This is a genomic window from Marinomonas piezotolerans, assembly GCF_003362755.1.
Lineage (GTDB): Bacteria > Pseudomonadota > Gammaproteobacteria > Pseudomonadales > Marinomonadaceae > Marinomonas > Marinomonas piezotolerans.
In genome coordinates this window covers 57,672-288,357 of record NZ_QKRA01000001.1, presented here as the reverse complement: position 1 = coordinate 288,357, position 230,686 = coordinate 57,672, and the positions used below count along the sequence as shown (strand labels likewise).

At 46.0% G+C, this 230,686-nt stretch carries 203 protein-coding genes, 3 tRNA genes and 1 pseudogene (1 of these 207 running past the window's edge); 90 read left to right on the top strand and 117 right to left on the bottom strand.

Annotated elements, in window-relative coordinates:
- Nucleotides 1-117: 117 nt before the first annotated feature.
- Nucleotides 118-1,110: an oxygen-dependent tRNA uridine(34) hydroxylase TrhO gene (gene trhO, locus DN730_RS01270; RefSeq protein WP_115466298.1), complete on the bottom strand. Its 993-nt coding sequence runs from the start codon at nucleotides 1,108-1,110 to the stop codon at nucleotides 118-120.
- A gap of 91 nt (nucleotides 1,111-1,201) precedes the next feature.
- Nucleotides 1,202-1,855, bottom strand: coding sequence for a 2OG-Fe(II) oxygenase (locus DN730_RS01265; protein WP_115466297.1), 654 nt, complete (start codon nucleotides 1,853-1,855; stop codon nucleotides 1,202-1,204).
- Between the two features lie 92 nt (nucleotides 1,856-1,947).
- Here DN730_RS01265 and radD point away from each other — a divergent pair, with 92 nt between their 5' ends.
- Nucleotides 1,948-3,696 (top strand): DNA repair helicase RadD, encoded by a 1,749-nt coding sequence (radD, locus tag DN730_RS01260; protein WP_115466296.1) that lies wholly within the window; start codon nucleotides 1,948-1,950, stop codon nucleotides 3,694-3,696.
- Nucleotides 3,697-3,700: 4 nt separating this feature from the next.
- Here the strand turns inward: radD and DN730_RS01255 are convergent, their stop codons facing one another.
- Together DN730_RS01255 and DN730_RS01250 are read right to left on the bottom strand one after the other, a co-directional pair.
- A complete protein-coding gene (locus tag DN730_RS01255; RefSeq protein ID WP_115466295.1) occupies nucleotides 3,701-4,285 on the bottom strand; it encodes a TetR/AcrR family transcriptional regulator in 585 nt (194 codons plus the stop codon).
- Between the two features lie 78 nt (nucleotides 4,286-4,363).
- Complete coding sequence (locus tag DN730_RS01250) at nucleotides 4,364-5,122, bottom strand: DUF1499 domain-containing protein (protein ID WP_115466294.1); 759 nt, start codon at nucleotides 5,120-5,122, stop codon at nucleotides 4,364-4,366.
- A gap of 192 nt (nucleotides 5,123-5,314) precedes the next feature.
- Between DN730_RS01250 and DN730_RS01245 the strand changes: the two genes are divergently transcribed.
- Nucleotides 5,315-6,055, top strand: coding sequence for a tRNA-uridine aminocarboxypropyltransferase (locus DN730_RS01245; protein WP_115466293.1), 741 nt, complete (start codon nucleotides 5,315-5,317; stop codon nucleotides 6,053-6,055).
- 3 nt (nucleotides 6,056-6,058) lie between these two features.
- Entirely contained in the window at nucleotides 6,059-6,415 is a 357-nt protein-coding gene (locus DN730_RS01240; protein WP_115466292.1) for a hypothetical protein, read from the top strand.
- A gap of 12 nt (nucleotides 6,416-6,427) precedes the next feature.
- Here DN730_RS01240 and DN730_RS01235 read toward each other — a convergent pair whose 3' ends face one another.
- Nucleotides 6,428-6,898, bottom strand: coding sequence for a DUF2947 family protein (locus DN730_RS01235; protein ID WP_115466291.1), 471 nt, complete (start codon nucleotides 6,896-6,898; stop codon nucleotides 6,428-6,430).
- Nucleotides 6,899-7,027: 129 nt separating this feature from the next.
- On the opposite strand from DN730_RS01235, the gene DN730_RS01230 reads away from it, so the two are divergent.
- Both DN730_RS01230 and DN730_RS01225 read left to right on the top strand, forming a co-directional pair.
- Nucleotides 7,028-7,288, top strand: coding sequence for a hypothetical protein (locus tag DN730_RS01230; protein WP_115466290.1), 261 nt, complete (start codon nucleotides 7,028-7,030; stop codon nucleotides 7,286-7,288).
- A 132-nt stretch (nucleotides 7,289-7,420) separates the two neighbouring features.
- A complete protein-coding gene (locus DN730_RS01225) occupies nucleotides 7,421-8,068 on the top strand; it encodes an HAD family hydrolase (protein WP_115466289.1) in 648 nt (215 codons plus the stop codon).
- On the opposite strand, the gene DN730_RS01220 is transcribed toward DN730_RS01225, so the two are convergent.
- Nucleotides 8,051-9,082, bottom strand: a complete 1,032-nt coding sequence (locus DN730_RS01220) for a nucleoid-associated protein (RefSeq protein WP_115466288.1) — start codon at nucleotides 9,080-9,082, stop codon at nucleotides 8,051-8,053. The two genes, DN730_RS01225 and DN730_RS01220, sit on opposite strands and share 18 nt — an antisense overlap.
- Nucleotides 9,083-9,159: 77 nt before the next feature.
- Here DN730_RS01220 and DN730_RS01215 point away from each other — a divergent pair, with 77 nt between their 5' ends.
- The 3 genes from DN730_RS01215 to DN730_RS01205 all read left to right on the top strand — a co-directional run bounded on the left by DN730_RS01215 (nucleotide 9,160) and on the right by DN730_RS01205 (nucleotide 10,739).
- Entirely contained in the window at nucleotides 9,160-9,483 is a 324-nt protein-coding gene (locus tag DN730_RS01215) for a hypothetical protein (protein WP_115466287.1), read from the top strand.
- Between the two features lie 87 nt (nucleotides 9,484-9,570).
- A complete protein-coding gene (locus DN730_RS01210) occupies nucleotides 9,571-9,993 on the top strand; it encodes a VOC family protein (RefSeq protein ID WP_115466286.1) in 423 nt (140 codons plus the stop codon).
- A gap of 212 nt (nucleotides 9,994-10,205) precedes the next feature.
- Nucleotides 10,206-10,739: an OmpA family protein gene (locus tag DN730_RS01205; RefSeq protein WP_245957863.1), complete on the top strand. Its 534-nt coding sequence runs from the start codon at nucleotides 10,206-10,208 to the stop codon at nucleotides 10,737-10,739.
- Nucleotides 10,740-10,906: 167 nt separating this feature from the next.
- On the opposite strand, the gene DN730_RS01200 is transcribed toward DN730_RS01205, so the two are convergent.
- From DN730_RS01200 to csiR, 3 genes are all read right to left on the bottom strand, one after another.
- A complete protein-coding gene (locus DN730_RS01200; protein ID WP_115466284.1) occupies nucleotides 10,907-12,214 on the bottom strand; it encodes a uracil-xanthine permease family protein in 1,308 nt (435 codons plus the stop codon).
- Between the two features lie 18 nt (nucleotides 12,215-12,232).
- The gene (gene upp, locus DN730_RS01195) at nucleotides 12,233-12,859 is read right to left on the bottom strand and encodes a uracil phosphoribosyltransferase (RefSeq protein WP_115466283.1); all 627 of its coding nucleotides are present in this window, start codon (nucleotides 12,857-12,859) and stop codon (nucleotides 12,233-12,235) included.
- Between the two features lie 196 nt (nucleotides 12,860-13,055).
- Nucleotides 13,056-13,754 carry a DNA-binding transcriptional regulator CsiR gene (gene csiR, locus DN730_RS01190; protein WP_115466282.1) on the bottom strand — a complete coding sequence of 233 codons (699 nt, stop codon included), beginning with the start codon at nucleotides 13,752-13,754 and terminating at the stop codon, nucleotides 13,056-13,058.
- A gap of 219 nt (nucleotides 13,755-13,973) precedes the next feature.
- On the opposite strand from csiR, the gene glaH reads away from it, so the two are divergent.
- The 3 genes from glaH (at nucleotide 13,974) to DN730_RS01175 (ending at nucleotide 17,897) form a co-directional block, all read left to right on the top strand.
- Complete coding sequence (gene glaH / locus DN730_RS01185; RefSeq protein WP_115466281.1) at nucleotides 13,974-14,936, top strand: glutarate dioxygenase GlaH; 963 nt, start codon at nucleotides 13,974-13,976, stop codon at nucleotides 14,934-14,936.
- A 92-nt stretch (nucleotides 14,937-15,028) separates the two neighbouring features.
- Nucleotides 15,029-16,228 (top strand): L-2-hydroxyglutarate oxidase, encoded by a 1,200-nt coding sequence (gene lhgO, locus DN730_RS01180; protein ID WP_115466280.1) that lies wholly within the window; start codon nucleotides 15,029-15,031, stop codon nucleotides 16,226-16,228.
- A 256-nt stretch (nucleotides 16,229-16,484) separates the two neighbouring features.
- A complete protein-coding gene (locus DN730_RS01175; RefSeq protein ID WP_115466279.1) occupies nucleotides 16,485-17,897 on the top strand; it encodes an aminotransferase-like domain-containing protein in 1,413 nt (470 codons plus the stop codon).
- Between the two features lie 41 nt (nucleotides 17,898-17,938).
- Here the strand turns inward: DN730_RS01175 and DN730_RS01170 are convergent, their stop codons facing one another.
- The 16 genes and pseudogenes from DN730_RS01170 to DN730_RS01085 all read right to left on the bottom strand — a co-directional run bounded on the left by DN730_RS01170 (nucleotide 17,939) and on the right by DN730_RS01085 (nucleotide 39,420).
- Nucleotides 17,939-18,922 carry a cytochrome d ubiquinol oxidase subunit II gene (locus tag DN730_RS01170; RefSeq protein ID WP_115466278.1) on the bottom strand — a complete coding sequence of 328 codons (984 nt, stop codon included), beginning with the start codon at nucleotides 18,920-18,922 and terminating at the stop codon, nucleotides 17,939-17,941.
- A 229-nt stretch (nucleotides 18,923-19,151) separates the two neighbouring features.
- Entirely contained in the window at nucleotides 19,152-19,346 is a 195-nt protein-coding gene (locus DN730_RS01165) for a DUF4177 domain-containing protein (protein WP_115466277.1), read from the bottom strand.
- A 17-nt stretch (nucleotides 19,347-19,363) separates the two neighbouring features.
- Complete coding sequence (locus DN730_RS01160; RefSeq protein WP_115466276.1) at nucleotides 19,364-21,940, bottom strand: bifunctional diguanylate cyclase/phosphodiesterase; 2,577 nt, start codon at nucleotides 21,938-21,940, stop codon at nucleotides 19,364-19,366.
- A 201-nt stretch (nucleotides 21,941-22,141) separates the two neighbouring features.
- Entirely contained in the window at nucleotides 22,142-22,651 is a 510-nt protein-coding gene (locus DN730_RS01155) for a ferritin-like domain-containing protein (RefSeq protein WP_115466275.1), read from the bottom strand.
- Nucleotides 22,652-22,837: 186 nt separating this feature from the next.
- The gene (locus tag DN730_RS01150; protein ID WP_158541159.1) at nucleotides 22,838-24,922 is read right to left on the bottom strand and encodes a bifunctional diguanylate cyclase/phosphodiesterase; all 2,085 of its coding nucleotides are present in this window, start codon (nucleotides 24,920-24,922) and stop codon (nucleotides 22,838-22,840) included.
- Between the two features lie 10 nt (nucleotides 24,923-24,932).
- Entirely contained in the window at nucleotides 24,933-25,457 is a 525-nt protein-coding gene (locus tag DN730_RS01145) for a YfiR family protein (RefSeq protein ID WP_158541158.1), read from the bottom strand.
- The gene (locus DN730_RS01140; protein ID WP_115466272.1) at nucleotides 25,454-27,439 is read right to left on the bottom strand and encodes a TonB-dependent receptor plug domain-containing protein; all 1,986 of its coding nucleotides are present in this window, start codon (nucleotides 27,437-27,439) and stop codon (nucleotides 25,454-25,456) included. Before DN730_RS01140 ends, DN730_RS01145 begins: the two co-directional genes overlap by 4 nt.
- Before the next feature lie 546 nt (nucleotides 27,440-27,985).
- Nucleotides 27,986-28,435 carry a pyridoxamine 5'-phosphate oxidase family protein gene (locus DN730_RS01135; protein ID WP_115466271.1) on the bottom strand — a complete coding sequence of 150 codons (450 nt, stop codon included), beginning with the start codon at nucleotides 28,433-28,435 and terminating at the stop codon, nucleotides 27,986-27,988.
- A 54-nt stretch (nucleotides 28,436-28,489) separates the two neighbouring features.
- Nucleotides 28,490-28,883 (bottom strand): annotated as a pseudogene (locus DN730_RS01130) (GNAT family N-acetyltransferase).
- Nucleotides 28,884-29,290: 407 nt separating this feature from the next.
- Nucleotides 29,291-30,562 (bottom strand): translesion error-prone DNA polymerase V subunit UmuC, encoded by a 1,272-nt coding sequence (gene umuC, locus DN730_RS01120; RefSeq protein WP_115466270.1) that lies wholly within the window; start codon nucleotides 30,560-30,562, stop codon nucleotides 29,291-29,293.
- Nucleotides 30,562-31,008 (bottom strand): translesion error-prone DNA polymerase V autoproteolytic subunit, encoded by a 447-nt coding sequence (gene umuD, locus DN730_RS01115; RefSeq protein WP_115466269.1) that lies wholly within the window; start codon nucleotides 31,006-31,008, stop codon nucleotides 30,562-30,564. The genes umuC and umuD overlap by 1 nt, the downstream gene beginning before the upstream one ends.
- A gap of 268 nt (nucleotides 31,009-31,276) precedes the next feature.
- On the bottom strand, nucleotides 31,277-32,743 hold the full coding sequence (gene zapE / locus DN730_RS01110; RefSeq protein WP_211313805.1) for a cell division protein ZapE: 1,467 nt from the start codon (nucleotides 32,741-32,743) through the stop codon (nucleotides 31,277-31,279).
- Between the two features lie 510 nt (nucleotides 32,744-33,253).
- A complete protein-coding gene (locus DN730_RS01105; RefSeq protein WP_245957862.1) occupies nucleotides 33,254-33,868 on the bottom strand; it encodes a rhomboid family intramembrane serine protease in 615 nt (204 codons plus the stop codon).
- Nucleotides 33,869-33,950: 82 nt separating this feature from the next.
- Entirely contained in the window at nucleotides 33,951-34,298 is a 348-nt protein-coding gene (locus DN730_RS01100; RefSeq protein WP_115466267.1) for a hypothetical protein, read from the bottom strand.
- Nucleotides 34,299-35,157: 859 nt separating this feature from the next.
- The gene (locus DN730_RS01090; protein WP_115466266.1) at nucleotides 35,158-37,800 is read right to left on the bottom strand and encodes an N-6 DNA methylase; all 2,643 of its coding nucleotides are present in this window, start codon (nucleotides 37,798-37,800) and stop codon (nucleotides 35,158-35,160) included.
- A 438-nt stretch (nucleotides 37,801-38,238) separates the two neighbouring features.
- Entirely contained in the window at nucleotides 38,239-39,420 is a 1,182-nt protein-coding gene (locus tag DN730_RS01085; RefSeq protein WP_115466794.1) for a BaiN/RdsA family NAD(P)/FAD-dependent oxidoreductase, read from the bottom strand.
- Between the two features lie 307 nt (nucleotides 39,421-39,727).
- Here DN730_RS01085 and DN730_RS01080 point away from each other — a divergent pair, with 307 nt between their 5' ends.
- The 6 genes from DN730_RS01080 to DN730_RS01055 all read left to right on the top strand — a co-directional run bounded on the left by DN730_RS01080 (nucleotide 39,728) and on the right by DN730_RS01055 (nucleotide 47,731).
- Nucleotides 39,728-40,303, top strand: a complete 576-nt coding sequence (locus DN730_RS01080) for a hypothetical protein (RefSeq protein ID WP_115466265.1) — start codon at nucleotides 39,728-39,730, stop codon at nucleotides 40,301-40,303.
- 141 nt (nucleotides 40,304-40,444) lie between these two features.
- The gene (locus DN730_RS01075; protein ID WP_115466264.1) at nucleotides 40,445-41,740 is read left to right on the top strand and encodes an imelysin family protein; all 1,296 of its coding nucleotides are present in this window, start codon (nucleotides 40,445-40,447) and stop codon (nucleotides 41,738-41,740) included.
- A 72-nt stretch (nucleotides 41,741-41,812) separates the two neighbouring features.
- Nucleotides 41,813-43,159: a di-heme oxidoreductase family protein gene (locus tag DN730_RS01070; RefSeq protein ID WP_115466263.1), complete on the top strand. Its 1,347-nt coding sequence runs from the start codon at nucleotides 41,813-41,815 to the stop codon at nucleotides 43,157-43,159.
- Complete coding sequence (locus tag DN730_RS01065; RefSeq protein ID WP_115466262.1) at nucleotides 43,159-44,214, top strand: imelysin family protein; 1,056 nt, start codon at nucleotides 43,159-43,161, stop codon at nucleotides 44,212-44,214. The genes DN730_RS01070 and DN730_RS01065 overlap by 1 nt, the downstream gene beginning before the upstream one ends.
- A 2-nt stretch (nucleotides 44,215-44,216) precedes the next feature.
- Nucleotides 44,217-45,329 carry a DUF1513 domain-containing protein gene (locus DN730_RS01060; protein ID WP_115466261.1) on the top strand — a complete coding sequence of 371 codons (1,113 nt, stop codon included), beginning with the start codon at nucleotides 44,217-44,219 and terminating at the stop codon, nucleotides 45,327-45,329.
- Between the two features lie 116 nt (nucleotides 45,330-45,445).
- Nucleotides 45,446-47,731: a GGDEF domain-containing phosphodiesterase gene (locus DN730_RS01055; RefSeq protein WP_115466260.1), complete on the top strand. Its 2,286-nt coding sequence runs from the start codon at nucleotides 45,446-45,448 to the stop codon at nucleotides 47,729-47,731.
- Nucleotides 47,732-47,818: 87 nt separating this feature from the next.
- Here the strand turns inward: DN730_RS01055 and DN730_RS01050 are convergent, their stop codons facing one another.
- Complete coding sequence (locus DN730_RS01050) at nucleotides 47,819-48,091, bottom strand: hypothetical protein (protein WP_115466259.1); 273 nt, start codon at nucleotides 48,089-48,091, stop codon at nucleotides 47,819-47,821.
- A 188-nt stretch (nucleotides 48,092-48,279) separates the two neighbouring features.
- On the opposite strand from DN730_RS01050, the gene DN730_RS01045 reads away from it, so the two are divergent.
- The 6 genes from DN730_RS01045 to hpaR all read left to right on the top strand — a co-directional run bounded on the left by DN730_RS01045 (nucleotide 48,280) and on the right by hpaR (nucleotide 55,163).
- On the top strand, nucleotides 48,280-49,230 hold the full coding sequence (locus DN730_RS01045; RefSeq protein WP_115466258.1) for a helix-turn-helix domain-containing protein: 951 nt from the start codon (nucleotides 48,280-48,282) through the stop codon (nucleotides 49,228-49,230).
- A 366-nt stretch (nucleotides 49,231-49,596) separates the two neighbouring features.
- On the top strand, nucleotides 49,597-50,829 hold the full coding sequence (locus tag DN730_RS01040) for an MFS transporter (protein ID WP_115466257.1): 1,233 nt from the start codon (nucleotides 49,597-49,599) through the stop codon (nucleotides 50,827-50,829).
- 20 nt (nucleotides 50,830-50,849) lie between these two features.
- The gene (locus tag DN730_RS01035) at nucleotides 50,850-52,289 is read left to right on the top strand and encodes an amidase (protein WP_115466256.1); all 1,440 of its coding nucleotides are present in this window, start codon (nucleotides 50,850-50,852) and stop codon (nucleotides 52,287-52,289) included.
- 160 nt (nucleotides 52,290-52,449) lie between these two features.
- The gene (locus tag DN730_RS01030) at nucleotides 52,450-53,619 is read left to right on the top strand and encodes a p-hydroxyphenylacetate 3-hydroxylase oxygenase component (RefSeq protein WP_115466255.1); all 1,170 of its coding nucleotides are present in this window, start codon (nucleotides 52,450-52,452) and stop codon (nucleotides 53,617-53,619) included.
- 61 nt (nucleotides 53,620-53,680) lie between these two features.
- Complete coding sequence (locus DN730_RS01025; protein WP_245957861.1) at nucleotides 53,681-54,601, top strand: p-hydroxyphenylacetate 3-hydroxylase reductase component; 921 nt, start codon at nucleotides 53,681-53,683, stop codon at nucleotides 54,599-54,601.
- 130 nt (nucleotides 54,602-54,731) lie between these two features.
- Nucleotides 54,732-55,163, top strand: a complete 432-nt coding sequence (hpaR, locus tag DN730_RS01020) for a homoprotocatechuate degradation operon regulator HpaR (RefSeq protein WP_115466792.1) — start codon at nucleotides 54,732-54,734, stop codon at nucleotides 55,161-55,163.
- A 214-nt stretch (nucleotides 55,164-55,377) separates the two neighbouring features.
- On the opposite strand, the gene DN730_RS01015 is transcribed toward hpaR, so the two are convergent.
- The 3 genes from DN730_RS01015 to DN730_RS01005 form a co-directional block, all read right to left on the bottom strand.
- Nucleotides 55,378-56,484 carry a class II histone deacetylase gene (locus DN730_RS01015; protein WP_115466254.1) on the bottom strand — a complete coding sequence of 369 codons (1,107 nt, stop codon included), beginning with the start codon at nucleotides 56,482-56,484 and terminating at the stop codon, nucleotides 55,378-55,380.
- Nucleotides 56,485-56,488: 4 nt separating this feature from the next.
- A complete protein-coding gene (locus DN730_RS01010) occupies nucleotides 56,489-57,658 on the bottom strand; it encodes an MFS transporter (protein ID WP_115466253.1) in 1,170 nt (389 codons plus the stop codon).
- 147 nt (nucleotides 57,659-57,805) lie between these two features.
- Complete coding sequence (locus tag DN730_RS01005; protein WP_115466252.1) at nucleotides 57,806-58,804, bottom strand: helix-turn-helix transcriptional regulator; 999 nt, start codon at nucleotides 58,802-58,804, stop codon at nucleotides 57,806-57,808.
- A gap of 297 nt (nucleotides 58,805-59,101) precedes the next feature.
- Between DN730_RS01005 and DN730_RS01000 the strand changes: the two genes are divergently transcribed.
- Nucleotides 59,102-59,989 (top strand): helix-turn-helix domain-containing protein, encoded by an 888-nt coding sequence (locus tag DN730_RS01000; protein WP_158541157.1) that lies wholly within the window; start codon nucleotides 59,102-59,104, stop codon nucleotides 59,987-59,989.
- Between the two features lie 115 nt (nucleotides 59,990-60,104).
- Here the strand turns inward: DN730_RS01000 and DN730_RS00995 are convergent, their stop codons facing one another.
- From DN730_RS00995 to DN730_RS00985, 3 genes are read right to left on the bottom strand one after another with little or no spacing between them, the layout of a single operon-like run.
- The gene (locus DN730_RS00995) at nucleotides 60,105-61,595 is read right to left on the bottom strand and encodes a tripartite tricarboxylate transporter permease (RefSeq protein WP_115466250.1); all 1,491 of its coding nucleotides are present in this window, start codon (nucleotides 61,593-61,595) and stop codon (nucleotides 60,105-60,107) included.
- A 1-nt stretch (nucleotide 61,596) separates the two neighbouring features.
- Nucleotides 61,597-62,031 (bottom strand): tripartite tricarboxylate transporter TctB family protein, encoded by a 435-nt coding sequence (locus DN730_RS00990; protein WP_115466249.1) that lies wholly within the window; start codon nucleotides 62,029-62,031, stop codon nucleotides 61,597-61,599.
- A gap of 15 nt (nucleotides 62,032-62,046) precedes the next feature.
- Nucleotides 62,047-63,024 carry a Bug family tripartite tricarboxylate transporter substrate binding protein gene (locus DN730_RS00985; RefSeq protein WP_115466248.1) on the bottom strand — a complete coding sequence of 326 codons (978 nt, stop codon included), beginning with the start codon at nucleotides 63,022-63,024 and terminating at the stop codon, nucleotides 62,047-62,049.
- 118 nt (nucleotides 63,025-63,142) lie between these two features.
- On the opposite strand from DN730_RS00985, the gene DN730_RS00980 reads away from it, so the two are divergent.
- Genes DN730_RS00980 through DN730_RS00970 form a run of 3 tightly spaced genes read left to right on the top strand, consistent with a single transcriptional unit; the run spans nucleotide 63,143 to nucleotide 66,255 of the window.
- The gene (locus DN730_RS00980; RefSeq protein WP_115466247.1) at nucleotides 63,143-63,811 is read left to right on the top strand and encodes a response regulator transcription factor; all 669 of its coding nucleotides are present in this window, start codon (nucleotides 63,143-63,145) and stop codon (nucleotides 63,809-63,811) included.
- A complete protein-coding gene (locus DN730_RS00975; RefSeq protein ID WP_115466246.1) occupies nucleotides 63,798-65,255 on the top strand; it encodes a sensor histidine kinase in 1,458 nt (485 codons plus the stop codon). The genes DN730_RS00980 and DN730_RS00975 overlap by 14 nt, the downstream gene beginning before the upstream one ends.
- A complete protein-coding gene (locus tag DN730_RS00970; RefSeq protein ID WP_115466245.1) occupies nucleotides 65,236-66,255 on the top strand; it encodes an ABC transporter substrate-binding protein in 1,020 nt (339 codons plus the stop codon). The genes DN730_RS00975 and DN730_RS00970 overlap by 20 nt, the downstream gene beginning before the upstream one ends.
- A 190-nt stretch (nucleotides 66,256-66,445) precedes the next feature.
- On the opposite strand, the gene DN730_RS00965 is transcribed toward DN730_RS00970, so the two are convergent.
- Both DN730_RS00965 and DN730_RS00960 read right to left on the bottom strand, forming a co-directional pair.
- Entirely contained in the window at nucleotides 66,446-67,453 is a 1,008-nt protein-coding gene (locus DN730_RS00965) for a TAXI family TRAP transporter solute-binding subunit (RefSeq protein ID WP_115466244.1), read from the bottom strand.
- 129 nt (nucleotides 67,454-67,582) lie between these two features.
- The gene (locus DN730_RS00960; protein ID WP_115466243.1) at nucleotides 67,583-68,548 is read right to left on the bottom strand and encodes a LysR family transcriptional regulator; all 966 of its coding nucleotides are present in this window, start codon (nucleotides 68,546-68,548) and stop codon (nucleotides 67,583-67,585) included.
- A 146-nt stretch (nucleotides 68,549-68,694) separates the two neighbouring features.
- Here DN730_RS00960 and DN730_RS00955 point away from each other — a divergent pair, with 146 nt between their 5' ends.
- The 3 genes from DN730_RS00955 to DN730_RS00945 all read left to right on the top strand — a co-directional run bounded on the left by DN730_RS00955 (nucleotide 68,695) and on the right by DN730_RS00945 (nucleotide 73,446).
- Nucleotides 68,695-69,465, top strand: coding sequence for a class II aldolase/adducin family protein (locus DN730_RS00955; RefSeq protein WP_115466242.1), 771 nt, complete (start codon nucleotides 68,695-68,697; stop codon nucleotides 69,463-69,465).
- A 177-nt stretch (nucleotides 69,466-69,642) separates the two neighbouring features.
- Nucleotides 69,643-71,919, top strand: a complete 2,277-nt coding sequence (locus tag DN730_RS00950) for a copper amine oxidase (protein ID WP_115466241.1) — start codon at nucleotides 69,643-69,645, stop codon at nucleotides 71,917-71,919.
- Between the two features lie 117 nt (nucleotides 71,920-72,036).
- Nucleotides 72,037-73,446: an aldehyde dehydrogenase family protein gene (locus DN730_RS00945; RefSeq protein ID WP_115466240.1), complete on the top strand. Its 1,410-nt coding sequence runs from the start codon at nucleotides 72,037-72,039 to the stop codon at nucleotides 73,444-73,446.
- A 37-nt stretch (nucleotides 73,447-73,483) separates the two neighbouring features.
- On the opposite strand, the gene DN730_RS00940 is transcribed toward DN730_RS00945, so the two are convergent.
- The 16 genes from DN730_RS00940 to paaF all read right to left on the bottom strand — a co-directional run bounded on the left by DN730_RS00940 (nucleotide 73,484) and on the right by paaF (nucleotide 89,755).
- Complete coding sequence (locus DN730_RS00940; RefSeq protein WP_115466239.1) at nucleotides 73,484-74,314, bottom strand: helix-turn-helix domain-containing protein; 831 nt, start codon at nucleotides 74,312-74,314, stop codon at nucleotides 73,484-73,486.
- Between the two features lie 102 nt (nucleotides 74,315-74,416).
- On the bottom strand, nucleotides 74,417-75,445 hold the full coding sequence (locus DN730_RS00935) for a TRAP transporter substrate-binding protein (protein WP_115466238.1): 1,029 nt from the start codon (nucleotides 75,443-75,445) through the stop codon (nucleotides 74,417-74,419).
- A gap of 140 nt (nucleotides 75,446-75,585) precedes the next feature.
- Nucleotides 75,586-76,914 (bottom strand): TRAP transporter large permease, encoded by a 1,329-nt coding sequence (locus tag DN730_RS00930; RefSeq protein WP_115466237.1) that lies wholly within the window; start codon nucleotides 76,912-76,914, stop codon nucleotides 75,586-75,588.
- 1 nt (nucleotide 76,915) lies between these two features.
- Entirely contained in the window at nucleotides 76,916-77,449 is a 534-nt protein-coding gene (locus DN730_RS00925) for a TRAP transporter small permease (RefSeq protein ID WP_115466236.1), read from the bottom strand.
- 82 nt (nucleotides 77,450-77,531) lie between these two features.
- A complete protein-coding gene (paaZ, locus tag DN730_RS00920; protein WP_115466235.1) occupies nucleotides 77,532-79,586 on the bottom strand; it encodes a phenylacetic acid degradation bifunctional protein PaaZ in 2,055 nt (684 codons plus the stop codon).
- A gap of 73 nt (nucleotides 79,587-79,659) precedes the next feature.
- Entirely contained in the window at nucleotides 79,660-80,733 is a 1,074-nt protein-coding gene (gene paaE, locus DN730_RS00915) for a 1,2-phenylacetyl-CoA epoxidase subunit PaaE (RefSeq protein ID WP_115466234.1), read from the bottom strand.
- 36 nt (nucleotides 80,734-80,769) lie between these two features.
- Complete coding sequence (gene paaD / locus DN730_RS00910; protein WP_115466233.1) at nucleotides 80,770-81,303, bottom strand: 1,2-phenylacetyl-CoA epoxidase subunit PaaD; 534 nt, start codon at nucleotides 81,301-81,303, stop codon at nucleotides 80,770-80,772.
- Nucleotides 81,290-82,051, bottom strand: a complete 762-nt coding sequence (gene paaC, locus DN730_RS00905; protein ID WP_115466791.1) for a 1,2-phenylacetyl-CoA epoxidase subunit PaaC — start codon at nucleotides 82,049-82,051, stop codon at nucleotides 81,290-81,292. The genes paaD and paaC overlap by 14 nt, the downstream gene beginning before the upstream one ends.
- Nucleotides 82,052-82,058: 7 nt before the next feature.
- On the bottom strand, nucleotides 82,059-82,340 hold the full coding sequence (gene paaB / locus DN730_RS00900; RefSeq protein WP_115466232.1) for a 1,2-phenylacetyl-CoA epoxidase subunit PaaB: 282 nt from the start codon (nucleotides 82,338-82,340) through the stop codon (nucleotides 82,059-82,061).
- A gap of 18 nt (nucleotides 82,341-82,358) precedes the next feature.
- The gene (gene paaA / locus DN730_RS00895; protein ID WP_115466231.1) at nucleotides 82,359-83,351 is read right to left on the bottom strand and encodes a 1,2-phenylacetyl-CoA epoxidase subunit PaaA; all 993 of its coding nucleotides are present in this window, start codon (nucleotides 83,349-83,351) and stop codon (nucleotides 82,359-82,361) included.
- A gap of 177 nt (nucleotides 83,352-83,528) precedes the next feature.
- On the bottom strand, nucleotides 83,529-84,848 hold the full coding sequence (gene paaK / locus DN730_RS00890; RefSeq protein WP_115466230.1) for a phenylacetate--CoA ligase PaaK: 1,320 nt from the start codon (nucleotides 84,846-84,848) through the stop codon (nucleotides 83,529-83,531).
- Between the two features lie 91 nt (nucleotides 84,849-84,939).
- Nucleotides 84,940-86,154 carry a 3-oxoadipyl-CoA thiolase gene (gene pcaF, locus DN730_RS00885; RefSeq protein ID WP_115466229.1) on the bottom strand — a complete coding sequence of 405 codons (1,215 nt, stop codon included), beginning with the start codon at nucleotides 86,152-86,154 and terminating at the stop codon, nucleotides 84,940-84,942.
- Complete coding sequence (paaI, locus tag DN730_RS00880) at nucleotides 86,147-86,611, bottom strand: hydroxyphenylacetyl-CoA thioesterase PaaI (RefSeq protein WP_115466228.1); 465 nt, start codon at nucleotides 86,609-86,611, stop codon at nucleotides 86,147-86,149. The genes pcaF (DN730_RS00885) and paaI overlap by 8 nt, the downstream gene beginning before the upstream one ends.
- Nucleotides 86,601-88,133 carry a 3-hydroxyacyl-CoA dehydrogenase PaaH gene (gene paaH / locus DN730_RS00875; protein ID WP_115466227.1) on the bottom strand — a complete coding sequence of 511 codons (1,533 nt, stop codon included), beginning with the start codon at nucleotides 88,131-88,133 and terminating at the stop codon, nucleotides 86,601-86,603. The genes paaI and paaH overlap by 11 nt, the downstream gene beginning before the upstream one ends.
- A 2-nt stretch (nucleotides 88,134-88,135) precedes the next feature.
- The gene (gene paaG / locus DN730_RS00870) at nucleotides 88,136-88,927 is read right to left on the bottom strand and encodes a 2-(1,2-epoxy-1,2-dihydrophenyl)acetyl-CoA isomerase PaaG (protein WP_115466226.1); all 792 of its coding nucleotides are present in this window, start codon (nucleotides 88,925-88,927) and stop codon (nucleotides 88,136-88,138) included.
- Nucleotides 88,928-88,969: 42 nt separating this feature from the next.
- Nucleotides 88,970-89,755: a 2,3-dehydroadipyl-CoA hydratase PaaF gene (paaF, locus tag DN730_RS00865; protein ID WP_115466225.1), complete on the bottom strand. Its 786-nt coding sequence runs from the start codon at nucleotides 89,753-89,755 to the stop codon at nucleotides 88,970-88,972.
- A gap of 357 nt (nucleotides 89,756-90,112) precedes the next feature.
- Between paaF and DN730_RS00860 the strand changes: the two genes are divergently transcribed.
- The 9 genes from DN730_RS00860 (at nucleotide 90,113) to DN730_RS00820 (ending at nucleotide 97,859) form a co-directional block, all read left to right on the top strand.
- A complete protein-coding gene (locus tag DN730_RS00860) occupies nucleotides 90,113-90,700 on the top strand; it encodes a phenylacetic acid degradation protein PaaY (RefSeq protein ID WP_115466224.1) in 588 nt (195 codons plus the stop codon).
- 118 nt (nucleotides 90,701-90,818) lie between these two features.
- Nucleotides 90,819-91,742, top strand: a complete 924-nt coding sequence (gene paaX, locus DN730_RS00855) for a phenylacetic acid degradation operon negative regulatory protein PaaX (RefSeq protein WP_115466223.1) — start codon at nucleotides 90,819-90,821, stop codon at nucleotides 91,740-91,742.
- Between the two features lie 393 nt (nucleotides 91,743-92,135).
- Entirely contained in the window at nucleotides 92,136-92,717 is a 582-nt protein-coding gene (locus DN730_RS00850) for a DedA family protein (protein ID WP_115466222.1), read from the top strand.
- Nucleotides 92,714-93,847 carry an ATP-grasp domain-containing protein gene (locus tag DN730_RS00845; RefSeq protein ID WP_115466221.1) on the top strand — a complete coding sequence of 378 codons (1,134 nt, stop codon included), beginning with the start codon at nucleotides 92,714-92,716 and terminating at the stop codon, nucleotides 93,845-93,847. The genes DN730_RS00850 and DN730_RS00845 overlap by 4 nt, the downstream gene beginning before the upstream one ends.
- Before the next feature lie 28 nt (nucleotides 93,848-93,875).
- Complete coding sequence (locus DN730_RS00840) at nucleotides 93,876-94,424, top strand: hypothetical protein (protein WP_115466220.1); 549 nt, start codon at nucleotides 93,876-93,878, stop codon at nucleotides 94,422-94,424.
- Nucleotides 94,425-94,427: 3 nt separating this feature from the next.
- Nucleotides 94,428-95,171, top strand: a complete 744-nt coding sequence (locus DN730_RS00835) for an NRDE family protein (RefSeq protein WP_115466219.1) — start codon at nucleotides 94,428-94,430, stop codon at nucleotides 95,169-95,171.
- Nucleotides 95,172-95,196: 25 nt separating this feature from the next.
- Nucleotides 95,197-95,637 (top strand): YHS domain-containing (seleno)protein, encoded by a 441-nt coding sequence (locus tag DN730_RS00830; protein WP_115466218.1) that lies wholly within the window; start codon nucleotides 95,197-95,199, stop codon nucleotides 95,635-95,637.
- Between the two features lie 15 nt (nucleotides 95,638-95,652).
- Entirely contained in the window at nucleotides 95,653-96,114 is a 462-nt protein-coding gene (locus DN730_RS00825; RefSeq protein WP_115466217.1) for a hypothetical protein, read from the top strand.
- The gene (locus DN730_RS00820) at nucleotides 96,111-97,859 is read left to right on the top strand and encodes a bifunctional lysophospholipid acyltransferase family protein/GNAT family N-acetyltransferase (RefSeq protein WP_115466216.1); all 1,749 of its coding nucleotides are present in this window, start codon (nucleotides 96,111-96,113) and stop codon (nucleotides 97,857-97,859) included. Before DN730_RS00825 ends, DN730_RS00820 begins: the two co-directional genes overlap by 4 nt.
- 127 nt (nucleotides 97,860-97,986) lie before the next feature.
- On the opposite strand, the gene catA is transcribed toward DN730_RS00820, so the two are convergent.
- The 5 genes from catA to DN730_RS00795 all read right to left on the bottom strand — a co-directional run bounded on the left by catA (nucleotide 97,987) and on the right by DN730_RS00795 (nucleotide 102,745).
- Nucleotides 97,987-98,904, bottom strand: coding sequence for a catechol 1,2-dioxygenase (gene catA / locus DN730_RS00815; protein ID WP_115466790.1), 918 nt, complete (start codon nucleotides 98,902-98,904; stop codon nucleotides 97,987-97,989).
- A gap of 72 nt (nucleotides 98,905-98,976) precedes the next feature.
- Nucleotides 98,977-99,255: a muconolactone Delta-isomerase gene (gene catC / locus DN730_RS00810; protein WP_115466215.1), complete on the bottom strand. Its 279-nt coding sequence runs from the start codon at nucleotides 99,253-99,255 to the stop codon at nucleotides 98,977-98,979.
- Between the two features lie 36 nt (nucleotides 99,256-99,291).
- On the bottom strand, nucleotides 99,292-100,410 hold the full coding sequence (locus DN730_RS00805; protein WP_115466214.1) for a muconate/chloromuconate family cycloisomerase: 1,119 nt from the start codon (nucleotides 100,408-100,410) through the stop codon (nucleotides 99,292-99,294).
- A 177-nt stretch (nucleotides 100,411-100,587) separates the two neighbouring features.
- Nucleotides 100,588-101,643 (bottom strand): aromatic ring-hydroxylating oxygenase subunit alpha, encoded by a 1,056-nt coding sequence (locus DN730_RS00800; RefSeq protein WP_115466213.1) that lies wholly within the window; start codon nucleotides 101,641-101,643, stop codon nucleotides 100,588-100,590.
- Nucleotides 101,644-101,785: 142 nt separating this feature from the next.
- The gene (locus DN730_RS00795) at nucleotides 101,786-102,745 is read right to left on the bottom strand and encodes a PDR/VanB family oxidoreductase (protein ID WP_115466212.1); all 960 of its coding nucleotides are present in this window, start codon (nucleotides 102,743-102,745) and stop codon (nucleotides 101,786-101,788) included.
- Between the two features lie 266 nt (nucleotides 102,746-103,011).
- On the opposite strand from DN730_RS00795, the gene DN730_RS19300 reads away from it, so the two are divergent.
- Together DN730_RS19300 and DN730_RS00785 are read left to right on the top strand one after the other, a co-directional pair.
- Nucleotides 103,012-104,772, top strand: coding sequence for a sigma-54-dependent Fis family transcriptional regulator (locus DN730_RS19300; RefSeq protein WP_115466211.1), 1,761 nt, complete (start codon nucleotides 103,012-103,014; stop codon nucleotides 104,770-104,772).
- A gap of 18 nt (nucleotides 104,773-104,790) precedes the next feature.
- On the top strand, nucleotides 104,791-105,693 hold the full coding sequence (locus DN730_RS00785; RefSeq protein ID WP_115466210.1) for a LysR family transcriptional regulator: 903 nt from the start codon (nucleotides 104,791-104,793) through the stop codon (nucleotides 105,691-105,693).
- 20 nt (nucleotides 105,694-105,713) lie between these two features.
- On the opposite strand, the gene DN730_RS00780 is transcribed toward DN730_RS00785, so the two are convergent.
- On the bottom strand, nucleotides 105,714-106,514 hold the full coding sequence (locus DN730_RS00780; protein ID WP_115466789.1) for an IclR family transcriptional regulator domain-containing protein: 801 nt from the start codon (nucleotides 106,512-106,514) through the stop codon (nucleotides 105,714-105,716).
- Between the two features lie 186 nt (nucleotides 106,515-106,700).
- Here DN730_RS00780 and DN730_RS00775 point away from each other — a divergent pair, with 186 nt between their 5' ends.
- The 13 genes from DN730_RS00775 to DN730_RS00710 all read left to right on the top strand — a co-directional run bounded on the left by DN730_RS00775 (nucleotide 106,701) and on the right by DN730_RS00710 (nucleotide 122,249).
- Nucleotides 106,701-107,516 (top strand): CoA transferase subunit A, encoded by an 816-nt coding sequence (locus DN730_RS00775; RefSeq protein WP_115466209.1) that lies wholly within the window; start codon nucleotides 106,701-106,703, stop codon nucleotides 107,514-107,516.
- A 1-nt stretch (nucleotide 107,517) separates the two neighbouring features.
- Nucleotides 107,518-108,351, top strand: coding sequence for a CoA-transferase subunit beta (locus DN730_RS00770; protein ID WP_115466208.1), 834 nt, complete (start codon nucleotides 107,518-107,520; stop codon nucleotides 108,349-108,351).
- On the top strand, nucleotides 108,348-109,559 hold the full coding sequence (gene pcaF / locus DN730_RS00765; RefSeq protein WP_115466207.1) for a 3-oxoadipyl-CoA thiolase: 1,212 nt from the start codon (nucleotides 108,348-108,350) through the stop codon (nucleotides 109,557-109,559). The genes DN730_RS00770 and pcaF (DN730_RS00765) overlap by 4 nt, the downstream gene beginning before the upstream one ends.
- Nucleotides 109,559-110,329: an alpha/beta fold hydrolase gene (locus DN730_RS00760; RefSeq protein ID WP_115466206.1), complete on the top strand. Its 771-nt coding sequence runs from the start codon at nucleotides 109,559-109,561 to the stop codon at nucleotides 110,327-110,329. The genes pcaF (DN730_RS00765) and DN730_RS00760 overlap by 1 nt, the downstream gene beginning before the upstream one ends.
- Nucleotides 110,330-110,621: 292 nt before the next feature.
- The gene (locus DN730_RS00755; RefSeq protein WP_115466205.1) at nucleotides 110,622-112,226 is read left to right on the top strand and encodes a GMC family oxidoreductase; all 1,605 of its coding nucleotides are present in this window, start codon (nucleotides 110,622-110,624) and stop codon (nucleotides 112,224-112,226) included.
- A gap of 14 nt (nucleotides 112,227-112,240) precedes the next feature.
- A complete protein-coding gene (locus tag DN730_RS00750) occupies nucleotides 112,241-113,722 on the top strand; it encodes an NAD-dependent phenylacetaldehyde dehydrogenase (protein WP_115466204.1) in 1,482 nt (493 codons plus the stop codon).
- A 165-nt stretch (nucleotides 113,723-113,887) separates the two neighbouring features.
- Nucleotides 113,888-114,787 carry a transcriptional regulator FeaR gene (gene feaR / locus DN730_RS00745; protein ID WP_115466203.1) on the top strand — a complete coding sequence of 300 codons (900 nt, stop codon included), beginning with the start codon at nucleotides 113,888-113,890 and terminating at the stop codon, nucleotides 114,785-114,787.
- A 322-nt stretch (nucleotides 114,788-115,109) separates the two neighbouring features.
- Nucleotides 115,110-116,249 (top strand): ornithine cyclodeaminase family protein, encoded by a 1,140-nt coding sequence (locus DN730_RS00740; protein WP_115466202.1) that lies wholly within the window; start codon nucleotides 115,110-115,112, stop codon nucleotides 116,247-116,249.
- Nucleotides 116,250-116,309: 60 nt separating this feature from the next.
- Nucleotides 116,310-116,732, top strand: coding sequence for a RidA family protein (locus DN730_RS00735; protein ID WP_115466201.1), 423 nt, complete (start codon nucleotides 116,310-116,312; stop codon nucleotides 116,730-116,732).
- A gap of 21 nt (nucleotides 116,733-116,753) precedes the next feature.
- Complete coding sequence (locus DN730_RS00730) at nucleotides 116,754-118,049, top strand: NAD(P)/FAD-dependent oxidoreductase (RefSeq protein ID WP_115466200.1); 1,296 nt, start codon at nucleotides 116,754-116,756, stop codon at nucleotides 118,047-118,049.
- Between the two features lie 24 nt (nucleotides 118,050-118,073).
- Nucleotides 118,074-119,453: an APC family permease gene (locus tag DN730_RS00725; RefSeq protein ID WP_115466199.1), complete on the top strand. Its 1,380-nt coding sequence runs from the start codon at nucleotides 118,074-118,076 to the stop codon at nucleotides 119,451-119,453.
- Nucleotides 119,454-119,867: 414 nt separating this feature from the next.
- Nucleotides 119,868-120,701 (top strand): helix-turn-helix domain-containing protein, encoded by an 834-nt coding sequence (locus DN730_RS00715; RefSeq protein ID WP_115466197.1) that lies wholly within the window; start codon nucleotides 119,868-119,870, stop codon nucleotides 120,699-120,701.
- A 138-nt stretch (nucleotides 120,702-120,839) separates the two neighbouring features.
- On the top strand, nucleotides 120,840-122,249 hold the full coding sequence (locus tag DN730_RS00710; protein WP_115466196.1) for an aldehyde dehydrogenase family protein: 1,410 nt from the start codon (nucleotides 120,840-120,842) through the stop codon (nucleotides 122,247-122,249).
- A 56-nt stretch (nucleotides 122,250-122,305) separates the two neighbouring features.
- Here DN730_RS00710 and DN730_RS00705 read toward each other — a convergent pair whose 3' ends face one another.
- The 10 genes from DN730_RS00705 to DN730_RS00660 form a co-directional block, all read right to left on the bottom strand.
- A complete protein-coding gene (locus DN730_RS00705; RefSeq protein WP_115466195.1) occupies nucleotides 122,306-123,130 on the bottom strand; it encodes a helix-turn-helix domain-containing protein in 825 nt (274 codons plus the stop codon).
- A 246-nt stretch (nucleotides 123,131-123,376) separates the two neighbouring features.
- Nucleotides 123,377-124,666 (bottom strand): amidase, encoded by a 1,290-nt coding sequence (locus DN730_RS00700; protein ID WP_115466194.1) that lies wholly within the window; start codon nucleotides 124,664-124,666, stop codon nucleotides 123,377-123,379.
- A gap of 296 nt (nucleotides 124,667-124,962) precedes the next feature.
- Nucleotides 124,963-125,466, bottom strand: a complete 504-nt coding sequence (locus tag DN730_RS00695; RefSeq protein WP_115466193.1) for a flavin reductase — start codon at nucleotides 125,464-125,466, stop codon at nucleotides 124,963-124,965.
- Nucleotides 125,467-125,494: 28 nt separating this feature from the next.
- Entirely contained in the window at nucleotides 125,495-126,448 is a 954-nt protein-coding gene (locus tag DN730_RS00690; RefSeq protein ID WP_115466192.1) for a PDR/VanB family oxidoreductase, read from the bottom strand.
- An 86-nt stretch (nucleotides 126,449-126,534) separates the two neighbouring features.
- On the bottom strand, nucleotides 126,535-127,290 hold the full coding sequence (locus DN730_RS00685) for an SDR family NAD(P)-dependent oxidoreductase (protein ID WP_115466191.1): 756 nt from the start codon (nucleotides 127,288-127,290) through the stop codon (nucleotides 126,535-126,537).
- 33 nt (nucleotides 127,291-127,323) lie between these two features.
- A complete protein-coding gene (locus DN730_RS00680) occupies nucleotides 127,324-127,806 on the bottom strand; it encodes an aromatic-ring-hydroxylating dioxygenase subunit beta (RefSeq protein ID WP_115466190.1) in 483 nt (160 codons plus the stop codon).
- Between the two features lies 1 nt (nucleotide 127,807).
- Nucleotides 127,808-129,097, bottom strand: coding sequence for an aromatic ring-hydroxylating oxygenase subunit alpha (locus DN730_RS00675; protein WP_115466189.1), 1,290 nt, complete (start codon nucleotides 129,095-129,097; stop codon nucleotides 127,808-127,810).
- Between the two features lie 53 nt (nucleotides 129,098-129,150).
- The gene (locus DN730_RS00670) at nucleotides 129,151-129,669 is read right to left on the bottom strand and encodes a nuclear transport factor 2 family protein (RefSeq protein ID WP_115466188.1); all 519 of its coding nucleotides are present in this window, start codon (nucleotides 129,667-129,669) and stop codon (nucleotides 129,151-129,153) included.
- 27 nt (nucleotides 129,670-129,696) lie between these two features.
- Nucleotides 129,697-130,059, bottom strand: a complete 363-nt coding sequence (locus tag DN730_RS00665; RefSeq protein WP_115466187.1) for an IacB protein — start codon at nucleotides 130,057-130,059, stop codon at nucleotides 129,697-129,699.
- Between the two features lie 57 nt (nucleotides 130,060-130,116).
- A complete protein-coding gene (locus DN730_RS00660; RefSeq protein WP_115466186.1) occupies nucleotides 130,117-131,313 on the bottom strand; it encodes an acyl-CoA dehydrogenase family protein in 1,197 nt (398 codons plus the stop codon).
- Nucleotides 131,314-131,934: 621 nt separating this feature from the next.
- Between DN730_RS00660 and DN730_RS00655 the strand changes: the two genes are divergently transcribed.
- The 10 genes from DN730_RS00655 to DN730_RS00610 all read left to right on the top strand — a co-directional run bounded on the left by DN730_RS00655 (nucleotide 131,935) and on the right by DN730_RS00610 (nucleotide 142,868).
- The gene (locus tag DN730_RS00655; RefSeq protein ID WP_115466185.1) at nucleotides 131,935-133,080 is read left to right on the top strand and encodes an ABC transporter substrate-binding protein; all 1,146 of its coding nucleotides are present in this window, start codon (nucleotides 131,935-131,937) and stop codon (nucleotides 133,078-133,080) included.
- A 117-nt stretch (nucleotides 133,081-133,197) separates the two neighbouring features.
- Complete coding sequence (locus DN730_RS00650; protein ID WP_115466184.1) at nucleotides 133,198-134,235, top strand: branched-chain amino acid ABC transporter permease; 1,038 nt, start codon at nucleotides 133,198-133,200, stop codon at nucleotides 134,233-134,235.
- Nucleotides 134,236-136,035 (top strand): branched-chain amino acid ABC transporter ATP-binding protein/permease, encoded by a 1,800-nt coding sequence (locus DN730_RS00645; RefSeq protein ID WP_115466183.1) that lies wholly within the window; start codon nucleotides 134,236-134,238, stop codon nucleotides 136,033-136,035.
- On the top strand, nucleotides 136,035-136,796 hold the full coding sequence (locus DN730_RS00640; RefSeq protein ID WP_115466182.1) for an ABC transporter ATP-binding protein: 762 nt from the start codon (nucleotides 136,035-136,037) through the stop codon (nucleotides 136,794-136,796). Before DN730_RS00645 ends, DN730_RS00640 begins: the two co-directional genes overlap by 1 nt.
- A gap of 90 nt (nucleotides 136,797-136,886) precedes the next feature.
- Nucleotides 136,887-137,870, top strand: coding sequence for a ketopantoate reductase family protein (locus DN730_RS00635; protein ID WP_115466181.1), 984 nt, complete (start codon nucleotides 136,887-136,889; stop codon nucleotides 137,868-137,870).
- A gap of 37 nt (nucleotides 137,871-137,907) precedes the next feature.
- Complete coding sequence (locus DN730_RS00630; protein ID WP_115466180.1) at nucleotides 137,908-138,669, top strand: class II aldolase/adducin family protein; 762 nt, start codon at nucleotides 137,908-137,910, stop codon at nucleotides 138,667-138,669.
- Between the two features lie 165 nt (nucleotides 138,670-138,834).
- Nucleotides 138,835-139,317: a MarR family winged helix-turn-helix transcriptional regulator gene (locus tag DN730_RS00625; RefSeq protein WP_115466179.1), complete on the top strand. Its 483-nt coding sequence runs from the start codon at nucleotides 138,835-138,837 to the stop codon at nucleotides 139,315-139,317.
- Nucleotides 139,318-139,848: 531 nt separating this feature from the next.
- Complete coding sequence (locus tag DN730_RS00620; protein ID WP_115466178.1) at nucleotides 139,849-140,883, top strand: TRAP transporter substrate-binding protein; 1,035 nt, start codon at nucleotides 139,849-139,851, stop codon at nucleotides 140,881-140,883.
- A 97-nt stretch (nucleotides 140,884-140,980) separates the two neighbouring features.
- A complete protein-coding gene (locus DN730_RS00615) occupies nucleotides 140,981-141,538 on the top strand; it encodes a TRAP transporter small permease subunit (protein WP_115466177.1) in 558 nt (185 codons plus the stop codon).
- A complete protein-coding gene (locus tag DN730_RS00610) occupies nucleotides 141,531-142,868 on the top strand; it encodes a TRAP transporter large permease (protein ID WP_115466176.1) in 1,338 nt (445 codons plus the stop codon). The genes DN730_RS00615 and DN730_RS00610 overlap by 8 nt, the downstream gene beginning before the upstream one ends.
- 45 nt (nucleotides 142,869-142,913) lie before the next feature.
- Here DN730_RS00610 and DN730_RS00605 read toward each other — a convergent pair whose 3' ends face one another.
- Together DN730_RS00605 and DN730_RS00600 are read right to left on the bottom strand one after the other, a co-directional pair.
- Nucleotides 142,914-144,146 carry a dihydrolipoamide acetyltransferase family protein gene (locus tag DN730_RS00605; protein WP_115466175.1) on the bottom strand — a complete coding sequence of 411 codons (1,233 nt, stop codon included), beginning with the start codon at nucleotides 144,144-144,146 and terminating at the stop codon, nucleotides 142,914-142,916.
- A 10-nt stretch (nucleotides 144,147-144,156) separates the two neighbouring features.
- Nucleotides 144,157-146,262 carry an alpha-ketoacid dehydrogenase subunit alpha/beta gene (locus DN730_RS00600; protein ID WP_115466174.1) on the bottom strand — a complete coding sequence of 702 codons (2,106 nt, stop codon included), beginning with the start codon at nucleotides 146,260-146,262 and terminating at the stop codon, nucleotides 144,157-144,159.
- Between the two features lie 158 nt (nucleotides 146,263-146,420).
- Here DN730_RS00600 and DN730_RS00595 point away from each other — a divergent pair, with 158 nt between their 5' ends.
- Entirely contained in the window at nucleotides 146,421-146,903 is a 483-nt protein-coding gene (locus DN730_RS00595; RefSeq protein ID WP_115466173.1) for an Lrp/AsnC family transcriptional regulator, read from the top strand.
- A gap of 124 nt (nucleotides 146,904-147,027) precedes the next feature.
- Here the strand turns inward: DN730_RS00595 and DN730_RS00590 are convergent, their stop codons facing one another.
- The 7 genes from DN730_RS00590 to DN730_RS00560 form a co-directional block, all read right to left on the bottom strand.
- A complete protein-coding gene (locus tag DN730_RS00590) occupies nucleotides 147,028-148,491 on the bottom strand; it encodes an NAD-dependent succinate-semialdehyde dehydrogenase (protein ID WP_115466172.1) in 1,464 nt (487 codons plus the stop codon).
- A 45-nt stretch (nucleotides 148,492-148,536) separates the two neighbouring features.
- Nucleotides 148,537-150,114 (bottom strand): BCCT family transporter, encoded by a 1,578-nt coding sequence (locus tag DN730_RS00585; RefSeq protein ID WP_115466171.1) that lies wholly within the window; start codon nucleotides 150,112-150,114, stop codon nucleotides 148,537-148,539.
- A 160-nt stretch (nucleotides 150,115-150,274) separates the two neighbouring features.
- Complete coding sequence (locus DN730_RS00580) at nucleotides 150,275-151,765, bottom strand: aldehyde dehydrogenase (protein ID WP_115466170.1); 1,491 nt, start codon at nucleotides 151,763-151,765, stop codon at nucleotides 150,275-150,277.
- A gap of 17 nt (nucleotides 151,766-151,782) precedes the next feature.
- Nucleotides 151,783-152,817 carry an LLM class flavin-dependent oxidoreductase gene (locus DN730_RS00575; RefSeq protein WP_115466169.1) on the bottom strand — a complete coding sequence of 345 codons (1,035 nt, stop codon included), beginning with the start codon at nucleotides 152,815-152,817 and terminating at the stop codon, nucleotides 151,783-151,785.
- Nucleotides 152,814-153,722 carry a flavin reductase family protein gene (locus DN730_RS00570; protein ID WP_115466168.1) on the bottom strand — a complete coding sequence of 303 codons (909 nt, stop codon included), beginning with the start codon at nucleotides 153,720-153,722 and terminating at the stop codon, nucleotides 152,814-152,816. The genes DN730_RS00575 and DN730_RS00570 overlap by 4 nt, the downstream gene beginning before the upstream one ends.
- Before the next feature lie 5 nt (nucleotides 153,723-153,727).
- On the bottom strand, nucleotides 153,728-154,549 hold the full coding sequence (locus tag DN730_RS00565) for an alpha/beta fold hydrolase (protein ID WP_115466167.1): 822 nt from the start codon (nucleotides 154,547-154,549) through the stop codon (nucleotides 153,728-153,730).
- Nucleotides 154,521-155,120, bottom strand: a complete 600-nt coding sequence (locus DN730_RS00560; protein ID WP_115466166.1) for an amino acid synthesis family protein — start codon at nucleotides 155,118-155,120, stop codon at nucleotides 154,521-154,523. Before DN730_RS00560 ends, DN730_RS00565 begins: the two co-directional genes overlap by 29 nt.
- A gap of 149 nt (nucleotides 155,121-155,269) precedes the next feature.
- On the opposite strand from DN730_RS00560, the gene DN730_RS00555 reads away from it, so the two are divergent.
- The 7 genes from DN730_RS00555 (at nucleotide 155,270) to DN730_RS00525 (ending at nucleotide 160,794) form a co-directional block, all read left to right on the top strand.
- A complete protein-coding gene (locus tag DN730_RS00555; RefSeq protein WP_115466165.1) occupies nucleotides 155,270-155,932 on the top strand; it encodes a GntR family transcriptional regulator in 663 nt (220 codons plus the stop codon).
- A complete protein-coding gene (locus DN730_RS00550; RefSeq protein WP_115466164.1) occupies nucleotides 155,929-156,321 on the top strand; it encodes a carboxymuconolactone decarboxylase family protein in 393 nt (130 codons plus the stop codon). The genes DN730_RS00555 and DN730_RS00550 overlap by 4 nt, the downstream gene beginning before the upstream one ends.
- A gap of 17 nt (nucleotides 156,322-156,338) precedes the next feature.
- Complete coding sequence (locus tag DN730_RS00545; RefSeq protein ID WP_115466163.1) at nucleotides 156,339-156,638, top strand: DUF1330 domain-containing protein; 300 nt, start codon at nucleotides 156,339-156,341, stop codon at nucleotides 156,636-156,638.
- A gap of 274 nt (nucleotides 156,639-156,912) precedes the next feature.
- Entirely contained in the window at nucleotides 156,913-157,917 is a 1,005-nt protein-coding gene (locus DN730_RS00540) for an ABC transporter substrate-binding protein (RefSeq protein ID WP_245957860.1), read from the top strand.
- A 73-nt stretch (nucleotides 157,918-157,990) separates the two neighbouring features.
- On the top strand, nucleotides 157,991-158,842 hold the full coding sequence (locus tag DN730_RS00535; RefSeq protein ID WP_245957859.1) for an ABC transporter permease: 852 nt from the start codon (nucleotides 157,991-157,993) through the stop codon (nucleotides 158,840-158,842).
- A 1-nt stretch (nucleotide 158,843) separates the two neighbouring features.
- Nucleotides 158,844-159,644, top strand: coding sequence for an ABC transporter permease (locus DN730_RS00530; protein ID WP_115466160.1), 801 nt, complete (start codon nucleotides 158,844-158,846; stop codon nucleotides 159,642-159,644).
- 22 nt (nucleotides 159,645-159,666) lie between these two features.
- Entirely contained in the window at nucleotides 159,667-160,794 is a 1,128-nt protein-coding gene (locus DN730_RS00525; protein ID WP_115466159.1) for an ABC transporter ATP-binding protein, read from the top strand.
- Nucleotides 160,795-161,047: 253 nt separating this feature from the next.
- Here the strand turns inward: DN730_RS00525 and DN730_RS00520 are convergent.
- The 5 genes from DN730_RS00520 to DN730_RS00500 all read right to left on the bottom strand — a co-directional run bounded on the left by DN730_RS00520 (nucleotide 161,048) and on the right by DN730_RS00500 (nucleotide 163,735).
- A tRNA-Asp gene (locus DN730_RS00520) sits at nucleotides 161,048-161,124 on the bottom strand.
- A 33-nt stretch (nucleotides 161,125-161,157) separates the two neighbouring features.
- Nucleotides 161,158-161,233 (bottom strand) — tRNA-Val (locus DN730_RS00515).
- A gap of 47 nt (nucleotides 161,234-161,280) precedes the next feature.
- Nucleotides 161,281-161,357 (bottom strand) — tRNA-Asp (locus tag DN730_RS00510).
- A gap of 345 nt (nucleotides 161,358-161,702) precedes the next feature.
- Nucleotides 161,703-162,731: a methionine synthase gene (locus DN730_RS00505; protein WP_115466158.1), complete on the bottom strand. Its 1,029-nt coding sequence runs from the start codon at nucleotides 162,729-162,731 to the stop codon at nucleotides 161,703-161,705.
- Nucleotides 162,732-162,760: 29 nt separating this feature from the next.
- A complete protein-coding gene (locus tag DN730_RS00500) occupies nucleotides 162,761-163,735 on the bottom strand; it encodes a DUF1852 domain-containing protein (protein ID WP_115466157.1) in 975 nt (324 codons plus the stop codon).
- Between the two features lie 409 nt (nucleotides 163,736-164,144).
- On the opposite strand from DN730_RS00500, the gene DN730_RS00495 reads away from it, so the two are divergent.
- Nucleotides 164,145-165,455 carry an alginate export family protein gene (locus DN730_RS00495; RefSeq protein WP_115466156.1) on the top strand — a complete coding sequence of 437 codons (1,311 nt, stop codon included), beginning with the start codon at nucleotides 164,145-164,147 and terminating at the stop codon, nucleotides 165,453-165,455.
- A gap of 372 nt (nucleotides 165,456-165,827) precedes the next feature.
- Here the strand turns inward: DN730_RS00495 and DN730_RS00490 are convergent, their stop codons facing one another.
- The 13 genes from DN730_RS00490 to DN730_RS00435 form a co-directional block, all read right to left on the bottom strand.
- Complete coding sequence (locus DN730_RS00490) at nucleotides 165,828-167,933, bottom strand: methyl-accepting chemotaxis protein (RefSeq protein ID WP_115466155.1); 2,106 nt, start codon at nucleotides 167,931-167,933, stop codon at nucleotides 165,828-165,830.
- A 173-nt stretch (nucleotides 167,934-168,106) separates the two neighbouring features.
- A complete protein-coding gene (locus DN730_RS19380; protein WP_342768163.1) occupies nucleotides 168,107-168,214 on the bottom strand; it encodes an aldehyde dehydrogenase family protein in 108 nt (35 codons plus the stop codon).
- The gene (locus DN730_RS00485; protein WP_342768162.1) at nucleotides 168,181-169,536 is read right to left on the bottom strand and encodes an aldehyde dehydrogenase family protein; all 1,356 of its coding nucleotides are present in this window, start codon (nucleotides 169,534-169,536) and stop codon (nucleotides 168,181-168,183) included. Before DN730_RS00485 ends, DN730_RS19380 begins: the two co-directional genes overlap by 34 nt.
- A gap of 165 nt (nucleotides 169,537-169,701) precedes the next feature.
- Nucleotides 169,702-170,466: a 2-keto-4-pentenoate hydratase gene (locus DN730_RS00480; protein WP_115466154.1), complete on the bottom strand. Its 765-nt coding sequence runs from the start codon at nucleotides 170,464-170,466 to the stop codon at nucleotides 169,702-169,704.
- 27 nt (nucleotides 170,467-170,493) lie between these two features.
- On the bottom strand, nucleotides 170,494-172,107 hold the full coding sequence (locus tag DN730_RS00475) for a bifunctional 3-(3-hydroxy-phenyl)propionate/3-hydroxycinnamic acid hydroxylase (protein WP_115466153.1): 1,614 nt from the start codon (nucleotides 172,105-172,107) through the stop codon (nucleotides 170,494-170,496).
- Nucleotides 172,104-172,961, bottom strand: a complete 858-nt coding sequence (locus DN730_RS00470) for an alpha/beta fold hydrolase (protein WP_211313804.1) — start codon at nucleotides 172,959-172,961, stop codon at nucleotides 172,104-172,106. The genes DN730_RS00475 and DN730_RS00470 overlap by 4 nt, the downstream gene beginning before the upstream one ends.
- Before the next feature lie 26 nt (nucleotides 172,962-172,987).
- Complete coding sequence (locus DN730_RS00465; protein WP_115466152.1) at nucleotides 172,988-173,590, bottom strand: amino acid synthesis family protein; 603 nt, start codon at nucleotides 173,588-173,590, stop codon at nucleotides 172,988-172,990.
- A gap of 17 nt (nucleotides 173,591-173,607) precedes the next feature.
- On the bottom strand, nucleotides 173,608-174,066 hold the full coding sequence (locus DN730_RS00460) for a VOC family protein (RefSeq protein WP_115466151.1): 459 nt from the start codon (nucleotides 174,064-174,066) through the stop codon (nucleotides 173,608-173,610).
- 29 nt (nucleotides 174,067-174,095) lie between these two features.
- Nucleotides 174,096-175,130 carry a WD40/YVTN/BNR-like repeat-containing protein gene (locus DN730_RS00455; protein ID WP_115466150.1) on the bottom strand — a complete coding sequence of 345 codons (1,035 nt, stop codon included), beginning with the start codon at nucleotides 175,128-175,130 and terminating at the stop codon, nucleotides 174,096-174,098.
- 11 nt (nucleotides 175,131-175,141) lie between these two features.
- Nucleotides 175,142-175,936, bottom strand: a complete 795-nt coding sequence (locus DN730_RS00450; RefSeq protein WP_115466149.1) for an SDR family NAD(P)-dependent oxidoreductase — start codon at nucleotides 175,934-175,936, stop codon at nucleotides 175,142-175,144.
- A gap of 18 nt (nucleotides 175,937-175,954) precedes the next feature.
- The gene (locus tag DN730_RS00445; RefSeq protein ID WP_115466148.1) at nucleotides 175,955-177,451 is read right to left on the bottom strand and encodes an aldehyde dehydrogenase family protein; all 1,497 of its coding nucleotides are present in this window, start codon (nucleotides 177,449-177,451) and stop codon (nucleotides 175,955-175,957) included.
- Between the two features lie 8 nt (nucleotides 177,452-177,459).
- Nucleotides 177,460-179,001, bottom strand: a complete 1,542-nt coding sequence (locus tag DN730_RS00440; RefSeq protein WP_115466147.1) for an acetolactate synthase large subunit — start codon at nucleotides 178,999-179,001, stop codon at nucleotides 177,460-177,462.
- Between the two features lie 252 nt (nucleotides 179,002-179,253).
- The gene (locus tag DN730_RS00435) at nucleotides 179,254-180,666 is read right to left on the bottom strand and encodes an aldehyde dehydrogenase family protein (protein WP_115466146.1); all 1,413 of its coding nucleotides are present in this window, start codon (nucleotides 180,664-180,666) and stop codon (nucleotides 179,254-179,256) included.
- A 484-nt stretch (nucleotides 180,667-181,150) separates the two neighbouring features.
- Here DN730_RS00435 and DN730_RS00430 point away from each other — a divergent pair, with 484 nt between their 5' ends.
- On the top strand, nucleotides 181,151-181,891 hold the full coding sequence (locus tag DN730_RS00430; RefSeq protein WP_115466145.1) for an IclR family transcriptional regulator: 741 nt from the start codon (nucleotides 181,151-181,153) through the stop codon (nucleotides 181,889-181,891).
- A gap of 80 nt (nucleotides 181,892-181,971) precedes the next feature.
- Here DN730_RS00430 and DN730_RS00425 read toward each other — a convergent pair whose 3' ends face one another.
- The 3 genes from DN730_RS00425 to DN730_RS00415 all read right to left on the bottom strand — a co-directional run bounded on the left by DN730_RS00425 (nucleotide 181,972) and on the right by DN730_RS00415 (nucleotide 185,065).
- A complete protein-coding gene (locus tag DN730_RS00425) occupies nucleotides 181,972-183,453 on the bottom strand; it encodes a tripartite tricarboxylate transporter permease (protein ID WP_115466144.1) in 1,482 nt (493 codons plus the stop codon).
- 9 nt (nucleotides 183,454-183,462) lie between these two features.
- On the bottom strand, nucleotides 183,463-184,056 hold the full coding sequence (locus tag DN730_RS00420; protein ID WP_115466143.1) for a hypothetical protein: 594 nt from the start codon (nucleotides 184,054-184,056) through the stop codon (nucleotides 183,463-183,465).
- Between the two features lie 64 nt (nucleotides 184,057-184,120).
- Entirely contained in the window at nucleotides 184,121-185,065 is a 945-nt protein-coding gene (locus DN730_RS00415) for a tripartite tricarboxylate transporter substrate binding protein (protein ID WP_115466142.1), read from the bottom strand.
- 495 nt (nucleotides 185,066-185,560) lie between these two features.
- Here DN730_RS00415 and DN730_RS00410 point away from each other — a divergent pair, with 495 nt between their 5' ends.
- A complete protein-coding gene (locus DN730_RS00410; protein WP_115466141.1) occupies nucleotides 185,561-186,700 on the top strand; it encodes an ornithine cyclodeaminase family protein in 1,140 nt (379 codons plus the stop codon).
- A gap of 207 nt (nucleotides 186,701-186,907) precedes the next feature.
- Here DN730_RS00410 and dinB read toward each other — a convergent pair whose 3' ends face one another.
- From dinB to hpaE, 4 genes are all read right to left on the bottom strand, one after another.
- Nucleotides 186,908-187,990: a DNA polymerase IV gene (gene dinB / locus DN730_RS00405; protein WP_115466140.1), complete on the bottom strand. Its 1,083-nt coding sequence runs from the start codon at nucleotides 187,988-187,990 to the stop codon at nucleotides 186,908-186,910.
- Nucleotides 187,991-188,151: 161 nt separating this feature from the next.
- Nucleotides 188,152-189,081 carry a 3,4-dihydroxyphenylacetate 2,3-dioxygenase gene (hpaD, locus tag DN730_RS00400; RefSeq protein WP_115466139.1) on the bottom strand — a complete coding sequence of 310 codons (930 nt, stop codon included), beginning with the start codon at nucleotides 189,079-189,081 and terminating at the stop codon, nucleotides 188,152-188,154.
- Nucleotides 189,082-189,102: 21 nt separating this feature from the next.
- The gene (locus DN730_RS00395) at nucleotides 189,103-189,492 is read right to left on the bottom strand and encodes a 5-carboxymethyl-2-hydroxymuconate Delta-isomerase (RefSeq protein WP_115466138.1); all 390 of its coding nucleotides are present in this window, start codon (nucleotides 189,490-189,492) and stop codon (nucleotides 189,103-189,105) included.
- A gap of 60 nt (nucleotides 189,493-189,552) precedes the next feature.
- Nucleotides 189,553-191,016: a 5-carboxymethyl-2-hydroxymuconate semialdehyde dehydrogenase gene (gene hpaE, locus DN730_RS00390; protein WP_147290550.1), complete on the bottom strand. Its 1,464-nt coding sequence runs from the start codon at nucleotides 191,014-191,016 to the stop codon at nucleotides 189,553-189,555.
- Between the two features lie 232 nt (nucleotides 191,017-191,248).
- On the opposite strand from hpaE, the gene DN730_RS00385 reads away from it, so the two are divergent.
- From DN730_RS00385 to DN730_RS00345, 8 genes are all read left to right on the top strand, one after another.
- Complete coding sequence (locus DN730_RS00385) at nucleotides 191,249-192,019, top strand: helix-turn-helix transcriptional regulator (protein WP_115466136.1); 771 nt, start codon at nucleotides 191,249-191,251, stop codon at nucleotides 192,017-192,019.
- 78 nt (nucleotides 192,020-192,097) lie between these two features.
- Nucleotides 192,098-192,835, top strand: a complete 738-nt coding sequence (locus DN730_RS00380) for a fumarylacetoacetate hydrolase family protein (RefSeq protein WP_115466135.1) — start codon at nucleotides 192,098-192,100, stop codon at nucleotides 192,833-192,835.
- 8 nt (nucleotides 192,836-192,843) lie between these two features.
- Nucleotides 192,844-193,608, top strand: coding sequence for a fumarylacetoacetate hydrolase family protein (locus DN730_RS00375; RefSeq protein WP_115466134.1), 765 nt, complete (start codon nucleotides 192,844-192,846; stop codon nucleotides 193,606-193,608).
- A gap of 9 nt (nucleotides 193,609-193,617) precedes the next feature.
- Nucleotides 193,618-194,421 carry a 2-oxo-hept-4-ene-1,7-dioate hydratase gene (gene hpaH, locus DN730_RS00370; RefSeq protein ID WP_115466133.1) on the top strand — a complete coding sequence of 268 codons (804 nt, stop codon included), beginning with the start codon at nucleotides 193,618-193,620 and terminating at the stop codon, nucleotides 194,419-194,421.
- 12 nt (nucleotides 194,422-194,433) lie between these two features.
- Entirely contained in the window at nucleotides 194,434-195,240 is an 807-nt protein-coding gene (gene hpaI / locus DN730_RS00365) for a 4-hydroxy-2-oxoheptanedioate aldolase (protein ID WP_115466132.1), read from the top strand.
- Nucleotides 195,241-195,445: 205 nt separating this feature from the next.
- Nucleotides 195,446-195,868, top strand: coding sequence for a GlcG/HbpS family heme-binding protein (locus DN730_RS00355; protein WP_115466131.1), 423 nt, complete (start codon nucleotides 195,446-195,448; stop codon nucleotides 195,866-195,868).
- A gap of 24 nt (nucleotides 195,869-195,892) precedes the next feature.
- Nucleotides 195,893-197,323 carry an aldehyde dehydrogenase family protein gene (locus DN730_RS00350; protein ID WP_115466130.1) on the top strand — a complete coding sequence of 477 codons (1,431 nt, stop codon included), beginning with the start codon at nucleotides 195,893-195,895 and terminating at the stop codon, nucleotides 197,321-197,323.
- 60 nt (nucleotides 197,324-197,383) lie between these two features.
- Nucleotides 197,384-198,565 (top strand): multidrug effflux MFS transporter, encoded by a 1,182-nt coding sequence (locus tag DN730_RS00345; protein WP_115466129.1) that lies wholly within the window; start codon nucleotides 197,384-197,386, stop codon nucleotides 198,563-198,565.
- An 84-nt stretch (nucleotides 198,566-198,649) separates the two neighbouring features.
- Here DN730_RS00345 and DN730_RS00340 read toward each other — a convergent pair whose 3' ends face one another.
- From DN730_RS00340 to DN730_RS00305, 8 genes are all read right to left on the bottom strand, one after another.
- The gene (locus DN730_RS00340; protein ID WP_115466128.1) at nucleotides 198,650-200,134 is read right to left on the bottom strand and encodes a tripartite tricarboxylate transporter permease; all 1,485 of its coding nucleotides are present in this window, start codon (nucleotides 200,132-200,134) and stop codon (nucleotides 198,650-198,652) included.
- Nucleotides 200,135-200,144: 10 nt separating this feature from the next.
- Nucleotides 200,145-200,675: a hypothetical protein gene (locus tag DN730_RS00335; RefSeq protein ID WP_115466127.1), complete on the bottom strand. Its 531-nt coding sequence runs from the start codon at nucleotides 200,673-200,675 to the stop codon at nucleotides 200,145-200,147.
- Between the two features lies 1 nt (nucleotide 200,676).
- Nucleotides 200,677-201,177 (bottom strand): universal stress protein, encoded by a 501-nt coding sequence (locus DN730_RS00330; RefSeq protein WP_115466126.1) that lies wholly within the window; start codon nucleotides 201,175-201,177, stop codon nucleotides 200,677-200,679.
- Nucleotides 201,178-201,235: 58 nt separating this feature from the next.
- Entirely contained in the window at nucleotides 201,236-202,597 is a 1,362-nt protein-coding gene (locus DN730_RS00325) for an aldehyde dehydrogenase family protein (RefSeq protein ID WP_115466125.1), read from the bottom strand.
- Nucleotides 202,598-202,651: 54 nt separating this feature from the next.
- Complete coding sequence (locus tag DN730_RS00320; protein WP_115466124.1) at nucleotides 202,652-203,602, bottom strand: tripartite tricarboxylate transporter substrate binding protein; 951 nt, start codon at nucleotides 203,600-203,602, stop codon at nucleotides 202,652-202,654.
- A gap of 88 nt (nucleotides 203,603-203,690) precedes the next feature.
- The gene (locus DN730_RS00315) at nucleotides 203,691-204,983 is read right to left on the bottom strand and encodes an NAD(P)/FAD-dependent oxidoreductase (protein ID WP_115466123.1); all 1,293 of its coding nucleotides are present in this window, start codon (nucleotides 204,981-204,983) and stop codon (nucleotides 203,691-203,693) included.
- A 55-nt stretch (nucleotides 204,984-205,038) separates the two neighbouring features.
- Entirely contained in the window at nucleotides 205,039-205,461 is a 423-nt protein-coding gene (locus DN730_RS00310; RefSeq protein WP_115466122.1) for a RidA family protein, read from the bottom strand.
- Nucleotides 205,462-205,506: 45 nt separating this feature from the next.
- A complete protein-coding gene (locus tag DN730_RS00305) occupies nucleotides 205,507-206,646 on the bottom strand; it encodes an ornithine cyclodeaminase family protein (RefSeq protein ID WP_115466121.1) in 1,140 nt (379 codons plus the stop codon).
- 182 nt (nucleotides 206,647-206,828) lie between these two features.
- On the opposite strand from DN730_RS00305, the gene DN730_RS00300 reads away from it, so the two are divergent.
- Nucleotides 206,829-207,656 (top strand): helix-turn-helix domain-containing protein, encoded by an 828-nt coding sequence (locus DN730_RS00300; protein ID WP_115466120.1) that lies wholly within the window; start codon nucleotides 206,829-206,831, stop codon nucleotides 207,654-207,656.
- Between the two features lie 525 nt (nucleotides 207,657-208,181).
- Here DN730_RS00300 and DN730_RS00295 read toward each other — a convergent pair.
- The 9 genes from DN730_RS00295 to DN730_RS00255 form a co-directional block, all read right to left on the bottom strand.
- Nucleotides 208,182-210,023, bottom strand: coding sequence for a hypothetical protein (locus DN730_RS00295; protein WP_115466119.1), 1,842 nt, complete (start codon nucleotides 210,021-210,023; stop codon nucleotides 208,182-208,184).
- Nucleotides 210,023-212,614 carry an AAA family ATPase gene (locus tag DN730_RS00290; RefSeq protein ID WP_211313803.1) on the bottom strand — a complete coding sequence of 864 codons (2,592 nt, stop codon included), beginning with the start codon at nucleotides 212,612-212,614 and terminating at the stop codon, nucleotides 210,023-210,025. The genes DN730_RS00295 and DN730_RS00290 overlap by 1 nt, the downstream gene beginning before the upstream one ends.
- Complete coding sequence (locus DN730_RS00285) at nucleotides 212,607-214,109, bottom strand: hypothetical protein (protein ID WP_115466118.1); 1,503 nt, start codon at nucleotides 214,107-214,109, stop codon at nucleotides 212,607-212,609. The genes DN730_RS00290 and DN730_RS00285 overlap by 8 nt, the downstream gene beginning before the upstream one ends.
- The gene (locus DN730_RS00280; RefSeq protein ID WP_115466117.1) at nucleotides 214,093-217,575 is read right to left on the bottom strand and encodes a DEAD/DEAH box helicase; all 3,483 of its coding nucleotides are present in this window, start codon (nucleotides 217,573-217,575) and stop codon (nucleotides 214,093-214,095) included. Before DN730_RS00280 ends, DN730_RS00285 begins: the two co-directional genes overlap by 17 nt.
- 3 nt (nucleotides 217,576-217,578) lie before the next feature.
- Nucleotides 217,579-219,012, bottom strand: a complete 1,434-nt coding sequence (locus DN730_RS00275; protein WP_115466116.1) for a protein kinase domain-containing protein — start codon at nucleotides 219,010-219,012, stop codon at nucleotides 217,579-217,581.
- Between the two features lie 3 nt (nucleotides 219,013-219,015).
- Entirely contained in the window at nucleotides 219,016-219,714 is a 699-nt protein-coding gene (locus DN730_RS00270) for a PP2C family serine/threonine-protein phosphatase (protein ID WP_115466115.1), read from the bottom strand.
- Nucleotides 219,714-220,412 (bottom strand): vWA domain-containing protein, encoded by a 699-nt coding sequence (locus DN730_RS00265; protein WP_115466114.1) that lies wholly within the window; start codon nucleotides 220,410-220,412, stop codon nucleotides 219,714-219,716. Before DN730_RS00265 ends, DN730_RS00270 begins: the two co-directional genes overlap by 1 nt.
- A gap of 117 nt (nucleotides 220,413-220,529) precedes the next feature.
- Nucleotides 220,530-222,020, bottom strand: coding sequence for a sigma 54-interacting transcriptional regulator (locus tag DN730_RS00260; protein WP_211313802.1), 1,491 nt, complete (start codon nucleotides 222,018-222,020; stop codon nucleotides 220,530-220,532).
- A gap of 235 nt (nucleotides 222,021-222,255) precedes the next feature.
- Entirely contained in the window at nucleotides 222,256-223,179 is a 924-nt protein-coding gene (locus DN730_RS00255; RefSeq protein WP_115466112.1) for a LysR family transcriptional regulator, read from the bottom strand.
- A 124-nt stretch (nucleotides 223,180-223,303) separates the two neighbouring features.
- Here DN730_RS00255 and DN730_RS00250 point away from each other — a divergent pair, with 124 nt between their 5' ends.
- The 6 genes from DN730_RS00250 to DN730_RS00225 form a co-directional block, all read left to right on the top strand.
- A complete protein-coding gene (locus DN730_RS00250) occupies nucleotides 223,304-225,184 on the top strand; it encodes an ABC transporter ATP-binding protein (protein WP_245957858.1) in 1,881 nt (626 codons plus the stop codon).
- A gap of 38 nt (nucleotides 225,185-225,222) precedes the next feature.
- Entirely contained in the window at nucleotides 225,223-226,737 is a 1,515-nt protein-coding gene (locus DN730_RS00245; RefSeq protein WP_115466110.1) for an ABC transporter substrate-binding protein, read from the top strand.
- Between the two features lie 109 nt (nucleotides 226,738-226,846).
- Nucleotides 226,847-227,773, top strand: a complete 927-nt coding sequence (locus tag DN730_RS00240) for an ABC transporter permease (protein WP_115466109.1) — start codon at nucleotides 226,847-226,849, stop codon at nucleotides 227,771-227,773.
- Between the two features lies 1 nt (nucleotide 227,774).
- Nucleotides 227,775-228,626: an ABC transporter permease gene (locus DN730_RS00235; RefSeq protein ID WP_115466108.1), complete on the top strand. Its 852-nt coding sequence runs from the start codon at nucleotides 227,775-227,777 to the stop codon at nucleotides 228,624-228,626.
- Nucleotides 228,623-230,389 carry a M14 family metallopeptidase gene (locus DN730_RS00230; protein ID WP_115466107.1) on the top strand — a complete coding sequence of 589 codons (1,767 nt, stop codon included), beginning with the start codon at nucleotides 228,623-228,625 and terminating at the stop codon, nucleotides 230,387-230,389. The genes DN730_RS00235 and DN730_RS00230 overlap by 4 nt, the downstream gene beginning before the upstream one ends.
- A gap of 247 nt (nucleotides 230,390-230,636) precedes the next feature.
- A protein-coding gene (locus DN730_RS00225) for a hypothetical protein (protein WP_115466106.1) crosses the window boundary here: on the top strand, nucleotides 230,637-230,686 show its 5' portion. It continues 496 nt past the right edge of the window; the window shows 50 of its 546 coding nt (coding positions 1-50); its start codon is at nucleotides 230,637-230,639; the stop codon falls past the right edge of the window.

Below are 230,686 nucleotides of genomic sequence, written 5' to 3'. Positions count from 1 at the left end.
TCAGAAAAGAAACGAAGCATTTGCAATAGACTGATCACATCCTTTATCAAGGAGTGTGCGTTTTTCATAAACAAAAAAGGCCAGCGCTGGCTGACCTTTAATTTTCGAATCAATCGATTAATTTGCTTGATTCGCAACGTTTCGTTGACGCTCGCGCTCCAATTCTTTCTCGCGTCGATGTTTTTCTACCGCATCGGTAACGTCTGCGCCGATGTGCGCCTCACCACGTTGGCGAGCCAGCTGAACTTGGCGTTCACGCTCAATAAATCGCTGACGCTGTTCATCGGTGTACTTATCAAAACAATGTGAGCAACTTACGCCTTGCTCAAAGCGCTCATCTTGCTTTTCTTCTTCAGTAATCGGCATACGACAAGCGTGACATTGATCGTATTCGCCTTTTTCAAGCTTATGATTAACCGACACACGGTTATCAAAAACAAAACACTCGCCCCGCCACATGGTTTCTTCTTCAGGTACTTCTTCTAAGTACTTAAGGATACCACCTTCTAGGTGATAAACCTCCTCAAACCCCTGCTCTTTCAAATAAGCTGTTGATTTCTCGCAACGGATGCCCCCCGTACAAAACATCGCAACTTTCTTGTTTTTCTTGGGATCTAAATTTTCTTCTACGTATTGCGGGAATTCTCGAAACGTATCTGTTTTTGGGTTGATCGCATTATCAAACGTACCAATCTGATACTCATAGTCGTTACGGGTATCAATTAGAACAACGTCCGGATCAGAAATTAGAGCATTCCAATCTTTCGGCTTGACGTAGGTACCGACGACTTTGCGAGGATCGATACCTTCAACACCCATGGTAACAATTTCTTTCTTTAGTTTTACTTTCGTGCGGTAGAATGGCATTTCTTCATCGTAAGACTCTTTATACCCGATATTGTCCAACCCTGGTTGCTGAGCCAACCAAGCCAACATCGCATCAATGCCCTCACGACTCCCTGCTACGGTACCGTTAATACCTTCTTTCGCTAACAACAAAGTTCCACGAACTTCGTTCGTTTCGAGCAACTCACGAAGCGGTTCACGCAACGCTTCATAGTTATCTAATTGAACAAACTTATACAGCGCACATACTACAACTTTTGACACGTCTTTCTCTCCTAACGCGATCTGGAACGTAAAACCAGAGCCTTTGAATTAAGGCGCGAATTATAGTGAAATGACGCTTAAATTGCGAACATTATTGATCTGGATCAACCTGATTCTGAATGCTGTTATTCACTCGGAACCAGCCAGCAATGCTGTGTCGTGTACGCTGAGAGGCCAGCACCTCGTGAGGAAACTCTTCGCTAAGAAAAATAGCCAATCGCCCCTTAATCGGCGCAAACTGACCAATCTTTTTTGACTCGTCATGCTCATCAAACAACACAAGCTGCCCGCCGTCAGCATCGGACCAATCTTCGTTAAGATAGAGCACTGTCGATAGAACTCGGTTACTTTTTCCTTTAAACGCGTCGACATGCTTTTCATAAAAGGCGCCGTGTTCGTAGCGAGAAAAGTGTGCTTCATAATCCCACAACCCCATAAAAAGACGTCGATTGAACTCTAGGCGAAGCTCTAACATTGCGTCTAAAAATGATTTACGCGCAGGCGTAACTGGATCGATCCAACGGATATAATCGCTTCGGCGATTCAGCACAACTTGGTGATCACTAGAGCGCCCTACCCCAGCTTGCTTCATGTAAGCGTTATCTATCTCAGATATATCCAATAAGAGCGCATCAATTAGCTCATCAGAGAAAAATCCATCCGTGACACTCCATCCTTTTTCACGAATATCCGCCATCACTTTATCGAAGGGCGATGCTGACGTAAATGGGACGATAGCAGTCATAGAGAGAACCTATATATGAAGATTGTAAAGCGTGGAATGATACTGTAGCGTGCCCATCGATAACACAGATTATTGAGATGACTTAAACAGAAATGTATCAATTACGTGACTACCAGCAAGAAGCTGTCGACGCGACACTAAAGCACTTTCGCCAATCCAATGATTCGGCCGTCATTGTGCTCCCGACAGGCGCTGGCAAAAGCCTCGTCATAGCGGAATTATGCCGCCTGGCAAAACATAAAGTCATCTGCTTGGCTCACGTAAAAGAATTGGTAGAACAAAACCATCAAAAACTATCCGCTCTTGGAGTGGACGGCGGCATATACGCAGCTGGCCTAAAGAAAAAACAACTCCAGCACGACGTTACCTTTGCTAGCATTCAAAGTCTCGCTAGAGCCCTCGATCGTATATCTGACCCATTATCACTGCTTATTATCGATGAATGCCATCGAATCCCCAAAACTGAGCAAGGCCAATACCACACAGTCATTAAGCATTTTCTCGAAATGAACCCCAACTTAAAAATCCTAGGATTAACAGCAACGCCTTATCGGCTCGATAGTGGCTGGATATACCATCAACACTACTGGGGCTTTTTTCGAGACGTTGAATCGCCATTCTTCAAAAAATGCATTTACGAGCTACCTCTCAGAAGGTTGGTAAAATCTGGGTACTTAACTGAGCCTAACGTTTTTAACGCCGCGGTTGCCCATTATAACTTCGATAAAGTTCTACAACCCCCCACAGAAAACGATAACAGAGACGTCGAGCAACAGCTAAACGAGCTCGTAAAGCTGCACCCTCGAGTCACAAAAGCCATTTGCGAACAAATAATCGAGCTTTCACAAGACCGCCAAGGCGTCATGATTTTTGCCAGTACAGTAGAACACGCTATGGAGATAATCAGCTATCTACCAAAAGCCAACTCACAGATCGTCACTGGTGAAACGGGAGGAGCGGAAAGGGATCAGATCATTAAGGGGTTTAAGGCTAGGCAGCTAAAGTACCTTGTGAACGTCTCTGTTTTGACGACTGGGTTCGATGCACCACATGTTGACGTGATCGCCCTGCTTCGACCAACTGAGTCCGTTAGCCTTTTTCAGCAGATGGTCGGCCGAGGCTTACGCCAATCACCCAATAAACAAGACTGCTTGATCCTAGACTACACTAATTCTGGTTATGACATTTTTCAGCCTGAAATTGGTAGCAAGAAACCTAGTAGTAAGAGCCAGCTTGTGCAAGTCGAATGCCCCCAATGTGAGCACCAAAACATATTCTGGGGTGTTAAAGCCGCGGACGGAACTCTTTTAGAACACTATGGCAGGCGCTGCCAAGGACTAGTGGAAACCTTAGATGGGGAGTATCAATGTGACTACCGCTTTGTTTTTAAGCGCTGTCCGTACTGCGATGAAGAAAATGACATAGCAGCAAGACACTGCCAACATTGCCATAAGCGATTGATCGACCCAGATGAGATACTTAAAAAAGCGCTTAACTTGACTGGCTGCAAGGTTTTACGCTGCCAAGCAGTAAGTGGGAGAATCGAATCGAATAGCATAATTATCACCTATCACGATGAAGATGGTGACGAAGTCAAACAACGCTTCAATCTCAGCTACCCAAAACAAAGAGCACAGTTCAACAAAGAATTCGCTCGGCGAATTGCTCAAGGCACACAGAAATTAACATTTTCCTCAGCACAGGAAATAAGGCCCTTTATTCCTTACCTTGTCGCGCCTGATTTTGTGATTGCAGAACAAGATAAACAATCACACTGGAAAGTAACGCAGCTGATATTTGATTATCAAGGCCCATATAGAAAGGCAAACCAACTTAACTAAAGCATCATTTTCTGGCCGCGTTATCATAGGAAATTTTAAAGGGTAAATTCAAATTATTAAGGCGCTGCATGGTAGCGGGCGCATCAAATTTACCACTAGGCAAACACTCCATGAACACCAGCCAATAGTTTGCAATCACATTCTCAGCAAAAATCGATGCCGTATTAGCATCGATATTCACCGCTTCAAATCGACTTGCTAACCCATCGCGAACGGATGACATCTGCTGGGCGTGAAACCCGCCACTGGACACACTGTCCAGCATAATCATGCGAGTAAATTCACTGTACTTTGAGTAGAAGGTAAACAACACCTGCGCAATTTGCACCATGTATTCGGTGGGAGATGATGTTGGAGATTGCTGGCCGACACCAGCACTTAATGCAGAGTCCATTTCGTCGAAAAAGATCTCTTTCACAAGATCCAATTTATCAGGAAAGTGAACAAAAAAAGTACCTACAGCGACTCCCGCCAAGCGACTAATTTCGCGAGTCGTCGTTGCCTCCACGCCGCGCTCTAAAAACGCTGCACGGGCTGTACGTTTTATGTTTGCTCGGGTACTGAGTTTCTGCTGAGATCGACGATTCACACGATTAACTCCAAAAAAAGATATTTAGAGTCTAGCGAAAACAGCCTTTAGATTGAATAGAAAAAATAACGTCGAAACTCAGTTTCGATAGCTAACACCCATTGGGGCTGGATTTAAACGAGCATTAAGATCGCTTAAAAAGTGCTTAATCCGTTCTGCGTTTTCACCGTGATCAGATTTCCCCGTGCGCGAACAAGATCGCATATCGACCCGAACCATCCCCTCCCGACGCACTAAACGCAGGACAACATCATTTCTAAGACCAAATAGAGGGGTTCGAGCAGTCGCTTCAATCACACCAGCGCTAGGGTATTGAGACACGATATCCCAGCCACTATCTCTAGCTAACGTTAGCGTCTCTATATACACCTGTTTAAAGTCAGCATCCACGACCAGAGGCTTAACGTTTGGATAGTACTTTTGTTGGACCTCTGCCCACTCTGGGTTGTAACTCAGACTATGCTCAGAGGCCTTACGAACGTAATTAATATTGATAAAAGAGGGGGGCGTGGTGAAGTCCGTCGTAATGTCGTACAAATCTGGCAATTTCGATTTTTGCATATACACCGCTACCCACATCATGCTGTAGATAAACGAGATAATACCAACCAAAATAAAGAAACGTCGACCAGAAGGGTTGCACTCCTTCCGACATACAGCCAGAGAAGCAATCGTCAGCACGGTCAATACTAACGCGGCGTAAACGGTTTTACGCAACATCGAGAACGCAGTACTCGGCTCAATAAAACCGACTCGCACCCCCGCTATCGCAACAAACGCCACACAGCCGACCAACATCAGCAATATATACAGTACAGGCGAAATGTAACGACTCATAATTTACTCATAACTAACTTCATATTGCTCAACCTTAGCGCGCCGACGCAAAGCTAGATAGAGCCTGTTTAAACGTTCTGCTTTGATTTCACCTAATTTGCATAATTAGTCTAAAGATAACAATCAAACGTTAGTAACCAGCAGATAATACGTGCAAAATGAACGCTTTTCTGACGACCAACCGCCAACAACATGACAAACGACGACAACACATCAAGAACTTTCGCTCCCCATCGGGTCGACATACTGCGCAACACAGCGAAACAAAATAGCCAAAGAGACTTTGTTGCCAGAGGGTCGAACGCAGAACGCTGCCCTACTTGTTTAATGGCCTCATTTGCTTGCTTCTGTCATAAACGACACCCATCTAGCACTTCAATCCAGTTCACCCTACTGTATCATTACACCGAGATTCACAAGCCAACCAACAGCGGTCGCCTTATAGCCGATCTTTTTCCAAATCAGGTCGATGCATATATCTGGTCACGAACCGAGCCAGACAAACATCTAATAGAGCGCTTAGAAAAACATCATGGCCACTCGATAATCTTGTATCCTTGTACTGATCACCGTGAGAAAAATAAAGCGCATATTGCTCAGCTCCCTACGTTTAATAACGCACCTCTTCACGTTATCGTCCTCGACGCCACATGGCGCTTAGCTAGTAAAATGCTCCACCAAAGTCGCTGGTTAGACTCGATTCCCACGTTTGGTATTAGCGAAAACGTCCAAAAAACATTTATGGTTAGACAAGCTAAACACGATCATCAATTCGCCACCGCGGAAGTTGTTTCTATGCTGTTAGCACAGCATGGCGAAACATTACAAAGCGAACTGTTAGCCGACTACTACGATACCTTTAATCAGCACAGCGTCTTAAGTCGGCGCCGAAACCAACTTCCTCCCAAAGACATACCAACATCGAAAAACTAAAATTTGAGCAAGCAAAATATCAACGCTGTTCTAGACTTTGACTATCACCACCATGTCAAACGTATGGCATTTCGAGGTAAACACATGTTGCTTATTTATTTAGTCTTTTATTCCCAAATAGCGCTTAGCCGCTTCATGCCTAGTTGGTATTCCAAGGACTTAATCAATATTAACCAACCGTTTCAGCACCCTCATTATCGCCGTTTAACCAAGCGCTACAAACGCAGATTGAGCACCGTCAAAACCCTCTGGACAGCGACTGGGCTCTTCGCCTTGCTCTTTCCCGCACCACCCGCCATTGTTGGCGCAACACTATTTAGCACCTGCTTATCTTTCGCTATTTTAGATGAAAGTGAGTAGCGCCCATTCAATTTAGCGAGTTAACAAGGACACGAAGCCAGTCTCTTTGAATTGGAGTGCTTGCTTTTTTTTGCGCCCCACTAAAATTAGATCGGCTCCTAAAAAAAGAAAAGCCTTCCACGTTCGCTCAAACACCCCCCAAGTGGTTTCAAACACCAAATCTGAATGGCAACAGAAGTAAATGCGAGTGTCTTGCCCCCACTGCGAACAGTACTCTAAGACCTCCTCGGGCAATGACTCATTGTCAGACTCCCAACGTGCCTCCCATGGCACCTCTGTTTGAACTTGAGTGTTCACCCACATGTCAGAAGCAAACAATTCAGGATACAAATGTTCGCCCGATATGTAATCACGCCAAATGTTAGCGCCCGCTTGCTCACTCATTAACTGTATAGCGGCGCGGTCACTCTCAGAGACAAAAGGCTCTTCTCGTAAAAACACCCACTCTTTACCGCAAGCAGATAACGCTCGATATTGGGACATACTTCTCCTAATAGATGAAAAAAAATAACCTTAACAGTGAAAAAGCATCGTTTGTCGCTTATCACCAAAACTACTACTCTATAAATGTTGTTATAAAACAACATTTCTTAAACTCACAAGGAGCTTACTATGAACTCTCCAGAACAATTTTCAGCATTTTCAAGCAACCTTTACGACAATCGTTACAGTGGTACAAGTAATCGAAAAATGGATTCTCAAGAACAATATGAAGCACTACTTACCAGCTGGGGTTTTAATGCAGAAGCAAAGCAAAAACCAAGCGCTGTATTCGCCTTGTTCTCAAGCGCATTCAAATCATTGAAAAACGCGACTAAAGCATGCTTAGACTCTTTTACGAGCACCGCGCCAGCAACCAAATCACAGGCCTAACCGTCACGGTATTTGGCTAACATTTTACGCTTCAATAAAGACTGGGGAGAAAAACAATAACACCCCCTCCCTTTACGTTTCCATCATCGATATACTGTAATTTAATTACAAACTAATCTCGATGGAGATAATATGCCCTACCAGTATGACGCGATTCTATTCGATTGTGACGGCGTTATTGTCGATACAGAAACGATCGCTACATCAATCTTACAGCGAAATCTAAAACACATTGGTTTAGATTTAGATGACCACACCATGCACACACAGTTTGCAGGTTTTACCAATAAAGATAATCTTGCCTTAGCAGAGCAACTACTTGGCCACCCTTTACCCAGCGATTTTGCAGAGAATTACCGCCAAGAGTTTAATGAAACAATACAAACATCTCTCACCCCGATTGAGGGAGTTCCAGAACTACTCAGCAAAATCCAATGCCCAATAGCAATGGCAACGAATGCTCAAACCACCGAGATGGAGCTTAAGCTTGGGATCATAGGATTAAGCGAGCGCTTTCATACTCGTTTTAGCGTCGATGACGTTGCTCATGGCAAACCAGCGCCAGACCTTTACCTTGCTGCCGCCAACGCATTAAACATCGCGCCACAACATTGCATTGTTATAGAAGACTCTCTTGCAGGTATCCAAGCAGGCAAAGCCGCAGGCGCAACAGTATTGGCGTTCAGTAGCACATTAAGCCGTAGCGCCCAACTCGAAGCAGGCGCCACAGACACATTTAACTCTATGCAAGAATTAATGGCGCTACTTGGACTCCATTGACATTAGCTGTTTAAGTAAGCTTCGAGGCAGCTCTTTCAACGTAAGTTCACCCGTGTCTGGATCAAACACAATCGACTCCCCTAACAACTCAGTGTCGAAACTCAACGTTAATGCTCGGTTTGATCCGGAGGCGCGTGTCAGTTTTTTTAAAGCCGCTTTTTCAACGAATATTTCTTTTTCTATTTGAAAGGCATCAGACTCGGCAATTTCCAAAAATTTAGACGCTTGTTCGGGCGAAAATCGAGACTCAATTTGGCGCGCAATATCGCCGAGCTCCAGCGGCTCACGTTCGTCGGCTTTCTCCATACACTGTTCAGCTACTGCTTTTTTAAATTCATTAGCGGCTTTTGAAGGCATTGACTGAGACTGACAAAATGCTGAGGCTGCTTCCACCAACTTACGCGTTTCTTTTGCCGCGACCTTAGGTTCATCACAACCAATAAATTGAGTAAAGTACTCACTTTCAGGTTTTGGAGCTTTACCAAACCTAAAAGCAATATAGCGAGTGTCATCCCTGTCATGGTAAGCGGAAAGGTTCACACGCATCGCCATATGCAACTTATCAGTCTCAAGTTGATTGACTTGGGTGAAACTTAAATCTTCCCCAAGGGTGATCCCTGCCTTCCGTTTTAACAAAACGATGAATAAAAAGTGCGTGCCCCCCTGCTCATAATGATTGAACCAGAGTAACCCGCCTTCTGCCTCACTAACAGGATCTAAGAATCGAACATATTCCGCGGCACACGCTTTAGAAAATGCAGCAAAGTCGTCAAATGCGTCACCAGAAAAATGCTTATACAATAATGCTGGCAGCTTACTTCCCTCATCGCTTCCTTCTGGGTTACTAAATTGTCCCGTATTCATACCAGAGCGATTAAATAAATGTGTCACTTTTGCGGCCAATTGCTCTGCTTCATCATCTATTGGGTTCTCTTCTGGGCGAGCAATCAGTAACGCTTTCGACTCACCTTCTTTTTTTTGAACTTCATGAACAATTAAATTGACAATAGACACTAACGACCTCTTACGATTAATATGATGGGTTTGTGGCATTCAAATAACAGTCACGAGCGAGACTTCTGCGTAACGTTATGACTAAACCAACAAAATCCAAGAAACAAACCCGTCAGGAAATAGAATCCCAAATAGAGAGTTTTATCCGTGAACAAGGCGAAATAAAGCACGTCAAAATGGGAGAATCTGGTTTGCAAGATGGCAAGTATAACACGAGCCATATGGGGTTTATCGAGCCCAAAAAAGACAGAACTCCGCTAAATCATGTCGTTGCGGCCATCCAACAGCGTAAATCAGCCAAAACCACTACACCTCCAACTTCAGCTAAGCGCAGTAAACCTAAGAAAAAAGCCATTTATGACGACTTTGGCGAACCAATTAGGTACGTTTGGGAAGATTAAGGAAACTCATTGCAACTCGATAAAACTCTTTTGCGACCGAACGTTGGTTTCTCTAATATTGTTTGACGTTTAAGTAAGGAGAAAGCAATGAGCATTCGTTATCTACACGCAATGATCCGAACATCCGATCCTGATGCAAGCCATGAATTTTATACAAAAGGCTTAAATTTAATTCAAACTCGTCGTATGGATAGTGAGAAGGGGCAATTCTCATTGATCTATTACGCGACGGAGCAAGGCGCACCTGAGGTAGAGTTGACTCACAACTGGGACGATCGAACATACAACGGCGGTGATCAGTTTGGTCATTTAGCGTTTGAAGTAGAAAACATCTACGACGTCTGTGAAAACTTGCAATCTATGGGGGTGACCATACTTCGACCACCACGCGATGGTCATATGGCGTTTGTCAAAGATCCTAATGGGATTTCTATCGAGCTTCTACAAAAAGGCGAATCGCTTTCTTCTAAGGAGCCTTGGGCCTCGATGGAAAACACAGGAAGCTGGTAATTACATTCTGTTACAAAAAGTTGCTGATATAACGTGGTGTGTACAAAACCATACTGGTCTAACTAGTACAATAAGCCGTATATTAGTAAGCAAGATTAATACAATTGGTTAAAACAATGATTTTGAAGCTCGCCAAACAAGGAATTATTATATGCTCAGCGCTAGTGGCTATGTCCACGTATGCGTCAGGCAGCTCCTTGTATGGCGTAGACATGTCTCAAAAGCTAGCCGATGCAGACAAAGATGGGGTCATTAATGTTCGGGACATGTGCCCAAACACACCTATGGGCGCTAAAGTAGACAACAATGGTTGCTCTGAAAAAAGCTCCAAACTACTTTCTCTCGACCTCAAAATACTATTCAGTTCTGGTAAGTACGACGTTAAACCACAGTATTATGGCGAGATCAAAAAACTAGCAGACTTTTTAAAAGCGAATCCGACATCGTCAGTTGTCATTGAAGGACACACCGATGACGTTGGTAACGCAAATTACAACTTAGCTTTATCTCAAAATAGAGCAGACGCGATTGCAAACGTTCTGGTTGAACGGTTTGGCATCCCACGAAGCCGTGTCGAAGGTATTGGCTATGGTGAAGAGAAGCCGATTGCCACCAACGATACAGCGTCAGGTCGGGAACTTAATCGCCGAGTTGTTGGAGAAGTGTTTGCCCGCAAAACTGCAGATATAGAGCGTTGGAATATTTATAGTGTCGACACTAATCGAAGCCTGTTTTCTGGCAGGTAACAAGTATTCCCCTCCCTCGATATATTGCTATCGAAAGCTGTTCTAAAGCCCCAAGCAAACAGAGTCCCCTCCCCTGCCACTCAAAAGCTGTCATCACTTTGTATACTCAATAAAAACGCCAGACCTAGCAGCCTGGCGTTTTAATGTTTTTGAAGAATAAGTATAAATTAGTGCCCGCGCTGCGTTACATCATCAACCAAACCTTGTTCCTTACGACGATCTTCAACCACCTTAGGTTGCGGTAAAATAAGATTCAAAGCAATTGCTACAATACCGCATAAACTAACGCCTTGTAACTGGAAGTCGTTAACCCCAATAATCATTCCGCCAACACCAAATACCAAGGTCACAGCCACAATAACAAGATTACGCTGCGCACTTAAGTCGATCCGAGCCTTTATCAGGATGTTCATACCGACGCCTGCAATCGAACCAAATAACAGAATCATGATTCCCCCCATCACTGGTGCAGGGATAGTCTGTAAAGACGCGCCAAATTTAGCAATAAAAGCCAAGCAAATTGCAAAGATTGCAGCCCAAGTCATCACTACGGGGTTGAATGCTCGCGTCAACATGACCGCACCAGTCACCTCGGAATACGTCGTGTTTGGTGGACCACCGAATAAGGAAGCGGCGGATGTTGCCAAACCATCGCCTAAAAGCGTTCGGTGAAGACCAGGCTTTTGAACATAATCCTTACCCGTCACACTGCCAATAGCCAATACATCACCGACATGCTCGATCGCGGGTGCAATCGCCACAGGCAACATAAATAATATCGCTGCGATTTGAAACTCCGGCATAACAAAACCAGGAACCGATACCCAGTCGCTGTTCACAACGGCACTGCGATCAACAAGCCCCATAAATTCGGCAACGATATACCCGACTGCCACACCAGATATAATCGGTACGAGTCGAAAAACACCTTTCGCAAACGTTGCGACAAGTAATGTTGTTAGCAAGGCTGGCATTGATAGCATCAAGGCTTCCGCTTGCGTAAACAGCACTGCTGAACCATCTCCCGTCTTGCCAATCGCCATATTGACCGCAACAGGTGCAAGCCCCAATCCAATAACCATAATAATAGGTCCGGTCACGACAGGAGGTAGCAGTCTATGCAAAAAATCAGGTCCCCGCATAGCCACCAAAACCGAGAGCAGCACATACACAAGACCAGCACAAAATAACGCGCCCATCGTTGCAGCTTGTCCCCAAGTTTCAACAGCAAAGATTATGGGCGCTATAAACGCAAAAGAAGACCCTAAGAACACTGGAATGGATCGTTTAGTTGTGAGTTGGAAAATCAATGTACCCAAACCTGCGGTAAATAATGCAACGCTTGGATCCAAGCCTGTGATCAAAGGCACCAATACGAGTGACCCAAATGCAACAAACAGCATTTGAGCGCCAGCGAGCAGCATACGCCACCCAGTCAAAACAGTGTCATAAGATGAGTTCTGTAGATTTGTCATAAAGATCCGTACTTCGAGTTACTTCGTTCCAAAGATTTTGTCGCCTGCATCACCGAGGCCCGGCACAATATAGCCGTCTTCGTTCAAATGACTATCAATGGACGCCGTATAGATATCCACGTCAGGGTGCGCTTCTTGAACCTTTTTAATTCCCTCCGGTGCCGCAACGAGAATTAGCGCTCTGATCGTTGTACAGCCATGTTTTTTCAGGAGATCGATCGTTGCGATCAATGATCCACCCGTTGCTAACATGGGATCCACCACAAGAGACATTCTCTGATCGATATCACTTGCCAACTTGTCAAAGTAGCTTACTGGCTCAAGTGTTTCTTCATCACGATACAGCCCCACAACACTGATTTTGGCACTGGGTACGAGCTCCAGCACCCCGTCTAGCATCCCGAGTCCGGCTCGCAAAATAGGCACTACTGTAATCTTCTTACCTCGAATACGCTCACATGTTACTGAACCACACCAGCCCTTCTGCTCATACTCTTCGAGTTCGAGATCTTTTGTTGCTTCATACGTCAGTAGATTGCCAACTTCTGAAGCAAGCAAGCGAAAGCCACGAGTGCTCATAGCTTGATTGCGCATCAAACCAATTTTATGGCGAACTAACGGGTGACGAATTTCATAAACACTCATGGAAACCTCTCGGGGGCTATTCTTGACTAAATGGTTATTTTCGCACATTACCCAGTGAGAGGCGACAAAAGCTGGCCCATTTTTTGCGTCCGCAACAGGACCTTTCAAAAGGCGTACTGACACTTCGTCTTTCAAGATGAATAGTTAACGGTTTGAGACCGTTCAATTTACGGTAAGCTAAAACAAGACATTCATATTACTCATCGCCGGCAAGGTCTCGCGCTGCGATGACCTCTGAAATGATCGTAACGGGTCCTGTCATATGCTGGAACATCAGATCACGCGCCTTAGCGTGATCACGGGATAGCAAAACCTCTATCAGATGGCGGTGCTCCTCCCGCTTAGCCTCTAAAGCATCGGCGGAGAAAACCGTATGGCGCAACCAAAGCTGTCGGTACCGTTCAGCTTGATCAAGCATTGTCAAACGCAGTTCTAACAACTTAGGAGAGCCACACCCTTGGGCGATGGCCAAGTGGAAAGCTTTATGACGAGCATCCCAAAGCCCTAACATGTCCTCTGCACTATGCACTTGCGTCACTCTCGACAGTGTATGGGCGCTAGCAATAACGCTTGCTTCCCAACTCTCATCACCTAACTTCACGGCGAGCTCGGTAATCATGGCCTCTAAGTGAGCACGAGCAAAGTAGATATCAGTCAGCTCATCAATCGACATCGATGCGACACGAAAGCCACGCTGACTGATGGCGGTCACTAAACGTTCAGAAACGAGTCGTGAAAGAGCTTCTCGCATTGGGCCAGAGCCAATCTCATAACGCTCCTTCAAGCTACGCATCAATAACTTGTCCCCTGGCCTATACACTCCTTCAGTGATATCTCGCTTCAGCGCGACATAAGCTAGGTTCACTAAGTTGTTTTTGTCTTCATTGGTAACCATGGACTGTCCGTATCAGATGAATAGAAACTGTCGAATTATAGTCATTCTAGCAATGTCTCAGCAAAATATATTTTTATCGACAAAATATGAAAATGTAGATATTTTGATTGACGGTACCTAAAAATGTAGATATTTTTGAAAAATATTAACAAAAGTAATCCTGTGCTTTACTACGACGAAAGCCACACCTGACAATAAAAACGATTAACGAGGTCACTCATGTCCCTAGCTGCCACATCAAATTCATCTCAGAATACCGCTGGTTTTTCACTGAAACCTTCTGCACAGAACCCTCGCCTGTTAGAGCTATGGTTCGAGCAATCATTGGTTGATGCCTTTCTAAAAGAAGTAGAGAAATTTCCAATGCAAGCGTTGGAATACAAATCAATGTTGAGATTTCGTATCGCTAAAGTTCTGAATGATTTATGTGACAACCGACTCCAGAAGCTTTTAGTGAATACGCTTGCGGACCGTCGTACTGGCGCTTTGTTAATCACTCCTGAGGGCTTAAACGAAGTGACGCAAGCTGAAGAGATGGTTAAATTCTCCACCGCTGTCGCACATCTTTTAGGGCGCTCTAATTTTGATGCCATGAGCGGACAGTATTACGCACGCTTCGTAGTAAAAAACGAGGACAACTCTGACAGCTACCTACGTCAGGCACATCGTGTCATGGAGCTACATAACGATGGGACATTCGTGGAGCAAGACACAGATTATGTGCTAATGATGAAACTCGATGAGCAAAATATGGAAGGTGGAAATTCGCTACTTCTACATCTAGATGATTGGGAAGACTTAGAGCGATTTAGTGCAGACCCAATGGCTCATCGACAAATGCGTTGGAGTGCTCCACCAAGCAAAAAAACCAGTAAAGACGTCTTTCACCCTGTGTTTGATATCGACCGAAGTGGCCAACCAATCATGTCTTACATTGATCAGTTCGTGCAGCCAAAAGATGATATCGAGGGAAACTGGCTCACAGATCTATCCGAGTCGCTTGAAGGCAGCAACGCGATTGTCTCTGTGCCAGTCCCCACTGGCTCATTCTTACTGATCAATAACCACTTCTGGCTACATGGGCGCGATAAATTTACGGCTCACCAAGGCTTACGCCGCGAGCTAATGCGCCAACGCGGTTATTTTACTCACGCAAAAACTCTGCGTAATCCCACCCAATAACCTTCTAAAGTAAACTAGAATAGTCTTTTACCGAAAATCACCGGAATCATTACCGGTGATTTTATATGAGCTCTCTTCGAAAGAGGATAACGATGTACGATTTCATGATTATTGGCGGCGGCATTATTGGGATGTCTACGGCAATGCAATTACTTGAAAGCTACCCAGATAAAAAAGTATTGGTGCTGGAGAAAGAATCGGGCCCAGCAGAACATCAAACTGGACACAACTCAGGTGTCATCCATGCAGGCGTTTACTACACCCCTGGCAGCTTAAAGGCGAAATTTTGCCTAGAAGGTAACCGTAGAACGAAAGAGTTCTGCCAAGAGAATGGCATACCCTACGATGAGTGCGGCAAATTGTTAGTCGCAACTAACGCTCTAGAAATGGAGCGAATGAAAGCACTGTGGGAACGTACTGAAGCAAATGGACTGGAGCGATACTGGCTAAATGCCGACGAATTGCGTGAACGCGAACCAAACATCATTGGTATGGGAGCGATTTTTGTCCCATCCAGTGGCATCGTAAACTACAAACGAGTCACACAAGAAATGGCTCGCAAAGTCATGGAGCGCGGCGGTGAAGTTCGCTATCAAACAGAAGTGTTCGGATTAAAAGAAACGCCACAAGAAGTCATTGCAAACACCAGCACTGGCGATTTCAGCGCCCAGTATCTGATATCTTGCTCCGGTTTAATGGCTGATCGAATCGTAAAAATGTTAGGTGTAGAACCAGAGTTTCGTATTTGCCCTTTCCGCGGTGAATACTATTTACTACCCGAAAAACACAACCAGATCGTCAATCATTTAATTTATCCTATTCCGAACCCCGCCATGCCATTTCTTGGTGTACATTTAACACGCATGATTGATGGCACAGTCACGGTAGGACCTAATGCTGTTCTAGCCTGGAAACGCGAAGGTTACCGTAAAACTGACATTTCCTTATCGGACAGTCTAGAAAGCCTTCGATATCCTGGCATCCGCAAGGTACTAAAAGACAATTTCATACCGGGGCTTGTGGAGATGAAGAACTCTCTATTTAAAGGCGGCTATCTAAAGGAAGTACAGAAATACTGCCCTTCCGTTATGAAATCAGATCTTACTCCTTATCCAGCAGGCGTGAGAGCACAAGCGGTCTCAAAAGAAGGCAAATTGGTAGATGATTTCCTATTCGTTCGCACCAAACGAACCATCAATGTTTGTAATGCCCCTTCCCCCGCTGCCACATCGGCCTTACCGATAGGCAGGCACATCATTCAAGAGGCACAGACCCAATTTGGTCTGAATTAATTTACATTGTCACCCACACACGTTAACGGTTGCCAAGGATGGTCACGTTTAAAGTGTAGTGAAACCTAACAAAGCCACTTACGAACGGTCTATTTTTACTCGAACATTGAAGTAATGCCCAAATAACGCTTTGACGCTTCTTCAATAAATGCTTTTCTGTCCTTTTGCAGACACATCCAGTTAAAATCAGTACAGTTACTAATAACTTTAAATAATACACCTAAACTAAGACCAGCTCGCAAGGCAGACTCTATCCATGGCAGGTTTCCGATATGAAGCGCTCGAAGCACACCTAAGACAAAAAATTCAGACGGGGCGCTTCAAAGCAGGTGAAAAGCTGCCATCAGTGCGGACGCTGTGCCAACAACATACGCTTTCCAAAGCAACGGTTATTCACGCTTTACAGCGGTTAGAAACCGAACAGCTCGTGTATGCCATTCCAAAATCAGGCTATTTTGTTACGCAGCCCTCTGTTCACCGCCATCGCCCCGAAAAAGTTTCAACACCAAGCTTACCTACCCAAGTTAACGTACCCGAGCTATTTCGAGACATTATGTCTCGCAGCGCGGCGTTTGACATATTGCCAACCGAAGGAGGTGCTCCAGCATCCAAACATCTGCAAACACTCAACAGAATGATCAGTCGGGCAGCGCGATCACAGCCAGAACAAAAAGCCAACTATTACGATGAGCCGAGTGGACAACAAGGCTTACGGCAAGCCATTGTTGAGCTTTATCGCCAGCGAGACACCGCTTTGGATGCAGACAACCTGTGCATTACCGCTGGCTGCCAACACGCCCTATTCTTAGCACTCATGGCGACTTGCCAAATGGGAGATACCGTAGCAGTGGAGTCGCCCGCATTTTATGGAGTGCTACAGCAGATTGAGCAAATGGGGCTAGACGTCATAGAAATATCATCTGACCCTACCACAGGCATCGACCTTAATGAGCTAGAAGAAAAAACAAAACGCTACCCGATAAAAGCTTGTGTTGTAACGCCAAATTTCAACACGCCCACTGGCTCAAAAATGTCGACAAATGATATGAAACAGCTGGTATCCATAGCCAAAACTAACAGTTTTTACATCATAGAAGACGACATCTATGGCGAACTTAGATTTCGTAATGAGCTTTGTGCGCCACTAAAAGCGTTCGATCATGACCAGCGTGTGATTCTGTGTGGCTCGTTCTCCAAATGTCTATCCCGAGAACTACGAATAGGCTGGATCAGTGGTGGGCACTTACAACAAAAAATCATACAACTAAAGCTGATTACACAGCTAGCTAGCCCACGCGCAACCCAACAAGGGCTAACAGAGTTCATTACGACAGGACATTTCAAACGCTACATCAGTCAACAACGCCAGTTGCTTAAAAACCAACGAGATGAATGGTTAAACGAAATCTCTGCAAACTGGGGAGATCTGGTACGATTCAGTCGTCCGAATGGGGGATTAAGCTGTTGGGTAGAGCTTCCTAGCCACATTGACACACAACAAAGCTATAAAGCCCTCATACAGGAAGGGATAGTCCTAACCCCCGGTGCTCTCTTCTCAGCCCAGAGCCTTTACAAAAATCATATGCGCCTTAGCTTCTCACAACCGCTAACAGAGCACCGACGAACAGCGCTCCATTTACTGTTTAATACCTTACTCAGCGCAAGCTAAGCGCTAACAGCGCATACAACGATCAAGCAATAAATCAATCATCAAACAAGTTGAGGGTTATCAAATGATGATTTAAACGCCCTAAAACTGTAGGCTAGAATAGCCAATACAAACAGCAGTATGCCCCACAATGGTTGACCTAAGTTCGCCTGCCCTGCCATCTCGTAGATACTCATATTAGGTATGATAATGTTTGGCCAAAGACTCGTGATATAAGTGAAAAACGCCGTCCACAACATAATCAAAGTGATGGCAAATGGCCACCGTCGCCACTCTGAAAAACGGATAACATAATAGACCCACACAAACGCCATCACGCCTAACATAGGCACAAAACCCATATGGAATAGATTTGGCAAACCCAACCATCGCTCTCTTTGCGCCTCGTTTAGAAAAGGCGTAACCAACATTACAATGGTCATCGCGTAACCGAACCAGACTAACAAATGATGAGAATGACGGCGCATCTTTTTGTACAAAGCACCTTCGGTCGTAACCAATAACCAAGTCGCACCAAGCAAGGCATAAGTGAGCAATAATGTCAGCCCCGTCAAAGCGCTGAACCATGTCAGCCAGTCCCATTGGTTACCCACAAACCGCTGTCCTTCGACTGCGGTACCCTGAATCAAAGCCCCTAATATCGTGCCTTGCAAAAAGGTCACCAACATTGAGCCGAAGCAGAATAGCGCGTCCCAACGCCCACGATTATCAGCACGTTTTTTGAACGCGAGTCCGCGAATCATTAGACCGAACAACATCCCCAACAAAGGAATGGAAAATGCAGCCCACATTACCGAAAGCGTCGGCGGAAAAGCTATGGCAAAACACACTGCCACTAATGCCAACCAAGCTTCGCTGCCATCCCAGCGTTTCGTAACGGAGCGTAACATGGCGTCTCGATCTCTTGAGTTCGGTGCCGCTAGAAAAAGCACCCCAACCCCCAAATCAAAACCATCGGACAAAACATACATTGTCAGTCCGAAGATGATAATAAGCGCCCAAACGACGACTAGGTTGATCTCCATTAATTTCTCCTCGCTTAACACAGAAACCGCGTTGACTAAATTTAAGCTCGGATATTATGGGAAATGAGATATGGCACACAGGCACAAAATTAAGAAGAATGAATAGGTACAGATGACCAACGAGTACCTAGTGGTCGAATAGTCGCAAGATAATGACCCAGCTACGTCATCGCGACTTAAACAAGAGAACCGATTTAGTATCGCACCAGAACAACGTCTAATTCACGCCTTATCGTTGCTTTTTCATAACACCGGCAAACTCCAGCCTCCCTTCCAGTTCACGAAAATCAACATTAACTAGCTCCCAGCCTTCCGCACCAAGCGAATTTAGATGAGCCTCAACATCTTCGCGCTTTCGGCCTTTGAACAGCCCTGCCGACTCCACATCCCGTGTATCTACAATCTTATATTCGAATTTTTTCATTAATGCTCCTACTCGTTTTACTTTAACAGCTCTTCAAATGGCTTAGCGGGCATTGGGCGGTTAAGATAGTATCCCTGATAATAATCAGACGCATGATCTGCCAGAAACTTCAGTTGGTCTGCCGTTTCAACGCCTTCCGCCACGACTTTCATATTCAGACCGTGCGCCATCAAAATACATGCTTTCACTAATTGGTTGTGGCTTTTATCTATATCTAAATCGGCTACAAATGCCCGGTCAATTTTTAGCAGGTCAAAAGGGTAATTTTTCAAATAAGAAAGCGACGAGTAACCAGTACCGAAATCATCAATTGCCAGTAGAATGCCTAATTCCTTAATTTGGTTGAGAATGAACCGAGCATACTGATCGTCTTCAATGAGAATGCCTTCCGTAATCTCCAAGCATAATTGCTCTGCGGGATAACCCGTGTCACTCAGAATACCCTGCAGTACATTAATAAAATCATACTGCCGTAATTGCCTCGGAGAAATATTAATGGCGAGCCTAAATGGTCGATAACCCCGCGCCATCCAATCCGCCCCTTGCTGACAAGCAGTCTGAATAATCCAATTACCAATCTCCACGATCAGTCCTGTGTTTTCGGCGATCGGAATAAACTTCTCGGGCCCGACCATACCCAGCTCTTTAGAATTCCAACGAACCAGCACTTCAGTCGATACCAAACTGATTTCACCATCCAGATAGGCATACACGGGTTGATAATTGAGCAGTAATTCCTCATTTTCTAGCGCTCTCCTGAGCTGCTGCTCCATTTCCAATTTATGTCCCGCTTTACGTCCCATATCTTCCGAATAGAACTCAAAGTCCCCCTGGTTACCGATCTCTCGGCACCAGTACATCGCCAATTCCGCATTTTGCAACAAGCTTACAGCGCTTTCGCCGTGGCGAGGGTAAATGGATACCCCAAAAGTGGCCGACAGTGAAACACCATATTGATCAATAACAAACTCATCATTAAAGACAGCATGTAAGCGCTCCACGGCTTTTAACAGTTCACTAGAGTCTCCAAAGTTTTGCAGCAGTATAATGAACTCATCTCCTCCGTGGCGTAGAAGACTGTCATGATCTTCTAATCCGCTGCGCAAACGCCTGGCCGCGGCCGTTAATAATTTGTCACCGAATTCATGACCTAGGCTGTCGTTAAAGCGCTTAAAGTTGTCCAGATCGATATAAACAACAGCAAAAAGACATCCGCTTCTTTCAGCGTCTTCGATGAAAAAGTTCAACCTATCAATCACTAATGAGTTACTTTGCGAAAGATCTCGAATACAACAAACCCGAACCTTTTCGCGTTTTATAGTGCTATCCCGAGCACTCACCTCCATTGGAAAAATCTCGCCACTCCTCCTTTTTCCCTCAAGATCATAGGGTCGTTCGTAGCCGATAGACATATTGTGGTGGGCCATAGGAACACATTCTGCAGCCATCAAACTCCAGATGTCTTTTCCGATCAGATCATCTTCTGGGTAATCAAATATCTCCGCTGACGCTTTATTTGTATCTATAATCACGCCGTCTTTATGGATCAAAACACCCTCATTCGTGAGTTCAGCAAGCTGTCTAAGTCGCTCTTCGCTGCTCATTAATTCGTGCTCGGCCTCCTTAAGGAATTTTAGATCTCTAGTTCCGACTTTATACAGCATCAATGAGGCGATAGACGCCAAAAGAAACATTAAAGAAACAAGTGGTACAACGGTATCATCCAGCCAATAGAACTCAGGGGCCTCATTAAGGTAAAGAAGTTGCCATCCTGGCATGGTTTTCAGCTCAGACTGACCAACGATAAAAGCGTCATTATGCTGTTTACTGTAGAGGCGCTGATCTTTGATTTCTTGATCAAACCCCAGCGATAAGATCGGATCCATTCCGAACTGTTTTGACGCTATAATTTCGCGCATACGCGCTTCGGGAATGGGCCAAAGTGAACTCATTTCCCAGCTCTTGTCGCTGCTTGAAAGAACAACGCCATCAGGGCTAATTAAAACCGCCGTGCCTTCAAGATTATTAATCTCTGACTCAAGATTTTCCATCGGGACTTTCATCACAGCCACACCTAATACAGACGAATCCGCATCTTCAATACGCGTACTGAAATACAACCCTCTCTTTTTAGTCACGGTTCCTAACGCGGCATACACGTATCCTCCTTGCTTCAACGCCTCAGAGAAGTAGGGTCGAAAAGAGTAATTATTTCCTTCAAGGGAGTTCTCATCATTCGGTCCAACGTTGTCCGCCACCGTCAGACCATCTGGTTTGAGTAAGTAACAAAGGCTTGCGTGTCCCTTGTCACAAAACAAATACAACAAGTACTTACTTATTGAATAACTCTGCTCGTGGGGCTCAGACATCTCATCCAAGATGTCCGGTAAGGATGCGAGCGTTCGGCTGGCCTTAATATATTTTTCTATGGCCGTATCAAGCTTCACCGCAATAAGGCTTGCAGTCGTATCAGCAGATTGCTCCTCTTTCTCTACATTGGAATTGACCGATTGCTGATAGAAGAGATATTCACCTACCACAGCAGTGAGGCAGCTAAACAACGTTAGAAAAAGTAAAATGCTACGTAGATTCATATTATTTTCTCTTGAGCATTAAACTGAATATAGCTCACAAATCGCACATATGAGCATCACGCTGCATCGATAATTACGAAAAGATACGAAATGACTTTTCATAGATCGGTTCGACCTGTTCACGCCTTTGATCCACCTTGCATAAGCGAAAAAAGCCAGCGAAAAAAGCCAGCGACACACGCCAGCTTAATCGCATACCTCTTACTTCATACGCTTTTGAAACGCCGCTAAATGGTTTTCGGAAGCGTTTCGTAACCGCTCAAAAACATCTCGAACATCACTCGGTAGGTCTTGCGCTAAAAAGCGCGTGTACATATCAATGTTTGCAATTTCAGCATCAACCCCAATTGCAAATGTCGCATCAAAGTCATCCGGTATCACCGCCTCCTCCATACCTCGATCTTCCGGTATGTTTATGTTGTATTTAATAAACAATGGCTCGAGCCATGTTATGTGTTTCTCTTCAGCTTTCAGAATATTTGTAAACGGTCGCTCAGAGCCAAAAGTAGCAATAATTTTTTGGTACTCGCCACGCGCGAGATATTCATCTTCGATAGCGTAATTCAACATAGATTCTAGTGTTAGCTCAGCATCGATGGTGTTTTCAGCGCCATGAGCGCCATAGCCCACCTCATCTGCATAGAGTGGCGAATAACTTATCGCGCCACCCAAAATAAGCACGCCTAACAATACTTTTTTCTTAATAGTCATTTTTAAATCCCTGCACCATTTATATTAGATAATACTAATTTAGACTATATAAATATAAATTGACAGTAAGCTTTTGGTAAAATCTATGACGTCTTTGCGCCAAATAACGCATGACGTAGCAACACATCGGATTCATGGCATTGAAATGTGATTGTTGGGCACTCTATGCCGCACAATCTGGCGAAACTAACCGTTTCGAGAAGGATATTCCCCAGCTGCCTGCTCAAGAAGCGCCTGAGCAGCATTCGCGGAGACTGGTTCGCATAGATACGGACCTTGAAGACGGGCATAGCCTAGGCAAGCGAGTATCTTCGCTTGCTCCTCGTTGAGTATGCCTTGCGCTATCATTGTGACTTTAAGTGCACTGCCAAAACCGACCATAGCCTGCAATAACGCATGGCTACACTGGGCTTGATCTAAATGCGCCACTAGCGCGCTATCAACCTTGAGATGCTCAAACGAGACGTGTTGAAGACAGGGAAGTGACGATGGTCCTGCTCCGAACTCGTCAAGAGTCATTAGGAAACCCGTCTCACGTAAACGCTTTATACTGGCATGAAGCATGCTGCTAGATTCCGCCAGAGCTTCATGTTCACTCATTACCAATTCGACGTCATCAGGCCCCAAAGAAGCATTGTCCCGCGCTGCGATTAGGCGTTCTACTGACGAGGCTTGATGCAGCATTTGAGCGTAGAATGGGAGGCTGATCTTGAGTTCAGGGTCTAATTGCTTCCATTTTGCCAATTGTTGCATCGCCTGTTCCACCACCCACTCTCCGATTGGCACAATCAGACCCGTCAGGTTTGCAATGGGAATAAATTGCGTCGGATGAATCACGCCCAATTGGGGATGCTCCCAATAAAGCTGTGCTTCGAAACCAGCGAGTGCTCGTTCGCTGGCCGTGAACCAAGGCTCATAGTTCAGACGTAGCTGATTCGATGCAAGAGCGTCGTGAATGTCGTGTTCAATTCGAACAAGATCGTCTAGGTGGACCTCCGAGCCTGGAGCATAAACGCAATAGCCGTTCTTACCCTGCTCTTTAGCCTGATACATCGCGACGTCAGCGTATTTTACTAACAGCTCTTTGTCTTTGGCGTGTTCGGGGCACAAACAGATGCCAATACTCCCCGTAATAAATGCCCAACGATCACCTAATGAATAGGCAGAAGCCAGCGTATCGACTAGCTTTTGCGCTAGCTGCTGTGCTTCATCAGGACCGATATTGCACCCCGTAATGATCGCGAATTCGTCGCCTCCCAAGCGGCATACCTTATCGCTAGCACGCATGCTATTTTTAAGTCTAGACGCGACTTGGCAGAGCAACTGATCTCCCATGTCATGCCCAAGAGTGTCGTTGATCTTCTTGAATCCATCTAAGTCGATTAGCAGTAACGCAAAGCCATGGTCATTGCGGCATGATTGAGCGATCACATCGTCCAAGCACTCATTGAAATAGTGACGATTATACAGCCCAGTGACATTGTCATGATAAGCCAATTGGTTAAGCCGCTCCTCAGCAATGCGGCGCTGTTGCAACTCTTGCTTTAATTGAACGTCGTATTGCTGCAACTTTTCCATCATACCGTTGAAATCGCTGGTTAATCGCCCGACCTCATCGCGCGAAGTGACCACAGCACGTACCCCTAAATCCTGCTTAGAGCTAACTTGCTGTGTGATGTTGGAGAGGTGGCGAAGTGGTCGTGTAATACGAATCGCCAAGCGCCGCCAGAGCAGTAGCGATAGCCCAAGAGTGGCTACGATAGAAAGAATGCCAAAAAGTAAATCAAACAGGATGCTGGAGCGTAGCGTTTTAAGGCTGTACTCAAGAACAATGGTGCCGATGCGCTCACCGTGCAGATTAATCGGCTGCTGAAGCCCTACGCTGCACCAGCTGAATTGTAAGCCGCTTGAGGTCTCTAGCAGATTTTCCTTAGCGGTATTCGTTGGGGGGCAATCAAGGTGATCAACAGCGTGGTATTCAGCCAACTGGCTACCGCTAGGAAGTGTAATGGAGGCACGAAGCATATCAGGTGAAGCTGATAGTGAATGCAACACTTCTGTGGCGGTGATTTCGTCCTGAAACAGGATGGCAGCAGTGCTGTTGCTACCGATCACATCCGCCGCAACATGCATGGCGCTGCTCAGCGCACGATACTTGTTGAAGGCATTGTAGGCTTGGGTCCCCATCATCAGCAGAAAAAGCGCTAGCGCGGTAATCAAGATACCGTATGTGACGAGCTGATGAAGGATGGAACGTTGGAATCTTTGCATAGTGTTCGCCTTATCGAGTGGCGACATGACGAGCTAACTTAAGTAGCCGTGCGCTGATGTGTATCTCAGCTTGCTGAGCTGCTCTTAGATTGATCTCAAAAACTACACGGTTGTCCTGTGTACTCATCTCAATCATGGTGCCACGATCGGCTAGCCCTTGGACGTCGGTAATCGTCAAAATAGGCGCCGACATCAATCTTCTCATTAGTACATCGATTTGTCGATATTGACTCTGGTCGAAGTAAAGAGCGTTACATACCGCCAGTTCATCACCGATCGTCACATTAATGACACGAATATTTGTGTGCGAACGCACGGGCTGTCCCGTCAACTTGTTTAACGCGCCATCAAGCGGGGTACGGCCTAAAATACATAAATAGAAAGGCTGCTCCAGCGGAATGGGCCACTCAGTGAGACGAAGAAAATTGTAGATATAGGCCGCTTTGACGGAGCGCTCGTCCACAGGTTGTGCTTGAACGGTTACGCACAGTAGTAAGGCAAAAAACGGTGTAAGCAGTATACGTGAGAGTTTCATTGGAAACGGTACCCCACGCGTAGCCATATAGAGCGTCCATCCTGCGCCAAAAGTCCGTCTTGATTGCCATCATACGAGACATGATCGTATTGTTCGTCAAAGAGGTTCCTGATACCTACGCTGACATCCATGCCAGATAGCGGCTCAGAGGTCAGTGTCACATCTGCGACGGTATAACTGTCTACCGAACCATTGGTTAAATTTTTGCGTTCGCCGACATAGCGTAACGCCAAACTCGCGTGGGTTCGCTCGTTTAAAATCGGTGTCGAAAAATGCAGCTTGCCGATGTGGTTAGGGACGTTAGTCAGGTCCGCCCCTTTGTTATTTTCGGCATGCTGCCACGCGTAGCTAAGCCGCAGTGTTTTAGCGCCCTGCCATTGCCACTCCGATTCCAGCTCAGCACCACGTATCGTGTTCGACTCTTCGCGAGTGTAGGTGGGCAATTGATCCACGTGATAGCGATATAACGAAGCGAGCAGACGACGTTGATAGGTCTTATGCTCGGCGACGAATTCGGTTGTACGCACTCTTGAAGGCTGCTCAATCTCTTCAGAGCCGAGATACTCTTCAGGCGTTATAAAACGGCTTGCCTGCCCATAAGAAAGCTTGAGCGACAACTGTTCTGTCGGGCGGTGAATGACGGCGAAACGTGGGTTGAAAACATCCTGAGTGGTATCGTATTTATCAAAGTGGCGACGGTCGTAACGCCCACCTAAACTGGCGCTTAGCGTTGGGGTGAGCGTGATTCTGTCTTCCCCATAAAGACTGAAGGTATTGCCATTATCGGCAAACTTATACGTATCCAACACTTCGTCCTCAGGAATAGTTCGATACTGCCCCTGAGTTTCTTGTTCCTGATCAATCCGATACTCGCTGCCCAACAGGATCTGGTGCCCAGCTAATCCAAGATAAATCAATTTGCTATCGATGCCATACCAACTGCCATTGGTTTCGATGTCCTGCCTTACATCGAAGCGCTGATCATCGACCAAACCTTCGAATTGAAAATCGCCGTAATATAACCGCGTTACCGTACGCCAATCTCGGCCTAGGTATGCATCATGCTCTAAATGAATGAATCGGTTGCGATCACTTGATTGACGGGCAAAGTCTGTAATCGTGTTCAGATTGTCTTGGTACAGGATGGAAGAAGCCGCTTCCAGTGACCAATTACGGTAGCCTCCCTTAAGAAAAAAGCGCTCGCTTTGGCGGTCTGAGCTAGAGATGACATCACCGCCATCGTATTCATGACTCCTACCGTCACTCGTGAAGACTGACGCAGAAAACAGTAGCTCCAAGCCGTTATCAAATCTATTTCCCCCTGTGATCCTAGCTTCCTGATCCTGATTAGAGGTCGTCAAGACTTCCGCTTCGACTCCGTCAAAATTCCGCCCTTTGCGTGTGACGATGTTAACAACACCAAGAAATGCGCTGTTGCCGTAAATGGCCGAACCCGGACCAGGAGCGTATTCGACCCGCTCGATGAGCGCAGTATCGAGATAGCCATCATCTGCAATATAAATTTGACTGAAAAAATTATCTGCCGCGGGGTATCCATCAATCAATACCAAAATACGGCCCGCGTAATCGCCCGGCGCACCGTAACCGCGCCCGCCGAGATAGCTGTAATCAAGCCCCCGCATGACATGAAGACCACGCATGTTATCGAGTATTTCGGCAATGGTACGATAACCAAAACGATGAATCTCATCAGCCGTGATAATCGACACTGCGGAAGGAGCATCAACTATTTGTTGAGCAAAATGGGTAGCACTGATGACCTCGGTTTCCAACAACTCTTCAAGTGGTAAGGTTGTCAGATCAGGCGATTCGGCAAATGTTTTAGGAGAGGTCCAAGGAAGCGTGCACAAAAGCAACACAGTACAAAGAAAAGACACTGAAATGCGAAAACATTTAAACGCCTGCGTTCGTATTCGCTGCGCCGATAATAAAGCTCGAAAGTACTGAATCAAGTACACCATGAGTCTTGGACTGTTCCTCAACACGTTCTTGGAGAAGAGGCAGTGGCGCTCAAATTGAGAACCATACCGAAAAGCAGCTTTCCTTGAATAAACCTATCCTCAAACAAAGCTTAGCTTAACATCCCAAAAAGAGTCAGCTTTTGTCCTTCAAGCTTCTTACTTTTATGACGCTAATTCATACAAATAAAATAGTAATATTACCCATAGCGAGCCACCTCCTTGTCCGCGCATAACACCCCCTCAAATACCGCAATACAGCACTTTGAGAGGTGTTCAAAACATTCTAGAATTCAAGTGCTCGGTAGTACTCTTCGTCAACAAGACCATTGGTATGAGCACGCGTGTTACTGAAATTTACTGGAAGCGAATCGACGCACCATTTTACATTCCTGCTTAAACATTGTTTTTTTAGTGTAACACCGTAAAAGCCTAGCCCACACGATTGGGCCGTGACCAATCCTTCATCATGCGCAACATCCAAATACTGTATAGTTTTGGTGATGAATTGTGAAAACAGATTTTGGCGTTTAAGAATGAGGCACCTTGCTATACACCATAGTTTTTTTTGGCCTGACTGACTTGGCTCTCTACTGTTGTGCCTGGAACCAAATAATAACTTGGAGCAATGATAGGTTCGGTTTTATTTACGACCACGACTATGACTCCCTTAATTGGGAATGCGTCGCCAATAATTGGGGTCAATATTTCCGCATACTTTTTATAACCAATGTCGTTCGAAGAAAGATAAGATGCGGTGCCCTTTAATTTAAACCCTTTTTGTTTAAAGATGTTAATAAAGCTTACGCAAACATTGGGATTGGATTCTATATTTTTGACGCTACCTGGGGATGCAATATTGGCAATGACAATTTCATTTTCACCACAGATGGTAAAGGCTTCTTTTGGAGAGCACGTTGGATAACCCTCCATATCTGAAGTAGCTAACCAACAAAGAACACTTTCTTTAACCGATTGTTTTATTTCTTCTGTAATCATTTCATGTACCTTTACAGCGCATGGTGCTTCAATCAGCAACGCGATAGCGGTCGCCTAGATTGACTTGTTAAGTTCGATTTCCATGGGTTGGTAAACCAAACCTGCTGATTCGGCTATATTGCCCTTAAGCTCAAAGCCATACTTCTTATACGCAGGAACTGATGATAAAGAGGCACTTACGGTTACAGTGTCAAACTTCGCACAAGTTAAAGCCGATGAAAGCAACTTCCTGCCAATACCTTTCATCTGTTTTTCAGGTTTAACAAAAAACATGGCAACCTTCCTTTAGTTCAATAACCCCCTCAATCTCCCCGTTGCATTCTGCAACAAGTATCAAATTATCTTCTTTCATTCTCTTGAGGAAGGCATCACTTGCCGCAATTTTAGCAAAGGTTGAGATTCCTTCCTCCGACAACGTGTCTGCTACTGATTTTGAAAAAGAAGCCATGCAAACTGCACTAACAGCTTCAGTATCCCTTTCTACAATCGCTCTGATTTTCACCGATACTCCAAAGAACTTAACGCCTCAATAACCGGCGCAGCTTTGCTGCGTCCGACGCCTGAAAGGCGCGTAGTTAATTAACTTTTTATGTGTTGATTTCATACTCATTTACATCAAAAGATTCTACTAACGAAAACGAATCATTATCTGGGCCTGAATTTCTGAAATTATCTAATGGTTCACGCGCAATCCATTTCTCAAAAATATTTACTCTGTTCTCGTCAATAGGATCTGGTAGGTACAAACCCAAAATTAACACTTTAATTCCGACGATCCACTCATGGGTCGTTGGAATTGTACGGTTAACTTTCCAAATATCGCAAAGTAGATATAGAGTTAACAAAGATGGATATTTAGTAAACAATCGGTAGATCACTCCACCGAGTGGTGTACGCAGGGGACAGATGCTCACGCTTCATCAACCATTGAGGCGTAATGCCCTGAGAGGCAAAGAACACCGTGCCCCTTCCGCTGTGATTGATGCGATCCAATACCTCCATAAGAGCTTTGGAATGCGACCGTTCAGGCGAATTCTTAAAGAAGTCATGCTGATAAGCCCCCTGCTCAAAGAAGTCCGTTAACATTACGCCTGCTTTAGCGTAGCGATAGCCTGCGCGATAAATACGTGAAAACAGTACGTCAGCGGCTTCTAACAAATCTCGAGTGTCATCCGTCGGATAAGGCAACTCAACAGACAATGCATTGGAATACTGGGGATCATTAGGATTAAACACGCCTGTGCGGATAAAGACCTGTATTACGCGAGCCAGACGCTTCTCTCCCCTGAGTTTCTCTCCCGCTCGGGCCACATACTTCGCGACGGCTTGCCGTAGTTCGAACTTATCGGTGATCCGCTGACCAAAGGACCGGCTGCATAGGATCTGCTTTTTTGTTGGTGCCAGTGCCTCAAGCTCCATACAAGAGACACCATTTAACTCTCGTACCGTACGCTCAAGCACCACAGAGAACTCACGACGAATGCACTTTGGGTCGGCATCTGCAAGATTCAACGCCGTCTTAATACCTCGAGCTTTGAGTTTGTCAGTTAACCGACGCCCAACCCCCCAAACATCTCCCACATCCACCAAGGCCATTAAACGCCTTTGTCGGGCTCTATCCATTAGATCCACCACAGAGCCAGTAGCGGGATATTTCTTGGCCGCATGATTGGCGAGCTTGGCGAGGGTTTTAGTAGGCGCAATGCCAATGCCGACAGTAATGCCCGTGTGTTTATCCACCCGCGCTTTCACTTGACGGCCAAAATCCAATACGTCTAACGCATGATCTACACCCGTTAGATCCAAAAACGCTTCATCGATGGAATACACCTCAACCCTTGGCGCTTCTTCCTCTAGGATGGTCATTACCCGATTAGACATGTCTGCGTACAAGGCATAATTAGACGAGAAACACATCACATTGTGCTTGATAATGTCGTCGCGTACCTGAAAGATCGGCACCCCCATTTTGATGCCTAGTATCTTGGCTTCCTTGGAACGAGCAATCACGCAGCCATCGTTATTAGACAACACCACAACCGGCTTCTGCTTCAGATCCGGTCGAAACAGCTTTTCACAACTGGCGTAAAAGTTATTGCAATCTACTAAAGCAAAGATGCTATTCATTAGCCACGCTCAAACTTACGAACAACACCAGTCACCACTCCGAAGATCTCCAACTGGGATTCTTCTGTGATTTCAATGGGACGATAGGCTTTGTTTTTCGGACGGAGTAAGACACGAGGTTTCAATTCAAGGGTTTTAACCGTCATTTCACCATGGAGACACGCAATCACAATATCACCATGGCGAGCCGTTAATGATCGATCCACCACTAAAATGTCCCCTGAGTGAATCCCAGCTTCCACCATAGAATCCCCCTGAGCTCGGACAAAAAAGGTCGCGCTCGGGCGCTGAATACACAGCTCATTCAAATCTAACGTGCGCTCCACAAAGTCCTGAGCTGGAGACGGAAACCCAGCCGACACTGACTCAACATAGAGTGGAATGTTTAACTTATTGATCGAAAGAAAAGCGGCCGATTCAGCAGAGCCAAGATAAGTGACCTTCATAATGCGCAAAACCCATATACTGTATATTTATACAGTATAGTTTTGACAAGGGATTGTGACAACAGGTTTTGGGGGCTGTAGGCTCGGCACACAAGCCTGCCGACTCGATAGGTCAAGCTGGATCGAGGGTTGAAGGAAGTACGGATGGGTTTAGGCCGAAAAATTTAAAAATAGCGTAATATGTGTCTGGGGAATACGTATGGAGTCAGTGCTCTATTTGAGCTCTATTTTCATCTGACCCCAATTGTTTCAAGGTAAAGACCTTTCGTCATTGCCGTCCCCATTCCTTTCCCCCCATTTCTACCAACCGAGACGCGGCTCGTCGAAAGGAAAAGGCAAGATCATTGGTGGCCGATAATTGTGCAAGTGACACGCCACTTCGCCCCGTCGCCGACCACTCAAATTCTTCACCCTCTTTGGTGCGAATCATGGTCGTCGCAAAGGAACTCGAGTTCCCCCCCTTCTCACTGACAAACAGTTCTTCATTTCCATCACTGCATTCGATCTGCGCTTCAAAAGCAACAAATAGTTCATCGAGCGGGACTTTTGCCGCTAGCACCAAGCGTGTGCGAGATTCATAACACACGTCAATTAGGTTCACGAATCGCCGCGCTTCGTCGAGGTGATTGGCGCCTAATTGCGGCACGCGGTCTATGATGAGGACCGGAAATCGGTTGCATAGGGAAATATAATCGGCCGCGCCGAGCGGTTGGTAGCATAACTCGGAAAAGTTAAACCAGGCGCACCGGTCATTGAATCGGGCGACCTGGACGGTGCGACCGAAGAGTACGTCAATGACCTCGGCCTCAGTTCCAGATGCAGTGCCACCAAATATTTCTTTCAACTTCGCCTGCATGTTGTTGCCACTATTTTTATCACCATGATCATCCTTGTTTGACCAAAAATAGGATTGGCCGTCCGCTCGGGTTTCGAGTCGATAATCCTTGGCGGAATCCTCCATGGAGATAATGTCGAACCTGTGTTCTACCATGTCTATGAATGGCAAAAAGAGGGATCGGTTAATGCCGCCCTCATACAAGGTATCGGGGGAGCGATTCGAAGTAGCCACCACCACGACATTCCGATCCAATAATGATAGGAAAAGTCGTTTCAAAATCATGGCATCGGCAACGTCTGTTACTTGAAATTCATCGAAACAGAGGAGTTGGGCTTCCTGTGCCAATTGCTGCGCAATGATGGGGATCGCATCATCTCGAGGGTGCTGCTGTTTATAGACAAAGATTCGATGATGGACGTCTATCATGAATTCATGAAAGTGGACGCGGCGTTTGGCAATTTTTGCATGTTTGAGGCTGTGGCTGTCACTGTTACAGCAAGAATCATTATCAGGGACATTAACAGACGCGTAAAAGAGATCCATTAGAAAGCTTTTGCCGACCCCGACCGGTCCATGAATGTACATGCCTCGCGGTGCTGGACCAAAAGACCACAAATGGAACTTCTTTCGAAGAAAGGACTGAGAGGCTGCGATCGATCGCGCCGGTAACCGTAGCAGCGGACGGCTGCTTGTAGAGCTTCTCTCTGTCGGTTTGTCGGTGCACACGGGTACTGGTGGGAGCGAGGTAAGAGACTCGAGCAGGACATCGAGTTTTGCCGCGAGAGCGAGTTGCGCATCATCTTGTCTAACCTCCCCCGCATCCACTTTGCGTTCATACGCAGCTGTCACGTGGCCTGTCGGGAAGGACCGTCGAGCGACGCGTTGTTGTGCTGCCATTTTCTTCATCATGGGGCTGATAAGTTTATCAACATGGTAGGGATAGTATAATCAAGTACGCTTCTTCTCGCTTTTTGGATTGCCTCAGGTCTAGAGATTTATGTTCCATAGATAAAGCAGCCTAGTCTTATCTGAATATTTTCGACCTATAGGTTAGCGATCAAATTCATCAGGAAAGGTATGCCGTGGGTCGAGACCTAGGGTTTAAAGCAGCTTCGAGTGAAAGAGAATTGCGTCTGCTTTACCAGTTTGTTTAAAAACTCTCACGGTTCGGAGTGGGCCAGCGCTTATCGAGGCCACCGAAGTCGTTGCGTCTCGCCTGAGCCGGACAAGGTCGCTTATATCATTTAGTTAACTAATCTAACTCAACTTTGCTCGCAGCTATTGGGTCAGATGAAGAATTTTATTTTCATCTGACCCCAATTGTTGATTTCTATTAGCTTAAGATGATCTGCTGTTTCTACAATCTCAATGTTCATTACTTAACTCAATTAAAAATTTAACGCCAAGCTAAGCGGCGCCACTTGCGGCGTCCTTATTTGAGCTTTTTGTTAGCTTATTTACGTAAAAAACGCCTAGCACCATCCCGACAGCCAAGCTTAAAACATGGCCAGGCTTCGGATAATTAGCAAAAATAAGATCGAGCGAAAAAGCCGGGATTAATGCAAACAATAACGCATAAATTATATTGCGTTTGTCATGCATAATCGTTGTTAGAATAATTCCAAAGCCGGCAATACCCAATACAGCTTGAGAACCACCTGTTCCAGTATTCCATGGTGCTTGTACAAATAGAGTGCTATACAACGTTCCTGAAGCGCCCGATAAAAACCAAACTAAGAGAAACATAGACCAGCCAATACGTTTCTCTATGGCATACCCTAATACAACAAGAGATAAGACGTTGTAAAACATATGGTATTGTTTGGCATGCACCAACTGGGATGTAAATAACGTCCAAACCTCCCAATTCACCAAGTTAGATACATTAATACCTCCGTATGATTTAAGCTCAATCATCGTTACTTTACCAAGAAAAGATCCGGTGACGATATAAGCGACAATCATTGAGAAAAATATAGTTGTTAAACCTAGTCCAAATGATGCAATTGGTAATTTCTTCACTCTATCTCCTTAAGAGTTCACGCCCGGCTCAGCAAGCATGTGAGCTGGAGCTGTTTGTTATGGCCGCTGCACAACTACACGACTAAGAAATATGATTCTCATTAACGTACCAGACACCGGAGTTTTGGTGTATACCCAAGACGATAAGAGCCTCATGCTTTTCATAAATTCCACGCCACACAAACCTTAAAGATCTCTGTGAGCTACCTTTACCCGAGCAATTTAACGAGCCAAGATATACCCTTTCTTTGTAGGTCCCTAACTCATCTTTCATCGCCTCTACGTCTTTGATAAAAACATCTTCGCTAAAACCTGAATCAACAGTTTCATAACGTTTTATGAAAGAAGCATAATCTCCGTTTTGATCTGCGTTTAGCAATTCAGTGAGATACTTTTCCGCAATTTTTAACTCTTCTTGATTATCTGCCATATCGACTGTTCCTTAATCACTTGAGCTGAATTTGAGTTCTATTGCCATAACGCCCGGCTCACCGAGCAAATTTTTGATGGCGGATTTTGTGCGTATTTTGCACAAAAGGTGACAGCAGAAATTTATCCGGTACAGCCGTTTGTTATATTTTTAATCAGGAGGAAGTTGTTTAAATGCACCTTGCATTGCTTCGCTTACGATTTTTGTGAGTAAGTCCTTAGATTTTTCTTGCATTATTACACCTATTTTACTACGAAGCTTTACCAGCTTTTCAAAATAAGGCGAATTCTTACCGTTGTAATAGAGGGAATTAATTTCTTAATCACTTAAGCAGCTATTGGGGTCAGATGAAAAATTTTATTTTCATCTGACCCCAATTGTTGACAAAGAAGGTAGCGCTCGAGTGCTGAATACACAGCTCATTCAAATCTAACGTGCGCTCCACAAAGTCCTGAGCTGGAGACGGAAACCCAGCCGACACTGACTCAACATAGAGTGGGAGGTTTAACTTATTAGCTGAAAGAAAAGCGGCCGATTCAGCAGAGCCAAGATAAGTGACCTTCATAATGCACAAAACCTGAATACTGTGTATTTATACAGTATAGTTTTGGCGGCGGATTGTGACAACAGGTTTTGGGGATTGTGGGCTCAACACACAACCCTGCCGACTCGATAGGTCAAGCTGGATCGAGGATTGAAGGAAGTACGGATGACATTAGGATAAGAAATTTAAAAATAGCGTAATGCGTGTCTGGGGAATACGGATGGGGTCAGTGCTCTATTTTCATCTGACCCCAATTGTTTCTTCAAACACTGGCGCAGATTTGCTCCGTCGGCATGCTTTGACTTGTTATACGATTTAATGCTTTATAGTTTCCATTTCTAGAATATTTATATGATTAGCCGACTCAAATATTTGAGATTTAACGTCTTCAAACTCTGTATAGTAATCAACGATTTTTTGTTGCAATTCCGTATCAAATACATAAAGATCTGGTATCTCGCCGTTCTTTTTCACATTACCTTTAATTACTTTTGGTGCACCAGACTTATCCTTGATAACAGGGATCCTAATAAGAAACTTACTTATATTTTTAAGGTTTGCTCTTAGCTCTCTATCCAGCCTATTTTCTTCCCTGATAGCATGCAGTGCATAATATATAAATAATGGGTTTATATCCTCTCGCTCAATTCTAATAGTTCCGCAATGATCAGTACTTCGAAATTTATCACCCACCAACTTCACAGAAAATTCAAAATTCCCATCAATTCCCCATAATACGTACGGCTTACTAAAATTACTTATATTAGTAGAGGACATAAACCCAAAGGGTTCCTTCACATTTGCACTATATACTGGAATGTCCCCATCTGAGTTATATACTTCCTGTTTTAAAACTCTCTTCCCAATAGCTAAATGGAAGTAATCATCATTAGACAACTCAATTTCGACGTAATTTTCAATTTTAGGTATTTTTTTCTGGGCATTCTTAAGTCTGCCTGAAAGGTTTTCTATTAGCTGCTGGTGTTTAATCAATATTTTCGAAAAATCTGTAGGATCAGTAATTGTTTTTTCATCATCAATGCCCAGCTCTATTCTTTCTTTTGCAGACCACCACCGGTCCACGCTCCAGTGATCTTCTGGTGCGAACTTTGATATAGGCCAAGTTTTACATTGCAAATTATTACTTTCAAAGCCGTCTGGATCTGCGCAAAATACCTTAAAATTCCTTACCATATCAGGAAAATCATTTTCACATTCAAATCTTTGTGCGTCTAATGTCTCTCCGGTGTTGCTTATAACATATGTAAAGACACGTTCATTTTGCAGGTCATCTAAGTTGATTTTCTTTTGCAGGCAAAGAATATAAGTTTTTTTAGGCGTCGTATAAAAAGTGTTTTTTGGCAATGAAATCAGACCCAATAGAATGCATTTATCTAGTATGAACTTGCGCAATTTTTCATCCGACAACCTGTTTAAAAGCCCATCTGGAACAACTACAAAGGTTTTTCCACCTGGCTTTAATGAATTAATAATCTTTTCAATAAACAAGCCTTCTATACCTGCACCATTAACTCTATAGTATTGTCTAAGATTTGAGTCTTCGGATATATATTTTTTAATAGTACTTGTACCAGTTACGACATACGGCGGATTTGTGAGCACTAGGTCATAACAGTCTCTATCGAGCACAGACAGTGAGCCCAAAATGGAGCTATGGCATGAAGTAAATGTTTTATTGAAAATTTTTGAAAATTCTTTAGGAAACTTTGAGAAATTACTAACAAGTTCGTTCATATGAATAAGCATATTAGCTTTTGCGAGTATTATGGTTTTCTTGTCTCTATCGGTACCGAAATACTCAATCTTTCTTTCTATTTTATTATTATAGAAGGTATAGTCTTTTGGGCGAACAGTATTTATAGACTCTAGCAGGAATCCTCCCACGCCGCTAGCTGGATCACAAACTCGACTTCCAGAAGGAAGAGTCTTTAAGCCACTCATCTCTATGATAGCTTTAACCACATTTCTAGGTGTAAAAAACTGTCCCCAATTTTTTTGACTCATGCTTTTTTTTAGGAAGTTTTCATATAATCTAGATTTAAATTCCGGATCAATATTCTTTAGCTCCCCAAAATTCGAAAAGCCGTCCAAGATTTCTTTAAAAATAAAATTGTGCTCCCCAATATCTGGATCTAACACAATCCCGTTTATGACTGACGTGCCATCAACTAGATCTGCAGGAAATATTTCTTTGATGTAAGGTCGCACATTTTTAAAGTAAAAGTTAAAAACCCTATCTTCAGGTATTTTTATAGTATTCTCGAACGATATATCAATACCATCATTATTATAAGTTAACACCCCTAAATCACTAAGGTATTTGAAGAGAAATATCTCTACAAATGTTGCCAAGCAAATATCTGGATTTTCACCACTTGCCAGCCATATTGTCTGCCATACTTTGTCAGCAAGATCTGAGGGATCTCTTAATTCGGCTTTTGTTATTTGGGAGTTTTTCGATGAAAATGAAGAAAGGCATTTAGATATAATTAATTCTGAACGACTCTTATCTTTTTTAGGATCAAACAACTCTTCAAGCTGATAACCATCTTCTCGTTTAGCAATTTCATACCCACTTTCATGTAAAGGGTTTATCCAAATGTACTCTGTTCTATCTGTTACAATGCCAATCTTTGCATCTAGTGGCTTGCAATAGTTGTTTACACATTGCTCTACAGCTGCAAGTTTTTTCTTTTCAGAGTCAAATTCTTGTGGTGATTTAAACTCAACAACAGCAATAACTTCTGGAACCCCATTCCTTCGATCAATTACAATTTCATCGGGCTGTCGTCTGCCATCACTTCCATAAGTTTTTTTAGGTACAATATTAAACTTTTTAAGTTGATTGATGGTTGTTTCACCAATAGTGAACAATTCCCACTCACCAAGTCGATCTCCACTTTTATCGTATCCACGTTTTAAAATCTCTTCACTCATGACTATGACCCAGGTAATTATGGTTGCACCATAACCCTACCAGAGAACTCTGGTTAATCAAGAGAAAGTTGAGATTTATGGCGTCGTATAACATTTAAGGACACCCCTCTTTTTTTACAAGCAAAATCGACCGATAACAAACGTGGCTTTGCTGCCATATATTAGGATTCCATGTAAGAGACTTGCTCTTGATCCCCGATGAACTTCGCTGACTTGGCTCTAATCATTTTGTCGTTTTCTAGAAACGATGTTAGGCACAAAATCTCCTAGTCACGGTCTAACCTATTTTGTCATCACTTGCTTTTACCGAGCAAAACCAGATGTGAATCGACCAGTCTTAGCTAGACGCTTATTTAACTAATAGTCAACCTCTTCTTAACCCGTATTGCACCACATCAGTGCAAAACAAAAAGTTAACACTTTAATTCCAACGATCCATCACACATACTGCCCGGCGGCAAAGCCGCTAGACCATGCAAACTGGAAGTTGTAGCCTCCTAGCCAGCCGGTGACGTCTAATACTTCGCCAATAAAGTAGAGCCCTTTGGCTTTGTTTGATTCAAAGGTTTTTGAGCTGACTTCGTCGGTGTCGATGCCGCCAAGGGTGACTTCGGCGGTGCGGTAGCCTTCGGTGCCGTTGGGCTGTACATCGAAGTCGGTTAAGCGTTGTACTAAGGTTTTGATTTGTTCGTTAGACAGCTCGGCCATGGGCTTGTCTAGGAATGCGATGTCTTGTTTGAGCACTTCGACTAAACGCTTCGGCAACAGCGTGTTTAGCTCTGTTTCAAGAGCGCGCTTGGGTTTGTCAGTACGTAGCGCTTTAAAATGCTCTATTGGATTCATATCAGACAATAGATTGAGCTGAAGCGCTTCGCCTGGTTGCCAGAAATTACTGATCTGCAGTATCGATGGACCGCTGATCCCCCGATGGGTGAATAACATCGGCTCTTTGAAGCTCATTCCATTCGCGCTGGCTTCTATGTCCAGACTAACGCCTGAAAGTGTGGACAACGTCTCTTTCATGCTGGGTTGAATGGTGATGGGTACGAGGCTAGCGCGGCGCGACAAGACACGTAAACCGAATTGTTCTGCTATTTGGTAACCAAACCCGCTCGCTCCCATGGTCGGGATCGACAAGCCACCTGTAGCAATGACCAGAGATTCGCACTCAATCAATCCATTGGAAGTTGTAAGCTGGTAGCCAGTGCCGTGAGAGACCACGCTATCGACGGAGGTATTTAAACGAATGTCGGCCCCCGCCCACTCACACTCGGTTAGCAATATTTCTAACAGGTCTTTGGCAGAGTGCTGACAAAAGAGTTGCCCCGGCGCTTTTTCTACGTACTCCAAGCCATGTCTATCGACGAGATCAACAAAGTCTTGGGGTGTGTAGCGTCGCAAGGCTGAGATACAAAAATGTGGGTTCTGAGAGAGAAAATGCTTGGGCGCAGCATCCATGTTGGTAAAGTTGCATCGACCTCCCCCTGACATCAATATTTTCTTGCCTGCTTTGTTCGCGTGATCTAAAACCAACACGTTTCGTCCGCGATAACCCGCTTGCGCGGCACAAAACAAACCCGATGCACCAGCACCTATAATTACGACGTCGTAGCTCTGCATACCTACCCCTTTTAAGATGGCTGGCATTATACCTAACCCAATAAAAAGAGAAATAAATCGCCAAACCTAGACGATGAGCGGCCCCGCCGTTTATGTCCACAAATTCCGTGAAAAACACTGTGGGAATTTCAAATTTATCCTTAAAAATCAATTCTCTAAATTAAATCAAGAGAATTTTTATAATTTTTAATGACTCTGTCACATACGTCAAAAAACTCAATATTTAAAGAATTTGTCAAGAAAAGTATGTACAAATTAACTGTTGTTATATACAGTACTGTATAAACAAACAGTATAGGTGATTTGGATGAACGCTTTAATCAATTACTTACGCAAACACTCTATCCCTTTATTCCTAGGGGTATTCGCTATGGCGCTGTACGCCCCCGCGAAAGATCTACTGTCTTACACAAATAAATCATTTGCCGCCGCAAACATTGAATTAGCGAGCATTTCATTTGGTGCCCACTCCCCCTGGGCTGCTACCGCAAACCAATCTGGTTTTGTAAAAGCAAGCCAAAGCTTGAATACGCCTCAGCAAATTTTTACTAAGATCACGCTTAAGAACCCCAGTAACGAATCCGTTTTGTATCGCAAACTGTGGTTATACTTCGAACATGATGATGGCAAGCGAGAATACACGACCGATTACACTCTCTATGATCCTGAAACACGCCAGCGCCTTATCGGTCATTCTATTGAGCTTGGCCCAAACAGTGAGATCTCCGTACTGGCTTCCTATCGTTTCATTCCAAGCTATCAACAAAGTGAGCCCGAAACCGTCTCTATTTCTTGGGAAGACAACAAACGTCTTCGCTCTAATAGTTGCGAGTATGAGTTATCCACAGGATCACTCAGTCAGTTTGGTGCCACCTGTCGCTAATCCATAAAGCGAATTTGCCTAAATGAATATGTGACAATAATCAGATATCAGCGATATGCTGATATCTATACAATAAGACAGTTGATAATCATTTTCATTTTCACTAAAATGCGCAGACAAATTGCATAGGGAGCAGTGAAAATGAATAAAATGTTGACACCAATTGCCGCACTTGTGGCCGCCAGTCTATTAACTGCATGCGGTTCCCAAGCGGTTAAACAAAATGACACAAGTAACGTGACGGCGAGCACGGTAGTTAATCAGTATGCGGACATTGCCGAAGCAACATATGGTGACTCGTACCTAACTGCGGTTGCACTTCAAGACACCATTGATGCCTTTTTGAACGCGCCAACCGAGGCCAATCTACAGTTAGCCAAAGATGCTTGGATTGCCGCTCGCGTACCTTACCAGCAGACAGAAGTTTACCGTTTTGGTAACGCCATCGTAGATGAATGGGAAGGCAACGTTAATGCGTGGCCCTTAGATGAAGGGCTTATCGATTATGTGTCTGCCGACCATTATGGATCTGAATCTGATCTCAACCCTCTTTACACCGCTAATGTCATTGCCAACGAATCTTTGATGATTGGCGGCCAAACGATAGACGCTTCAACGATCACACCTGAGCTTATCTCCGAGCATTTACAAGAGGCAGATGGCGTCGAAGCCAATGTGGCAAGTGGTTACCATGCCATTGAGTTTCTACTATGGGGGCAGGATCTAAACGGAACAAACCCTGGAGCCGGTAATCGCCCAGCCACGGATTTTGATCTCGATAATTGTACGCATGGCCACTGTGATCGCCGACGGGAATATTTAGCCGCTGTCACAGCTTTGCTCGTAGACGATTTGAAATACATGGCGGATGCGTGGAAAACCAACGGCGATGCTCGCATCGCGTTGCTTGAACAATCACCAGAGCAAGGTTTAAGCACTATCTTAACGGGCATGGGAAGCTTGGCTTATGGTGAGCTTGGTGGTGAACGGACCAAACTTGGGTTGATGCTTCATGATCCAGAAGAGGAGCATGATTGTTTCTCTGACAATACGCACTGGTCACACTATTACGATGCCAAAGGTATTAAGAATGTTTACTTAGGCGAATACCAACGCGTCGATGGTAGCTGGGTCAAAGGCCCGTCTTTGTCTGCCTTGGTTGCTGAGCAAAACAGTGCCTTAGACAAAGAAATGAAGTCTGACTTGATTATGACCGAAGCGGCAGGTCAAGCGATGGTTGATGCCGCAGCGCAAGGTCAAACATTTGATGTACTGATTGCGATGAACAACACAGAAGGTAATGCGCTTGTGCAAGATTTTGTCGATTCACTTGTGGATCAGACACGCACCACAGAAGATATTATCCGCTTGCTTGATCTCCAAGATATCGCCTTAGAAGGATCAGATAGCTTGGATAACCCAAGTTCAGTATTCTAATAGCGCTTTCTTTTGCAGGTTTTAAGGGGTGACATCCGTCGCCCCTTTTTCCGTTTGACTCAATAAGTTGCCATGATTAAAACTTTCTACCACTTTGTGCTCGCTTATAGCTTGGTGATCAGCGCTCAAGCGTATGGCGCGAGTGATGCGTATAGCCAGCCGTTTGCGGGTCTCACTGTCGAGGAAAAGCAGTCTTTTTATTTAGGTCAGAGCTTATTTGAACGATTTTGGGTGCCTTCCCCTTCCTCTACGACTGCAAGTGACGGCTTGGGCCCTCTATTTAATGCTCGATCTTGTCATAGCTGCCATATCAGAAATGGTCGTGGACACGCCCCCACGGCTAACCAGTTAGGTAGCGAAGTCCCCTCTTTTTTCATTCGTCTCGGAGATAGGGCAGCCTCGAATTCGTCTACCATCATTGGCGATCTCGTCTATGGGCGTCAATTTCAACCGCTCAGCAGTACCAATGTCGCTCCGGAGGGAGATTATAAAATCATTTGGCGCTCGTCTATCGTCATACTAAACGATGGTACAGAGGTGTCATTACGCCGCCCTGATATTTCATGGCAATCCTTGCGGTATGGCGATTTCAATCACAATACAGGCTTCTCGCCAAGAGTCTCTCCTCCCCTTGTAGGTATGGGGCTATTGGATGCGGTGCCTGATTCTGTGATCTTGTCGTATGCTGACCCCGATGACATCGATCAAGACGGCATCAGTGGTAAACCTAATTGGCTGGAGCGGCATGGCGAGAAACACCTTGGCCGATTTGGTCATAAAGCGCATGTTCCCAATTTGAATGAGCAAAATCAGTCAGCTTTTAATGGTGACTTAGGTTTATCAACACCGCTCTTCCCTAATCCAAGCGGTGATTGTAGCGCTATGCAAAGCAAATGCAGGATGGCACCCGACGGTAATAGCCCTCATTTAGACAATTTAGAAGTGGGTCATAAGCAAATGCAGCTGTTGAATAGCTATGTAGCACTGAGTCGTCCGCCTGCGATGAGACATCTCAATGAAAGCTGGTTCTTAGACGGGAAAAAAATCTTCGATTCACTACGCTGCGCGAGCTGCCATCGTCCAAAGCTAACCACAGGTCGATCAAGTTTTTCAGCTTTAAATCATCGGGATTTCTATCCATTTACCGATATGTTATTGCATGATATGGGGCCGGCACTGCAAAGCGGATTCCCAGTTCTGAATGCGTCACCACAAGAGTGGCGCACGGCACCGCTATGGGGAATCGGTTTATCAGACGCCGTGTCGGGTCGTAATGGTTTTCTGCACGATGGCCGAGCTCGAACTATTGAAGAGGCGATCTTGTGGCATGGCGGTGAAGCACAAGCTAGCCAACAAGCCTATCGAACATTGAATGCACAGCAACGCGCTGTCTTTATTAGATTTTTGGAGTCACTTTAATGTCTACCCTTAACAAAGCACTCATTACTTCCATCGCGTTTCTGACGGCAGCATCCGCTAATGCAGGCACTTGGGATCACACATTAGAGCAGATTCAACATCAATACATTGTTCCCAAATACCGTGCCTTCACCGACAGTTCAAAGCAGCTGAATGACGCCGCACAAGCATTATGCGCGATGCCCTCACAGCAAACACTCGCCACTGTCCAATCGGCTTTTAAGCATAATGTCACGGATTGGCAGTCGCTGCAGTGGCTGAATTTCGGCCCTGTGACCTATTTTATGCGTTATTACGCGTATGAATATTGGCCTGATAAAAAAGGCGTCACGCAACGCCAACTCCGCGCCTTATCCGCTGCGCCGGATACGATGGAAGCGCCTAAATTTTGGACATCTGCTAGCATCGCTGTACGCGGCATGACGGCCATTGAGTCATTGCTCTATCATGGAGATTTTGATGTGGTGCACAAAGCCAGTGATTGCGAAGTGCTTGAAGCAGTCAGCCGCCACCACGCTCAGACCAGTGAAGACATTCTCAACCAATGGACATCCAGTGAGGCGACCGATTGGGTGTTTGCAGAAGATGATGATTTTGTCGATCTCAAGCACATCGCACTTGAGCAATTTGTCCAACAATGGCTTGAACATATGTCCGTGGTTAAGGACGCAAAGCTAGAAACACCGATTGGTTATAAAGGCAGAGCAAACCTGAAGCTTGCAGAATTCTACCGCAGCGAACAATCATTGCCTTCCATTGAGACAAACTTAAAATCTTACCGCATTCTCTACCATATCGGCTCACCATCCTTGTACGATACCGCCATCGCGGAGCAGCCTGAGCTTGCCGCAAACTTGGAATCGGCGCTAGCAGAAAATGTTAAGCTTGCTCTGACTCTCCCAAACGATTATTTCACGGGAGATTACACCCAAGATCAGCGTATCTCGATGGCGACGCCATTGATCAAGTCCATCTCTAACAGCCAAACTCAGCTGACCAACTTGGTCACATCATTAGGGTTTCAAATTGGCTTCAATAGCCGAGATGGAGACTAGCAATGCTGAGTCGCCGATCTTTTCTCACATCATCTTTAGCGGTCTTAGCCTTGCCAACGTGGGCTTCGCTCATACCTAGCGGCGGTGAAAATGTGTTGTATTTTTCAGCGTTTACCAAAGGGCACAACGAGCACTTTTTTGGAGCGTTTGCTAAAGATGGACATATTGTCTGGTCGATGCCGTTACCAGAACGAGCTCATGCCCCCGTCATTCACCCGAGTCATCGAGCGGTTGGCATTGTCGCCCGTCGCCCTGGCTACTACATGAATTTTTTCGACCCTATTTCAGGGCAACAACTTTTGCGTATTTCCCCCCTGGCAGAACATCACTTTTACGGTCATGCCGTATTCTCCCATGATGGCAAACGCCTCATCACCCAAGAAAACCACTACCCATCGGGTGCAGGTAAAATCACTATTAGAGACTGGCCTAGCGGTAAGGTAGTGAATGAGTTCGATAGTGGTGGCATTGGTCCACATGAGTCGGTTGTTGATTCTCAAGGAACGCTAATCGTTGCAAATGGCGGGCTAAGAACGCACCCTGATAATGATCGAGAAATTCTCAATCTGACAAGCATGACCCCGAATGTGACCTATCTGTCACTGAGTGATGGCGCGATACGTAATCGCATCTACCATGAGCCAGATTTGCACCAGCTCAGCGTTAGACACCTTGATGTTAATGCACAAGGGATCACGGCGTTAGGGTTTCAGCATCAGGGCAATATGTGGGACAACGTCCCTTTGGTTGCTCTGACAACCCAAGACTCAACCGCTTTCGAATATTTAACGATGCCAGAGCAAGTGCGCATGCGCTTCAAACAATATTGCGGCAGTGTTTGCTTTGATGCATCAGGGAATACGCTCGCCGTTAGCACGCCACGAGGCGGGATGGTCGCATACTGGGATGTGCCCAGTCGCGAGTTTCTGGGCGTCAATCATTGTCGAGACGTATGTGGCCTCGCAGCGACAGGCACTCCAAATGAATTTATCTTGACCAGTGGGACAGGAAAACAGTTGGTATCATCAACGCAAAACCATATAATGGCCACCGTCAATCAAGTTCCGGCAATAAAATGGGATAACCATCTGAGACGTATGGAATTTATTGTGTAAATTTTTTCATTTGCTTCAAACTCAGGATGGTCAGAAGCTTCTTTTTTAGGTAATGTGGTACGGTTGCCTTGCACATTTTGTGCAAACACTGCCTTAATTCTGATTGTAGTAGTTTGATGTTATTAAACTTTTTTAGACAGTATTTCTTGGTCAGTAGCACGTCGAGCCAGCGAAGCGATTCAGATCGCTTTCGAATCAGCGCGTTACGAATACTATTAACCTCATGCCTATTGGTATTCGGTTCTTTTACGCTTCATAGCCTCGTCTTCAATCTCAACAATGCCGACGACTATTTAATTCCGCTTATCAGCGCAGCGTACATCTGCGTGTTATCCCTGCTGCTCTACCTGTCTTCGCTCCATATCAAATTAACGGCTTCGATATTCATCGGCTTGCTGGCACTTACCGGATGGTCCTTGGCGTTATTTTCCGAAGAAAGTAACGCTGTGAAGTTTGGTTTGACCACGCTCTATTCATTGCCTTTGATGGTTCGGCTATTTTTTAGTTTTAAAGCGTCTTTGATATGCAGTTTAGCCAACTGTGCGACCTTTGTACTGGAATTATCGGAATCGCATTACTTTTCGAATTTAGATGCCTTTATGTCGCCAACGTTCAGTGCATTCTATTTTCAACTCCTGATTTTTGTATTACTGAATTTTGGACTCCCCTTAGCGGTGTCCCGGATTTTACACACCTTACAAATGTCGTTAAGACGTTTCAGGGATCTAACGGCTCGACTTAATCACCACACCGAACTGTATGAAGAGATTTTTGAACATACAGGAACACCAACAATACTGTGTGATAAGAAAGGCAAAGTCCTCAAACTGAACGAAAAAGCCGAAGCCCTACTGACCAAAGGCCAACACCGAACGATCGAGGGCACTCGAATAAACGATTGGCTAAGCTCGACATCCGACTCAAGCAATCGGTATTTCTGGCAAAAAGACGCGGCGAAATGTGCCTTGAGAACAGATGCCAAGAGTTTTCTAGAAGTTCATCGCTCTGCCCTAACGACTCACGGGCACTATGTTTTACACTTGCAAGATGTGACGCATTTGCGTGCTCTAACTCAAGAACTCGAGAGCACACAACAAACCAATTCGCGTTTGACTCACTTCGACTCCCTGACACGCCTACCTAACCACACTAACTTTTGCATGCAGGTAAACCATCGAATCAGTCATGCTCAGGACTACTACACGGGTGCAATGTTCATCATTCGCATCAGTCAATTCAAGTTGCTCAACAAGCAATACGGCAGGGAACAAGCAAACCGAGTCATTCTTCATTTTTCTAAGTCACTGCAAGAGCGCTTATCAGATACCACCATTACGGGCCGCTTACGTGGTGTCAAATTTGCCTGTTTTATGCCTGTCGGCCAGACTTATTTAATTCAACGCAACTTACGCGCGCTCATTAAATCCATCCTTCCCGAACAAATTAAAATCGGCACAGATTTACTCAATATCGATTACCAAATAGGGGTTTCGTACTATACGAACGAAGGCGAAAAAGCAGAAGAGCTTTTAGAGCGTTGTGAGATGGCTTTGGAATACTCAACGTCCGCTGAGCGCATCTCATTTTTTGATCAGCAACTCGAAGCGAAGCTAGTTCAGGAGCACAAACTAGGCTTAGCCTTGGCTCAGGCCGTCAAAGACAAAAGCATTGATATATGGCTGCAACCTCAGGTAACGGGCTCTGGTGAAATACGCTCATTCGAAGCACTTGCTCGCTGGAAGCGCGAAGATGGCTCCTACATTTCTCCGATCACGTTCATTAAATTAGCCGAAGAACTCGGGTTATTACCGAAGCTGGCCGAGAGTCTTTTGAAAAAGTTAGTGGCCGTTTTAGAGGCATGGCACGAAGAGCACATTAAAACACCGATCGCCTTCAACCTTGCTGGTCAGGAATTGATGAATGATGGCTTTTTTGCCCTGCTGATGTCTCTTACTTCTGACAGACCGTGGCTAAGCGACATGCTGGAGCTGGAAATCACGGAAACAAGCCCAGTGATGACCCACTCCCTAATCCATAAGCGACTGCGTACCCTATCGCAATATGGTTTTTCTATCGCTATTGATGACTTCGGTACCGGTCAGGCGTCGCTGGGTCAGCTTATCGATATTCCGGCCAATATTTTAAAGATAGATCGCCGCTTTGTTTCGCCACTTCCGGATGACAGGCGTCACTACGATATTGTGAAATCAACCATTCAATTAGCGAAATCGTTGAATATGAGTGTTATCGCTGAGGGAATTGAAACACGAGAGCAGGCAAACCTTTTGGTCGGTTTAGGGTGCGATACATTACAGGGCTATTATTATGGCAAGCCTTGTCCGATCACAGAATGGACCGATAACAACAACGAAAAAGCAAAAGAATTGCGCATGGTATATTAAGGCGCTGTGCCATCACGTGTTCCACAAAAAAGCTGGCTTAAGGCCAGCTTTTTCGTTTAATACCAGTACATTAATCATAACGCTGTACTAAAAAAGCAACTTATCAAACACAGCACAATCGGTGTAAACAAACTCTTCATCTGCCCTCAAGCGCTTTGCTTTATCAATTAACTTTTGTGACGCTTCTTTTTGCCTTGGAGAGATGTATTCAGACGCTACGTTCTTTTCAAGTGTCGCCAGATACCGCTCTAGTTTGTCTGTACAAGCGTCTGGTGTCTGAGCCATGGCCCCCGCCCCAAACATCGCCACAGCGATGGCAACGATAGACTTCGTTATTTTTTGGATAGCACACTTTGTCATAACACCCTCACGCCGATTTCTTTGGCGTCTATTTAACCATAATGCGTCAATTGGGAGAATCTCACTCCAAGAAAGTTTTGTGCATGTAGAGATGGTCTCCAGTATAAAAATCAAACATCTTCTTTACTTTTACTAAACTTTATCTGATCTTAATAACGTAATTGAGTTTTTCATAAGAGGTGAGCTTCATGAATCATGAGCAAACAGACCTCGAATATCGTCGTATTGTCACCCATAACACGGAAGAACATGCAGCTGCTTGGCGAGGCTGGCACATTATGTGCGATCAAGTTTCAGACGGCCGATTTCAAGGTATGATTACTGACATACGTCTTCCAGGCATGCAACTAGTACGCGATAGATCCAATCAGGCTTTGGTGAAACGCGGAAGAGGCACGGATGGCACGATCTCATTCAGCATGCCTGCTACAATCGATACCAATAATTTCTACTGTAACGGACATATTTCTGAGTCTGGCCGTATGCTGATCGTACCCTCCGCGGGGTTACCGGAGCTGCAGACTCCTAGCAATCTGGATCTTCTGTGTTTCAGCGTTGAAAAATCTCTGTTCCAAAAAACAATCGACAAACAACTTATACCATTTGACGTAGACGCTCGTCTGGAATTACCTATGTTGGCAGAGTTGCCACATGATTCAGACTTATCCGCTTGCTTAATGGCCGTTCTTTCTTCAGATGTTGCTGTTCCTCTGCTGCAACACTCTCGTGTTCAAGATGGCATAAAAGACACTCTGCTACAGCACGTAGTGGATGTGATTGATACGGATGATAACTATCTCATAACGCCGTTAGCGAAGAAGCGAATGGTCGATCGAGCTCGTGAATACGTCATGGCAAACCTCGACACGCCACCCACCATATTAGAGCTATGTAACGTGGTCGGCGCCAGTCGACGCAAGTTGCAATATTGCTTTCAAGAAACGTTTGGCATGAGCCCAGTAACGTATCTTCGTATCATGCGCCTCAATGCAGCACATCGGGATCTGTTGAATGGCCACCCACTCACGAGCATCCAAGAAACCGCAGCGAAATGGGGATTCCTCCATTTTGGTCGGTTTTCTTCAGAGTACCGAGCGCTGTTTGGCGAGCTGCCCTCTGACACCCTAAAACACGCCTAGCTGAAACTTTGCTGATATTGGATAACCGCTTTCCAGAAATAGTTGTAAGGTTTAATTGTTCATCAGAAATACAATTAAACAAAGGAACAACACGATGGGAACACTCTATTATAAGGCCGTAATCGGCCATTCATCGGCAACATCAATTACCTTTTTAAGCCGCACAAACCTCCATGTACATCGAAGCCTTTTCGCGCCAATGAACTTAACCAGTCTTGGTAACGGGCTTCTATTTTCTAAGATGGTTGTGAAGACACTGTTTTCACGTCTGCTTTTAAGATGCTCCTAAAAAGCTGAAGCCATTACCCTCGCCTAGAAAACAAACATTACGGTTCGTGTCACACAGACTTTTTAAGGAGTATTGAAATGACGACCAATCACACACAAAAAAAAGCGACCGCTGGTCGCGAAGGCATCCTGATTGCCCTCGGTAGCAGCTTAACCATCGTTGGTTCTGTTATGGTTGCACCAATGATTCCGAAAATGGCGCAAGAGTTTGGTCCAACGACGCCAGATATCGCGACATTATTACCCTTAACAATTACTGGGCCAGCCCTAGCCATTGCACTTTTTGCTCCCCTCGCCGGATGGATTTCCGATCGTATCGGTCGCAAAAAGATGTTGATCATCGCCACACTGCTCTACGCTATTCTAGGTATGTTACCCGCGCTACTGAATGACCTCGGCGACATCATGATCTCACGCTTGCTATTTGGCTGTGCCGAGGCCGTCATTATGACATGTTGTACCGCGCTCATTGCCGACTATTGGCACGGTGATGAACGGCTCAAGTTTGTGAACTTTCAAGTCATCGCTATTGGTTTAATCGGCTCCATTTTCTATGTAATCGGGGGCGTGTTAGGTGAGCAATCCTGGCGCTCAGCGTTCTATTTGTATTTGATACCACTTCTTTTAATCCCATTTATGGCACGCATTCTTTGGGAACCCGTTAAAAACAGCAACGCTGAAGCGATGGAGCCTGCATCCAGTGATGATCCAACAAAGGTTGCAAAACTCACGTTGATCGTCAGTTTCCTAATGATCTTCGGCGGGATGGCTCTTAACTTTGTAGTGCCAGTTCAAATGCCAAGTTTATTAGTCGCCATTGGGGTGACATCAACCACACAGATCGGGTTGGCTTCCGGTATCAGCTTACTATCAACACTGGGTGGCTCTCTAACATGGGCGTTGTGGCGTCGTCTGTTTAACATCGGCGGTTGCAACGCTTTGTTAATGGCTTTGGTGGGGGTCGGATTATGGCTACTGGCGACGGCGACCACTTACGAGCAAGTTCTTTTTGCCGTCATTATCCAAGGTCTTGGTGCAGGTCTCATGGTGCCCAATGTAATCGCATCAGCCATGCAAGCACTGCCTAGCAAAGTTCGCGGTAGAGGGATTGGCGGCTTTACATCTTGTCTTTACCTCGGTCAGTTCATGAGTCCAATCATTGTTGGCATGCTGATGCCGTTCACCAAAGGTTCACTGACAGAAGCCATTACTTTATTAGCGGTGATCAGTTTAGTCGTCGCGGCATTGTGGTTACTGGCTCAGTTGTTTGGCGCTAAAGCTCCACGCCAAACTGAAGTACAGCCTAATTAACGTCCCTAAGGTATATTACTATGTCAAAATCCATTCATTCACTTATGAATCAATGTGACGCCATAGACTTGGCCAATCACATCAAACAAGGTGACATCAGCGCCGCCGAAGTGCTTAAAGCAAGCATTGAGCGACTGGAAGCCGTTAACCCAGAATTAAATGCCGTCGCCGAGCGTCTGTATGATACGGCCGCACAAGCGCCAACCACCGATGGCCCTTTTGAAGGGGTTCCAACTTTAATCAAAGACATGTTCTCGCCTGTCAAAGAGGCTCGCACTACCAACGGGTCGCATGCGCTAGGTGAAGCACGTCCAGGGTTAGACGATGCAGTGGTATCAAGATTAAGAGCATCTGGTTGTCGCTTCATTGGGACGACGACCGCACCAGAGTTTGGAATATCCTACACCACCGAATCAGCTCGATTCGGTGCAACGCGCAACCCTTGGAACACAGACCACAGTGCCGGCGGTTCAAGTGGTGGCGCGGCCGCTTTAGTTGCAGCACGGGTCCTCCCCTTTGCCCATGGAAATGACGGCGGCGGGTCCATTCGAGTGCCTTCTTCATGCTGTGGGGTATTTGGCTTGAAGCCCTCCCGCGGCCTTGTCCCGTCTGGCCCACTGGTCGGCGAAGGCTGGGGAGGCATGACAACCACTCATGCCATCACTCTTTCGGTTCGAGACAGTGCAGCATTACTCGATGTCGTCGCTGGCTCTGACCTCGGGGCACCATACGCTGCTCCGATTGCAATGCAAGGATATCAATCGTCTCTCGCTACGCCTGTGAGAAAGCTGCGCATTGCAGTGGTAGAAGACGCAGGTCCATTTGCTCTTTCTAACGATGCCAAGGCTAACGTTCTTCATACCGCAAAGCTTTGTGAATCACTCGGACACGATATTGAGATGGTTAAATTCCCTATCGTTTTGATGCCTTTTTTCGACGCTGTCTACAATATCATTGCGCCAAACACCAAGAGTTACTTGTCCATGCTAGGTGACATGCGTGGTGCGCCAGTGAACGATGAGGAGTTGGAAGCGACTGTCCGTATTCTCTTACGAGAAAAAGGCGACATCAGTGCCGTACAATACACCCAAGCGATCGAGCATATTCATCGAATGGGGCGTGAGATGGCGCAATTTTTGACTGAATACGATGTCTTATTGACATCGACACTTGCTCACCAGCCTCCTCAAATCGGAGATATTCACGTCACAGACGACAGTCTTTCATTGGATGATTTTACTCAATTGTCCCACGGCTACAGCCCTTATACGGCGGTCTTCAATGCGACGGGGCAGCCAGCGATGTCAGTTCCACTTTACTGGACAGCTAAGGGCTTACCGATGGGAGCGCACTTTGTCGGACGATTTGGTGACGAAGTCACCCTGTTGCAGCTGGCAGCGCAGCTCGAAGCGGCGCATCCTTGGAAATCTCGCATCCCATCTGTTAATGCTTGTCTGTAATAAACCATAAGATCACCTCCCTATTCAGCAGTGTTTGTCTCCCAAGCGCTGCTTCTTTTTTCTAGAAATGTCCTATAGTTCCCTACAAAATGTCCATTCCAAGCACCCCTCATTAGGCCAATAATGAACGAAATGCTTAATAACAATAAGAGAGCGCCTTATGAAACGTCACAATCCATTATTAGAGGATCTAAAATCGGTCCTACCTGAAATCGCAGCCAATGCAGAGCATGCCGAAACACTTCGACAAGTTCCGAAAGAAAACATAGAGCTTCTTAAAAAAGTTGGCCTTCACAAAGCTTTTCTACCTAAGGCCTATGGCGGCTTTGAAATTTCATTACCTGAGTTCTGCGACTGCATTGCCGCATTAGCGGGTGCTTGCTGCAGCACTGCGTGGGCCTTTAGCTTACTGTGCACCCACAACCATCAAATGGCCTTATTCTCTAAACAGCTTCAAGATGACGTCTGGAAAGAAAACCCAGATGCCATGGCAAGCAGCAGCATCGCGCCATTTGGCCGCTATGAAGAGGCAGACGGTGGTATTGTCTTCAATGGAGATATGAAGTGGAGCAGTGGTTGCGACCATGCAGATTGGGCGATTGTAGGGTTCCTACGAAATAACGCAGAAGGCGCTAAAGATTACTGTTTTGCCGTGATTCCCAAATCAGATTACACCATTGATGATGATTGGCATTCGATGGCGATGAAAGGCTCTGGAACAAAAACACTCGTTATTAAAGATGCTTTTGTACCAGAACATCGCATCCAAAAAGCGAAAGATATGATGGAAGGGAAATCCGCCGGATACGGCCTCTACCCTGACAGCAAGATTTTTTACGCGCCGTACCGCCCTTACTTCGCTTCGGGGTTCGCTGCGATGGCGCTTGGCGTTGCTGAACGCATGGTGGAAGTATTTAAAGAGGTCACCTCTAATCGCGTACGTGCTTACACTGGTGCCAAAGTCAACGCTGCTACACCTGCCTTGATGCGCCTAGCTGAATCTAAGCACCAAATATCTGCGGCTCGCGCCTTTATGGAAAAAACGTGGGACGAACACAGAGAGTTCGCCGAAGCTCACCGCTACCCAACTCGTGAAGAGTTAGCTTATTGGCGTACTAACCAAGCCTACGCCGTCAAAATGAGCATCGAAGTCGTAGACCGCTTATTCAATGCAATCGGTGCAACACAATGGATGCTCGATAAAGAAGCCCAACGACTGTTCCGTGATTGTCACATGTGCGGGGCCCACGCCTACACAGATTACGATGTCTGCGCACAGATTCTTGGCCGCGAGCTAATGGGCCTTGATCCAGATCCAACACTACTATAATGATAATTCCGTACTAGGCTGTCACGTCGCCTAGTACGTACTTCTATCACGAGGACACTAAATGATGAGCTTCGATCCGAAAGAATTCCGCCGTTGCCTCGGCAACTTTGCTACCGGTGTGACCGTTATAACAGCCCAAGCTGAAGATGGTACAAAAGTCGGTGTGACCGCCAACAGTTTCAACTCAGTATCACTTGATCCCCCACTGGTACTCTGGAGCATTATTAAAGAGTCAAGCAGCTATTCGATATTTGAAAAAGCGTCGCACTTCGCAGTCAATATCTTAGCCGCTGATCAAATAAACCTTTCCAACAATTTTGCTCGCCCCAGTGAGGATAAATTCTCCAATGTGGACATTAAGCTAGGCATGGGCAATGCGCCAATACTACAAAACACCGCAGCGAATTTGCAGTGCGAGAACTACCAAATTGTAGACGGCGGCGACCATTGGATCATGATCGGCAAAGTTGTAGCATTTGAAAATCTAGGTCGTAGTCCCCTTCTGTATGTTCAAGGAAGCTACGCTGGAGCCATTCCATTTACCGTCACACGTCCGTCCGATAGCCCCGCTGTATCGGAACAGACATTCAAACGGCTGCACAACAGTGCCATCTATCTGATGACTCAGGTGCAACAAAAAATACTAGAGAGCTATTTACCTAAGCAATCGTCTACTGGGTTAAGCACGAGTGAAGCACGACTGTTGCTGATACTGAGCGACGGGCACAATGTGTCTTACGAGGATCTTCTTAAACTAAGCTCTATCCCTGAAACTGATGTTCAAGCAGGGCTTGAACGGCTAGAAAGCTTACAGCTTGTTGAATCCAATCTGTTACTGACTGAACTGGGTCATGAGATGGCAGAGCGCCTATGGAATATTGCCCAACAGCAAACAAATGAAGTCTTTGAAGCCTTCTCAGACGAAGAATATGATTCGTTTAAGCATCAATTACAGACTCTGCTAAAACAGTTGAGCAAATAATCTATTTCCACTTTACCCATCAAATAAAATCTTTTGCTATTAGCAGCCTTCTCGCTGCTGTTAATAGCGGAAGTATCCTTATAAAATGGCAGGCCCATATTCGAATTTGATCAGGGCCTACCATATTTCTATGAAAAAACTTGAAGACTCCCTCACCCTTCAACTCCTACGAGCACGCGAGTCGGCCATGACATTCTTTAGGCCCGTATTACAGCAAGCTGAATTTACCGAACAGCAATGGAGGGTATTGCGTGTTTTAAATGATCACGAAGAATTGGAAGCAAAACAACTCGCAGATTTATGCTGCATCCTAAGCCCCAGCCTTACCCGCATTATTAACCGATTCGTAGAAGAAGGTATGGTAATCCGCAAACGATCTAGTGAAGATCAGCGTATCACACTCCTATCTCTGACTGACGAAGCCAAACTACTGGTAAAAGACTTTCGTCCAAATGTCGATGCAGCCTACAAGCAACTGATTGACAAATTAGGTGAGAAAAAGCTTAAAGAGTTGAGTCACTTACTCAAAGATGTGATTGAGCTTTCACCCGACTCGAAATAAAAAAAAAGCGCAATGTGAATTGCGCTATCAAAAGGGTTTCAACCCATGACTATTTCAGTGATGTGGTGGCTGGGAACCACCACGCCATCATTGTATTCCGACACCGATACGATAAGCATACCCCTCATGGGATATACGCAGTGATAAAGCAAACCATGCTTACTTCACTGATCAGTAATTTCCTACCGATATGGCCGTTTCAATAAATACCCAATTACAGAACGAGCTGCCGCACTGCATCAAGGTGCTGTTTGTGGAACAATTCCGCGTCACTATTGGGCTGCTGAAGCTTGATAAAATCTAGCAGCGGGTCTTGAACCTCTGTTTTGATGCCCGATAAAGCTTCCATTGTCGCTAAACCACAAAACGGTACATAGGCTTCTGAGTATCCGCCTTCGTGGGCCAAAACTAGACGCCCATTACATAAACGTTCTGCCGCAGACTTAATGCACTCGGTCATTGCACGGAAGCTATCACTGTGCAGTAACATTCGAGCCAATGGATCTACTGCGTTGGCATCATAACCGCAGGCGACCATGATTAGCTCAGGCTGATAACGTTCCAATGCCGGAACGACAATGGATTCCATAGCGTGCATATACGCATCATGACCGCTCCCAGCGACAAACGGTATATTGATGTTATAACCCTTGCCTTCTCCAACCCCCGTATCTTCTGCGCCACTGTATCCTGGTGGAAAGCAGTTTTCTTGATGAAGTGAAATCCCCAGCACCTCACTGCTGTCGCCATAAATCGCTTGAACGCCATTTCCATGGTGCACATCCCAATCCACGACCGCCACGCGCTTTACGCCAAACTTTTGCTTAGCGTGCTCAATCGCAATGGGGATGTTTGCCAAGAAACAAAAACCCATCGCTTCGTCAGGTAAACAGTGGTGACCTGGTGGGCGGCTTAGCGCGTAAGCATTGCGAACTTTGCCCTCCATAACATCGGAAACTGCCTGCATCACTAAGCCAGCCGATTTAGCTGCGATTTCAAAACTACCAGGGCCGATGATGGCCGCCTCACCGAGCACGCCTCCGCCTTGCTCACTGGTTAACTGAAACTTGTCGATATATTGCTCAGTATGAATGCGCAACATATCTTCTCGAGTCGCAGATGGCGCACTTTGACAATGGAGCTGATCTCCTAAGCCTGATGCATCAATCAGATTTTTAAGACGACGCTTAGTTTCAGGACTCTCTGTATTACCACTTCCAGCAGGAGGCTGAACCCATCCACCGACTGGAATCATATCTGCATACTGTCCTGAGATGTGCCAGAAGCAACGTTCGTCGAAGTAGAATGCGGTATCTTTCATAAGGTTATCCTTCTTGTTTTGTTTTCTGTAGGGAGAGCATTAATAGAAGTGAGGTGATCGTCAGAGCAGCGGCGACATAGAGAAAGGTTTCGACACCCGATAGTGTTTCGATTATTTGGCCCGCTAACATAGGACCTATCGCTAATCCCCCGCCAATTACCAAATTAGACAGGTTCATGATCTGCCCATTGCTGTCTAGCCTTGCTAAACTCGCCAAGATGAAAGGCAGGACAAATGTCCACGTAAATTTAAATGCAAACGCGGCTAACGAATAACGTAGGACGTCCGGCTCCGCTAATAATGCTAAAACACTGAAAACCATGACTAGGTAACCAATAATCAACGGTATTTTGTACGAGCGACGACCTCCCATAAACGCTGCAATGAGCGCTCCACCAATGCCAAACAGTGTCGCAATCGCTAAAATGTCACCGCTGACTTGAGGGTTAATACCTACCTCTCCCGCCAAGGTTCCCATGAATGTCCAAGTTCCATTTAGGCTGATGTAGAAAAACAAAACCGCCGCTAACCCACAAATAGGTTTTAACGACCAAAGCGACGCCTTCGAAGCAGACTTCGACGCCTTGCCTTGAATACGCTCTGGTAAAAAACGCATAAGCGGAAGACATAGAGCCATCAAAATAGAAAGCGTCATGAAGAATGCGCCTAACCCGTACACTTCAAATAGACGAGGTAAAAGAGTCAAACCAATAGCGCCAAGCGAAAGCTGCCCCAACACCCAAAATCCATACGCGCGATCAGGCTTTGCAAAGGTGCCAGCGGTGGCAATACAGATGACCGTCAAGGAACCACCTGCTACGCCACTCAGAATCCGCAACCCAATCAGGACATCGCTGGTCGCTGCCCAAATAGAAAGAAGGTTTGCAGCGATAAAGACCGTGCCGAACGCCAAAGAAGCCTGTTTGAGATTGATTCGACTGAGCCAATATAACGCAGGCAAGGTGGCCAAACTCATTGCACCATTCTCAGACATGAATAGCAGGCCAATTTGACTCGCATTCATACCCATTTGTGTAGCCAACTGGCCTGCTACGACAGGTCCCATCATTAATAATGCGGGAACCACTGCGGCAATGGCGACAACCGCCCAAAGGCGCATATGGCTTTCGTTCCGTTGAACTCCTATTGGTTCAGCAATGCTTGATGTTGTCATTTATGACCTCCCGCTTTGTGAGCAAGAGCGCAAAAAAAGTAGATTTGATTCATTTTTAGGTTCCTTTTGGTTTTTTTAAGATCAACGATGCCGTAGGGCACTAAATAAGTGTCCTAGCCATCTTTTTTATTATTTTGAGTTAAATCGTCAGTCGCTTAACATTGACGGTATATCCGCCAATAAGCGGATAAGATCAGCTTTGTTGCTGGTCCCGAGCTTTAGGTAGATAGAGCGTAAGTGATAACGAATGGTATTAGGTGATACGCCGAGTTCACGAGCGATTTCTTTGTAGGTTGACCCGCGGCCAAATAATAATGCGACCTCTTGCTCACGTGATGATAATTGCTCAATCGCACATACAGGCCGAAGAGCCAAAAGAAACTGGTCTCCTCTAGGGTACACCTCGACAACGAGATGTTTACCATGAATGCCTTCTGGGGTGGGTTTAAACGGTAAGCGCGGGCCATACCAATCGGGGAATTCAAGCTGCAATAACTCAGCTAATGCTGGCTCGGCACTCAATAAAAGCCCATTGCTATTGCACGTGGCGAGTATCACTTGGGATTCGGAACGATAGTAGAATAACTGAGAATGACTACGGATTTGATTAATGGACGATGCAGATAATAGGTGTGGCATCAATGCTTGAAAAAACTGCCTTTCGCTTTCTGTAAAATTTGCGTCCGATTGCCTCCGATATAAGCTAAGATGATTTCCCAAACAGGTCACCTGATCTTCGCAATGCACACACATCAGCTTAGTGTATTGGTACGCCTCCCCCAGCGCGCGTAATTCGTTCGATACATCATCTTTTTCAAGATCCAATTTAATTGCCTGACCAATGTAACGGTGCGTCACTTCAAAAACGGTGTCTTGGTCTCTTATTTTCGTCCAAGCATCAAAGTAGTGTTCAGGTAAATTGTAAAGGTAGCTGCTGTTCAAGTGGACAATCGCCGAATCAGCTTCAGAGCCTCTTCCCCACCATGCGGACTGAAAAGGTATTAGCGCTCGCACGCACTCAAGCATCGTATCCAGAAACCGCTCGATAGGCTCTTCTCGCGCCAAGCGATAAATTTCAAATAAGGTCTGGCTGAACATGGTCAGCCTTTCATCCTCTTGTGCAAAAGAAATATCGTGCGATTTCATGGCGCGTTCCCGTTTTTTTGATTATTAAATGATCATAAGCTATTCGAGAGTAAAAAATACTATCCAAATGTACGGTATTCGTTTTGCTCTTTGTTTGCCTTTGATACTCGCTGACATAAATGTGTCAGCATCTAATCAACATATCTAGACCCCTTCAATAACAGGTAATCGCAATGGTTGACACATGATTAGCGGATACGCCAGTATAGTTAACATGTTAAATAAATTGATAGTCAATCTAATGGGGGTGCATTACGCTATACTCTCAAACTAGCCATAACAATGATGGGTCGACCAATGACGAAAGAGTGGATACCAAACATTAATCTAGGCCAAGATTATGACGAAGCCTACAAAGATGCGACCATTCATTTTGATAAACTCGGGAAGCTAGCGGACTTCTTTGGGCGCGATATGCCAATGCACCTGCATGCAGAATATTGCCAGATTCATTTGGTTCTTAATGGTAAGACGTTTTTCAATATTGACCAAAATAACTATCAAACTGAAGGCAGCGCCCTTTTCTTCACGCCTGCTGCCACGCCGCATGCGTTTTGGACAGAGCCCGATGCACCTGGATTCGTGATCACCTTCCATACGTCACTGTTAGAAGGGATTCTTGATCGATTAGACGCTTTTAATCACCCATTTTACCTGCCAATGGTGCTCGAGCGCCGCAAACTCCCCGACGATGAATGGCACTCGATTGAGCAACTATTTTCTATGCTAAAACATGAATGGAAACAACATGCAGCATGGCAAAGCGCAGCCATTGAGACCCTACTACAGCTACTCGTCATTCACTTGGTACGCGTGTCTGGACCGCCACAAGCACGCCACCAACACCATCAAGCGGATATTATAAGTTTTCGAAAGTTTAGCCGGCTCGTGGAAGCCCATTTTGTTGAGGAGCGTCGAATCTCATTTTACTGTGACAAACTGACCATAAATGAAAGTCGACTCAATTACATTTGTAAAAAGGTTGCGGATACCAGCCCAAAGAAGATCCTTAATGGGCGTATTATATTGGAAGCAAAGCGATTGTTATCTCATACCAGCATGAACCTTACCGAAATCTCGTACACCCTTGGTTTCATTGACCCCTCTTATTTTTCACGTTTTTTCTATAAGAATACCGAATGCACACCCACAGACTTTAGAAAACAACATCGTGACATGCCTTAGTTCAAGCGCATACCAAACAATCAGAAGACTTAGCATCATTTTGATCAACTCTTATACATTAGACACTTAAAAGCCACCCAAAGGTGGCTTTTAAGTACGTTTCGAATGTACTACCTTAGCGCTTTTTTAAAGCTTTCATTATAACTGGGCCGACCATCGCTAGCAGCGTCGCTATCGCTAATGTAATAGTTATTGGTCCATTAAATAAAATCCCCCAATCTCCGCCACTGATTGACAAAGCACGACGTAGATTCTGCTCAAGAACAGCGCCTAATACCAACCCTAGAATAACGGGAGCCAAAGAGAACCCTAACTTACGCAGAATAAACGCAAACACACCGAGCACAACCATGAAGTATAAATCAAAGCTGTCGCCGTGAATGGAGTAGATCCCTATAAAGGTCAACATAACAATAACGGGGACTAGATAAGATTGCTTTATCGACAGCAATCGCACAAACATCCCAATCAACGGTAAGTTCATTACCAACAAAGCAATGTTACCGACAAACATGGATGCAATGAGCCCCCATGCAATTTCCGGTTGCTGTTCAAACAGTAATGGCCCTGGCGTGATGTTAAACATCAGCAGCGCTCCCAAGAGAATCGCAGTCGTGCCACTGCCTGGGATGCCAAGTGTTAGCATAGGCAACATTGATCCCGCAGCGGAAGCATTGTTAGCCGCTTCTGGCGCCGCCAATCCACGGATATCACCTTTGCCAAATTGGTCGTCATTACCTTCTGCAAAACGCTTTTCCGTGCCATAGGCAACTGCACTCCCGATAGATGCTCCTGTTCCTGGTAATACACCAATCACAAAACCTACCAGAGTAGAACGTAGCACCACCCATTTTACCGCCAGCAGATCGCTCATCGATACAAAGCTCCTACCCACTGGCGTGAGTTTCATATCATTTCTTAGCCAATTTTCTAGCAACACTAACACTTCACTGATCGCAAACATGCCAATGACTACAACCAAGAAGTCCACTCCGTCGAAGAAGTTAGGAATATCCATTGTGTAACGAAGAATGCCCGTACCGGAGTCCACTCCGACCGTCGCCAATAGCAACCCTATGACCACACCAATCGTCGTTTTCAGCGGGCGACTGCCCACCATGGTTGCAAGACAAGTGAAGGCAAACGTCATGAGCCAAACAAACTCGCTAGGGCCAAACTTGAGAGCAAGATCACTTAATAAAGGCGCGAACAGCACGATTAAGGTTAGCGCCCCCATACTGCCTGCGAACGAAGCAACAGCCGACAGAGCTAATGCCCTCCCACCTTCACCTTTTTGAGCAAGCGGGTAGCCGTCTAATGTGGTCATAATCGCCCCTGCATCGCCGGGGACATTTAGCAAAATACTAGAAATACGACCACCGTATTCGGCACCGTAATACACACCAGCCAACAGAATCAATGCTGACTCTGGCGGAAAGCCCATCGCATAAGCCAAAGGTAACAAAATAGCGACGCCGTTTATTGGACCGATGCCAGGTAAAGAGCCAATCAGCGTTCCAACAAAACAACCAATTAACACAAGAGCTAAGTTCATTGGGGCGAGGGCAACCGAAAAGCCCGTCGCCAAAAATCCGAGCGTTTCCATATTACCCTCCGAATAACATACCGGTCGGTACGTTCAATTGCAGTAGATGTTTCATCAAAAAGTAACTAACAAGACTTAAGACGACGGAATAAATGATCGCTCGCGTTGGTTTTTCTCCAAACAGGATGCAAAAAACTGCCCCTACAATCGCCGTCGACACAATGAATCCTGCTTTTTCGAATAGAAAGGCATACCCTGTCATCAATGCGACGCCGCTTAAAAGCTTTAACAGGACTGCTCCCGTTGGCGCCCATTTATTTGGGCTCGGTTTTAGGAGCAACCAGATGGAGCAGACAGCTAAAACAGTCGATAAGATTAACGGAAAGGCCTTTGGCCCAAGTGGTTCATACTGAAAAGGCACGTCGAAATGATACGCTGTCCAGGCAATAAGCCCGGACAGACATAACAGAGCGCCAGCAAAAAGGCGGTCAAACATACATAGTCCCATTAATTATTTAATCAAACCGGCTGCTTTGGCTAATTCGCGCATATCTTGAACACGCTCTTTTACGTACTCATCTAGCACTTCGCCGTGCATGTAGAATGGCATCAAGCCTTTTTCTGCAACCGTTTGTTTGAAGCCGTCTGTTTTATAAGCTTCAGCAAATTTATTTGACCAGTACTCGTACGCATCATCGGATACTTTGGGACCTAAATAGTATCCACGCATAATCGTCCACTCGGCGTTAAAGCCTTGCTCATGAGCGGTAGGGATGGATGCGAACTCCCCTTCTAAACGCTCCGGTGACATAACCGCTAATACGCGAACTTTGCCTGCGTCTAGTTGCCCTTTCATCTCACCAATATCACCAGGGTATACTTTGATATGTCCGCCCATCAGTGCAGCAATGGCTTCACCACCACCTTCGTAAGCTACGTAGCGCATTTTCTTCGGATCGATACCTGATGCTTTCATAAGAATCGCAGCTTTCATCCAATCTTGGCTGCCAACACCACCCCCTGCACCCAAAACAAATGCAGTAGGGTCTTTGCGCATGTCTTTAACTAAATCTTCAAGGGTTTGCCACGGCGCATCTGAGGACACAATGATCGCTCCGTAGTCTACCCCCGCAGTGCCCACCCAACGAGCATCGTTCTCGTCTAGGCCTTTACCAAACTTACCCTGCGCTAGGTTAAGCAACGAACCAGAACTAAATGCGACTAATGAGTCACCGTCGTCCGGGTTCACTTTATTGATGTGGTTGTATGCCACCGCACCAACGCCACCTGGCATAAACTTGACAGCCATTGGTTTATCAAGCAGTTGAGCTCGCTCAAAACCCGTTGAAACAACGCGACAAGTCAGGTCGAAACCACCACCTGGTTTGGCAGGGGCAATACACGTCGGTTTAGAGGTTTCGTAAGCAAATGCTGTAGAGGTTAGGCCAATGACAGAAATGGCAAGTAAGGATTTTTTGATGGTATTCATTAACAAAGCTCCAATCTTGTTGTTATTGTGCTGCACTTAAAAACGCAGTAGCGTAAAAGTAAGCACTGAAACTGACATCAAGCTGACACCAATAAAAAAATTAGAGAAATTTTAGAAAATGCGCGTATTACTCACTGAAGATAACGAGGGGCTAGCCCTCTCAATCGTGAAATACTTTACGGAAATGGGTCATGCGATTGATTGGGTAGACAGCGCCGAAAAGGCCGAATCTATCCTTTCTCATGATGCAGTCGAGGTGTTGATACTTGATGTGAATTTGCCAGGAAAAAGCGGGTTTGAGCTGCTAACTTCGCTTAGATTAAAGAAATCTTTTCTCCCTGTTTTAATCCTGACTGCGCGTGCAGACATTGATGATCGTGTCAGCGCGCTGGACTTAGGCGCGGATGATTACTTAATAAAACCGTTTGACTTAAGAGAGCTTTCCGCACGATGCCGAGCGTTGGTTAGACGAGAGCGAGGAAAGTCTGACAACGAGATCCAATGCGGCAATTTGAGCTTCAATAGCGCGACAAAATCCGTAAAAATTAATCAGAAAGACATTGAACTAAGGCCACGCGAAGTGCAAATGTTAGAGCTCTTTCTCACACACCTTGATCGAATGTTAACGAAAGATGACATCGCAAACAGGCTTTATAACTTCGGTGAAGCCTACACGCCCAACGCCGTTGAGCAAATTCTAACTAGGCTACGAAAACAGATTCAAGGCTCTTCGTTAATTATTAAGACCGTGCGAGGGATGGGATATTTAGCACATGTCGATGATTAAAGCGTATCTTAGGCAGCTAAGGCCAACCCAATCGTATTCGCTCAGACAGAGGATGCTGACCCGTACCGCATTATTTATGTGTGCAGTGTTAGCCACCCTGAGTGTAGGCGTGTGGCATTATGCCAATACCAGTGCAGATTATTCGTATGATCGATTACTTTCCAGCGCGAGTGTTACCATGCTCGACGGAATCAATGTTGCGCAAGATCAGGTATATATCGACCTTCCTTATTCCGCTTTTGAAATATTACAGCTAGCACCAGAAGACAAAATCTATTACGCCATTTACGGGCCAAACGGAGACTTTTTAAGCGGTTACTCTGACCTCCCCATTGCACCAACTGCAACGCAGCAAGAATTCGAGCAGCCACGCTATGAATTGCATACTTATAAAGATCAAAAAGTACGCTTTATTGCACGCCATAAGCGTCTCAGTGAACGCTCGGTTGCAGGAAATGTTACGATCTTGTTGGGACAAACGACGAAAGCACGTGACGAACAAATGCGTGACACTCTCTATGCTGCCTTAACAACTCTTATGGTGGTAATGGCCCTCGCTTTACTGGTTATGTGGATTGCAATCAATCGTGCATTATCACCATTAAACTGGATCTCCTCCCAGCTTGTTTCGCGGTCACCTATGGAAGAAGAACAATTACCAGCAACGAGAATCTTGGAAGTCGCTCCGCTCACCCACGCTATCAATAACTATCGCCAGCAATGGTTGGGAGCTTTAGCTGCAATGCGTGACTTCATCGCAGACGCTTCCCATCAAATTCGTACTGCCCAAGCGACGACTAAAGCTCAATTAGAGATCGCGCTCTCCTCCAAAGATGACGTCATTGATAAGCAGATAGTCTCCGATATTTACCAAGATCATTCAAAACTGACCCGTTTAACAAACCAATTGTTAGTGCATGCCACCATTATTCATCGGGGCGACCGACAAGAATTTTCACGTTTGAACGTCCACACGATGCTGCAAGAAGTCATCACCCATGCTGTTCGAGATTATGCACATACAGACATCGAGTTTGAGTACATCCCTTCATCTGACAACATCATCATTCTTGGGGATGACATTGTACTAAAAGAAGCATTACGAAATGTCATAGACAATGCCGTCGTTCACGGTGCGACAAGTCACTCAGAGAGACATGGTGTCATACGTATCAGCCTCGAACGATCGGAGAGCATTGGCTACTTACAGATCGAAGACAATGGTCCCGGTATCCCCAAGGAGCAACGATCACGCGCACTGGAGCGGTTTGCTAAGGTCGGAGGAAATGCTCATGGATCGGGGCTTGGCCTTGCCATTGCACAAAGTGCGGCGTTAGCTCACCACGGACAACTGACGTTATCCGACGGCGAACTCGGTGGACTTGCTGTCTGCTTTTCTTTACCACTTTCCCAGGAGCCGTCGCATGCATCGTTTAACCGTTAGCTTGCTCAGCTTATTTTTTATGACCAACCTTTTTGCTGATGACACCACCCTTCGCATATACAGCGCAACAGACATCAGTGCGATACGTCCAGCCTTGCAGGAGTTTGAGTCTTTTTACCCCAACATTACGATCTCTTATCAAGAGTTTAATACCAAGGAATTATTTGATGAGTTACTAACCCCCAGTTTACCCAGTCCAGACGTTGTCATCAGCTCGGCATCGGACTTACAAGTAAAGCTGGTTAATGACGGCCTCGCCCAACCCATTTATGATGTGCCGAGCGCCGATTCTCACCAACCGTGGGCACAATGGACCAACGAGCTCTTTGGTTTTACTTACGAACCAATCGTATTTGTTTACAACAAAGAGGCATTTAAAGACAAACCTATCCCTCACACACACGAAGCCTTAGCCGAGCAACTAAGAGAGCAGGCAGAGTTTTACCAAAATAGAATAGGTACGTACGATGCGGGAAGTTCCGGCCTAGGGTATCTGGTCGCATCACAGGACGAAGTGACGTTTAGTTTGACTGGACGCCTACAAGAAAGCTTAGGGCGTGCAAAAGCCGATATTCACTGTTGCTCTTCTATACTTTTAAACAGACTGACTTCAGGGGAACTGGTATTTGGCTATAATCTTCTAGGGTCTTATGCCATGGCAAAAGCAGCACTAAACGGGCGTATTGGCGTCATCATTCCCGAAGATTACGCGCTAGTGGTCGTTCGCTCAGCCTTTGTTCACAAAAACGCGGCACAACCTTCCATTGCGGCGGCATTTATCAAATATTTAAGGTCTCCTGCAGGGCAAAATACCATCGCAACAAAAACAGCACTGATGCCTCTTGATCGTCAGCTTGGTTCACACAATGATTCAGATAACCAGCTCCAAAAATCCACCAATTTCCACCCTATTCGTTTAGGTCCCGAATTACTACTTTATCTCGACCAACATAAGCAAATGCAGTTTCTAAATGGTTGGTCACAGGCGGTTAGCCATTAGCGGATAACGAATAGATTGGTAAGAATCGTAAAGGCTCCTAGGTTAAATAACCTAGGAGCCTTTACGTGGTAGCTTTTACTTGAGTAAAAGAGGCGTTGTTTCGTAAAACAATAACAGCAAAGTCCTGATATCTGCTCTAAAAGACGCGGCTCTTTCGCTAAAGCGTCTTGCAAATACTATGTGTACTTCACTAAGACTGAGGTGGCAATAACTCTTCTGGAATATCAATGCCTGCTTCGCGATAGTAACGCACCGCACCAGGGTGAAGAGGCGCATTAACGCCTACAAAATAGTCCGTGGTTAGCAGGTCATTGAACAGTGCATTAGATTGCGCTAACTCCCAACGCTTCTCAATAAACAGCTTTGTGAGGGTATAAGCTGTATCATCAGATACGTCCTTATTAACAGCCATCATCATGATTGTCTGCCAAGTAAGTACGGGCTTAGTATTGACCTGCCCAGGGTAGGTATTCACTGGAATTTCTGCTGCCTGCATACCAAGCCCTTTAGGTGGCAACATTTTCTCGCCAGGCAATCCGAGCAGACGAATATCATTCGCTAAGCTCAGCTCCGCTAGTGACTGAGAGCCTAGACTAAAGGTTCCCACATAGACGTCAAATTGGCCATCTTGATAGCTTTGGGTCGCTGCACCCCAAGGTGCTTTTATCCCATCGTACTCGCCCTTAGGAAGACCACCGGCCTCTGCTAAACTCATAATTTGAGAGTTCGCTGCGCCGGCTGGCGGGCCAATGTAAACTCGTTTGCCTCGCGCGTCGGCCCAAGTTTGAATCCCCGAATCCGCTCGGGTAATGGCGTGATAATAACTTCCCGGAAGCGTAAACAGACCGCGAACATTCTTAGACAAAGACTTAGCTTTATCTGAAATCCTTGCGTACGGGCCAACTCCTTTTTTCATGGCGTTATAAGCCAAAGGTGGGATAACCGCAGAGTCCAAGCTGCCTTGCCCCAATTTCAAAAGAGACTTTGTGAGCGTTTGGTTTAGGGACAATTGAATATCCACACCTTCTTTAGACCAGTGAGGCGCCATAGCCTGAGGAAGCATACCAAGAATGCTGTTTGGCGTTGCCGACTCCATGCCGATTCGCTCTGCATGGCTTACCGAAGCCATAAAGGAGGTAGCAAATACAACGCCGACAGCACACAATCCATTCTTCAGAAGCTTTCTGGGATGATACATACGGTTCTCCAATCTGTTTTTTTATTTTGGTTATTGATTCGACTATACAACCAATCTATCTGTTAATTTCATATCCGTAAAATTAAATTTTGGCACTCCAATCATCAATAAATGAATACTAAAAACGACCTATTGATCATTAATTGAAAACTCAAACAATTCTCCTTGCCAATGCCCAGACGTCCACTCAGTCTTTGTGACTTCTTGGATAAGAGGTATCACCGCTTTGAGTAACGCTGTTTGAGGGCGATCTGTAGACGTCGAAAAACAGACGTCTCGCCATAATGTTGGCTCAATAATTTCAACCGCCTGTATCTGGTTAATTTGTTGTAAATGATAAAAAGCAGACGTCGGTGCTAACAATACGCCATGACCATCCACCACATAACGCAATGTTGTCATTAGCTGACCAAAAGCCGGTTTATGGGTTAGCTGTATGCCCGTTATCTGTTCATACTGACCCAATACAAAACCTAGCGAATCTCTAGCCCCCGTCACAATCACATCATGCTTGGCTAATTCTGAAAACGTAATGGTCTTGGCGCCATTGAGTTCTTTTTGCGATGGCGTTTTAGGATCCGAACCCACTGCCAAAAACAGCTTTTCTCGGAACAGTTTAGTTTGGCGTATCTTCTGCGTATCCGACCCATCAGGAGATGAGATGGCGATATCAATTTCTCCAGACTGTAATTGATTCGTTAAGTTGTACGACAAACCGACATGCAGATCCAGACTGATATTTGGATAACGCTGCTCCACTAATGCCAATAATGGCACAGAAAGAATGTTACCTATTGGTTGAGTCATACCAATGGATAAAACCCCTGACGGTTGGTGCTCAAACTGATGAACATCGCTCTTAGCCTGCGTCATCTGTCGCAAAATGGACTCTGCGTGAGCCCGAAAAATCTGGCCAGTTTGAGTCAACACAACGCCGCGAAAACTGCGATCAAATAAATGAGTCCCAAGTTCGTGTTCTAGATTCTCAATCTGCAAACTGATACTTGGCTGTGCGACGTTCAAGGCACGCGCCGCCCCTGCAATGCTGCTTAGTTCAGCGGTCTTCAAGAAAAACGTAAGTTGTTTGCTGTTCATTGGACAACCTCTAAAAAGCGGTGGTGAGCGTAATGGACACCTTAGGGTACATAAAAATTATTGAGCTACACCATATTTATTTTGGTTTTTTATAGCCCTGTTTTTATTTAGCCTAATAACAAAACAACAATACAAAGAGAGAAATCATGACATCTACTAAGCGATACTTTGAGCAACCTAGCCGATTCAGTGAGGCGGAGTGGCAAGCAAGATTAGACCTAGCAGCGATGTACCGAATCTTTGCCTATCTAAAATGGGACGAAGCTATTTATAACCATATTTCCCTTCGAGTCCCCGGTGAAGAAGATCATTTCCTCATCAACCCTTTCGGATTGCACTACAGTGAAGTCACAGCCTCCAATCTGGTAAAGGTGGACATCAAAGGCAATATCATTGGCCACTCGGATTGGCCTATCAACCCAGCAGGCTTTACATTCCACAGTGCCATTCATGACAAAGTGGAAGGCGCACATTGCATTATGCATGTTCATACCACACCTACTTTAGCGGTATGCTGCTTGGAAGAAGGCATCTCTTACAGCAACTTCTATTCAGCGCAAATCTATGATCACGTTGCCTATCATGAGTTTGAGGGCATTACGCTTGATATGGATGAGGGGCAACGCATCATTGACAGTGCCGGGGGTAAACCTATTTTAATGCTTCGAAACCATGGTCCAGTTGTGATGGGGAGCACCTTGGCCCAAGCGTTTTCATTACTGTGGCTCGTTACTCGTGCCTGTGAAGTACAGATGGCGTCTATGTCTATGGGAAAAGTGCGCGAAATACCTGAAGAGATCTGTAAAAAATGCGCTGCGGACTCCTTGCCCCTAGACCCGAAATACGGTGCGGGCGAAGATGTATTTGCCGCATTGAAACGACTGATAGAAAAGCAAGATCCGTCCTATAAGCAATAATGCCGACATCAGCATACAGGTCTCATAGAAAAATAAGACCTGTTATGCTCCGATCCGCCCCTACTCTCTAGGTAAATAATAGTGGCTTCTGCGCAGAATTTGGAGCGGCCGTTTTTTACAATACTCATATTATTTAATTTTGTTGAATGAGGATGTAACCACACACTGGAGCATCCGATGATTAATAATAAAAAAACGATCGTTGCCGCTGCCATAGCGGCTCTATCACTTGCCACAACGAATACTGCAATCGCCCACGGTGGATCCGCCGACTATATTCCTCTTGAGGATTCTCTCACCAGTTCTGGTGCAGCCTATTACTACGATAAATCAGCCAAAGAAGTCCATATAACACTCGATAAAGCGCATGCTTGTGTGAAAGTGGGTGCGTTAGAAGCTGAGGTAAACGGTCAAATGATTCGCCTCGATGCACCGATCAAAGTCGAGCATGGGCACGTTTTAGTTGAGCGTCACTTTGCTAATGATTTGTTCGAAGAATATGTGCCTCAGACCATATCGGTAAGCGACGCAAAACACCCATTAGACCCGTTGTCTGAAGCGGAAATCACTCTCACTCAACAAACCGTTCAATCTTCTAAATACTTCCGTAACAATTTGCGTTTCACTGAAATTAAGTTGGCGGAGCCAGAAAAAAGCAAAGTCTGGGCTTGGTCATTCGGACAACATGAACACTTTCAGCGTCTGGCTAACTTCACCATCTTGGATGGCAAGCAGGTCATTGAAGGGACCGTCAATCTAGAAACTAAAGCTGTTACTCGTTGGCAGCCCATCAAAGATGTTCACGGTATGGTGATCTGGGATGACTTCGTCGCCGCCCAAGAAATTATCGAAGGCAGCAAAGAGTATGCAGACGCCCTTAAAAAAAGAGGCATAGACAATGTTAAGGAAGTGGTGGCAACACCATTAACAGTCGGTTTCTTCAACGGCGAAGACGGTCTTAAAGAAGATGATCGCCTACTCAAAATTGTATCTTACCTTGATATTGGTGACGGCAATTTCTGGGCACACCCAATCGAAGGACTAGTGGCAGTCGTTAACCTAGAAACCAAATCCATTGAAAAAATAGAAGACAGTGGCGTCATTCCTGTCCCAATGAAACCTAACCCTTATGATGGGCGCGACTTCCCTAACAAAGCCACTGTGAAACCGCTTGTCACGACTGAGCCTAAAGGTACGAATTACAAACTATCAGGCAATATTGTTCATTGGCAAAACTGGGACTTCCACCTAAAGCTTGATCCTCGTGTCGGCCCTGTTTTATCAACAATGACGTATAACGACCAAGGTACCAAACGCAAAATCATGTATGAAGGTTCCTTGGGTGGCATGATTGTTCCTTACGGTGATCCAGACATTGGTTGGTACTTTAAAGCTTACTTAGATTCTGGTGATTACGGCATGGGCGGTCTGACGTCTCCTCTTGAGCTGGGATCTGACGTACCAACCAATGCCAAGTTATTACCTGCCACCCTAGCGGATAACAGCGGGTCGCCGTATACCATCCCTAATGCCATTGCGATATTTGAACGCTATGCGGGACCTGAATACAAACACAACGAAATGCTCGGAAGCGGCGCTGGCAATCAAAGCAGAGCTCGCAGAGAGCTAGTCATTCGCTGGGTCAGCACCATAGGTAACTACGACTACATGTTCGATTGGGTGCTGCTAGCAAACGGTACGATTAAATTGGATGTGGGTGCATCGGGTATTGAAGCAGTCAAAGGTGTCAAAACTCGGACAATGCATGATGCAACGGCCGAGCAAGATACTCGCTACGGCACGCTGATCGACCATAACATTGTGGGAACGACTCACCAGCACATCTACAACTTCCGTTTAGACCTAGACGTTGATGGTGAGAAAAACTCTCTCGTGGAGCTTAACCCTACGGTTGAAAAGAACACCGCTGGCGGCCCTCGTAAGAGCGTTATGGTCGTGAACCAACATACCGTAAAAGACGAGCAAGAAGCGTCGCAGAAATTCGACCCTTCTACGATTCGCTTGATGAGCAACCCAAACAAAGAAAATCGTATGGGTAACCCTGTTTCGTACCAAATTATTCCTTTTGCCGGGGGGACTCACCCTATAGCGAAAGGCGCGCTGTTCAGTGAAGACGAATGGCTCTACAAACGCGTGAACTTTATGGACAAGCAAATTTGGGTCACCAATTACAAGCCAGAAGAGCGCTTCCCAGAAGGCACTTACCCGAACCGAGCTAAAACCGATACCGGTCTAAAAGTATACGTTGAGGATAATGAATCCATCGAAAACAAAGACAACGTTCTATGGATCACTACTGGCGCGACTCACGTTGCTCGTGCAGAAGAATGGCCAATGATGCCGACTGAGTACGTGCACGCGATGCTTAAGCCTTGGAACTTCTTCGATCAAACCCCGACGCTGAATCTTCCAACAGAAACAGCGGATAAGTAAAAGCGAGTAGAGGGGAATAAGCGCCGTCTCACGACTTACTCCCCTCTTCCTTCTTCGTGTAGCCGTATTTTAAAACCGCTACGCTAACCGACAATGAGAATAATAGAAGGGTATATTATGACAACCTATTCATTAATGAGCGGTAGTAAAAAATTCAACACAACCGAAACATTCTCGGTTATCAATCCATCCACGCTGGCGCCTGTTGGAGAATGCCCAAAGGCCACCGTGGACGATCTGCATACCATGATCGCTGAATCCAGAAAGGCCTTTGAGTCTTGGTCGGCCATCCCGTACGCCGAACGTCAGGCTTATATCAACCAAATCGCCGATGCGTTAGAAAAGCACTCTGAAGAATTGGCCAGCATCATCACTCAAGAACAAGGTAAACCAATCGGGGCTTCACTTGGATCCATGTTTGAAATGGGGGGTGCCGTCGCTTGGACACGTTATACAGCCAGTTTAGAGCTACCAGTCAAAGTTCTACAAGACGATGAAAATGGTCACATCGAGCTACATCGTCGCCCTATCGGTGTTGTCGCTTCAATCACTCCTTGGAATTGGCCTGTGATGATTGCAATTTGGCACATCATCCCAGCTATTTTGGCGGGCAACACCGTGATCTGTAAGCCCTCGCCTTACACTCCGCTGTCTACGCTACGCATGATTGAAATAATGAATGGTATTCTGCCACAGGGCGTCGTCAGCAGCATTTCTGGCGGTGATGAGCTGGGCGCGGCCATCTCTGACCACCCAGGTATCGATAAAATCGTCTTCACTGGCTCCACTGAGACTGGCAAGAAAGTTATGTCTTCTTCCGCTAAGAGCCTTAAAAATCTAACACTCGAATTGGGCGGTAACGATGCCGGTATTGTGTTGGGTGACTGCAACCCAGATGAGATTGCGCCTGGTTTATTTTGGGGAGCCTTCATTAATAACGGCCAAACCTGTGCTGCGATGAAGCGCCTATACGTCCATCGGTCGATCTACAAAGAAGTATGTGATTCCTTAACCGCGTTCTCAAAAAGTGTAAAAATGGGTGATGGATTCGCCGACGGAGCAGAGTTAGGTCCAATTCAGAACAAGATGCAATTTAATATCGTTAATCAATTGGTCAAATCATCCATTGAGCAAGGCGGAAACGTGCTGCTAGGAGGGCCACTTGATTCAGAAGACACCCTATTCTTCCCAATCACTCTTGTGGCAGTTGAAAATAATGATAACGCTCTGGTTCAGAATGAGCAGTTTGGACCCGCATTACCAATCATTCCATTTGATACAGTTGAAGAAGCCATCAAGCTTGCAAACGATAGCTCAGCCGGATTAGGCGGATCAGTTTGGTCTAACGACAAAGAAGCCGCGGCTAAGATCGCTGAACAAATGGAGTGTGGTACCGTTTGGCTCAATAAACATGGAGCGATCCAGCCTAATGCACCCTTTGGAGGTGTGAAGTCATCTGGACTGGGGGTTGAGTTCGGTGAAGAGGGCTTGCTGGCAAATACGACTATTCAATGTATTTTCTCCTAACAGGCTGAAGGTTAAAGGTGTTAGCTCAGCTAACACCTTAATTGCCCGATGTAGAAGACGCGTATCTTGTCATGTTGACATCTAGCATTTTTTTAACAAACCAACTGGGGGTCATTTGAGTGAAATACTTAAAGTCTTTGATCAAATGGGAATCGTCGTAGTAGGAGAAATCCATGAAATCTTCCAAATGATTTTTTTGAAATTCGCCGCGGTATAAAACGTCACTAATAATATCTTGGAATCGAACGATACGGCTGTACTGCTTTGGAGACATACCGATACTTTGATTAAATTTCTTTCTCAACAGTCGTTCACTGATGCCTATTTCACCAGCCATATCAGCGATTCTCATTGTTCCATGGCTGTTTATTATGGTGTCGATACAATGATCAATCATGTCCGTTTTGGCATCATTTAACGCCCCTGATTTGATCAACCAGTTTTCCAATATCTTAATTCGGGCTAGGAAATCATCCGCCTCACATAGACCGTCTAACATGAATGGATCGAATTTAAACACATCACTAAACGGGATGCCTTTATCGATGACTTCAGCATAAGCTAAACACGCGATCCGACGGCTAATAGACGTGGACACCCTAATACCACAGTAGGTTTTATTTGATTCGTAACTGATGTTGGTTGGGGTAACGACCGAGCCCCACAGAATGGCAGACTGCTGCTTGCTGTCACAACAAAACTGAAAGTCAGCGCAGCCGTCAGCAATCACTATCGTCTTGTCTAACGTCGACGTGGTAAATTGATAATATAGAACGGACATATTTGCATAATGGACGATTTGTTCACTATAGTTTTTAAAGTCCAATGCGAAGCAATATTGGGTGGGGATTGTGTGATGGGCGTTCATATAGACCTCTCTATATTCGAGGACTCCATTCCAAATTAGGTCGCAAAAGCCATCATTTCAACAAACAATGGCTTTTGCTATGTGGTTAAATATAGCCTCGTCTTACTGGCTTAACTCGTTCACATTTTTTCGGAAATACGCTAACGCCGCTTTTGCGTCGGCCTTACGATCAGAAACAGAGTCAATCCACGCTTGATCTATTCCTTCCTCAAGTTTATTCATCTCTTTTACGATTGCATCATCAGGTCCAAGAAATACAACGTTCACACCTGCTTCCTTGGCGGCCAAGATGCCATCCTGATCGGCTTTACCCCACGCGGCACCCGCAAGTCTTGATAGCTTCTCACCGGATACACTTAAAATCGCATCACGATCTTGTTGGCTTAGGCTATCAAGTGTGTCTGGATTCATAATGATGCTGAAAGCGGTTGTATAAAGACCTTTCGGGAACAACGTAAGATTGGTTGTTACTTCACTCAATCGAAGTGTACTTTGCTGCTCAGCAGGCAGGAATGTCCCATCTACAACACCTTGCTGAAGCAGTTCGTAAGACTTAGGTGCAGGTGCCGAGATAGGTGTTACTTCCAAGCGCTCCGCAAGCGTATTAACAAGTCCACCGCCAATACGCATTTTTTTCCCTTTCATATCTTCTAATGAGTTTACAGGGAAATTAGTTTGCAATTGACCTGGTCCATGAACAAACAAAGCAAGCAACTCTAAGCCCGCGAATTCTTGATCGGGTTTAAAGAACTTTTCATAGGTATTCCATAATGCCACGGAGCCCACTTCTGCATCGGTGATCTCGCCAGGAATTTCCGCCACACTGGTTAATTTAAAACGTCCAGGTAAATACGCGTTCACTGCAAAAGTAACGTCGTAAACGCCGTCTTCTACCGTGTCAAACAGTGCTTTAGGGTCGCCCGTGTAGTTCTCAATCACAACTTCTACGCGGCCGTCAGTCGCTTTTTCAACCCACTTTTTCCAAGTCGGCCAAACAATAGAGTTTTGCGAACTTGTTGGCGGTAACCATGTTGCCACGTGTAGAGTGGTGTCCGCCGCGGAGACCATGCTGGATGCTAGGATAGACGTACCACATAGTGCCCAAAGTAGATTTTTCTTCAACTTAATCATATTTATTATTCCTATAGTTTATGATTTACATTATTACTATTTGCTCTCTCTAAATAATGACCTTCGCTCACGCAGACATCGCCATACGTTTAAAAAGCCACTCCCCAACTATTTAAAAAACGCGTGTGAACTCCTCTCCTCTAGCCGTATAAAAATTTTGGTAGAAACATTGAAACCGGTACGATGAAAATAATGATGAAAAGTCGGATAATATCGGCGCACCAAAACGGAGTAACACCTCTAAAAATTGTTCCGGCTTTGACGTTTTTCAGCACCGCACTCAACACAAACACATTCATACCGACAGGCGGTGTGATCAAACTGATCTCTGTGACCACCACAACCACGATGCCAAACCAAACAAGATCAAACCCCAGACTCGACACAAGAGGAAAAAAGACTGGGACAGTCAGCAGCAACATCGACAAACTTTCGAAGATCATTCCAAGCAGAATGTAAATTGCGAGAATCACCATGATCACCAGCATAGGGCTCAGCTCTAATGCTGTAACAAAGTTTAAAAGTGCATCAGGTAACCCTGCTCGGGTAATAAAGTCGGAAAAGATAAAGGCACCGATTACCACACAGAACAACATTGCAGTGGTTCGTGTCGTATCCAGCAGCGTTTCTGCGATACCGCCAATACTTAAACTGCGACGACTCAAGCCAATGATCAACGCGCCACCGGCGCCAATCCCCGCTGCTTCGGTAGGAGTAAAAACCCCAAGGTAGATCCCACCCATCACGATAATGAAGAGAGACAGCACACCCCAGATACTTTTCAGGGCCAGCATTCGTTCTTTAAAGCCCATTCGTTCCCCAGCAGGCCCTGCTGACGGATTTCGCCAAACGACGAAACGCACGGCGCACATGTACAAGAAGATGCCTAATAGACCTGGGATAAACCCCGCTGCAAACAGCTCTCGTATACTGGTTTGCGTCAGTAGACCGTAGATCACCAAAATGACACTTGGCGGAATCAAGATCCCCAATGTACCGCCTGCCGCGATTGAAGCCGTTGCTAAGCTATCTGAATAGCCAAATTTGCGCATTGGCGGCATAGCTACTTTGGCCATCGTTGCAGAGGTTGCCAAACTCGAACCACAGATTGCAGAAAATCCGCCGCACGCCAAGACCGTTGACATCGCTAAACCGCCTTTTCGATGACCTAAAAAAGCATAAGAAGCGTTGTACAGTTCTTGCGATAGACCAGATCGAGTAACAAGATTCCCCATTAGAATGAACAATGGAATGACAGACAGATTGTAATCTTGCACGGTTCCAATCACTCGATTGGAAGCCAATGTTAGAGAGGCAGTCCAACGGAAAGAAAACACATTGTCGAAGCTTAAGCCTTGCAAAATGGCAAAACCGAAGAAGCCCACCACCCCCATTGCAAAGGCAATAGGCATACGAATAACTAAGATCAAAAACAACAGTACGGCAAAACCGATTAATACAACTGACATGCTACTCTCCAAACTGTGTCGTTTCTTTGCCGCCTTTGAGCACGCGGTACGCGCCGTAGGTCAACATACAAGCCGCAGTGATCCAGCTCATAATGGCAATGTATTCTGTTAAGTATCCGGTCGGGATTTGTAGATACTCGCTGACTTCACCACGACGCAGAGATCGTGCAGCCAGCTCATAAATACGAACAGCGAGAAAATAGAACGCAGACGAGACAACGAATACTGAAAAGATGCCTAGTACTTTGACAATGCGATTGCCCAGCACCTCATCCAGTAGATCCACAACGACATGACTGCCGCGCCAAGTGATCAATGGCATTTGCGCAAATACCATGACGGCCAAACCAATTTGGGTCAGTTCAAAGGCACCGTTAACAGAGTTGTTAAAAAGGTAGCGCCCGGCGACATCGACACAGGTTAATGCCATCAGGAAGAGCAACACAGTGGCAGAAATTGCTTCGAGCACCAAACCCACCCAGCGATATAGGTTTGGCTCTGGGTAATGCTTCTCAATCCAGCTTTTTAGAGACATGATAGCTCCTGAATTTTTATTATTGTGGTGTAAGAATCCTTTCAAATGACCCTAAGGGCGGGATCATCCGCCCTATTAAGTCTTAGCTTTCTAGTTTCTTAACCAAGGTTAAAATGTCGTAGCTTGCGACCAATTCATCATGCTGATTAGTCACCTGAACATCCCAAACCACGACGCCTTGAGGCTCACCTTTAGGGCTCAGCTTTCCTTGATCGATTTTGCGTTTACAGGTGAGTCGTGCACGAATGGTGTCGCCCATCGGCACTGGCGTGATAAAGCGGAGCGTATCCAAACCATAATTAGCCAAGACAGGACCTTCGCCTGGCGATACGAACAAACCCGCCGCAGCGGACAGCACAAAATAACCATGTGCAATACGCTGCTCAAACTGAGAGTCGCGCGCGGCAATATCATCAAAATGCATGTAGAAATGATCACCAGACAAACAGCCGAAGTTCACGATGTCGGTTTCTGTCACAGTGCGTCGATGAGTGAGTAGAGATTCGCCAATACGAAGGTCTTCAAAATAACGACGGAAAGGATGCACATCGGTTTCATAGGTATCAGCGCCACGCACATACTCTTCAGTAACCGCAGACAACATCGTAGGGGAGCCTTGAATCGCTGCGCGTTGCATATAGTGCTTCACACCACGTAGACCGCCCAACTCTTCGCCGCCACCCGCTCTACCCGGGCCACCATGTTTCAGCACAGGTAATGGCGAGCCATGCCCTGTCGATTCTTTTGAGCTGGCCTCATTCAAAATATGAACACGGCCATGCCAAGCAGCCAACGCTGGCACGACTTTTCGAGCGACTTTTGGATCTTGAGTCACAAGCGTTGTCACCAACGAGCCCTTACCTCTTGCCGCTAGCGCAATCGCGTGGTCAATATCTTTATAAGGCATTAACGTGCTGATCGGACCAAACGCTTCAATGTCATGTGCGCCGCCTTCAGCGTCAGGATCATTGCTTAGCAGCAATGTCGGTTGCACGAACGCTCCGTGTTTAGAGCCTTCTCCTTGAACCTCAAAACCTTCCTCATGGCCATACACCACTTGGCTACTTTTTAGTAATTGCCCAAGTTGCGCTAAAACATCTTCTTTCTGATCAAAAGATGCCAGCGCCCCCATACGCACTGAGTCTAAATGAGGATCGCCAATAGAGACCTTGGCAAGTCGCGCTGAAAGGCGCTCTGACACAGCTTGAACTTGATTTTCTGGGATCAAAACACGGCGAATGGCAGTACACTTTTGCCCTGCTTTTACGGTCATCTCACGTGCGACTTCTTTAATGAACAAATCAAATTCTGGACTATCGACGTCCACATCGGGCGCCAAAATAGCACAGTTCAAAGAGTCTGCTTCGGCATTAAATGGGATAGAGTTATTGATGATATTCGGAGTGACCCGAAGCTTCGCTGCGGTGCTTGCTGACCCGGTAAAAGTCACCATATCTTGACCGTCCAAACGATCTAATAAGTCACCTGTTCGACCAATCACAAGCTGCAGACTTCCCTCTGGCAATAACCCAGATGTTTGCATCAAACGCACACACGCTTCAGTCAAATACGACGTAGACGTAGCAGGCTTTACAATGCACGGCATCCCAGCAAGAAAGTTCGCGGCAAATTTTTCCAACATACCCCAAATTGGGAAGTTGAACGCGTTAATATGGACCGCAACACCTTGGCGGGGGACCAAGATGTGCGACCCGAAAAACTGGCCTTCACGGCCCAAAGGAAAGGCATCGTCTTCGTGAATCAAGTTACCCGATGGCAACTCACGTCGTCCGACACTCGCGTAAGCAAACAAAGTGCCTGCACCGCCTTCAATGTCGACCCAGCTATCATTACGCGTCGCACCGGTTAGCAGTGACACTTGGTACAGTGACTCTTTGTGCTCTAGAAGGTATTTGCCCAAATCACGCAGGCGTGACGCGCGGCTTTGGAAATCCATTGCCATCAGCGAAGCGCGACCTTGTTGGCGAGCAAAGGCTAATGATTGGGAAAAATCGATGGTTTCGGCGTGAGTGTGATAGATTGTTTCACCGTTTACTGGGCTCACAAGCGCTTGACCAGCTTCGTGACCTATCCACTCTCCAGCAATAAAACTCTGTAATACAGGGCTTTGGCTCATAATGTTCTCCAACGGTGGCTTTGCGCCACCTTCATTCTTGTTTTTTATAATTGTCTAAGCGTGAAAAGCAGCGTTAAATTTCGTCGAAGTCGAGAACCACTTTCTTAGAGACAGGATAAGACTGACAAGACAGTACATAACCCGCTTCTACTTCGTAGTCCTCTAGACCAATGCTGATGTCCATGTCGACCTCACCCTCAATGACCTTGCATTTACAGGTCGAGCAGACACCTGCTTGGCATGAGAATGGCAGTTCAGCGCCATGCTCATTGCCCGCATTCAATAGGTTTTCGGTATTCTGCTTGAGATCAAAGGTCATCGCGTGACCATCACGAATGACAGTAATTTCAGAGATGTCCGCATGAGCCGCCGCTTGCGCGCGTTGCTCACGCTTACGTTCATTACCTGCGGCAGCGAACAATTCAAAATGGATATTTTCTTCGGGGGTTCCAGACTCTTTTAACAAGTCTTTGACCATTTCCGTCATGGATTGAGGGCCACAAATAAAAGCGCCCGTTAAATTTTTGACATCTACCCAGCGATCAAATAAGGCTCGACATTTGTCAGCATCAATATGGCCGTTGTATAAGTCGATATCCTGTTGCTCGCGGCTCAAAACAAAGATCAGGTTTAAACGGTCCATGTAGGTATTTTTTAAGTCCGCTAACTGATCGCGAAACATGGTCGACGACGTTGAGCGGTTGCCATAAACCAAGGTGACCTTACTATGTGGCTCTGTCGCAAGTGTGGTTTTGGCAATGGATAAAATAGGTGTAATGCCGCTACCCGCGGCAACCAATAGATAGTCACCATGTCTTGCTGGGTCTAACTCTGAGTAAAAATGTCCTAGCGGTGGCATCACATCAAGCACATCACCTACCTTGATCGCTTCATTGGCAAAGGTAGAAAACAGCCCATCTGGAACGCGTTTAATCGCCACTCGCATTTCGTTATCGTGTACACCGCTGCAAATCGAGTAAGAGCGACGTACTTCCTCTCCATCGATATGGGTACGCAATGTCAAAAATTGACCTTGCTTGAACTGGTAGCTCTGAGTGAGCTCTTCAGGAATATCAAAAGCGAGTGATACAGAATCACGTGTTTCACGACGTAAATCCGAAACGGTAAGAGAATGAAATTGATTCATCTGTGTCTCCACGGCCACGTTATTGTTATTTATGGCTCAAATACATTTAAAATAATCGAACGGCTCTAAACAGGACTTACATCGATATAAGGCTTTACAGGCTGTCGAACCGAATTCACTTAATTGCTCCGTTTCGTCACCACCACAATGAGGACAGGTGACTTGTGCGACGCCCGACACTAACGAACGCTTATCGGAACTCCCAACGGGTGGCGCAATGCCGTACGCTTTGAGTCGCTCGCGACCTTGACCAGTGATCCAGTCCGTCGTCCATGCTGGATCTAAGCGCTGGGATACCTTTGGAAAAGCAAACCCTGCGCCTTGCAATGCCTCGCGTATCGCTGTTTCGATGTATTCGGTCGCGGGACAACCTGAATACGTCGGCGTCACCACCACATGTAAATGGCCATCCGCCCAATCCACATCGCGCACGATTCCTAGATCCATGACACTTACCACAGGGACTTCAGGGTCCATCACCTCTTCCAACACGCTGTAAGCACGCTGGATATCGGTCTCGTCCCCCGAACGACCTTGCAGGTCAGTGGTAATTAACTCACCAGCTCGCATCGGGATAGGCTCGTTGTAAGAATTGCATTTCGGCCAACAAAATCCCTAAGTGCTCCGTATGCATGCCTGTTCGGGCACTGAGGTAAAAAGTACTTGGGGCATCTGGCACGGTTAGGGTCGCGTTGCGGAAAACATCGTTAACGGTTGCAAGCCACTGCTCGGGTAGATCAGCTAAAGAAGGAATGACACCTGATGATGCTAGAGCGGATTCACTGTCGTTCGCTTCTACCATCTCAAAGGTGAATCGCCAAACGGTATCAATGGCTTTTTCCATACGCTGGTGACTTTCGTCAGTACCATCGCCCAAGCGCTCGATCCATTGACTGGAGCGACGCAGGTGGTAGGTCACCTCTTTTAAGGATTTCGTAGCGATGGCTGCGATACGCTCATCGCCGGAATGCTGAAGCGCCGTGAGTAAGTGGTACTGCCATGCATCATAGAAAAACTGCTTGGTCATGGTCACAGCAAAATCACCATTTGGCTGTTCAACCAATAACAGGTTACGAAATGCTCGCTCGTCCCGTCGAAACGCTAACGTGTCAGCGTCGGTACCATCGCCGATTCGCTCTGCAGCGTATTCATACCAATTGCGGGCCTGCCCAACTAAATCAAGACCGACATTCATCATGCCCATCTCTTCTTCCAAAGCTGGTGCTCGGCCGGTCCACTCGCATAACCGTTGAGCATGAACCAAGGCACTGTCACCAAGACGCAATAGAAACTCTGTTAAGTCATCGTATTTAGTCATAGCCACCTCACATATGCCCTACTTCATCAGGCAACTCATAAAAGCTTGCATGACGGTAAACTTTGTCTTCAGATGGATCGAACAGTGGCTCTTTTTCATCACTTGCTGTGGCGGTGATCGCAGCAGAGGGTGCTACCCAAATGCTCACACCTTCGTTTCGGCGCGTGTAAAGGTCCCGCGCGTTTTCTATTGCCATTTCAGCGTCGACAGCATGTACACTGCCAACATGCTTATGATTAAGACCGTGTTTACTTCGAATAAAGACTTCGTATAGTGTCCACTCAGACATAGGAAATACCTCAGATTCTTAGGCAGCAGCCTGTTGTTTTTGTTTTTTGTTCGCATGCGCAACCGCTGCTTCGCGGACCCAAGCGCCGTCTTGAGTAGCATTACGGCGGGTTTCTAATCGCTCACGGTTGCAAGGGCCATTACCTTTAAGCACTTCGTAAAACTCATCCCATTGAATCTCACCAAAATCGTAGTGACCGCGCTCTTCATTCCACTTCAAATCTGGATCTGGAACCGTGCAGCCTAATAGCTCTAATTGGGGAATCGTTTGATCGATGAAGCGCTGACGCAATTCATCATTCGTATGACGTTTGATCTTCCAAGCCAAGGACTGAGCTGAGTTAGGAGACTCCGCATCGCTTGGGCCGAACATCATCAATGACGGCCACCACAAACGATTGATGGCATCTTGCACCATATCTTTTTGCACTTGTGTACCGTGACGCATCATGTGCAAAAGAATTTCGTAACCTTGGCGTTGATGGAAGCTTTCTTCCTTACAAATACGAATCATGGCGCGGGAATACGGCCCGTATGAGGTGCGCTGAAGAGGAACCTGATTAACAATCGCTGCGCCATCAACCAACCATCCCACTGCCCCCATATCAGCCCAGTTCAATGTTGGGTAGTTGAATATGCTGGAATACTTAGCTCGGCCTGAATGCAGTTTTTCAATCTCTTCATCACGGTCTGCGCCAAGTGTTTCCATCGCACTGTATAGATATAAGCCATGCCCCGCTTCATCTTGAATCTTGGCCATTAGCTGTAATTTGCGCTTTAAAGTCGGTGCGCGAGTTACCCAATTTCCTTCTGGCAGCATACCCACGATCTCAGAGTGAGCATGCTGCGAGATTTGGCGAATCAAGGTTTTACGATAGTTATCAGGCATCCAATTCTTCGCTTCGATTTTAATCTCTGCGTCTATTTTTTCCTGAAACGCGCGCTCCTCAGGCCCCATTTCGGCGAGAGATTTAACGGCTTTCGTCCCTGTTTCTACTTGCTGTGCGTACATGAGAATTCTCCAATATCGTAGATATAAGTCATTTCATTAATATCCAGAATAGACTAATGATACAAAAACTCAAGAATTATTTTAATTTTATGTATCATGTTAAATTACATTTTCAGGACACAAAAATCCCTAGCCTCTTAAAATAAGAGGCTATATCTAATCGGATAGTAAAATAAGTTAGGCGGGGGTTCGCTCGTCGTAAACGTGCTTCGCTTTACCCTCAGAACGCGCCATAGAGCCTATATCTCTTAGGGTTACATTAATGCTAATGCCCACTGAGGACTTCACATGGTGGCGTAGTTCATTGATGGCACCATTGATTTGTTGCTCATCAAAGTTAGCACACTCAGGACGCAGCTCAACATGAACGTCCATGCCGTCCATATTACCTTTACGATACAAATGAATTTCATAATTTTCAGAAAAGTGATTAACTTTTATCACTTCTTCTTCAATTTGAGTTGGGAAGACGTTAACACCACGGATAATCATCATGTCATCACTGCGGCCCGTGATCTTATCAATGCGACGCATTCGTCGCGCTGTTCCCGGCAGAAGCCGAGTTAGGTCACGTGTACGGTAGCGAATCATCGGCAATGCTTCTTTGCTCAAACTGGTAAACACCAATTCTCCCATTTCACCGTCAGGTAACACTTCACCTGTATTCGGATCAATGATCTCAGGGTAGAAGTGATCTTCCCAAACCGTCGGCCCGTCTTGGCTTTCTGCACACTCCATTGCAACACCAGGCCCCATAATCTCGGACAAACCATAGATATCCATAGCGCGAATACCAGCACGCTCTTCAACAGAGCGACGTAATTCATGGGTCCATGGCTCAGCACCAAAAATCCCCAAGCGCAATTTCAAGCCCAGCGGATCAATCCCCTGACGCTCCATCTCATCTAACAAATTCAGCATATAAGACGGTGTCACCATGATAATGTCCGGCTGAAAGTCTTGAATGAGGCGCACTTGTTTTTCAGTTTGCCCACCTGACATAGGGATCACCGTACAACCGAGTCGCTCAGCGCCATAATGGGCACCTAGACCACCCGTGAACAGGCCATAACCGTAGGCGTTATGCAATACATCGCCTTTGCGCCCACCCGCTGCTCGAATGGATCGCGCAACAATATTGGCCCAAGTATCGATATCGTTTTGGGTATAACCGACAACCGTTGGCTTACCGGTCGTACCACTTGAAGCATGGAGACGAACAACTTGATTCAACGGCGTCGCAAACATGCCGTATGGGTAGTTGTCGCGTAGGTCCAACTTAGTTGTGAAGGGAAATTTCGCGAGATCATCTAACGATTTAATATCATCTGGGTGTACACCCAATTGATCAAAACGCTCTTTGTACATCGGTACGTTGTTGTAGGCATGCCGAACTGTCCACTTCAAACGCTCTAATTGGTGCGCTCGTAACGCGTCAATGCTGGCGGTTTCCATTGGATCAAGTTGATCTGGAATAAACTGGCTACGAATATCCATGATAATGCTCTCTCTTTTATTATTTTTAGAGTTTATGCTTTATTGCTGCGTTGTCACTGTGCAGCGCAACCTAATTGTTTTGATGGCAACGTTAGCTGAGTCGCTCAATGACCATCGCAATACCCTGCCCGACGCCAATACACATGGTGCACAAGGCGTATCGTTTATTTTTCTCTTCGAGTTCATTCAATGCCGTGGTGACCAAGCGTGCCCCACTCATACCCAGCGGGTGCCCCAATGCAATAGCGCCACCGTTCGGATTAACACGCGCATCATCATCCGCTAATCCAAGCTCTCGCAATACGGCCAGACCTTGAGAAGCAAACGCCTCGTTCAACTCAATCACATCCATATCATCTATGGATAACCCTACTTGCTCGAGAACCTTTTTAGACGCAGGCGCTGGTCCAATCCCCATGATACGAGGCTCAACGCCAGCCGCTGCCATACCGAGTACTCGGCCTCGCGCTTTTAAGCCATATGTCTTAGCCGCTTCTTCACTCGCTAGCAGCAAGGCACACGCACCATCATTAACGCCGGATGCATTACCTGCTGTCACAGACCCTTTACCATCGCGACGGAAAGGCGTAGATAATTTCGCCAACACCTCTAAGGTCGTGTCCGCACGAGGATGCTCATCTTGACTGACGGTAACGGGATCACCTTTTCTCTGAGGGATCACAACCGGAACAATCTCTTTCGCCAAACGTCCATTCTCTTGAGCAATCGCCGTTTTCTGTTGGCTACGCACTGCGAATAGATCCTGATCTTCACGGGAGATGTTAAAATCCTCCGCGACATTTTCTGCGGTTTCAGGCATAGAATGGACACCAAACTGATCCGCCATCAGCTTATTCACAAAGCGCCAACCAATAGTGGTGTCATACATCTCTGCTTGACGGGAAAACGCTTGCTCCGCCTTACCTATGACAAAAGGTGCGCGCGACATTGACTCTACCCCGCCCGCGATCATCAACCCAGCCTCTCCAGCACGAATACTACGTGCCGCTAGGCCGACTGCATCCATCCCCGAACCACAAAGCCGATTAATCGTCGAACCGGGCACGCTATGCGGCAGACCAGCCAACAACGCAGACATTCGTGCCACATTACGATTATCTTCCCCAGCTTGGTTAGCACAGCCGTACAACACATCACTGACTTTCGACCAATCAACCGTAGGGTTTCTTTCCATAAGAGATTTAATGGGAATTGCCCCCAAATCGTCTGCCCTGACTTTCGATAGCGCACCACCATATCGCCCTATTGGCGTTCGGATAGCATCAATAATTAGCGCATCAGTCATTTACATTCTCCTGTGAAAGTATTTCGCCTTGGACGCGGTAGGACTTACCGTGAAAGAGGGCGATCAATTGATCTTTTTGATTGTGGATCTCTACATCGTAGTTACCGGTACGGCCACCACGACTTTTCTCATTACAGGTTGCAGTTAACACATCACCCTCAAACGCTGGAGCGACATAGTCAATTGAACATCCCAGTGCAAACGTGGGTTGATTGTAGGTATTGCACGCAAAGGCAAAGGCAGAATCGGCTAACGTAAACAGATAACCACCGTGACACGTTTTCAGCCCTTGCAGCATAAAATCCTGTACCGTCATACGCACCTTTGACTGGCCTGGCGCGGAAGATAGTAACGCCATGCCTAAATGCTGAGTGGCAACATCGCGATCATACAATGTCTGGGCGCAGCGCTGAGCAAGCTCCGAGCTGACCTGCTTATCATGAGTGTTATTCGCCATGAAAACGCCCTCCTACTAAAGCGATGCGACGCATTAACAAAGAAGGTCGATATCTGTCCTCGCCATAAGACAACTGAAGATGGCGAAGCACATTGTCTACTTGGGTGACACCAATCGCATCTGCCCAAGCCAATGGGCCTTTAGGGTAATTCACACCAAAACACATGGCGGTATCGACACCATCGGCGGTCGCAACACCTTGCAACACCGCATCAGAAGCCTCGTTTGCGAGCATCGCCACCGTCCGCATCACAACGAGCGCTGGCGAATCTTCGACTTCACTTACCGTAATACCTGCTAAGGCAAAGCATTTGACAACGCTATAGAACGCTGCATCCGATGTAGAAGCAGAGCGGCTTAACGCAATGTGCTCAACACCTTGGTAATCCAGCGCCAAGTCCACTAGCACTAACTCGCCGAATTGCTCATCATTGGCTCGTTCACACGCCATTCGGCCATCCGTCAGTGCCATCGTTACGCCATCTACTTTTAGATAGCCACTTGGCATATCGGGCACCACCGTCACCTGAGCACCGGCTTGTGCAAAACGTTCAACCAACTTAGACAGCAGCCCTAGCTCTTGTGAAACCTCACAGCTAACGGGACCAGCCGAAGACGGAACAGACACATGTTGTGGTTGTGGCTTATCTGCATCATCGTGATAGGAGTAGAACCCCTGACCTGTTTTACGCCCTAAAAACCCGGCATCCACTAAATCTTTCTGGATCAACGACGGTTGAAAACGAAAATCTCCATAATAGGCATCAAACACCGAACACGTGACCGCATAATTGACATCGTGACCGATCATATCGGTTAACTCGAACGCGCCCATTCGGAAACCACCCGCCCCCTTAATCAGGGCATCCAGCGTCGCGCAATCGGCCACCTGCTCCTGACGCAAACGGAAACTTTCCGCATAAAAAGGTCGAGCAACACGATTAACAATAAATCCTGGCGTGGACGCGGCGTGAACGGGCTTTTTACCCCATTGCAGCGCTGTCTCATAAATGCAGTCAGCCACCTTAGAATCCGTCGCTAACCCTGACACCACTTCCACTAGCTTCATGATCGGCGCAGGATTGAAGAAGTGCATCCCTACCAGACGCTCAGGATGCTTCATGCCCGCCGCAAGACGGGTAATGGATATCGAAGAGGTATTACTGGCGAGAATACAGTCCTTGCTGCACAGGGATTCCAACGTATCAAATATGCCTTTTTTGACGTCGATGTTTTCGACAATGGCTTCAACGACTAGCCCAGCACCGGACAACTCTTCCAGTGATTGAGCCACTTCCAGGCGCGCCAGAATTTGCTGAACTTGCTCGGCAGTGAATTTTTGACGCTCAACCAATTTCGCCAATTGCGTCGCCATGGAATCAATCGCAGCGCTGGCAGCGCCATCACGGTTGTCATATAACTTCACTTGGTGCCCGGCTTGAGCCGCTACCTGAGCAATGCCCGCACCCATGGCACCCGCACCAATCACACCGACAACAATGTCTTTTTGTAATGCTGACATAATCACTCCCCCTTAAATTCTGGGGTGCGTTTTTCCATAAAGGCTTTTACGCCTTCGCGATAATCTTGCGTTTGACCCGCTAAGCGCTGTAAATCACGTTCGACATCCAGCTGTGTGTGGCAGTCATGATCAAAGCTTTGATTCAGTGCACGTTTGATGTAGGAAAGCCCTTTCGTAGGCTGAGTCGCCAATTGTCGCGCTAAAGACATCGCTTCATCGCGAAGCGCTTCATCTTCCACGACCTTGTAAATCATGCCCCACTCCAATGCCTTCTCTGCCATGAGCGGCTCACCCAGCAGGGTTAATTGCTTGGCTCTGGCCATACCAATCAGGCGCGGTAAAAACCAGGTTCCGCCGGAATCAGGCACCAAGCCTATTTTGCAAAATGCTTGAATAAATTTGGCAGAGCGCGCCGCAATAACTAGATCACACGCAAGTGGAATGTTCGCGCCAGCACCTGCTGCAACGCCGTTCACGGCACAGATCACGGGCATGGGGAAAGACTGCAACTGTTTGATAAGTGGGTTGTAAAAACGCTCAATGGAAAAAACCAAATCAGGCGCCTCAGCGTTGGGGTCAACATTGCGATCAGATAAGTCTTGCCCTGCACAGAAACCTCGCCCTTCTGCGGTTAATACCAGCGCTCTAACGTGCTTATCTTTTAGTGCAGACTTGAGAGCTTGTTGTACTTCTAAGTGCATCGCCTCGTTAAAGCTATTAAGCGCTTTGGGACGATTTAAGCTGAGTAACGCCACACCCGAATCGACTGAGTATAAAATGTGTTCGAAGCTCATTTAGGGTTGCCTCTGTATGAATTGAAGAATAACGCTTTATCTCTAACGTCCAGAAAATTTGGGCTGGCGCTTCTCTTTGAACGCCTGAATCCCTTCATTTCGATCGTTCGTCCCAGCCAATACAGTGAAAGCATGACGCTCGAACCGTAGGCCAGTCGCCAAATCGGTATCCATTCCTTTAACAATGGATTCTTTTGCTAGACGCACGGCGAGGGCTCCCTTACTTGCGATGACTTTCGCCAATGCCAGTGCCCTTGTAACGGTGAGTTCGGGTTGGGTTATTTCACTGATGAGACCAGCCTCTTTTGCCTGCTGGGCATTGATGGGTTGACCGGTGAGCACCATTTGCATGGTGAGAGATTTACCTACGGCACGCAGCAGACGTTGAGTGCCGCCGGCACCTGGCATGATACCTAGGTTGATTTCGGGTTGACCAAACTGTGCATCGCGCCCTGCAATCAGAATATCTGCATGCATCGCCAACTCACAGCCACCGCCTAAACAATAACCATTAATGGCCGCTACAACAGGCTTTGAGAAACGCGTGATACGTTGCCAGTATTGCTGCCGCGGATCGTTCAACATACCAACAAGATCGCGCTCAGCCATCTCGTTAATATCTGCACCCGCAGCAAAGGCCTTCAAACTTCCCGTTAGGACCAACGCTCGAATATCGTTCGAGGCTTCAGCCGCGTCCATGACGTCAGATAGTTCGGCCAACAACCCTGTGGTGAGGGCATTCAGCGCTTCGGGACGGTTCAACTGAACCAACTGAACCCCATCCTCAACTTGATGTACGACCAATGATTGGTATTTGTTACTTGTCATTTGATTCAAACACTCGATCTTATTGTTATTTATTTGCCTATCTGAACACTGCCCAGAAGGCTCAGCGACGTTTCAATAAATATTAAGATGAACCATAATTTGATACAAAACAAGTTAGATTTTAAATTTTTTTGTATCCTTTCCTGTTTTACTTAAAAACATCAAGACCGAATGATATTAAAAGTCTATAAAAATCAAATATATACACTATTGTTAAATTTTTAAGACAAATTTTTATTTGCAATCATCACCTAAAAGCTTCGATTTTTTCATCAAAAAGAGATAAATTTATTGTGATATGACACACAAAAACAAAAATCCATATCAAATATGGAACCAAATAAAAGGATTCACACTATGCCTTACTACAAAATTGACGGTGTCACACCTGTCGTTGATCCGAGTGCTTATGTCCATCCAACGGCCGTTTTGATCGGTGACGTCATTATTGGTAAAGGCTGTTACGTGGGCCCTGGGGCTTGTTTAAGAGGAGACTTTGGTCGTATTACGATGGAAGAAGAGTCCAACATTCAAGACAATTGCGTTGTGCACGGTTTTGCGGAAACCCACACCGTTATTCGTAAACATGGCCACGTTGGTCATGGAGCCGTTTTACACGGATGCGTTGTTGGGGAAGATGCGCTAATCGGTATGAATGCCGTCGTTATGGACTATGCAAATATCGGCCAAGGGTCGATCATCGCTGCGGCGTCTTTTATAAAAAATCGCTTCACCTGCCCACCTAGATCTATGGTGATGGGCACACCCGGGAAAATTGTTCGCTCTGTGACGGACGACGAATTAAGCTGGAAACAAACAGGGACACGCGAATACATCGACCTGACCAAACGCTGCTTAACATCAATGGTTGAATGTGCTCCTCTCACTTCCCTTGAATCCGAAAGACCCGCTTTACAAACGGGTACCCATCAACCCAAAAGCTGATGTGAATGGCTATTAAGATCAATTAGATTAAGGTGGCTTAAGGCTATTTAACTTTACTAAGTCGAGCAGGTTTTAGAAAATAGCGGTTCGACTTTTCTCACTGGACCACCAGTTACTAATGAATAAAATAAACACTTTAGACACGCTCATCACTCGGTTTCAGAAGCAAAAGCCCATACGCGCATCGTCACTTGTGATCACATTATACGGCGATGCAATCGAGCCTCACGGAGGGACCGTTTGGCTGGGTAGCTTAATCAAACTGCTCGAACCAATGGGCATTAATGAAAGGCTAATGCGAACCACCATCTTTCGATTGACTCAAGACGGTTGGTTAACCAGTGACAAAGTGGGACGAAAAAGCTATTACAGCTTAACAGGGTCCGGCCGACGTAAGTTTGAACAAGCATTCCGACGTGTCTACAGCACCAATCAAACGGTTTGGGATGGCTCTTGGAGCTTGATCATGACACAGCAGCTCACCGCAGAAGAGAGAAAGCAACTTCTAGATGATCTTAGTTGGCAAGGCTTTGTTGTGCTAACTGGTCAGCTATTGGGCAGCCCGAACACCAACTTAAGCGATATCAACACGACGCTCATCTCGTCTGGGCTGCAAGATAAAGTCATCGTCTTTAGAACACATGAACAGGAAGAGCTAGCAGGAAAACAAATTCGAATGCTTGTAAGAGAATGCTGGGAGCTTGATAAACTGGGCGCTCACTACCAAGAATTCATCACTCTGTTTAGGCCAGTTTGGCAAGAGCTGGATGAAAAGGAAAACCTTGATCCTGAATCCTGCTTCCTGACACGTACCTTATTGATTCATGAGTACAGGAAACTGTTACTACGTGATCCACTTCTTCCTGAAGAGCTGCTCCCTGGAGATTGGGAAGGTCGCGCAGCAAGACAACTCTGTCGTAACATCTATCGTAAAATCACCCCTGCCGCCGAAAAGTGGCTGGGGAACAATCTAGAATCCGCAGACGGTCCGCTACCAGAAGCGTCACAAGCGTTTTATCAACGATTTGGCGGGCTTAATTAGGCCTCTGTCAAAACGCTGACCTACTTAAAATGGCCAACACCCTACATTGTTGGCCATTTTTCAATCCCTTCTTCAATCGATTTAGCCCGAGCTAAACCTCTAAGCTCCCCATCAAAAAACATGTTACTGCGATGCACCAAGAGCCGCATTATCTTATCACTAAGATGAGCGATGCCCCGTTCATCGAAATCAAACTAATCTTCAAGCCCCTGTTTTTTATAGACTATTTAACCAGCGAACATTGCTTTTATATCTCGATTAAAAATATTTAAAAAATAATGCCCTTTAACTGCAATAAATCCCGCCTACGTTACGACTAACAGAAACAAGATTTAAAAAACACCAAATTGATAAGAAATAAAAGGTGCCAAGCGCTCAGGGTTCGAGGTTTATTTGATAGATCATTTTTTACAAGAGTTAAGCTCCGGTCACCATACGATTTGGTTTTTTATAGTAGGCATCATCTTGTTGTCTTATCTATTAGAAGACCTTGCCATCGTGACCGCAGCATCTTTAGCGGCGCAGGATAAGCTGCCTATTTCATTGGCGATGATAGCCATCGCCTTTGGCATTATTACGGGTGATGCTGGTTTGTACTATTTGGGGTTGATCGCTCGAAAAGTACGTTACTTACGTTATAAGGCGCTTAAGAATCCGTACTTTAAATGGCTACGAAACAGACTTAACAACAATGCTTTTCTCAATATATTTGTCATTCGTTTTATTCCTGGCTTGCGGACAGTTGGATTCACGATGAGCGGTTTCTTTCTTATTCCGCTGCCAGTTTTTTTAAGTGCTGTTATCTTTGCCACGACTCTATGGACGGGGGTTGTATTTAGTGTTGTGTACTATTTCGGGACGCGAGCTTGGGTACAAACTGCTCAATATCAATGGTTATTAATACCGATTGCGGCTGGGGTTTTATTAATTATGAATCGTATTGTACGTCGTTCTATTTCCAGAGAGTTGTTATGAATTCGACCATGAATATTCAATCTATCCAAGAGAACAAGATTAATGGCGGCATGCCGAGCTTAGAGATCGACAGTCATCATGCCGTATCACCTTTTGAATTCTTTCCAACTTGGTTTTTTTATACGCCCGTTGTAATGCAGAGCTTAATGCTAGGTCTACGTTACGGGGATTTACGTCTACCTTTGATCGCGAACCCTAGTATTAAACTGAGTGGTATGGTCGGAGAATCCAAACATGATATTCTGCAACTGGCTGGCTCCGTTGCTAAGCCTTGGATCTCGCCTTACATCACTCTAACCAGAACAGACGAACCCACTGATAAGCAAGTACAGCAAGCACTTCAAGGTCTCGCCAACGAAAACCTAACCTTCCCACTGGTCGCAAAACCCGATATGGGGTGTCGAGGTGTCGGCGTTAAGCTAGTCAATAATACTCAGCAGCTTGCTGAATACATCGACTCTTTCCCAAAAAATGTCACCTTCTTGTTACAGCAGAAAGCACCTTATCACGCGGAAGCTGGCGTGTTCTATATCCGCTACCCCGGTGAACAGAAAGGCAAAATCATCTCTATGACGTTGAAGTACAACCCTAGTGTTGTCGGCAATGGCATTCATACCCTAAGAGAACTCATTGAACGCTGCCCACGGGCTGGGCAATTAACCCATCTGTATCTACCTCGCCATCAAGAAAAGTTAGATTGGGTTTTGCCAGACGGCGAAGAGTATCAATTGGCATTTGCGGGAAGCCATAGTCGAGGCTCTATTTTTAGAAATGGCAATTCGTTTATTACCGATGCGTTAACTGAAAAATTAGATGAAATATTGGCAGACGTAGATGAGTACTACTACGGCCGCTTGGATATCAAATTTCAAAACATAAACCAATTTATGCAAGGTAAGAACTTTACCATTTTGGAAATCAATGGCGCGAGTAGCGAGGCTACGCATATTTGGGACAGAAATACGCCGTTGAAAGAGATTTTCTCCACACTTCTATACCAATATCGAATTTTGTTTGAAATTGGAGCAAAGCAAAAAGCTAGAGGATTTCGTCCTGATTCTATTCGGTCATTGCTGAAAGCATGGAAACAAGAGCGTGATTTAACCAAACATTATCCGACGACGGACTAATTTCACGCTGAATGAGGACTTTATATTCATGAGCTTAACCACGCTGTCTCCTATACATAATAGAACCCGTTCTTCCATTATCAGCGGCTGTATTGAAACGCTACGTCAAGGAGAACAATTTCTATCATCGATCAGTAATAAAGAGTATCAACTGGCCGCTCCTCCTTATGTTAACAGTTCGATTGGCAAACATTTTCGCCACTTACTGGACTTGTTCTATGCGATTTATATCCAGCAAGACACGATTGATTACAATATGCGCCGTCGTGACAGCGTATTAGAGACTTCCCGAATCATTGCTCTTGAAAACATCACGTCATTAATCTCTTGGTTAGAAACCCTAGATGAGCATCAGTTAAGAGATGAGGTGTTGGTATCAACTGAGGTTTGCATGAGTAGTACGCAAGTTGCAATCGTGTCCTCGACACTAGAGCGCGAATTGAGCTTTGTAGCCCTGCATGCAACCCATCACTATGCGATGGCCAACGTCATTGTCAGTGCATTGAAGATCAATACAGTAGAAAACGATGAATTTGGCTACGCTCCGGCAACGGTCTCGTATTTGAGAGGGCAATAAACGATGTGCTCAGTAACGTGGCAACTAGACGATGAAGGCTATCAGGTCTTTTTTAATCGAGACGAACAAAAGAGCCGAGCATTAGGCCTACCTCCCCAACAATTACAACTGAATGACATCAGAGTCCTCATGCCAATTGACCCAGTGGGTCAAGGTAGCTGGATCAGTGTCAATGAGCTTGGCCTAACCTTATGTTTGCTCAATAACTATCAAGGATGGTGTCCCAAAGGCACGCTCATTAGCCGTGGGCAGTTACTTAAAGGGTTCTCCTCAAAAGCGAACACAACCGAGATCGAAGAGGCCTTTTATGCCCTAGATTTAATGCAGTATGCGCCGTTTGTGTTGGTCGCGTTTGATCCTTCACTAACCAAAACCCATGGCGATGTTTTGGTGTTCGAATGGAATGGACGAACGACACAGATCTACACTCGCTCAACCCCACTTTTTTCTTCAGGGGTGGATTTAGATCGAGTCGTCGCCAAGCGTCAGGCAACTTACGAACGCTTTATTGAAACAGGACGACGTGACTATATCCATTTGCACGCAAGTCATCACGATGAACAGTTACACACGTCATTCTGTATGCATCGAGCGGATGCACACACCGTGAGTTTTACACACGTCGCCGTCACTCCAAACACTCAGAAAATGAGCTATGTACCTGGCGCTCCCTGCACACAATTAGATGAGGTGAGTCTCGCGAAACATAGTATTTATCTGCCATCAAACGATGCGATGGCGTCCTGATAATTAAACAACGAAGGGGTTCAACATGAAAAGGTATCTATTGGTTTTAATGATGTTACTTAGTGGCGTTGTGTACGCTCAAGATCTGATTTATACCGGATTTTTCAGCAATAAGGCGCTAAATGGTTACGACACGGTCGCCTACTTTACAGACAACAAACCGATCAAAGGTGATGAGAAATACGTTACCGAATATAAAGGGGCAAATTGGTATTTTTCGTCCGCTGAGCATTTATCAATGTTTAAAGAGAATCCTGAAAAGTACGCCCCACAATATGGCGGTTACTGCGCTTGGGCCGTTGCTGCGAAAAGCGACTTCGCTTCCGGTGACCCTAACCAGTGGAGTCTTATCGATGGCAAGCTGTATTTGAACTATAACGCTGATGTAAAAGCCGATTGGGATAAAGACCCACAAGGGTTTATCAAAAAAGGCGACCAAAACTGGCCCAAGCTGATCAACAAATAACACGAAGTGACTAAAATGAAAGCAACATTCATAAAATACATCCCCTCTTTATTCATTGCATTTATTTTCGTGCAATCGCTATTTTTTAAATTTTCGGGTTCGTACGAAACCCAATATATTTTTTCAACTCTGGGCACGTGGTCAGGCTTAGCTTGGTTTGGCCAATACGGTGCTTACTTGATCGGGACATTTGAGTTAATCGCCAGCATCCTTCTCTTTACTCGGTTGCACGGCTTAGCCGCTTTGTTGAGCATGGGTATTATGACGGGCGCGATTTTCTTCCATCTATTTACGCCATTGGGCGTTCCCATGCCAGTGTTTGATTCAGCGGGACAAGTGATTGGTGATGATGGCGGACAGCTCTTTATTCTTGCCTGTGTTGTCTGGCTTTCTAGCGGTTTTCTAGTCATTCGTGATACACGCTCAACAGACGGTATTCTAAACAAGATTCTACCAATAAATAGGGTTGCGCTATGACCTCCAGTCCGTTTCGTTTACCTCATGTCACGCCGTTTGGTTTTGGTGAGTCCGTTGTTGAATGGGCCACAGGGCTGGCTAAGCTTGATCGGCTGTATCAAAAGCGCCCCAAAGCGTTATCCAGCATAGAGTTTATGCGCTACACCTTAAGGTCCCTCGATATCGAGTACGACATTTCGTTGGGCAGCGTTGATACGATCCCAAAAGAAGGGCCTTTAGTGATTGTCGCTAACCACCCTCTTGGCGCCATTGAAGGCGTGATATTGGCAGAATTAGTTGGTTCTGTGCGCCCAGATGTCAAAGTATTAGCCAACGAAATGCTTAAGCGTTTGCCTGAAATCCGTGAGCTGTTTATTGGTGTAAATGTCTTTGGCGGCCAACAGGCCAAACTCACTAACAGCATGGCCATTCGTGAAGCACATAATCATTTGTCAAACGATGGCGTCTTGATTATTTTCCCTGCAGGTGAAGTGTCAACTTATGCCAAAGGCACTAAGCAACTCGTGGACATCGAATGGCGTAATTCAGTCGCCAAATTCGTTAAACAAAGCGGCGCGACGACCCTGCCGATATTTATTAACGGTAAAAACAGCCCCCTCTTTTATGGCGCAGGACGAGTCCATCCATTGCTCAGGACGGCGCTATTAGGGCGTGAATTGCTCAATAAAAAGTCGAAGCGTATTTCCATTTCCATCGGCCAGCCCATCCCTTTTTCGGAAGTCAGCGGTTTTGCTAATGACAAAGATATGGTGAGCTATTTTCGGCTGAATACCTACTTGATGAGCCCACAACAACAAACTGCGATGGAGCGGGGTGTCATGCCTCCAGATCAACCGATCATAGAAGCCATTGCACCGACGATTCTTGCGGAAGAAATTGCGTCCTTGCCTGAATCAGATTTTCTCTTGGAACAAGGAGACTATCAGGTATTCTGCTCGCCCACCGTTTCCATTCCAAACCTTATGCAGGAGATCGGCCGCATCCGTGAAGAAAGTTTCCGAGCAGTCGGCGAAGGAAGCGGCTTAGCCTGTGATATCGATGATTATGACGCCTTCTATCATCAGTTATTTGTCTGGCATAAGACTGACCAACAGATTGTCGGCGCTTACCGTTTGGGTATGGTTGATAAGCTGATAGAGGCTCATGGGCTGGAAGGTTTGTATTCAAGAAGCCTCTTTCACTACGATCAGGCGTTTATTGATACGCTAGACCACAGCATTGAAGTAGGCCGCTCGGTCGTTGCCGCTCCCTATCAAAAGAGTCTTAATTCTTTGTTGATGCTGTGGAAAGGCATTGCCACGTTTGTCTACCACAACCCTAAATATACTCATTTATTTGGCCCAGTGAGTATCAGCAATGACTACAGCTTGATTTCGAGACAATTGATTGCGGAAACCTTGTCGATTCACTACTACGATCAAGAGAAGGCAAGCCTGGTATCCCCTTCTTCTGCACTACGAAAAAGCGGAAACACGTTTTGGCAGCCAAACTTGTTGTCATCGCTCGCCAGTGTGACCTTATTATCAAAAGTGTTATCGCGATTAGATAAAGGGAAAGGCGTGCCTGTTTTGTTACGTCAATATCTAAAGATGAATGGCAAGTTGGTTTGTTTTAACGTCGACCCTGCGTTTCATAACTGCTTGGACGGGCTCATCGTAGTCAATCTTAAAAACGTGCCCCTCAGCACACTATCTAAATACATGGGTAAAGACGAAGCGCAAACGTATTTATCGGACTGTTTATAAGTTTTCGCGTGTACTTGGTAACAATACCATCAGTAATAGTACCTCCAGTATTTCAAAGATAAAAAAATCCCCTGTTGAGACTGATCTCAACAGGGGATTTTTGCTAACAGGCGAAAAGCGCAATTTATTAATTGATTGAAGCGCGTGCGCGAGAGTGTTTGTCTTCTAATTCTGGGTTATCAGTTTTCAGAATTTCAACGTTGAACTCAACATCTAGGTATTCGCTGTCAAAGCCATGAGCGTTATCATTCTTTGGCGTTGCGTCAACCACCAATTCATCACGAGTCGCAAAAGCGAAGTCATCGTAAGTGTATGCATCGCCCGCCAAGTTAATCTGAGTGGTAAGATGCTTGTAACCTGGTTTAGATACAAAGTAGTGAATGTGAGCTGGACGGTTACCGTGACGACCAAGGCTCTGAAGTACTTTGATTGTGTTACCTTCTGGTGGAACACCGTAGCCGTTTGGCACGATACTACGAGCACGGTAGCAGCCGTCTGCATCCGTAATCACTCGACGACGTAGGTTGAATTCACTTTGTGTTGGATCAAAGTAAGAGTAACCACCTTTAGAGTCAGCGTGCCATAGGTCAACCACCGCACCCGCTACAGGGTTGCCATCTTCATCCAATACTTTACCGTGAAGCCACATGCCTTGACCTGGAGATTGGCCATCGTCCATACGTGTTTCACCCTCAGAAATTGGCGCATTCTCTACATAGAGAGGGCCTTCGATAGTACGTGGCGTACCACCTGCTAGGCCTGCAGCTTCATCTTTAGCGTCTTCACGAATATCTAGGAAATGATCGAAACCTAAGCCTGGAGCAAGCAACACGGCTTCTTTGGTTGTGCCAAGGTCGTTTAGATAATGTACACCTTCCCAAAACTCATCAGGCGTAATATCTAGATCTTCGATCATTTTGTATAGATCGGAAACTAGACGATAAACGATTTCTTTCATACGTGGATTGCCTTGGTCTTTATCCAAGCCAGCCACTTTTTTCAATAACATTTGTACTGCTTCTGTTTGAATTGTTTTAACAGTCATTTCAATCTCTCCGCTTCTATGTGCCATCACAGCACTTTTATTAAATGTTGTTTTTGTTCTAAATAGTTAGCGCTATTTTATGGAAGAAGGATGTTGACATAAGGCTGTCACTTCCATCGTCATAAAAGGGTACAAAGGCAAGCCAGTGAGGACTTCATGCAAATGAGCGTTGTCTCTTACATCAAATATACTCACATTTGAGTACTGTCCAACGACACGCCATAAATGGACCCAAATCCCAGCTTTTTGCAATTCTTGCGAATAATTCTTTTCCTTCAACTTGATAGCGTCCGCTTCTGCAGCAGGCAGGTCTTTAGGAATATTCACCGTCATTTCAACTTTAAAAAGCATGTTCATTTCCTCATAATTGTTTGCGTTGGTGCTGTGTTATTTGCGTCGATAAAGCGCAAGCTTCTCTTCGTCAATTTCAATCCCTAAACCGGGTAAATCAGGAACATCTACACCATTGTTGTGGTAGCGAAGCGGTTGTTTGATTATGTCATCTTGTAAAAGAAGAGGACCAAACATCTCACTACCCCAATGCAATTTCGGTAACGTAGACCAAGCGTGAATCGAGACCGCTGTGCCAATAGAGCCTTCTAATAGAGTGCCGCCGTATAGTTCCAGCCCCGAAGCGGATGAAACCGTTGCGGCATAGAGAGCCTCAATAGGGCCGCCTGATTTCGCAATTTTTAGAGCGATCGAACCGTTAAAGCCTCGATGAGCTAATTGATACACATCTGACGCGTCGGCTACCCCTTCATCGGCCAAAATTGGGATGTTAAATTTTTGCGACAATCGCGCTAACGCATCCCAATCTTTCGCAGGAGTGGGCTGCTCAACTAAATCCACGCCCGCCTCTTGAAGTGCAGCCATACCTTTAGTGGCAGTGGATTCATCCCATGCTTGATTCACGTCGACTCGAACACTTGCGCTATTGCCTAACGCCGCTTTGATAGCTGCCACATGAGCCACATCATCGTTGACATGTCGAGAACCGATTTTAAGTTTGAAATCACAGTGGCGACCGCTTGCGATCAGCGCTTTGGCTTCTGCAATGTCTTTGTCTGTGTCACCTGAAGCCAACACCCATAAACAAGGAATATGCTGGTGAATAGCGCCGCCTAATAACGTAGAAACTGGGACGTTTAAATGTTTACCCTGTAAATCCAACAGTGCGGTTTGTAGTGCGGATTTGGCAATCATATTGCCACGTACGGACATATTTATACGCTGGATAAGCGATTTAATACTGTGTAGAGGCTGACCAATCAGCAAAGGAGCGAGATACGTATCGATGTTCGTTTTGATACTTTCTGGGCTTTCTGGACCATACGCCAAACCGCCAATTGTGGTCCCCTCACCTAAGCCTTCTCGGCCTTGATCATCCTTAATACGGACAATCACCATGGTTTGAACAGCCATAGACGTCATGGATAGTTTATGAGGTCGGATGGTAGGAATATCCACAAGCATTGTTTCAATGTGGGCAATTTTAGATGTCATGCTAAGTGCGTCCGTTTATTGTTTTTACTTACGATAGACCCCGGTAAAATCCTTCACAAATATCAATTTGGTTGCACGTAATACCTTTAAAGTATGGGAACCGTGAAGCGTCCGAATAGACGCCCATCGCTCCTCGACGTCACCTTTTATCGAAGAGCGATAGGTAGTCATTTAGCTCTAAAGGTTCTCTTGTTCAGCCTTTACCATCTCTTTTAACAATCGCCGCACCTTAACGGGCGCTGCGTCGCTGGTAAGGAGCACTGGGTTCAGGCTGAATAGATCTGATGTCCCCATCTCTTTGTGAACTGCATCTAACACTGGACCATCTTCTGCGACAAATGCTTCATGCATCGCTTTGATCTTCATTTCGTTGTATTCAGCGTCGTCCTCAATATGATTACGACGTGTGGCAAAGAAGTAATGGGTATAGTTCTGAGAGCCAGGGGTACTGGTATGAAGATCATACTGACCAACAGTATGATCTAGATCTAAAGCGCCTTTATCTTGATTTGCACCAACAGACAATTGGATATTGGCCGGTGGTGTCCATGTGATATCAAAGAAATGATCAGCTTCATCATCGGGCTTAGATAGATACTGATTAAAAATCAGCATAGCGGGCTTCTGCACCCACTCCCATCGCGCTGAAAGACTCCGCTCACCTTCTCTAATCTGAGGCACTTTGGGCGACAACTGCCCTCGGGTGGTAATAATATCGCCGTGCAAATGATCAATGTGACTCAAATCCATAACGTTATCAGTAATCAATTCGTAATGGCATTCACGAGGCATATAGGTGTAGCCTACGGAATTAGGATGTCCTTCCACTAACGGACTAAAATCAGGTAATAGAGAAGGATCAGCCGTTTTTTCACCCATCCAAATCCAGATAAAGCCGTACTTTTCAATGATCGGATAAGAGCGCACTTGTGCTGCTGCTGGTATGCGATTATTTCCATGGGGGTTGTGGTTACATTTGCCCTCACAGTTGAATTTCAACCCATGGTAAGCACAAACTATGTTGTCCCCCTCTCTTCGTCCCATGCTAAGCGGTACAAAACGATGCGGACAACGATCTTGCATCGCAACCGCTGTACCATCTTCGGTACGGTAAATCAGCACTGAAGTATCTAATAATGTACGACTAAATAACTCTTCCGTACCCACTTCAGTAGACAAGGCTGCAACGTACCACACATTTGTTAGGTAAGGACTTTTATTCATTGAAGTCATAAGTTCTCTCTCTTTTATTGTTGTTTTACAGAAGTATTTCATTTCAAGAATGGCTGACTGGCGAGCCAGCGTAGGCGGCTAAGATACGTTAGCCATTGGACAATTAGGTCCAAATTCTGATTATCCTAATGGTTGGCTTTTACTAAATATCCAACACTAAGGTTTGACTGTGTGAGCGCGAGCAACAGGGTGTAAACTGATTATTCTGTTTCTTCTCTGCCTCAGATTGAAACATGTCTCGGTGATCGGGAATCCCTTCCAAAACTGGAATCATGCAAGATCCGCAAATACCTTGTTCACACGACAGGGCAATATCAATTCCGTGGTCAAGTAATGTTTGTGCAACAGTTTGATCAGCTCCAACCTCAATTACTTTGTCACTTCTTTGAAGGCGAATTTCAAATATGCTTTCTTGACCAATCGTCTCACTTTTCTTCATATTGAAGCGTTCGAAATGAATACGATCAGCAGACCAACGCTGCTTAACTGCAATATCATTGATCCAGTTAATAAAACCCGATGGGCCACAGCAATATAGATGCGTGGTCAACTCAGCATCAAAGATAAGCGCTTCTGCATCGATTTTCTGATTTGCGTCATTAAAATAGAAACTTACTCGGTCCGCCCAAGGCTTATCCAAAAGAGTGTTTAAAAATGCTGCTTTCGATTCTGAGCGGCAGGCGTAGTGAAGCTCAAAACTCTTACCAGACTGATAAAGAGATTCGGCCATCGCAAAGATAGGTGTGATGCCAATTCCTCCAGCAAAAAGTAGGGCGTGTTCAGAGTCAACCAAAGGAAAATAGTTGCAAGGCACTGAAATTAACAACTCATCACCTTGTCTTAGTTCCCAATGGATATAGGCGGAGCCGCCACGACTATTGGGATCCAATAAAATGCCCAATTTATATACCCCTACTTCGTCTGGGGCATTGGTCAAAGAGTATTTTCTAGTGATGCCATTAGGAAGTTTGACGTCAATGTGGGCCCCAGCTTCGACTGGGGGCAGTATCTCACCCTGAATCGCTTTCAGTTCAAGACCCAAAATATCTTCTGCTAAAAGATATTTTTTATGTACAGCAACTTGTAACCAAGAGTTAGCCATACGAGTACTCCTTTATATTTTTATTTTTATCGTTTTGGGTGCCATACGATGCGTTTGAGACTGGCACTCATATAAAAAGATTAGAGCGAAAGATGTGCCAGTTTTACAAAATCATGAATAACTATCTGTTTTATATAGGGTTTATGAATATTTACTGTAACTGTAGAAGTGTGACAGGGAGTATTTTGTTACTCAAATGGAGAAAATTTTATCTATCTATAACGTGTTTTTTCTGCTATTGCTGAAAATTAACTGTGGAGATAACAATGAATAAAAATAATAAAACCTTGCATAACATAAATGAGACGATCGACGACGATGTACTGGCACAGTACTTAAGATTCACACCGGACAGCGGGCATATCCATCTATTCGATCAACGGATGCTACTCATGCACTGTTTTTCGATGACGTCATTAAGACAAGAGTTAATTGAGCGCTTGGGTCTCGACAAAACTCGTGAGATATTCACTCGAATCGGTTACCAGCAAGGTGTTGAAGATGGTCGTTGCTTGCGACAATATGAAGGAGGAAACTTAAAACACACCATGGCATTAGGGCCAAGGTTGCGTGAAATAGAAGGCTTCATACACAACCAAGCAGTTAACCGAATGGCATTTAATACAGATACAGGGGAATTTTATGGGGATTATTATTGGCAATCTTCATGGGAAGGTGAAGCTCACCACAAACACTTCGGTATAGGGGGTAAGCCAGCGTGTTGGATGATGACTGGGTATGCAAATGGTTTTACGACGACTATGATGGGACGCCCAATTATCTGGCGTGAAGTTGAATGTGTTGCAATGGGACATTCTCGTTGTCGCGTAATCGGTCAGCCTCTAGAAGAGTTCGAAGATACCGAGCACGATCTTTCCTTTATGAAGCTCGAAAGTTTCGTATCAGCGCCAGGCAAAACTATTCCCTCTAGCGATACACTCTGTATAGATCAGCCTGAGACAACGGAGCCCTTGCCGGAGCTAGTAGGTGTTTCAGCGCCATTTAATGCCGCAATTCATTTACTTAAACGGGTTGGCTCAACCGATGCGACTGTATTACTAAACGGCGAGAGTGGCGTTGGTAAAGAACGCTTTGCCAAGACCTTACATGCTATTGGTAAACGCGCTGACGCCCCCTTTATATCTATTAACTGTGCTGCAATCCCTCACGACCTAGTTGAAGCGGAACTATTTGGTGTAGAAAAAGGTGCATACACTGGCGCTACTGTTTCTAGACATGGTCGCTTTGAAAGGGCTAATGGCGGGACTTTGTTCTTAGATGAAATTGCCAGCCTGCCTCTGTCTGCTCAAGGGAAGCTGTTACGGGTGTTACAAGAAGGAGAAGTTGAGCGTTTAGGCGGTAGCGAGATCATCAAAATTGATGTTCGTATCGTCGCTGCGGCTAACCGGAACCTCCGCGAGGAAGTGCGCGAAGGAAGATTTCGTGAAGATTTATTCTTTCGCCTCAACGTCTTTCCAATTGATATTCCTGCTTTACGCGAGCGACGTGAAGATATTCCTTTATTGATGAATGTATTCGTGAAGCGTTATTCCGCTCGGTTCAACAAGAAAATAAATGGCATCACTCAAGCTGCTCATGCTGCACTTTGGGCCTACGGATGGCCTGGCAATGTTCGAGAGCTGGAAAACATCGTCGAACGCGGTGTAATCATGGCCGACAACGGCGATAATTTAGACGTTTATCACTTATTTTCTGGCGGCGAGCAAATTGATGATGTTCTTTTTAGGCTTGGTCAAGATGGTCTTCTACATAAGACCCTTCCTACTAAAGACTTTGACGATAGAACTACAGAACAAATGATTGAAAACCTAATTGAATCAAAAGGTTCACTTGAAGCCGTAGAAAATATGGTATTAACATATGCCTTAGAACGCAGCAAAGGAAATATTTCGGCAGCAGCACGTTTGCTAAAAATGCGACGAGGACAGTTCGAATACCGCCTAAAAAACATGCAGAAATTGCAACACCAACTACCGAAAAATTCATCTGGCTCAAAAAAACACTAATTAAAAGAAGACCATAAAATGGAGTTTCGACATTTACGCTATTTCTGTGCGGTGGCAGAAGAGAAAAACCTGACTCGCGCTGCTGAAAAACTGTTTATTGCTCAGCCCCCTCTAACGCGTCAAATTAAGCAGTTAGAAGAGGATGTGGGTGCGCAATTGTTCCATCGTCATTCACGAGGACTAACACTGACGCCGGCGGGAGAATACTTCTGGCAACAAGCTAAGCAAATGTTGGCGAAGGCAGACATGGTCGTTGAAAATACTTGCCGCATCGCAGAAGAACAAAAGGCCGTATTCAGTATAGGCTTTGTGCCGTCTGTCTTTTATGGCCAGTTACCGTCTCTGGTTAGGGATTTGCGCCAACAGACTAACGCGAATATTTTGCTGCACGATTTAAAAACAGGCGAACAAATAGAAGCGTTAAAAACGGGAAAGATCGACATCGGTTTCGGTCGTTTGATGATTCCAGATGAACAAGTAGAACAAGCCATTTTGTTTCAGGAACCCTTGTTGGTCGCCTTGCATGTTGGTCACCCGCTCCTAGAGCAAGGCGAACCAACACTAGAGGATTTAGCGAAGATACCGATGATTCTATATCCCGCCAGCAAGGCAGCAACCCCAACCTTTGCCGATATCTGTACCTCTTTATTTACTAGTCGAGGGCTCACGACTAAAGTGACGCAACAAGTGAATGATCTACAAACGGCATTGGGGTTGGTAGCGTCCGAAATGGGGTTTACGCTAGTGTCCGAACAGGTTCGCCACTTCGGACGCGATGATGTGGTGTTCATGCCTTTACAAGACAAGTCTATTACGTGTCCGGTTATATTCAGTCGGCGCAAAGAGCCCATGGATACCATCACTACGCTGGCCGTTAAAATTCTTAAGAATTTAGTCAAGCAGCGCCAAGGCGGAATCTAGCTTTTACAACACACCATCGATTATTTCGTATGCAGTCGAATCTGTTCCGCGGCGTCTTGCAGTACTGGCAAACACTCTTCTATCAAAGTTTGATGGCTGACACGCGATGCATTGGTACTCAGGTTGATTGCACCAAGCAAGGTTCCATCAAACGTAAAAGCAGGCACGGCTAATGATCGCAAACCAAGATCTAACTCCTGATCGACCACACAATAGTTTTGTTCATTCACACGACTAAGTTCATGCTCCAAAACCAACTTATCGGTAATGCTGTGCTGCGTATAGGCATTCAGAGAGATATTGTTTAGCCACTCGTTTTGTTCGTCTGTTGGCAACTTAGCTACCAACATACGCCCCATCGACGTATACGCGGCTGGCAACCGAGTGCCAGCACTTAGCGTGATAGACATCAAACGATGGGCGGCAGGCGAGCGGACGACATACATGATGTCCTGATTATCCAACACGGCAAGCGACGAAGACTCGCCTAATCGCGCGGTTATATCATGTAAATAGTGCTCTACTACTTTGAGATGATCATTACTAACATTGTAAGCATAACTTAGAGAAAGCACTTTAGGCGTTAGCATAAACTTGCGCCCTTCTCGTTTAATATATCCCAACGCATGTAGAGTGAGTAGGAAACGTCGGGCTTTGGCCCTATCCATGCCAGTTTGCTCAGCCACCTCGGACAGTGTCATCTCTTTGTGCTGTGGGTCGAATGACATAATTACATCCAACCCTGAAGCCAATGCACCCACATAATCACGATGATCCGGTGACAGCTTTTCCTCACTCATACCCAGTTTTCTCATTACCATTAATAACCCCGCCATTATTTCTGATTCGTTACACGCCTACCAGAGGCGATGCGCCTTTTCATTCCATTTTTTGTCCAAGTCAAGATAAAAAAGACAAATTATCAATTTTGACTTGACCGAGAAACTTGGATTGTTTTATCTTGTTCGCATTACAAACTTATATTCGTATAACGAACAGGATACATTATGACTAAGTTTATGACACTAAAAGACGCTGTCGCGACCTATATCAAAGATGGTGACACCATTGCTCTTGAAGGTTTCACCCACCTAATTCCTTTCGCTGCTGGGCATGAAATCATCCGTCAGAAAAAGCGTGACCTGTCTCTCATTCGCATGACGCCAGATCTGATTTATGACCAATTAGTCGGTGCTGGTTGTGTACGCAAACTGACGTTCTCTTGGGGCGGAAACCCAGGTGTTGGCTCTCTTCACCGCGTTCGTGATGCCATTGAGCATGATTACCCTTGTAAATTGGAAACGGTTGAACACAGTCATGCCGCGATGGCCAATGCTTATGAAGCCGGTGCCGCTGGCCTACCGCTTGCCGTTTTTCGCGGCTACGTGGGCAGTGAGTTACCAGACGTCAATAAAGAAATTGCCACCATTACCTGCCCTTTCACAGGCGAGCAGCTGGCTGCCATCCCAGCCATCAAGCCTGATGTGGGCGTTATTCATGCTCAAAAAGCAGACCGAGCAGGCAATGTGTTGATCGAAGGAATTATTGGCGTTCAGAAAGAAGTGGTTCTGTCAGCTAAAAACAGCATCGTTACCGTTGAAGAGATTGTCGATGATTTGAATGTCACACCAAACGCTTGCGTTTTGCCAGCTTGGACAGTCGATGCGATTGCAGTCGTGCCAGAAGGCGCGAAACCTTCTTATACGCTTGGTTACTACGATAGAGACAACAATTACTACAAACAATGGGACAACATCAGTCGTGATAGAGACACGTTCAACCAATGGTTGGAATCCCATGTGTTTGGTGAAGGAGAGGCTTAATATGACTACACATAACGATTCAGTCGAATACACTTCCGCTGAGATGATGACCATTACCGCAGCGCGCGCTTTACGCAATGACATGACTTGTTTTGTCGGGATTGGGCTGCCAAGTGAAGCGGCCAACGTAGCACGCTTGACGCACGCGCCAGACGTGACCTTGATCTACGAATCAGGCACGTTACAAACCAAGCCCGATGTGTTGCCATTATCGATTGGTGATGGTGAACTGTGCGAGTCGGCACTGGCGACCGTTTCTGTTCCAGAAATGTTCCGTTATTGGCTACAAGGCGGACACATCGATGTCGGCTTTTTGGGTACCGCACAGATTGACCGTTTCGCGAACTTAAATACGACCGTCATCGCAGCCAATCATCCTGACAGCGGTAAAAGTGGCGCACACAGTTATGCCAACCCTAAAGTCCGCTTACCTGGTGGCGGTGGAGCCCCTGAAATCTCTACCAATGCGAAAGAAGTCTTTATTACCGTTAAACATTCAAAACGCACGTTTGTAAAAGACGTAGATTTCATTACTACCGTAGGTTTTGGCCGCGATGGTAAAGGTCGCGATAATCGCCCGACCATTGGTCGAGGACCAAGCGTAGTAATTACTGATCTTTGTATTTTGAGACCTGATCCTGAGACCAAAGAACTGATTGTAACGAGCCTACACCCTGGCACTACAAAAGAAGATGTTATTGAAGCGACGGGTTGGGAAATCAAATTTGCCGACACGCTTGAAGACACACCTGCGCCAAGCGAAAAAGAGCTGACGATATTACGTGAGCTGAAAGCGCGAACAGCAAAAGCACACAGTGCGCAGGGGGCAAAATGACTTCTGTTTACATTTGTCATCCTAAACGTTCGGCCGTTGGCCGTTATGCAGGGTCACTAGCTGCTGTCCGTCCAGACGATATGCTGGCTCAAGTCATTCAAGCTGTCCTCAAAGACGCGCCAGATCTTGACCCTGCTGCCATTGATGACGCTATTTTTGGCTGTGCCAACCAATCTGGTGAAGACAATCGGAACGTGGCGCGCATGGCCACTCTTCTATCCGGAATGCCCTATAGCGTATCCGCGACAACAATAAACCGCTTATGTGGATCCGGAATGGACGCGGTAGGCGCTGCGTTTCGTGCCATTCAAGCGGGCGAAGCTGACTTGATGCTCGCTGGTGGTGTTGAGTCCATGTCGCGTGCGCCATTCGTGATGGGAAAACCAAACGCGGCGTTCGACAGACAACAAACACTCGAAGACACCACCATGGGTTGGCGCTTTATTAACCCTGTTTTGAAAGGGTTGTATGGCACTGAAACCATGCCAGAAACGGCAGAAAACCTTGCAGAGCGCTACAACATAACACGCGAGCAGCAAGACCAATTCGCATTGCGCTCTCAGCAAAAAGCCAAAGCGGCGCAGGAAGAAGGTCGTTTTGCAGAAGAAATCACGCCCATCACGATCCAACCTAAGCGCGGCGATCTGATTGTGGTGGATCAAGACGAGCACATACGCCCGAATACCACCTTGGAAGACTTAGCCAAACTGAAAGCTCCGTTTCGTAAGAATGGTTCAGTAACAGCGGGCAATGCTTCTGGCATCAACGATGGTGCTGCCGCAATGTTAATTGCTAATGAAGAAGCGGTTAAAAACCACAAGTTAGAACCGTTAGCAAAAATCATCGGCATGGCGACCGCTGGTGTTGAGCCAACCGTAATGGGAATCGGTCCTGTACCTGCGGTTAAGAAATTATTGAAGCGCACTGGCCTTTCTCTTGCCGATATGGATGTCATCGAATTAAATGAAGCCTTCGCGGTACAAGGGTTAGCCTGCATGCAAGAGTTGGGACTAGCCGCTGATGACGAACGCATTAATCCTAATGGTGGCGCAATCGCTCTTGGACATCCATTAGGTATGTCAGGTGCTCGCCTATTACAATCCGCCGCGATGCAATTAAAACGCACGGGCGGACGCTATGCCCTGTGCACCATGTGTATTGGCGTTGGTCAAGGTATAGCCATGCTGATCGAACGGAGCGACATGTAATGAAGAAGTTATTTTTTACCTTTGAAGGCGATAGTCATAAACCGGTAATAGTTCTTGGCCATCCTTTGGGTATGAACAGCCGAGTTTGGGATGGGCTCATGCCCGAACTATTGAAGCAATATCGAGTGATTCGCTGGGATCTGCCAGGGCATGGACTAAGTGACTCTCTTGAACCAAGTGCTTCTCCGTTAGCAGCCAATGCATTGGTCAGTCCGTTGATTGAAAAATGCGATGAACTGGGTATCGAGAAATTCCACTATGTTGGAACGTCCATTGGCGGCATGATTGGCCAGCAACTAGTGACTCAATACCCAGAGCGTTTGTTAAGCGCCACGTTAACCAATACTGGAGCCAAAATTGGCAGCAAAGAGGCGTGGCTCACACGCCAAAAAGATGTCATGGACCAAGGGTTGGAGAAGATGGCCGCGACCTTGGTAGTACGCTGGTTTAGTGAGCACAGCATTCAAACCAACCCATCCTTGGCAGGCTTTTGGCAGAAGCAATTAGCTCAAGTAGATGATTACAGCTATGGTGCACTCTGTGAATGGCTCGGCAATATGGATCTTACCGAAGATCTAGGGCCTTGTTCGTTGCCCGTTACATTAATTTGTGGTGAAAAGGATGTCGCAACCACACCCGAATTAATGCAAACACTTGCTTCGTTAATGCACGTTAAAACGCTAGAAATCATCAATAACGTTGGCCATGTGCCATCGGTTGAATCGCCTAATGAGCTGATAGCTCTGCTTAACAGTTCATTAGCGAATTAGTGTTTAGTTGGCCTGGGGGGGACTGCCCTCCCCCTTGGGCCTTCTTCCTTCAAAAGAGCCAACCGGCTCAAAACAGTTACAAAAAAACCGCTTACATACGCCACCAACAAGTTGTTTTTGATGCGCTGAAACGCCTCGTAATCCACCCTCTCATACCGCTTCCTACTACTTAAAACCTAACCGCTAAAAATGGCAAAGAGTGACATTCTTTTGGCACCGATTGCCAAGCCTCTCTTACCTCTGCGGTGTTTAATGAAAAGTCATAATAAAAGCATAAGGAGAGGAACATCTAATGAAAGAGTTTGATTACATTATCGCTGGCGCAGGGTCCGCGGGTTGTGTCGTCGCAGCACGTCTAATCGAAGCCAACGCAGGATCCGTCCTGTTACTAGAAGCCGGTGAAAAAGACAGCAGTTTATTTCATAAAATCCCCGCTACGGTTGTGAAAGTTTTCCAACAAAAATCTTGGCCTTACATGACACTCCCGCAAACGGAGTGTGGTAACCGTGAAATGCTCATCGCACAAGGTAAAGTCTTGGGTGGAGGTAGTTCAGTAAACGGCATGATCTATATTCGTGGGCAAAAAGAAGACTACGATGATTGGAAAAGCGTCTGGGGATGCGAAGGTTGGGGCTATGAGGATGTGTTACCGTTTTTCAAACGAGCCGAAGCTAATGAAAGCCTTGGTGACACCTATCATGGCGAGAACGGTGCCGTTCCCGTCAGTGAAAACCGATATCGTCATCCATTAACACAAACGTGTATTCGCGCATGTCAGCAAATGGGCCTGCCTTACACCAATGACTTTAATGGCGCATCACAAGAAGGCACAGGTTTTTATCAAACCACCACAAAAAATGGCGAACGTGCGAGCACCGCGCAAACTTACCTTAAATCCGTAATCAATAATCCGAACCTAACGGTTTTGACCGATGCCCTCGTTCACAAGGTAGATATCGATGGCGATGTTGCCAAAGGGGTTGTTTATTCAATCAAAGACGGAGAAGCGATTACGGCCAAAGCGCGCAAAGAAGTGATCATTAGTTCTGGTGCGTTTGGCAGCCCGAAAATTCTTATGCTGTCTGGCATTGGCCCAGCGGAACACCTAAAAGCGATGGGCATTGAACCGAAGATAGATCTTCCTGTAGGTAAGAACTTCCACGATCACCAGCACATGTCGATCAATGCGACCACGAAAGAAGACATCAGTATTTTCAATGAAGATAAAGGCTTATCGGCCATGAAACATATGATGCAGTGGATGACAACTCGCTCTGGCCTACTCACCAGTAACATTCTAGAAGGCGGTGCCTTTATTGATAGTGAAAATGTGGGCCGCCCTGACATTCAATTCCACTTCCTTCCGTTGCTCGATAATTTTGACAACACCCCTGGCGAAAAGCCCGAAGCAGAAGGTCATGGTGTTTCGATCAAAGTAGGTCATTTACGCTCTAAATCCCGTGGAGAAGTTCGTCTAAAGTCGAATAATCCAAAAGACTTGGTCGAGATTGACGCTCAAATTTTGTCTCACCCTGATGATGTGAAAAACCAAATTCGCGCGGTTCAAATGGGTCTAAAAGCCATGGATCAGCCCGCGCTAAAAAGCATTATCAAAAAAGTGGTGGAGCCAAACAATATTGCCATCGATGACACAGATGCATTGGAAACCTTTGTACGCCAAAACATCAAAACCGTCTACCACCCAGGTGGAACCTGCAAGCTAGGCTCGTCTAATAGTGACTCCGTCATTGACTTAGAGCTGAAAGTTCACGGCACTAAAAACCTTCGCGTCGTAGATCTCTCTATTTGTCCGCAAGTGCCAAGTGGTAACACCAACGCCGTCGCCATGATGATTGGCGAACGTGGTGCGCACTTCACACTAAATTCTTCCAATTAAGGAGCGATAACACTATGTCAGACATTCCATTATTAGATGCTACCCAAGCTTTTTTGAAACAAGACCAAGGCCAATTCATTAATGGTCAAACAAAAGCCTCTAGCGATAACACCTTCGATGTTATTAACCCTTCTACGGAAGCCGTTATTGCGAAAATCCACAGTGCAACCACTGAAGAAGTCGAGGCAGCTATTGAGTCCTCTTATCAAGCTTTTAAAGGCACTTGGGGGAAAACGGCGCCTTATGCGCGCGGTGTTGTCCTCAATAAATTGGCCGATTTGATTGAGCAAAACGGTGAAGAAATTGCACAACTAGAAACCTTGTGCAGCGGCAAATCCATCCACCTTTCGCGCATGTTTGAAGTGCAACAGAGTGCTATGTTTTTACGCTACTTCGCTGGCTGGAGCACCAAAATAAATGGTGAAACCATGACGCCGTCGTTCCCTTCTATGCAAGGTGAAGAATACAGTGCCTTCACTCGCAGAGAAGCCATTGGCGTGGTTGCTGGTATTTTACCTTGGAACTTTTCAGTGATGATTGCCTGTTGGAAAATCGGTGCAGCACTTTGTACTGGTTGTACCATTGTCCTCAAACCAAGCGAGTTCACACCGCTGACTATTCTGCGCATTGCTGAATTAGCCAAAGAAGCGGGCGTACCAGATGGCGTTCTGAACATAGTCAATGGTAAAGGCGATGTGGGTAGCCAGCTTATTCAGCACGCTAAAGTTCGTAAAGTCTCTTTTACTGGCTCTGTCGAGACAGGCAAAAAAATTAGCGCAACTGCCTCTGCTGATCTGACTCGCTGCACGTTAGAGCTGGGCGGCAAAAACACCGCTGCGATTTTAAAAGATGCGGATATTGATCGTGTTGTCGGCGGGCTTTTCCAGTTAGGGTACATCCATCAAGGCCAAGTCTGTGCCGCACCAGAGCGTGTTTATGTGCACTCATCTCGTATTGAGGAATTAACCACTAAACTCGCCCAAACGTTAAGCGAAGCCAAAATTGGCTCTCCACTAGATGAAAGCGTTTATTTCGGTCCGCTCTCTAACGAACCGCAATTCAAAAAAGTATGCGAATACTTAGACGTAGCGCACAAAGAAAGTCGCGTGTTACACGGCGGTAAAGCCATTGCGGGTAAGGGTTTCTTTGTTGAACCTACGATAGTGCAAGCGTCCAGTGTCGATGAAACGCTCATGCAAGAAGAGACATTTGGCCCAATTATCAGCTTTATGCCCTATGAAGACGAAGATGAGCTTATTGATTTAATCAATAACACGCCTTTTGGTTTAAGTAGCAGTATTTGGACGAATAACTTATCCCAAGCAATGCGTATGATCCCCAAAATCGAATCTGGTACAGTTTGGGTCAACATGCATTCTATTCTTGACCCTTCCGTACCATTTGGGGGCACAAAACAATCTGGTGTCGGCCGAGAGTTTGGTCGTGAGTTCATTAATGACTACACCGAAGTCAAATCCGTCATCATGTGCTACTAAAACTAGGGAGTTTCCTGTAAAAGACTAGTACTTGACATCATGTGAATTTAGTTGGAACAATACTTGCTAAAAAAGTTTACATTTCAACTAAATTCGCATGACTCTTTAGGCTCTTATCATCAATAAGTCGAGAACCCAAAGAGCCTTGCATAAAGGGAGAAAGAAATGCTCGACTTAGACCTCTGGGAACATTCGGTTCATTCTATTTGTGGCAATTTCGACACTCAGCCACATCGTAATCTCCCCTTTATCGGCAATATGAGACTCGACAATCATAACGGTTTAGAGATTGCTCATATCGCGACGAATGCAGAAAAGATCATCCGTTCTAAGTCTACCTGCCAAGACGACAAACACTATTTTGTCATCCTACAAAAGAAAGGTTCTATGGGCTTCTCTTGGTCAAACGATAACGATCTATTGCTACCGGGCGAAATCGCCCTGATTGATTCGTCGCTGCCTTACGACATGCACCCTCAAGGTCTCATTGAACAAATGTCAGTGCATTTACCCAAAGCACATGTCGACACGCTATTTTCTAAACACGCCCAACATCGTATTACCAAAATTCGTCAAAATCGTTCCAGTAGTCAAATATTAGCGACGATGCTGCGTCAATTGGCGAATACAGACACGAATCATTGTTCGCTTCAAGAGGATGGGCAAGCGCTACAAGAGGCAATCAGTGCGTTAATCAAACCTTCTCTTGAGCCACTGATGAGCGATTCCGCCTCGTCGATTAGAGAGCAAGCTAAACAGCATATTTTGCGGCTTTTATCCGATGAAAACCTCAGCCCAGATTACATTGCGAAAAAGATGAATATCTCCAAACGGTCCCTTTATCGACTCTTTTCAGAAGAAGACCTGACTGTCGCCCAGTTTATTTTGCAAATGCGTATTGAGAAATGCTGTGAAGACTTAAACGCCGCCGACGCGATGGAATATCCGTTATCCATAACCGAAGTGGCCTATCGCTGGGGCTTTTCTGACGCATCACAATTGTCTCGCGCCTTTAAACGGGTGAAAGGTGTATCACCAAGCCAGTGGCGACAAAACCAGTCATAACGTGCGACGAGCACAATGCCCAGCTCTGTACCGTAAACACAGTGTTTGAGACGATCATACATGTACATTCGTCAATGCATTGCGCTCGTTCTGTCCCCCCTCAATCGTTTTCATTTCCAATCCCCACCAATTATTGAACACTTGTTCTGCAAGAACTTGCGTTCGATGTCGCGAAAGTCCAATACGCATTAAAACTAGAGGACTAGCATGAATACCATGATCAATCCTGATGAAGATTTTTTTTACTGAGTACCCCCCTCATTAATAAAAACAGACATCAGGAGGAGGCAAAAAATAACAATTAACTATCTTGGAGTATTCTATGACTGACTCTACAAAAATCGATTTTATCTACCTTTCTGAACCAGACATGATTAAAGCGGGTGTCACAGATATGGCAGGCTGTGTAGACACCATGGAAGAGATGTTTCAACTTCTCTACAAAGGTGATTATCGTATGGCAGGGCCAAACAGCGACTCTCATGGCGCAATGATCACCTTCCCTGAAGAGCCTGAATTCGAAACCATGCCAAAGCACTCCCCTGATCGCCGTTTAATGGCGATGCCAGCATACTTGGGCGGCAACTTTCAAACATGTGGTGTGAAATGGTATGGCTCTAACATTGCCAACCGCGAAAAAGGCTTACCTCGTTCGATCCTAATGTTTACTTTGAACGATGCTGATACAGGTGCTCCGTTGGCACATATGTCAGCAAACTTACTGTCAGCCTACCGTACTGGCGCTGTACCAGGCGTTGGTGCTCGTCACTTGGCTCGTAAAGATTCCAAAGTCATTGGTCTACTTGGACCTGGCGTTATGGGTAAAACCTCTGTCGCTGCTTTTATGGCGGTATGCCCAGAGCTGGATACGATTAAAATCAAAGGTCGTAGTCAGAAAAGCCTTGATAACTTCATTGCATGGCTAAAAGACACCTACCCTCAAATTTCTAACATCCAAATCGTTGACACTCTAGAAGATGTCGTTCGCGATGCAGACATCGTGACTTACTGTAACTCTGGTGAGACAGGTGACGTGTCTGCTTACCCAGAAGTTAAACGTGAGTGGGTAAAACCCGGCGCGTACCTTTCAATGCCCGCTTACTGTCGCCTAGACGAAGCCATGGAACAAGACGACGTTAGAAAAGTGGTGGATAACCCTGGCCTATACGAAGCATGGTATGAAGAAGTCCCTAAACCAGCGCATAAATACATTCCAGTTATCGGTGTGCGTTTTATGGACATGATTGCCGCAGGCGAAATGACAGAAGATCAGCTTGAAGACCTAGGCAAAATCACCGCAGGTGACGCGCCTGGCCGTCAAAACGACGAAGAAATCATCATCCTATCCGTAGGCGGTCTACCCGTTGAGGATGTTGCTTGGGGCACACAAATTTACCGCAATGCCCTCAAGAACAACATCGGCGTGAAGTTGAATCTCTGGGAAACCCCTGAATTATTCTAAATTCTAGAGTGCCACTTCACTGCAGGTGGCACTCAATTCGAACAAAATTGAGAGGCAAAAATGACCACCATAAAAAAAGTAAAAACAGGCTCTAAATTCGAAGAAATTGGTAGCTACTCCCGCCTTGTTGCTGTGGACAATTGGATCTACGTTTCAAACACCGCTGGACGCAACCCAGAGACAAAAGAAATCCCTGAAGACATTATCGAGCAAACAGAGCAAGTGTTTAAAAACATCGAAGCGGCCTTGGCTTCTGTCGATTCCTCTTTGGGTGATGTAGTGATGTCTCGTGTATTCATTCAAAACCCAGAAGACACGCACGCAGTAATGACCTTCATTGGCTCCAAATTTAAAGGCATTGACCCTGCTACAACCGTTACTTGCCCTCCGTTGGGTTCGACTGTTTATAAAGTAGAAATCGAAGTAACGGCTTATCGCAATGCATCAAACATCGATGTTGAGCAGATAACAATTTCTCAATAGTTTGATAACCGGAATTGCGATATGACTATCACTCTCGAAAAATTCGATACGCCAAACGATCTTCCGGCCTCAACGGCCGTTGTTATTATCGGTGGCGGTATTGTTGGCGTCACCGCAGCATTGACTTTAGCTGAACGAAACATCCCAGTCGTTCTAATTGAGAAAGGACATATTGCAGGCGAGCAGTCTTCAAGAAACTTGGGCTGGATACGCAAAACCAGCCGCCATTTTGAAGATGTCCCGATGGCAATGGCAGCCGATCAATTATGGAAAGAGATGCCCAATCGTGTTGGGCATGATTTAGGCTATAAGCAAGATGGCATACTTTTTCTAGCGAGCTCAGATGAACAAATGAGCATGCATGAGAATTGGCTAAAATCCGTGGAATCGCTAAATCTAGATTCTAGAATGCTAAGTCCTAAAGAAATTGACGATAAAGTGCCTGGCGGAAAAGGTAATTGGAAAGGCGGTATCTACACTCCTTCTGATGGTCGTGCAGAACCTTCCATTGCAGCGCCAACGATTGCCAAAGCAGCCATAGCCAAAGGCGCTATCATTGTTCAGGATTGTGCTGTTCGCATGCTCTCCACATCAGGAGGAAAAGTCAGCGGTGTGATCACTGAAAAAGGTGAGATCCGTTGTGAACAAGTACTGCTTGCGAGTGGCGCTTGGTCAAGACGCTTTTTAGGCAACCACGGTATTTCTCTTCCGACATTACCGTTGATTTGTTCTGTGATGCGTACCAAAGCGATGGAAGGCCCTACCGACATTGCCGTGGGCGGCCCAGACTTTTCATTCAGAAAACATAAAGATGGCGGCTTCATTGTGACCCAGCGCGGTGCCTTGGATGCCCCGATCACGCTTGATCACCTTACCATTGGTTGGCGGTACTTAACGCAATTACGCGCACAGCGTAGTTTCTTACGTATTTCCTTCGGAAGCCATTTCTTTAAAGATCTGGCCATGAAACGAAAATGGGGTGGCGAAAGTAAAACGCCTTTCGAAGATATCAGAACATTAAACCCTAAACATAACCCGAGTTTAAACAATGAGGCGATGACCAATCTACGGAATGCATGGCCAGTATTCAATCAAGCAGAACAAGAAGAAGCATGGGCGGGTGTCATCGATATTACGCCTGATTCGAACCCTGTGATTGATCGTGTGGCCGACCTTCCTGGACTGACTATAGCGACGGGCTTTTCCGGCCACGGCTTTGGTACAGGCCCAGCAGCAGGACAGTTAGCCGCTGACATTGTGTTGAACTCAAATCCCCTTATCGATCCCCGACCATATCGGTTCGATCGTCTTAAATAAAAAAAATAATCGAGGAACATTAAAATGAGCAATCTTAGTGAGCCAAATGCATCGCATTTAACCAATAGCAAGAAGCTTGGTTTCATAAGCATGATGGGCATCTGTATTGGGCTAGTAATCGCGCAAGGCGGGATGATCTCAGGTCTACAAGGTATTGGCATCGGCGGTACCACCTTTGTTGCAGCGTTACTGGCTGCATTTCTTATTGCGCAGTTTAATGCAATGAGTTTTGCAGAGTTGTCTTTGATGTTCCCTCAAGAGGGGACGTTGGCAACCTACACGCAAAAGGCTATCGGCCATTTCCCTGCAATCGTCGCGGTATTTTCTGGCTATGTCATTGTGGCAACGCTGGCTGTGCCGGTTGAGTTATTCCTAGTAGACGCCATGCTAGGGCAATTATTCCCAGGTGGATACATAGAGAAATCAGCCCCTCTACTTATCTTAGTAATACTGACCATCACCAACTTGGTGGGTGCAGACGTGTTTTCCAAAGTACAAAACCTTTTGGCATTTGCGTTGATCAGTGCGCTTGTCATTCTGGGTCTTGCTGCCGTGACCGGTGCGAGTGAGCCTCACCCGGCTCTGACGGGCGCTACGGTTGATTGGGGAATGGGTGGCGTCATGGACGGTAGCTTTATTGGTCTCATTGCACTGGCTATGTGGCTAATGGTAGGCGTTGAGTTCATTTGCCCAATGGTCAATGAAGTGAAAAACCCTGAAAAGAACATTCCACGTGCGATGCACTGGTCTCTAGTGTTGATCTTAGTAGTGTTCTTATTGTTCATTTATGGCGCAAGCATGTACATGAACGCGGAAGCTCTAACGACTTCGCCGATCCCTTACCTTGACTATGCGCAAGCTGTATTTGGGCAAAGTGGCCTATTGATCGCAACCATCATTGGTTTGACGGCTGCGTGCAGCTCTGTGAACACACTTCTCGCGGCTATTCCAAGAATGCTTCATGGTATGGCAGTGCAAAAACAAGTGTTTCCACAGCTAAAAGCGGAAAATCGATACAACACGCCTTGGGTTGGCATCATCATGCTGGCAGTGTTTATGGCGATTCCTTACTTGGTGTTCAGCATCGACTACTTGATCATCCTAGTGATTGCAGCGACGACAAGTTGGTTACTGGCTTACATCGTGACACACATTAATGTGATGGTATTGCGTCGTCGTTACCCTGACTATGTACGCCCGTACAAAACGCCATTCTACCCATTACCACAGGTCATCGGTATCATCGCCATGGTGTACGTAGCGCTTAACAACTCGCCATCTCCTGAAATGATAAATACCGTTTTTTCCATTACAGGTAGCATGCTGTTAGTGGTCGGTATCATTGCCGCACTATGGGTAAAACTGTACATGAAACGTGGTCTGTTTACGCCAGATATGGATTAGCAAGGTAGTCCCTAAGTATCAAGGGTTACGCTGCCCTTGATGCTTAGATCGACTCACTCACGTGCAGCGAGTGTTTACGCACTCGTTGCCACGTCTAATCTGATGCTAGGAGCGCAACGTGATACCATGAGTGGCAACGAATTCGAGTTAAAAATCAGCCAAGAGCGCCTGACTCAAGGTATAAAATTGAAATCATCTAAATATTTTAAAATCTCTGGCCCTACTCAGATCCATTCGCTTTGATTTAATAATTCAATTAGATCAATCAGTAACCGCTAAAATAGCTCATCTAAGCACCTCAAAGACCGCCATTCGAAGCCTCGATCTTTACGGAATAGCGATAATCTGCCGTTTCTTACAATACAAACGTCGCTCTATGTATTTTAATTAAAAGAAAAATTTTAAGGAGTGGCTATGAACAAAGTATCTAAAGATCTTAGTATTGCGAATATTCGCTCTAAACAACCATGGTTTGTATTCTGTTCCGCTGGCGAATACTCGGTCAAGATTTCCAGTGTTCCATTTATCTCGCATTTCTACAGCTTTGAAGCGAAAGCTTCGGTAGATGTAACGAATGTCATTCCAGATGGCTGTATTGATATTTTATTTGATTGCGACAGCTCTAAGCCGTCTGCAATTGTCTGCGGAACAACTCTTGAAGCTCAAAGTGTCGATTTCATCCATCAGCATCGCTACTTTGGTGTTCGAATGTCGCCCGCTTGCATTCCAAATTTTCTCGACATTTCTGCGTCTGATCTCGTTAATCAGAGACCTAGCTTCGATGAAACGACACACAGTATCAGCGATGTATTCGAAAATATTGTCAGTCAAGGCTGCTTTACCAACCAAGTTGATATCTTTTCAGATTTTCTGATTAAGTTTGGCATCAGAAATCATTCGACTCTCACCCAAGAAGTCATTGCTCATATTTTCCATTTAAAAGGCGATGTACAGATCACCAACCTCGAAGCACTAACAGGCTACACGAGCAGAACGATTCAGCGACAATTTATCAATGATACCGGCATTACTCCTAAAGCCTTTTGTCGCATAGTACGTTGTCAATTTGCTATTTATAACATCAACTTAAATACCGAAATCAAGCCATCTGACATTGCCTACAACTTGGGATTCTATGATCAATCTCACTTTTCACGTGAATTCAAATCCTTACTTAAAACAACGCCAAACAGCTATATAAATCATCTGAAAAACAGTACTTACTTAGAAAAAATACGCTTCCATTAAGATTCGCTTTTTGGTGACAACAAATTTATCAATGTCTGATTTTTGCAATACTTTAAAACGCCAATAAACTTAAATGAAATTACTATCGAGATGAACGTAATTTCAAGAAAAATAAAAAACAAATAATGGAGTTTAAAAATGAACAGCTATCACTTGATCAGTAATGGTAAAACAATGTCTACACTTGATTCTTTCAATGTGTACAACCCATCCACTTCAGAGCTTATAGCAGAAGCACCAAAAGCAACGTTAGACGAATTAAACACGATCATTCAAAGTGCTCGTGATGCATTCCCTGCATGGTCCTCTCTGGCCTACTCAGAGCGCCAAAACTACATCAACAAAATTGCTGATGTACTTGAGAAAAATAGCGAAGAGATCGCTGCGATTATCACTAAAGAGCAAGGCAAGCCAATCGGCGCATCGCTTGGTTCGATGTTTGAAATCGGCGGAGCGGTTGCTTGGGCGCGCTATACTGCGTCATTAGAACTGCCTGTTAAAGTACTGCAAGATGACGAAAACGGTCGTGTTGAAATGCATCGCCGTCCATTAGGCGTTGTTGCTTCTATAACACCCTGGAACTGGCCTGTGCTCATTGCTATTTGGCATGTTATTCCTGCACTTCTATCAGGCAACACGGTTGTTTGTAAACCTTCCCCTTACACACCGCTCTCTACTCTTCGTGTGATTGAGCTGATGAACGCTGTGTTACCAAAAGGTGTCATCAATAGTGTTACGGGGGGCGACGAGCTAGGCGCTGCGCTATCGAATCATCCAGACATTAATAAAATTGTTTTCACTGGATCGACCGCGACGGGCAAAAAAGTCATGTCGTCTGCAGCGGAGACGTTAAAACACCTAACACTCGAACTGGGCGGAAATGATGCGGGTATTGTACTCCCAGATTGTGATCCAGAAGCGATTGCACCAGGGTTATTCTGGGGTGCTTTTATCAATAACGGTCAAACGTGTGCGGCAATGAAACGCCTATACGTTCATCGATCCATCTATGACCAAGTCTGCGAGTCATTAACCAACTTTGCCAAAAACATTAAAGTGGGTGATGGCTTTGAAGAAGGCGCGGAACTTGGCCCCGTTCAAAACAAAATGCAGTTTGATATTGTGAATAGCTTGGTTACGCAGTCCGTTGAACAAGGCGGTAAAGTACTGCTAGGTGGACCACTGGAAGATCCTAAAGGGTTATTCTTCCCGATTACATTAGTGGCCGTCGAGGACAATAAAAACCCTCTAGTTCAAAATGAACAGTTTGGTCCAGCTCTGCCGATTATTCCTTTCGATACCGTTGAAGAAGCCATCGCTATGGCGAATGATAACGATGCTGGTCTAGGCGGCTCCGTCTGGTCAACCGATATGGCTAAAGCAAACGATATTGCATCAAAACTGGAGTGCGGAAGCGTTTGGATTAATAAACACGGCGCTGTACAACCGAACTCTCCTTTTGGTGGAACCAAAGCATCAGGACTTGGCGTTGAGTTTGGCGAGGAAGGCTTGTTAGCTTACACAAATATCCAATGTATATTATCGTAAGCTCTTAAGAAGATAAGCAAAGCGGTCACCTAATTCATTTAGGTGACCGCTTTTTTTTAGTGTTGAGTGGTTGAGACGGCGTTTCTTTTTATAACAATATTAGACGTTTGATTGATAAACTGCTTAGGCGTTAAACCAGAAAAGTATTTTACTTCTTTTGATAAATGAGATTCATCATAGTAAGACGATAACGTCAGATCATTCAGGGAAAATGAGTCTTTGCATTCATTAAAAATAATATACTCAATCAAGCTTTGAAATCGAACGACTCTACAGAATTGTTTAGGCGACATGCCAACCGCTTGAGTAAACTTGTCTCTAATAAGACGTTCGCTCGAACCGATATATTCAGATAGGTCAGAGACTTTTAAATTGCCCTTTTCTTCCAAAATTTTATCAATACTATAATCAATAAAATCCATTTTCTGAGGCTCAAAGAAGCCTAAATCAAGTAACCATTTTTGAGTCAGCAAAATACGCTCTTTGAAACTCTTCGCGTGTGTTATCTTCTCTGAAAGCTCACTACCAAAATCATTCAGTCCCGATAACGAAACACCTTTATTAATAAGCTCAGCATAGTGTAAGAAGGACAATCGCCTACTGACTGAAGTCGATAGTCTAATACCATAATAGATTTTGCCGGCGTTAAATTCGATAGATTGAGGCGCTAGAACAGAACCCCAGACGGTGGAGGATGCATTATCTTGATCACAACAAAACTGAATATCCGCACAGCCATCGGCGACGACCTTAGTGTGATCAGTTGACGCGTAGAACTGATAGTATAAAACGGATATGTTTTTGTAGTTAACAATGCATTCTTTGTAATCTTCAAAGTCTGAAGAAAAACAGAATTGAATAGGTATAGAACGATGGCTCATATGAAAACCTTTTTATTATTTTTTTAGTCATATCCAGCTGACGTAAAAATTGGAACTCAGTCTGCTATCCGAGCGATTCTCCTAGTCGTCCTTTTTGGCCCTAATGGCCTAGTGCCCTTGATCTTGCGTTGATTTGAACAAGGGCACCAAAACATTTGAGCGAACTTAATCAGTAAAGATTAACTTTCACTATATATGTAATAGCATAGATTGATATAAATCACACTTTTTTTGTTGCCATTTCACTTAATTAAGCAATTCTTTTAACCAACCCGCGTGACCCAGCAAGGCATCGTCTTCTCGGTACTTTCCGACAAGCTGCAACCCTAGCGGCACTGCATTTTCATCTGTCATGCCAGGTACGTTTATCACTGGCAGCCCCATAGCTTGCCAAGGTCGACTCATATGCGGTGCTCCAGTCGCTCCGTGACCAAGCGGTGCGATATCTGATGCAGCTGGCGCCAGTATCACATCAGCCTCTGGCGCGTGACGCCATAGCCACTCTTGACACGCTTGCGCAGCTTGTAAGGATTCAATATAGGTTGAACGATCCATATTTAAGCCTTGCTCCATTAACGCGGCTAAAGGATCACTGAGTTGATTTTTCTGAAAAGACTCTATGGCCAAATTACGACATACTTCCCAAGCCATGATATTGACGTGATGATTAACCATGTCTTTGATGCGGTTGCCAGCGTCTAACTCAATCACTTTAACACCTTGTGATTTAAGTAATTGGAGCGCTTTCTCAGTGGCGTCTTTCATAGCGCTTGATGTTTCACCCACGCTATCACCGTGACAAACCATGACGCATTTTGGCGCGACCGATTTGTTTTCCGCGATGGAAACAGGTTGACGCAAGAGTATGGCTCTTAAAAACTGAATGTCTTCAACATGGCGTGCGAACAATCCGAGAGAGTCTAGAGATTGGGCCAAGGGTTGACCACCACGCAAGGAGAACTCTCCTCGGCTTCCTACGTAACCAATCGCGCCACAGTATGCCGCTGGGCGAATGACTGACGCTGCGGTTTGAGAACCCAGAGCCATAGGCACCATGTTGTCTGCAATGGCTGCTGCTGAACCACTGGACGATCCACCCGGTGTGCGCTCTAAGTCAGCGGGGTTTTTGGTCTTACCGGGCTTAAAATAAGCAAACTCTGTGGTGACGGTTTTCCCTAATACGATACCACCTGCCGCACGAATTAAGGCGACACACGTCGCGTCTTCCACAGGCTGTCGGCCAACATGGATCGGCGATCCCATTTCTGTGGGCATTTCCTGAGTATCGATAATATCTTTCACACCCAGTGGCAAGCCCTTTAGCAGACTGGCATCAAAAAACGCTTTATTAGCTTGATAGTAGGCAAGATACTCGTCACGAGTACGTTTAATTTGCCATGCGCCAACGTCAGATTCTCGGGCCTCTATGCGATCGAAACACGCATCTATCAACGCTTCGGTGGTACACACGCCCTCTTCTATAGCGCGTAGCATTTGGCACAAGCCCATTTCATTCAGATCGATGTTGTTTTTCATAAATAAACCGCCTACTGGTGCTCTTTAAACGCATCCACGTCTATCGAGTTAAATTAAGAAGCAAGTCAGAAATCAAACATTTTAGTCACGTCACGCAACCGCTGTATGACTACATGATAGGCAGTGAGTACTTCACCGAAAAAATGATTTTGCGTTGCCATCTTCGCCAACGCTAGATCGGCACTTGACCAAAACAATCCTTTGAATTCGGTAAGGCCGACCCATCGGGAAGACGCTTGGAGATCTCGATCCTAAAAAGATGAGTAGTTAGACTTGCTCACTAAGGTGTCTTAGATTTACTTAGCTTGAGCGGCAGACTGCTCATTCAAGCAATGGTATGCTCGATTGAAATACACTAAACCTTGGCCATCTTCGCCCACTTTTGCATCTTTTACGCGGCAATAAAATACCGTATGCGATCCAATTTCATGGCTTTCATGAATTTCACAGTCAAAACTTACCAACGCCTCATCCAACGCAGGCGCGCCCGTTTTCAACGTTGTCCATTCATGTTTAGCAAACCGCTCTTCGCTGTTTAGATCGCGGTTAGCAAAATCCCAAGAAACGCCTTGGTGATGGCTTTGCAATACGTTCACACACAATACGGCATTCTTTTTAAAATGCGGATTAGCGAATGAATTGCGGTTCATACACACCAACAACGTTGGCGGCTCATCGGTCACACTGGTTACCGCCGTAGCAGTAAAACCAAAACGTCCAGCTTCACCATCGGTCGTGATTACGGACACAGCGCCACCCAGTAAAGACATGCCATCGCGGAATAATTTTGTATCTATCATGGTAATCTCCTACCCTTTTTAGGGAGTATTAAATATCAAGGACAAGGCGAGGAGAAAGTGAACGAGAACAACACAAAGTAATTTGGTCGTTGTCTTCTTTCTCTTCTTCCGTTAAGTAAACGTCACGGTGCTCTGGAGTCCCTTCAATCACATCACAAAGGCAAGTACCACATGTCCCCTGCTCGCAGGAAACTTTAACTTTCACACCAGCTGCTTTTAGCGCATCGGCAATACTTTCGTTTTCGCCGACCTGTACCGTAACGCCGCTTTGTTCAGCAACGACCTCAAAGCTCGCACCACCGGTTTCAACCTCGACGTTAAAAAACTCTTTGTGTACGTTGCTATCTGCCATCCCGAGATTTTTTGCTGTGCTAATCACCCAATCCATAAAGCCGTTTGGACCGCACACATAAAGATGGGTGTCGGTATCCGCATCTTTTAAAACGGTTTCCAAATCTAAGCGCTGATCTTCAGAGTCAAAATGCAAATCAACATGACTGGAGAATGAGCACGACGCTAATTCATCTAAGAATCCGCTTGTTTCAGGCGAACGACTGCAATAATGCAATTCAAACGCTTTGTTTTCCGCCTTCAAGGAATACGCCATCGCAATCATTGGCGTGATACCGATACCGCCGCCAATCAATATTGAGCGCTTCGCACTGCTCTCTAACGGAAAATGGTTACGCGGAACACCAATGGTTAACTCGGTACCCTCTTGTAAATTAAGATGGGCGGCAACAGATCCACCACGAGAGTTCGGATCTTTTAAAATACCTAAGCGATAAGCGCTGGTGTCCGCAGGGTCACTACAGAGTGAATACTGACGGATTAGGTCATCACTTAAATGCACATCAACATGCGCACCGGCCTCAAAAGCTGGCAATGCCTCACCATTGAGGCTCGCAAGCTCTAAAGCCATCACACCATCAGTGTGGTTTTCTCGTTTACGAACAACGACTTTCAATAATGTTTCAGACATGCAACTCTCCTCCCGACCCAGGCCGAAGTCGGGACCTTGGTTCACAGATATAACTCAAATAAAACTCGTTAAGCACACAAGGCAGCTTAACGCATAAACAAACCGCCATTGACATCCCACGTTGTTCCGGTGGTGAAGTAGGCTTCTGGACGAGCAAATTGCACGACCATGTCACCAATAAAGTCTGCATCACCCAGTTGTCCAACTGGAATAGCCCCCAACAAGGTTGGTAAACGCTCTTCCGGCACCAATGCGGACACCATAGGCGAATCAATTGGTCCGGGAGCGATGGCGTTTACCGTCACACCTTTGCTAGCAAGCTCTTTGGCAAAGACTTTAGTAACGGTCAAAATACCGCCTTTAGAGGCCGCGTAATGAGCACCCGTTGAAGTGCCTCCATTTTGCCCCGCCAAAGACGACATATTAATAATGCGGCCATAGCCTTGTTCAGCCATGTGTTTACCCAACACCTGGCAACCAACAAACACACCGCCAAGATTGATATTCACCACTTCATTAAACTCTTCTGGGGAAATATCCATGACAGGCGTGGCCTTCGTTACTGCAGCGTTATTAACCGCCACATGCAACGCACCAAATTCAGCTAGGGCAAATTTTAATGCTGCTTCAAAATCGGATTTCTTGGCGATATTCAACTCACAAGCAATGGCGTTTTTCCCGTCAGAATCTAGGGAAAGCGCAGCGGCTTTCGCCGCTTCGCCATTAGCATCCGTTAATACCACACGAAAACCTGCCGCAAACAATCGCGATGCGATATGAAAACCTAGCCCTTGCGCAGCACCGGTTACCAGTGCCACGTTTGATTGTGTAGATTGAGACATTTTTTCGCCCTCTTTTTGGGTCTTGAAAAACCGTTAAAAGATGAAACTTACTGTGCGTAAGAACCCGTCAGCATGCATCAGCTTGACCACTTTACGTTCGATCACAAAGCTGTCGCCGGTAGGCTTCAAGCGGTACTCTACATCAGCCGGATACGACACAAGGTTACCGTGACGCAATTCGTTCAATGTCATCGCGCAGCGAACAACTACACTGTCTGCCGTTTCTTCCAAGATACGTAAGCGGGAAACCATGCGCACCGTACCACTGACCGATCCAGCCGACACAGATTCACCGCTTTCCAAGCGAGCCACACGCATACGGCGCATATCAGCGTCATCTAATGCTAGGTTCAGAGTGTTTTCATAATCCGTTTCGCTGTTGTCGGCAGGTACAATGTATAAACCGTTCTGATCCCAAAGAGACAACCAATCTTGATATTCTTTGTGATCCAATAGATCAGCTTCGTGCCAGATAAATGCCGTTGCTTTGTTAAGCAGGTCTGTATTAATGGTCATCTTATTTCTCCCCTTCGGCAGCCATCATTTGCTTGTATTTTTGGTACGCACCACGCATGCCGGTCTCAGAACACACGGCACCCGCGACATTACCATCTGGAGATGTATGCAAATTCTCCATACCACGGTTAACCAGAATCCAGCCATCTTTACCCGCCATAGATCCTTTCTGAACACGCTCCCACGCTTCACCATCATCAGGTGTTCCGAAGCCCATAGGCCCTTGGAAGTGTTCGTGTAAACGCATGCGCTTACGGTTAAATGGAGCTGGAGCGCCTTCGCCACCTAGAGCAACGTGTTGAATTTCTGTCACCTCAGCGCTTACTGGACGCAATACGCGGAAGAACGCCATTGAACAAGAGACGTTAGGGAATAAGTTCAAGTTGAAGCCAGTACCGTGAGCAGCGCGGACTAGGCGTTTCACTTGCTCTTCGTCTTGACCTTCGTCACGCAATGCTTGCGCAAGATCTTCGAAACGCTCAGGAATCGGTTGGTCTAAGTCGTCTTCTAAATCCACAAGATCAGGGATCATCACCATGACACTGTGACCATGACCTAGGTCTTCTACAAAACCATCGCCATCTAGGAAATCAAAAATGTCCGCCGTGGCATCATCCAACGAGCTGATAAAAGACTTATGGATAATTGGGAAGTGGTAAGCATCCGTGGTGTTTTCAAGCTGGATTTTCCAGTTACCTGGGAAGTTAAAGCGATGCTCGCCCAATACTTTTAATGGGTAACCGCCGCCTTGTTTAACAAACAGATCGATCCATTTTTTCGCGCCACCCAAGAAATCTTCTAGTGGCTCAATGTCGTCTTTAAACGTCGCAAATACCAAGCCTTGATAGGACTCATGACGCAAGCTTTCCAATGGCAAATCGTTTTTATCCAATACACCTTCGTACTCTTCTGCTTTTGGAATCGCACGTAAACCACCGTCTAGACCGTAACCCCAGCCATGGTATGGGCAAGTAAAGGCTTTGGTTTTACCTTTACGGCCTTCACATACCGTTGCACCACGGTGACGACAGCGGTTCAACAAAACATGTAAATTCTTTTTACGGTCACGGCTCAAGATGACAGGGTGACGACCAACAAACGCTGTTTTGAAGCTGCCTGCATCTGGCACTTCACTCTCATGCCCGATATAGACCCAAGTGTTTTGGAACACTTTATCAAGCTCTTCTTCAAAAATTTCTGGGTCTGAATACAACGCTTTGTGGACACGACCCTCTTCCACCATATCGGCCGCTTTTTGACTGATATTCTTTAATTCAATTAATTCGCTCATCTTCTTACTCTCTTTAATCTTTTTGATATAGACCCTATTGCGCTTGCATCCGTTTATTTCGGCACAGGCAACGTGGCGTCATCATTCCAATCTGATACTGGGCGACTGAACAGATTCTCGGTTTGAAAGTGTGCCATTCTCCAAACACCGTCATCGCGGCGGAACGACACACTCAAACGCGCACTGTTCAAATGAGAACCCCCTGCACTAAAGCTCGACACTTGAATCATGTTCCAACTACCGAAAGCCTGATCACCGTCCACACGAATCACTTCGGATGACAGGTAATGCACATTTAAAGAAAAATGTGCTGGCTCAACAGTGTATTTGGACAACATGCCCACAATGGCGTCACGGCCTTCATAGCCACCAAAGCTCTTAGCATAACGGGCACCTTTGCCTTCCCACTTAGCGTCTTCGGTGAACAAATCACCCAATTCATCCAGCGGTGTAGATGGGTTTAGATGATCACACAAGTCCATATAACGATTGATACAAGCACGAATTGCGCGGTCACTTTCTAAGGCATCAACTCGTGCCAATATCGCTTCTAGATCATTCGTGTTTTTCATACTTGTACCCTTCCTATATCGTTAGTCTTAAGCGCGTTGAACAATCAGTTCACGGCCAATTCGAGATTCGATTTTCACGTAACGCCATAGTTTGTAAGGCGTATCACCCACGGCCGTTGAACGTAGCAAATTACAGCACGCAACCACGGTATCGTAGTCTTTAACGTCCGCTAGAAGGTATGTCGTCCAAGGGTAGCCAGCAGATGGTCCCACCATGCTTTGGTCGTCATCCATATTGCCGATGACTTCAACACCATCCATATCATGAATGCCATTCCACATTTCACCGAATGCTGCCCACACGTCTAATTGCTCTTCACGTGGTGCGTCCATGAAATTCTGGTTAATACCCATGCAGAACAAGACGCGTAATGGTTTTTTGTCGCTCATAATATGTTTCTCCAATAATCAATGACTGTGTCTAAAACAGATACTTGCAGGCTTGCCTTATAAGTATCCTGGTAACGGTTTTTGTCCGAAGAAGATGGCTCCGGCGTTCTGCCAAGTAATATCGCCCATGAATGCATGCTGAGTAACAACTTGCGCATCGTTGACAAAGCGAGACAGAGGGCTGGCTTTATATACGCCTGTCATACCGGATACCATTTGCACTTTACGCGCAACATCAGCACCCACTCGAGACGCATGCGTCGAAGAAAGACGTAATAAATTGATTTGCTCTACAGACAACTCTTCGTTCTTCTCTAATGTCTGCCAAGCATCATTGATTGACTCATAAAAGAAGCAACGCGCTGCGCGTAGATCGGCATCCGCTTTTGCGACTTCTGCTTGAGTGAGAGGACGTTCGCCAATGTTGGGGGCTCCAGTCACTGACGCGCGGCCTGCCGCCATCGCTTTAAGTTCGTCCAGCGCCGCACGCGCGATACCCAAACCTACGACCGCCAAAACTTGAGTCGCTAGAGACAGTGATGGATAACGAAATAAAGGCCCATCTAAGCTCGACGCACCGCCTCGGATACAGGTCCATTCTTCAGGCACATCAACATTGTTCACAACTAAATCATGACTTCCCGTGCCGGCCATCCCAGTCACATCCCAGTTATGCTCAATTGTTAGCTTACTTGCAGGCATAACGGCCATGCGTGGCGCTCCGATCGTTTCGCCTTCACTATCTTTGGGCAAAATACCCACGCCCACCATATCTGCTCCTTTGGAGCCGCTAGACCAGCTCCAACGGCCTTTTACATTGTAATTTCCTGCACTAAGTTCCGCAGCTTGAGGTGGAAAGATACCCCCAGCGAAAACAACATCAGGTGAATCAGCATAGATTTTCTCTAACGTCGGCACTGGCAATGCGGAAAGATAGATAGCACCAATACCAAAACTAGCTACCCAGCCTGCCGAACCGTCTGCCTTAGAAATTTCCTCTACCACCTCACAGAACTGAGCTGGGGTTATTTCATCGCCACCGAATTTCTTTGAAACTAAGGCACGATAAATACCTAAACGTCGAAACTGCTCAATGACATCTTGGCTAATGAACTGCTGACTATCGAACTCGTTGTTACGAGCACGAACTCTAATGTCATCCATTACCTGTTGAAAATCGTCAGTCCCCAAAGCATCAAATACTGATCCTGAGGGCTTTTCTTGGTTAGGCGTACCTTTGTAATTCAGACTCATAATTAACTCCTCTAATGCAGACTTAGCTACTGACTCTCTGGGTAGAGCGTACTGTTCAATTGAAGATTCTTATTGTTTTTACTGCATTAATAAAAAGTTTAAGAACTTCTCCGTCTCCATCGAACAACAACATAAATCACGTCATCCAACATCCAGTTTGCAGCACTCAAAAAACATTAAATCAATGTATAACGAATACTCATAAGGTCGTATTAATTAGTTTATTTGTCAACTAATTTTTCAATTTAAACATCAATAAAAAGAGCAAGCCTAAAATTCCAAAAAATCAAGTTTTCAGATTAAAATCGATAAAATAATGCTATATACATTTGATTTTAAACAAAAAATAGATATTTTTTCTCTTCTCAAATCATCCAGAGGAAATCAGGAATTAACTTTTAGAAATTTTTTTTGAGGTTTTTTAGGTGTATTTTTGTCGTTTTTTTATGTTGTTTTTTACAAAAAACAGTGGCAAGCTAAATTTCGAACAATAAAGAAATATGCATCCATTTAATGAATGCTGATAACAAGAATGACGCCCGCTTAAGTCACAGTTAATGAGGTTTATAAGGGCGGGTAACACTTAAACTCACCTAGTGTTCGCTACAAAAGGAAACTCCTATGACACCCAAGAAATTAATTTCAACCTTATTCCTAAGCTCTACATTACTCACTCCTATTGCGCATGCTGATATCAAAATCGGCGTCGTAAGCTCTAGTACCGGCCCCATAGCACTGGTGGGTATCCCTCAGAAAAACACTGTTCCTCTGCTCCCGACATCCGTTGGCGGCGAGACGATTACATACATCCCACTGGATGACGGCAGCGACCCTACTGCCACAGTTAAGGCGTTTAAGAAATTAATTGATGAAGAGAAAGTTGATGCCATCATCGGCCCCAGTGGTTCTGGCAACGCAATGGGCGTTATTCAGTTCGCCGCTGAATCCGGCACACCAATGCTGGCACCCGTAGGGACGGCAGCAGTTGTTTTACCAATGACCGAACAAAAGAAATGGGTATTTAAAACCACGCAAAACGACGACCTTATTGCTGATGCATTGGTCGGCCATATGAAAGCAACGGGGGTTAAAACCATTGGTCTTATTGGCACGGCGGATCCTTACGGTGAAAACTGGGCCAAGGTTATGAAAGACCTAACTAAAAATGCTGGCATTGAAATTGTTGCAAACGAGAAATTCCAGCGCCAAGACACCTCGGTAACAGGCCAGAGCTTAAAAGTTCTACTGGCCAACCCTGATGCGGTTTTAATTGCCGCTCCAGGTAGCTCATCAGTCATGCCTCAAACCACTCTTAAAGATCAAGGGTACGGCGGAGAAATCTATCAGACTCACGGCGCTGCACTCGATCCGTTCCTTCGCCTAGGCGGAAAAGCGGTCGAAGGGACCATTCTGGCTGCAAGCTCTATGCTGGTATTAGACGAAGTTCCAAGCAGCGACTCTAAAGAAATCGCCACCAAATACATCACCGATTACAAAGCACTTTATGGCGAGACCCCGGCTACTTTCGGCGGCAATGTTTTGGATGCAGGCCTGCTTCTCGAAAACGCTATTCCAACCGCTCTTAAGTCCGGCAAACCAGGATCAGCAGAGTTTCGTAGCGCACTTCGTGATGCACTTGAAAACACCAAAGAAATGCCAGCAACACAAGGCGTATACAACATGACGCCTGAAGACCACAGTGGCTTCGACGAACGTGGTCGCGTTTTGATTACGGTCAAAGATGGCAAATGGGCATTAGTGAAGTAACTCGCTCTGTCTAAAGGGGGAGGCAAACACAACCCCAGCCTCCCCCAGCAATACAATAATTAATAAATGTGTCCGCGAAGTCACAAAGATCGATGAGAACAAAAGGAATCACTCCAAATGAACATTCAGATTGCCACACTGCTTGGACAGGATGGCTTAACCAATGGGGCCATATACGCCTTATTGGCCCTGTCAATTTTGTTGGTTTTTACGGTTACTCGAATACTTCTCATCCCACTAGGAGAATTCGTTACATTTGGCGCACTGACGATGGCAGCCATGCAAATGGGCAAAGCCCCCAATATAGAATGGTTGCTGCTGGGACTTGTCCTAATCGATTGTGCACTGGACCTATACCAATACCTCAAGCACCGAGCAGAGCCTAAAAAACTCAAAGTCATCGCACTTAAACTAAGCTATGTCGTCATTATGATCGGCCTTCTGAACCAGCTTCCGCTGTCAGAGATTCCAATGGCCCTACAAGTCGTCTTAACACTATGCTTAATTGTGCCAATTGGTCCCATTATGTACCGCCTCTTCTTCCAACCATTGGCGGAAGCACCAGCGCTGGTTTTACTGATTGTATCCATAGCGCTTCACGTCGCGATGGTAGGTATCGGCCTATTACTGTTTGGCCCCGAGGGCGCTCGCACAGAACCTTTCTCGGACTCAAACTTCCGATTAGGGTCTGTGATGCTAAAAAGCCAAACACTGTGGGTCATTCTGGTATCGATTTTCCTTATCGTGACATTGTTCATCGCTTTTGAACGCACGCTTTATGGCAAAGCACTGCGCGCTACCGCTGTGAATAGGATGGGCGCTCGCTTACAGGGCATCTCGCCTGTCTTTGCAGGCAAAGCTACGTTTGCCTTAGCCGCCTTTATTGGTAGCGCATCAGGAATATTGATCGCCCCAATCACCACTCTGTATTACGACTCTGGCTTCATTATCAGTTTAAAAGGTTTCGTTGGAGCCATTATTGGCGGCCTAGTTAGCTACCCGATTGCCGCTATCGGTGCCGTCGCAGTGGGAATGATCGAAGCCTTTTCCATGTTTTGGGCAAGTAACTACAAAGAAATCATCGTTTTCACCCTGATTATCCCATTCTTAATCTGGCGCTCGATGAATAGCCATAGCGTAGAGGATGAAGAATAAATGAAACCACGTTACTTAATTATCATTGGCTTAGTCTTACTCGCCATTGCACCCCAAGTACTACCAACGTTTCAGGTTACTCTACTGAACTATATCGGTCTGTACGCTCTCGTTGTATTGGGTTTGGTATTACTAACAGGCGTTGGTGGCATGACCAGCTTTGGCCAAGCGGCTTTTGTTGGGCTTGGCGCATATTCCACCGCTTACCTAACGACAACAGAGCAACTACCAAGCTGGCTGGCTTGGTCAGCAGGATCTCCTTGGATTGGCTTGCTGATCGGTTTGTTATTAACCGCTGCGGTGGCTTTATTTCTTGGCGCTTTAACCCTTAAATTATCTGGACATTATTTACCGCTTGGCACGATTGCTTGGGGTATTTCACTGTATTACTTGTTTGGCACCATGAGTTCTATGGGCGGTCACACAGGCATCAGCGGCTTACCCTCTTTGAGTCTGTTTGGTGTCGTTCTTGATAAAGGTGAGAAAATCTATTACCTGATTTGGGTCATTTTGTTGGCTGCTGTTTGGATTACCAGCAACCTCCTTAATTCCCGTGAAGGTCGCGCTATTCGAGCTCTAAAAGGTGGTCAATTAATGGCGGAATCTATGGGCGTGAATACGTTCCGCTCAAAAATGGTTATCTTCTTAATCTCCGCCCTATTCGCTGGTATTTCAGGCTGGCTTTATGCGCACACTCAACGCTTTGTTAATCCAACACCTTTTGGACTTAGCATGGGTATTGATTACCTATTTATGGCATTAATTGGTGGTGTCGGCAGCGTTTGGGGAGCATTACTGGGTGCTGGCATTTTAACCATGCTCAAGCAATGGCTTCAAGATTGGCTACCCCTAATCATGGGAGGCAATGGGCAATACGAAACGATTGTGTTAGGTCTGCTAATCGTTTTTATGATGCAACGTTCTCCAGGCGGGATCTGGCCTTTGCTCGTAAGACTCGCACCGGCGTCTTGGCGCAATCAGAACCACATAAAAGTCGACGCTTCTGCTGAGAATCTACCACGCCGCGATTTGCCCGAAAAAGGCCAGTTAGTATTAGAAGCTCGCAACGTTACTCGCCGCTTCGGTGGTTTGGTGGCCAACAACCAAATGAACCTACAGCTGCATGCGGGCGAAGTACTTGCTCTAATCGGCCCAAATGGCGCGGGTAAAAGCACGATGTTTAATCAGCTTTCTGCGGTCGATACACCAAGCGAAGGTGAAGTACTGTTTTTAGACCAAAGCTTAAAAGGCAAAACCTCTCGCGAGGTGGCACACATGGGCATGAGTCGTACCTTTCAGCACGTAAAACTCCTCACCACAATGACGGTGTTAGAAAACGTGGCATTGGGTACTCACATGCGTGGCAATAAAGGCATTATTAGCGCATCGCTTCATATTGAACGCGAAGAAGAGCAGCGCCTTCTAAAAGAAGCACAATTCCAGCTTGAACGCGTGGGTTTAGGCGAACACCTTTATACCGAAGCGGGCAGCCTATCTCTCGGTCAGCAACGTATTCTTGAAATTGCCCGCGCACTTTGTGCTGATCCCTGCGTGTTACTCCTAGACGAACCTGCGGCAGGGCTAAGACACAAAGAGAAGCAAGCGCTTGCAGAGCTACTCCAAAAACTTCGACAAGAGGGCCTCGCCATTCTATTGGTTGAACATGACATGGACTTTGTGATGAATCTGGCCGATCGAATTGTCGTGATGGAATTCGGTGAAAAGATTGCAGAAGGCTTACCCGAAGAAATTCAAAGCAATCCCGCTGTCTTGGAAGCTTACTTGGGAGGCGCAGAATAATGACTCAATCAACAGAGAAAAACCTTTTAGATGTCCGCGACCTTCATGTTGCTTACGGCAAAGTAGAGGCACTAACTGGTATCGATTTAACTCTAAAAGAAGGGAAATTGGTCACCGTTATTGGTCCAAATGGTGCCGGTAAAACAACACTGTTATCAGCCATTATGGGGATTCTCCCCTCCAAAGGCACGATCCACTTTAATGGCAAAGATTTTATCAGCCCAAATGTTGAAACCCTTGTAGGCCATGGTCTCGGATTAGTACCGGAAAAGCGCGAGCTGTTTGCCACTATGTCGGTTCAAGACAACCTATTGCTCGGAGCATTTCAACGCTACCGTCGTGGTGATAAAAGTTACGACCAAACTCTGGGCGAAATTTATAAGCTTTTCCCACGCTTAGAGGAGCGCCGCCAACAACAAGCAGGCACCTTATCTGGTGGCGAGCGACAAATGCTAGCCATTGGTCGTGCCATGATGAGTAAGCCGAAACTCTTGATGCTAGACGAGCCGAGCTTAGGATTAGCTCCCTTAATTACGCGTGAGATATTTCGTATTTTTGCTGATCTGCGAAGCCAAGGCGTATCAATCCTTCTGGTGGAGCAAAACGCACGTGCAGCCTTAAAAGTCGCAGACTATGCCTATGTTCTCGAAGGAGGACAAGTAGCGATGCAAGGTCCTGCAGCAGAACTCGCTAACGACCCCAAGGTGATCGAGGCTTACTTGGGCCTAGCGAGCAAGCACCAAGAATTACTCTCTAGCTAATAGACCCAAGAAACAACGTTTACCAGCAGTTGGAGAGAGCTCTCATACCTTTGGGACTCTCTCCTTTTTTTTAAAAAGGAATTGTTGATTATGAACATTTGTATTGCTGGCGCTGGCGCTATTGGATGCACACTCGCCGCCCGTCTATCTGAATCAGGGCAAAATGTTAAAGTACTCGCTCGGGGTGCCACGCTTGAAACACTGAAAAGCACAGGTATTCGTCTCACTGATATAGATGGCGAACACACAGTCAAGGTCTTTGCCTCAGATTCAGCAGAAGAAATTGGCCCGCAAGATCTCATTTTCATTTGCTGCAAAGCCCCCGCTTTGCCTGCCATGCTGAAGCTCATCAAGCCTATGCTACATGAAGAAACCATTGTCATACCTGTAGTGAACGGCATTCCGTGGTGGTATTTCCAAGGGGTTGAAGGGCGCTTCTCTGGGGACACCATTCAAGCCATCGACCCTGAAGGAAGTGTAAGCAAACTACTCCCTCACCCTCATCTTATTGGCTGCGTGGTGTTTATCACCGCATTCAGAAATGCACCCGGCGTGGTCACCTCCACCAACCCTCACCTGATTGTATTAGGGGAAATCAATCACGAGATGAGTGATCGACTCGAACAAGTGCGTAAAGTCATAGAAGATGCAGGAATCGAAGCACGCGCTACGGACAACATCCGTGATCAGATATGGACCAAAGTAGCCGCCAACCTTACTTCAAACCCACTCTCTGTTGTGACCAAAGGCACATTGGAGCAATTGTACAGTGACCAACGCTTGAAACTTCTGGTGCGTAAAATACTTGATGAAGTGATGCTGGTTGCGGCCGCCTACGGAGCCCGAATTCGCTTTGACCCCTATACCTTTATGGAGCTCGGAGCTGGCATGGGCGCAGTAAAAACGTCAATGCTACAGGACTACGAAGCCAATCAAACCCTAGAGCTTGACGCAATTGGCTACGCCGTCTTAGAACTGGCTGAGAAAATCAGCATTCCAATGCCGACTACAAAGCAACTCCTGGACCTAACTCACTTTGTTGCTTCACAACCTTTATCTAACACGCAATCTTAACACTGACAAAACCATGAATTTATAAAAGGGACACAACATGAATCATTCAGCACAACGACCCACCCACATCAGCGAAGAAGAATGGGCACTTCGCGTAAAGCTGGCTTATTGTTACCGCTTAATAGATTTTTTTGGCTGGACAGAAACCATCTTCAATCACATTTCAGCTCGTCTCCCTCACATTGAAGGCGAGTATCTAGTGAATCCATTTGGCCTGAATTACACAGAAATCACGCCAGAGAATCTAATCAAAGTCGATGTCAACGGTCAAAAGCTTGATGATTCACCATACGATGGTAATCCAGCAGGCTTTGCGCTTCACGGTGCCATACACGCTGCACGAGACGACATACACTGTGTCATTCACACCCATACGAACGAAGTGTCCGCTGTCGCAATGAAAAAACAGGGCTTTAACCACGACAGCTTCTACGGAGCACAACTCTATGGACGTGTTGGTTATCATGACTTTGAGGGCATCACATTATTTGATGACGAAAAAAGCCGCATGCTAGAGAGCCTCGGACAAAAGCACATTCTAGTCTTACGAAACCACGGTATCGCCGTGGGGGAATTCGATATAGAGCGAACTTTCTTCCTGCTATGGACCGTACAACGCGCAGCGGAAATTCAAGTCACGTCTGGCGCACTAGGTGGTGAAGATGTAACGCTCGAACAGAATATACAAGAAAAGTGCGCAAACCTGACGCAGATGCTAATTAAAGATAGCGGCTTTGCCGATAAATTCTACACAGCAATGGTTCGTAAACTGGAGGCCGAAAAAGGCCCCTGCTGGTAACTTTAGCTTCGAATAATGGTCAGCAATCTGCTGACCATTATCCAACAAAACGCACCAATATAAAGATAATTGATAATCATTATCAATGTTGATAATTGAAAATTCAATTGACTAGATTTGCCTTTCTTTGTACATTCTCAAAAGAATTACAATCAAGGAATCTTTATGAGCAGTAAATCAAGATCACCAAGAAGTCAACGATTTAACCCTGGAAGTGATGACTTTCATAAAGAAGACTTTCCTTTTTACTGGTTAAATCAAGTTCATGGCCGCTACAGCGCTGCTGTTGAAAAAGCACTAAAAAAAGTGAACCTCGATATTCCAAGATGGCGAATCTTGATGACGTTAAAAGAAGAAGGCACCTGCAGCGTCTCAGAGATTGCCCTTCATGCGATCGCAAAGCTACCTACTGTGACAAAAATCATTCAACGAATGAAGCAAGATGGCTTGGTCGACACCAGAGTGAGAAGCGATGATGGTCGCGTGACAGAAGTCATGATCACCGAAAAAGGCCTAGACGCTGTTCAAGACATTCGTTTTGCCACAAGAGATCTATTCAAACAAAGCTTCAAAGGGCTTACTGAGGCCAAAATCCAAAGACTCAACAAACTATTGGAAGAGCTTTTTCATAATTTACCAGAGCACTGAGCCTAGAACGCCAACACACTCCCCCTCCCCTCATCCATGCCCTTATTAAGCGCCATTGTTATCTCATGAGAGATTAATGCTCAAACATGGTGCTCTTATATTTTTTTCTCAATCAAACACATTTTTTTTAACAAAAAAAATCATAACAAATAAAACTACCTCACACTCTCTTCATCACATCACAAAACAAGCATAAAACAAAAAATTCTTTAAAAATCAATATTTTATAAAAAATCCACCACTTTATAGACTGTATCAACGCTGCAACCTTTAGCCTCAAAAAGCAAAAAATTCGTAAAAAATTAGCTTGGCACAATACTTGAATACATGATTTTTTATTTGAACTTTCAAATATAAATGTGTTTTTATAACACTGCATTATGACTCTCTCAGGTGAGTCGAATTAAAGTTCAAATAAAAATTAATGCGGATCAAACCGCCAAATGCAGCTCAAGTTATCTTTCGATGGTGAGCACCAACAAGGAAGCTCAATTCATCTTTAGATCGCGAGCACCAACAAGGAGAGACCCTATGTGTTACAAGCCATTTGTCACAGCTGTAATTTCATCCATAGCCGTATTGGGATCCATTGGAGCAACAGCAGCTCCAGTCCGCTTAGATATTCAAAGTGCCTGGCCACTGACACTGCCTGCCAGTGGACAAAGTGCTCAGCATTTAGCCGATAGGCTCAAAACCACCTCAGAAGACATTAAAGTAAAACTTTACTCCGCCGGGAAACTCGTTCCTTCCCTAGAGATCTTTGACGCGGTACAGCAAGGCACACTGGATGCTGGCTACACCTCACCGCTTTACGTTGCTGGGCGATTCCCTGCCCTACAACTTTTCGGCGGCATCCCATTTGGTCCGTCAGCGTTAGAGATGTTGGATTGGGTACATAATGGCGGCGGCCTTGAAATTTGGCGTGATATTTATGCCAAACAAGGTGTTGTAACCGTGCCATGCGGCCTGATGGATGCTGAAGCGGGTGGTTGGTACAACTTCGAAATTAACTCCATCGATGACTTAGACGGCAAAAAAATTCGCTTTGCAGGACTTGCAGGTGAAGTTATGAAAAAAGCCGGCGCATCAGTCGTATTGCTTGGTGGTGGTGATATTTACCCTAATTTAGAGCGCGGCGTCATAGATGGAACTGAGTTTTCTATGCCAGCAATTGACGTTGCAATGGGATTTGAAAAAGTCGCTAAATACTACTACTTACCTGGCTGGCATCAACCTGCCGCGGTCAATGAGCTCATCATCAACAAGCGTAAATGGGACTCGATGAGCCCAGCACAGCAAGGTTTGATCGAAGATACCTGTCGTGAAACGCAGTTATGGACCGTCACGTCCACGACCGCTGCCAACTCTGATGCGATTACTCAATTCAAAGCGGCTGGCACAGAGATTAAATCCTTCCCTCCTGAAGTACTGGCCGAGTTCAAAAAAGGCACCGAGGAAGTGATGCAAGAAGCGGCAAGTAAAGATGCTGACTTCAAGCGCACGTTAGATTCACTTAACAGCTACCGCGAAAAAATAGCGTTATGGTCAGAATATAAAGGCAGTTAACGTCTAGTAAAACCGAGAATCTCGCTCCCAGGATTCTCGGTTTTGCCCTTTACACCCGCACTCTCTTCCTTACCCTACACAATCGGAGTATTTTTTTATGCGCAGCATAAACTCCATAGCACATAAAATAGAAGCCCTGTCGGTCGCTGTCGGCAAGGTGGGCTCTCTCATTCTGCCGCTGCTGATCTTAACTATCTTGATCAACGTTATTTTGCGCTACGTGTTTAACATCGGCTTAGTTGAATTAGAAGAAGTGCAATGGCATTTAAACGCCATTGTAGTCATGTCCTGCTTAGCTTACACCTACCAAGCAGACGAACACATTCGAGTGGACATACTCCACAGTAGATTCAGTCCCAAACGCCGCGCTTGGGTCGAGATTCTAGGCATCTTATTTTTGCTGTTTCCTTACGTCATTCTCGTTTCGTGGCATGCATGGGGAATCGCCAGTTACTCTTGGTCGTTACGCGAAGGCTCACCCATGCCCTCTGGCTTGCCCGCTCGCTACATTATCAAAGGTGTGATGGCACTTGGCTTAAGTTTGCTGGCTCTCCAAGGTGTTGCCATTCTATTGCGTAACGTAGCTTTTTTAATTCAACCAAACGGCGCATCCGCCCCATCAACGTCAGTAAATAAGGGGACGCACCATGAGTGAGTTATTCGTATTTCTACTGTTCTCAAGCTTCATGCTCATTCTTTTTTCTGGCTTTCCAGTCGCCTTTATCTTAGGTGGTGTCGGCGTATTATTCGCGACGTTAGGCAGCATACTTGTTTCATTTGAGATCTACGACGTCGCTGAGTTACGAACCATTGGTTTTGTCGCCAATCGGACATTCTCCACCATATCCAGCTATTCGCTTATCCCCATGTCGATGTTCATTTTTATGGGTTACATGCTGGATCGGTCTGGCATTGCAGAGCGCTTAATTGAAGCTATGCGCCGTGTGTTGGGTAAGACACCAGGCGGATTAGCAATCGCCGTGGTGTTGATTGGTGTCGTACTGGCTGCCTCTACTGGGATTATTGGTGCTTCGGTAGTTTTGCTGTCCACCATCGCGTTGCCCACTATGTTTAAAGCAGGATACGCAAAATGGATCAGCGCAGGGACTGTCGGCGCAACAGGCTGCCTTGGTATTCTGGTACCGCCTTCTATCATGCTGGTTGTGATGGGCGATCAACTACGAATCCCGGTTGGCGACCTGTTTATGGGCGCCATCGTTCCGGGTCTGTTACTCGCTACCAGTTTTGTGCTTTTTATCTTTATTTATGCGCTGCTTAAACCTTCCAACATGCCCAAATTGGTTTTAGAAGAAGACGGCGGCATTAGTAAATTCGACATCATTTTAGATATCTCTAAAGCGTTGTTTGCGCCGCTGCTATTGGTTCTTACCGTATTGGGATCAATCATCGCTGGTATCGCTTCACCCACCGAAGCCTCTGGGATTGGTGCAGCGGGTGCCACGCTTCTCGCTTGGAGTTCTGGTCGATTAAAATGGCAGGATTTACGAATCGTTTGCTATCAAACTGGGCGTTCCGTCGCCTTCTTGTATGCACTTATCTTTGGGGCGTCCTGCTTCTCAGTTGTCTTGCGCGGGTATGGTGGCGATGAAGTCATTGAAAACGCGCTGTACGCTTTACCGCTGAGTCCGGAAGGCGTGTTGTTTTGCGTGATTTTCATTATCTTTCTATTAGGATTTTTCTTGGATTGGATGGAAATAGTCTTAATCATTGCCCCGCTGGTCATGCCGATTTTGGTCAACTTTGGCTTTGATCCTGTGTGGGTCGCGATTCTAATGGCGTTGTGTTTGCAAACATCCTTCTTAACCCCTCCTGTTGGTATGGCACTGTTTTACATACGAAGCGCCGCCAGCGATATCAGCATGGCAGAGATCTACAAAGGGGCCGTCCCATTTGTTTTGCTGCAATTGTTAACGCTTTCTATCGTAGCGCTTTATCCATCACTGGTTACATGGCTATTGAAATAAGAGGTAAAAAAAGGGCGAACTCACTTTACGTGGTTCGCCCTACGTCTACTTATGTAATGGCCAATGCTCTATCGCCTCAACAAAATGACTTAAAAACAGGTTCGTCTGATAAGCATCTAATGCTCGGTGATCAATCGACAGCGAAACATAACATTTGGGCCGAACGACAACGGTCTCTGCACCCTCCACTTCTTCCACGACAGCTCTCTTTTCCAGTTTCCCGATACCCAGTATCGCTACTTGAGGCTGGTTGATGATAATAGGGGCCGCAAACAAGCTACCACTTACGCCATGGTTTGAGATGGTAAAGGTCCCACCTCGCATATCCGCAGCAGTCAGTTTACCTTGCCTAGCCTTGTCAGTTTGATGTTGAAGCGCGCTAGCGATGTCAAACAAGTTCATTGCTTGAACCTGTTTGACGACCGGAACAACGAGTCCATCATCACCCAATGCGGTGCCAACACCGATATTAATGTCTTTAAAGATTTCTAAACAATCCTCGTGAAAGCGCGAATTCACCACTGGCACTTTTTGAATCGCTTTGGCACTCGCAGCTAAGAAATAAGCCGTAAAGGTCAGCTTAACACCAGCCTCTTCAAATCCCATTTTGCACTGCTTTCGATGCTCAATGACACGCCCCATATCCATTTCGAAAACGCTCGTCACATGAGGAGAAGTGTGTAGTAAACTGTCTACCATATGGCTTGCAATTTTTTTGCGCATGGCGCTGTGGGGCACACGTTCACTGTTTAGCTCATGCTGCGTATCGCAACGCTTATCTACTTCTGTCCTGATTTGAGTTGACGCGATAAACGTAAGAACATCATCACGTGTAATTCGCCCCCCTTTCCCTGTTCCAGTAATAGTCTCCAGATTTAAATTGTATTCTCTTTGAAGTTTCCTCACTGCAGGCCCAACTAAATGCCGTTTAGTGGTCTCGTGGTCGACATTTGCTCCTTTCGGGTTTGGCTCAGAGCTTTCTTTAACCTCGGTATTCACATCAGGTGCTATCGTCTGTTCAGCCCCTCTTTGATCGACACAATTTAAGTAGCCAAGAACCGTGCTTTCATCCACGTCGTCACCGGATTTCGCAATAATATCGACAATTGCCCCGTCATCTTCAGCGCACACTTCCATCGATACTTTGTCCGTTTCCAACTCTAGGATCGGATCACCTTTACTAACATAGTCACCTTTTCCAACCAACCAGCTCGATAGAACGGCAGCCGTCCCTTCTAAAGCCCCCTTAGGAAGAGTAATCGTCATGGGTTCATTCATTGTTTTTCCCTCACACTTCAATCAGCTTTTTCATAGCTTGGGCGATGCTTTGCTCAGTCGGTACGGCTTTTTCTAACAACAAAGCATTATGGGGATTGGGGATATCAGGCATGGTAAGACGCTGAATCGGAGCATCTAAGCTGAAAAACATCTCATCCGCTATGGTTGCGACGATCTCCGCACCAAAGCCTGCGGTTTTATTGTCTTCATGTACAATCAAACAACGTCCAGTTTTCTCGACTGACGCCAGTATCGCGTCTTTATCCCAAGGCTGAAGGGTACGAAGGTCAATCACCTCTATACTCATATCTAACATGAACGCCGCTTTTTCACAGCGCTCCACCATTGCGCCCCAGCAAATAACGGTTAGGGCTGTGCCAGCAATAATGGTCTTAGCTTGCCCAAACGGAATGACGTAATCGTCACCAGGGTATGGGCGACGTGACCAGCTATTATCTAGTAATGATCGATGTTCAAAGAAGATAGTCGGGTTGTTATCTCTAAGCGCGTAACGCAGTAACCCCACTGCATCCTCAGCATTCGACGGCATGGCTAACTGCCAACCCACTTTATGCGCCCATTCCACCTCATCACTCATGGAATGCCAAGGGTCACCTCGACGTGCAAAACCTCCTGGAATTCGAACCACCATGGGAGCTGCAAATTGATTGTTAGTGCGCCAGCGCATAATCCCAGTATCAGACAATTGCTCTGCCGCAGGCTCTGCGTATTTACGAAATTGAATCTCCGGCACCGGCATTAAGCCACTCAAGGCCAGCCCTACCGAGCGACCAATAATGCCCTCCTCAGATAAGCTGGTATCAAACACTCGCTGGTTGCCAAATTTTTCATTTAGCCCAAGTGTCGCCGCATGAACACCGCCTTTTGGACCCACGTCTTCACCAAAGACAAGAACCTTAGGGTTTGTCTCAAGCTCATAGTCCAATGTCTTGCGGATCGCAGTGAGCATATTTAAACGCGCGCCTTCTGGCTTAGGTTGCACACTTTGCACAGGAAAAGTATACCCACTGGCTGCCAACCCACCTCGAAGCTGAACTTGATCTTTTTCAGCGTATACATATCGAGTTAGACTTTCTGGATCGGGCTGCGGACGTTGTTTCGCTCTATCAACAGAATCGCGAATTGCCGTCAGACATTCATCTTCTAACGCCTGCCATCCTTCATCCGTAATTAAGCCCTTACCCAATAGATAGCGTCTTAGTTTAGGCAATGGGTCTTTGGCTTGCTCTTGTGCAATAAAATCTGCGGATTTGTACGTTTGAGTATCTTGGAAAGTATGGCCACATAAACGGGGGACTTTTAAGCGTAGCAAACACGTTCCTCGACCGGATCGAACATATTCAACTGCTTCTTTAATCAACATGGGCGTCAATTCTGGGTCAGTGCCATCACCATCGATGATTTTGAGGTGTTTGTAAGCTTTGAGATTGGCGACCTGATCACCACCCGGTGTTTGAACTTCTTGAGGGACCGAAATACCGTATCCATTATCTTCAATGTAAAAGAGATGCGGTAAATTATTGGTGGTTGAGATGTTTAATGCCGCCCAAAAGCCACTCGTCGACATGGAAGAATCTCCTCCCATCGAGACAGCTATCGCACCTTTATAGCGCTCGTCTTTTAGCTGATTCCGATGATACAGAATGGATTGTGCCCAACCGGAGATCGGTGAATATTGCGCACCAACGCCGCCACACATTGGAAATAACATAGCACCGTTTCGATTTACATTGGGGTAATTGCAAACGACACCGATATCTCGTCCATCACTGTAACCTCCTGCCTTAGCCAACGGCGATGCAACGACTTCATCTAATTCGATACCCAAACTCATGACAAACGGTCTGGAACGATAGTAGCCCGTAGCGGCGTCGTGAGGATGCGTCAAAAGTGACCCTAAAAGAATTTGAGCAAAATCGTGCCCACGAGCAGAAAACTGATTAAACACCAATTTTTCTGGTACAAGCTCTTGTTCTTCTATGTCATCAAGAGCACGTGAGAGGAGCATTAATCGGCTGACTGTTCGCCAATCAAAATTAGGTTTTTCAGAAACCAATGTCGTCGTACGGTTTGGACTTTGTAACAATTGAGTCATAGGATTACACCACCTTTCGCCGCTTTTCAGCTTTATTTTTATAAGTATGATGATGTAAATATTATCCGCTATCAGACGAAATTATCTTTCTTTATTGCCGACTGTTTGCAAGACTTAGCAACAACGTTTCTCCAAATAACAATAAATGGAAACACATTATGCTCGACAAATTCGATATTAGTATTCTTGCCGCCTTGCAAAATAATGGCCGTTTAAGCAATCGAGAGTTAGCGGATAAGATTGGTCTGTCTAACGCGCCATGCTGGCGACGCTTAAAGCGACTCGAAGATGAAAGGTATATCAGTGGCTATAAAGCGGAACTCGATGGCAAAAAGATCAATTTAAATGTTATGGCTTTTGCGCAAGTATCAATGGATAACCATCACCCCGAAACACTGGAGCCATTTCTTACTATTGTGAGCAATTGTCCAGAAATTCAGGAGTGCCATTCAGTGAGCGGTGATTGTGATTACCTGTTGAAAGTCGTCACTAGAGATCTCGATAGCTACGATGAACTTTTAAGTCACAAACTGTTGCAGGCAAAGGGCGTGCGTTCTGTCAGCACTATGTTTTCTATGAGGCAACCAAAAATAACAAGAGAGTTCCCACTCACTGAACTCCCTATCGGCGATGCCACCTAATACAACTTTATGAGACAGGGCATCCACCCAGTATTTTCCTACCAGAGATCGTTCTGATCCACGTTCGGGTGTCACCGACTATCGAGAGACACCCGAGCGAAATGCTAGACTATGATTAAGAAAATCAGATATCACCAAGGCAGATGTATTTCATTTCTAGATAGTCATCTAGACCATATTTAGAACCTTCTCGGCCTTGGCCAGATTCTTTTACGCCACCAAAAGGAATCATTTCTGAACTAATCGCCGTCTCATTGACCCCGACCATGCCGTATTCCAAGCGCTCACTGACACGCCAAGATCGCGATTGATCTTTGGTAAATAAATAAGCCGCTAAGCCAAACTCCGTATCATTAGCCATAGCGATGGCTTCGTCTTCTGTCTCAAACTTAAAGATCGGCGCAACGGGCCCGAAGACCTCTTCCTTCGCTAAACGCATGCTTTGATCCAGATCTCGAATAACAGTCGGTTGGAAGAAGAAGCCGGCACCTTCTTTAACCTGCCCACCTACAGTCAACTTAGCACCTTTACCTAAGGCATCGCTTACCAAATCTGTCACACCTTCTACGGCATTGCTATTGATTAATGGCCCCATCGTGCTACTTTCTGCAAGACCTTCTCCAAGAACGAACTGCTCTACCTTGGCGGTCAAACGGCTGACGAACTCATCATAGATACCACTTTGCACTAGGATACGGTTGGCACAAATACACGTCTGGCCCGCGTTACGGAATTTCGCTGCGAGTGCTCCTTGAACAGCTTTATCAAGATCCGCATCATCAAACACTAATACAGGAGCATTGCCACCTAACTCCATCGATGTCCGCTTAACCGTTTGCGCGGACTGTGCCATCAGCACTTTACCCACACGAGTAGAGCCAGTGAATGTCACCTTTTTCACCAAAGGGTTGTCCGTCAGTTGTGCGCCGATCTCAGAAGACTTCTTACCTGGAACGATATTGATCATTCCTTTGGGGATGCCAGCGCGCTGAGCTAACTCAGCTAAAGCCAACGCTGATAGAGGCGTTTCTGCCGCTGGTTTAAGTACCACCGAACAACCTGCCGCTAGTGCGGGCGCGATTTTTCGAGTAATCATCGCTATAGGGAAATTCCATGGCGTAATCGCCCCAACGACACCAATCGGTTGTTTAATGACAATCGAGCGGCGATCCTGCGTTGTGCTCGGTAAAATGTCCCCATATATACGCTTCGCCTCTTCTGCGAACCATTCAATGTAGGATGCTCCATATGCCACTTCGCCCTTGGACTCAGCAAAAACTTTACCCTGCTCTAGTGTCATAATGGTGGCTAAGTCATCTTGGTTCGCCATTACCAAATTAAACCACTCGCGTAATAGAGCCGATTTCTCTTTCGCGGTGTACTTAGTCCATTCGGACATCGCTGAATGAGCCGCTTCAATCGCTCGTTGTGTCTCTACCGGACCTAAGTCAGCTACGTTAGCGATGCATTCTCCTGTGGCTGGATTAAACACCTCAAATTCTTTTTCAGAATCCGATGACACCCATTCGCCATTAATATATCCCTTTGTTTTTAATAAACTTTTATCGCTTAGCTTTTGATCGAACATAATCTGCTCCTAATAGCAGGGCCACAGCCCTGCATCACATAATGATTAAATTGGTTTGGATAAATCTTCATTGGTGTACCGAATCCCATTCGCCTCATCGTTTAACCCTTTCACCAACGCCCAACACATAAAGATAAACACGACTGAGAATGGAAACGCCGCAACAATAGAGGCCGTTTTTAAAGCATCTAGACCACCTGATAGAAGCAATATTCCAGATACCACACCTAACCCAATTCCCCACGCTGCGCGCAACCAATTTGGTGGATTCGCAGAGCCTTGAGAAACAATTGTACTGATCACCAAGGTGCCAGAGTCCGCAGACGTGACAAACCAAGTCACGATAAGGAATGTAGATAACCCTGCGATAATACCCGTCATCGAGTCAACACCTAGCGCTTCAATCGTACTGTAAAGTGCTTGGGTCATATCAGCATTGACGACTTCGGTGAGGTTTCCACCTTGGAATAAGTCGATGTGTAGAGCCGTTCCCCCGAAAATGACGATCCAAAGAAAACCACCTAAAGGCGGAATAATCAACGCCGACAAAAGGAACTGGCGAATAGTACGACCACGGGATATACGAGCAATAAACATCCCCACTAGTGGGCCCCAAGACAACCACCAGCCCCAGTAGAAAATCGTCCACCAACCTTGCCATTGGCGCTCAGGCTCAAGATCAACCCAAAAGCCCATTGAAACAAATGAAACAGCGTAGTCACCAATACTTGAGACCGCTAGATCCATTAGAAAAACAGTCGGGCCAGCCAAAACAAAGAACAGTATCACCAGAACGCTCAAACGAATGTTCCAAACACTTAGAATTTTAATACCACGACCCACGCCTGAAATAGCAGAGATGGTGGCTATTAGAGATACGATGGCGATCAATATCAGTTGTGACTGAGTAGATATTGACATACCAAAAAGGTAATTCAGACCCGCATTCATCTGTGAAACACCTAGCCCCAATGTCGTCGCTGTACCAAACAAGGTGCTGAATATTGCGAGTAAATCCACCGCATGACCAATCGGGCCATTCACTCTTTCACCGAGTAGAGGATACAAGCCCGAACGCACAGTAAGAGGTAGACCGCGACGATAACAAAAGTAGGCAAGACATAAACCGACCATGATGTATACGGCCCAGCCATGCAGTCCCCAATGAAACATAGTGACTTCTATCGCCATCTGTGCCGCTTCAACGGTATTCGGCTCAATCCCTCTCATGTCCAAGAATGGGTTACCCTGCATGTGCGTAATCGGTTCCGCAATGCTCCAAAAAAGCAGCCCCGTTCCGATAGCGCAACTAAATAACATTGAGAACCAAGCTGTAAAGCCAAATTCTGGTGTTTCATCGTCGCGTCCCAAACGAATCTTTCCGAACCGACTAAAAGCGACCCAAACAGAAAATGCCAGTACGCCACTTACCACCAAAATGTAATACCAGCTTAATTGAGTCGTTATCCAGCCGTTTAAGGTATTAAAGACTTTGTTCGACAACTCAACATTGGTAACAGCAAAGACAACAAATGCAAACACCATAAGGCTGGATGCTATGCACATGAACTTATTCGTGCCCGCCAAAAAACCTTGGTGAGCCACGGCATTGCTAGGTTTCATAAAAACTCCTAAGCAGTGCTCTCATCGAAATGAGAGCTTATTTTTATTGTTAATTTTCTAGCCAATTACCCTTATTTAGGGCGCAGGAATTGGCCCTAAATGATCAAAACGATCATTTAGGTACGCTTATTTTCGTTTGAGAAAAAAAGAGAGTGGAGGTCTAACGCATCACAAACGGATTCGACATAGGCTCGCTCGCTGTACTAATCCAGGTGGTTCGAACTCGGATATAGTCTTGGATCGCTTGTATGCCCGCTTCTCGACCATACCCTGATTGGTTAACGCCACCGAACGGAGCCATAGGAGACACTGCTCGATACGTATTAACCCAGCAAATGCCAGAGCGAATTTTCTGCGAGACTCGCAGTGCTTTTGATAGGTTTTCCGTAAATAAACCAGACCCAAGACCAAACTCAGAAGCATTAGCCAACGCAATGGCTTCTTCTTCTGTGTCAAAACATGCGATTGACATCACAGGACCAAAAAGCTCTACATGCAGCGTTTCAATCTCGGTATTTGGGCACTCAACTATGGTTGGCGCAAAATAATACCCATTGCCCAAATCTGTCATTCGCTGACCACCAATGAGAACCTTACCACCTTGCTGAGTTGCCTTTTCAAGCGCTCGCTCGATCCCTTCTATTTGTGCCATGGTACAAAGTGGCCCAATATGCGAGGTGGAATCCAGCGGATCACCCACGTTAATCTGCGCGGTACGCTCCAACAAGCGGTCACGTAAGGCTGGGTAGAGATCGCGCTGTACGTAGACCCGTGAACCAGCGACACACGATTGCCCTGACGCGCCAAAATTCCCCGCAATAATCCCATTTGTCGCGCTTTCTAAGTCCGCATCATTGAACACGAGAATCGGCGATTTACCACCTAACTCTAGCGATGTTACCGCAAAGTTATTCGCCGTGTTGCGCACCACATGTTTGGCCGTTTCTGGCCCACCGGTGAATGCCAAGCGATCAATATCAGCATGTGATGTTAGTGGGATAGCGCACCCTGTCGCATCGCCTGTGATAACGGAAACGACACCATTTGGAAATCCGGCTTTCTCAATCAATTTCGCGAACTCTAAAATCGCGACGGGCGCTATCTCTGACGCTTTGATAATCACAGAGCACCCTGCTGCTAACGCCGGAGCAAGCTTAGTAGCCGTTAGGAACATTTGCGCATTCCAAGGCACCACGGCCGCGACCACACCAATAGGCTCTGGTTTAGTGAAAACATGCATGTCTGGCTTATCAATCGGTAAGGTTTGACCTTCGATCTTATCGGCCAGTCCCGCATAGTATCGATAGTAGTTGGCGACATACTTAGCTTGTGACTGAGTTTCTGCTGCGAGCTTACCGCTGTCAGTGGTCTCTACCGCGCCAAGCGCAGCAGAATGCTCTTCTAGCAGGTCCGCTAATTTATGCAAAAGCTGGCCACGTGCCGAAGCCGTTAGCCCTGCCCAGTTCGGATCAGACAGCGCACGACGAGCCGCCTTTACCGCACGGTCGACGTCTTCAGGCTCTGCACAGGCAAACGTTGCCCATTGCTCGCCAGTCGCTGGATTCACCGTTGGCATGACATTGCCTGCGGCCCCTTCGACCCACTCGCCATCAATGAAAAGCGAGTAATGGGGTAGTGTAATCTTTGACATACTGCCTCTCTCGACTCTTAGTTAAACGCGGGCATGACTTCGTCAATAAACCGACGTAGTGACGCTTCTTTTTCCACTCGGCTCATACTCGAATCGCTCCAGTAAGCGAATTCGTCATACCCCAAGTCTTCGTAGTATTTCAAACGATCAATGATCTGTTTGGAGGTGCCGATCATTAGGTCTTTACGGATCTCTTCGCGTTTATAGAACGGATGATTGTCGATCTCTTCTTGGCTCAATGTCTGAATCAATCCTTGGCTGATTGGTCGCTCATTTTTAAACCAAGCACCGAAATAGCAATAGAATTCATGCAACTTACGAGCAGCGTGTTCCAGCTCGGCTTCATCATTCGATACATAAGCATGCTGCAAAATCATAATCTTCGTGCGCTTATCAAACTTGGCACATGCTTCATTGTATTTGCCAATTAGCGCTTCGACTTCTTCTAGGCCCTGCCACAAAGGCGTCACCTGAACGTTACAATCTTGGCTTAAAGCAAACTCATGGCTGTTAATATCACGTGCAGCCACCCAAATTGGCGGACCATCTTCGGTCAACGGTTTTGGTGAAGAAGTCGTTTTAGGGAAATTGTAGTGTTTACTTTCTTGCGTGTGATCACCCTTCCAAAGACCTTTTATGGCAGGAATCATCTCACGCAGGCACTCGCCCGCCTGCCACGCATCCATACCACCTGGCACCATACGTTCGTATTCAAAGGAGTAGGCTCCTCTGGCAATACCTAGCTCTAAACGACCACCTGTCACAATATCGGTCATGGCCGCTTCACCCGCCAATTTGATCGGATGCCAATAAGGCGCTACAACAGTCCCCGTGCCAAGGCGTACGTTCTTAGTTTGATGTGAAATATCGATCAAATTCAAAAATGGATTGGGCGCGATAGTAAAGTCCATACCATGGTGTTCGCCAGTCCAGACAGTCGTCATGCCGCCCTCGTCTGCCATTTTGCAAAGAGACAAGAACTCATCATAAAGCTCTTTTTGTCGCTGATTTTCGTTGACGCGCTCCATATGAGCAAACAGTGAAAATTTCATCGAACATCTCCTTCTAATTCATTACCAACGTATAAACGAAACACACCGTTTTGTTTTTCTTTAACAAATCGGTTCACCATGGTGGTTAAATCTGACGACGTGAATGTCAGATCATTTAACGCATCCAACGAGACATATTCACAGTGTTCTGGCGTTGGCCCATCAACGCGCTCAACACGGTAGAACGCTGTAAAATTACCCGTGCTAGTATTTTCGTACACTGAAAACACCTGCCCCATCTCAAAGTCACCGCCCAAGCTTTTCATGAAGCCTTCAAGCGTTGCGCGCGACCCTTTTTCAGACATAATATCCACCGCTGGTAAGCGATAGCCTTTATCTGTTTTCTCTACCAGCAGTTTGCCATTCGTTTCTATCAGTGCACCGACTCGAGCGCATTGGCCGTGTGCAACCTCTTCTGCTTTGTGTTCCATGCCTAAGCTAAAGTAGCCGCCTTTTGCATAACCCAAGCCGAACTTCTCATTGCTTTCGAATTGCTCGACTTTACCCACCAACATAAGATGGTCGCCCGCTGGCGTCTTGGCAAACGAAGAACATGAAAAATGCGCTACAGCGCCAGTGATGAGCGGCGTACCATAGTCATCTTCAAACCAGTCGACTTCAGCAAACCGGTCCCCTTTTGAGCCCGCAAAGGTATTTGAAGCGTGCTGCTGATCTTCCGCAAGAATGCTGACGCCAAAATGCTCACACTGCTCAAATACTTCAAAACTGGACAACTTATTCGCCGGACAAACAAGCAATAAAGGGGGGTCCATAGAAACAGATGTAAAGGAGTTGGCAGTAAAACCGACTTTCTCACCTGTTTTACTGACAGCCGTAACAATCGTTACGCCCGTCATAAATGAACCGAAGGCGTCACGAAGTGCGCGTGGGTCAATGGAACTCATAGAGGCTACCTCCTATTTGGGCTGAAACATTGTTGCCCAAATGTCGTTATTATTGGATTTAATTCTTGGTAATGTGTTAACGGAGCCATGTGGCGCGCGTTATCGATGACATAAACCGAGCCTTCGGGGCATAGATCGGCCATCGCCTCAGACATTTCAGGCGTTGAATTAGGATCATCTCGACCCGTAGAAAAGAGTGCTGGGACCGCCAAGGATGTTAGATCCGCCGTAGCGGGCCCATCGTTAAAGCAAAACACCTCATAGGCTTGGCGATACCCCTCTAAAGACGCCTGTGTCAGCCAATCGCTGCACAACTGCGCACTTTGAATATCGTGACCTGCTAGCGGGCAGTCAAACCAGCGTTTCACTGGTGCTGTGACATTTTCTGAGGTGATATTATCTTTCATTTGCGCCACACGATTTTGAACAGCGGCTTTCGCTTCTTGTGAGCGTCGAAACACTGAATTTAGAGCGATCACACCGGCGCAATCATCCGCATAACGAATCGCGAAATTCAACGCAATCATAGAACCCATAGAGTGCCCTGCGATCACAACTGGAGTGGACACATCCGACTGAATCCAACGCGCCACCACATCAGTATAGTCTTCAATATTGTGACACTCTGGGAACCGTTCACTTTCGCCATGCCCAGGCATATCCACCGCGTACACGGTGAAATGCTGAGCAAGGTCGTCTAGCTGGTTTAACCAAGCATCAAGTCGTAACCCAACGCCGTGTATAAGCACGAGCGATGGGCCCGTGCCTACCTTGACATAAGCCAGCCCGTGCGACGATTTAAACCGCTGCGGGATTTTCGACATCATGCCCTAGCTCCTTAAGCTCTTGGTAACGGTCGCCAATACGATGATGAGGGCGACCACCCGTTGCACCGCCAAGGACAACAACAATCTCGTCATCTGCTGGCGCATCGTTAATGTTAAATTGCAATGTTAAGTAGTGAGACCGACGCCCGCCATCATTCTTATCCATCATTGGAACGGAAATGGCAGCGTTAGCTGGGCCACGCGTGTTGGTAAAGGAAAGGAAAGATTTTGCTTCGACCGCTTCGCGATAAAAGTTGCCAAAATGAAGCGTATGAATCAACGCAGAAGCGTGCTCGATCTCACCATTTAGACCCACTACTGCAGCCTTACCAAACGCTTCAATATTCTCGGCGCCGCCCGCTAAATCACAAATACGATCCGTCAGGAGCTTGCCGAGTTGTGGGCCGTAGTCTCGTACTACAGGTTTCAGGTCCTCGACGTATCGTCCAGCCCACGGGTTTTTAACGACAGCAGCAACCGCCAGCATGCGTAAAGGCTTTTCAGCTTTCTTGAACCCTTCAACTAGGGTTTCTTCTTCAAAACACACGATCTTGCGAATTTCTAAACTCATAATGATTTCCTGAAAAGAGAGTTAAACCTATATTTTGTAATATGGTATACCATATGATATAAACATAAACATACTATCTTATATTGTTCAACCCGTAATATGTTAATATTTAAAAAATCTCTCTGATCGATAAAAGGAAGAACACTGTCATGTTAAAGGTTGAGCGACCAAAAACACTCAAAGAAAGCGCTCTTGCTTCGCTTCGAGATGCCATTACGAGCAACACTTTAAAACCAGGAACCCGCTTAGTTGAACGTTCTCTTTGCGAAACGATGGGGGTCAGCCGCACCGTCGTACGTGAATGTATACGCCATTTAGAAAGTGAACATTTAGTAAAAGGGATTCCGAATTCAGGTTTTGTCGTCGCTTCTATAAGCGACGAGGAAGCTAGGGAGATCTATGAAATTCGCGCACTACTTGAAGGAATTGCGGTAAAAGCCTGTTGCGAAGTCATCACACCAGAAGCCATCAAGCAGCTATACGCGCTGCACGAAGAAATTGCACTTCACCTAAAAAACGATGACATCAAAACCGCTCTGAAGTTAACAACACAATTCTACGAGTTGATTTTTAAGACCGCCGAAAAGCATGTCGCGTGGGTACTCGTAACGCAATTAAATTCGAGAATCTCTCGCCTTAGAGCCTATACCTTGAGTTCGCAAGGTCGTAAAACCAAGGGCCCTCAAGATCTCTACGATATGGTCAAAGCGATTGAAGAGCATAACCCTGAAACTGCTGTAGCGATATGCGAGCGCCATGTGCGCGAGGCATATGAAATAGCAACCACCATAGATAAAGGAAGTGACACATGAATAAAGAGTTATTTGAGCTAGGAATTTCAAAGCGTAAAGCGACACTGGGTGACGCTTACGTCGAACGTAATTTAGCAAAGGCTGATGAGTTTAATCTTCCCTTCCAAGAAGCAATGACTGAATGGTGTTGGGGATTCGGTTGGGGTGACGAGACCATCGATGCCAAAACACGTTCAATGATGAATCTCACTATGATCGCAGCATTGGGCAAAATGGAAGAATGGGAACTTCACCTTAATGGTGCCTTAAATAACGGTGTCAGCGTCGACGAAATTCGCTCCATTTTACACGCCATTGCCATTTATTGTGGTGTCCCTCAAGGCGTTGAGTGTTTCCGTATTGCGCGTAAAGTTCTGACAGAGAAAGGCTTACTAGAGCCAACAGCCTAGCCTTAAGGGAAGTGTCTATGAAAGGTTATTGGATTGCTCACGTAGAAGTACAAGACGCCGACGCATATCAGAATTACCTAGCCAAAGCCCCTGCTGCGTTGGCCGCTCACGGTGCAAAGATGCTTTCACGTGGAGAAAACTTCACTATGCTTGAAGGCGATCATCCTACCCCCACGCGAGCGGTAGTATTTGAGTTTGATAGTTATGAGGCAGCATTAGCTTGTTACCATTCAGACGCTTATCAGCAAGCCCGCGCACATCGTGCCGACTGCGCAAAAGCGACCGTTCTTATCTTACAAGGTCTACCTGAAGCCTAATAATCCGCAGCGACTCGACACCTTCGACGTTGCTGCTCCCCCCTCTCCCCTAGCCCATTATCCTCATTGTACTAACGCTCGCTTTTTTAACTCTAAACCACAGAAATCAGAATAAAAAAATGAAAAAACTGCTTGACCATATTATGGCATACCATAATATGGTCTATGTTGAGTTTGTTTTTTGATCAGTCTCAAACACCCTGTTATTAAAACGATAGATCTTCAACTTGCGACTAACAACAATAGGTAAAGGAACAGAATGATGAACAAAAAAATGAGAAATAGTGCGCTAGCATTAACCATCGGAATGGCGTCCATGGCTGCTAGTGCAAGCGAGTCAATGAGCTTTGTGAGCTGGGGCGGGTCCACTCAAGAAGCACAGGAAGAAGCCTGGGCAGTACCCTTTTCAGCTATCCATGACATCAAAGTGATTCAGGATGGCCCAACCGACTATGGCAAGCTAAAAGCGATGGTGGAAAGTGGCAACGTGCAGTGGGATTTAGTCGATGTCGAAGCTGACTTTGCTTACCGCGCAGCCGCTGAGGGACTACTAGAGCCACTTGATTTTTCTGTGATCGACACGACTAACATCGACCCTCGTTTTGTGTCTGACTACGGTATTGGCTCATTCTACTTTTCATTTGTGCTTGCCTATAACAAGAATCGCTTATCTAGCGAGCCTAGCTCTTGGCAGCAGCTTTTTGACCTTGAAAACTACCCTGGTAAGCGAGCGCTCTATAAATGGCCAAGCCCAGGGGTACTCGAACTTGCACTGATCGCCGATGGCGTAGAACCAGCCAATCTTTACCCGCTTGATCTAGACCGTGCTTTCGCAAAACTAGATACGATTAAAGATGACATTATTTGGTGGGGGGGCGGTGCACAATCACAACAATTGCTCGCGTCTGGCGAAGTCAGTATGGGTATGTTCTGGAATGGACGTGTTTTCTCACTTCAAGCAGATGGCCTACCAGTAGGTGTAAGCTGGAAAGATAACTTAGTCATGTCCGACTTTTTGGTCATCCCAAAAGGCGCTAAAAACAAAGACGCGGCAATGAAATTCTTAGCGTACTCAACTAGTGCTCAAGGCCAAGCTGATTTTTCTACACTGACCGCCTACTCACCAATCAATACGAAAAGTAGCGAGATAATCGACGCAGGCCTTAACGCTTACCTTCCGACCAACTACACCGACGATCAAGTATCACTTGATTATCAATACTGGGCGAAGAACGGACTGGAAATCAGTAAACGTTGGAATAACTGGCTACTGAAATAAGGCTTTCAGCGCCATTGTTTTCACTAACCGCTAAGCAATGATTCATTGCTTAGCGGATTTTAAGGTAAACGCTATGTCTGCACGTATCTATAGTCAAAAGTGGAAAGACACGTCTCTCCTACTACCGATTTTGTTGTTCTTGGGGATCTTCTTTTTAATTCCCCTCATCAGCCTTCTCGTCCAAAGTGTGACTGAACCAACGTTGGGATTAGTCAACTTTACCGAGCTACTGGCGACCTCTACTTACGTCCAAGTACTGGCAAATACCTTTTTGGTTGCCACACTCGTGACACTATTCGCCGTACTATTAGGATTCCCTCTAGCATGGTGCATCACTTTATTTCCAAGTGGTTGGGGGCGTTTTCTACTAAACGTCGTGTTGCTGTCCATGTGGACTAGCCTACTTGCACGAACATACTCTTGGTTGGTCTTACTACAATCATCTGGCGTGCTAAATAAAATGTTGATGGCCATTGGGATCATCGACCAACCCCTTGAGCTGGTTCACAACCTAACAGGGGTTATCATTGGCATGACCTATATTATGATTCCATTTGTCGTGTTGCCATTGCAGGCTTCAATGAGCGCCATCGATCCTATGGTGTTACAAGCGGCCTCTGTTTGTGGCGCATCAGCTCGCACTGTATTTTTCCGAGTGTTTCTTCCTCTTTGTAAGCCAGGCATTTTCTCGGGTGCTCTAATGGTATTTGTAATGTCCCTTGGCTACTACGTAACGCCCGCACTCCTTGGCGGTGTCAGCAATATGATGCTGCCTGAATTCATCGTGCAACAGGTGCAGAATTTCCTTAACTGGGGAATCGCCAGCGCAGCGGCGTCCATTCTTATCGCGGTTACTTTAGTCATGTTTTACATCTATCTAAAAGTTCAAACCGAGTCACCCACTTCGTCCCATACAGGGGGTTAACATGCTATTAACTCAACAGTCACTAGGATGGAGAATAAAATCCGCCCTGTATTTGATCACTGGATCCATCGCTGCATTTTTGGCTATGCCGATTTTCTTTATCGTCGCTCTTTCGTTTGGTTCTTCTCAATGGTTGGTGTTTCCACCACCTCATTGGACCACGAAATGGTATGAACGATTTTTTGATAATCCGCAATGGATTGACGCCGCACTCACCAGCTTACAAGTCGCAACCGTGACGTCCATCGTGGCGACGCTCATTGCTTTGCCGGCTTCGTTTGCGCTCGTGAGAGGCAAATTCCGCGGAAGAGATTATCTATACAGCCTATTTACCTTACCGATGATCGTACCAGTGGTCATCATTGCCGTGGCAACCTACAGTATGTTTCTAAGTCTGGGGCTTACTGGCACATTGGTAGCGTTCATCATCAGCCATGTCATCGTCGCGGTTCCCTTTGCCATGATATCCATCATCAATTCGCTCAAGCTCTTCGATAAATCAATCGAAAATGCTGCGGTTATTTGTGGCGCTAGCCGATTACAAGCCATTTTCAAAGTGACATTTCCATCTATTAAGCCTGGAATTTTTGCGGGTGCCTTGTTTGCTTTCTTAGTGTCTTGGGATGAAGTGGTCATCAGTGTGATGATGGCTAGCCCCGAGCTACAAACCTTACCGGTGAAAATGTGGTCCACCCTGAGACAGGACTTAACCCCTGTCATTGCTGTCGCATCCACACTACTCATTTTCTTGTCCTTATTCATCATGCTTGCCGCCAACATTCTACGTAAACGTAGCCAATAGGCTGACCGTTAGGAGCTTTATTATGACAACACAGAGTTCAACCCCATTAGTAACACTCAAGTTACTGAATAAGGAATACGGCCAATTTACTGCGGTCAATCACATCAATCTTGAGATTGAGAAAGGCGAATTTCTAACATTTTTAGGTTCTAGTGGTTCTGGTAAAAGCACAACGCTTTCCATGATTGCGGGATTCGAGACCCCCACCTCTGGGGAGATCCTGCTACATAACAATTCGCTTATCCATGTCCCTTCTCATAAACGGGGCATTGGCATGGTGTTTCAGCACTACTCGCTGTTCCCTCACATGAATGTACGAGACAACATTGGCTTTCCTCTTGATATACGCAAAGTCCCGAAACCAGAGCGTGATAAAAAAGTCGATGAAATACTCAAACTGGTGCAGCTTTCTGATTTTGCTGATCGTCGCCCCAATATGTTGTCAGGTGGTCAAAAGCAGCGCGTCGCGATTGCTCGCGCATTGGTCTATGAACCCGAAATACTGCTGATGGATGAACCCTTAGGCGCTTTGGATAAAAAGCTGCGTGAAGACCTTCAAGACGAACTGCGTCAAATTCATAGACGCCTCGGCATCACGATTATCTATGTGACCCACGATCAAGATGAAGCCATGCGTTTGTCCGAACGCATTGCAATATTCAAAGATGGGGAAATCGTCGGCCTTGGTTCAGGAACAGAACTGTATAACACACCGCCTAATGCATTTGTTGCGTCGTTCTTAGGGAACTCGAATTTTCTCAAAGTACGTATCAAATCTGAGTCACAAGCACAATTTGAGCAGCAATTACTCACATTAGGAACACAATCTCATAGAATTCCCGATCAGACCGATGTGCTACTCATGATTCGACCAGAAAATATCTACGTTCTGCCTAAGGAGCAAGCAGCCCAAGAACCACTTGCCGCAGATATGAACGAAATCCTAGCAACGGTCGAAGAGACCGTATTCCTAGGTGAAAGCTATACCTGCACTTTGGTCACGCAATCGGGTCAGCGGTTAATGGGCAAAGCCGTCGCCCGCGAACATACCGATGTGACTGCAGGCTCAGAAGTCTGTGTTCGATGGTCAACACAACACAGCTGTGTTTACGAGCAATGGAGTGAGCAAGACATCATGAAGGCAAGCTAGCGATTTAGTGTCACCCTCTTGGGAGCGAAAGCTCCCTTTTTTATGCCTACTGGAGTCTAAACTGCCAGCGAACTCGCGACATTAAGTCAAACCAGAGCCTAATTGACGGCCATTGGGAGTGTCGTTTTACTCTAATCAAAGGAAATAAATAAAGAAAAATTTGTAGACAGAAAGGCACTTGATCGAGTGCGATCAAAGTCGAGATAGAGGTGTACAGATGAAGGGAATTGAGGATTAATTTGTATTAAAAAAGTGGCGGAACGGACGGGACTCGAACCCGCGACCCCCTGCGTGACAGGCAGGTATTCTAACCAACTGAACTACCGCTCCATTATCATAGGTTCTTTAGCCACTTCCTATAAGTGGTGGGTGTGGAGAGGTTCGAACTCCCGACATTCGCCTTGTAAGGGCGACGCTCTCCCAACTGAGCTACACACCCATCATAATGATGGTTTTGCTTACCAACTTACCCACATCAAAAGTAAGTGGCGGAACGGACGGGACTCGAACCCGCGACCCCCTGCGTGACAGGCAGGTATTCTAACCAACTGAACTACCGCTCCATTGTCATAGGTTCTTTAGCCACTTCCTATAAGTGGTGGTTGCTCTTCGTTTAGATCGTCTAAAACATTATAGTTAAGACAAATATAGCGAACGGAATTTTAAACACTTTTAAATTAAAATCAATAACTTATGTAGAAAATTATTCATTACATATAAATGCGTTCACATGCTAAACCGTTATTTAAATAATCGCCAAAAAGCAGCGCGGCGCAAATAATACCTCAATATATGCCAATGTCTACCGTTCTTTTCACTTTTACCACTTACCCCCTCCTTTTTTGTAGATCAAAGGCAGCTTTTCCCGTTAGCTGCCTTCAACGACTTTACTGGAGCTAAATGATTATTTATTGCATCAACTCACTACGCACAATCGCCGCCCCCGCACTCAACGCATGCAATTTGGCGTTGGCGACCTCTCTGGGTAACGGTGCCATACCACAGTTTGTGCAAGGATATAGCTTATCGGCGTCCACATACTGCAACGCTTTACGAAGTGTGTCGGCCACTTCTGCGGGGGTTTCAATTACATTCGTTGCAACATCAATGGCCCCCACCATGACTTTCTTACCACGTACTAACTCTAGCAGCTCCATCGGCACTCGTGAGTTATGACACTCCAGTGATATCACATCAATATTGGACGCCTGAAGCTTCGGGAAAATCTCTTCATATTGACGCCACTCAGAGCCCAACGTTTGCTTCCAGTCTGTGTTCGCTTTGATGCCATAGCCATAACAAATATGCACCACGGTTTCGCAGTTTAGTCCCTCGATCGCCCTCTCTAACGCAGCAATCCCCCAATCATTCACTTCATCAAAGAAAACATTAAACGCAGGCTCATCAAATTGAATAATGTCGACACCCGCCGCTTCCAGTTCTTTAGCTTCTTGATTAAGGAGTTTGGCAAATTCCCAAGCCAGCTTTTCACGACTTTTATAATGGTCATCATAGAGGGTATCGACCATCGTCATGGGCCCTGGCAAGGCCCATTTAATAGGCTGATTCGTTTGCTGACGCAAAAATTTTGCATGCTCTAAAAATACAGGCTTTGGTCGTGCCACAGCGTCCACTACGACCGGAACACTCGCGTCGTATCGGTCTCGTATCTTCACTGTTTTGCGGTTTTCAAAATCCACGCCACTTAAATGTTCAATAAACGTTGTAACGAAATGTTGGCGTGACTGCTCGCCGTCACTCACAATGTCTATTCCAGCTAGTTGCTGGTCATGCAGCGATACACGCAAAGCATCAAGCTTCCCCTCGGATAACACCTCTCCAGATAAGTTCCAAGGCGACCATAATGTCTCAGGCTGTGCCAGCCAAGCGGGTTTCGGTAGGCTTCCTGCTGTAGATGTCGGTAATAGCTTCTTCATATTTGTCTATGCTCTCTCTTAGTCCATTATTATGCGTTATGTGCTGTCCACTGCTCTAACACTGCTTGGTACGGCTTTATAAAATATTCTTGGGCAAAATGCCCTTGCTGAACCGCTAGTTGGCTACGCTCTTCACGGTCGTAGACAATGTTTGTGATTGAATGGTCGCCATGTTTCAAACTCGGTTGATAGCGGCGACCCGCAACGGCGTTTGCGTTGTAAATCTCTGGTCGATAGATTTTTTGAAAGGTCTCCATCGTACTAATGGTCGCCACCAACTCAAGGTTGCTATAGTCATTGAGAAGGTCACCAAAGTAATAGAACGCCAACGGTGCGACGCTGTTTGGCGGCATAAAATAGCGCACCTGTAATCCCATTTTATGAAAATACTGCTCAGTTAATGAGGTTTCATTTGGCTGGTACTCGACACCTAAAATCGGATGCTCGTTATCTGTTCGTTGGTACGTTTTACTGTCAGATACGCTTACACAAATAACAGGTGGCTTGGAGAAATTTTCAGCGTAACAGTCGGAGGCTACAAAACATTTAAATATACGCCCGTGTAACTCACCAAAATCATCGGGTACTGCGAAGCTTGCACGACCTTTATTATAGTCTGGCAGTAAAACACTGAAGTCATAATCTCTAACGTAAGAAGAGAAATTGTTGCCGACCAGCCCTTCAATACACTTACCCGTCTTATGATCGTTGATGTTGGTTTTCAACACCTCGATCGTTGGGAAAAAGTGCCCGTCGCCTTGCACATCAATATCCACTGAAACGATTTCAAGATCGACGGAGTAGCGATTCGCCGTCGCATTGTCCCAAGGCATTAACGCATTGAAGCGGTTATTAATCATTCTCAAAGCATCGCGTAAGTTTTCTTGGCGTCGTGGGCCCCGCGCTAAGTTTGCAAAATTCGTTGTTGTACGCGTGTTCTCAGCGGGACGATAGTGCTCATCAAGCCGAGTGCTCTGAACCGTGAAAACAAAGTTCTTGTCCATATTGTTGCTATTCCTATATCGGTGTATTGAACACGACGATTTTTCGTCTGCCTGTCGCGTATTTATACTGGACAATAACTATGAATAGAAATCATATAAGTAATATAAAGATGAATATTACTAATAAAAATCACACAGCCTCTAACTTCATATGGGTGTAGCCACATCCAAATTAAAAGCCATCAAACAGCTATTTAGCAGCAACTAAAAAGTGATCAGACCAGCGAGCTTTTTTGTAAAAAAAGACGTATTCATCAAGCATTTTTTGTAAAAAAAAACCTAAAAAAGGCCAATTATTATCATAATTAGATAATTTGTTGCATATTTAATCTGCATTTAATACTTTCCGATTACTCAATTCTCTTGCTAGAGAAACTAAGTAAAAGCAACATCGCGAAGGAAATAACTAATGAGAGCTCTACTAAAACAAAAAAAATTAAGTGTTTGCGTCTATGCAGCTTTAATGGGAACTCCTGTAGTCAGCCATGCGTACACACTCGTTGACGAAGAAAACCGCCATCTAAATTTTACGGGGGAAGCGGCAGCGGGTTTATTCAATAGCCAAGAAACCTATGGCAACAGTGACCCATCCCCATCTTGGCAAGAAGGCTATATCAAATACGGCCTTGTGGGAGATCAAAATGTATCTAATGGTCAGCTTTTCGGTGCGATCAGCGCCATTACAGGTGGCACACGAGGAGACGGTGATGCGGGCGGCGCGACAACAGGTGACGAGTTAAAAACCGCCATAGAGGATTTGTACGTAGGTTACCGTAGCGGACAAGTAGAGTTCTCAATTGGCCGCCAACAATTCAGTGTGGGTGACGGTTTCATTATCAATGGTGATGCTCTGAATCTAGGTAGCGGCTTGGACGCTTTCACTGCGGGTACAGGCGTTAGCCCTAACCGTGGTGGTGGTCTATGGCTTGCGCCTCGAAAATCATTTGGCAATACGGCCATTCTTCGCGTTGGTGGCGAGCAAGGCTGGCGCTCAGACGTGTATTGGTTGCAATCCGATAACGCAGGTCAAGCCAGTACAGAAATGGCAGGGATTAACTTAGAGCACAATAACCAATATGGTGTTGTGGGTTTCTTATACAACCAAGGCCTAGGTGTTGATACGCAAGAAGCTAACTTCTTCGGACTTGCCAAGCGAGACGGTCAAACGACTATGAGTGTCCGCTATCAAGGTAATGCTGGCGTCGAGCCACTATTTTTATCGGGGGAATTTGTCAAACAGACGCAAGGTGATAACTCTAAAGATGCGAACGCTTGGTATGCTGAAGCAGGCTGGACCTTCCAAGAAATGCCGTGGTCTCCAAGCCTAAACTATCGCTTTACCCGCTACGACAACGGCTATGACCCATTATTCTATGGCTTCAGTCGTGGGTACGGAACATGGTTCCAAGGCGAAGTAGCTGCGAACTACGCGGGTGTATCGGGCAATAATATTGATTCAGACATTCAATCGATCAATCTAACAGCACATCCGACAGAAATGCTGACAGTCGGTGCTGTCTATTTTGATATCAACGATACTCGAAATGGTACAGGTAGTAATGACGCGACTGAGCTGAACCTTTGGGCTGAATGGGTCGTTAACCCGAACCTAATCGTTTCTCCTTTAATCAGTTACTACAAGCCTGATGCTGCGACCAGTGTTCAAGGCAACACGAACAAGAACCTGTATTCACAAGTGATTGCTATCGTACCTTTCTAAAGTACTCCCTTTACAACGACGACTTGACTCCCCTGCAGGTCGTCGCTGTTTTTTATAATCTTCTTGCAATGCCCTCCCTTTCTTAGATTACTTTACCTTTAGCGAACGTTAATCTTGCCAAGCGAGATCATCCCATGTTGAGTCGAATAATCGCACTACCCAGTACTCGATGCAGCGTAAAGCCAATTGCCCTTCTATAGAGGAGGCTTTTTCCTTCTTATTTAAACGATCTGAGCCGCTCAAACCTCTTCTCACTCAACATAAAAAAGCCCCACCTATTTACTAGGTAGGGCTTACATTTTGATATCAGCGTAATAGACGCTATGTACTTATTTAAACGAAACTCCGCTAGTCACTGTTACATTCATTAAGTTACTTAACTTTAAGCAGTGACAGAATCTGTGTTAATTCTTCTACCGCTTTTGAACTACTGATATTGCTCTTTTCAAGGTCGCTCACGATTTCCTTAAGTTTCGCAGAAGAGTCGTTAATGCTGATCAGCTCACGGTTGATTTCCTCAGCAACATTAGATTGCTGCTCAGAAGCTGAAGCCACTTGAATGGTATTGTCTGAAATATTGGCCACTCTTTCGTTGACGACCCCTAACTTTTCAGCGCTTTCAATCGAAGATGCAACCGTTTCTTTGGCGTTTTCTTGGCTTTTCAAAATCAGATCCACTGCGGATTGAACATCATGCTGAAGGCCTCGAATCAGTTCGTCGACCTCTTCTGTGGACTCTTGGGTGCGTGCCGCTAAGTTACGAACTTCATCGGCGACGACTGCAAAGCCTCGACCTTGTTCACCTGCACGCGCCGCCTCGATAGCGGCATTCAATGCTAACAAATTAGTTTGTTCGGCAATCGCTCGGATAGTATCGAGAATGCTGTTAATCGAGTCACTACGTTGGGACACTTGAGCGACTTGGCTACTCGCATCATTAAGTTGGCTAGCAAGCCCCTCCACCATTGTCCTATTGGACTGAACAAGCTCAAACGATTCGGTTAAATACTGACTAATCTCAGTCGCTGCCTGACCATTATCACGAGCCAAAGCAGCCACATCAGTCGCGGAGCTAGACATTTCGGTGACGGCGGTCACGACGGAGTGAATTTGTTCACTTTGAGTCACTGTAGACTGATGCGCAATCGCGGTAGCCTTTACGAAATCACTATTGGTATGCGCCACCACATCTTTTTGCTGAATGAGGCGCGTAATCATATCTTGCAGCTTACCCGTAAACTGATTGAAGCCTTTCGCCAACAACATAAGTTCCAAATGCTTCTGGGTATCTAAGCGCTGTGTTAAATCTCCTTCCTCGGTTGCTAATTTTTCCATTCGCAATGCAATGCTTCGTATAGGAGACGTCACCGTATTCACAACTAAGAAAACTAACGCTAGGCCGATTAATAAAAGACCAATGGCTAACGCAACAAATAAGACGATGGAGCTTTGTGTTTTGTCAGACAACTGACCTGTCATCTTTCTCACGGGTGCCAATAACACAGACGTTGGAACAGAAACATGAACTGTCCAGATATTCGGAGCATCATTGATTGTAAAGGTATCGCTAAACACCCACTGTTGGTCTCCTTTCGCTAATCCAGAATCTTGGCCACCAAACGACAATGTTGTTTTTTTGATGTTTTTACCGATAGCGTCTGGTTCTTCGGTAGACCCGACAACAACCCCTTTTTCACTTACGATTGTGATGTTACCCGCCCCCTCGAACAAACCACTGCTGATTTCAGCCAGTTTCTTCTGAATCTCAGACAAATTAATGTCAGCTCCCACCATGCCAGCAAAATTGCTGCCTGCCAAAACTGGTACGGCATAGGTTGTCATGAGTTCAGAATTTCCAGGGCTTAATTCAAAAAGATAAGGGTCTAATAGGCAGGTATTCTTGGTATCCATGGGGCATAAATACCATTCCGAGGTACGGACACCATTTTCATCTTTGTCTTGCAGATACTTCGTTTCAGGTTGGCCAGCGCTGTAAATGAGCTCACCTGCTCCGGCTTTTAACCAATACGTATCTAGGGTACCGACTGACGAGGTATGATCGCCGGTTCCCATGGACTCTTTATCTTTACCATCATAACCATCCGGTTCAAATTGGACATACAGCGCATCCATATACGGAGCACTTAATAGTAAAGACAACGTCATATCTTTAACTTGTTGGCGAGTGACGGGGGTGCCACCATTACTCGCCGCTGTATCCGTTAATACTCTCGCAAAGCCTGAAACGACCGCTGCGGTATTACCAAGATAGGTGGAAACCTCTGATTGAACTTCGCTCGCTGCGGCTTCAAGAGATAATCCAGCTTGATCTTCCTGGTACAGTTTTAATTCATTGGTAGAAAAATCGCTTAAAGAACGGATAGAGGTAGTAGAAAGAAAAATCAGTATTCCTATTAAACAAGCAAAGAAAATACCTGTGATGACAACAAGTTTTAATCTGATACTAAGATTTGACATTAACCTACCTCTAGTCTTTTAACATTGACGCCAGAACCTATCATTTGGATCAAAGATCGCTTAGTGATGCCTCAAGGCTCTGATTACGTCATATGTCATTAATATTACGGCTGTATTACTCCTTTTTATATTAGCATTCCCTGAAAATAAAGCTGTATGTGTTTTGTAAGAAATTATGGTGTTTGTCGCAGCACCATGAGCTTCATTTCTGTCATGTCTTCAATGGCGAAACGCACACCTTCACGACCTAACCCACTGTCTTTAACACCACCATAAGGCATGTGATCCACGCGCCAGAAGGCACATCACCAATCACGACACCGCCCACTTCTAGTACATCCCAAGCCTTATAAGCTTTATAGATATCCTTGGTGAAGATGCCGGCTTGTAGACCAAATGCAGAGTTATTCACTTCCTCTAGCGCGGCATCAAAATCACTGAAAGACGACAGAATTGCCACGGGCCCGAAGACTTCTTGGCAGGAAACCGACATTGACGAATCAACGTTTTCCAACAAAGTTGCCTCAAGCATGGCTCCGTCACGTTGGCCTCCCGCTAACACTCGAGCACCACTCGAAACTGCCTCTTCAATCCACGCTTGTAAACGCGCTGCTTCTTTTTCGGTAATCATTGGGCCGATGAAAGTGTTTTCATCTAATGGGTCACCTATTACCAACTCTTTTACTGCTTTGGTAAGACGCTGCTGAACTTCATGATAAAGAGACTCATGCACGATAATACGCTGTACACTGATACAGCTTTGACCCGATTGGTAGTAGGCTCCGAATACAATACGTTGAACGGCATCGTCCAAATCCGTCCCTTCATCGATAATGCATGCGGCATTGCCACCTAACTCCAGTACCACCGGCTTTTTCCCAGCTTTGGCTTTTAATGCCCATCCCACATCGGGTGATCCGGTGAAACTAAGCAGTTTCAAGCGTTCATCTGTAGTAAACAAATCCGCACCGTCGCGGTGGCATGGCAGAATTGAAAACGCGCCTTTCGGTAACGCCGTCTCAGCCAAGATTTCACCAACGATCAATGCACTAACAGGCGTCAAGCTGGCTGGTTTTAGTACAAACGGACAACCCGCCGCAATGGCGGGCGCAATTTTATGAGCCGCCAAATTTAACGGAAAATTAAAAGGCGAAATAAACGAACACGGCCCGATAGGAAATCGCTTCCACATCCCTTGATAATCTGCCGCGCGTGCCGAGATATCCATGGGCATGACTTCACCATAAATACGGGTCGCCTCTTCTGCTGCAATTTGGAACGTATCTATCAAACGAGTCACTTCACCACGAGCATCTTTAATTGGCTTACCCGCCTCAATACACAAGGCGTATGCCAGCTCTTCAAAGCGTTCTTTAAAGCGTTTGATACAGTGCTGCAATATTGCCTGTCGCTGGTAAGCGGGCATAGCCTTCATCGCATATTGCGCCTTGTCTGCAGCAGCGATCGCTTGATCAATATGATCAACACTGGCGATAGCAACCTGGGTCGCTACGTCATTTGAATATTTGTTATGAACAGATAAATCCGTATTGGCATACACCGCTTCATTGGCTAAATAAAAAGGATAGCTAGATTTCAACATGGTTTCGATCTCTATTTAGTAAGGATAAGAAGAAAGGCGGATGTATGAGGGCCATACATCCCGTTGACAGTTATGAGGCTAAGTTGGTCGGCGCTCAACGAGCCCTATTTTTCTTTGGGATAAATTGGTTCTTACGATCATTATTAATCGAGACGCTATCCCGCGTTACTTGTATTGCAGTTCCAAGGTCTGACCCAGCAGGCGCAAGCGATAGGTATGGCCTGCAACCATATCAACGGGCTTAGTCAGAGAGCCGCTTAACAATTTCTGCCCTGCTTTTACTTCTCCAAAAACGTTTACAATACCCCGCACCATGCGAATCAATGAACCGATGGGGCCACCCAGAACGTTATTTAACTGGCCGACTTCGATCCCATCATGGGTGTCCAGTTGACAGCAAAAGTCCGCCTTATCTAGGGTCATCGGTTCAAAGGGGATGAGGTTTCCTACTTGATAAAAGCCTGCTGCCGCGTTATCGGCGACAAAATGGCTAATATCAAACTTCCATCCCTGAATGCGGCAATCGGCGACTTCAATGGCAGGTGCCATGGATTCAATCGCCGCGAGAATGTCTTCATCTGTTAGATTCGAGCTATCTGAAAGGTCTTTGCCCAAGACAAACATAATCTCAGACTCAATCTTCGGAGCAATGGCTTGATCTCGCGTTACAAGTCCGAATATCTCGTTGGCTTGAAACAAGGGTGCGTATACAGGCTCTTGTAAAGAGAAACGATCCAGTGCGGGCTGGCTCGATAAAGCGACTTTCCAGCCGCTTAATCTGTTTTCCGCATGGTTATTCAAAGCAATAAGATGCTTTTGTACTTGATAACAAAAAGCCAAATCTTGCTGGCTCAACTCATCCATTGGCGCCACAGCTACGCACTCACGACGCGCGCTCATCAGTATTTTGGCGAACTTTTCTTCTACCACGATGCCCTCCTAACGATATAAAGTGGGCTATTCAGCCGTCAGCTTAGTACGCAGTTCATCCAACACTTCGTTTAAGCGTTTTGGCGACGTAAGCCCTGCAACAAATCGATCTGGACGAATGATGACGATTTTGTCACGCGCTTGACCGAACCAATCAGACAAGTTGTTATCAATATCCTCAACACTAACGCAACCCGATGCTTCTAGTCGTTGATCATGACTTAAGCCACTGCGAGAAGGGTTCGCTTGAATGTACTGGGTTTGCATTTTATTCCAAAACGCAAGATTCTCTTCCGACATATATTCCGTAGGATTAACGCGATAACCCAAAATGGAGAACCAATCACCTAATACGGTATCGAGCTTCTCTTTCTTGCCATCAGCCGTTTCTACATCAGGCTGAATAAACAATTTTCCGACGAGCGTATCTTCGTAGACCTCTTCACTTTCGTGACAAACAATGCCTTTAACGATGTGTGCTTTCGGCTTAAATTTGAATTCCACAAGATGCTCACGCAGGCTATCAACTGAATCCGTTGCTTTAAACATCCAGTCACGAATACCCGCCATGATCGGATTTGTCATACCAAGTATCGCCCCCATATTGTCGGCTAAACCGACTAAATCTGTCGCATGGCCGCGGCGCTCGTCATCATAGGTTTGTAAAATTTTAGGGGATGCCAGACCTTTCACTACTGCTGCAACTTTCCAGCCGATGTTAACGACATCACGAATTCCTGAGTTGAGCCCCTGACCTGCCCAAGGCGGTGTAATATGCGCCGCGTCACCACATAACAATACTCGACCTTTGACAAAGGTATCTGCAACACGAGAGTTATGCGTGTAAGCGCGAATACGTACGATATCCAGTTTGTCTACTTTGTCACCGATGTGGCGACGGATCAGACCACGAATGACGTCTTCTTGGCAGATGTCTTCTTCTTTTTCATGAGAGAATAACATAAATTCCCAACGGCGATGTTGATAAGGCAAATAGATGCAGACAAAAGGCCTAACAGGATCGCCGTGTAATGCGGTAAACGGCGCATCAAGCGTGTCATTTGCAGCGTCTACAACGACCCATTTAGCAGGATGAGTAAGCCCCGAGAAACCTATATTAGTCTGCTTGCGAATTTCTGAACGACCGCCGTCTGCGCCAATCACGTAACCCGCTTCAAGCTGATATTCCTCACCTGACGGATCGGTAACGGTCAACAATACGTTATCACTGCCCTCTGTAATGCTCGTCATGGTATGGCCGAGGCTCAATTCCACCGAATCAAATCGACTTAAGCCATCGCGTAGTGTCACCTCTAATAGCTGCTGCATAAACATATTACGCATCGGCCAGCCGTATTGCGCAGCCTTCGGCTTCACCTCTGCAAAACAGACGCCTCGCGCGTTGTAATAGCGCAGTGGAACATTCGCAATCATGTCTTTTACAGCCACTTCCGCTAACCCGACACCTTGCAGCACACGCAGCGCCTCATCGTCCATACCTACGGCTCTAGGAAAAGGCAAAATCTCCGCGGACGCTTCAAGCAGTACTGTTTTGATGTTGTACATGCCCAAGTAATTAGCTAACGTCACACCGTTAGGACCGCCGCCAACAATCACAACATCGGTTTTTTTTATTTTCATTTGAAAGACCTCTTATCTGTAAGAACCATTTTCATGAACCGAACCACTGAGTCATTGAATTTTTCGGGTTGATCGTCATGAACATAATGACTGGCGTCCTCTATGAGCACCGTCTTAACCGCATCGCTGGATGATTGAATCTCGGCCACGGTTTCCGCGGATAAAAAGTCCGAGTTACCGCCTTTAACCAACAACGTTGGGCAACAAATAGCGCGAAATGCTGGCCACAAATCGATGGGTTCAATGGTTAATCTTGCATGCGCGATACCTTCCTGATCGTGCTTCCATCTGACTTCGCCATCCATCTCACGAAATGAATGATTTAAGCGTGCTTGCAATGCCTGCTCTGTTAAATTTGGGCGCGACTTCGTCCAGAACCGCTCAGCCTCTTGCCACGAAGAGAAACTAAGGGGCGTATTGCGCATTTCGCGGCGAATACGTTCCGCACCCGCGCCTTGTTTGGAGGAACCAGGGCCAATGTCTTCAATCACCATCGCCATCACTCGATCGGGATTTTGGCGCGCATACTCAACAGCGTTTTGCCCCCCTAACGAATGACCAATCAATACAAAACGATCCAATGCTAAATGTGCGACAAAGTTTGTCAGATCCTGAACATAGACGCTGGCGTTGTAATCTTCGCTCGGTCCCCAATCGCTATCACCGCGACCACGTTGGTCCAATGCGTAAAAAGTAAAGTCATCACCCAATGCATCCACCAAGTCTTGCCACGTTTGCGCGAAGCCGCGCAATCCATGTAGCAGGACAACGGGTACCTTGCCATGTCCCCATTTGAGGTAGTGTAAGTTCAGCCCATCACTGGTAAAAAAATGACTACTGCTCGACATTGCCATGGATTTCCCCCTATTGAAAATGGCGACTAAACAAGACCATTCTCACCTTTCACGTCTTCAGCTTTTAAGCCACCAAGACGTGCATGTAAACGACCGCGTGTCGCAAATGCCCAAATAACTAAGATCTCATCGTTTCGTGGCGCATCATTGAACGACACAGCGATAGAGTCATAATGAGAGCGTACATATAGGGCATCTTTATGCGCCAAAGGTACATCTAGAATCGCGCCCGGCGCGCCCACTTTACCCGTTGAAGGCACCCAAGATTTACCGCCGCCGACGGCTTCGCGTACCGGGTCAGCCGCAGGATTGGTTAAAAAAGCGTTGCCATGTTCGTACTCGCCAAACGCCCCAACTAACACCGCTTTGCCATAGCTAACGATGTCATTCTCACCGGCAATTTCTTTGATACGGCGACCAAATTCTTTGCCTAGCTCAGGCGAATACTCAATCAACGAAGAAAGGTCGTCTGAATAAGAATTCGCAAATGGGTTATGAATAGCCGCAGCCAAAACATATTTTTTTACAGGCTCACCATCGGCAAGTTTGCCCGTTTCATTGGCCAAGGTCTCTTCGTAATGTTGGAACCATTTACGGATATGGTAGGGGCCAAAATTAGCGTCTTTCATAGTTAGATCCTTACAAATCATTCGAAAATTGGGTCAAGTTTGAATGGACGACTGGGCGCATCAGTCGCTTTAAAACGCTGCTTACCCAATTCATCATCGTGTTCAGTTTCGAGGAAGAATTCCAAACGGTTGCCATCTGGATCCTCAAAGTACAGACCTAGGCCGACTTCGTGATCCGTTGTTTTCACGATCGGAACCTTTTTCGTGAGCAACATGCCATACAGCTTGCGCAGCGTGGTCAGGTCACCATCAATTTCCATCCCATAGTGCTGAAGTCCAATCTGGCCTTTGGTTGCGCCTTCAGGAGCGCGAATCAAGGCGATATCGTGATGCTTTTGACCAAAGCTCATCATGATCCATTCGTCACCGTTCCGGGCATTGATATCCATCGATAACACGTCTGCATACCATGCAGCGGACACTACAGGGTCTGTTACAAATAAGGACAGATGGGTACGATTGATTTTCACCTTCATGTTCTTCACCTACTTCGTCGTACAAGACACTATTTTTTTATAACTGAGGTATGAGCCGCCTCAATCACAGCTTCTGCAGGTGTCCACAGTACATCTGCGATCTCACTAAACTCTCGCCATTCTTTCTTCCAAGAAAGCCCAGCATTTTCACTGGTAAACAAATGGCCGTATTTCGTACCGACAACCACTTGATTCGCATTGGCGGGATTGACATGAATCCCCCACACACATGAATTAGGTTGTACTGGGAAAGGCAACAAATTCCACGATGCGGCCGCATCATGAGAAACGTAAACCTGACTGGTGGTTCCTGGTGTGCCATCCGATACGCTCAAGTAAATCGTACTTTCGGTTCCCATAGGCACAGCCGACGCCCGCGCATAATATAGGCCGAACTCTTCCTTAGCGATCACGCCTTCCCATGTCTCACCTTCATCAAAACTACGGTAGATAGCGTTAACGCACACCGCCACAATGACTTTCTTGCCATGGTTAGGCATCACCTGAATGGTATGAATGTCAGAGTTAAAGTCCCAAAGCAAACGATCATCGATGCGCTCCCAAGCGTCACCGCCATCCTCACTTTTGAACAGGCCACCCTCTTCTAGACCGAACCAAAGTCTGTTGCTATCAGTTGGATCAAAGGCAAATGCCAATAAACGAGGTTTACTCACACCCGCACAAAACTCAGGAATCTCAACTGGCGCGCGATCCCATGTTTTTCCGCCATCTTTAGTACGCCACAATACTGCGCGTGAAGGCGCTCCCGTGCCAACAAAGATTCGCTGTGAATCATTTGGGTCCACCGCAACTTTCCAAACAGTCTCACCGTTGAAAGGTGAATCAATACGGGTCCATTTAGTGCCTGCATCATGGCTGACACACACACCAACGTCGGTGCCAATGTACAACGTACTTGGGTTACGCGGGTCCACATCCAAAGAGCGCGTGATCGCATCGAATTCGATGTCTTGACCTAAGCCTAGACGATGCCATGTTTGACCATTGTCTGAGCTTTTAACAACGGCTTGTCCGACCGTTGACACTAATAGTGTTCCACTCATCTTTCTGCCTCCTATAGGAATATGCCGCGGGTTAAACCGCCATCAATACCGATAGATTCACCGGTGACTGCACCCGCTTTCGGGGAGGATAAGAAACCGATCAACCAAGCGATCTCCATAGGCGCCAACGTACGACGAATAGGCGTTACATCAATGTACCCTTGCTCAACTTCAGCCGGCGTTTTATTTTGTAGCTTGCCTTCACGCTCATACAGCTCTTGAATGTGCGGTGTATCCACCACACCAGGGTGAATGATGTTACAAGTGATACCGTGTGGACCAAGCTGATCCGATAGGTTCTTCGTCATATGTACAATGGCAAGGTTACGCATACCTGACATGACTTTACTGCCACGACCCGTTAAGCCACCAATGTTAACGATACGGCCAAAACCTTGTTTCTTCATGTAAGGCGCTACAGCTTTTGCACAACGGAAGTATCCAATAACCTTAGTATCCAAATCGCCCAATAGCTCATGATCGTTAGCAAACTCAATAGAGTTACGAACGACACCAGATGGCGCGGCGGCACCATTAACTAAGATGTCAACACGACCCAATTCTTTAGCGGTCGTCGCGACCATAGTCTCTACTGAATCCATGTCTGTGGTATCACAAACAACTGGGATAACACGTCGACCCGTCGCCTCAGAAATCTCTGCTGCGGTTTTCTCCAAGACAGACATCGTGCGCGAACAAATAACGACATCACAGCCTTCTTCAGCAAGGAACATCGCAACGTCTTTACCGATCCCCATACCGCCGCCAGTAACAATGGCAACTTTATCTTTTAATTCTAAATTCATAATTTAATCCTCTACTGACTATTCACCTAAATTGACAAAAACACTCTTCGTTTCTGTATAGGCATCGATGACATTCTTACCCATTTCTCGCCCCCAACCAGACTGCTTATAACCGCCGAAAGGTGAAGCAGGATCGACAACGTTCCAACAGTTAATCCACACAGACCCAGCTTTTAACCGACCAGCAATCGTATGCGCTTGGTTCAAATCGTTGGTCCAAAGACCTGCTGCTAAACCAAATGGTGTGTTATTCGCTCGGTGAACCAACTCGTCCACATCAGACCAGCTCATAACCGTCACCACAGGACCAAATATTTCTTCGCGAGCAATACGTGCCTGTTCATTTTTATCTAAGAAAACCGTCGGAGACATGAAGTGCCCCTCGCCTAAGTCACTTGGCTTCTGACCACCGCATACCAATTCCGCACCTTCCGACACAGCACCATCGATATAGTCTTTTACAATGTTGAACTGAGCAGAGGACACCAAAGGACCCATCGTCGAACGGGCATCTAGACCTGGGCCAACAACATGCGCTGCGGCATGTTTGCGAAGCTCTTCTAGAGTTTGATCCAACACACTTTCATGAACATACAAACGCGAAGCTGCGGTACAAACTTGGCCTTGGTTATAGAAAATTCCGTCTGCTGCCCCCTTCGCGGCTTTGATGATATTGGCGTCGGGGAGGATGATATTGGGGGACTTGCCACCCAGCTCTAGGGACACCTTTTTCATGTTGCCTACGGCACTTTGGGCAATCAGACGACCGACTCCGGTTGACCCTGTAAAGGCGATTTTGTCGACATCGTTGTGAGCCGCCAGCGGCGCACCCGCGCCCGAACCGAATCCGGTTAATACATTCAACACGCCGCGAGGAATACCAGCGCGAGCAACCAATTCAGCCAAGCGCAACGCAGAAAGAGGTGTTTGTTCTGCAGGTTTTAATACCGCAGTACAACCCGTCGCCAGCGCCGGCCCAAGCTTCCATGCACACATAGAAAGTGGGAAGTTCCATGGCACGATCAACGCACATACACCGACTGGCTCTTTCACGGTATAGTTGAGCATACGCTCGCCTGTGCGAGGTGAAACAGGAATAGTGCTGCCTTCAATTTTGGAAGGCCAACCAGCAAAGTAGCGAATAATATTCGCCGTAATCACGACTTCACCGTTCTTAGCGTTGCTATATGGCTTACCGTTTTCTAAGGAAATAATCTGCCCTAGATTTTCAGCATCCTCTTCAATGAGATCAGCAAGACGCAACATGAAACGAGTGCGATCCGCGGGAGAAACACGCCCCCAATCACCTTCTAAAGCGTGTCGCGCAGCACTGACGGCACGATCAACATCCTCAGATTGTGCGTCTGCGACACTTGCAATGGTTTCAAGAGTGGCAGGGTTTTCGACGGGAAAGGCTTTACCTGCTGCCGCATCTACCCATTCGCCCCCAATAAACAAACGTTTAGGGTTTTCTAGGAAGCGCTTTACTTCTGGAAAAAGATCCATCGTATTCATGGTCGACCTCACAAAGACATTTCGATTAAACGGGGTGCTTTGGCATCACATGCTTCTTTAAGCGCATGAGCTAGTTCCGCGTTCGTTTCAACGCGAACAGCATCCACCCCATACCCTTTGGAAAGAGCCAGCCAATCCACGCGCGGCTTATCCAATACCGTCAAAGCGACTGAATTGGCACCAAACTCTTTTACGCCGTAGCGACGAAGCTCATTCTGTAAAATGTTGTATTTATGGTTTGCCGCAATCAGGATAACGACGGGCAAATTCTCACGCGCGATGCTCCACAAGGTTTGAATGGTGTACTGGGCACTGCCATCAGACTGAAGACAAACAACTGTGTTGCCAGGCTCAGCTAATGCCGCACCAAAACCAGCGGGTAGACCTTGACCAATGGCACCACCTGTATTGGTCATGACTCGATGACGAGCGGACAAGGCCGATTCAGTAAAGAATGGGTAACCACAGGTACCACCTTCCACTGAGACAATACAGTCATCTGGCAGGCCTGCCGCCACGACCTTACCGATCGATATAGGAGACAGCGCCTCCTCACCTTTAGGCAATTCAATATTGCCGACTAAATCTTGATGGGCAGGGGCATTCAATAGCTCCGCCAAGGCTTCCATTGCGCCAGACACATCATCACCCACATCTGCCAAAGTAATCAGACGATCGACTTCTGCCAAACGTGAAGGCAAGCCTTCGTAGCCAAAGTAAGCAATAGGCTCTACAACCCCTGCGCATACGACTTCGTCGTATTGTTCCAATACTTCGATGGCTTTTTCAGGGAAGTAAGGTAGGCGATCTAAATCAGGTAAGCCGCCCCCACGATGGGAAATACGAGGAAATGTTTCGGCAAACATTTTGATGCCAGGTAACTGCCCTACACGACCCGCTGCTTTAAGACCTTTTTCATCCAGACCGTTATCACCAACAATGAACACCAAACGCTTGCCTGCTTTGATGCGTTCCGCAACGGCTTCGACATAGTCGGCTTTAAAATGACGTTTGGGTGGTTGAATTGATACAGGTTGAGAAGCCACACTCAGCTCCTTTGCTTGCAAGTCCATTGGCAAAACCAAGGTTGAAATGGAACCAGAAGGCTGCCATGCCGAACGCACCGCAGCGGTAAAGTCTTCAACAATTCGATCAACCGATTTGGTGATTCGGCAAAAAGAAGAAACGGGGCGAGCCAAAGATTCGATATCACTGGCCAACGGTGGATCATAATTCACATGCCAAGATGCGTGATCACCTACCAAGTTCACGATGGGAGTATTAGCTCGACGAGCGTTATGCAAATTGGCGATACCATTTGCGAACCCTGGACCTAAGTGAGTTAGCGTCAATGCTGGACGACCCGACACTCGACCGTAGCCGTCCGCGGCGCCAGTACACACACCTTCGAACATACTGAGAATTGGTCGAAAACCCGGCTCGCTATCCATTGCGGCTACGAACGGCATTTCAGTCGTTCCAGGGTTTGCGAAACAGTACTCAACACCTGACTCGACAGCGGCTTTAATTATTGCTTCTGCACCATTCATTGTAGGACCTCATTATTTAACTTATTCTCACATTATGCGAATAAGATAAAATAAGTCAACAAACAACGCGTCATAAATAGAACTTTTTTCGTTAATAGTAAGATTTAAAGCCTTGAATTTATGATTTGAGTCTATTTTTTTGAAATTAATATCAAATTAAGAGAAAAGAGAAAAACAAAAAAGCAGCGCAAATAGATCACTATTTGGGCTGCTTTTGACCTCCATTAAGATGGATAAGCGGAATCGAAACGTTTATTTGTTAATATGCATAACCTGCAAGCTTGTGAACTCCAACAAACCTTCTTCGCCAAACTCCACTCCAAAGCCTGACATTTTGCAGCCGCCCATAGGGATATTCGGCTGAATTTGCGCATGCGTGTTCACGAACGATGTACCACACTCTAGTCGGCTCGCGAGCGCCGTCGCTTCCTCGGTATCTGGCCCCCAGATCGACCCATCTAGACCTACCTCAACACCGTTGGCCATATCGATTACATCATCGACATTTGAGAATTTAACGATTGGTAGTGCTGGCCCAAACTGTTCTTCTTGAACAAGCGGAGCATCGTTATCAATATCTGCCACCAGAGTCGGAGGATAAAAATACCCCACACCGTCTCGCCTTTGCCCACCTGTTAAAATGGTCGCTCCACGCTTTTTGGCATCTTCCACAAGGTCAGACACCAGGGTCAGCTGGTCCTCATTCTGAACGGGGCCAAAGTTGACGCCTTTATCCATGCCGTTTCCGACCACTTGATCATTCGCAATATCCGTAAGCGCTGCACACATATCGTCATAAATACTTTCATGTACATATAGGCGCTTAATCGCGCCACAGGTTTGCCCCATATTCAAAAATGAGGCACCGAAAATAGCGGGAGCTACTTTGCTAACATCCGTCCCCTGCAATACGATAGCTGCATCGTTCCCCCCCAACTCAAGCGTCAAACGCTTCAGGTTATCTGCCGCGTTACGCATGACAGACTGGCCAGTCGGTGTAGAGCCTGTGAAGACAATTTTATTAATCCCTAAATGGGAAGTGATACCACTGCCAATACCTTGCTTACCCGTGATGACATTAATCACCCCTTTAGGTAAATGATTGTTCATAATCTCGACTAACGTAATGGTACTTAATGGCGTCAGGCCGGATGGCTTATTGATCACAGTATTGCCCGCTCGGATAGCAGGAATCATATGCCATATGGCAATCATAAAAGGCCAATTCCACGGTGTAATGGAACCAATAACACCTAACGGCTTATGATGAATTTCAATTCGCTTGGTCTCTGTTTCTTCCGCAATGTCGATCGGAATATCTTGAGACGCCGCATATCTCAGCCACGCTAGTCCACCCTGAACTTCGCCCATCGCAAGGTCAAACGGCTTTCCTTGCTCCGCAACAATCAGCGCAGCGATCTCTTCACAGCGCTCTTCAACTTCATCTGCAATTTTATGCAGTGCGCCTTTGCGAACTTCATGACTCGACACGCTCCAACTTTTAAAAGCTGTTTGGGCCGCTGCAACCGCTTCATCGAGCTGCGCTGGAACGGCATTGGCGCAGGTAGCCACGGTTTCAAATGTAGCTGGGTTTTTAACTTCAAAGGGGGTGTTACTGCCTTCCACCCAATCCCCATTAATTAGGCATTTAAAATGACGACTCATTGCAATCTCTCCACTTCTCTTAACTCGCTACATCTATCTGTCCGTGGACCAATGTAGACATTTTGACATCAACACAGCGGCAATCTGTCATCAGACATTCACCCCCTAAGTGTTATTGAGTTTTTCCTTCTCGTGAGAAAAGAAATTTCTATTTGTTTACCATATAAGATTTATGTCACATAAAAACAATCAAGTAAACATAAAATTTACTACATTTCTCACAATAAGATAATAAAGATATTTAGGCACCTAAAAAAAGGCCAATTTCATCGATCATTTTTAGTGCCATAAATGGAAGAGCAATAGGCATTGACGGAACACCATCGTGGGATCAGCCCCCAAACGCGCAAAAAGTCAGAAAATCTCAATATATAGAATAAAAAAGCATTTCAACGCCTACAGAAGGTGTACAATTCCAAAATATGCAATTTACGGGTTAAACAACACCTGATCCGATACACTTTATTTTTCCTACGAGGTTAATGTGTCCAGTCTTAACAAAATGCTAAATGTTCTAAATATCTTTGGACCTGAGTCTCTAGTCATCAACGTAGACGATATCGCAAAAAAACTATCGCTCTCCCGCGCGACCGCGTATCGCTACGTTAAGGAGCTGTGCGACGCAGGCTTATTAACAAGAATTGATACCAGCTATACGCTCGGCCCAAGAATCATCGAACTCGATTGGATGATGCGTCAGCACGACCCTCTTATTTCACATGGCCGCGAAGTCATGGCAGACCTCTCAAAAAGTACAGGACTCACTGTTTACATGAGTGTTTTTTATGATGGGCACATCATCAACACTCACATAGAATCGGATATCAAAAAATACGGCTATGCTTTTGGGCGTGGACGCCCACTACCCATTTTTAAAGGCGCACAATCTAAAGTTTTGGTTGCAAACCAAAAAACAGCGCGGTTAAAGAAAATCTTTGAGGAGCAGATCACTCCTGATGAAGATTACGATCTAACGTGGAAAGAATTTAACGCTGAGGCCAAGAAGATTCGTAAAGATGGCTTTTGTGTCACTCATGACGAACTTAATTTGGGATTAACGGGGATCGCAGCGCCCATTATCAGCAAGGACAGCGATGATATTCTTGGCAGTATCGCATTCGTCGGAACAACCAGCGCATTTGAGCTCTTCCGCCTTGATGCGGTCGTAGAGCGTTTAAAAGTGGCAACAGAGTTGATTGAAAAAGGCACCCATCTAGATAATTAATGCATTGCATATACGCACTACCCAGACTATGAAGAGCGGGGCTAAAAGCCCCGCTCTTCATTCAACCTTTCTCAGCAGACTTAGCCTCGTTGCTTACGTACGATTCCCCAAATAAATACGGTGACAGAAAGCACTATCATACACAGCAGAACAAGACTTATAGGGCGGGTGACAAACATCGTCATATCACCGTTTGAGATCCCCATCGATTGTTTCAAACGTGTCAGAAACACGGGACCTAAAACCATTCCCAATATAATTGGAATGCCAGGAATGCCATTGCGACGTAACACGTACCCAATCACCGCAAAAAAGAGCGCAATCAGAGCATCAGAGGCTTGATAATTTTGGCTATAGCTCCCCACAAAGCCGAGGATGAGAATCACTGATCCTATGAACTTGCCACTGATTTTTGTTAAGTTCACCATCCAACGAGTAGCAAAGGTCAGATACACAAACGCCACAATATTCATCAAAAACAATGAGATATAAAGACCAGAGATAAACTCCGGGCGCTCAGCAAACAACGTTGGACCTGGCGTGTAATTATGCACCGTAAACACTGCTAACAGCATTGCCATGAGTGCATCGGCCGGAATACCAAAGGCAAGTAACGGCACCATCACCGATGCTGTGACGGCATTATTGGAGGTCTCTGAAGCAATAAGACCTGCAGGATTGCCTTTACCAAAACTCTCTGGGTCTTTAGAAAACTTCTGAGCCAAGGTATACGAAAAGAACTGGGAGCCAAACTCCCCGACTCCAGGTAATAACCCCATGAATACACCCAGAGCGGCAGAACGCAACGCAACGACTTTATTCTTTAGTATGTCCACAAAGCCACTGAAGTAACCCGTTCCTTCTAGCTTCGTTTCGAAGCTGTCAGGTCCTTTATTAGAAAGCAGTACAAAAGCTTGAGACATCGCAAACAGCCCGATCACTGCTGGGACCAAAGGCACTCCACCTAACAACCAAGTCTGATCAAACGTATAAACAGGCGTATTAAAGGAGCGATCCAGACCAATAGAGCCTAAAAAGATACCGAAACCTAGCATGATGGCAGCAGGGAATACATGTTTACCATGTGCCAAAACAACAAAAATCATACCCAGCAAGGCAAGCATAGCGAATTCTGGTGAGCCAAAATTGGTGGCAACTTCAGCCAACACTGGCGCCAAAAACACCAAGGACGCGACACTAATAATGCCCCCCACAAAAGACGAAGTGTAGGCGATTGATAATGCTCTCTTCCCTTCCCCTCGCTGTGCCATGGGATAACCGTCATAGGTCGTTAGAACCGCGACGGGGGTGCCTGGCGTATTCATCAAAATGGCGGGGATAGCGCCGCCATACCAAGCGCCGCCATACACCCCGACCAACAGCATGACACCGGCCAACGGGTCAAGTGAAAAACTTAATGGGAGCAGAATTGCAATAACGCCTGCAGGTTCAAGACCAGGAATAGAACCAATAGTAATGCCAATGATGGCACCAATAACAATGGCCAGTATTACATTGAGGGAAGCAACCTCATTTAGACCTAGTAAAATCGTGTCGAGCATACAAGTGACCTATAAATACATATTACAAAAATCAGACGCTGCATCAGGTAGCAGGCTGTAGAGCCAAACATCGTCCATCCATAGGCCAATTACCATTCGAAAAACCACCACTATGCCGATGGCTGCCAATACGGCCATCGGGCCCCAAAAGCGGTCCAGCCTTTTGGAAATGAAAAGCATAAAAAGGAGAAGCACTAAATTTGAAAGTAAGAATCCAATGACACTTAAAGCATGAACGTAGACATAAAAAGAACCCATTGCCCAAAAAGTGATTCTATGTGCCGAGACTGTTCTGGTTATGTATTGAACGATCGACGCGATAGACACATATTTGAAAAACATCGCCCCTTGCAATAACTTAACAAAGCATAAAATTGTCATGACGGTTAGACCAATTGCGGGCCCAAGCATAGGCTGTAAGTACCAACCTTTATCAGAAAATATTCTGACTTCACTCGTCATTAAACACAGCAGTACAACGCAACTAATAAAAAAGGCGAAATAAAATGGCAACGTCCTTGACTGCTCTTTCATCTCGTCAGTCATTTCCCGACTATTCATATCTGAAGAAGACTTTCTGCCCATAACCACACCTGTTTTCATGTTACCCCCTGCGAATGCCCTAGCTAAGGCTAGGGCATGTATTTTTTATTATTGCTTCGTAGGTTTATTGCTGAAGATATTTGGTTAACTGCTGACTTAAAAAGGTTTCTTCTTCGATACGTTTTTTCGAACCTTCCGCGTCCAGCCAATAGACAACCGCACCCGTTTCTTCAGCTATTTCTTGAACTTTTGGCAGTCTCAAAGCTTTCTTAGCAATCTCTGCAATACGCTGTTTCACGTCTTCAGGCGTACCTTTCGGTACAAACAAGCCATTCCAAGTTGTTAGAGGAATGCCAGCTATTTCATCTAAAGTCGGCGCATCAGGAGCTAAAGGAATTCGAGTAGAGGTAAAACTTGTTAGAATTTTCGCATCACCAGATTTCAAACAAGCCAAAATAAGCTGTGTAGTGGTATTGATAATGTCCGCGTCACCATTTGCCAATACAGAACAATCTGTCGCATCAAACGGCGCATTAGAAGCGAATCGAATATTAAGTCGGTCTGCCGCTTGGAATGTCATGGCAGTTGGACCAGCCTGATAACCGAAGTGTCCCAACGAGACATCGTTAGACTGAGAATACTCTGAAAGCTCATCCATTGTGTTATAAGGTGCATCACCGCGGGTCGCCAACACAAAAGGATAATCTAAGAAGATACCAACGGGTTCAAACGTTTCTTCGTTCCAAGGTACGCTTTTTGTCAGTACTTTAATCGTCAACAAATCATTAACAAAAGAGCCAATCGTTAGACCATCTGGTCTCGCTGTTGCTACTTCCGCGGCGCCAACCACACCACTACCACCAGGCTTGTTCACCACTGTCGCAGGTTTGCCCGTTTCTTTGCTCATTTCGTCAGCGATAATCCGAGTCAGAATATCTTCAAGATCGCCTGGAGGCCAAGGCACGACAAATTTAACGGGGCGCTTTGGATAATCTGCAAAGGCTATAGGCGATAGCAAAGTAGCTCCGACTAAAAGGCTACTGGTTAACAATTTTGTTATTTTTTTCATATTCTTCTCCAATCAATGTCAGCGTAATGCTCTGATGAAAACGGTCGTATAGCGGTGATTGAGTGTTTCCTCTCGCTTTTCTTGGAAAAACACCTAAATTCAACATAGAGAATAAATTCGATAATAACAACTAATAAATTCAATATATTTCCACACGATTATCACATTTGGAGATATTTCATCTGTTTACAGATGTTTTTTTGTAAAAAACGGCACAAAAGTCTCTATATCAGCATAAACGCATCATCTCTCCACTCAGCGAGCATACGGTACAAATTTTCACCTACTGGCCAACTACCAGCCCGTCACGCCCTATGATTCTTACCAATTGGCAGATTAGGAATGTAGGCCTGTGCACTTAGTATTACGACATAAAGAAAATAAACCAGATTAAATGAATGAAAAACCTTCTATAAATTTATTTTTTATCGTATTGTGAGAATTATTAATTTTTTAGATCCTTTTTTATAAAGAATACCCGCTCTGAGGTGACTTATGGTAGAAAACACAAAAATTGATTTTATCTATCTTTCTGAACAAGACATGATTGAGGCAGGTGTCACAGACATGCCTCGCTGTGTTGACACCATGGAGGAAATGTTTGCACTTCTATATCGGGGCGACTATCGCATGGCGGGGTCGAACAGTGATTCTCACGGCGCTTTAATTACGTTTCCAGAAGAATCGCCATTCTCTACCATGCCTAAACCAACCGCAGATCGCAGGCTAATGGCCATGCCTGCTTACCTAGGTGGCCGCTTTCAAACCTCAGGCGTTAAGTGGTATGGATCTAATATCGCTAACCGCGAGAAAGGCTTACCTCGCTCTATCCTAACAATGATTCTCAATGACATAGACACAGGTGCGCCACTGGCTTTTATGTCTGCTAACTTATTATCTGCCTACCGTACGGGTGCTATACCTGGGGTAGGAGCTCGCCACCTGGCACGCAAAGACTCCAAGGTCATCGGTCTGCTTGGGCCCGGAGTAATGGGTAGAACAACCGTCGCGGCTTTCGTTGCCGCTTGCCCGAATATAGACACGATCAAAATCAAAGGACGAGGCCAGAAAAGTCTGGACGATTTCACGGCATGGCTAAACGCTACCTTCCCGCAAATTACGAATATTCAGATCGTCGATTCGGTTGAAGACGTGGTACGGGGGGCCGACCTTGTGACTTACTGTAACTCGGGAGCCGTAGGTGACCCGAACACCTACCCTTTAATTAAGCGCGAATGGGTAAAACCCGGAGCGTTTCTGGCGATGCCTGCTAGTTGCCGAATGGACGATGCGATGGAACAAAAAACGGTTCGGAAGGTACTAGACAACACAGGGCTTTATGAAGCGTGGTACGAAGAGGTACCGAAACCAGCTCACAACAACATCCCTTTAGTGGGCGTACGCTGCATGGATATGATTCATGATGGTCAGATCTCGCTAGACGACTTAGAAGACCTCGGCCAGATCGTCGCTGGAGATGCCCCAGGACGTAAAAATAATGACGAGATCATCATTATGTCCGTTGGGGGAATGCCCGTTGAAGATGTTGCTTGGGCAACAGTGGTGTATCGCAACGCTGTTAAAAAAGGCATAGGCGTACCACTCAACCTGTGGGAAACACCAGCGCTTCGATAGCCGACAACCCCCATAAGTGTTTTAGTACCTTTTTAACCATTTACGTGCGCATATCGTGGCAACAGCCGCCCATGCGGCTTTGACAGTTAACCTAATACCTTACCAGTTTGAGCGACGTTAAGATCACCCTATATAGTCAGTAATATGTATTTCGCTCACGCCAGTACACCTCAGGGTGTACTGGTTTTTTTTACTCCGCATCCAGCATTACGTTGAAAAATCCAGCGTAAGCTGTCTCGTCTCTTCAATGGGCCGAAGCATTACGTGTAAGCCTAACAGCCTAATTTCACGTCCGCCTTGCCGCTTGAGCACCTCCGCTAGTAGCTCTCGAAAATAAAGCAGATCGAGATGAGTATGCACGTGTTCAATCGTCGTCTGTTGAAAGTCGGCAAATTTAACCTTGATACCCTGCTTCGAAATTAAATTGTTTGTTGCAGCCTTATTAAGGCGTTGCTTTAACTCTGGAAACAAACGATTCTCTATCACCTGCCAGCATTCGTCGAAAGACGTTATATTTGTCTCGAAAGTACGCTCAACGCCAACAGACTTACGCAAACGATTAGGCGTTACGGCTCTTTGATCAATGCCGTGACTCCGATGCCACAATGAATGCCCTAATCGGCCAAACTGTCTTACCAAGGCCAAATAATCGCCTTTACGAATATCAGCCCCTATGTAAAACCCCGCTTCATGCAACTTCTGTAAACTCACCTTACCCACCCCCGGTATTTTCTCTAAAGGTAATTGGTCAACGATGCGCTGAACGTCACTAGGCGGGATGACAAATTGGCCGTCGGGTTTATTCATATCAGAGGCGATCTTGGCAAGAAACTTAATAGGTGCGACGCCAGCAGAGGCCGTTAAATTCAGCTCAGACCGAATGTCTGACCTAATCGCTTCGGCTATTAGAGTGGCTGAACCATGATATTGCTCACACTCGGTAACATCTAGATAGGCTTCATCTAATGAAAGAGGCTCGATCAAGTCGGTATATCGAGCAAAGATTGCGCGTATTTGATCAGAAACGCTTTTGTATACCTGCATCCTTCCGGGTATCACAGTCAATTGCGGACATAGCTTCTTTGCCATTGCAGTCGACATAGCGGAACGTACACCATAGACACGGGCTTCGTAATTACAGGTACTAATTACGCCTCGTTGCTTCGCACTGCCCCCTACCGCTAAAGGGATATTCCGATAGCTCGGTTCATCACGCATCTCAACGGATGCGAAGAACGCATCCATATCTATGTGAATTATTTTTTTGTTGTAGAGAGGTTGCGAGCTCATACCAAGTACTGTGTAAATAAACAGTATTAGGACACATCAAGCTAGTGTTTGTCTACAGGTGAAAACCCAAAGCTCCCCTGACAACTCACGACACTGTATATAAAAATGGGCCCCACACTTAAATGTGTGAAGCCCATCTAATTCAACGTAGATAGAACAGATTACAAGCGACTCTTACCGTACACAAACTCATCGGATTCTTGAGAGGCCTGTGGTGCTGGCACAGCGTTACCTGTTTGTGGCGACACTGGGAATATCGCATTAATCTGCCCCGTGCCTGAGCTACCAAAATAAGGCGTCACCACTTCGACTTTTTGATCGTAATCTGACCAACCTAATGCGCCGAGCAGCATGGCCGTATCGTGCATAAAGCCTTCACCATGTCCCTTTGCCGCGTATTCTGGCAACATGCCGCAGAATCTTTCCCATTCACCGTTTTCCCACATTTCCACGACACGATGATCGAGGTCTTCTAGGAACGGGCTCCACACCTTATCAGAGAACTCTGGTGCTTGACCGTTTTGCGCAAAGCGATGTGATAAAGAGCCACTGGCTAGGATCGCAACTGTACCATCGTAATGTTTTTCAATCGCTTCACGCAGCGCCCAGCCCAAACGGGCGGAATCATTAAGATAGTGGACGGTTAAAAGTGCTGAGACAGAGATGCACTTGAAGTGGTTATCTTCATTCATATAACGCATAGGAACCAATGCGCCATACTCTGGTGCTAATGTCGTCGCATCGTGAGCCATCGTCTCGACACCTTGCTCATTACACACTTGCGCAATGATACGACCTAATTCAGGGTTGCCATCTAAGCTGTATGGCATGTTGTTAATGAAGTGCGGCAACTCATTACTGGTATAGACTCCTTCCCAATGCGGCGCACAGTTAATGTGGTAACCCGCATTCACCAACCAATGTGTATCAAACACGACAATCGTGTCTACGCCTAACTCGCGACAACGGCGTGAGATTTCATGATGCCCATCGATTGCCGCCTGACGAAAGCCTTTTCTAGGCCCATCAAGCTCGGATAAATACATAGATGGTACGTGGGTGATTTTGGCAGCTAAGGCTAGTTTGCCCATAGGTACTCTCCAAAAATGGCTCTATTCTTTATTAGTAAACAGAGCATGAATATTATTTTTGTTAAATTTCAGCACTGGATCAAGTTCAGTGAGTTCGAAAGAGATTTGAACATAGCTAGTATCAGTAATAGGTTTTAACCACTCACACAATATTGCAAAAACGCGCTCTGCTACCTCTTTGCGAAGCTCCATACTGCGCCCGTGCCCTATCTTCAAATTCAGATTTAATAACGCAAAATCTTCCCGACCGTCTGCAACACGGTAATGGTCTACCTTAATCGCACGGCTGCGCACACCGCCTAAAGGAAAATGCCCCGTCGACACAACATATTCATGAAGGGATTTAAAAAGCGGCTGAAAGTCTAACCGATCTTCAAGGTTAGCAGAGTATTCCACGACAAAATGTGGCATAACATTGCTCCCATAGGCAAAAGAGAAGAGCGTATTATGCCCTTCTCTATAAAGTTTGAGTTACACACCCCATTTAGGGATATGGTGAGACCCCATGCTGATACAAACGTTTTTCGGTTCACAGAACACTTCAAAGCTGTAATCACCACCCTCACGGCCAGTACCCGATGCTTTCTTACCACCAAATGGCGTACGCAAATCACGAACGTTTTGAGAGTTAACAAACATCATGCCTGCATCGACTTTCTGTGCAATACGGTGAACTTTGCTAACATCCTGAGTCCATAGGTAAGACGCTAGGCCGTACTCGTTGTCATTGGCCATCGCAACTACATCTTCTTCGTCTTCGAATGGAATCAAGACCGCGACTGGACCAAAGATTTCTTCTTGCGCAATGCGCATGTCATTGGTGACATCGCGGAAGACTGTTGGGCGCACAAAGTGGCCGCCTTTTAGATGATCTGGCAGTTCATCTACTGGCTTATCTGGGCCTCCAGCAATTAGAGTAGCGCCCTCTTCAATACCGATGCGAATGTAGCCCGTCACTTTATCAAAGTGCTGTTGACTGATAAGTGATCCCACTTGCGTATTCAGATCACTTGGATCGCCCACTCTGATTTTGCTAGCACGCTCAGCAAATTCCGTCGCGAATTTGTCGTAAATACTCTTTTGTACAAAAATACGAGACCCAGCAGTACAACGTTCACCATTGATAGAGAAGATGCCAAATACTGCAGCGTCAAGAGCACGCTCGTAATCACAATCTTCAAAGATCATCACCGGCGACTTGCCACCTAATTCCATCGAGAACTTTTTCAGACCCGCATTGGCAATAATGTGTTTGCCAGTTGCTGTGCCACCCGTGAAGGAAATCGCATCGACATCCTCATTGGTAATGATGGCATTACCGGTCGTCGCCCCGTAGCCATGTACGATGTTGAAGACACCAGGCGGTACGCCCGCTTCGATCGTTAAGCGACCCAGAAAATCTGTGGTTAGCGGAGATAACTCAGACTGTTTCATAACGACCGTATTACCCAATGCTAAAGCAGGTGCCGTTTTCCATGTCCCGGTCATGAATGGGACATTCCAGGGAGAAATCAGAGCACACACACCCGTTGGTTGGTATAGAGTGTAGTTCAACATCTGGTCATCCATTGGGTAGGTGTGACCGTTCATTTGCTTCGCTTTTTCCGCAAAGAAGTAGAAATTGTTGGATGAGCGAGGAATCAACGCATTCAGTGTTTGGTACAACGGCAACCCCGTGTCCGCTGTCTCAAGACGCGCTAGCTCTTCTACGTTTTCACCAATCAAATCACCCAATTTTTCGATGATTTTTGAACGCTTAGCAATCGGCATGTTTGCCCACGCTGGGAATGCGTCTTTCGCTGCTTGGACAGCTTGAGCAACTTGCTCATCTGAAGCATGAGCGACTTCAGCCAACACTTCTCCCGTCGCAGGATTGAAGGTTTGAAAAGTCTTTTCGCTTTCCACCCATTCGCCATTAATTAGATTTTTTATCATTCTCACCCGCTCTCCTATGAAGCAATTAGATGTAACGGAAAGGCAAAAACCCTTTCATTTTATTAACATGTTAAGTAAATTAATACTGAGATCAGGATCTGTCAAGGGCTCTTGATGCGAACAGATGAAGTTATGACATGAGAATTTTTTGGGAAACAGGTTTACTATGCTGGGTCATTGTCATCAATCTTGCGTGAGATCTCAGCTCAAAAACAACAATTAAGAGGTGCATATGACGATTATGGACAATTCTTTATTTCAAAGCGTTCCTGAGCTTATTGGAGCCATTGGGGAGCCATGTTTTTACTCGCAAGTAGGCGTTTGCTTTAGCAAAATTTCGACCGTTTCTAACTTTAAGGTATTCAGCTACCCCAAAGCTGACAAACCTGCTCTGCTAGCGGGATTCAAAGACCCAGAACTTGATCAACTCTATTGCGATTTTGCTTACCAGCTCGACCCTTTTTACGATGTGATTAATCAACATCAAAATAAAGCGTTGGTAACACTGGACAGTATTACCCGACACGATTTTGAAAGCTCCGCGTATTACGATCGCTTCTACCACAAGATCGGGTGGAAAAATGAAGCTAACTTGATTGTGAGCCTTAATGATGAACGAACGATTTGTCTAGCTTACACAGCGGACAAAACGCCTATCCATCAGCTGAATTCTGAGCTACGCCCTTATCTTGAATCGATAAAATCCGCTATTCAAAAGCATGAAGCGTTGCTATCAACCATTCTGACCATTGATGATGACCACCATCCCTCGATCACTCATCAGAGTACCAACCTCACTGCTCAAGAGCGATTCATGGATCAATTTGGTTTAACCAAACGAGAAAAAGAAGTAGTCCGATACATTTTACAAGGCTTGGCGTCCGCGAGTATCGCTGAAAAATGCTTTGTGTCTGAGGGCACTATCAAAAACCATCGTAAAAATATCTATCGCAAGCTCTGTATCCACTCTCAACGAGATTTGTTTAGAAAATTCTTAAATTAAAAACAGATATTGACATCTGCGCTTTATTTACGACAATATCGTTAACATGTTAACTAAAATAAATTGGTAACTATTCCTATGTACACATACCGACTACAAGAATCCGGCAAAGTGGTGACAAAAAAAAGTGACACAACTTTCGCGGTAGACATGGCCGAGCCACTGGCTCCCGCCACGCATGGCGCAGTCATCGGCGTCGCGCTCAATAATAAAGATCTCGTGGCGAGCATAGAGGATCAATTTGAAGAGAAGCCCTATGTCACTCCCCCTAAAACGCCTGTACTTCACATCAAAACCGACAACACTCACATCGGACATGGTCAGACAATCCGCATTCCTACAAATAAAGGCGCAGTTTACGCAGGACCGTCTCTAGGCATCGTGATTGGTAAAAAAGCAACCCGAGTCAGTGAAGAACACGCTCTGGACTTTGTAAAAGGCTACACAGTAGTCAACGAAGTTTCTCTTGCAGAGACCTCATTCTATCGCCCTGCGGTCAAAGCAAAATGCCGAGACACATTCTGCCCGATCGGGCCTTGGGTGGTGGATAAAGCGTTGGTGACAAACCCAAATAGCTTGTCAATCAATACTTATGTCAACGATGAACTGGTTCATAGCACAAGCACTGATTGTTTGGTTCACAGTGTAGAGAAGATCATCAGCTATATCTCTAGCTTTATGACCCTAGAAGTCGGTGATCTCATCATCGCGGGCACGCCCTTACGCGACGAATCGTTAGAAATTAAAGGTGACGACATCGTCATGATCGATATTGAGGCCGTTGGCCGCTTAGCGAACCCAGTTGAACAAGAGTGAGACCGAACATGAAGCATGCTCGCGTAAAAGCAAATGACCAAATTTTAGACGTTACTGTTAATGACAATAACGAAGTGATCACTCAGTCAGGTGACGTACTGGCTGCTGGCTCCTTTTCTTGGCTGCCGCCGTGTAAAGGTAAGATGTTTGTACTAGCTATTAACTACGCTGACCACGCAGCCGAACTCTCATTCAAAGCACCGGATGAGCCGCTCGTGTTTTTGAAAAATAGCAATTCACTCATAGGCCACGAACAACATACTTATCGTCCTGACAATGTTGACTACATGCACTATGAATGTGAGTTAGTCGTCGTGATTGGCAAAGAAGCGAAAAATGTCTCCAAAGAAGACGCGATGGATTACGTCGGTGGCTACACGGTCGGTAACGATTACGCAATTCGTGATTACCTAGAAAACTATTACCGCCCCAATCTGCGAGTCAAAAGCCGCGACACATGTACGCCTATCGGACCGTACATTATCGATGCGGATCAGATCAAAGATCCTCATAACTTAGTGTTACGCACTTATATTAATGGTGAGCTAAAGCAAGAAGGCAACACCAAAGACCTTGTGTTTGATATCCCATACTTGATCTCTTACCTCAGCGACATCATGACGCTCACACCAGGGGATATGATCTTCACGGGGACGCCAGAAGGTTTGGCGGACGTGAAACCAGGTGATGTGGTAACGACGGAAGTCGAAGGCGTTGGCGTACTGACCAATACGATTATTTCTGAATCAGACTACCTTGCAAGCTTAAACTAGGAGCCCTTCATGCTATCAAAAGACATTATCGCAAGCTGTGCACAGCGCTTGCATGAGGCTGAAAAATCTCGTAAACAGATTCGTCAAATCTCTTTAGATTACCCAGACATCACCATTGAAGATGCCTACGCGATTCAGCGTGAGTGGTTAAACATTAAACTCAGCGAAGGCCGTGAAATCATTGGCCATAAAATCGGTTTGACCTCCCGCGCCATGCAAATGAGCTCGCAAATTGATGAGCCAGACTACGGCACACTGTTGGACGACATGCTTTATCACGATGGCTGTGAAATTAATACTGACGATTTCATTGTGCCGCGCATTGAAGTGGAACTGGCGTTTATCCTGAAAAAGCCACTAAAGGGCCCCAACGTCACGATGTTTGATGTTTATGATGCGACGGGTTACGTGGTGCCGGCGCTGGAGCTGATCGATGCTCGCAGCCAATCAATCGACCCTGAGAGTGGCCGTCCTCGTAAAGTATTTGACACCATTTCTGACAATGCCGCGAACGCCGCGATCATTTTAGGTGGCCGTCCAATCAAAATCGATGAGATGGATTTGCGTTGGGTCTCTGCCATCATGCAACGCAACGGCATCATCGAAGAAACGGGCGTTGCGGCCGGTGTATTGAACCACCCTGCCAATGGTGTAGCTTGGTTAGCCAACAAACTGGCGCCCTTTGATGTCGAGCTAGAACCTGGACAAATCATTTTGGGTGGCTCTTTTACGCGCCCTGTGGCAGCACGTAAAGGCGACACATTCAGTGTCGACTTTGGGACGCTAGGCACCGTGTCCTGTTATTTTAAATAAGGGGGCGTCAGCATGTCAGCACCAAAAAATATGTTCAAACAGGCTCTCATCAATAAAGATCCCCAAATCGGTCTTTGGTTGGGTCTTGCCAATAACTATACCGCTGAGCTCATTGGCTCAGCAGGATTCGACTGGTTATTAATTGATGGCGAACATGCACCCAATACGCTACAAACCATGCTTGGGCAGCTACAAGCCCTAGCGCCATTTGCCACCCATCCGATTGTTCGCCCCGCTTGGGCTGACGATGTCGCCCTCAAACAGATTCTAGATTTGGGGGTACAAACGATTCTCGCACCGATGGTCGATAACGCAGAACAAGCTCAGCAGATCGTTCGTGGTACTCGCTACCCCCCTCATGGTGTGCGTGGTGTAGGCAGTGCATTAGCGCGTGCGTCTCAGTTCAACCGCACTGCTGACTACCTTACAACGGCCAACGAAGAGATTTGTGTGTTAGTACAAATTGAATCAGCGAAAGCTGTAAAAGAGCTCGATAACATTCTCGCCGTAGACGGCGTCGACGGTGTGTTCATCGGACCTGCCGATTTAAGCGCTTCACTGGGTTATATTGGTCAACCCAATCACCCCGAAGTGGTTAAAGTCATCGAAGCAAGCATTGCCAAAATCGTTGCCGCAGGCAAAGCGCCAGGCGTACTGATGGCTGATAAAAAACAGGCACGTCGTTACTTGGACTGCGGTGCGCTATTTGTCGCAGTCGGAAGTGATACCGGATTACTAATGACGGCGACCAAAAATCTCGTCAGTGAATTTAAACCCGAACTAAATAATGACTCCCAGGGTAATGCCTCCGTCTACTAGTTGAAAACGCGTCATGGTTTACACAAACCTAGTGCGTTTATGCATCACCCTTTTTGCCCAGCTCGCTGGGCTTTTTTTGATACTGTAATGTTATTTGGCGCTTTGGGCTGGGATAAATACCAAGGTAAAGCAGAGATCATTATGGATTACTTCCCAAGGTCCAGCACCGGGCAAGTAAACGTAATCTTTCCCTTAGAGTGAGCACATGACAACCTACGTAACAAACCAAACGAACCTAACCACGAATGCCGCTATTCAGATGGGAATGGCCGCCATTGATCGTGCACAAAGCCTAAATATTCATATCAGTATGACCATCGTAGACACCACTGGCAACCCGTTAGCGAGTTTGCGTATGAATGGATCACCATTGATCTCTGTGAACGTGGCGGAAAATAAAGCTTACACTGCTTTATCCTTTCGCTGCCCTACACGAGATTGGCAAACCCGTTTAGCGGACAAGCCAACCGTACTCGCCGCGTTACAAAGTGAAGCAAAGTTTACCTATTTGGGCGGCGGCCTACCGATTGTCATTAACCATGAAGTCGTCGGGGCTATCGGCGTTTCTGGAGGTAGTGAAGATCAAGATATTGATTGTGCACAGCACGCCATTCAAGCCTTACGTTGAAAATAACAAAGAGAGACACGCGCTATGTTGAAAAAACAGTACCCCTTTTTCTTGGCCAATAAACCCGTTTATGCCAATGACGATCTCGAAGTTCGCAATAAATACTCCAACGAGCTGATCGCAACGGTCGCGATGGCCTCTGCGGAACACATTGATCAAGCCATCGCCGCCGCGGATAAAGCGCAACCTGCGATGAAAGCATTACCGTCCTATAAACGTCAAGCTATCCTTAACCATTGTGTCGCTCGCTTCAAAGAACGCGCAGAGGAGCTCGCGGTGGCATTGTGCCAAGAAGCAGGTAAGCCCATTAAAGATTCGCGTGGAGAAGTCACTCGCTTAATTGATACTTTTCAAATCGCTGCGGAAGAGTCCACCCGTATTTATGGCGAAGTGATTCCTATGGATATTTCGCCACGAGCTGAAGGCTACCAAGGACAGTGGAAGCGCTTCCCAATCGGTCCATGTTCGTTTATCTCACCATTTAATTTTCCATTAAATCTTGCCGCACACAAGATTGCGCCAGCCATTGCAGCAGGTTGTACTTTTATTCTAAAACCCGCCTCATTAACCCCAATCAGTGCACTGATTGTAGCTGAAATTCTCGCGGAAACTGATCTGCCAGAAGGTGCCTTTTCCATCTTACCGTGTCGCCGCGACGGCGCGGATTTGTTTACGACTGATGATCGCTTGAAACTACTCAGTTTTACTGGCTCCCCAGATGTGGGTTGGGATTTGAAAAAGAAAGCAGGCAAGAAACCGGTCGTACTTGAACTAGGCGGTAACGCCGCATGCATCGTTGACGAAGGTACGGATTTAGAAGATGCCGTACAGCGCATTATTTTTGGAGCGTATTACCAATCAGGTCAAAGCTGCATCAGCGTGCAACGCATCATGGTGCACGAATCCCTGTATGACCAAGCTAAAGCTAAGCTGGCGGCAGCAGTGAGCAACCTAGTTATGGGCGACCCTGCGGATGAGGAAACGTTTATTGGTCCAATGATCTCTGTAAAAGAAGCCGAACGTCTTCATGGCTGGGTGCAAGAAGCTAAAGCCGCTGGGGCAACCGTCCTTGCTGGTGGCAATCGCAACGGAGCGATGTTAGAAGCGACTTTATTAGAAAATGTCACGGCAGACATGACCGTTAACAACCAAGAAGCATTTGGCCCCGTAGCCGTTTTATCTAAGTTCTCAGATTTTGATAAAGCCCTTGAAGAAGTCAACAATTCTGACTTCGGCTTACAGGCTGGGATTTTCACGAAAGATATCTACAAAGCCCATAAAGCATGGGAAGAGTTAGAAGTCGGCGGTGTGGTGATTGGCGATGTGCCATCTTGGCGCGTCGATCACATGCCATACGGTGGAGTGAAGGACAGTGGTTTAGGGCGTGAAGGAATTCGCTACGCTATCGAAGATATGACCGAGTTGAAGCTAATGGTATTGCGTACCCCACAATAAAAACCTATTTATGTAAAAGCCAACTTTGTGTTGGCTTTTTGTTTTCATAAGGACACAAATATGAGTGCAACCCATTCTCGATGGCTGGTTCCATTACTTGGCTACCTGGTTGCTTTTGGGCCATTGTCCATTGATATGTACTTACCCAGCTTGCCCATCATTGCAGCGGACCTAAATTCAAACCAACAAATCGTCCAATACAGTATTACTGCGTTTCTGGTAGGAATGACCGTTGGCATGCTGCTGTTTGGTCCCCTCTCCGATCAATTGGGTCGTAAAAAGCTGCTCTTAGCTGGAACACTACTCTACGCGCTAACCAGTTTAGGATGTGCCTTCGCCCAATCTGGAGAATCACTGATTGCGTACCGCGCCTTTCAGTCCATCGGAGCTGCGGCTGCGGCAGTGCTTGCCAGAGCGCTGGTCCGAGATTACTTTGCTCCAAAACAAGCGGCCGGCATTCTTTCTACTATGCATATCATTTCTATGATCGTCATGCTGTTTGCGCCACTGTTAGGTGCATACATTGTAGAGATCTTTGATTGGCGTTGGATCTTTTACTTACTCGCAGCGTTTTCGGTCATCGCTTTTTTAGCCATTTCTATCATTATTAAAGAACCCCAAAACAACGTGACTCAAGCGCCCACCATGAAGGCTTATTTTTCCTCTTACGCGGCGTGCCTCAAAGAACCTAGAGTCAGTTTATTGATACTGACAAACGGTTTTTCATTTGCGGGCATGTTTGCCTTTATCGCTGCCTCTGCCTTTGTTTATATTGAGCACTTCGGATACAGCGAATCCACTTACGGGCTCCTCTTTTCTGCAAATATTGGCGCGATCATCGTCATGACGCTTATTAACAAACAGATTTTACTTCGCTACTCATCAGAGCATGCGTTAAGGTTTGCCCTCGTTGTTTCAATTGTAGCCACGCTCTGTATGAGTATTGCTGGCCTTGCTTCCCCTGCCCTAGCCGCATTATTTATGCTGCCTTGCATGCTCTACATCAGTGTCACCGGCTCCATTGGAGCAAACTGTTTAGCGACCTTATTTAACATTATTCCTAATCGCGCAGGGACGGCTGCAGGTCTGCTAGTCGCCCTACAATTTGCTCTTGGAGCCTTCAGTACTTACATTACGTCGCTACTCTTTGACGGGACACCTAACTCACTACTGCTGATTATGGCAGGGTTTGGTGTGCTCACCTTTCTAAGCTACATCGCGAGCACTCGCCACAGGACTTAAATAGACGGCTAAACAATATCTTATAAAAAAGCCCCGTATGAATTTAGACAGTCATACGGGGCTTTTTATGGATACGTTGCGCGCTTACGCTGCAGCTGTTTTATTGCGAACCTTACTCACAACAAATACCCCAATCGATAGGACGGTTAGCATCAATAGCGTCAGGGCAATCGGACGATCCAAAAATATCTCGAAATTGCCATTGGATACCCCTAACGCTTGGCGCATACGATCCAAAAACACAGGGCCTAACACTAAACCAAGAATAATAGGCACGGCCGGAATATTGTTCCGCTTCATGATGTAACCAATGATAGAAAAGAACAATGCAATCAGCGCATCGGTGATTTGATAATTTTGACTGTAAGCACCTAAGAAGCCTAAGACAAAAATCAATGCACCGATGAATCGGCCTCGAATACGAGTGATATTAACAATGTATTTCGACGCAAACGTCAGGTACACAAACACAAATACGTTCATGATGAATAACGAAACATAAAGACCAGAGATAAACTCAGGATGCTCTGTAAACAAGCGTGGTCCAGGGATGTAGTTATGCACCATGAATACTGATAGCAGCATGGCCATCAACGCATCCGCGGGAATCCCAAATGCCAGTAGAGGGATCATGACCGATGCCGTAACAGCATTATTTGAGGTCTCAGACGCGACAATCCCCGCCTCAGCGCCGTTACCAAACTCCTCGGGCTTTTTGGAGAATTTCTGGGCAAGCGTGTAGGAGAAAAACTGCGAGCCAAATTCACCGACGCCCGGCAACAGCCCCATTAATACCCCCAATACCGCAGAGCGAATCGCTGTGACTTTATTGCGCAGCAAGACCACAACGCCTGACATATGGCCAGAACCTTCCAGTTTCGTTTTGAATGAGTCGCCACTCTTAGCCGACAATAGAATATAAGCTTGAGACATCGCGAATAAGCCAATAACTGCGGGCACTAAAGGAACACCGGCTAATAGAAAAGGTTGATCTAACGTGTAAACCTGCGTGTTGTACGAACGATCAATACCAACGGTACCTAGAAACATCCCTAGGCCAATCATTGCCGCTGCTTCAATGGCATAATTATTATGTGCTAGTACGACGAAGACCATGCCGAGTAACGCCAACATGGCAAATTCAGCCGAGCCAAACAGCGTCGCCACTTGAGACAACACCGGTGCGAAAAATACCAATGACAATACAGAGACTATGCCTCCGAAAAATGACGAGGTGTAAGCGATCGAAAGTGCCTTTTTCCCTTCCCCTCGCTTTGCCATGGGATAACCATCGTACGTGGTTAGCACCGCCACTGGCGTCCCCGGCGTATTCATCAAAATCGCAGGGATCGCTCCGCCATACCAAGCGCCACCGTAGACACCTAATAAAAGAGTGACCCCAAACAGAGGCTCCATAGAGAAGGTCAATGGCAGCAAAATCGCCATCACACCGGCGGGCTCAAGACCCGGAATTGAGCCAATGGTGACACCAATCAGCGCTCCGAGAATAACCGCCCAAATAACGCCACCACTTAGAACTTCATTAATACCTAAACTAATCAATTCCATAACATTATCTCTACAAGTAACTGTTCGTAAACCAAAGGACATCGTCACTAAACAGTGCTTCATAGAGCACAACATCCGGAAACCAAATATTGACCCCTACTCGAAAAATTAGAACGATCATTGACACCGCCGCCACGGCACAAAACGCCCAAAACCAAGTCAATAAACGACTCAGCCAAAGTAGCGCTAATACGAATAGGAGCGTAGCTGGAGCAAAGCCAATCCACCCCAAGGCATAGATATAAACAACAAACAGCCCTCCGGTGATCACGACCACTTGGTAGTACGGGAGGTTATCAATCAGTCCTTGAACAAGGGTAGGCTCTCCTTGCTGGGGTTTTAACAGAGTAAGCAGTTTTATGAAGGAGAAAAAAGCCAGAATGCTCAAGCCAACTAATGGCGCCACATAAGGCTGTGTGTACCAGCCCCGCACTCTTTTGAGTGTGGTCGTAGTATGTTCAGGAAAGCTGAATATCAGGTAGCAGGAGATGACAAATGTTACGATGAAGAATAGCTTGGATTTACGATATGCTTGATCCATATTAGGCTCCGACCTTCGCTTGCTTGATGGTATTGGAAATCGGAACAATCAATACGGGTTTTGATGCGCGATGAATGACCTGTTGAGCCGTAGACCCTAAAAATAATCGTGATAGCGCGTTCACCCGTCGATCCCCCATCACAATCATCTGGGCATCGATTTCCTCGGCCACTTCAACAATCTTTTTCGCGGGCTCGCCAAATGAAACCATCACTTCTATCTGCTCTTCATCAAATGCAGATTGCTCCAGCTCTTCTGTTACAAAGCTGTGAATCCGCTGCTTCATATAGGCACGTATTTCGGTTTTCAGCGATTCCAGATGCTTGTCGTGGGCTTTTTTTACCCGAAAGCCGCCCAATGTTTCGTCTTGACCACGATGAAACTGTTCCGACACATGTAAAAAATAAATTCGCCCTTTACTTTGGATTGCTTGCTCAATCGCAGCGTGCAATACCACTCTACTTCCGTTTTCCAAGTCAGAAGCATAAAGAATATGTTTCATGCATTACCCCATAAAAAAGGCGCAGCTTCAGGCCGAAGCTGCGCCTTATCTTTATGATTTACTTAGCTCGGTTAACGACTTTTCTAACCGTATACTCAAGCAACCCTTCTTTACCAAATTCAACACCTAGACCAGAATCTTTGTTACCCCCAAATGGCACATGAGGTAATACTTCAGCGTGGTTATTAACCCAAACTGTCCCTGAATCCAATTGAGAAACCACCCAATCCAACTCGTCACACGGCTCACCCCATACAGATCCACCTAGTGCAAATTCCTTGTGGATAGCATGCGACATGACTTCTTTTACGTCGTCAAAAGGAATGATTGGCAGAACAGGGCCGAACTGTTCCTCGCACACAACAGACATCTCGTGCTTCGGATTTTTAACCAATGTCGGCGCAATAAAGTATCCGTTTAAGCCTTCTGGTAAAGCAGGTTCAATCACCTCAGCTCCAGACGCTTTCGCCTCATCAATCATGGCTCTGACACTGTTGTATTGCTTCTCATTTTGAACCGGACCAAATGTGACACCTGCGTCCATACCGTTACCAACAACTTGAGCGGCAGCAATCTTGGCCAAGGCCTCCGTCAGCTCCTCGTACTTAGAGCGATGAACATAAAGGCGCTTCAAGCATGCACAGGTTTGCCCCATATTGAGAAAGGACGTCATGAAGATTTTTTCCGCAAGTTTGCTAATATCCGCATTTTGCAGCACAACCCCGGCGTCATTGCCTCCAAGCTCAAGTGTCACTTTCTTAAGATCTGCTGCGGCCACCTTCGCTAAGCGTTTACCAACCGGCGTTGAACCTGTGAACACAAGTTTCTTCACATCTGGATGCTTCACTAAAGGCTCACCAATCGCGGCCCCCCCACCGACAACCACTTGGACCAAATTTGGAACGGTATGTTTGTTAATGATTTCAGCCAATTTGATGGTGTTAACGGGAGTTGTTGACGCAGGTTTGACCACTACGCTACAACCGGCCTTCAGCGCAGGCATGATGTGCCACACAGCAATCATCAACGGCCAATTCCATGGTGTGATAGATGCCACAACCCCGACAGGTAAACGCTGCATTTCAACGTAACGCTCGGCACTGTCTTCGATAACTTCTGTCTCAAGCGCCAAACTCGAGTTATATCGAGTCCAACCCGCCGCACCACCTACTTCCATTTGAGCAAGCCCAAGCGGCTTGCCCTGTTCAGAAACGATGATTTCTGCCAATTCTGCCGCATTTGCTTCAATGTCATCAGCAATGCTCAACATGGCTTGAGTACGCTCTTCATCAGATTTTGAGCGCCACACCTCAAAGGCCTGTTTTGCGTTTTCAACGACGCCGTTTAGCTCAGTCTCTGTTGTCTCTTGAATACTTTGATAAACCGCTTTTGTGGCAGGGTTGATTACAGTAATTGTCATGTCGTAACACCATTTTATTGTTATGTGGATTTCAAGCCCGTTGGTATGTCTTTGCTATTGATTGGCTTCTGCAAGCTTCTTGGCATTTTCGTAATCCAGCTCGATTACTTTTTCGGCATCATCCATATTTGTCCAATAGACACCCGCACCCGTGGTTTCTTGAAGCTGAATAATCTCTGGTGATTGCAGAGCATTTTGGGCAATGGATGCGATCTTTTCTTTCACTTCTCGCGGCGTACCCTTCTTAACAAACAGGCCGTTCCACAGTGTTTGAGGAATACCCGTCACTTCATTCAGTGTGGGGACATCTGGCGCAGTCACTAAACGATTGAAGGTATACGAAGTCAAAATTTTGACGTCACCAGAGTCTAAACATGGAAGAATTAGCTGAGTGGTTGTATTGGTGATGTCGGCATCACCATTTGCCAATGTTGCGCAGTTCAGTTCGTTAAATGCAGAATCCGCTGCGATTCGAATACCCAACTGGTCTGCCGCTTTAAACGTTAGCGCCGTTGGTAATGCTTGATAACCAAAGTGGCCTAATGAAATATCATTGGATTTAGAGTACTCAGCTAGCTCAGCCAATGTGTTGTAAGGCGCGTCAGCCTTAGCTGCGAGTACAAATGGATAATCAAGGAAGATCCCAACTGGTTCGAAGTCATCTTTTGAGTAAGGAGCATTCCCACTCAACACTTGAGACGTCACTAAGTCGACAACAAATGAGCCAATAACGCTGCCATCTGGACGAGATTGAGCCACCGTTGTTGCACCCAACACCCCGCCACCGCCAGGCTTGTTCACAACACTCGCTGGCACACCTGTTTCTTTAGACATTTCTTCGGCGATTTTACGTGTCAGTACATCTTCTAAATCACCTGGAGGCCAAGGCACAATAAAGCGTACTGGACGATTTGGATAATCTGCAGCCATAGCAGCCGTGGATGCGACACCGATTAACATGGAGCAGGCGATCGGAGCCAAAAGAAGCTTCGCGTTTTTAGTCATTGTTATGATTCCTTCTGTTTGCGATCCTTAAAAACTACACCTGCTCCTTCCTATCTTCTATGTCCCTTTAGGGACATTTTCTGTCTATTTAAAAGCGATCAAACCTGTAGGGTTTTGGATCAATGATAGGCGTTTCATTCGCAACAATGTCCGCTGCCAACTGGCCTGCAGCGGGCCCTGTTCCAAAACCATGACCAGAAAAGCCAGTCGCAATGGTTAAGCCTGGAATGCTAGCGATGCGATCAATCACAGGATTAGAATCAGGTGTTACATCAATCACCCCAGCCCAAGCTTCTTCAATAGAGGCTTTTTCAAACGCAGGCCAAGCGTTGCTTAAATTGTTTAACGCATCCTGATTTAGCTGGTGATTAACGGGAGGGTTGTTGACGCGAACTTTCTCCATTGGACTTGCGGCATTGGCGTTCCATTTTCTACCAAGCGCTAAGTCTTTGAAGAAGGTCGACCCAAACGATACTTTTAGAAAACTACGCTGATGCTTTAACTGATCTAAATATTTGTGACCTATGAGTAAGTGATCCAGCGTCACCGGCGCGTCGAGCTTACCTCGCTGAGTAATGATGTAGCCGCCATTTTGATGCTTTCTAAAAGAGAAATCAGGGCCCCCTACCGCAATATCCGTTGGACCTTCCATCGGTGCAGTACGCAGAACAGAACACACAAGTGGCAAGGTAGGTAGTGCAATCCCATGATTCCCCAAAAAGCGACGAGACCAAGCCCCTCCCGCTAACAACACTTGCTCACAGCGAATCTCTCCTTTTTCTGTCAACACACCGCTGATCTTTCCTGCTGTTGTCACTAGCGAACGCACGGCACAATGTTGGACAATCTTCGCCCCTCGTTGGATGGCTGCTTTGGCCATTGCAGGCACCGCAAGATGAGGCTCAGCCTTACCGTCGGTTGGTGTGTAAAGCCCACCTTTCCATTGGCCCACCCCGCCCGGCACAAACTGATGAATCTCTTTTTGAGACAGCATTTTTGAACCTAAAGACAAAGACTCAACGGACTTAAGCCACGCTTCATGCATTCCTAACTGTTCGTCGGTTTGTGATAGGAACATAATGCCAGATTGCTTATAACCGACATCACTCCCTACACGATCTGCCATCTGAGACCAGAGCGTATCAGCGACTAAAGCAAGTGGGACGTCATCGAGATGGCGACTGGTTTTACGAATCCAACCTAAGTTTCTCGAAGATTGCTCCCCAGCAATATGACCCTTTTCAAGTAGAACCACGGAGATATTACGCTCTGCTAACGCCAACGCTGCAGACACACCAGCAATACCGCCACCAATCACCACAACAGATGTCGAGCTTGGTAACTCATTATCTGTTGTTAAACGCTCAAGTGTTATCGTCATACCATTCCTCCGTGTAGGCTGAACTGGATCTGCCAGTCAGCCCACCACTGTTTTATTACATGGCCACTGTAATGGTTTCTACATCCGCTTCTGCTGCACCGCGATAGGCGGTCACTTCTAGCTCCACTTTATAAACGGTGGACCCCAGAGGAGGACAGGTAACCGTCGTGGTTGGATCGACGCCGCGGAACTTTGTACCAATAAACGCCATTACCTTTTCTGTGTCTGCGGGGTCCTGAATGAATACACGAGACACAACAACATCTTTCAAACTCGAACCGACTGCCGCCAAAGCACGTTCAATGTTTTGGAAGACTTGCTCAGTTTGTTCGATGGCATCTTCTGGTATTTCTTTGGTCTCTGGGTTTCGACCTGCGGTGTTGGAGACGTATATCCAGTTATCAACGGCAACAACACGAGAGTAACTAGCAATTTCTTCAAACTTTGAGCCGGTTTTCACTTTTACAATTTTAGTCATAAGTATGCCTTTATAGATCTTTTATTAAATAAATAGGAATGTGGGTTAAGCGAGTGCTGGGCTGTTCCAAAGGTTCAGTGATACACCGATTCCTTTTTCTACTGCGTTGCGATACACGACAGTGGCCCAAGCTACGTCCTCTACAGGCATACCACCGACTGACATAATGATAATTTCGTCGTCATTTTGACGGGCTGGCGTATCGCCGGAGACAATTGCTCCTAGATCTTCCAGTTCAGATTCCGCCATAAGCTTGGCGTCTATCATGTCCATAAAGCGCATGCCAACTAAAGGAATATGATTGTGCGCAGGCTTAGGAACTTCCTCATACCACGCCTTGTAGAGGCCAATACTGTCCATCACTTTACGGACGTTACCGCTACTCATGCCATCATCTAGGCTACAACTAGCAGGCATCGCTAAGAACGCTCCCGGCTTAACCCATTCATGCTTCACCATTGGGTAAAGAGACGGATCTCCGACTTCCCCAGAGTTACAGAACGACACCAGATCTGAACCGCGGACAACGTCTTCGATAGAATCAACAACCTGAATAGTTGTTAGCTGAGGATACGTCTCTTTCACCCATGCCACGAAACTGTCTAAATTTTTCTGGCCACGGCCTTTAATTTTGATGGTATCGATATTAGGACGAACCGCCATAAACGATGCGACGGTTGTTTTACCCATTACTCCTGGGCCAAGTAAGCCAATCACTTTGGCATCTTCACGTGCTAAATAACGCGCGCCGACACCTGGTATTGCGCCGGTACGGTAGGCTGAAAGCAGGTTTGCCGACATCATAGCCAATGGTGCACTTGTTTCGATGTCGTTCAAGATCATCATTAGAATAGAGCGTGGCAGGTCTCGCTCACGATTCGCGATATTTGATCCGTACCACTTAACGCCACAAGTCTGGAAATCGCCACCTAGGTACGCAGGCATAGCCATGAGTCGACGATCAGCAGTGGGCTTAGGCATTGTAGGGAAAGGAGACTCCTCTGGGAAAGTGATCATCGCGCCATGAGAGTCACTGTTTGGTCCCGCCATGCGGTAGTCACCTTGGTGCAGCAACGCAAACATCTGTTCCATTGTATCGACACACTGCGCCATATCCGTGACACCTGCTTTGATCATGTCTTCTTCGGACAGATAAATAAAATCAATCTTAGTATTATTGGCCATATTACACCTATACTTAACAAGTTAACTTTTGTTTTAATAGCTTCCATTACGACCTAAGTGAATCGTGCTATCTACTCAGTACAGTAATGAGTTTAGAAGAGAAAATATTGAAGAAACACGCCAAACGGCGATTTAGCGATTCAGCTCTGGGTTGATAACAAGAATATTTATAGGCTTAAGCAATGCGTACACCAGCAAAAGCGTGTTATGGAACGAGTGAGCAGCCTTGGTTTGTGCTCAATGCAATGAAAGGTTTTGCTCAATTCCAGCCTCAAGTGAAGAACATTTCTCAGATTTACCGATTTCAAGCGGGTGTGCAGGCCGGCGCCACCTTTGCAATTCCTGATGGTTGCATCGACATCATGTTCGATTGCTCTGGATCCTCTCCAAGTGCCAAGCTCTGCGGCTCAACATTGCGGGCTCAAAATGCCAAGTTGATAACGGGCCACGATTATATTGGTGTGAGATTTACTCCTGGAGTGCTGCCTAAGTATTTAAATGTGTGCGCTAAAGAACTCATAAATAAACGGCTGAACTTATTTGACCTGATCCAAGACCGAGACTTTCTTCTAGAGCAGCTAATCTCCAACCAAGATTTCAACGCACAAACTCAAATCATCCAGCAACACTTAGCAAAAGAAGCGTTTTCCAACCCGTCGAATAAAACTCTTATTGCACTGGATACGATTATAGAACGCTCAGGAAATATACAGATATCCGAGTTGGAGAGCCTTACTGGGATCAGTAAACGGACGTTACAACGCTTATTTCGAGAAGAATTAGGCGTCTCACCAAAGGAGTTCAGTCGAATCATTCGTTGCCAAACGGCTGTTAATCACATCAACCAACTGTCTGAAGTCACCTTCATCGAACTTGCAAACAGCCTCGGTTTTAGCGATCAACCCCATTTTATGCGCGAGTTTAAGAATCTCGTCAGCTCAACCCCATTTGCCTACCAACGCAAAATTCTCGAAAGCTCATATGCCTCTCGTATCCAGCAGATAAATTAATTGTTAGAGAACATCTTTCAGAAGATATAAAGAAAGAGGAAGCGAGATATTTAGGCTACTGAATAATGTAATTAGAAAGGGACAGTGCTTAACGACTGGATACAGATAAAAGTGATTTGGAATTGAATACACTATAAGAGGATAACTAGATGGTGGGTGTGGAGAGGTTCGAACTCCCGACATTCGCCTTGTAAGGGCGAAAAATCAAAAGAACTTTAACTTATCTCAACCAACACTTTGGGAAATTTCAAGTAAATCAGATTAAAAATCAACAACTTATAAAATAACTTATTGGTTAAAACCGAAATAGAAAAGACTGCTCATTGCTCATTGTGACCAATTTTTTAAAAAAATTGGTCACAAATCTAGGCATACCAATTATCAGAGTTTACACCAGTTTATGAGCTTCGCTCAACAACGAGCGCAGGTGATACAACATTGAATTTTTATAACTAGCTTTGAATAACAAATTTTTGAAAAAACTAACTCGTTGTTAATAAAGTAGAGTGAATTATTTTGGGAGAACTAGTTGCTACCGCTAAACCACCTCCCCAATGAAGAGAATGAATCAGAGACTTCATTATTTACCTTAAGTAGAAGATCTCTCTCACCCAGGCGGTTTTTTATCAAGTAACGATTAGTTCTACAGCTATCACAATGTAAACTAAATGTACTATTAGCTTGGCTTTTTAGTGGTATATTTCTTGAATCACACACTGGGCATTGTTGCAGTACTTTAATCTCTTCTATTCGTAATATTAAAGAATCAGCTTGTTCATGAGCGTTATTTTCTCTTAATACTTTTATCAACGCTGAGGAAAAATCATTAGAAACATCCTCAAGAACACATAAACTTGGCGGAATATCTCCAGTTAACTTCAATGACTTTTTATGTTTACTATTTGATGCACTTAAAAAGTCTAATAATTCCTGGGGGAGTTTCTGTATCGGCTCACCGTAGTTTGCAACTAAAAATTGGGTCATTGTGCGATCAACAAACCACCCCAACCTCTCTACACCGTACAAATCCATTGGTGATAGAGGTATTGCATTGTCACGATCAATAGAAGGCTTTAGCTCTTGGTCTATTGATGAGAAGGCAATCAGCGAGTTTGATTTTTCATAATTATGGTCATGAAAACCTAGCCATGTTTTGATCCGCAGCACATCAACCTGCTCTCTATTTTCTACTAATGTCCAGTCAAAACCTTCTCTGGTTAACTTAAACTCTCGTCCAGCCCAAACAAACACCTTCTCTTGTGATTCATATTTACACTCAACCTCAGCACTATAGGGTTTCAATGCATGCTGAAAATGGAGCCCAACATAACGACAATAGTATTCTGATAACTCTTGGTTACGGACAAATTGTTCTGCAGGTGAACTCTTTAATCTCTGTTGGTTTTTACTTAGCATTTCCCAAAGTATTGATAAATACCGATAGTGAGCATCGTGATTAAGGATGTTGGTACGGTGTAGTGCACCACCGATTTGCGTGTTACGGTTGATCAATAGATACAGACCGCTTTGTTTGAGGTTACAAATGCTGTGATGCATGGCCCGCAACATGGTAAGGGTTTCTTCCAGTAACGTCAGTGTTTCCAGTGTGGCTTCTTCATCAAAAGTTTGCCCCCAAAGATCACATACTTTGTAGGACAAACGATGGTGAATATCACGGTTGTCGTAAAACCTGAGTGCCTTGTCCAGTGTGTCGTTCAGTTGCTCAACAGTGCGGATACGCTGGGTTAAATGAGTATCAAGCTTATCTAGCAGGCGTGCATACACCCGGTTCTCGTAGATGTGGAAGTCATCTTCACTAAAACGGGCTTTTACTTTTTTGGGAACGACGCCACTCAGGGTTTGGCGTTGCCAGCACTCTGAGTGGGATGCTAGGTGTACCAGCGCACCTTTGGCCAGTCGTTTGGCGCGGGCTACATCGGTGATTTCTTCTTCATAGCGAATATCCAAACGAGGCCGATGAGATATCTGATGCAGGTGGCCTTTTTCAAGAATAATCTGCAGTTTTTTTTCCAATGGCAACAGGTGAGAATCAGCATCAACGACTGCAGAAGGCAGCATGGGGGACATTAGTTTGCTATCATGCTCCAGTTGTCTGCCAATGGTGGCAATAGCGTTTTCAAACAGGCTGATGTCCTGCTGTCGGTTTTTGTCTGGCATCAAAAACTGATGGTTTGTCTGATTCAGGCTGCAGCGCTCTGAGCCATCGCTGACCAGTATCTCCCCTGGATAAATATCGGAGTGCCCGTTCAGACACTCGGCATGCTTTCCTTCCCAGACATAACGCCCGGATTCGATCTGCATTGGCAGATCGAAGCATTTGGTATTGGTGAATCGATCAAACCACATTAGCCACCGCGCTCCTTGCGTTGACGGTCTGTTTCCAGCAGTTGCAGGGACTTGTCTGGATCGCCCTTAAGGTCGGTTTTGCTCCAGAAATCCTGCAATGCATCGCTGAGCTTCCCCACATCCTCGGCGGTAACATCGTAGCGGCCAGTCACCTTGCCATTACGCATCACTCGGGTAGACAGCAGGTGGTCGAGTGCTTCACCTTCTGTGGCTCCACAGGCCAGCATGACTGGAATAAAGCGCTTGGCCTGACGCTCAAAACGGTTGCCCCAGCCAAGGTCAAAGGTCTCAGCAAGTTGAGTGGTGATGTCGTGATCTGCCAATTGCTTGAGAAGCTCTTGCACTTGCGGCGTGTGCTGTTGGCTAGCTTGTTGAAAAGCTCTCTGTAAGGATGTGAATGAAAAGCTTGCTGAATCGTACTTGGTGATTTTGAATCGATTGTCCTGCTTCGGCAGCGTCATCACATGGGCGCGGTCGTAGGTCTTGTCGGCTAGCTCGTTGGTGGTTTCGTCGTGGTTGGCGGTGCCGATAAACCAGACGTTACTTGGCACCAAAATCTGGCGGCCTTCTTTCAATCCTTTAGGCGCATTGGGCAGCGCGGTTTCGGCCAGACTGATTAATCGTTCCTTGCGGTCGTTTTTCTCCAGTGCTGATAAAAACTCAGAGAAATACTGTTCCGGACGTGAAAGGTTCATCTCATCGAGCAGAATCACGTTGCAGGTATCACTCCAGCGTGGAGTCTGCGCCTGATACAGGGCTTGCAGGCAGTCCTTTTCGTAAAACTTGCGCTCAAAGGCGTTGTAATGACCCAGCAGATCATCACGATCGCGCCAACCAGCCTGAACAGCAATATCGGTACAGAAACCGCCCATAGCTTTGGCGAAAGCCTTGGCTAGGCTGGTTTTACCTGTGCCACTGATGCCCTGGAATACGTGTAACTGACTCATGGCCAGGCCACCGAGCAGTGTGCGGATATCCTCGATTGGATAGTAGAGTTTTACACGCTCGGCCAGGGCAATGCGGTGTTGGAGCTCTTCGGCAAAGGTGGACAGATCCGGGATATCTTCCAATTCCATAGTGGCCTGGAAATCCTTGCCAGTATCCATACCAGACATTGCTGGGAATGGTGTCTGGGTCTTGTGAGCATCGGTCAGCTGGCTGATACGGCTTTCAAGGTCATCGATATGAACCTGCAAGGTATTTTTATGCTGGGTCAGAAGTCGGTTTTCCTGCTCTTTACTGTAAAGCTCGGTTGCTGCAATTCGTTTATGAGCCGCTTCTGTTTGCGCTTGTAAGAGCTGGGGGCGCAGCTGGGAAAGTTCTGTTTCCAGATCAGACACACGACTACGCAGGAACTCGTTGGTTTCTTGCAGTTCGGCAGTGTCGGATTCATTCAGCTGACGTTCTAACTGGCGATTTTGATCTTTCAGGTTGTCCAGCTGCTGCAAAAACTCTTCTGCTGTTTGGGAGCCAAGCGCGTTTTCCAGATCCCTAAAGCTGGATAGCTGGTCTTTAAGGTCGTCGATTTTTCCCCAGTTGTCATCTAACTTGGCGTTTAGCTTGTCCAGCGCAATTGAGTGTGACTCGCGCTCACGCTCCATAGCTTCGTCTACCAATGCATCAAGGTTTTCTTTGGCTTGACGAAGATCCTCCCATTCGGCATCGATTTTTTGACGTTCAACAGACAGTGTGAACTCAATTTGCTGTCGGTCATTTTCGATACGTTGTTGGGTAAATTCGTTGCCAAGGTCCAGATCCAGTTTGTAGGTCTGTTTATCCTGTTTCAGCGCTTGCCTGGCGTTTTCAAGCAAGGCTTTTTCTTTGGCAAATTTGGCCTGTTCAGTTGCAAGTTGAGCGCTACTTTGCTCCAGCTGTAAGTCACGTTCATCCAAGGCACGTTTACGTTCTTGTTCTGCCGCCGTCAGTTCTATTTGGGCCTTCTGAATCGCCAGTTCCAATTCGTATTTCTGTTTTTGCAGCTCTGCAAGAGCCGTCTTAAAAGTCGCTTTTTCATCTTGATGCTGCTGCTTCAGCTTTTCCAACGCCTTACGGTTTTGCTGTTCAAAATCGGCTTCAGCATTTAATTCGCGTGCACTGATTTCTCGCTCGCGTTTGGTCAATTCACCTTGTAGTTTGGCTTGTAGGGTTTGTTGTTGTTGAAGTTCTTCTTGTTGTTCTGAAAACTCAGCTTGGGCATCAGCAAGTTCCTGAGAGAGCTTTGCTTGCTCGTGTTCTTTGCTTTCGGCTTCTTGCCATTTTTGATTGCAGGTATCCCAGCGAGCACTGTATTCCTGCTCCAGGTTTTGCTGGTACTTGCCAATCTCCTTGCAGACGTCCGCAAAGCTTTGAATCCATTTTCCGAACTCATTTGCCTTATCGGCGGGAATGGCGTTGATCAGCGCTTTCAGATATTGCTGATCAACATTAATGTTCAGTGAGTTATTGGTGCTTTGATAGATCTTGCTGGCGCTCTCAAAAGATGCCGTCCACATGGGCACCTGTTTTTCGAGGTTCATAGCAGGCGTTGGCTTCAGGGCTGCTGCTGTATTTCCCTGTGGCGGAGGGGTTGGACGATTTTGTTTCTTAGCCATTAATCCATTCCTTGAAGTGTTCGGTAAATTGCAGCGCGTAGTCGATATGTTGCTGCGCAATTTCCAGTGTTATTTCTGTGTACTGTTTGCCGGTATAACGGCTATTACCGTGGCTGGTCTGATTGCGTAAATCCGCCAGATCGAGCAGTTTGCGAAGTTGTAGCCGTTGGTTGGTGAGCTGTTTAAACGGGTGATTGTCGTGGCCGAGTGAACCTAAGGCAGCGGCGAATACCAGGCCTTTTAAAGAGCTGGATGGTGTTCGTAAGGTACTGATGGCCACCTTCAGGCTTTGTCGTGACAAAGGCTCGATTACCTGATCGGTAAAAGCAGGCAAGGCCAATGCGGTCAGCAGCTTTTTATTCAGCTCGTGATTGTTTTTACTCTGCTTAGGTAATGAGCCTGTGTTGGCAGGAAAGGTTTTGATCAACCATTGCATCAAAACCTCCAGCAGTTTCTGGCTCTCGGTAACCGCCGCTTCCAGGTCATTTTTGTGATCCTGGCCTTGCTCGAGTGTTTCTTTACGGGTGAGCAGCACCGCAATGGCCGCAGCAATGTCTGGTTCTTTTTGTGCCCATGGATAGTTCACTAGAACATGCAACTGAGATTGCTCCTTCAAGCTCTGTAGCCATTCGGCGACTGTTTGTGTATCTGGCTCGGCTTGCCCAATCAGCTTCGCGAGCTGTTTAAGCAGGTGGTTATTGTTTTCCAGCAATTGGGGAAGGGTATCCTTCAGCCACCAGGCTTCGTCGCGAATATCGAATGGGTCTTTGATGCTCCAAAGATTTGAATCATGGCTGGGGGTCACCCAAACCAGAATCCAGGCAGACTCCGGTTGTTCAGTTTGAAAACGGATACCTGATAATTTGATCTGCTTTGGAATACCGCTACCGGAATGTAGCTGTTTGGCTGCCCGGTAATCAGCCCGGTAATCCTGCCAGGCATTCAGTGCGCCTTTGGTATCTGGCTGTGAGCAGTCTGATTTTGGGGGAGCTGGCTTAAAGGGTTTCAGGGTATATCCGGTCTTACGATCCTGAACAAATTCGGGGTATTTGGATTGGGGATTACTGGCTTCCATCACCTTGAGTTTGTTATCAATCCGTGGCCATAGTTTGCCGGTAACGGCATCCTGAAACAGATAACCGCTGGCCAGCTGCTCACTTTGATTGTCTTCCTCAGTGATGGCTTTGATGCCGTTATCAGTAAGTTCGGTTGCTTGATCATTAATCCAGCCACGACTTACTAGCTGAGCCTGAATCAGCTTGATCAAGTTGGTGTGTAGGCCAGTCAGCTGTGCAATGTCTTCGGCGTCGTGGGTTTTGGCCCGAATCAGGCGCAGCACGGCTTTCTGAAACAGGTTCATCGTGGGCTGTTTTACCTCTGGGTACAACACTCGGTGAACCATAACTGGCCATAACACGGCAAGCACTTTATCGTGCTTGCAGGGCGGACGACGCCCATATTTCAGGTAGGTTGAGGAATCAACGAAGGCTGCCATGGTCACCTCCACACAGTTGATAGAAGGCCTGCAGAGCAGGAACACCTTCTTCGGCATCCGGATTGGTGGCTAATTGAGCGTCGCCCACACAGATCAGCATCTGACGTTGACGGCTCATGGCCACGTTCATACGGTTAGGCAAGCGCAGGAAGCCAAACATACGGTTGAGTTGGGTTTCGTGGCTTTCCTCTGCCAACTTCTCTGGTTCGTTATTATTGAGGGATTTTGCTGGTTTGGGTTTGTGCCATGTGCGTACACAGGAGAGCAGTACAATGTCGAATTCTTTGCCCTGGAAGGCATCGACGGAGCCAACACGTAGTCCTTCCTCAACATCTATCGTCCCGTCGCTTTTGGGTTTGAAAGCGAATTTAAATCGTTGATGCGGTTCGTAGTCATCGGCGCTTTTAATGAAGAGTGGTGTGTTATCAACGAGAGTGTTTGCCAGTGTTTTCAGTATCAGGTCGCGTTGAGCGGCATAAAAAGTGGTGACACCAACTGAAAGACGGTTATCTCCTGAGTGGGAGTTGATTTCAGCTTCAAACAAGGCTTTGACTTCTGCGGCGATACATTCAGCTTCTGCCTCGCGAATCCAGCTTTTGTCTTGCTCGGTCGATGTACCCTCAGATGCTGGTACATCAATCCATTGGCAAACCTTGTTGTCGTAGTTTGCCTGGCGATTACCAAGGGCTTTCAAAAACTCAGGCTCAAAGGCAAAGTCACTTTCCGGGCGATCGGATTTCACCTTGTCCATACCAATGGATTCGTAGAACTGCTGGCTGACAAAATCCCCCAGTATCGGATGCATACGGAACTGCGTATCGAGCATCACCACACGCTTGGTTTCATCCTGTTGCTGCAGTTTGCTCAGTAAGGAACGCATACGCTCGAACATGCTGGTGCGATAAGCCTCGAGTTGCTGTTCTGTCAGCTGGTGCTCTTCCTGAAGCTGGCCCTCGATATCAGGTTCCAGCATATGTGGAAGCTGGCGATCATCCCCGACCAGAATGATTCGGCGCTTCGCCATAGACATAGGGATGAACAGGTCCAGAGGATTGGCGCGAGCGGCTTCGTCGATAACGACGGTATCAAAGTCGATTTCTGAGCTGTCCAGCCCAGCCACGGACTTCAAGCTTGCCATCTTGTTGCCTGCGGCCTGCTGGCAGGTTGCGCCGACGACCATGGCGTATTCTTCTGTTGTCGTCAGCGCGGCCTGGCGATCTGTTTCGATACTGTTCGCCAGTTCCTGTAACGCCCAGGCAACGCCTTGTTTGTGTTGCTGCATCTGTTGATCAAGAGCGCTTTCGATCTGGTCGATCAGCTTTAGCCCAGCGTCATCCAGAGACTGTTTCAGCTCCGGTGGGCGGTAGTCGGGCAGATGCTGATCTAGTAATCGGTTTTGCAAATCTTCGAGTAATTTCAGTAAGCCGTCGTCTGCCTGTTGAGTTTGAGCAGCTTGCTCCAGTATCGCTTGGTCTTCGTGCTGGAAGCGGTAGAGCTGACGCTTCAGTTCTCGCAACAGGTCATCGGCACGCAACGATCCATCATCAGCAAAGCTGGTGGGCGTAATTCGCAGCCCTCGGATAAACCGCAGCGTGTTTTGGTTATGTTCGATATTGCTGGTTTTTGGGGCTTTTCTTTTTTGCTCTGCAACATAGTCTTCAAATTCACTGATCAGCCGGGATGGCAATCTGACTCGATGCTGCTCCAGTTGCTGTAGCTGCTTAAGTAGCAGGCTCAGTTGCCTGACATATTGAGCAGGTGAATACTGGCTTACCCGCAACAGCGCCAGACTGGCGTTGAGTTCATCCAGTTGCTTTAGCAACGGCTGTTGTTGGTATTGCTGGTCAATTTGCTCATTCAGGTATTGAGCCTGAGCATCGACCCAGCGACCAAAACCGCTTTCTTCTTCGGCACTGCCTTTTTTACCACCAACTCGTGTTGCGGGCAGGTTAAAGACCTGGCTGCGATCCAAGGCGTTATCGACAGCATCGTGTTGAAAGCTGCTGACCAGCACCTGACCGCTGAGGTTTTGTTCCTCAAACTCTTCTGCCAGTCGGCGTTGAAGCGCGGCGATTACCTGGGTTTTCCCTGTGCCAGGTGGGCCAATAATGATCGCGACATCCGGTGTGTTCAGAGCGGTTTCCAGGGCAAGCAGTTGCTTGTCGGTAGGCTTGCCACCCTTGAACGTTTCTTTGGCGTAGGACGTCAGCCCTTGGATTTTGCGGCGACGATCCGAAGGGATCGATACACCTTCCAGTAACGATTTGAGTTGCGGCATGCGTTTGCCAGAATCGATCGCCTGGCGAGCAATCATACGACGCTTGGCAATGGTGCACTGACCCGCTAGGGAGAGATAAAGCCAGCCGTCTTTGGGCTTGTCGTTTTTATCGGCTGACTTTTGTGGCAGGTCAAAGCGGGGAATATCTTTTTTGCGGTCTGATGCCGGTGTAAATACCAGATGATCCTCTTCAAACCGTATTTCACCACGAGCATTTTCTTGCTGCGGTTCGGCTTTATTTTCGGTTCTCAGCTCTTCAGCCCAATCGGGGGCTTGATGTGATAAATCCACTTGCTCGGATTTTCCAATGTCGAGTGATCGCCAGCGTTCCTGGAACTCTTTGAATGCATCACTGGACTTGGGCCAGATCCGCCAGCGGTTGGTACGACCATCTTCAAAGGCTTCTGCATGGGTAAAGCGTAACGCTTTCAGGGTCTCTGCCTGTTTCAGGGCAATGGCCCACTCCTTGTCGTTGTACAGATTCCAGAGCTCCAGATAGCTGCCGTTGTCTCGCAGGGCTGCGTCCAGAGTTGCTTTGTGGGTTGCGCTATTCAATGCAGCTGTAGCGCTGGCATCCTGAAAAGAGAAACTGCCCGAGAGCAGAGAAAAGCCATTATCGCGACGAGGATGTCGGGTAATACGACGGATCAAATGACGCCCGTCTTTTTCGGCTTCGACGTCAGCACGCCAGCCTTTGCCCAGCAGTTGGAAACCCTTTCCTGACCCAGAGTTGCTGAAGCGGGCTATGGCCAGCCAGTGTTCTTCAGTCGCCTCGGGAGACTGGCTTGTTACCACAAAGTGCTCTTGCAGCCACTGACCCGCCAATTCAATGTCGTTTTCTTTGATTTCCTGTTTGGTGAACAAATCATCGGAGATCAGGCCGTCGACACCCAATTGCAGATCCAGCGCAGTGACCTCGACGGGTGCCAGATACTGCAACTGCAATGTGTTTTTTTCTACTTGGGCCAGCATCCAGCGAGTCTGATCGCGCAGTGTCAGGCTGGTTAAAAATGGCCAGTCCTGAGCGGAGCAGGATACCTGAATATGTTCCATCTCCTGTTGGAGCATCCAGCCATCGTTGTAGGGCATCAGGCTGACAGGCTGGTTTTCCCGAAGCCCGGAAAGGTCTTCGCTTGAGCGCAGATTAATCAGATCACTGGCAAAATAAGGGAATTCATGTAATTGCATAAATCACCACCGAAATTGCCAAAAAACGTGGGTTTCTGCCGGGCTGTCCAGGTGAATGCAGTAAGGCTCCTGGTTCTTTCCACGGGTTTCTGATTTCAGAGGGATCTTTTTTCTGAACTCTTTCATGTTGTCGTCACCACGGGAAATGTGTAGAGGATCAACAGGCGTGATAACCAGCTTCGTTTCTGAATATTCAATCTGAATATGGTCGCTGGGAACTCTGTCGTAACTGAAAGACGGCATCAGGCGTTTCAGTTCTTTCTGGTCACCGGGTTGCAGGCAAACCCTCCTTCCTGTGGCAATCTGGTTACCATCCAGCTCCGGGTATTTATCCTGCTTTTCGGTTTCTGAAACCCTGATGAACTCCTCGAACAATACCAGTTTCGGGTCGACCGGTGAGTCACAGAAGAAACAGCAGACGTCATCCATACACTCAGTGTCAGAAGGCAGTATCGTTTGGCCGTTGCACTCCTTGCACTTAAACAAGTGCTCATCGACTTCTGTCAATGCTTCCAGCCATTCCGCCATGGATGGGCGTGACAACGGGGTTTCTTTACCTACGCCGAAGGTTTGTTGGAATAACTCCGGCAGTTTACTGTTGTCGATCAGTTGAATCGGCAGATTGGTGAAGCACTCGTTATCCGGGTTGTCTGGATCATTGATCCAGGGATGCTTACCACGAAGCGCTTCGTCTTCCATCTCGGGTTCGCCGTCGTTGATCATTTCGCCCTTTAACGGATGGTTATGGGTGAGCAACTGATAAGCAATGACTGCAAAGCTCCAGCAGTCTGTCAGGCTGGATAGCATGGCCTCGCCACGAACGACTTCCGGGGCACCATAATCCGGCGTATGTACGGTTAAACTCGAGTGGGATTCATAGCTGATGTTGTCGCAGTCAATCAGCCAGGTTTCGGCATGGTTCGGGTCGTCTGAAACAAAGATATTATCGGGAGAAATATCACCGTACAGCATGCCACGGCTATGCAGTTGGTTAAGAGTCCGGGCCAGTTGGCAGAGGATACGGATGCGACGACGTAAGCCGCCCTGATCCAGATAGTTCTGAATATGAGGGGCCGGGTTCTCTTCCGTTGCGTTATCATTGGCCTGGATAAAGCTATCAAGGATGGATTTTAATGGGACCATGCCATCCATCAACTCCATGGCGTAGGCCATGCGCGGCTCTTTCATCAATGTCAAAGGCCGCGCCAGTTTCAGGTCGGCGATGTCCTGTCGTATCAGCCATTCAATATGGCCGCGCCATTTCTTCTTCGCAGTCTCATCTTTATTTGTGAAGCCTTTGATGAGTACTTGAGGCCGGTCGGTGGTGAAAACCACACCCTGACCGCCTTCAGCCAGTTTTTCTTTGAGCTCGTACTTCATGCCCCGCACATCTTCCAGTGGCGGTAGCTTCTTCTTTTTACTGCCTGGGTTACTCATGATCTATTCAGTCCTGAATATGCCTGCAATGCTTTTGTCATCCCCGTGTCTTGGGGTGGTCCATTCGTTCAGCTCTTTGGTCAGCCAGCGTTTGCAGCGGCGTTTGTTACTGCGCTTTAACTGCTGAAAAATCGCATCAAAAAAACCTTCCAGGTGCTCTGGAATCAAGTCATCTGATATGCCATCAGTCATCAGCAGTACGCCGTCACCAGGCTGGGCCAGAGTGAACTCAACGCTCGTCCAGTCATGATCTTTGGCCTTGGAGAGTGTTTGTGTCTGATTGCCAAAGCCATCTCTCAAGGAGGTAACCACTCTGAGCTGCCCCTGGCTCTTGATAAGCAGTAATCCATCCCCCACCTGGGCGGCCATGCCACTTCCAGCTGGAGTGACAGAGGCCCAGAGGCAAGTGGTCTCAAACGCTGAGTGACTATCGCCAAAGTGGCTTAGCCAGAATTGCTGTATCTGTTGGCTGATCTGCAACGGTGTTGAATTGAAACCAGCCTGCAGCTCTAGCGAGCGTTGAACACTCTGGACGCAGTAACGGGAGCCTATGTAGCTCAGTGGTCGACTGCCCAGTCCGTCGGCAACAGAAATACACCAGCCCTTTTGGATGCCGCGCACGAGCACGGCATCCTGGTTAGGAGTGTGTTCGAAGAGGTGAGCCGGGCCGATTACTGAGCTACCGGTTGCAGCCAGTTTCATCAGAAGTCTAGCTCTTCGTATTCATCATCTTCGTTTTCCAAGCTGACAGAAGTCGCTGGAATCACTAGAGGGGTAACTTGGTTCGGCGTGGTTGAACGACTTCTCGTAGTTACACTCATAGTGACAGCCTTAAAGAAGCGATGAATATCTCGTGCATTTTCTGCTTTGAAAACTGGTGCTTCAATGTCATTAGTAAAATCGTTTAATAATGAAATATCTGCATCAGCACCAATGCCCATAGCAAAACGGGTTGCTTTACTTGAGCGCTCTCCGCTCAGTAATTGTTCAAATGGAGCTTTAATATCATCTGTAGGATGACCATCAGATACTAAAATAATCACTGGTTTATAGGCACGAGAAGGAATTTTATCGATATCTTCAATTAGTTTTGATACCAATTCAAAAGCTGCGCCCATCGGAGTCCCCCCCATTGCAGGTAAAGGCTCGAAAGACTCTATTTTATGAGCAGCTATAAGAGGAAGGTGAACTTCTGCGTTACCACCAAATGTTATTAAGGAAACCTGCAACTCGGCACGCAAACGACTTTCACCAGAAAATGTACTAATCATGTCTTTCAGCGCAGAATTAAGCGCTTCAATTTTTCCATTAACGGACATGCTTCCACTGGTATCAGCCATTACAATTACAGGTAAAGGGCGGGCAGTCTGAGTTTGGAATTGTTTTAGGCTATGAGCCATAGTTTTTCTATCCTTGTCTTAAATTAAAACAGTAGCGTCTCGATAAGAAAGTTATCTAAATTAATTCACCTAATAACTTAATATACGGAGAGGTTAGCTATATCCATGCCAAGATTCTTAGTTATCTATTTTCACCCTATGTTTTTCAATCCAATTATTTAATGTTTGATAGTTTTTTAGGCCCAAAAGCTTAGCTGCATCGGACTTATTGCCTTGGGATGCTAACAGTGCTCTCGGCACATAGTGACCTACCAACTCCGAAATAATATCTTGTATATCAACACCTTGAGACACATCCCTATCTAGCAGGCCATCTTGTTTTTGTGACCGATGGAAAAATGCTTGCTGCATTTCCTCACCACTAATGAGTTCATCACTACTCCATAGTGATGCTCGTAGTATCGTAGAGCGTAGTTCGCGAATATTGCCAGGCCAGAGATGCAGTAGGATAAGATTTTTTGCATCAACAGAAAGTTTTTTATCTTCGAGCGCTTTATCTTGTTTTGCTAGGCCTGCAAGCAGCGTTTCAGAGAGATGCAGTAGATCTCCTTCACGACTTCGTAAAGGAGGCAGTGTTAGCACGCCAACCGCTACACGATAAAATAAGTCTTCTCGAAACCCCCCATTGGCGATGTCTTCGATAAGATTTCGATGTGTCGCAGTAATAATTCTGACATCAACGGATTCTTCTTTTTGAGAGCCTACTGGCGTGACTAAGCCCTCTTGTATCGCGCGAAGTAAACGCACTTGAGCAGCTGTTGTTAATTCACCAAATTCATCCAAGAATAACGTACCACCATGGGCTTGCTGAAAAACACCCGCTCTATCTGAGGCTGCCCCCGTAAACGCTCCTTTTTTATGGCCGAAAAGCGTCGTATCGATTAATTCTGGCGGTATTGCTCCGCAGTTCAATGCGATAAAGGGCTGATTAGCACGCCGACTAACGTTATGTATAGCTCTGGCAAATAGCTCTTTACCGGTACCCGTTTCACCTTGAATCAAGACTGGCACTTCACGTTCTGCCAAAATCTGCGCCTGTTTCTTAAGGCGCAACATATTAGGGTCTTGTGTGATGATGTCATCAAATGCAGCATGAACGAGTGCTTGGTCATTGATCAGATTCGCTAAATGTTGGTCATTCACTGACACCGCACTAGGAATGTATTCAGCAGCAATATTGAACGGAATCTCGACCTGCTCAACCCCTTGCTCACGACTAGATTGATAAAAGGTCACCGGGTACTTAGTTTTACCTAGTAATATCCATACCGCCTGCATTGCTGGCGTGCCAGGCGAAAGTAAAATCGAGAGATTTGATTGGCCAGAGTGAAGACGCTGGAGATGTCGGTCAGCCACTTGGTAAATGCTGGTAAAATCTATTGGCGAATTGAGCGGCTCATGGTGAGATTCAATCGAAGGTGCAGAGTCCCTTAAACGTTCAACTAGCCAGGACTTATACTTTCGAAGTTCACTCGATGAATAAGAACTTAAAAGAACGACCCTGCTAAACTGGAAGGCCTTCAGGGTACTTAGAACTGGGCCTTGATCAGTACAGGTAATTGCTTCAAGGTCACGCTTACCTACCCAGGTTAGTAAAACTGCTTCCATACACCCCACTTTAAGTTTTTCCCTGCAACTACCAACGATCCAATAACCAATAAAACCTATCACAAGCTTCAGTAATAAGAAATCACCGGGACTATATAGATACGGTATCGAACCGCTACATTTTAGCTAGCCAATTTAAACAGTATTCAATTTAGAATGCTTGCTAATTAAAAATACAGTTAATTAAAGTAGCGTATTACTACTTATATATTTCTTCGACAGAAGTGCTTGGTTATCATTTTTTGGTTTCACTCTCTACTAAACCAAACTCAGGCATTTCTTTCGCAGCATGTAATATTGACTCAGTAAATCGTGAAAGTGACGCATGGGGTCTAGTATTCGTTGGATACGATATTCCATAAGGGTAATAAATTGCCGGCTCAAATGGTCGCGTGATGACGCCATTGGCCTTCCATACGTTTGCTGCAAATGGCTCCACTACTGCGACCGCCAGCCCTGCAGCAATCATAGAATATCCAGTGTGGGAGGTATCGATCATAATCGTTTGATTGAGCTTATCTTTTACCGAACTCAGTACTCCGCCTAACTCGCTCCAGTATACGGGGGAGCTGTCCACGACCTTCAGAACAGACTCGCCAATCAAGTCTTCCGCACAGATCACCTTTTTCTTCGCTAATGGATGATCATATCGCGCTGCAAAAACAAAACGAACTTTGCCGATAGATCGCCTATCGATCCCCGTTAGTGATGGAAGCTCCAGCCCTACCGCGGCATCGACCTGATTACTTTGCAGTTTTGCCACCAATTCAGACATACTATCAGTGTGAATAGTGATCCTTTCATCTGGGTAATATTTTAGATGCTCTTTTAGCGCCATCGGCAGCAAGGTCGTTGCAATGGCTGAAGTGCTGGCAATTTTTAACTCGGTAGGCGCCTTTGCACGAATTTTTCCTGCCACGACTTCCAGTTTTTCAAGACCGAGAAAGCTTTCTTCAACGGAACGAAAAAAGTCTGTGGCCTCTAAAGTAGGCAGTAAACGCCCTTTTTTCCTTTCAAAAAGTCGAAAACCCAAATGATCTTCCAAATCTGCTAGCAATCTACTCACAGCTGGTTGAGAAATATGCATTTCTGCTGCGGCAGCCGCTGTTGTTCCTCTCAACATGATGAATCGAAACGCTTCTATTTGCCTAAATTTCATTCTCAACCCTTTTCAATAACATTCAGTTATCGACTATGCATTAATATAAGTGGATGTCATTTAATTTAATACACATTATAGAAATCAGTAAAGAATAAGAATGATCACAAGGAGTGCTTTGCTATTGCTTAACACTTCACAGCAATCACACCAAGGCTATAAGGAACACATCGTGCCAGAGACTGCCAATACGCCAATTCTGAGCGTGGATAATTTGTCAGTAGAGTTTGACGGTCATCGCGTAATCGAAGATTTGAGCTTCACCGTCGAAGCAGGAAAAACGCTTGCTATTGTTGGTGAGTCTGGATCGGGGAAATCGGTTACCTCTCAATCCATAATGCGCCTAGCAGAAGGCGTTGGCGCACATTACCCAAGCGGCCATATTTGGTTTGAGTCCGAGAGCTTCGGCACCATCGATTTACTCAAAGCACCGTTAAGCACTATTCGCAAAGTGCGCGGAAAAGACATCGCCATGATCTTTCAGGAGCCGATGACATCCCTAAACCCGGTATACACCATCGGTGATCAGATTTGTGAATCGTTAACGTTACATAAGCAAATCAGCCAAGACGCTGCACGTAAAGAGGCTGTCGAGCTTTTAAAAATGGTGCGTCTGCCCGACGCCAGTGAAATGCTTGATCGTTACCCACATCAATTATCAGGCGGTATGAGGCAGCGTGTCATGATTGCAATGGCACTAGCTTGTCGCCCTAAGATACTGATTGCTGACGAGCCGACCACTGCATTAGATGTCACGATTCAAGCACAGATTTTGGCGATTCTAAAAGAGCTTCAGAAAGAGCTGAATATGGCGGTGATCTTCATAACCCATGACATGGGCGTGGTTGCAGAGGTGGCAGATGACGTCGTCGTTATGTGGCAAGGCAAGAAAGTCGAGCAAGGCCCTGTAACAACGATTTTCACTGAGTCAAAGCACCCCTACACTCAAGCTTTGCTTTCTGCTGTGCCAAAACTCGGCACCATGGAAGGGCAACCCTATCCTAAGCGCTTCCCCATAACTGTCGTTGAAAATAACGAACCAACCGTGGTTGGCGAAGAGTGTATTCAGAATACTGCTGACTACGAATCAGAACCTTTATTGTCTGTGCGCAATCTTGTTACTAGATTCGACACTAAAAAGAACTTTTTTGGTAAAGCGACGCACCGCGTACATGCTGTTGAGCAAGTAAGCTTCGATATTTTCAAAGGCGAAACCCTAGCATTGGTGGGCGAATCAGGATCAGGAAAGTCCACGATTGGACGCACCATTCAGCAACTTCAGAAAGCCACAAGCGGTGATATCAGCTTTAATGGCAAGTCATTTGACAAGCTATCTAAAAGCGAGCGCAAGAAGCTTCGCCAAGAAATTCAGTACATTTTCCAAGACCCATTAGCTTCTCTTGATCCTAGAAAAACCATTGGCTTTTCCATCGCTGAACCGATCAGAACACATAACCTTATTCAAGGGGAAGGTAACATTCAAAAGCGCGTAACGGAGCTTCTTGAACGAGTGGGATTAACAAAAGACCACGCAAATCGCTATCCGCATCAGTTCTCAGGTGGCCAGCGCCAAAGGATTTGTATCGCCCGAGCACTGGCTTCAAATCCCAAATTAATCATTGCAGATGAGGCGTTGTCTGCACTGGATGTCTCCATCCAAGCACAAATCATCAATCTATTCATGGAACTGCAAGAAGAGCACGGGATTTCTTATCTCTTCATTAGCCATGACATGGCAGTAGTTGAAAAGATGAGTCACCGCGTCGCTGTCTTATATCTCGGACAAGTAGCAGAGCTTGGTTCTCGCCAGCAAGTACTGGAAACGCCATCTCATCCTTACACCAAGCGACTTCTAAGCGCTGTACCGGTCGCCGATCCATTTGTGCAGCGCGACTTTAGCAAGATTGAAGGCGAAATCCCCAGCCCTGTTCGGATGGTTGGTGATGAACCAATGATCTTGACTCAGCAGGAAATCGCTCCAGGGCACTTTATTGCCCAGTCATAAAACAACAACACTCATCACAAAAGAACGGAGAATATCTTATGTACAAAGCATCTTTAAAAGCGATGTTACTGAGCGGAAGCTTCGCCTTAGCGCTACCCGCTTTAGCAAGCACGCTGACAGTTTCATCACCGCAAGATCCAGGCAGCTGGGACCCAGTAGACACCTTCTTGGTAAACTGGTCTTCGGTAGCGACCAACATCTATGACGGTCTCACCTACCGCGCCCCTGACCTGACGCTACAACCTGGACTAGCAACGTCATGGGAGCAATTGGATGAAGGCAGCAGAATCCGCTTTCACCTGCGTGAAAATGTAACCTTCCATAACGGCGAATCATTTAACGCAGAATCCGTTAAATTTACTTTTGATCGACTTATGGGCGAAGAAGGTAAAAAGGGACCGCAACGCTCTAACTATGCTGCGATCCAGTCTGTTGAAGTAATCGACCCACTGACGGTTGATTTTCACCTAAACGCGCCTGACCCTGTTTTATTAACCAAGTTGGCGGGCTACGGTGCGATGATTGTGCCGCCAAACTACATAAAAGAGAACGGCGAAGAGTTTTTCAACACGCATCCTGTTGGCACGGGTCCATTTAAATTTGAGACCTACGAGCCGAAAGTGCGCATCGATCTAAGTGCCTACGAGAACCACTGGGGCGGTGCTCCAAAACTCGATCACTTGAACTACCGTTTTATTAGCGAACCCTCTACAGCTGTAGCTGAACTGCAATCCGGGCGAGTTGATTTGGTGATTCCACCGACTATCCCGATCGGCATGATTAGCACAATCGAAGATGATCCAAAGCTAGACGTTGTAACTACAGCAAGCCCAACGGTATTTGCTCTACGCTTTAACACTCGTGATGGCATCACGAAAGACGAACGTGTACGTAAAGCATTAATTTATGGGGTCGACAGACAAGCTATCATTGATTCCATCCTAGGTGGTCAAGCTGCTCAAATTTCCAGCTTCCAGAGTAATATTTCCTTTGGTAATGACCCAGATATGGCACCACTTCCTTATGACCCAAATAAAGCAATGCAGCTATTGAAAGAAGCAGGTGTTAAACCAGGCACAAAACTACAAATCGATATTCGTGGTAATGATGCAACGTTCAGCGAGGTGGCTCAAGCCGTCGCAAGTTACCTTCAAATCGTAGGTATTAACGCAACGATTAAGCCATACGAAACCAATGTGCTGTTAAATGACATCATTCCGTCTGGAAAAACCGGTGCGATGTTCCAACAGAAATGGGGTGGCTGGACGCTCGATTACGACAACACGGCTTACTTCATGTATCACACTGGAGAAAAATGGAACCCATACGACAGCGATAGCGCTTTAGACGAGATGCTGGAGTCACAACGTTCCATTACCGATATGTCAAAGCGTGAAGAGATCTTACAGTCTATCGCTCGATACACTGCTGATCGAGCGCTTGAAATGCCGCTTTACAGTCAAGATGCCATCTTCGGTATTTCGAAGAAAGTAAAAGACTTTACACCAGTCCCAGATAATCGACTTCGCCTGAATGAGGTCTACGTCGATTAAATACCACCTTGTCTACGGCATTAGTACCCAAAGAATGCCGTAGACAACTTTTAAAAAGAACGCCATCAAGCATCACTCGCTTGAGCCATCACTGTTAAAAGGATTAAGTATGGGAAGCTTTTTATTAAAGCGCCTATTTCAAGCAGTCTTTGTACTGCTTGCTATTACTCTAATTGTCGCTTACGCAATACGCCTAACGGGCGACCCAGCATTAATGCTGACACAAGGCGCAGGGAGCGTTACTGAAGCGGATTTACAAATGATTCGCGAATCACTTGGCATTAACAAGCCCTTTGTAGCTCAGTATTTAGAATTTTTGCAAAGCTTGCTGGTTTTGGATTTTGGACGCAGCTTTTTGGGAGGAACCTCTGTATCCACCCTAATCGCTCAATCTCTTCCTGCGACGCTTGCACTTGCTACCTGCGTAATGTTTGTTTCAATTGTTATCTCAATCCCATTAGGCATTAAAGCAGCAGTATCAAAAGGCAAATGGGCTGACCAAGTCATCCGTATCGTGTCTCTCATTGGCTTATCATTTCCGAACTTCTGGCTAGCGCTAATGCTGGTCTTAGTGTTCTCAATCTGGCTACAGTGGCTTCCACCCAGCGGCATGACAGACTTCACCAGCTTCATCATGCCAGCGTTCACTATGGCGATCATACTCACCGCTACCAATGTTCGCTTGGTTCGCTCATCAATGTTAGAAACCTTGCAGTCTCAGTACATCATGGTTGCGCGCGCAAAAGGCCTAAGTGAAAACAAAGTCCTCTACAAACATGCATTGCGCAACTGCGCCATTCCTTTGATTACGTATTTTGGTCTTCAATTTGGTGGTCTCTTAGGCGGCATCGTAGTCATCGAGCGAGTGTTTAACTGGCCTGGGCTTGGCACCTTGGCGTTTGATGCAGTGGGATCAAGGGATTACCCAGTTCTCCAAGCCGTAATTACCGTACTGTCCATGCTCATCGTCGGAGTAAACCTGTTAGTGGATATTGCTTACGGCCTTATCGACCCTCGAATTCGCACGGAGTCTTAACATGTTGTTTAACCGTTTCAGCAGCAACTTATCAAATTATAAAAGCTTAGAGTTCATACTGGGGTTCCTACTTACTGGCTCTATCTGTCTACTCGTGCTTCTTTCCGATTTTATTTTCCAAGGCGGAGACAAGATCAATCTGAGCGCTCGCCTGTTAGAGCCGTTTAGTAACCCAGACTACCTGCTTGGCACAGATCCTCTGGGCAGAGACATCATGGCACGAGTCATCTCAGGCGGAAAAATTTCTCTACAGGTAGGATTTTTATCGGTTGCAGGCGCTGTCGTTCTTGGTGTCATCATGGGCTTGATCTCTGGCTATTATCGAGGCTTTTGGGACGTTATTGTGATGCGCTTCGCCGATGTCCAGCTGGCGATGCCTTTTATCCTGCTTGCCATCACATTCATCGCCATCATAGGCGGCGGACTCACTAATATGATCATTCTGCTGATCATTTCCCAATGGGTGCAGTACGCACGATTGGTTCGAGGATCGGTCCTGTCTCTTCGTGATAGAGAGTTCATTCAATCCGCAGAAGCGATTGGTGTGAGTCATTTAAATATTCTATTTCGTCACCTCCTGCCGAACCTTATCGGTCCGGTGATTGTTTTAATGACACTGAACGTCGCCAACAACATTTTGCTTGAGAGCAGCCTTACATTCTTGGGCTTGGGTGTTGACCCCTTGACCCCTAGCTGGGGCGGCATGCTCGCCGACGGACGTACTTACATACAAACTGCTTGGTGGGTGAGCGTTTTCCCAGGACTGGCCATTCTGTTAACTGTACTTGGCTTAAACCTACTCGGTGACTGGCTTCGAGACAGCTTAGACCCAACAGGTAGGACTTCAAAATGAGTATTACTTTCGCGAAAACATTTCAAACGACAGGCCGCCAGCTTATTGAGCGCTTCTCAAACGAAGCCAGTAACAGGCAACTGATCGAAGCTTGGATCTTTGCTGACAGAGAGAAGCGCCAAAGTATTGAAAGAAGCCTTCTTAATGCAGGCGTCAAAGCCAAGGTACGCAGTGCTTACAAGCCACTGCTGCACTTCATGCTTGAAGACTTAAATCTCAATGACAGCAACTTAAAAAAAGTGGAAGTGTTTTATCCTGTTCACCAAAAAACAACGGAAAATAGGTTTCTTCTAGAAGCGTACCCGTTGGCAGCTCTAACAGGAAAAGCAGAAATCGTATTTCACCCAGACAACAGCAGTGACCAACAGTATCGAGTGGTCCTTCACTCTCGTTCTGGCATGCATACTGAGCACAAAGTATTTGCACCAAATCACATTCACACGGATGTGATTAATCAAGAGTACCTATCCCCCACTGGCTGGTTGAAAGTACATGACGAAAATGGCGAACTCACGACGGATGAGCGACTCGAAACAGACTTCGAGCAGCTATTCAAGTGCGCGTTAGACGTCATTACCAAGCATAACTGGACGGGAAGAGAGCCATTTTTTGAAAGATTAAGCATTGACGTTGAACTGCCGTGGCCAGACCAGTCAATCGGTTACGAACAAGAAAATGTTAGCCTGACAGAAGCCCTTCATGAAGACTTGTACTTCTCGTTGCAAGAGTGGTTTAAGGTCAAAGCAGGCTACCAGCCTAAAGACCGTGAAGGACAACCCGGGCAAATTGTCCCTTCAGTTATTCACTCACAGACAGATGAGCTAACCCTGACAATGCGTACTCAGCCCTATGATATGTCAGAAAGTAGACATTTACAGCCTATCGAGGCTGCCACTGAGCCACTGAGTACCCATCAAATTGCACAGGAACTGGCGCAAATCCCGGGCACAGAGCTTGACGCTCACTCTATCTCAGGAAGAAAGATAACTGCTCGTTATCATCATGGCTCGGACATCCCTGTCATGATAAGTGGGGGTCAACACGCAAATGAAACGACAGGAGTCATTGGAGCACTTCGTGGCGCCTTAGAGTTATCTAAAAAGCAAAATTCTAACTTTGTCATTTCTCCATTAGAAAACCCTGATGGCTATAGTCTTCATCAGACACTCATCAAAGATAACCCTTTCCATATGCATCATGCTGCAAGGTATACCGCGTTAGGAGACGATCTCGAATATCGTAAAAAAGGGCCGATGTATGAGAAAGAGATTCGCTTTAAAGCAAGGGAAGTAAGTCAGGCTAAACTCCACATTAACCTTCACGGCTATCCTTCTCATGAGTGGGTTCGACCCTTTTCAGGATACGTTCCTTTAGGATTTGATATGTGGACCATCCCTAAAGGGTTTTTCTTAATACTGCGCCATCACCCTACTGACTTTTGGAGAGAATACACACTCAAGTTCACCGAGCGTTTAACCGAAAAGCTCATGGGCATTCCTGGAGTATCCGAGCTCAACCAAAAGCAAGTGAAACTGTATAACCAGCATGCTGGTATGACCAACTTCGAACTTATCAATGGTTTTCCATGCCTGATCTCTGAGAGCAAAGAAACAGATATTCCGTTGCAACTCATTACAGAGTACCCAGATGAAACCATCTACGGTGAACTATTTATACAGGGTCATGAAGTTCAAAAGCATACCGTGGTATACGCTTATGAAATTCACCAACAACTCATGGGCGAATTGAACTCCCCTTCCTGAGCATTCCCAAAACACCTCAATGGCCTCTCCCCCATTGAGGTGAAGTTGTTCCATTTTATGGCATCACGAGACACTGGATAGACTGGAGCTTTTTGTTCCAATGGTAAATGTCAAAAAATGTCTAGCTAACTAGTAGCGATTCACTGTTTGACGACGTTAGAATAACGTCTATATAAGTTGGCCTCTCGTCAACTGTTTAACCAACCATTAGTGATACAATTATTATCTGAATTCACGGATATCAACTATGAGAGATAGAAACTATTTTTGGAGCAGATTTTCTACCCAAAAGCTGGC

What these genes read in the sequence shown, in the direction of transcription:
- DN730_RS00255 (WP_115466112.1), bottom strand. Translation starts at nt 223,179, where the DNA reads ATGAAATTTAGGCAAATAGAAGCGTTTCGATTCATCATGTTGAGAGGA.
- DN730_RS00680 (WP_115466190.1), bottom strand. Translation starts at nt 127,806, where the DNA reads ATGACCATTAATACAGACCTGCTTAACAAAGCAACGGCATTTATCTGG.
- DN730_RS01155 (WP_115466275.1), bottom strand. Translation starts at nt 22,651, where the DNA reads ATGACTATTAAGAAAAAAGTATTGTTAGGCGTGCTTATTTTGGGTGGC.
- DN730_RS00320 (WP_115466124.1), bottom strand. Translation starts at nt 203,602, where the DNA reads ATGACTAAAAACGCGAAGCTTCTTTTGGCTCCGATCGCCTGCTCCATG.
- DN730_RS00580 (WP_115466170.1), bottom strand. Translation starts at nt 151,765, where the DNA reads ATGTCAAAGATTACACTACCCCATTACTCGCTTTTCATTGATGGCGAG.
- DN730_RS00555 (WP_115466165.1), top strand. Translation starts at nt 155,270, where the DNA reads ATGTTAAAGGTTGAGCGACCAAAAACACTCAAAGAAAGCGCTCTTGCT.
- DN730_RS00995 (WP_115466250.1), bottom strand. Translation starts at nt 61,595, where the DNA reads ATGGAAACGCTCGGATTTTTGGCGACGGGCTTTTCGGTTGCCCTCGCC.
- DN730_RS00375 (WP_115466134.1), top strand. Translation starts at nt 192,844, where the DNA reads ATGAAGCATGCTCGCGTAAAAGCAAATGACCAAATTTTAGACGTTACT.
- DN730_RS01085 (WP_115466794.1), bottom strand. Translation starts at nt 39,420, where the DNA reads ATGCAGAGCTACGACGTCGTAATTATAGGTGCTGGTGCATCGGGTTTG.
- umuC (WP_115466270.1), bottom strand. Translation starts at nt 30,562, where the DNA reads ATGAATAGCATCTTTGCTTTAGTAGATTGCAATAACTTTTACGCCAGT.
- DN730_RS00585 (WP_115466171.1), bottom strand. Translation starts at nt 150,114, where the DNA reads ATGAAACCTAGCAATGCCGTGGCTCACCAAGGTTTTTTGGCGGGCACG.
- DN730_RS01170 (WP_115466278.1), bottom strand. Translation starts at nt 18,922, where the DNA reads ATGGAGATCAACCTAGTCGTCGTTTGGGCGCTTATTATCATCTTCGGA.
- DN730_RS00685 (WP_115466191.1), bottom strand. Translation starts at nt 127,290, where the DNA reads ATGTCTCAATCTACACAATCAAACGTGGCACTGGTAACCGGTGCTGCG.
- DN730_RS00505 (WP_115466158.1), bottom strand. Translation starts at nt 162,731, where the DNA reads ATGAAGAAGCTATTACCGACATCTACAGCAGGAAGCCTACCGAAACCC.
- DN730_RS00705 (WP_115466195.1), bottom strand. Translation starts at nt 123,130, where the DNA reads ATGAGCCATCGTTCTATACCTATTCAATTCTGTTTTTCTTCAGACTTT.
- DN730_RS00435 (WP_115466146.1), bottom strand. Translation starts at nt 180,666, where the DNA reads ATGAGTCGTCATTTTAAATGCCTAATTAATGGGGATTGGGTGGAAGGC.
- DN730_RS00955 (WP_115466242.1), top strand. Translation starts at nt 68,695, where the DNA reads ATGACATCTACTAAGCGATACTTTGAGCAACCTAGCCGATTCAGTGAG.
- DN730_RS01160 (WP_115466276.1), bottom strand. Translation starts at nt 21,940, where the DNA reads ATGAATCTACGTAGCATTTTACTTTTTCTAACGTTGTTTAGCTGCCTC.
- DN730_RS00675 (WP_115466189.1), bottom strand. Translation starts at nt 129,097, where the DNA reads ATGAGCGAATTAATTGAATTAAAGAATATCAGTCAAAAAGCGGCCGAT.
- DN730_RS00420 (WP_115466143.1), bottom strand. Translation starts at nt 184,056, where the DNA reads ATGAAAACAGGTGTGGTTATGGGCAGAAAGTCTTCTTCAGATATGAAT.
- hpaI (WP_115466132.1), top strand. Translation starts at nt 194,434, where the DNA reads ATGTCAGCACCAAAAAATATGTTCAAACAGGCTCTCATCAATAAAGAT.
- DN730_RS00275 (WP_115466116.1), bottom strand. Translation starts at nt 219,012, where the DNA reads ATGAGTAACCCAGGCAGTAAAAAGAAGAAGCTACCGCCACTGGAAGAT.
- DN730_RS00560 (WP_115466166.1), bottom strand. Translation starts at nt 155,120, where the DNA reads ATGAGTTTAGAAATTCGCAAGATCGTGTGTTTTGAAGAAGAAACCCTA.
- DN730_RS01060 (WP_115466261.1), top strand. Translation starts at nt 44,217, where the DNA reads ATGCTGAGTCGCCGATCTTTTCTCACATCATCTTTAGCGGTCTTAGCC.
- DN730_RS01015 (WP_115466254.1), bottom strand. Translation starts at nt 56,484, where the DNA reads ATGAAAGATACCGCATTCTACTTCGACGAACGTTGCTTCTGGCACATC.
- DN730_RS01025 (WP_245957861.1), top strand. Translation starts at nt 53,681, where the DNA reads ATGATGAGCTTCGATCCGAAAGAATTCCGCCGTTGCCTCGGCAACTTT.
- DN730_RS00445 (WP_115466148.1), bottom strand. Translation starts at nt 177,451, where the DNA reads ATGAATACGATGGATCTTTTTCCAGAAGTAAAGCGCTTCCTAGAAAAC.
- DN730_RS00295 (WP_115466119.1), bottom strand. Translation starts at nt 210,023, where the DNA reads ATGTGGTTTGATCGATTCACCAATACCAAATGCTTCGATCTGCCAATG.
- DN730_RS01080 (WP_115466265.1), top strand. Translation starts at nt 39,728, where the DNA reads ATGAACGCTTTAATCAATTACTTACGCAAACACTCTATCCCTTTATTC.
- DN730_RS01140 (WP_115466272.1), bottom strand. Translation starts at nt 27,439, where the DNA reads ATGGTGTACTTGATTCAGTACTTTCGAGCTTTATTATCGGCGCAGCGA.
- pcaF (WP_115466207.1), top strand. Translation starts at nt 108,348, where the DNA reads ATGACTTCTGTTTACATTTGTCATCCTAAACGTTCGGCCGTTGGCCGT.
- DN730_RS19300 (WP_115466211.1), top strand. Translation starts at nt 103,012, where the DNA reads ATGAATAAAAATAATAAAACCTTGCATAACATAAATGAGACGATCGAC.
- paaD (WP_115466233.1), bottom strand. Translation starts at nt 81,303, where the DNA reads ATGCGAGCTGGTGAGTTAATTACCACTGACCTGCAAGGTCGTTCGGGG.
- DN730_RS01205 (WP_245957863.1), top strand. Translation starts at nt 10,206, where the DNA reads ATGTCTCAAAAGCTAGCCGATGCAGACAAAGATGGGGTCATTAATGTT.
- DN730_RS00835 (WP_115466219.1), top strand. Translation starts at nt 94,428, where the DNA reads ATGTGCTCAGTAACGTGGCAACTAGACGATGAAGGCTATCAGGTCTTT.
- DN730_RS00640 (WP_115466182.1), top strand. Translation starts at nt 136,035, where the DNA reads ATGACTCAATCAACAGAGAAAAACCTTTTAGATGTCCGCGACCTTCAT.
- DN730_RS01090 (WP_115466266.1), bottom strand. Translation starts at nt 37,800, where the DNA reads ATGAGTGAAGAGATTTTAAAACGTGGATACGATAAAAGTGGAGATCGA.
- DN730_RS00395 (WP_115466138.1), bottom strand. Translation starts at nt 189,492, where the DNA reads ATGCCACATTTTGTCGTGGAATACTCTGCTAACCTTGAAGATCGGTTA.
- DN730_RS00485 (WP_342768162.1), bottom strand. Translation starts at nt 169,536, where the DNA reads ATGTTGAAATCTAGCTATCCTTTTTATTTAGCCAATGAAGCGGTGTAT.
- DN730_RS00280 (WP_115466117.1), bottom strand. Translation starts at nt 217,575, where the DNA reads ATGCAATTACATGAATTCCCTTATTTTGCCAGTGATCTGATTAATCTG.
- paaI (WP_115466228.1), bottom strand. Translation starts at nt 86,611, where the DNA reads ATGGCGAATAACACTCATGATAAGCAGGTCAGCTCGGAGCTTGCTCAG.
- DN730_RS00355 (WP_115466131.1), top strand. Translation starts at nt 195,446, where the DNA reads ATGACAACCTACGTAACAAACCAAACGAACCTAACCACGAATGCCGCT.
- DN730_RS00285 (WP_115466118.1), bottom strand. Translation starts at nt 214,109, where the DNA reads ATGGCAGCCTTCGTTGATTCCTCAACCTACCTGAAATATGGGCGTCGT.
- feaR (WP_115466203.1), top strand. Translation starts at nt 113,888, where the DNA reads ATGCTCGACTTAGACCTCTGGGAACATTCGGTTCATTCTATTTGTGGC.
- DN730_RS00525 (WP_115466159.1), top strand. Translation starts at nt 159,667, where the DNA reads ATGACAACACAGAGTTCAACCCCATTAGTAACACTCAAGTTACTGAAT.
- DN730_RS01245 (WP_115466293.1), top strand. Translation starts at nt 5,315, where the DNA reads ATGACAAACGACGACAACACATCAAGAACTTTCGCTCCCCATCGGGTC.
- paaA (WP_115466231.1), bottom strand. Translation starts at nt 83,351, where the DNA reads ATGTACGCACAGCAAGTAGAAACAGGGACGAAAGCCGTTAAATCTCTC.
- DN730_RS00775 (WP_115466209.1), top strand. Translation starts at nt 106,701, where the DNA reads ATGACTAAGTTTATGACACTAAAAGACGCTGTCGCGACCTATATCAAA.
- DN730_RS00310 (WP_115466122.1), bottom strand. Translation starts at nt 205,461, where the DNA reads ATGACTAAAATTGTAAAAGTGAAAACCGGCTCAAAGTTTGAAGAAATT.
- DN730_RS01150 (WP_158541159.1), bottom strand. Translation starts at nt 24,922, where the DNA reads ATGCAAAGATTCCAACGTTCCATCCTTCATCAGCTCGTCACATACGGT.
- DN730_RS00730 (WP_115466200.1), top strand. Translation starts at nt 116,754, where the DNA reads ATGACTATCACTCTCGAAAAATTCGATACGCCAAACGATCTTCCGGCC.
- DN730_RS00945 (WP_115466240.1), top strand. Translation starts at nt 72,037, where the DNA reads ATGACAACCTATTCATTAATGAGCGGTAGTAAAAAATTCAACACAACC.
- DN730_RS00410 (WP_115466141.1), top strand. Translation starts at nt 185,561, where the DNA reads ATGGTAGAAAACACAAAAATTGATTTTATCTATCTTTCTGAACAAGAC.
- DN730_RS00660 (WP_115466186.1), bottom strand. Translation starts at nt 131,313, where the DNA reads ATGAGTCTGAATTACAAAGGTACGCCTAACCAAGAAAAGCCCTCAGGA.
- DN730_RS00575 (WP_115466169.1), bottom strand. Translation starts at nt 152,817, where the DNA reads ATGAAATTTTCACTGTTTGCTCATATGGAGCGCGTCAACGAAAATCAG.
- DN730_RS00240 (WP_115466109.1), top strand. Translation starts at nt 226,847, where the DNA reads ATGGGAAGCTTTTTATTAAAGCGCCTATTTCAAGCAGTCTTTGTACTG.
- DN730_RS01000 (WP_158541157.1), top strand. Translation starts at nt 59,102, where the DNA reads ATGACGAAAGAGTGGATACCAAACATTAATCTAGGCCAAGATTATGAC.
- DN730_RS01065 (WP_115466262.1), top strand. Translation starts at nt 43,159, where the DNA reads ATGTCTACCCTTAACAAAGCACTCATTACTTCCATCGCGTTTCTGACG.
- paaB (WP_115466232.1), bottom strand. Translation starts at nt 82,340, where the DNA reads ATGTCTGAGTGGACACTATACGAAGTCTTTATTCGAAGTAAACACGGT.
- DN730_RS00340 (WP_115466128.1), bottom strand. Translation starts at nt 200,134, where the DNA reads ATGGAATTGATTAGTTTAGGTATTAATGAAGTTCTAAGTGGTGGCGTT.
- DN730_RS01075 (WP_115466264.1), top strand. Translation starts at nt 40,445, where the DNA reads ATGAATAAAATGTTGACACCAATTGCCGCACTTGTGGCCGCCAGTCTA.
- DN730_RS00740 (WP_115466202.1), top strand. Translation starts at nt 115,110, where the DNA reads ATGACTGACTCTACAAAAATCGATTTTATCTACCTTTCTGAACCAGAC.
- DN730_RS01265 (WP_115466297.1), bottom strand. Translation starts at nt 1,855, where the DNA reads ATGACTGCTATCGTCCCATTTACGTCAGCATCGCCCTTCGATAAAGTG.
- hpaR (WP_115466792.1), top strand. Translation starts at nt 54,732, where the DNA reads ATGAAAAAACTTGAAGACTCCCTCACCCTTCAACTCCTACGAGCACGC.
- DN730_RS00845 (WP_115466221.1), top strand. Translation starts at nt 92,714, where the DNA reads ATGAATTCGACCATGAATATTCAATCTATCCAAGAGAACAAGATTAAT.
- DN730_RS01010 (WP_115466253.1), bottom strand. Translation starts at nt 57,658, where the DNA reads ATGACAACATCAAGCATTGCTGAACCAATAGGAGTTCAACGGAACGAA.
- DN730_RS00830 (WP_115466218.1), top strand. Translation starts at nt 95,197, where the DNA reads ATGAAAAGGTATCTATTGGTTTTAATGATGTTACTTAGTGGCGTTGTG.
- glaH (WP_115466281.1), top strand. Translation starts at nt 13,974, where the DNA reads ATGTCCCTAGCTGCCACATCAAATTCATCTCAGAATACCGCTGGTTTT.
- DN730_RS00970 (WP_115466245.1), top strand. Translation starts at nt 65,236, where the DNA reads ATGCATCGTTTAACCGTTAGCTTGCTCAGCTTATTTTTTATGACCAAC.
- paaC (WP_115466791.1), bottom strand. Translation starts at nt 82,051, where the DNA reads ATGACTAAATACGATGACTTAACAGAGTTTCTATTGCGTCTTGGTGAC.
- DN730_RS00735 (WP_115466201.1), top strand. Translation starts at nt 116,310, where the DNA reads ATGACCACCATAAAAAAAGTAAAAACAGGCTCTAAATTCGAAGAAATT.
- dinB (WP_115466140.1), bottom strand. Translation starts at nt 187,990, where the DNA reads ATGAGCTCGCAACCTCTCTACAACAAAAAAATAATTCACATAGATATG.
- radD (WP_115466296.1), top strand. Translation starts at nt 1,948, where the DNA reads ATGTATCAATTACGTGACTACCAGCAAGAAGCTGTCGACGCGACACTA.
- DN730_RS00335 (WP_115466127.1), bottom strand. Translation starts at nt 200,675, where the DNA reads ATGGATCAAGCATATCGTAAATCCAAGCTATTCTTCATCGTAACATTT.
- DN730_RS01145 (WP_158541158.1), bottom strand. Translation starts at nt 25,457, where the DNA reads ATGAAACTCTCACGTATACTGCTTACACCGTTTTTTGCCTTACTACTG.
- DN730_RS00245 (WP_115466110.1), top strand. Translation starts at nt 225,223, where the DNA reads ATGTACAAAGCATCTTTAAAAGCGATGTTACTGAGCGGAAGCTTCGCC.
- DN730_RS00925 (WP_115466236.1), bottom strand. Translation starts at nt 77,449, where the DNA reads ATGTCTCTAAAAAGCTGGATTGAGAAGCATTACCCAGAGCCAAACCTA.
- DN730_RS00235 (WP_115466108.1), top strand. Translation starts at nt 227,775, where the DNA reads ATGTTGTTTAACCGTTTCAGCAGCAACTTATCAAATTATAAAAGCTTA.
- DN730_RS00650 (WP_115466184.1), top strand. Translation starts at nt 133,198, where the DNA reads ATGAACATTCAGATTGCCACACTGCTTGGACAGGATGGCTTAACCAAT.
- DN730_RS01165 (WP_115466277.1), bottom strand. Translation starts at nt 19,346, where the DNA reads ATGAAAAAATTCGAATATAAGATTGTAGATACACGGGATGTGGAGTCG.
- DN730_RS00795 (WP_115466212.1), bottom strand. Translation starts at nt 102,745, where the DNA reads ATGGCTAACTCTTGGTTACAAGTTGCTGTACATAAAAAATATCTTTTA.
- catA (WP_115466790.1), bottom strand. Translation starts at nt 98,904, where the DNA reads ATGACTGTTAAAACAATTCAAACAGAAGCAGTACAAATGTTATTGAAA.
- DN730_RS01175 (WP_115466279.1), top strand. Translation starts at nt 16,485, where the DNA reads ATGGCAGGTTTCCGATATGAAGCGCTCGAAGCACACCTAAGACAAAAA.
- DN730_RS00940 (WP_115466239.1), bottom strand. Translation starts at nt 74,314, where the DNA reads ATGAACGCCCATCACACAATCCCCACCCAATATTGCTTCGCATTGGAC.
- DN730_RS00825 (WP_115466217.1), top strand. Translation starts at nt 95,653, where the DNA reads ATGAAAGCAACATTCATAAAATACATCCCCTCTTTATTCATTGCATTT.
- DN730_RS00670 (WP_115466188.1), bottom strand. Translation starts at nt 129,669, where the DNA reads ATGAAAAACACGAATGATCTAGAAGCGATATTGGCACGAGTTGATGCC.
- DN730_RS00500 (WP_115466157.1), bottom strand. Translation starts at nt 163,735, where the DNA reads ATGGACAAGAACTTTGTTTTCACGGTTCAGAGCACTCGGCTTGATGAG.
- DN730_RS00760 (WP_115466206.1), top strand. Translation starts at nt 109,559, where the DNA reads ATGAAGAAGTTATTTTTTACCTTTGAAGGCGATAGTCATAAACCGGTA.
- DN730_RS01235 (WP_115466291.1), bottom strand. Translation starts at nt 6,898, where the DNA reads ATGTCCCAATATCGAGCGTTATCTGCTTGCGGTAAAGAGTGGGTGTTT.
- DN730_RS00755 (WP_115466205.1), top strand. Translation starts at nt 110,622, where the DNA reads ATGAAAGAGTTTGATTACATTATCGCTGGCGCAGGGTCCGCGGGTTGT.
- DN730_RS00750 (WP_115466204.1), top strand. Translation starts at nt 112,241, where the DNA reads ATGTCAGACATTCCATTATTAGATGCTACCCAAGCTTTTTTGAAACAA.
- DN730_RS19380 (WP_342768163.1), bottom strand. Translation starts at nt 168,214, where the DNA reads ATGCCTTATGGTGGTGTTAAAGACAGTGGGTTAGGTCGTGAAGGTGTG.
- DN730_RS00590 (WP_115466172.1), bottom strand. Translation starts at nt 148,491, where the DNA reads ATGTTCGATCAAAAGCTAAGCGATAAAAGTTTATTAAAAACAAAGGGA.
- DN730_RS00550 (WP_115466164.1), top strand. Translation starts at nt 155,929, where the DNA reads ATGAATAAAGAGTTATTTGAGCTAGGAATTTCAAAGCGTAAAGCGACA.
- DN730_RS00570 (WP_115466168.1), bottom strand. Translation starts at nt 153,722, where the DNA reads ATGAGTTCCATTGACCCACGCGCACTTCGTGACGCCTTCGGTTCATTT.
- DN730_RS01055 (WP_115466260.1), top strand. Translation starts at nt 45,446, where the DNA reads ATGTTATTAAACTTTTTTAGACAGTATTTCTTGGTCAGTAGCACGTCG.
- DN730_RS01135 (WP_115466271.1), bottom strand. Translation starts at nt 28,435, where the DNA reads ATGATTACAGAAGAAATAAAACAATCGGTTAAAGAAAGTGTTCTTTGT.
- DN730_RS00800 (WP_115466213.1), bottom strand. Translation starts at nt 101,643, where the DNA reads ATGACTTCAATGAATAAAAGTCCTTACCTAACAAATGTGTGGTACGTT.
- DN730_RS00860 (WP_115466224.1), top strand. Translation starts at nt 90,113, where the DNA reads ATGCCTTACTACAAAATTGACGGTGTCACACCTGTCGTTGATCCGAGT.
- DN730_RS00700 (WP_115466194.1), bottom strand. Translation starts at nt 124,666, where the DNA reads ATGAAAAACAACATCGATCTGAATGAAATGGGCTTGTGCCAAATGCTA.
- DN730_RS00695 (WP_115466193.1), bottom strand. Translation starts at nt 125,466, where the DNA reads ATGATAGATACAAAATTATTCCGCGATGGCATGTCTTTACTGGGTGGC.
- DN730_RS00630 (WP_115466180.1), top strand. Translation starts at nt 137,908, where the DNA reads ATGAATCATTCAGCACAACGACCCACCCACATCAGCGAAGAAGAATGG.
- pcaF (WP_115466229.1), bottom strand. Translation starts at nt 86,154, where the DNA reads ATGACTGATGCGCTAATTATTGATGCTATCCGAACGCCAATAGGGCGA.
- DN730_RS00805 (WP_115466214.1), bottom strand. Translation starts at nt 100,410, where the DNA reads ATGACATCTAAAATTGCCCACATTGAAACAATGCTTGTGGATATTCCT.
- paaH (WP_115466227.1), bottom strand. Translation starts at nt 88,133, where the DNA reads ATGTCAGCATTACAAAAAGACATTGTTGTCGGTGTGATTGGTGCGGGT.
- DN730_RS00655 (WP_115466185.1), top strand. Translation starts at nt 131,935, where the DNA reads ATGACACCCAAGAAATTAATTTCAACCTTATTCCTAAGCTCTACATTA.
- DN730_RS00345 (WP_115466129.1), top strand. Translation starts at nt 197,384, where the DNA reads ATGAGTGCAACCCATTCTCGATGGCTGGTTCCATTACTTGGCTACCTG.
- DN730_RS00440 (WP_115466147.1), bottom strand. Translation starts at nt 179,001, where the DNA reads ATGAATGGTGCAGAAGCAATAATTAAAGCCGCTGTCGAGTCAGGTGTT.
- DN730_RS00455 (WP_115466150.1), bottom strand. Translation starts at nt 175,130, where the DNA reads ATGAGTGGAACACTATTAGTGTCAACGGTCGGACAAGCCGTTGTTAAA.
- DN730_RS00535 (WP_245957859.1), top strand. Translation starts at nt 157,991, where the DNA reads ATGTCTGCACGTATCTATAGTCAAAAGTGGAAAGACACGTCTCTCCTA.
- upp (WP_115466283.1), bottom strand. Translation starts at nt 12,859, where the DNA reads ATGAGTGTTTATGAAATTCGTCACCCGTTAGTTCGCCATAAAATTGGT.
- DN730_RS00710 (WP_115466196.1), top strand. Translation starts at nt 120,840, where the DNA reads ATGAACAGCTATCACTTGATCAGTAATGGTAAAACAATGTCTACACTT.
- DN730_RS00620 (WP_115466178.1), top strand. Translation starts at nt 139,849, where the DNA reads ATGTGTTACAAGCCATTTGTCACAGCTGTAATTTCATCCATAGCCGTA.
- paaX (WP_115466223.1), top strand. Translation starts at nt 90,819, where the DNA reads ATGAATAAAATAAACACTTTAGACACGCTCATCACTCGGTTTCAGAAG.
- DN730_RS01040 (WP_115466257.1), top strand. Translation starts at nt 49,597, where the DNA reads ATGACGACCAATCACACACAAAAAAAAGCGACCGCTGGTCGCGAAGGC.
- DN730_RS00265 (WP_115466114.1), bottom strand. Translation starts at nt 220,412, where the DNA reads ATGGCTCATAGCCTAAAACAATTCCAAACTCAGACTGCCCGCCCTTTA.
- DN730_RS00930 (WP_115466237.1), bottom strand. Translation starts at nt 76,914, where the DNA reads ATGTCAGTTGTATTAATCGGTTTTGCCGTACTGTTGTTTTTGATCTTA.
- DN730_RS00315 (WP_115466123.1), bottom strand. Translation starts at nt 204,983, where the DNA reads ATGACGATAACACTTGAGCGTTTAACAACAGATAATGAGTTACCAAGC.
- DN730_RS00465 (WP_115466152.1), bottom strand. Translation starts at nt 173,590, where the DNA reads ATGAAAGACGCTAATTTTGGCCCCTACCATATCCGTAAATGGTTCCAA.
- DN730_RS00305 (WP_115466121.1), bottom strand. Translation starts at nt 206,646, where the DNA reads ATGGCCAATAATACTAAGATTGATTTTATTTATCTGTCCGAAGAAGAC.
- DN730_RS00565 (WP_115466167.1), bottom strand. Translation starts at nt 154,549, where the DNA reads ATGATGTCGAAAATCCCGCAGCGGTTTAAATCGTCGCACGGGCTGGCT.
- DN730_RS00460 (WP_115466151.1), bottom strand. Translation starts at nt 174,066, where the DNA reads ATGAAGGTGAAAATCAATCGTACCCATCTGTCCTTATTTGTAACAGAC.
- hpaE (WP_147290550.1), bottom strand. Translation starts at nt 191,016, where the DNA reads ATGATAAAAAATCTAATTAATGGCGAATGGGTGGAAAGCGAAAAGACT.
- DN730_RS00605 (WP_115466175.1), bottom strand. Translation starts at nt 144,146, where the DNA reads ATGAATGAACCCATGACGATTACTCTTCCTAAGGGGGCTTTAGAAGGG.
- DN730_RS00415 (WP_115466142.1), bottom strand. Translation starts at nt 185,065, where the DNA reads ATGAAAAAAATAACAAAATTGTTAACCAGTAGCCTTTTAGTCGGAGCT.
- DN730_RS01050 (WP_115466259.1), bottom strand. Translation starts at nt 48,091, where the DNA reads ATGACAAAGTGTGCTATCCAAAAAATAACGAAGTCTATCGTTGCCATC.
- DN730_RS00600 (WP_115466174.1), bottom strand. Translation starts at nt 146,262, where the DNA reads ATGACTCAATTGTTACAAAGTCCAAACCGTACGACGACATTGGTTTCT.
- DN730_RS00350 (WP_115466130.1), top strand. Translation starts at nt 195,893, where the DNA reads ATGTTGAAAAAACAGTACCCCTTTTTCTTGGCCAATAAACCCGTTTAT.
- DN730_RS00270 (WP_115466115.1), bottom strand. Translation starts at nt 219,714, where the DNA reads ATGAAACTGGCTGCAACCGGTAGCTCAGTAATCGGCCCGGCTCACCTC.
- DN730_RS00530 (WP_115466160.1), top strand. Translation starts at nt 158,844, where the DNA reads ATGCTATTAACTCAACAGTCACTAGGATGGAGAATAAAATCCGCCCTG.
- DN730_RS01005 (WP_115466252.1), bottom strand. Translation starts at nt 58,804, where the DNA reads ATGAAATCGCACGATATTTCTTTTGCACAAGAGGATGAAAGGCTGACC.
- DN730_RS00495 (WP_115466156.1), top strand. Translation starts at nt 164,145, where the DNA reads ATGAGAGCTCTACTAAAACAAAAAAAATTAAGTGTTTGCGTCTATGCA.
- DN730_RS00980 (WP_115466247.1), top strand. Translation starts at nt 63,143, where the DNA reads ATGCGCGTATTACTCACTGAAGATAACGAGGGGCTAGCCCTCTCAATC.
- DN730_RS00380 (WP_115466135.1), top strand. Translation starts at nt 192,098, where the DNA reads ATGTACACATACCGACTACAAGAATCCGGCAAAGTGGTGACAAAAAAA.
- DN730_RS00475 (WP_115466153.1), bottom strand. Translation starts at nt 172,107, where the DNA reads ATGAAAATAAAAAAAACCGATGTTGTGATTGTTGGCGGCGGTCCTAAC.
- DN730_RS00490 (WP_115466155.1), bottom strand. Translation starts at nt 167,933, where the DNA reads ATGTCAAATCTTAGTATCAGATTAAAACTTGTTGTCATCACAGGTATT.
- paaE (WP_115466234.1), bottom strand. Translation starts at nt 80,733, where the DNA reads ATGAATCAATTTCATTCTCTTACCGTTTCGGATTTACGTCGTGAAACA.
- hpaD (WP_115466139.1), bottom strand. Translation starts at nt 189,081, where the DNA reads ATGGGCAAACTAGCCTTAGCTGCCAAAATCACCCACGTACCATCTATG.
- DN730_RS00975 (WP_115466246.1), top strand. Translation starts at nt 63,798, where the DNA reads ATGTCGATGATTAAAGCGTATCTTAGGCAGCTAAGGCCAACCCAATCG.
- DN730_RS00330 (WP_115466126.1), bottom strand. Translation starts at nt 201,177, where the DNA reads ATGAAACATATTCTTTATGCTTCTGACTTGGAAAACGGAAGTAGAGTG.
- DN730_RS00725 (WP_115466199.1), top strand. Translation starts at nt 118,074, where the DNA reads ATGAGCAATCTTAGTGAGCCAAATGCATCGCATTTAACCAATAGCAAG.
- DN730_RS00290 (WP_211313803.1), bottom strand. Translation starts at nt 212,614, where the DNA reads ATGGCTAAGAAACAAAATCGTCCAACCCCTCCGCCACAGGGAAATACA.
- DN730_RS00985 (WP_115466248.1), bottom strand. Translation starts at nt 63,024, where the DNA reads ATGAATACCATCAAAAAATCCTTACTTGCCATTTCTGTCATTGGCCTA.
- DN730_RS00785 (WP_115466210.1), top strand. Translation starts at nt 104,791, where the DNA reads ATGGAGTTTCGACATTTACGCTATTTCTGTGCGGTGGCAGAAGAGAAA.
- DN730_RS00770 (WP_115466208.1), top strand. Translation starts at nt 107,518, where the DNA reads ATGACTACACATAACGATTCAGTCGAATACACTTCCGCTGAGATGATG.
- DN730_RS01215 (WP_115466287.1), top strand. Translation starts at nt 9,160, where the DNA reads ATGACTAAACCAACAAAATCCAAGAAACAAACCCGTCAGGAAATAGAA.
- lhgO (WP_115466280.1), top strand. Translation starts at nt 15,029, where the DNA reads ATGTACGATTTCATGATTATTGGCGGCGGCATTATTGGGATGTCTACG.
- DN730_RS00595 (WP_115466173.1), top strand. Translation starts at nt 146,421, where the DNA reads ATGCTCGACAAATTCGATATTAGTATTCTTGCCGCCTTGCAAAATAAT.
- DN730_RS01030 (WP_115466255.1), top strand. Translation starts at nt 52,450, where the DNA reads ATGAAACGTCACAATCCATTATTAGAGGATCTAAAATCGGTCCTACCT.
- DN730_RS00610 (WP_115466176.1), top strand. Translation starts at nt 141,531, where the DNA reads ATGAGTGAGTTATTCGTATTTCTACTGTTCTCAAGCTTCATGCTCATT.
- DN730_RS01210 (WP_115466286.1), top strand. Translation starts at nt 9,571, where the DNA reads ATGAGCATTCGTTATCTACACGCAATGATCCGAACATCCGATCCTGAT.
- DN730_RS00645 (WP_115466183.1), top strand. Translation starts at nt 134,236, where the DNA reads ATGAAACCACGTTACTTAATTATCATTGGCTTAGTCTTACTCGCCATT.
- paaZ (WP_115466235.1), bottom strand. Translation starts at nt 79,586, where the DNA reads ATGAGCCAAAGCCCTGTATTACAGAGTTTTATTGCTGGAGAGTGGATA.
- DN730_RS00625 (WP_115466179.1), top strand. Translation starts at nt 138,835, where the DNA reads ATGAGCAGTAAATCAAGATCACCAAGAAGTCAACGATTTAACCCTGGA.
- DN730_RS01225 (WP_115466289.1), top strand. Translation starts at nt 7,421, where the DNA reads ATGCCCTACCAGTATGACGCGATTCTATTCGATTGTGACGGCGTTATT.
- DN730_RS00935 (WP_115466238.1), bottom strand. Translation starts at nt 75,445, where the DNA reads ATGATTAAGTTGAAGAAAAATCTACTTTGGGCACTATGTGGTACGTCT.
- DN730_RS00840 (WP_115466220.1), top strand. Translation starts at nt 93,876, where the DNA reads ATGAGCTTAACCACGCTGTCTCCTATACATAATAGAACCCGTTCTTCC.
- DN730_RS00425 (WP_115466144.1), bottom strand. Translation starts at nt 183,453, where the DNA reads ATGCTCGACACGATTTTACTAGGTCTAAATGAGGTTGCTTCCCTCAAT.
- DN730_RS00960 (WP_115466243.1), bottom strand. Translation starts at nt 68,548, where the DNA reads ATGAACAGCAAACAACTTACGTTTTTCTTGAAGACCGCTGAACTAAGC.
- DN730_RS00385 (WP_115466136.1), top strand. Translation starts at nt 191,249, where the DNA reads ATGACGATTATGGACAATTCTTTATTTCAAAGCGTTCCTGAGCTTATT.
- DN730_RS00470 (WP_211313804.1), bottom strand. Translation starts at nt 172,961, where the DNA reads ATGGCAATGTCGAGCAGTAGTCATTTTTTTACCAGTGATGGGCTGAAC.
- zapE (WP_211313805.1), bottom strand. Translation starts at nt 32,743, where the DNA reads ATGGCAGCACAACAACGCGTCGCTCGACGGTCCTTCCCGACAGGCCAC.
- umuD (WP_115466269.1), bottom strand. Translation starts at nt 31,008, where the DNA reads ATGAAGGTCACTTATCTTGGCTCTGCTGAATCGGCCGCTTTTCTTTCG.
- DN730_RS00325 (WP_115466125.1), bottom strand. Translation starts at nt 202,597, where the DNA reads ATGACAATTACTGTAATCAACCCTGCCACAAAAGCGGTTTATCAAAGT.
- DN730_RS00820 (WP_115466216.1), top strand. Translation starts at nt 96,111, where the DNA reads ATGACCTCCAGTCCGTTTCGTTTACCTCATGTCACGCCGTTTGGTTTT.
- DN730_RS01070 (WP_115466263.1), top strand. Translation starts at nt 41,813, where the DNA reads ATGATTAAAACTTTCTACCACTTTGTGCTCGCTTATAGCTTGGTGATC.
- csiR (WP_115466282.1), bottom strand. Translation starts at nt 13,754, where the DNA reads ATGGTTACCAATGAAGACAAAAACAACTTAGTGAACCTAGCTTATGTC.
- DN730_RS01230 (WP_115466290.1), top strand. Translation starts at nt 7,028, where the DNA reads ATGAACTCTCCAGAACAATTTTCAGCATTTTCAAGCAACCTTTACGAC.
- catC (WP_115466215.1), bottom strand. Translation starts at nt 99,255, where the DNA reads ATGCTTTTTAAAGTTGAAATGACGGTGAATATTCCTAAAGACCTGCCT.
- DN730_RS00300 (WP_115466120.1), top strand. Translation starts at nt 206,829, where the DNA reads ATGCGTACACCAGCAAAAGCGTGTTATGGAACGAGTGAGCAGCCTTGG.
- DN730_RS00780 (WP_115466789.1), bottom strand. Translation starts at nt 106,514, where the DNA reads ATGGTAATGAGAAAACTGGGTATGAGTGAGGAAAAGCTGTCACCGGAT.
- DN730_RS01100 (WP_115466267.1), bottom strand. Translation starts at nt 34,298, where the DNA reads ATGGCAGATAATCAAGAAGAGTTAAAAATTGCGGAAAAGTATCTCACT.
- DN730_RS00715 (WP_115466197.1), top strand. Translation starts at nt 119,868, where the DNA reads ATGAACAAAGTATCTAAAGATCTTAGTATTGCGAATATTCGCTCTAAA.
- DN730_RS00665 (WP_115466187.1), bottom strand. Translation starts at nt 130,059, where the DNA reads ATGAGCGACAAAAAACCATTACGCGTCTTGTTCTGCATGGGTATTAAC.
- DN730_RS00990 (WP_115466249.1), bottom strand. Translation starts at nt 62,031, where the DNA reads ATGTTTGACCGCCTTTTTGCTGGCGCTCTGTTATGTCTGTCCGGGCTT.
- DN730_RS00540 (WP_245957860.1), top strand. Translation starts at nt 156,913, where the DNA reads ATGAGAAATAGTGCGCTAGCATTAACCATCGGAATGGCGTCCATGGCT.
- DN730_RS00635 (WP_115466181.1), top strand. Translation starts at nt 136,887, where the DNA reads ATGAACATTTGTATTGCTGGCGCTGGCGCTATTGGATGCACACTCGCC.
- DN730_RS00230 (WP_115466107.1), top strand. Translation starts at nt 228,623, where the DNA reads ATGAGTATTACTTTCGCGAAAACATTTCAAACGACAGGCCGCCAGCTT.
- hpaH (WP_115466133.1), top strand. Translation starts at nt 193,618, where the DNA reads ATGCTATCAAAAGACATTATCGCAAGCTGTGCACAGCGCTTGCATGAG.
- DN730_RS00615 (WP_115466177.1), top strand. Translation starts at nt 140,981, where the DNA reads ATGCGCAGCATAAACTCCATAGCACATAAAATAGAAGCCCTGTCGGTC.
- DN730_RS00450 (WP_115466149.1), bottom strand. Translation starts at nt 175,936, where the DNA reads ATGAATTTAGAATTAAAAGATAAAGTTGCCATTGTTACTGGCGGCGGT.
- DN730_RS00950 (WP_115466241.1), top strand. Translation starts at nt 69,643, where the DNA reads ATGATTAATAATAAAAAAACGATCGTTGCCGCTGCCATAGCGGCTCTA.
- DN730_RS00965 (WP_115466244.1), bottom strand. Translation starts at nt 67,453, where the DNA reads ATGTATCATCCCAGAAAGCTTCTGAAGAATGGATTGTGTGCTGTCGGC.
- paaK (WP_115466230.1), bottom strand. Translation starts at nt 84,848, where the DNA reads ATGGATATTCGTAGCCAGTTTATTCCAGATCAACTTGATCCAATGGAA.
- DN730_RS01045 (WP_115466258.1), top strand. Translation starts at nt 48,280, where the DNA reads ATGAATCATGAGCAAACAGACCTCGAATATCGTCGTATTGTCACCCAT.
- paaF (WP_115466225.1), bottom strand. Translation starts at nt 89,755, where the DNA reads ATGACAAGTAACAAATACCAATCATTGGTCGTACATCAAGTTGAGGAT.
- DN730_RS00545 (WP_115466163.1), top strand. Translation starts at nt 156,339, where the DNA reads ATGAAAGGTTATTGGATTGCTCACGTAGAAGTACAAGACGCCGACGCA.
- paaG (WP_115466226.1), bottom strand. Translation starts at nt 88,927, where the DNA reads ATGAGCTTCGAACACATTTTATACTCAGTCGATTCGGGTGTGGCGTTA.
- DN730_RS01200 (WP_115466284.1), bottom strand. Translation starts at nt 12,214, where the DNA reads ATGACAAATCTACAGAACTCATCTTATGACACTGTTTTGACTGGGTGG.
- DN730_RS01250 (WP_115466294.1), bottom strand. Translation starts at nt 5,122, where the DNA reads ATGAGTCGTTACATTTCGCCTGTACTGTATATATTGCTGATGTTGGTC.
- DN730_RS00690 (WP_115466192.1), bottom strand. Translation starts at nt 126,448, where the DNA reads ATGTCTGAAACATTATTGAAAGTCGTTGTTCGTAAACGAGAAAACCAC.
- DN730_RS00260 (WP_211313802.1), bottom strand. Translation starts at nt 222,020, where the DNA reads ATGGAAGCAGTTTTACTAACCTGGGTAGGTAAGCGTGACCTTGAAGCA.
- DN730_RS01035 (WP_115466256.1), top strand. Translation starts at nt 50,850, where the DNA reads ATGTCAAAATCCATTCATTCACTTATGAATCAATGTGACGCCATAGAC.